Annotated in this window: 165 protein-coding genes, 31 tRNA genes, 29 pseudogenes and 1 riboswitch (1 of these 226 cut by a window edge); of the genes and pseudogenes, 102 read left to right on the top strand and 123 right to left on the bottom strand. The window is 38.9% G+C overall.

Features of this window, described 5'->3' with window-relative positions:
* Positions 1-21: 21 nt before the first annotated feature.
* Positions 22-273 (top strand): annotated as a pseudogene (locus tag P4S65_RS11425) (NAD(P)H-dependent oxidoreductase); the annotation flags it as partial.
* 787 nt (positions 274-1,060) lie between these two features.
* Here the strand turns inward: P4S65_RS11425 and ribB are convergent.
* From ribB to dapB, 6 genes are all read right to left on the bottom strand, one after another.
* The gene (gene ribB, locus P4S65_RS11420) at positions 1,061-1,714 is read right to left on the bottom strand and encodes a 3,4-dihydroxy-2-butanone-4-phosphate synthase (RefSeq protein WP_096792862.1); all 654 of its coding nucleotides are present in this window, start codon (positions 1,712-1,714) and stop codon (positions 1,061-1,063) included.
* Between the two features lie 244 nt (positions 1,715-1,958).
* Positions 1,959-2,130, bottom strand: a riboswitch (FMN riboswitch).
* An 80-nt stretch (positions 2,131-2,210) separates the two neighbouring features.
* A complete protein-coding gene (locus P4S65_RS11415) occupies positions 2,211-3,269 on the bottom strand; it encodes a S66 family peptidase (protein WP_096792861.1) in 1,059 nt (352 codons plus the stop codon).
* A 158-nt stretch (positions 3,270-3,427) separates the two neighbouring features.
* Positions 3,428-3,904 carry a transcription elongation factor GreA gene (gene greA, locus P4S65_RS11410; protein WP_004335404.1) on the bottom strand — a complete coding sequence of 159 codons (477 nt, stop codon included), beginning with the start codon at positions 3,902-3,904 and terminating at the stop codon, positions 3,428-3,430.
* Positions 3,905-3,952: 48 nt separating this feature from the next.
* Complete coding sequence (gene carB / locus P4S65_RS11405; RefSeq protein ID WP_033037722.1) at positions 3,953-7,171, bottom strand: carbamoyl-phosphate synthase large subunit; 3,219 nt, start codon at positions 7,169-7,171, stop codon at positions 3,953-3,955.
* A 16-nt stretch (positions 7,172-7,187) separates the two neighbouring features.
* Positions 7,188-8,324 (bottom strand): glutamine-hydrolyzing carbamoyl-phosphate synthase small subunit, encoded by a 1,137-nt coding sequence (gene carA / locus P4S65_RS11400; RefSeq protein ID WP_096792860.1) that lies wholly within the window; start codon positions 8,322-8,324, stop codon positions 7,188-7,190.
* Between the two features lie 361 nt (positions 8,325-8,685).
* Positions 8,686-9,489, bottom strand: coding sequence for a 4-hydroxy-tetrahydrodipicolinate reductase (dapB, locus tag P4S65_RS11395; RefSeq protein WP_096792859.1), 804 nt, complete (start codon positions 9,487-9,489; stop codon positions 8,686-8,688).
* 350 nt (positions 9,490-9,839) lie between these two features.
* On the opposite strand from dapB, the gene P4S65_RS11390 reads away from it, so the two are divergent.
* The 3 genes from P4S65_RS11390 to P4S65_RS11380 all read left to right on the top strand — a co-directional run bounded on the left by P4S65_RS11390 (position 9,840) and on the right by P4S65_RS11380 (position 13,253).
* Positions 9,840-11,153, top strand: coding sequence for a Na+/H+ antiporter NhaC family protein (locus tag P4S65_RS11390; protein ID WP_008134735.1), 1,314 nt, complete (start codon positions 9,840-9,842; stop codon positions 11,151-11,153).
* A 133-nt stretch (positions 11,154-11,286) separates the two neighbouring features.
* Positions 11,287-12,075 carry a nucleoside-binding outer membrane protein gene (locus tag P4S65_RS11385; RefSeq protein ID WP_033028723.1) on the top strand — a complete coding sequence of 263 codons (789 nt, stop codon included), beginning with the start codon at positions 11,287-11,289 and terminating at the stop codon, positions 12,073-12,075.
* Between the two features lie 161 nt (positions 12,076-12,236).
* Positions 12,237-13,253 (top strand): alpha/beta fold hydrolase, encoded by a 1,017-nt coding sequence (locus P4S65_RS11380; protein ID WP_337120166.1) that lies wholly within the window; start codon positions 12,237-12,239, stop codon positions 13,251-13,253.
* Between the two features lie 102 nt (positions 13,254-13,355).
* Here P4S65_RS11380 and P4S65_RS11375 read toward each other — a convergent pair.
* Positions 13,356-14,152 (bottom strand): annotated as a pseudogene (locus tag P4S65_RS11375) (M48 family metallopeptidase).
* A gap of 197 nt (positions 14,153-14,349) precedes the next feature.
* Here P4S65_RS11375 and P4S65_RS11370 point away from each other — a divergent pair.
* On the top strand, positions 14,350-15,552 hold the full coding sequence (locus P4S65_RS11370) for a Bcr/CflA family efflux MFS transporter (protein WP_004335389.1): 1,203 nt from the start codon (positions 14,350-14,352) through the stop codon (positions 15,550-15,552).
* A 26-nt stretch (positions 15,553-15,578) separates the two neighbouring features.
* Here P4S65_RS11370 and grpE read toward each other — a convergent pair whose 3' ends face one another.
* Both grpE and P4S65_RS11360 read right to left on the bottom strand, forming a co-directional pair.
* Complete coding sequence (gene grpE / locus P4S65_RS11365; RefSeq protein WP_096792856.1) at positions 15,579-16,190, bottom strand: nucleotide exchange factor GrpE; 612 nt, start codon at positions 16,188-16,190, stop codon at positions 15,579-15,581.
* Positions 16,191-16,248: 58 nt separating this feature from the next.
* Positions 16,249-17,214, bottom strand: coding sequence for a hypothetical protein (locus tag P4S65_RS11360; RefSeq protein WP_007375834.1), 966 nt, complete (start codon positions 17,212-17,214; stop codon positions 16,249-16,251).
* A gap of 176 nt (positions 17,215-17,390) precedes the next feature.
* On the opposite strand from P4S65_RS11360, the gene nadK reads away from it, so the two are divergent.
* The 3 genes and pseudogenes from nadK to recN all read left to right on the top strand — a co-directional run bounded on the left by nadK (position 17,391) and on the right by recN (position 20,654).
* Positions 17,391-18,275 carry an NAD(+) kinase gene (gene nadK, locus P4S65_RS11355; RefSeq protein WP_007375835.1) on the top strand — a complete coding sequence of 295 codons (885 nt, stop codon included), beginning with the start codon at positions 17,391-17,393 and terminating at the stop codon, positions 18,273-18,275.
* Between the two features lie 74 nt (positions 18,276-18,349).
* Positions 18,350-18,907 carry a hypothetical protein gene (locus tag P4S65_RS11350; RefSeq protein ID WP_096792855.1) on the top strand — a complete coding sequence of 186 codons (558 nt, stop codon included), beginning with the start codon at positions 18,350-18,352 and terminating at the stop codon, positions 18,905-18,907.
* A gap of 75 nt (positions 18,908-18,982) precedes the next feature.
* A pseudogene (gene recN, locus P4S65_RS11345) lies at positions 18,983-20,654 on the top strand (DNA repair protein RecN).
* 401 nt (positions 20,655-21,055) lie between these two features.
* Here the strand turns inward: recN and P4S65_RS11340 are convergent.
* The 3 genes and pseudogenes from P4S65_RS11340 to gltB form a co-directional block, all read right to left on the bottom strand.
* Positions 21,056-21,995, bottom strand: a pseudogene (locus P4S65_RS11340) (GGDEF domain-containing protein).
* Positions 21,996-22,811: 816 nt separating this feature from the next.
* Positions 22,812-24,227, bottom strand: coding sequence for an FAD-dependent oxidoreductase (locus P4S65_RS11335; RefSeq protein WP_024598346.1), 1,416 nt, complete (start codon positions 24,225-24,227; stop codon positions 22,812-22,814).
* A 9-nt stretch (positions 24,228-24,236) separates the two neighbouring features.
* The gene (gene gltB / locus P4S65_RS11330) at positions 24,237-28,694 is read right to left on the bottom strand and encodes a glutamate synthase large subunit (RefSeq protein WP_337120165.1); all 4,458 of its coding nucleotides are present in this window, start codon (positions 28,692-28,694) and stop codon (positions 24,237-24,239) included.
* A 696-nt stretch (positions 28,695-29,390) separates the two neighbouring features.
* On the opposite strand from gltB, the gene P4S65_RS11325 reads away from it, so the two are divergent.
* The 6 genes from P4S65_RS11325 to P4S65_RS11300 all read left to right on the top strand — a co-directional run bounded on the left by P4S65_RS11325 (position 29,391) and on the right by P4S65_RS11300 (position 36,644).
* Positions 29,391-30,644: an efflux RND transporter periplasmic adaptor subunit gene (locus tag P4S65_RS11325; protein ID WP_337120164.1), complete on the top strand. Its 1,254-nt coding sequence runs from the start codon at positions 29,391-29,393 to the stop codon at positions 30,642-30,644.
* Between the two features lie 42 nt (positions 30,645-30,686).
* A complete protein-coding gene (locus tag P4S65_RS11320; RefSeq protein WP_008138399.1) occupies positions 30,687-31,397 on the top strand; it encodes an ABC transporter ATP-binding protein in 711 nt (236 codons plus the stop codon).
* Between the two features lie 3 nt (positions 31,398-31,400).
* Complete coding sequence (locus tag P4S65_RS11315; protein ID WP_337120163.1) at positions 31,401-32,714, top strand: ABC transporter permease; 1,314 nt, start codon at positions 31,401-31,403, stop codon at positions 32,712-32,714.
* Positions 32,715-32,725: 11 nt separating this feature from the next.
* Positions 32,726-33,934: an ABC transporter permease gene (locus P4S65_RS11310; protein ID WP_337120162.1), complete on the top strand. Its 1,209-nt coding sequence runs from the start codon at positions 32,726-32,728 to the stop codon at positions 33,932-33,934.
* Between the two features lie 71 nt (positions 33,935-34,005).
* Entirely contained in the window at positions 34,006-35,331 is a 1,326-nt protein-coding gene (locus tag P4S65_RS11305; protein WP_096792849.1) for a sigma-54-dependent transcriptional regulator, read from the top strand.
* Complete coding sequence (locus tag P4S65_RS11300; RefSeq protein WP_096792848.1) at positions 35,331-36,644, top strand: sensor histidine kinase; 1,314 nt, start codon at positions 35,331-35,333, stop codon at positions 36,642-36,644. The genes P4S65_RS11305 and P4S65_RS11300 overlap by 1 nt, the downstream gene beginning before the upstream one ends.
* Positions 36,645-36,733: 89 nt before the next feature.
* Here the strand turns inward: P4S65_RS11300 and P4S65_RS11295 are convergent, their stop codons facing one another.
* The gene (locus P4S65_RS11295; protein ID WP_004335359.1) at positions 36,734-37,072 is read right to left on the bottom strand and encodes a Grx4 family monothiol glutaredoxin; all 339 of its coding nucleotides are present in this window, start codon (positions 37,070-37,072) and stop codon (positions 36,734-36,736) included.
* 266 nt (positions 37,073-37,338) lie between these two features.
* Here P4S65_RS11295 and P4S65_RS11290 point away from each other — a divergent pair, with 266 nt between their 5' ends.
* From P4S65_RS11290 to P4S65_RS11270, 5 genes and pseudogenes are all read left to right on the top strand, one after another.
* On the top strand, positions 37,339-37,920 hold the full coding sequence (locus P4S65_RS11290) for a superoxide dismutase (protein ID WP_024611616.1): 582 nt from the start codon (positions 37,339-37,341) through the stop codon (positions 37,918-37,920).
* A gap of 209 nt (positions 37,921-38,129) precedes the next feature.
* Positions 38,130-40,052, top strand: a complete 1,923-nt coding sequence (locus P4S65_RS11285; RefSeq protein WP_096792847.1) for a PrkA family serine protein kinase — start codon at positions 38,130-38,132, stop codon at positions 40,050-40,052.
* A gap of 31 nt (positions 40,053-40,083) precedes the next feature.
* A pseudogene (locus P4S65_RS11280) lies at positions 40,084-41,366 on the top strand (YeaH/YhbH family protein).
* A 19-nt stretch (positions 41,367-41,385) separates the two neighbouring features.
* Complete coding sequence (locus tag P4S65_RS11275; protein WP_337120161.1) at positions 41,386-42,900, top strand: SpoVR family protein; 1,515 nt, start codon at positions 41,386-41,388, stop codon at positions 42,898-42,900.
* Positions 42,901-42,905: 5 nt separating this feature from the next.
* Positions 42,906-43,811: a universal stress protein gene (locus tag P4S65_RS11270; protein WP_033028618.1), complete on the top strand. Its 906-nt coding sequence runs from the start codon at positions 42,906-42,908 to the stop codon at positions 43,809-43,811.
* 213 nt (positions 43,812-44,024) lie between these two features.
* Here the strand turns inward: P4S65_RS11270 and P4S65_RS11265 are convergent, their stop codons facing one another.
* Positions 44,025-44,996: a sensor domain-containing diguanylate cyclase gene (locus P4S65_RS11265; RefSeq protein ID WP_337120160.1), complete on the bottom strand. Its 972-nt coding sequence runs from the start codon at positions 44,994-44,996 to the stop codon at positions 44,025-44,027.
* A gap of 3 nt (positions 44,997-44,999) precedes the next feature.
* On the bottom strand, positions 45,000-46,004 hold the full coding sequence (locus P4S65_RS11260; protein WP_007375853.1) for a response regulator: 1,005 nt from the start codon (positions 46,002-46,004) through the stop codon (positions 45,000-45,002).
* Between the two features lie 226 nt (positions 46,005-46,230).
* On the opposite strand from P4S65_RS11260, the gene tpx reads away from it, so the two are divergent.
* Positions 46,231-46,812, top strand: a complete 582-nt coding sequence (gene tpx, locus P4S65_RS11255; protein ID WP_007375854.1) for a thiol peroxidase — start codon at positions 46,231-46,233, stop codon at positions 46,810-46,812.
* Between the two features lie 88 nt (positions 46,813-46,900).
* Here tpx and adk read toward each other — a convergent pair whose 3' ends face one another.
* The 12 genes and pseudogenes from adk to P4S65_RS11195 form a co-directional block, all read right to left on the bottom strand.
* Positions 46,901-47,545 carry an adenylate kinase gene (gene adk, locus P4S65_RS11250; protein ID WP_007375855.1) on the bottom strand — a complete coding sequence of 215 codons (645 nt, stop codon included), beginning with the start codon at positions 47,543-47,545 and terminating at the stop codon, positions 46,901-46,903.
* 191 nt (positions 47,546-47,736) lie between these two features.
* Positions 47,737-49,650: a molecular chaperone HtpG gene (htpG, locus tag P4S65_RS11245; RefSeq protein WP_096792842.1), complete on the bottom strand. Its 1,914-nt coding sequence runs from the start codon at positions 49,648-49,650 to the stop codon at positions 47,737-47,739.
* 118 nt (positions 49,651-49,768) lie between these two features.
* Positions 49,769-50,506 carry an RluA family pseudouridine synthase gene (locus P4S65_RS11240; RefSeq protein WP_337120159.1) on the bottom strand — a complete coding sequence of 246 codons (738 nt, stop codon included), beginning with the start codon at positions 50,504-50,506 and terminating at the stop codon, positions 49,769-49,771.
* 4 nt (positions 50,507-50,510) lie between these two features.
* Positions 50,511-52,412 carry an MFS transporter gene (locus P4S65_RS11235; protein WP_337120158.1) on the bottom strand — a complete coding sequence of 634 codons (1,902 nt, stop codon included), beginning with the start codon at positions 52,410-52,412 and terminating at the stop codon, positions 50,511-50,513.
* Positions 52,413-52,700: 288 nt separating this feature from the next.
* Positions 52,701-53,309, bottom strand: a complete 609-nt coding sequence (gene recR, locus P4S65_RS11230) for a recombination mediator RecR (protein WP_337120157.1) — start codon at positions 53,307-53,309, stop codon at positions 52,701-52,703.
* 7 nt (positions 53,310-53,316) lie between these two features.
* Positions 53,317-53,643 carry a YbaB/EbfC family nucleoid-associated protein gene (locus P4S65_RS11225; RefSeq protein ID WP_002962306.1) on the bottom strand — a complete coding sequence of 109 codons (327 nt, stop codon included), beginning with the start codon at positions 53,641-53,643 and terminating at the stop codon, positions 53,317-53,319.
* Between the two features lie 60 nt (positions 53,644-53,703).
* Positions 53,704-56,295 (bottom strand): DNA polymerase III subunit gamma/tau, encoded by a 2,592-nt coding sequence (gene dnaX / locus P4S65_RS11220; RefSeq protein WP_337120156.1) that lies wholly within the window; start codon positions 56,293-56,295, stop codon positions 53,704-53,706.
* 3 nt (positions 56,296-56,298) lie between these two features.
* Positions 56,299-56,844, bottom strand: a complete 546-nt coding sequence (gene apt, locus P4S65_RS11215) for an adenine phosphoribosyltransferase (protein ID WP_007375861.1) — start codon at positions 56,842-56,844, stop codon at positions 56,299-56,301.
* 159 nt (positions 56,845-57,003) lie between these two features.
* Positions 57,004-57,126: a hypothetical protein gene (locus tag P4S65_RS11210; protein WP_007375862.1), complete on the bottom strand. Its 123-nt coding sequence runs from the start codon at positions 57,124-57,126 to the stop codon at positions 57,004-57,006.
* 72 nt (positions 57,127-57,198) lie between these two features.
* Positions 57,199-57,950: pseudogene (locus tag P4S65_RS11205) on the bottom strand (HvfC family RiPP maturation protein).
* 36 nt (positions 57,951-57,986) lie between these two features.
* Positions 57,987-58,843: pseudogene (locus P4S65_RS11200) on the bottom strand (HvfB family MNIO-type RiPP peptide maturase).
* A 67-nt stretch (positions 58,844-58,910) separates the two neighbouring features.
* Positions 58,911-59,345 carry an HvfA family oxazolone/thioamide-modified RiPP metallophore gene (locus tag P4S65_RS11195; RefSeq protein WP_007375865.1) on the bottom strand — a complete coding sequence of 145 codons (435 nt, stop codon included), beginning with the start codon at positions 59,343-59,345 and terminating at the stop codon, positions 58,911-58,913.
* Positions 59,346-59,570: 225 nt separating this feature from the next.
* Between P4S65_RS11195 and P4S65_RS11190 the strand changes: the two are divergent.
* Positions 59,571-60,550: pseudogene (locus P4S65_RS11190) on the top strand (tRNA-dihydrouridine synthase).
* Positions 60,551-60,611: 61 nt separating this feature from the next.
* A complete protein-coding gene (locus P4S65_RS11185; RefSeq protein WP_007375867.1) occupies positions 60,612-60,938 on the top strand; it encodes a TraR/DksA family transcriptional regulator in 327 nt (108 codons plus the stop codon).
* 16 nt (positions 60,939-60,954) lie between these two features.
* Here the strand turns inward: P4S65_RS11185 and P4S65_RS11180 are convergent.
* The 9 genes and pseudogenes from P4S65_RS11180 to pyrC all read right to left on the bottom strand — a co-directional run bounded on the left by P4S65_RS11180 (position 60,955) and on the right by pyrC (position 70,333).
* A pseudogene (locus P4S65_RS11180) lies at positions 60,955-61,997 on the bottom strand (hypothetical protein).
* 61 nt (positions 61,998-62,058) lie between these two features.
* A complete protein-coding gene (locus P4S65_RS11175) occupies positions 62,059-63,318 on the bottom strand; it encodes a tetratricopeptide repeat protein (protein ID WP_007375869.1) in 1,260 nt (419 codons plus the stop codon).
* An 11-nt stretch (positions 63,319-63,329) separates the two neighbouring features.
* The gene (locus P4S65_RS11170; RefSeq protein ID WP_033016273.1) at positions 63,330-63,947 is read right to left on the bottom strand and encodes an energy transducer TonB; all 618 of its coding nucleotides are present in this window, start codon (positions 63,945-63,947) and stop codon (positions 63,330-63,332) included.
* A complete protein-coding gene (locus P4S65_RS11165) occupies positions 63,947-64,351 on the bottom strand; it encodes an ExbD/TolR family protein (protein WP_002961710.1) in 405 nt (134 codons plus the stop codon). Before P4S65_RS11165 ends, P4S65_RS11170 begins: the two co-directional genes overlap by 1 nt.
* 14 nt (positions 64,352-64,365) lie before the next feature.
* Complete coding sequence (locus tag P4S65_RS11160; RefSeq protein WP_002961709.1) at positions 64,366-64,890, bottom strand: MotA/TolQ/ExbB proton channel family protein; 525 nt, start codon at positions 64,888-64,890, stop codon at positions 64,366-64,368.
* The gene (locus P4S65_RS11155; RefSeq protein ID WP_033037762.1) at positions 64,890-66,254 is read right to left on the bottom strand and encodes a MotA/TolQ/ExbB proton channel family protein; all 1,365 of its coding nucleotides are present in this window, start codon (positions 66,252-66,254) and stop codon (positions 64,890-64,892) included. The genes P4S65_RS11160 and P4S65_RS11155 overlap by 1 nt, the downstream gene beginning before the upstream one ends.
* 6 nt (positions 66,255-66,260) lie before the next feature.
* Positions 66,261-67,031 (bottom strand): DUF3450 domain-containing protein, encoded by a 771-nt coding sequence (locus tag P4S65_RS11150; RefSeq protein ID WP_033016274.1) that lies wholly within the window; start codon positions 67,029-67,031, stop codon positions 66,261-66,263.
* 1,622 nt (positions 67,032-68,653) lie between these two features.
* Positions 68,654-68,857, bottom strand: a complete 204-nt coding sequence (locus P4S65_RS11145; RefSeq protein WP_002961702.1) for a cold-shock protein — start codon at positions 68,855-68,857, stop codon at positions 68,654-68,656.
* A 423-nt stretch (positions 68,858-69,280) separates the two neighbouring features.
* Positions 69,281-70,333 (bottom strand): dihydroorotase, encoded by a 1,053-nt coding sequence (gene pyrC, locus P4S65_RS11140; RefSeq protein WP_337120155.1) that lies wholly within the window; start codon positions 70,331-70,333, stop codon positions 69,281-69,283.
* Positions 70,334-70,540: 207 nt separating this feature from the next.
* Between pyrC and P4S65_RS11135 the strand changes: the two are divergent.
* From P4S65_RS11135 to P4S65_RS11125, 3 genes and pseudogenes are all read left to right on the top strand, one after another.
* A pseudogene (locus tag P4S65_RS11135) lies at positions 70,541-72,909 on the top strand (EAL domain-containing protein).
* A gap of 422 nt (positions 72,910-73,331) precedes the next feature.
* Entirely contained in the window at positions 73,332-74,219 is an 888-nt protein-coding gene (locus P4S65_RS11130; RefSeq protein WP_007375877.1) for a LysR family transcriptional regulator, read from the top strand.
* Positions 74,220-74,273: 54 nt separating this feature from the next.
* Positions 74,274-75,038, top strand: coding sequence for a YdcF family protein (locus P4S65_RS11125; RefSeq protein ID WP_337120154.1), 765 nt, complete (start codon positions 74,274-74,276; stop codon positions 75,036-75,038).
* A 78-nt stretch (positions 75,039-75,116) separates the two neighbouring features.
* Here the strand turns inward: P4S65_RS11125 and P4S65_RS11120 are convergent.
* Positions 75,117-75,868, bottom strand: a pseudogene (locus tag P4S65_RS11120) (Nif3-like dinuclear metal center hexameric protein).
* Positions 75,869-76,018: 150 nt separating this feature from the next.
* On the opposite strand from P4S65_RS11120, the gene P4S65_RS11115 reads away from it, so the two are divergent.
* The gene (locus P4S65_RS11115) at positions 76,019-76,375 is read left to right on the top strand and encodes a hypothetical protein (protein ID WP_096792834.1); all 357 of its coding nucleotides are present in this window, start codon (positions 76,019-76,021) and stop codon (positions 76,373-76,375) included.
* A gap of 31 nt (positions 76,376-76,406) precedes the next feature.
* On the opposite strand, the gene P4S65_RS11110 is transcribed toward P4S65_RS11115, so the two are convergent.
* Positions 76,407-76,883, bottom strand: coding sequence for an HPP family protein (locus P4S65_RS11110; RefSeq protein ID WP_007375881.1), 477 nt, complete (start codon positions 76,881-76,883; stop codon positions 76,407-76,409).
* A gap of 96 nt (positions 76,884-76,979) precedes the next feature.
* Here P4S65_RS11110 and P4S65_RS11105 point away from each other — a divergent pair, with 96 nt between their 5' ends.
* Positions 76,980-77,552 (top strand): TetR/AcrR family transcriptional regulator, encoded by a 573-nt coding sequence (locus tag P4S65_RS11105; protein WP_149614122.1) that lies wholly within the window; start codon positions 76,980-76,982, stop codon positions 77,550-77,552.
* A 40-nt stretch (positions 77,553-77,592) separates the two neighbouring features.
* Here the strand turns inward: P4S65_RS11105 and P4S65_RS11100 are convergent, their stop codons facing one another.
* From P4S65_RS11100 to P4S65_RS11080, 5 genes and pseudogenes are all read right to left on the bottom strand, one after another.
* Positions 77,593-80,772, bottom strand: a complete 3,180-nt coding sequence (locus tag P4S65_RS11100; RefSeq protein ID WP_337120153.1) for an amidohydrolase family protein — start codon at positions 80,770-80,772, stop codon at positions 77,593-77,595.
* A gap of 105 nt (positions 80,773-80,877) precedes the next feature.
* On the bottom strand, positions 80,878-81,702 hold the full coding sequence (locus P4S65_RS11095) for a M90 family metallopeptidase (protein WP_337120152.1): 825 nt from the start codon (positions 81,700-81,702) through the stop codon (positions 80,878-80,880).
* Between the two features lie 177 nt (positions 81,703-81,879).
* Positions 81,880-82,517: pseudogene (locus P4S65_RS11090) on the bottom strand (chloramphenicol acetyltransferase).
* 185 nt (positions 82,518-82,702) lie between these two features.
* A complete protein-coding gene (locus tag P4S65_RS11085) occupies positions 82,703-83,743 on the bottom strand; it encodes a Leu/Phe/Val dehydrogenase (RefSeq protein ID WP_337120151.1) in 1,041 nt (346 codons plus the stop codon).
* Positions 83,744-84,174: 431 nt separating this feature from the next.
* The gene (locus tag P4S65_RS11080; RefSeq protein WP_007375888.1) at positions 84,175-85,701 is read right to left on the bottom strand and encodes a fumarate hydratase; all 1,527 of its coding nucleotides are present in this window, start codon (positions 85,699-85,701) and stop codon (positions 84,175-84,177) included.
* Between the two features lie 232 nt (positions 85,702-85,933).
* Between P4S65_RS11080 and pabB the strand changes: the two are divergent.
* The 3 genes and pseudogenes from pabB (at position 85,934) to P4S65_RS11065 (ending at position 89,272) form a co-directional block, all read left to right on the top strand.
* Positions 85,934-87,213 (top strand): annotated as a pseudogene (gene pabB, locus P4S65_RS11075) (aminodeoxychorismate synthase component I).
* Between the two features lie 6 nt (positions 87,214-87,219).
* Positions 87,220-87,794: pseudogene (locus P4S65_RS11070) on the top strand (NUDIX hydrolase).
* A gap of 101 nt (positions 87,795-87,895) precedes the next feature.
* Complete coding sequence (locus P4S65_RS11065; protein ID WP_007375891.1) at positions 87,896-89,272, top strand: L-serine ammonia-lyase; 1,377 nt, start codon at positions 87,896-87,898, stop codon at positions 89,270-89,272.
* Positions 89,273-89,330: 58 nt separating this feature from the next.
* On the opposite strand, the gene P4S65_RS11060 is transcribed toward P4S65_RS11065, so the two are convergent.
* Positions 89,331-90,623 carry an NCS2 family permease gene (locus tag P4S65_RS11060; RefSeq protein ID WP_337120150.1) on the bottom strand — a complete coding sequence of 431 codons (1,293 nt, stop codon included), beginning with the start codon at positions 90,621-90,623 and terminating at the stop codon, positions 89,331-89,333.
* A gap of 117 nt (positions 90,624-90,740) precedes the next feature.
* Between P4S65_RS11060 and P4S65_RS11055 the strand changes: the two genes are divergently transcribed.
* The 3 genes from P4S65_RS11055 to P4S65_RS11045 all read left to right on the top strand — a co-directional run bounded on the left by P4S65_RS11055 (position 90,741) and on the right by P4S65_RS11045 (position 92,447).
* On the top strand, positions 90,741-91,205 hold the full coding sequence (locus P4S65_RS11055) for a tetratricopeptide repeat protein (protein ID WP_007375893.1): 465 nt from the start codon (positions 90,741-90,743) through the stop codon (positions 91,203-91,205).
* 290 nt (positions 91,206-91,495) lie between these two features.
* On the top strand, positions 91,496-91,930 hold the full coding sequence (locus P4S65_RS11050; protein ID WP_337120149.1) for a SulA-like leucine-rich domain-containing protein: 435 nt from the start codon (positions 91,496-91,498) through the stop codon (positions 91,928-91,930).
* 37 nt (positions 91,931-91,967) lie between these two features.
* A complete protein-coding gene (locus P4S65_RS11045) occupies positions 91,968-92,447 on the top strand; it encodes a YchJ family protein (RefSeq protein WP_337120148.1) in 480 nt (159 codons plus the stop codon).
* Positions 92,448-93,052: 605 nt separating this feature from the next.
* Here the strand turns inward: P4S65_RS11045 and P4S65_RS11040 are convergent.
* Together P4S65_RS11040 and P4S65_RS11035 are read right to left on the bottom strand one after the other, a co-directional pair.
* Positions 93,053-93,355: a DUF6172 family protein gene (locus tag P4S65_RS11040; RefSeq protein ID WP_007375896.1), complete on the bottom strand. Its 303-nt coding sequence runs from the start codon at positions 93,353-93,355 to the stop codon at positions 93,053-93,055.
* Positions 93,356-93,613: 258 nt separating this feature from the next.
* Positions 93,614-94,141, bottom strand: coding sequence for a VC2046/SO_2500 family protein (locus P4S65_RS11035; RefSeq protein ID WP_337120147.1), 528 nt, complete (start codon positions 94,139-94,141; stop codon positions 93,614-93,616).
* Positions 94,142-94,253: 112 nt separating this feature from the next.
* Between P4S65_RS11035 and P4S65_RS11030 the strand changes: the two genes are divergently transcribed.
* Positions 94,254-94,338, top strand: a tRNA-Tyr gene (locus P4S65_RS11030).
* Positions 94,339-94,387: 49 nt separating this feature from the next.
* Positions 94,388-94,472: transfer RNA gene (locus tag P4S65_RS11025), tRNA-Tyr, on the top strand.
* Positions 94,473-94,515: 43 nt separating this feature from the next.
* Here P4S65_RS11025 and P4S65_RS11020 read toward each other — a convergent pair.
* The 3 genes from P4S65_RS11020 to P4S65_RS11010 form a co-directional block, all read right to left on the bottom strand.
* Entirely contained in the window at positions 94,516-95,214 is a 699-nt protein-coding gene (locus tag P4S65_RS11020; RefSeq protein WP_096792826.1) for a M48 family metallopeptidase, read from the bottom strand.
* A 510-nt stretch (positions 95,215-95,724) separates the two neighbouring features.
* Positions 95,725-96,180 (bottom strand): VOC family protein, encoded by a 456-nt coding sequence (locus tag P4S65_RS11015; protein WP_442961878.1) that lies wholly within the window; start codon positions 96,178-96,180, stop codon positions 95,725-95,727.
* Between the two features lie 16 nt (positions 96,181-96,196).
* Entirely contained in the window at positions 96,197-96,928 is a 732-nt protein-coding gene (locus tag P4S65_RS11010; protein WP_007375900.1) for an HD domain-containing protein, read from the bottom strand.
* A 64-nt stretch (positions 96,929-96,992) separates the two neighbouring features.
* Here P4S65_RS11010 and P4S65_RS11005 point away from each other — a divergent pair, with 64 nt between their 5' ends.
* Positions 96,993-98,183 (top strand): class I SAM-dependent methyltransferase, encoded by a 1,191-nt coding sequence (locus tag P4S65_RS11005; protein ID WP_007375901.1) that lies wholly within the window; start codon positions 96,993-96,995, stop codon positions 98,181-98,183.
* Positions 98,184-98,203: 20 nt separating this feature from the next.
* Here P4S65_RS11005 and P4S65_RS11000 read toward each other — a convergent pair whose 3' ends face one another.
* The 11 genes from P4S65_RS11000 to P4S65_RS10950 all read right to left on the bottom strand — a co-directional run bounded on the left by P4S65_RS11000 (position 98,204) and on the right by P4S65_RS10950 (position 113,429).
* The gene (locus P4S65_RS11000) at positions 98,204-98,500 is read right to left on the bottom strand and encodes a PilZ domain-containing protein (protein ID WP_008135574.1); all 297 of its coding nucleotides are present in this window, start codon (positions 98,498-98,500) and stop codon (positions 98,204-98,206) included.
* An 8-nt stretch (positions 98,501-98,508) separates the two neighbouring features.
* Positions 98,509-98,889, bottom strand: a complete 381-nt coding sequence (locus P4S65_RS10995) for a response regulator (protein WP_007375903.1) — start codon at positions 98,887-98,889, stop codon at positions 98,509-98,511.
* A 75-nt stretch (positions 98,890-98,964) separates the two neighbouring features.
* A complete protein-coding gene (gene hrpA / locus P4S65_RS10990; RefSeq protein WP_337120145.1) occupies positions 98,965-102,852 on the bottom strand; it encodes an ATP-dependent RNA helicase HrpA in 3,888 nt (1,295 codons plus the stop codon).
* Between the two features lie 194 nt (positions 102,853-103,046).
* Positions 103,047-104,078, bottom strand: coding sequence for an isoaspartyl peptidase/L-asparaginase family protein (locus tag P4S65_RS10985; RefSeq protein WP_337120144.1), 1,032 nt, complete (start codon positions 104,076-104,078; stop codon positions 103,047-103,049).
* A gap of 128 nt (positions 104,079-104,206) precedes the next feature.
* Positions 104,207-104,911 carry a SapC family protein gene (locus P4S65_RS10980; protein ID WP_007375906.1) on the bottom strand — a complete coding sequence of 235 codons (705 nt, stop codon included), beginning with the start codon at positions 104,909-104,911 and terminating at the stop codon, positions 104,207-104,209.
* A 338-nt stretch (positions 104,912-105,249) separates the two neighbouring features.
* Positions 105,250-105,960 (bottom strand): 6-phosphogluconolactonase, encoded by a 711-nt coding sequence (gene pgl, locus P4S65_RS10975; protein WP_337120143.1) that lies wholly within the window; start codon positions 105,958-105,960, stop codon positions 105,250-105,252.
* Between the two features lie 2 nt (positions 105,961-105,962).
* Positions 105,963-107,435, bottom strand: coding sequence for a glucose-6-phosphate dehydrogenase (zwf, locus tag P4S65_RS10970; protein WP_007375908.1), 1,473 nt, complete (start codon positions 107,433-107,435; stop codon positions 105,963-105,965).
* Between the two features lie 272 nt (positions 107,436-107,707).
* Positions 107,708-109,354, bottom strand: coding sequence for a glucose-6-phosphate isomerase (pgi, locus tag P4S65_RS10965; protein WP_007375909.1), 1,647 nt, complete (start codon positions 109,352-109,354; stop codon positions 107,708-107,710).
* Between the two features lie 400 nt (positions 109,355-109,754).
* Entirely contained in the window at positions 109,755-112,010 is a 2,256-nt protein-coding gene (locus tag P4S65_RS10960; protein WP_337120142.1) for an aminotransferase class V-fold PLP-dependent enzyme, read from the bottom strand.
* A 137-nt stretch (positions 112,011-112,147) separates the two neighbouring features.
* Positions 112,148-113,218, bottom strand: a complete 1,071-nt coding sequence (locus tag P4S65_RS10955; RefSeq protein ID WP_008135569.1) for an AI-2E family transporter — start codon at positions 113,216-113,218, stop codon at positions 112,148-112,150.
* Positions 113,211-113,429 carry a hypothetical protein gene (locus tag P4S65_RS10950; RefSeq protein ID WP_008135566.1) on the bottom strand — a complete coding sequence of 73 codons (219 nt, stop codon included), beginning with the start codon at positions 113,427-113,429 and terminating at the stop codon, positions 113,211-113,213. Before P4S65_RS10950 ends, P4S65_RS10955 begins: the two co-directional genes overlap by 8 nt.
* Before the next feature lie 147 nt (positions 113,430-113,576).
* On the opposite strand from P4S65_RS10950, the pseudogene P4S65_RS10945 reads away from it, so the two are divergent.
* The 5 genes and pseudogenes from P4S65_RS10945 (at position 113,577) to P4S65_RS10925 (ending at position 117,094) form a co-directional block, all read left to right on the top strand.
* Positions 113,577-114,241: pseudogene (locus tag P4S65_RS10945) on the top strand (hypothetical protein).
* 1 nt (position 114,242) lies between these two features.
* Positions 114,243-115,699 (top strand): annotated as a pseudogene (locus P4S65_RS10940) (M48 family metalloprotease).
* Positions 115,700-115,752: 53 nt separating this feature from the next.
* Complete coding sequence (gene arsC / locus P4S65_RS10935) at positions 115,753-116,100, top strand: arsenate reductase (glutaredoxin) (RefSeq protein WP_033038470.1); 348 nt, start codon at positions 115,753-115,755, stop codon at positions 116,098-116,100.
* On the top strand, positions 116,100-116,654 hold the full coding sequence (gene wrbA / locus P4S65_RS10930) for an NAD(P)H:quinone oxidoreductase (RefSeq protein ID WP_007375916.1): 555 nt from the start codon (positions 116,100-116,102) through the stop codon (positions 116,652-116,654). The genes arsC and wrbA overlap by 1 nt, the downstream gene beginning before the upstream one ends.
* A complete protein-coding gene (locus tag P4S65_RS10925; protein ID WP_007375917.1) occupies positions 116,651-117,094 on the top strand; it encodes a DUF2069 domain-containing protein in 444 nt (147 codons plus the stop codon). Before wrbA ends, P4S65_RS10925 begins: the two co-directional genes overlap by 4 nt.
* 139 nt (positions 117,095-117,233) lie before the next feature.
* Here the strand turns inward: P4S65_RS10925 and P4S65_RS10920 are convergent.
* Both P4S65_RS10920 and P4S65_RS10915 read right to left on the bottom strand, forming a co-directional pair.
* Positions 117,234-118,570 (bottom strand): annotated as a pseudogene (locus P4S65_RS10920) (ankyrin repeat domain-containing protein).
* 218 nt (positions 118,571-118,788) lie between these two features.
* Entirely contained in the window at positions 118,789-119,382 is a 594-nt protein-coding gene (locus P4S65_RS10915; protein WP_096792817.1) for an MlaC/ttg2D family ABC transporter substrate-binding protein, read from the bottom strand.
* Between the two features lie 243 nt (positions 119,383-119,625).
* On the opposite strand from P4S65_RS10915, the gene P4S65_RS10910 reads away from it, so the two are divergent.
* On the top strand, positions 119,626-120,162 hold the full coding sequence (locus tag P4S65_RS10910; RefSeq protein ID WP_096792816.1) for an acyloxyacyl hydrolase: 537 nt from the start codon (positions 119,626-119,628) through the stop codon (positions 120,160-120,162).
* A 94-nt stretch (positions 120,163-120,256) separates the two neighbouring features.
* Positions 120,257-120,403 carry a DUF2897 family protein gene (locus P4S65_RS10905; RefSeq protein WP_081824590.1) on the top strand — a complete coding sequence of 49 codons (147 nt, stop codon included), beginning with the start codon at positions 120,257-120,259 and terminating at the stop codon, positions 120,401-120,403.
* A 36-nt stretch (positions 120,404-120,439) separates the two neighbouring features.
* Here P4S65_RS10905 and P4S65_RS10900 read toward each other — a convergent pair.
* Together P4S65_RS10900 and bamC are read right to left on the bottom strand one after the other, a co-directional pair.
* Positions 120,440-121,809, bottom strand: a pseudogene (locus P4S65_RS10900) (YjiH family protein).
* A 66-nt stretch (positions 121,810-121,875) separates the two neighbouring features.
* Complete coding sequence (gene bamC / locus P4S65_RS10895) at positions 121,876-122,934, bottom strand: outer membrane protein assembly factor BamC (RefSeq protein WP_008136468.1); 1,059 nt, start codon at positions 122,932-122,934, stop codon at positions 121,876-121,878.
* A 360-nt stretch (positions 122,935-123,294) separates the two neighbouring features.
* On the opposite strand from bamC, the gene P4S65_RS10890 reads away from it, so the two are divergent.
* The 3 genes from P4S65_RS10890 (at position 123,295) to P4S65_RS10880 (ending at position 125,806) form a co-directional block, all read left to right on the top strand.
* Positions 123,295-123,828, top strand: a complete 534-nt coding sequence (locus P4S65_RS10890) for a glycine cleavage system protein R (protein WP_007375924.1) — start codon at positions 123,295-123,297, stop codon at positions 123,826-123,828.
* An 11-nt stretch (positions 123,829-123,839) separates the two neighbouring features.
* A complete protein-coding gene (gene bcp, locus P4S65_RS10885; protein WP_337120141.1) occupies positions 123,840-124,319 on the top strand; it encodes a thioredoxin-dependent thiol peroxidase in 480 nt (159 codons plus the stop codon).
* 293 nt (positions 124,320-124,612) lie between these two features.
* Positions 124,613-125,806 (top strand): IS4 family transposase, encoded by a 1,194-nt coding sequence (locus tag P4S65_RS10880; RefSeq protein ID WP_337119363.1) that lies wholly within the window; start codon positions 124,613-124,615, stop codon positions 125,804-125,806.
* Between the two features lie 222 nt (positions 125,807-126,028).
* Here P4S65_RS10880 and P4S65_RS10875 read toward each other — a convergent pair whose 3' ends face one another.
* Positions 126,029-126,772, bottom strand: coding sequence for a class I SAM-dependent DNA methyltransferase (locus tag P4S65_RS10875; RefSeq protein WP_337120140.1), 744 nt, complete (start codon positions 126,770-126,772; stop codon positions 126,029-126,031).
* 237 nt (positions 126,773-127,009) lie between these two features.
* A pseudogene (queE, locus tag P4S65_RS10870) lies at positions 127,010-127,674 on the bottom strand (7-carboxy-7-deazaguanine synthase QueE).
* Positions 127,675-127,820: 146 nt separating this feature from the next.
* Between queE and queC the strand changes: the two are divergent.
* Complete coding sequence (gene queC / locus P4S65_RS10865) at positions 127,821-128,477, top strand: 7-cyano-7-deazaguanine synthase QueC (protein WP_008136967.1); 657 nt, start codon at positions 127,821-127,823, stop codon at positions 128,475-128,477.
* A gap of 93 nt (positions 128,478-128,570) precedes the next feature.
* Here queC and P4S65_RS10860 read toward each other — a convergent pair whose 3' ends face one another.
* Positions 128,571-129,020: a methyltransferase family protein gene (locus tag P4S65_RS10860; protein ID WP_008134192.1), complete on the bottom strand. Its 450-nt coding sequence runs from the start codon at positions 129,018-129,020 to the stop codon at positions 128,571-128,573.
* Between the two features lie 470 nt (positions 129,021-129,490).
* On the opposite strand from P4S65_RS10860, the gene P4S65_RS10855 reads away from it, so the two are divergent.
* On the top strand, positions 129,491-129,733 hold the full coding sequence (locus P4S65_RS10855) for a hypothetical protein (protein WP_010553668.1): 243 nt from the start codon (positions 129,491-129,493) through the stop codon (positions 129,731-129,733).
* A 4-nt stretch (positions 129,734-129,737) separates the two neighbouring features.
* Here the strand turns inward: P4S65_RS10855 and P4S65_RS10850 are convergent, their stop codons facing one another.
* The 5 genes from P4S65_RS10850 to P4S65_RS10830 form a co-directional block, all read right to left on the bottom strand.
* Positions 129,738-130,760 carry a hypothetical protein gene (locus P4S65_RS10850; RefSeq protein ID WP_337120139.1) on the bottom strand — a complete coding sequence of 341 codons (1,023 nt, stop codon included), beginning with the start codon at positions 130,758-130,760 and terminating at the stop codon, positions 129,738-129,740.
* 101 nt (positions 130,761-130,861) lie between these two features.
* The gene (locus P4S65_RS10845; RefSeq protein WP_337120138.1) at positions 130,862-131,542 is read right to left on the bottom strand and encodes a tRNA (adenine(22)-N(1))-methyltransferase TrmK; all 681 of its coding nucleotides are present in this window, start codon (positions 131,540-131,542) and stop codon (positions 130,862-130,864) included.
* Positions 131,543-132,481 carry a class I SAM-dependent methyltransferase gene (locus tag P4S65_RS10840; protein WP_337120137.1) on the bottom strand — a complete coding sequence of 313 codons (939 nt, stop codon included), beginning with the start codon at positions 132,479-132,481 and terminating at the stop codon, positions 131,543-131,545. It abuts the gene before it with no gap.
* A 2-nt stretch (positions 132,482-132,483) separates the two neighbouring features.
* Positions 132,484-134,478 (bottom strand): excinuclease ABC subunit UvrB, encoded by a 1,995-nt coding sequence (gene uvrB / locus P4S65_RS10835; RefSeq protein WP_337120136.1) that lies wholly within the window; start codon positions 134,476-134,478, stop codon positions 132,484-132,486.
* Positions 134,475-135,854, bottom strand: coding sequence for an MATE family efflux transporter (locus P4S65_RS10830; protein ID WP_337120135.1), 1,380 nt, complete (start codon positions 135,852-135,854; stop codon positions 134,475-134,477). Before P4S65_RS10830 ends, uvrB begins: the two co-directional genes overlap by 4 nt.
* 1,041 nt (positions 135,855-136,895) lie before the next feature.
* Here P4S65_RS10830 and P4S65_RS10825 point away from each other — a divergent pair.
* The 21 genes and pseudogenes from P4S65_RS10825 to P4S65_RS10725 all read left to right on the top strand — a co-directional run bounded on the left by P4S65_RS10825 (position 136,896) and on the right by P4S65_RS10725 (position 157,498).
* Positions 136,896-136,972, top strand: a tRNA-Asn gene (locus P4S65_RS10825).
* 21 nt (positions 136,973-136,993) lie between these two features.
* A tRNA-Asn gene (locus tag P4S65_RS10820) sits at positions 136,994-137,070 on the top strand.
* A 21-nt stretch (positions 137,071-137,091) separates the two neighbouring features.
* Positions 137,092-137,168, top strand: a tRNA-Asn gene (locus tag P4S65_RS10815).
* Positions 137,169-137,197: 29 nt separating this feature from the next.
* Positions 137,198-137,273 (top strand) — tRNA-Asn (locus P4S65_RS10810).
* A gap of 154 nt (positions 137,274-137,427) precedes the next feature.
* Complete coding sequence (locus P4S65_RS10805) at positions 137,428-139,368, top strand: EAL domain-containing protein (protein ID WP_337120134.1); 1,941 nt, start codon at positions 137,428-137,430, stop codon at positions 139,366-139,368.
* Between the two features lie 618 nt (positions 139,369-139,986).
* Positions 139,987-140,568 carry an electron transport complex subunit RsxA gene (gene rsxA, locus P4S65_RS10800; RefSeq protein WP_008134172.1) on the top strand — a complete coding sequence of 194 codons (582 nt, stop codon included), beginning with the start codon at positions 139,987-139,989 and terminating at the stop codon, positions 140,566-140,568.
* A gap of 1 nt (position 140,569) precedes the next feature.
* Positions 140,570-141,124 carry an electron transport complex subunit RsxB gene (gene rsxB, locus P4S65_RS10795; RefSeq protein ID WP_007379057.1) on the top strand — a complete coding sequence of 185 codons (555 nt, stop codon included), beginning with the start codon at positions 140,570-140,572 and terminating at the stop codon, positions 141,122-141,124.
* An 8-nt stretch (positions 141,125-141,132) separates the two neighbouring features.
* Complete coding sequence (gene rsxC / locus P4S65_RS10790; protein ID WP_337120133.1) at positions 141,133-143,916, top strand: electron transport complex subunit RsxC; 2,784 nt, start codon at positions 141,133-141,135, stop codon at positions 143,914-143,916.
* Complete coding sequence (gene rsxD / locus P4S65_RS10785) at positions 143,913-144,971, top strand: electron transport complex subunit RsxD (RefSeq protein ID WP_337120132.1); 1,059 nt, start codon at positions 143,913-143,915, stop codon at positions 144,969-144,971. Before rsxC ends, rsxD begins: the two co-directional genes overlap by 4 nt.
* Positions 144,968-145,609, top strand: coding sequence for an electron transport complex subunit RsxG (gene rsxG / locus P4S65_RS10780; RefSeq protein WP_033031810.1), 642 nt, complete (start codon positions 144,968-144,970; stop codon positions 145,607-145,609). The genes rsxD and rsxG overlap by 4 nt, the downstream gene beginning before the upstream one ends.
* Positions 145,606-146,304: an electron transport complex subunit E gene (locus P4S65_RS10775; RefSeq protein ID WP_193154448.1), complete on the top strand. Its 699-nt coding sequence runs from the start codon at positions 145,606-145,608 to the stop codon at positions 146,302-146,304. The genes rsxG and P4S65_RS10775 overlap by 4 nt, the downstream gene beginning before the upstream one ends.
* Before the next feature lie 45 nt (positions 146,305-146,349).
* Complete coding sequence (nth, locus tag P4S65_RS10770) at positions 146,350-146,982, top strand: endonuclease III (protein WP_007379030.1); 633 nt, start codon at positions 146,350-146,352, stop codon at positions 146,980-146,982.
* A 189-nt stretch (positions 146,983-147,171) separates the two neighbouring features.
* Entirely contained in the window at positions 147,172-147,870 is a 699-nt protein-coding gene (locus P4S65_RS10765; protein WP_149606167.1) for an AHH domain-containing protein, read from the top strand.
* A complete protein-coding gene (locus tag P4S65_RS10760; RefSeq protein ID WP_033040941.1) occupies positions 147,867-148,454 on the top strand; it encodes an imm11 family protein in 588 nt (195 codons plus the stop codon). Before P4S65_RS10765 ends, P4S65_RS10760 begins: the two co-directional genes overlap by 4 nt.
* A gap of 528 nt (positions 148,455-148,982) precedes the next feature.
* Entirely contained in the window at positions 148,983-149,864 is an 882-nt protein-coding gene (locus P4S65_RS10755) for an AbiJ-NTD4 domain-containing protein (RefSeq protein ID WP_337120131.1), read from the top strand.
* 109 nt (positions 149,865-149,973) lie between these two features.
* Positions 149,974-150,250, top strand: a pseudogene (locus P4S65_RS21910) (hypothetical protein); the annotation flags it as partial.
* Between the two features lie 235 nt (positions 150,251-150,485).
* The gene (locus tag P4S65_RS10745; RefSeq protein ID WP_096792789.1) at positions 150,486-152,321 is read left to right on the top strand and encodes an SIR2 family protein; all 1,836 of its coding nucleotides are present in this window, start codon (positions 150,486-150,488) and stop codon (positions 152,319-152,321) included.
* Between the two features lie 427 nt (positions 152,322-152,748).
* Positions 152,749-154,659 carry an aminotransferase class V-fold PLP-dependent enzyme gene (locus P4S65_RS10740; protein ID WP_033016109.1) on the top strand — a complete coding sequence of 637 codons (1,911 nt, stop codon included), beginning with the start codon at positions 152,749-152,751 and terminating at the stop codon, positions 154,657-154,659.
* A 439-nt stretch (positions 154,660-155,098) separates the two neighbouring features.
* A complete protein-coding gene (locus P4S65_RS10735) occupies positions 155,099-155,656 on the top strand; it encodes a GNAT family N-acetyltransferase (RefSeq protein ID WP_096792788.1) in 558 nt (185 codons plus the stop codon).
* An 81-nt stretch (positions 155,657-155,737) separates the two neighbouring features.
* Positions 155,738-156,204 (top strand): annotated as a pseudogene (locus P4S65_RS10730) (OsmC family protein).
* A gap of 554 nt (positions 156,205-156,758) precedes the next feature.
* Positions 156,759-157,498, top strand: a pseudogene (locus P4S65_RS10725) (FadR/GntR family transcriptional regulator).
* Between the two features lie 276 nt (positions 157,499-157,774).
* On the opposite strand, the gene P4S65_RS10720 reads toward P4S65_RS10725, so the two are convergent.
* The 11 genes and pseudogenes from P4S65_RS10720 to P4S65_RS10670 form a co-directional block, all read right to left on the bottom strand.
* Positions 157,775-160,813, bottom strand: coding sequence for a TonB-dependent receptor (locus P4S65_RS10720; RefSeq protein WP_337120130.1), 3,039 nt, complete (start codon positions 160,811-160,813; stop codon positions 157,775-157,777).
* A gap of 386 nt (positions 160,814-161,199) precedes the next feature.
* The gene (locus P4S65_RS10715; RefSeq protein WP_337120129.1) at positions 161,200-163,932 is read right to left on the bottom strand and encodes a poly(beta-D-mannuronate) lyase; all 2,733 of its coding nucleotides are present in this window, start codon (positions 163,930-163,932) and stop codon (positions 161,200-161,202) included.
* A 462-nt stretch (positions 163,933-164,394) separates the two neighbouring features.
* A complete protein-coding gene (locus tag P4S65_RS10710; protein WP_024598713.1) occupies positions 164,395-165,357 on the bottom strand; it encodes a class 1 fructose-bisphosphatase in 963 nt (320 codons plus the stop codon).
* Entirely contained in the window at positions 165,354-166,436 is a 1,083-nt protein-coding gene (gene fbaA / locus P4S65_RS10705; protein ID WP_290192681.1) for a class II fructose-bisphosphate aldolase, read from the bottom strand. The genes P4S65_RS10710 and fbaA overlap by 4 nt, the downstream gene beginning before the upstream one ends.
* Before the next feature lie 14 nt (positions 166,437-166,450).
* Positions 166,451-167,068 carry a bifunctional 4-hydroxy-2-oxoglutarate aldolase/2-dehydro-3-deoxy-phosphogluconate aldolase gene (gene eda, locus P4S65_RS10700; protein WP_337120128.1) on the bottom strand — a complete coding sequence of 206 codons (618 nt, stop codon included), beginning with the start codon at positions 167,066-167,068 and terminating at the stop codon, positions 166,451-166,453.
* A 230-nt stretch (positions 167,069-167,298) separates the two neighbouring features.
* Complete coding sequence (locus tag P4S65_RS10695; RefSeq protein WP_170072885.1) at positions 167,299-168,231, bottom strand: sugar kinase; 933 nt, start codon at positions 168,229-168,231, stop codon at positions 167,299-167,301.
* A gap of 74 nt (positions 168,232-168,305) precedes the next feature.
* On the bottom strand, positions 168,306-169,613 hold the full coding sequence (locus P4S65_RS10690; protein ID WP_007585328.1) for an MFS transporter: 1,308 nt from the start codon (positions 169,611-169,613) through the stop codon (positions 168,306-168,308).
* Positions 169,614-169,615: 2 nt separating this feature from the next.
* Positions 169,616-169,960: a cupin domain-containing protein gene (locus P4S65_RS10685; protein WP_002962963.1), complete on the bottom strand. Its 345-nt coding sequence runs from the start codon at positions 169,958-169,960 to the stop codon at positions 169,616-169,618.
* Between the two features lie 5 nt (positions 169,961-169,965).
* Positions 169,966-172,174, bottom strand: a pseudogene (locus P4S65_RS10680) (heparinase II/III domain-containing protein).
* A 5-nt stretch (positions 172,175-172,179) separates the two neighbouring features.
* On the bottom strand, positions 172,180-174,438 hold the full coding sequence (locus P4S65_RS10675; RefSeq protein ID WP_337120127.1) for a polysaccharide lyase 6 family protein: 2,259 nt from the start codon (positions 174,436-174,438) through the stop codon (positions 172,180-172,182).
* A 148-nt stretch (positions 174,439-174,586) separates the two neighbouring features.
* Positions 174,587-175,465, bottom strand: coding sequence for an NAD(P)-dependent oxidoreductase (locus P4S65_RS10670; protein ID WP_337120126.1), 879 nt, complete (start codon positions 175,463-175,465; stop codon positions 174,587-174,589).
* A gap of 674 nt (positions 175,466-176,139) precedes the next feature.
* On the opposite strand from P4S65_RS10670, the gene gloA reads away from it, so the two are divergent.
* Complete coding sequence (gloA, locus tag P4S65_RS10665) at positions 176,140-176,529, top strand: lactoylglutathione lyase (RefSeq protein ID WP_033028800.1); 390 nt, start codon at positions 176,140-176,142, stop codon at positions 176,527-176,529.
* 288 nt (positions 176,530-176,817) lie between these two features.
* On the opposite strand, the gene P4S65_RS10660 is transcribed toward gloA, so the two are convergent.
* The 10 genes from P4S65_RS10660 to P4S65_RS10615 form a co-directional block, all read right to left on the bottom strand.
* Complete coding sequence (locus tag P4S65_RS10660; RefSeq protein WP_008137432.1) at positions 176,818-177,084, bottom strand: DksA/TraR family C4-type zinc finger protein; 267 nt, start codon at positions 177,082-177,084, stop codon at positions 176,818-176,820.
* Positions 177,085-177,136: 52 nt separating this feature from the next.
* A complete protein-coding gene (locus tag P4S65_RS10655) occupies positions 177,137-177,379 on the bottom strand; it encodes a hypothetical protein (protein WP_337120125.1) in 243 nt (80 codons plus the stop codon).
* Positions 177,380-177,413: 34 nt separating this feature from the next.
* Positions 177,414-177,489: transfer RNA gene (locus P4S65_RS10650), tRNA-Glu, on the bottom strand.
* Between the two features lie 183 nt (positions 177,490-177,672).
* Positions 177,673-177,748: transfer RNA gene (locus P4S65_RS10645), tRNA-Glu, on the bottom strand.
* Between the two features lie 90 nt (positions 177,749-177,838).
* Positions 177,839-177,914: transfer RNA gene (locus P4S65_RS10640), tRNA-Glu, on the bottom strand.
* A 92-nt stretch (positions 177,915-178,006) separates the two neighbouring features.
* Positions 178,007-178,082 (bottom strand) — tRNA-Glu (locus P4S65_RS10635).
* Positions 178,083-178,264: 182 nt separating this feature from the next.
* Positions 178,265-178,340, bottom strand: a tRNA-Glu gene (locus P4S65_RS10630).
* A gap of 93 nt (positions 178,341-178,433) precedes the next feature.
* A tRNA-Glu gene (locus P4S65_RS10625) sits at positions 178,434-178,509 on the bottom strand.
* 144 nt (positions 178,510-178,653) lie between these two features.
* Positions 178,654-178,729: transfer RNA gene (locus tag P4S65_RS10620), tRNA-Glu, on the bottom strand.
* A 37-nt stretch (positions 178,730-178,766) separates the two neighbouring features.
* Positions 178,767-178,842 (bottom strand) — tRNA-Ala (locus P4S65_RS10615).
* A gap of 1,175 nt (positions 178,843-180,017) precedes the next feature.
* Between P4S65_RS10615 and P4S65_RS10610 the strand changes: the two genes are divergently transcribed.
* The 8 genes from P4S65_RS10610 (at position 180,018) to P4S65_RS10575 (ending at position 183,347) form a co-directional block, all read left to right on the top strand.
* Positions 180,018-180,093: transfer RNA gene (locus tag P4S65_RS10610), tRNA-Val, on the top strand.
* Positions 180,094-180,240: 147 nt separating this feature from the next.
* Positions 180,241-180,316: transfer RNA gene (locus tag P4S65_RS10605), tRNA-Val, on the top strand.
* Between the two features lie 155 nt (positions 180,317-180,471).
* A tRNA-Val gene (locus P4S65_RS10600) sits at positions 180,472-180,547 on the top strand.
* A 152-nt stretch (positions 180,548-180,699) separates the two neighbouring features.
* Positions 180,700-180,775, top strand: a tRNA-Val gene (locus tag P4S65_RS10595).
* A gap of 48 nt (positions 180,776-180,823) precedes the next feature.
* Positions 180,824-180,899 (top strand) — tRNA-Val (locus tag P4S65_RS10590).
* Between the two features lie 32 nt (positions 180,900-180,931).
* Positions 180,932-181,007: transfer RNA gene (locus P4S65_RS10585), tRNA-Val, on the top strand.
* Between the two features lie 61 nt (positions 181,008-181,068).
* A tRNA-Val gene (locus P4S65_RS10580) sits at positions 181,069-181,144 on the top strand.
* A 565-nt stretch (positions 181,145-181,709) separates the two neighbouring features.
* Entirely contained in the window at positions 181,710-183,347 is a 1,638-nt protein-coding gene (locus P4S65_RS10575) for a response regulator (protein WP_096792776.1), read from the top strand.
* Here the strand turns inward: P4S65_RS10575 and msrB are convergent.
* The 10 genes and pseudogenes from msrB to P4S65_RS10525 all read right to left on the bottom strand — a co-directional run bounded on the left by msrB (position 183,344) and on the right by P4S65_RS10525 (position 195,396).
* Positions 183,344-183,784 carry a peptide-methionine (R)-S-oxide reductase MsrB gene (msrB, locus tag P4S65_RS10570; RefSeq protein WP_007378087.1) on the bottom strand — a complete coding sequence of 147 codons (441 nt, stop codon included), beginning with the start codon at positions 183,782-183,784 and terminating at the stop codon, positions 183,344-183,346. The genes P4S65_RS10575 and msrB overlap by 4 nt on opposite strands.
* Positions 183,785-183,930: 146 nt before the next feature.
* Positions 183,931-184,371, bottom strand: a complete 441-nt coding sequence (locus tag P4S65_RS10565; RefSeq protein ID WP_337120124.1) for a hypothetical protein — start codon at positions 184,369-184,371, stop codon at positions 183,931-183,933.
* Positions 184,355-184,890, bottom strand: a pseudogene (locus tag P4S65_RS10560) (DUF2919 domain-containing protein). The gene P4S65_RS10565 and the pseudogene P4S65_RS10560 overlap by 17 nt, the downstream one beginning before the upstream one ends.
* Positions 184,891-184,900: 10 nt before the next feature.
* Entirely contained in the window at positions 184,901-186,919 is a 2,019-nt protein-coding gene (ligA, locus tag P4S65_RS10555; RefSeq protein WP_033040369.1) for an NAD-dependent DNA ligase LigA, read from the bottom strand.
* 80 nt (positions 186,920-186,999) lie between these two features.
* A pseudogene (zipA, locus tag P4S65_RS10550) lies at positions 187,000-187,766 on the bottom strand (cell division protein ZipA).
* 73 nt (positions 187,767-187,839) lie between these two features.
* Positions 187,840-191,241 carry a chromosome segregation SMC family protein gene (locus P4S65_RS10545; protein WP_337120123.1) on the bottom strand — a complete coding sequence of 1,134 codons (3,402 nt, stop codon included), beginning with the start codon at positions 191,239-191,241 and terminating at the stop codon, positions 187,840-187,842.
* Between the two features lie 67 nt (positions 191,242-191,308).
* On the bottom strand, positions 191,309-192,040 hold the full coding sequence (locus P4S65_RS10540; RefSeq protein ID WP_096792774.1) for an RNA methyltransferase: 732 nt from the start codon (positions 192,038-192,040) through the stop codon (positions 191,309-191,311).
* Between the two features lie 76 nt (positions 192,041-192,116).
* Positions 192,117-194,153, bottom strand: coding sequence for an FUSC family protein (locus P4S65_RS10535; RefSeq protein WP_337120122.1), 2,037 nt, complete (start codon positions 194,151-194,153; stop codon positions 192,117-192,119).
* A gap of 10 nt (positions 194,154-194,163) precedes the next feature.
* Entirely contained in the window at positions 194,164-195,024 is an 861-nt protein-coding gene (locus tag P4S65_RS10530; RefSeq protein ID WP_337120121.1) for an HlyD family secretion protein, read from the bottom strand.
* A 168-nt stretch (positions 195,025-195,192) separates the two neighbouring features.
* The gene (locus P4S65_RS10525) at positions 195,193-195,396 is read right to left on the bottom strand and encodes a DUF1656 domain-containing protein (RefSeq protein ID WP_007378096.1); all 204 of its coding nucleotides are present in this window, start codon (positions 195,394-195,396) and stop codon (positions 195,193-195,195) included.
* 392 nt (positions 195,397-195,788) lie between these two features.
* Between P4S65_RS10525 and P4S65_RS10520 the strand changes: the two are divergent.
* The 3 genes and pseudogenes from P4S65_RS10520 (at position 195,789) to P4S65_RS10510 (ending at position 198,314) form a co-directional block, all read left to right on the top strand.
* Positions 195,789-196,897: pseudogene (locus tag P4S65_RS10520) on the top strand (YjgN family protein).
* 9 nt (positions 196,898-196,906) lie between these two features.
* Positions 196,907-197,929, top strand: coding sequence for a M48 family metallopeptidase (locus P4S65_RS10515; protein ID WP_337120120.1), 1,023 nt, complete (start codon positions 196,907-196,909; stop codon positions 197,927-197,929).
* The gene (locus P4S65_RS10510) at positions 197,916-198,314 is read left to right on the top strand and encodes a DoxX-like family protein (RefSeq protein WP_337120119.1); all 399 of its coding nucleotides are present in this window, start codon (positions 197,916-197,918) and stop codon (positions 198,312-198,314) included. Before P4S65_RS10515 ends, P4S65_RS10510 begins: the two co-directional genes overlap by 14 nt.
* Positions 198,315-198,368: 54 nt before the next feature.
* On the opposite strand, the gene speB is transcribed toward P4S65_RS10510, so the two are convergent.
* From speB to P4S65_RS10480, 6 genes are all read right to left on the bottom strand, one after another.
* Entirely contained in the window at positions 198,369-199,292 is a 924-nt protein-coding gene (gene speB, locus P4S65_RS10505) for an agmatinase (RefSeq protein ID WP_024597470.1), read from the bottom strand.
* A gap of 3 nt (positions 199,293-199,295) precedes the next feature.
* The gene (speA, locus tag P4S65_RS10500; protein ID WP_024593856.1) at positions 199,296-201,209 is read right to left on the bottom strand and encodes a biosynthetic arginine decarboxylase; all 1,914 of its coding nucleotides are present in this window, start codon (positions 201,207-201,209) and stop codon (positions 199,296-199,298) included.
* Positions 201,210-201,878: 669 nt separating this feature from the next.
* Entirely contained in the window at positions 201,879-202,211 is a 333-nt protein-coding gene (locus P4S65_RS10495) for a YnfA family protein (protein ID WP_007378102.1), read from the bottom strand.
* A 77-nt stretch (positions 202,212-202,288) separates the two neighbouring features.
* On the bottom strand, positions 202,289-203,158 hold the full coding sequence (locus P4S65_RS10490) for an MYG1 family protein (RefSeq protein ID WP_337120118.1): 870 nt from the start codon (positions 203,156-203,158) through the stop codon (positions 202,289-202,291).
* 326 nt (positions 203,159-203,484) lie between these two features.
* On the bottom strand, positions 203,485-203,946 hold the full coding sequence (locus tag P4S65_RS10485) for a GNAT family N-acetyltransferase (protein ID WP_337120117.1): 462 nt from the start codon (positions 203,944-203,946) through the stop codon (positions 203,485-203,487).
* A 259-nt stretch (positions 203,947-204,205) separates the two neighbouring features.
* A complete protein-coding gene (locus P4S65_RS10480) occupies positions 204,206-204,841 on the bottom strand; it encodes a sulfotransferase (RefSeq protein WP_337120116.1) in 636 nt (211 codons plus the stop codon).
* Positions 204,842-205,391: 550 nt separating this feature from the next.
* Between P4S65_RS10480 and cysZ the strand changes: the two are divergent.
* Positions 205,392-206,095: pseudogene (cysZ, locus tag P4S65_RS10475) on the top strand (sulfate transporter CysZ).
* Positions 206,096-206,143: 48 nt separating this feature from the next.
* On the opposite strand, the gene rlmM reads toward cysZ, so the two are convergent.
* The 12 genes from rlmM to hemA form a co-directional block, all read right to left on the bottom strand.
* Positions 206,144-207,229: a 23S rRNA (cytidine(2498)-2'-O)-methyltransferase RlmM gene (rlmM, locus tag P4S65_RS10470; protein ID WP_007378107.1), complete on the bottom strand. Its 1,086-nt coding sequence runs from the start codon at positions 207,227-207,229 to the stop codon at positions 206,144-206,146.
* A 17-nt stretch (positions 207,230-207,246) separates the two neighbouring features.
* Positions 207,247-207,615 (bottom strand): DUF423 domain-containing protein, encoded by a 369-nt coding sequence (locus tag P4S65_RS10465; protein ID WP_033029060.1) that lies wholly within the window; start codon positions 207,613-207,615, stop codon positions 207,247-207,249.
* Positions 207,615-208,262 (bottom strand): alpha/beta family hydrolase, encoded by a 648-nt coding sequence (locus tag P4S65_RS10460; protein WP_096792762.1) that lies wholly within the window; start codon positions 208,260-208,262, stop codon positions 207,615-207,617. Before P4S65_RS10460 ends, P4S65_RS10465 begins: the two co-directional genes overlap by 1 nt.
* A 1-nt stretch (position 208,263) precedes the next feature.
* Positions 208,264-209,160 (bottom strand): transcriptional regulator GcvA, encoded by an 897-nt coding sequence (locus P4S65_RS10455; RefSeq protein ID WP_007378110.1) that lies wholly within the window; start codon positions 209,158-209,160, stop codon positions 208,264-208,266.
* Positions 209,161-209,293: 133 nt separating this feature from the next.
* Entirely contained in the window at positions 209,294-210,148 is an 855-nt protein-coding gene (gene kdsA / locus P4S65_RS10450) for a 3-deoxy-8-phosphooctulonate synthase (RefSeq protein WP_008138268.1), read from the bottom strand.
* A 9-nt stretch (positions 210,149-210,157) separates the two neighbouring features.
* Entirely contained in the window at positions 210,158-211,411 is a 1,254-nt protein-coding gene (locus P4S65_RS10445; protein ID WP_007378112.1) for a DUF819 family protein, read from the bottom strand.
* Between the two features lie 14 nt (positions 211,412-211,425).
* Positions 211,426-212,253: a tetratricopeptide repeat protein gene (locus tag P4S65_RS10440; protein WP_337120115.1), complete on the bottom strand. Its 828-nt coding sequence runs from the start codon at positions 212,251-212,253 to the stop codon at positions 211,426-211,428.
* A gap of 152 nt (positions 212,254-212,405) precedes the next feature.
* On the bottom strand, positions 212,406-212,780 hold the full coding sequence (locus P4S65_RS10435; protein ID WP_007378114.1) for a SirB2 family protein: 375 nt from the start codon (positions 212,778-212,780) through the stop codon (positions 212,406-212,408).
* 28 nt (positions 212,781-212,808) lie between these two features.
* Positions 212,809-214,353, bottom strand: coding sequence for a DUF3369 domain-containing protein (locus tag P4S65_RS10430; protein WP_008138270.1), 1,545 nt, complete (start codon positions 214,351-214,353; stop codon positions 212,809-212,811).
* Positions 214,354-214,407: 54 nt separating this feature from the next.
* Positions 214,408-215,247, bottom strand: a complete 840-nt coding sequence (gene prmC / locus P4S65_RS10425; protein WP_033029070.1) for a peptide chain release factor N(5)-glutamine methyltransferase — start codon at positions 215,245-215,247, stop codon at positions 214,408-214,410.
* 2 nt (positions 215,248-215,249) lie between these two features.
* Positions 215,250-216,335 carry a peptide chain release factor 1 gene (gene prfA / locus P4S65_RS10420; RefSeq protein WP_007378117.1) on the bottom strand — a complete coding sequence of 362 codons (1,086 nt, stop codon included), beginning with the start codon at positions 216,333-216,335 and terminating at the stop codon, positions 215,250-215,252.
* Positions 216,336-216,342: 7 nt separating this feature from the next.
* Positions 216,343-217,599 (bottom strand): glutamyl-tRNA reductase, encoded by a 1,257-nt coding sequence (gene hemA, locus P4S65_RS10415; RefSeq protein WP_007378118.1) that lies wholly within the window; start codon positions 217,597-217,599, stop codon positions 216,343-216,345.
* An 83-nt stretch (positions 217,600-217,682) separates the two neighbouring features.
* On the opposite strand from hemA, the pseudogene lolB reads away from it, so the two are divergent.
* The 16 genes and pseudogenes from lolB (at position 217,683) to P4S65_RS10335 (ending at position 224,353) form a co-directional block, all read left to right on the top strand.
* Positions 217,683-218,269, top strand: a pseudogene (gene lolB, locus P4S65_RS10410) (lipoprotein insertase outer membrane protein LolB).
* Positions 218,270-218,271: 2 nt separating this feature from the next.
* Complete coding sequence (ispE, locus tag P4S65_RS10405; RefSeq protein ID WP_096792760.1) at positions 218,272-219,129, top strand: 4-(cytidine 5'-diphospho)-2-C-methyl-D-erythritol kinase; 858 nt, start codon at positions 218,272-218,274, stop codon at positions 219,127-219,129.
* 88 nt (positions 219,130-219,217) lie between these two features.
* Entirely contained in the window at positions 219,218-220,165 is a 948-nt protein-coding gene (locus P4S65_RS10400; protein WP_007378121.1) for a ribose-phosphate pyrophosphokinase, read from the top strand.
* Between the two features lie 148 nt (positions 220,166-220,313).
* A complete protein-coding gene (locus P4S65_RS10395; RefSeq protein WP_033029113.1) occupies positions 220,314-220,925 on the top strand; it encodes a 50S ribosomal protein L25/general stress protein Ctc in 612 nt (203 codons plus the stop codon).
* A 19-nt stretch (positions 220,926-220,944) separates the two neighbouring features.
* Positions 220,945-221,529, top strand: a complete 585-nt coding sequence (gene pth / locus P4S65_RS10390) for an aminoacyl-tRNA hydrolase (RefSeq protein ID WP_002958548.1) — start codon at positions 220,945-220,947, stop codon at positions 221,527-221,529.
* Positions 221,530-221,582: 53 nt separating this feature from the next.
* The gene (ychF, locus tag P4S65_RS10385) at positions 221,583-222,674 is read left to right on the top strand and encodes a redox-regulated ATPase YchF (protein WP_007378123.1); all 1,092 of its coding nucleotides are present in this window, start codon (positions 221,583-221,585) and stop codon (positions 222,672-222,674) included.
* A 445-nt stretch (positions 222,675-223,119) separates the two neighbouring features.
* Positions 223,120-223,196 (top strand) — tRNA-Met (locus P4S65_RS10380).
* A 47-nt stretch (positions 223,197-223,243) separates the two neighbouring features.
* A tRNA-Leu gene (locus tag P4S65_RS10375) sits at positions 223,244-223,328 on the top strand.
* Positions 223,329-223,367: 39 nt separating this feature from the next.
* Positions 223,368-223,442: transfer RNA gene (locus P4S65_RS10370), tRNA-Gln, on the top strand.
* Positions 223,443-223,447: 5 nt separating this feature from the next.
* Positions 223,448-223,524: transfer RNA gene (locus P4S65_RS10365), tRNA-Met, on the top strand.
* Positions 223,525-223,613: 89 nt separating this feature from the next.
* A tRNA-Leu gene (locus P4S65_RS10360) sits at positions 223,614-223,698 on the top strand.
* A 39-nt stretch (positions 223,699-223,737) separates the two neighbouring features.
* Positions 223,738-223,812 (top strand) — tRNA-Gln (locus P4S65_RS10355).
* A gap of 71 nt (positions 223,813-223,883) precedes the next feature.
* A tRNA-Leu gene (locus P4S65_RS10350) sits at positions 223,884-223,968 on the top strand.
* A gap of 40 nt (positions 223,969-224,008) precedes the next feature.
* Positions 224,009-224,083, top strand: a tRNA-Gln gene (locus P4S65_RS10345).
* A 71-nt stretch (positions 224,084-224,154) separates the two neighbouring features.
* Positions 224,155-224,239 (top strand) — tRNA-Leu (locus P4S65_RS10340).
* 39 nt (positions 224,240-224,278) lie between these two features.
* Positions 224,279-224,353, top strand: a tRNA-Gln gene (locus tag P4S65_RS10335).
* A gap of 26 nt (positions 224,354-224,379) precedes the next feature.
* Here P4S65_RS10335 and P4S65_RS10330 read toward each other — a convergent pair.
* Together P4S65_RS10330 and P4S65_RS10325 are read right to left on the bottom strand one after the other, a co-directional pair.
* A complete protein-coding gene (locus P4S65_RS10330) occupies positions 224,380-225,948 on the bottom strand; it encodes a putative bifunctional diguanylate cyclase/phosphodiesterase (RefSeq protein ID WP_096792759.1) in 1,569 nt (522 codons plus the stop codon).
* Positions 225,949-226,141: 193 nt separating this feature from the next.
* Positions 226,142-227,398, bottom strand: a complete 1,257-nt coding sequence (locus P4S65_RS10325; RefSeq protein ID WP_096792758.1) for an FAD-dependent monooxygenase — start codon at positions 227,396-227,398, stop codon at positions 226,142-226,144.
* Between the two features lie 169 nt (positions 227,399-227,567).
* Here P4S65_RS10325 and miaB point away from each other — a divergent pair, with 169 nt between their 5' ends.
* The 4 genes and pseudogenes from miaB to corC form a co-directional block, all read left to right on the top strand.
* Entirely contained in the window at positions 227,568-229,016 is a 1,449-nt protein-coding gene (miaB, locus tag P4S65_RS10320; protein WP_337120114.1) for a tRNA (N6-isopentenyl adenosine(37)-C2)-methylthiotransferase MiaB, read from the top strand.
* A 50-nt stretch (positions 229,017-229,066) separates the two neighbouring features.
* Positions 229,067-230,125, top strand: coding sequence for a PhoH family protein (locus P4S65_RS10315; protein WP_337120113.1), 1,059 nt, complete (start codon positions 229,067-229,069; stop codon positions 230,123-230,125).
* Positions 230,126-230,129: 4 nt separating this feature from the next.
* Positions 230,130-230,588, top strand: a complete 459-nt coding sequence (ybeY, locus tag P4S65_RS10310; RefSeq protein WP_008138284.1) for an rRNA maturation RNase YbeY — start codon at positions 230,130-230,132, stop codon at positions 230,586-230,588.
* Positions 230,589-230,610: 22 nt separating this feature from the next.
* Positions 230,611-230,686, top strand: a pseudogene (corC, locus tag P4S65_RS10305) (CNNM family magnesium/cobalt transport protein CorC); it runs 808 nt beyond the window's last position.

Genomic DNA, 230,686 nt, shown 5'->3' with positions numbered 1-230,686 from the left:
TTCTTAAAAAATAACAATTATTCGAGGTGGACTAAAGCACAAACTTACATAGCGCTTGGTAATACAATGCATACAGCAGAACGCTTAGGGATTGATTCAACTCCAATGGAAGGCGTAGATGCCGAGCTGATTGGCGAAGTTTTTGAAAAAGAGATAGATGGTTACATTTGTGATGTAGCTTTAGTGCTTGGCTACCATGATGACGCAGAAGATTATAATGCCAAATTACCTAAATCACGTTTAGCTAAAGAGCAAGTTATTCAAGTTTTATAATTTTTCAAACCAAGCAGCTGGTTTATATCAGCTGCTATTTTTTCGCTTATACATTTATAAATACAACTCATATTCAGTAAAGGATCCAAGCATATTACTCTGTACTAATGTGCTGCAGTAACTGTTAAGGCCACCTTAATATGGTAAGCAAAAGTATTGAACAAAAAGTACAGCTATAAAAAAATTGCATTACAGTGAAGGAAAACACATCGTCGGTTACAGTCACTATACCGTATTTAGATAGTGTCCAGCCATAACGAAAAGAATGCAATAAAGGTAACCCCACCATAAGTAAAAGTACCACGCTGTAAAATTGATTAATCGTGCTTAAAATCGACAGTTCAGCGAACAACAATAAGGGTAAACTGATACACAAACCAAATAAAAACACACCCGCTATTCTTTTATTAGAGCAGCTGGTCATTCGTAATATTTTTTTAGCCTCAGCCTCTTTTTCTATCGCATCATTATAGTGTTTTAATTCGTTTTCTCTTTTTAAAAATTCAGCCATTAATGCATTGAAATTCTCAGTGTATTTATCTTTATCTATATTAGCTTTTACATCGAACAATTCTTCAAGTGTATAGTTAGAATAATCTATTTTAATGGGGTAATTCCTTATAGAGTACTGTATGTAGCGGCTACAGAAAGTGCAATTCCTTCGCTAAGCTTCTTAAATAACGTAAATAAAAACAAGTGATTATTATATTTTAAGAGCAAGTTAGGCCCATAAAAACACGCAACAGGTGCGTGCTTTTAATATATCTAAGGCTGATAAAATAGTAATTTAACCTACTTTAAGCTGCGCAGCTTGAATGTATTGCACGAGATCTTCAATAGAAACCACGGTCATATTATGCTTATTAGCATAATCACTCACTTCAGGTAAGCGCGCCATTGAACCATCGGGATTAGTAAGTTCGCAAATTACGCCAAATGGTTTTAAGCCGGCAAGTTGCATTAAATCAACTGATGCTTCGGTATGACCGCGACGCACTAATACGCCACCCGTTTGTGCTTTTAAACCAAACACATGCCCTGGGCGCGATAAATCACTTGGTTTTGCATTATCGGCTGTCGCTGCTTTTATAGTAGTTACTCTATCCGCAGCAGACACACCTGTTGTAACGCCATGTTTAGCTTCAATAGTGACTGTATAAGCGGTGTTATTTTGACTCGTATTGTTAGCTACCATTTGCGGTAAATCGAGCTGTTTAATGCGCTCCTCCCCCATGCATAAGCAAACAATGCCGCTGCCTTCGCGGATCATCTCGGCCATTTGAGAAGTCGTTAAATGCTCAGCTGAAAAAACAAAGTCGCCTTCATTTTCACGGTTTTCATCATCAACAACAAGTACGCCTTGGCCTTGCTGTAGTGCAGTGATTGCGCTTTGTACGCGGGTATGGCTTTCGCCGAATTGAGTAAGTAGAGACTGAATCATCATTATATTCCAATTAAAAATAATAGATTCAGGACTGTGAAAGGATCAGTAATACATCACTTAAATTTAAAGCGAACACTACCAAAATAGCTTAAATAGAATAACAAAAAGCACGCAGCAAAATGCAGCGCACAGTGTTATACCAACTGCATTAAATTAGTGATTAATTATAGCGCAAAAAAACAGCTCACTTAACGCGATACAATGATCAGGCCTTTAATAAAATCGGTATTAGTATAATAAGCCATATTCTCTTTCATCCGGACTGTAACCGTCGGCTCTGGCATCTCACCAGATCTGCTTGACCTTTACTTAACCTAAAATAAGTTAAATAAAGCGCTCGCGGGCTCGTTTAAGTCATAAAAAACATTAAACATACCGCCGGTGGGGAATTTCACCCCGCCCTGAGAATTCACTTTTATAACTAGAGCGCTATAAAAGCGGGCTTATTATACCCTTTAACCTAATTACTTATCAAAGGTAAGTGAGTACACTTCTAACAAAGCTCGGTATTTAATGAGGCTTTGATGACTTTACCTTCATTTATTTCAGCGGTGATTGTACAAGTAGCGCCGTTTACTAAATTTAAGTTAGGTGGAACATGACCTATATCGGCATCAATAATTACAGGAAATAAACACCCACCTAGTGCAACATCAAGCGCATGACGATAATCAAAGGCATCGTAATGACTTTGTGTAATTTCACTTCGCCCTAAAATCAAACCATTGATGTCGTCAAATATGCCCGCTAATTTTAATGACAGTAAAAATCGTGCAACGGTTGTTGGTGTAAGTTCTGAGTTTTCGAGGTATAGAATAAGTCCTTCAGGTGCGCTGTGCGTCTTAAACTCATGCAGCGCTAAAAATGGCGAGTCAAGCAATAAACCTACGGTATCTAAACACCCACCAAATAACCGACCAGACATTTCTATGGTACGTTTATCTGTGTAGTTTAAACATTGCCAATTTGTGGGCTCACTCGGGCTGAGTAATTCGTTCGGGTTTTGCGCGTAATCAGGCTTATTTTTTTGATATAAAGAAGAAGGACCTTGCTCAAATTTACTACCGGCTTCGTAGGTCAGAGTTTCAAATATTTGTAAGCTATACGGATTTTTTTCATCTGGATGTAACTGCATAAGATTAGCGCTGTGAAGGGTTGCCCATTGGCACTTAGCTGTTAATGCACATGCAATAGTACTCACATCAGAAAAACCAACTAACCACTTAGGCTTTGCTTCTTTAATGGCGTTAAAATCAAGTAGTGGCAGTATCTCCATTGCCAGCTCACCACCCATCGGCGGCATAATCGCATCTATTTCATCATCAAGTAAAAAAACCATTAGCTGCTGAGCATGCGCTTTTGCGTTAAGCTGTTCACGTGGTTTGTTTTGACGTAAAAACTCCCCTTCAACAACACCATACTCTCTTTGTTTTAGTCCATTTATAACAATGTCTAATCGAGCATGGTATTTTTCTTTTAGCCCAGATGAAAGTGAGCAAATAGCAATTTTAGAGCCTACTTTTAAAGGCGCTGGGTAAAGTATATTAGCCATTGAGTGTTCCTTTTAATGAAGTGATTATGTACCTATATCATCATGCTCACTCTTTATGCAATATGAACACCCTTATCAGTATAGTGATTTATTTAAGGTATAAAAAAACCGATGTAAATACATCGGTTTTTATTTAAAACGTTAAAGTGAGTTATGCGTTAAAGATACTCAACTTCAATGATTTCGTACTCAACGATACCTTTTGGCGTTTGGATAGACACTGCATCGTCTACTTGTTTACCAATTAAGCCACGTGCAATCGGTGAATTAACAGAAATTAAGTTGTTTTTAATATCTGCTTCATCATCGCCTACAATACGATATTTTACTTCAGCATCCGTATCTACATTTACTATAGTTACTGTGGTACCAAAAATAACTTTGCCCGTATTTGGCATTTTAGTTACGTCGATTATCTGAACATTTGAAAGTTTAGCTTCAATTTCTTGAATACGACCTTCACAAAAACCCTGTTGCTCACGTGCAGCGTGGTACTCAGCGTTTTCTTTTAAGTCACCGTGTTCACGCGCAACAGCAATGTCGGCGATAATTTTTGGACGGGTAACTGTTTTTAATTCGTTAAGCTCTTTGCGCAGTAAATCTGCGCCACGAACTGTCATCGGAATTGATTGCATACTTTTCTCACTTAACACCAAGGCCCTAGTTGGCCTTGGCACATTTCCTTAGTTCAATCGCAGGTGTAGCTCTTGAACTGACGTTACTTTACTACGGTCATCTGCTTTGTTAGCAGTACAGTTAGCAAAAGCCGCGTTCAAGGTTGTCGTATAGTTGGTTTTATTTTGCAATGCACCACGACGTAACACCTTCGAATCTTCGATCGCTTGGCGACCTTCGGTGGTATTAACGATATAGCTGTACTCTTTATTCTTGATATAATCAAGAATATGCGGGCGGCCTTCATATACTTTGTTTACACGTCGTACTTCAATGCCAGCTTCTTCAAGAGCGTGTGCCGTGCCACCCGTTGCGTCAAGTTCAAAACCTAAGTCGGTCATAATCTTGGCTAATTCAACAATGCGTGGCTTATCGCTATTACGAACAGATAATAACGCGCGACCACCGCGTGGTAAAGTGTTGCTTGCACCTAATTGTGCTTTTGCGAATGCTTCGGCGAAAGTATCACCAACACCCATCACTTCACCCGTTGAACGCATCTCAGGACCACGGATTGGATCCACACCCTGAAACTTAGCAAATGGTAAAACAACTTCTTTAACGCTGTAATAAGGAGGGATCACTTCTTTAGTGATACCTTGGCTTGCCAAAGACTGACCCGCCATACAACGAGCCGCCACTTTTGCAAGCGCTACACCGGTTGCTTTTGATACAAACGGTACAGTACGTGCGGCACGCGGGTTGACTTCAATTAAGTACACTTTGCCATCTTTTACGGCAAACTGTGTATTCATCAAACCTACAACACCAAGCTCAAGCGCCATGTCGGTTACTTGCTTGCGCATTACGTCTTGCACTTCTTGTGATAAAGAATGCGCAGGTAATGAACAGGCTGAGTCACCCGAGTGAACACCCGCTTGCTCAATGTGCTCCATGATACCGCCGATGATTACTTGCTCGCCGTCGCAAATTGCGTCAACGTCAACTTCAATCGCATTATCTAAGAAACGGTCCAGTAATACAGGTGCTTCGTTTGATGCTTGTACCGCTTCGGTCATGTAGCGACGTAAATCATCTTCGTCGTATACAATTTCCATTGCACGACCGCCTAGTACATACGACGGGCGTACAACTAATGGGAAGCCAATCTCAACTGATTTAAGTAGTGCTTCTTCAGTTGAAGTTACTGTTGCGTTTTCTGGCTGAAGTAAATTTAAACGCTCAACAAGTTGTTGGAAGCGTTCGCGGTCCTCTGCACGGTCAATCGCATCTGGTGAAGTACCTATTACTGGCACACCATTAGCTTCAAGCTCACGTGCTAATTTAAGTGGTGTTTGACCACCGTACTGCACGATAACGCCTTTAGGCTTTTCAACACGTACAATTTCAAGTACGTCTTCAAGTGTAATTGGTTCGAAGTATAATCTGTCTGATGTATCGTAATCGGTAGATACTGTTTCAGGGTTACAGTTAACCATAATGGTTTCATAGCCGTCTTCGCGAAGCGCAAGCGAGGCATGTACACAACAGTAATCAAATTCAATACCTTGGCCGATACGGTTAGGCCCGCCACCAATAACCATGATTTTGTCTTTATCTGTTGGGTTTGCTTCACACTCTTCATCGTAAGATGAGTACATGTAAGCTGTGTCTGAGCTAAATTCTGCGGCGCACGTATCAACACGCTTGTATACTGGCACGATGTTTAATAAGTGACGTTTTTTACGAATTTCAGCTTCAGATACACCAGCAATTTCAGCTATACGTGGATCTGCGAAACCTTTGCGTTTAAGTTTACGTAAGAAGTCGGCATTTAAACCAGCCATACCTACTTCACCAATTTTTGCTTCGTCTTTTAAAATATCTTCTATTTGTACTAAGAACCAGCGATTAACTTTAGTCAGCTCGTAAACATCATCAACGCTCATACCATGGCGCATTGCATCGGCAATGTACCAGATACGCTCAGCACCTGGCTCGCGTAATTCGCGGATGATTTTTTCTTTCGCTTTAGGGTCATCAAGTGCAACTATTGGGTTAAAACCTGTTGCGCCCACTTCAAGACCACGTAATGCTTTGTGTAATGATTCTTGTTGGTTACGACCAATCGCCATTACTTCGCCAACAGATTTCATTTGCGTAGTTAAGCGGTCGTTAGCACCGGCAAATTTTTCAAAGTTAAAGCGAGGAATTTTTGTTACAACGTAATCGATTGAAGGCTCAAAAGACGCTGGAGTTTTACCGCCAGTAATATCGTTTTGAAGTTCATCAAGCGTATAACCTACTGCTAGCTTTGCAGCAATTTTAGCAATTGGGAAACCCGTTGCTTTTGATGCAAGTGCAGATGAGCGTGATACGCGTGGGTTCATCTCAATGATAACCATACGGCCATCTTCAGGATTAATACCAAACTGCACGTTAGAACCGCCAGTTTCTACACCAATTTCACGTAATACCGCCATAGAGGCGTTACGCATAATTTGGTATTCTTTGTCGGTTAACGTTTGCGCTGGTGCAACGGTGATTGAATCGCCAGTGTGAACACCCATAGGGTCAAAGTTTTCAATGGTACAAACAATAATACAGTTATCGTTTTTATCACGTACAACTTCTGTTTCGTACTCTTTCCAACCAATCAGTGATTCATCAATCAATAATTCGTTTGTTGGCGATAAGTCTAAACCGCGCTCACAAATTTCTTCAAACTCTTCCATGTTGTAAGCAACACCGCCACCGGTGCCACCCATGGTGAAAGAAGGACGAATGATACACGGCAAGCCAATGCGGGTCATTGTATCTTTTGCTTCTTCCATTGTGTGAGCAATCTCAGCACGTGGACATTCAAGACCAATGTTTTTCATTGCTACGTCAAAGCGTTCACGGTTTTCTGCTTTGTCGATTGCATCAGCCGTTGCGCCAATTAGCTCAACGCCATGCTTAGCCAATACACCGTGCTTGTCTAAATCAAGTGCACAGTTTAATGCTGTTTGACCACCCATTGTAGGCAGTACTGCATCAGGCTTTTCTTTTTCAATAATTTTTTCAACCACTTCCCAGTGAATTGGTTCGATGTAGGTAGCATCAGCCATTTCAGGGTCGGTCATGATAGTTGCAGGGTTTGAGTTAACTAATATAACTCTATAGCCTTCTTCTCTAAGTGCTTTACACGCTTGAGCACCAGAGTAGTCAAATTCACAAGCTTGACCAATTACAATTGGGCCTGCGCCTAAGATAAGAATGCTTTTTATGTCGGTACGTTTTGGCATTATTACTCCAGTTAAATTAGTGTTTACGCGCTTGCATCAAATCGATGAAGTGGTCAAATAATGGTGCTGCATCGTGTGGACCTGGACTTGCTTCAGGGTGACCCTGGAAGCTAAACGCAGGTTTATCTGTACGATGAATACCTTGAAGCGTTCCATCAAATAACGATTTATGCGTGGCACGAAGCGTACTTGGTAGGCTTGATTCTTGAGCTGCAAAACCATGGTTTTGAGCTGTGATCATAACTACATCGCGGTCTAGGTCTTTAACTGGGTGGTTAGCGCCGTGGTGGCCAAATTTCATTTTTTCTGTTTTAGCACCTGAGGCAAGGGCTAATAACTGATGACCTAAACAGATACCAAAAATAGGTGTGTCGGTTTCTAAAAAGGTTTTAATTGCATCAATAGCGTAAGTACATGGCTCAGGGTCACCAGGGCCATTAGATAAGAAGATACCATCAGGGTTTAAAGCAAGTACGTCAGCGGCTGAAGTTTGCGCTGGTACTACTGTAAGTTTACAACCACGGTCTACAAGCATACGTAAGATATTACGTTTTACACCGAAGTCGTAGGCAACAACATGAAACTTTTCATCAGCAGCGTCAAGGGTTTTAAATCCTTCACCTAATGTCCAGCTTGATTCGCGCCACTCAAAATTTTCCTTGGTTGAGACAACTTTTGCTAAATCCATGCCTTTTAAACCTGGGAAGGCTTGCGCGGCTTGTAACGCTTTATTTTCGTCTAGCTCGTCACCGGCAACAATACACCCGTTTTGTGCGCCTTTATCACGCAAAATTCGAGTTAGCTTTCTGGTGTCGATGTCCGCAATACCTAAAATATTACGTTCTTTTAAGTAATCATCTAACGATTGCTCGTTACGAAAGTTACTTGCTAGCAGTGGCAAATCACGGATCACTAGGCCTTTAGCCCAAATTTGATTCGCTTCTTCGTCTTCGCTGTTGGTACCCGTATTACCGATATGTGGGTACGTCAAAGTTACGATTTGTTCCGCGTATGATGGATCAGTCAAAATTTCTTGATAACCAGTCATAGACGTATTGAATACCACTTCACCGACTGACATGCCGTCAGCGCCGATTGCAGTACCGCGAAACACTGTGCCGTCTTCTAGGACTAACAGAGCGGATTTAGTCAAGTTAAACCTCCTAACAGTAAAAAACGGGAGTAAGCAATTGCTTAACACCCCGCCAATACCCAGAGGGATCGTCAAAACCAGATTTTTGTGAGCTTAAATTGTTTTACGCAGTCTTAAATGATGCAGATGTAAAGCATTCAACCTTCAATCATTTTTCTTGCCTAAAACTATTTTCATTCCCACTGAAACCCTGGATTTACTAGCCACTTGGGTATAATTGGAAACACGCATTTAGTAATTTTTGGCAAATTGGCTGCATATTACATGAAGTTGCTATTTAGGTCTAACATTATTTGGTTAATTGTTACAAATAAGTCACTGTAGGTGAAATTAGACCCAAACAGTTAAAATAGTAACTAAACTACTTAAGATCTAGCACATCTTGCATATCATAAAGTCCAGCAGGTTTGTTTTTCAACCAGCTTGCAGCCCTTATAGCACCTAGAGCGAACGTCATTCTCGAACTTGCTTTATGTGTCAATTCAAGCCTTTCGCCCATTGTAGCGAAGTATGCGGTATGTTCACCTACTATATCGCCCCCTCTTAGGACAGAATAACCAATCTCATTTTGAGATTTAGCTGTTTCTACTTGGCTTCGGTCATATACCGCAACCTCGTCGTGATCCCAGCCTTTCGCTTGCGCGATTGACTCACCTATTGCCAGTGCGGTACCAGATGGTGCATCTATTTTATGACGGTGGTGCGCTTCAAATATTTCGATATCTAAATCGTCACCAAACTTAGTCGCTGCAGTTTGCACAAGGTTGAGTAATACATTGACACCCACGCTGTAATTTCGCGCAAATACAATAGGAATATGCTTAGCGGCATCGTGTAAAAGTGCCATATCGTCGCTTGTTAAGCCCGTTGTACCAATAACCATAGGAATTTTTTGTGCTACAGCGGTTTTTAAATGGTTTTTCATACCAGCGGGAAGCGTAAAGTCGATTAAAACATCTACATTATCTATTGTGGTTTCTTCGCTAAAGCTAACACTGCTGTCGGCTGCGCTATTTACTTGATTTACATTAATACCTAATAACGATGAACTGCTACGAACGTATGCACCTGTAAGTTGTGTTTGCTCTTTAATTGTCGCTGCTTCTAATAGAGCTAAGCCCATTCTGCCATTAGCACCAAAAACGCCTATTCGATTTGTAGTCATTGTTTTTACCTAATTTAATTTGAATCCGTTTATTAGCCATATATCCGGGCATTACAAAATACGCAGGTGGGTATTTTTATGCAGTTGGATAAATATTAATCGCTGAAAATCGCGTTGTTTTATAGATATTATCTAAAAGTCATGCAATAGTCAGGTGACCTTTTAATTTAATAATAATAACAATACCAGTTTACTTTAGCCATCTATACATTTAAACTTCTCTTTCGCGTCGATTTGGTCTTTGGCTTGCGGACGCTGCGGCTAACAACTTTTTTAAAAAGTTGTACTGCTAAATTCAGCTAAAAGAGGAGTTTTGGCTGTGATAAATTTTACTGGTTACGAGGATTATGATGCAGCCATCATTTAATAAAAACAAAGCAATACTTTCTTTACTTCCCCTACTTACCTTTGTAGCGCTATTTTTAGGCTCAGGTTTGTATTTGCAATCGCAAGGGGTTGATTATGCTTTTTACCAACTACCCGCACCTGTTGCTATATTGCCCGCCATCATGCTTGCGTTTATTTTAAATAAAGGCACGGTAAACCAATGTGTAGAAACCTTTATTAAAGGTGCCGGACACAACAATATTATTACCATGTGTTTAATATACTTACTTGCGGGTGCTTTTTCTGCCGTTGCCAGTGCAACCGGTGGTGTAGATGCGGTAGTAAATGCAGGCTTATCGCTTATTCCACCTTCGTTGTTACTCCCTGGTTTATTTTTAATTGCAGCGGTTGTATCAACAGCAATGGGTACGTCAATGGGTACGATTGGCGCCATTGGCCCTATCGCTTATGCGGTATCAATTAAAACAGGTATAGATCCAGCATTAATGGCCGGTACGATTGTATCTGGCGCTATGTTTGGCGATAACTTATCTATTATTTCAGACACCACTATTGCAGCTACGCGCACGCAGGGCTGTGAAATGAAAGACAAGTTTAAAGAGAATCTTAAAATTGCTGTCCCTGCTGCAATACTGACTATTGGCTTATTGTTTTATTTAACACCTGCTGCTCAAGTTGTTGAAACCAAGGATTACGATATTTGGTTAGTGCTTCCGTATGCCTTTATTTTAGTGCTAGCAGTTGCTGGCTTGAACGTCTTTGTAGTGTTGTTTAGCGGTATTATTTTTGCCGCATTAATGGGCTTTACAGGAAGTTATGAAGGCGCAAGCTTTGTAAAAGACATTTACAAAGGCTTTACCGATATGCAGGAAATATTTTTACTATCAATGTTTATTGGTGGCTTATCTGAATTTATTCGTATTAATGGTGGCCTTGATTACATTGCTCAAAAAATTCAAGCAATTACTAAAATCATTGCAAAATGGCACCGTAAAGTGGCAGATCAATTAGGTATCGCTGCGTTAGTTTTAACAAGTAATGTCTGTATTGCCAATAACACCGTATCTATTATTGTGGCCGGCCCTATTGCTAAAAAGCTTGCTGATGATGGTGAAATAAGCGGTAAACGCTCTGCAAGTTTGCTAGATATTTTTGCTTGTGTAACGCAGGGTTCTTTACCATACGGCGCACAAGCATTGTTACTTGGCGCTACGTTTAAAATAAGCCCTTGGGAAGTATCAACCTCTTCCTATTATTGTTTTATCCTAGCATTTACGGCAATAACTATCATTTGCTTACGCCGCAATAAAGCGTAATAAATTGCGTCTCCACATGTTGCAGCTTATAAAGTAAGCTGCAACATGTGTTAAATTAGCGATCAACAAATCAATCTCTTCTGCTATAATCTCTGCTTCCGCGTGTCACTAAAATTATAGTTATTAAACAGTTATGAAATTTAAAAAATTACTCCCTTTTATTACTTTTACTTCTCTTGCTTTATCATCGTCGGCTTTTGCTGCTAATTGGAGCAGTACAGCACTACACATTAATAATGGCAGTCAAAAAAATCCATTTTCTAAACAAGAGTCCGATACTACCGTTTACTCGGTTCAACATGCATCGGGCTATGACTACGGCGATAACTTCTTCTTTATCGATTACAGTAAAGACGATATAGATGATGGTTACCAAGATGCTGATTTTTATGGTGAATGGTACTCAACGGTAAGCTTATCGGCCATTAGCGGCGAAAAAATTGGCTCTGGTGCATTATTGGATGTTGGCCTTACGGGCGGTATTAACGTTGCTGGTGATGCAAAAGTAATGAAATACCTACCAGGTGTTAAATTAAGCTGGGATGTACCTGGTTTTAACTTTTTTCAAACGTTGTTCACAGCTTACATTGACGATAGTGAAGGTGTAGCAAAAGGCGGTGCACCTATTGAAACTAATAGCTGGATGCTTGATGTAGCTTTTGAGTATCCTTTCTCTATTGGCTCACAAAAGTTTAGCTTTAAAGGCCACGCTGAATACATTGCTGAACGTGAAGATGAATTTGGTAACGATGTACAAGCTTGGATACTCGCACAGCCTATTTTAGTGTGGGATATGGGCCACGCTCTTCAAATGAAAGAAAACACACTCCTGTTGGGTATGGAATTACAATACTGGCACAATAAACTAGGTACTGAAGTCACTGAATCGGTACCACAAATCCATATTGAGTGGACGTTTTAAGCTTTAACAATCAGCTCTTTACTCAGTAATTAATAAGCGAAGCTTTAATTTAGCTTCGCTTCTTTTCGTCCACGTAAAACATTTAATTGAACAGGTGTAAATACTTAGTTATTGTTGTACTTCTTTTAAGCCAAGCGCTCGCCTTTAATAGGAGTAACTGAATGTCGTCGATTAAAGTTATTTGTTTCTCTACTTTATTAGTACTAACAAACAATGCCTTAGCTGGCACTTCTCAAGATACATCTGCCCTTTCTTATGATGCACTTTTAAGCAGTTACCAGTACGATTTTAAAGTAAATTACTTTGCACTTGAGTCGCAAAAACAATCATTAAAAATGGCCTATATTTACTTAAAGCCAACCAAATCCGACATGCCAACAGTTACACTTATGCATGGCAAAAACTTTAATGCAGATTACTGGACTACCACTGCGCAATATCTGCAATCTTTAGGTTATGGGGTATTAATTCCAGATCAAATTGGTTTTGGTAAGTCGTCTAAGCCAACTAATTACCAGTATTCATTTGCGGCTCTTGCTCATCATACTCATGCGTTAATGGACTCACTTGATATAAAAGAGTCGATTGTATTAGGGCACTCAATGGGCGGGATGCTAGCGAGTCGTTTTGCATTAATGTATACAAATACAACTAAAAAGCTAATTTTATTAAACCCTATTGGGCTTGAAAACTACTTGCAGTATGTTGATTACAAAGATACAAATTTTTTCTATAAAAATGAGTTTTCAAAAACGCCGGAAGGCGTAAGAAAATATCAACAAAAAAATTACTACGATGGTAAGTGGAATGCCACATATTCAGCCTTAACTGACTTCATAACAGGGCAAATACAAGGCCCAGATAAAGAACAAATGGCATGGGTAAATGCAAAAACATACGATATGATTTTCACTCAACCTGTAATAACCGAATTTAAAGATTTAACTATGCCGGTTAAATTAATTATAGGTACGCGGGATAGAACCGGCCCTGGCCGTAACTGGAAAAAAGAGGGTGTTAATTACGAGCTTGGTCGATATGATAAATTAGGCAAACACGCTGCAACACTTATCCCTGACGCACAATTATTCGAGCTGGATAACTTAGGGCATCTGCCGCACATTGAAGATTTCGAACGCTTTAAAAATGTATTTAAACAAGCACTTTCTGCTGAATAACCACGCTTAAGAACTAAAATAAAACCCCTGTAGGTAAAATACTTACAGGGGTTTTACGCATTAATACTAAACGTACACTACTTCAAATAGTAAAGCGCTTAACTACAGTGTGCACTGTGGGTTTTTACCCTGTGCTTTAGCAGTACTTTGCTCACTAAGTGCTTTGCTCATTTGCGCTTGTAAGTTTTTAATACGGTTACTTGGCGCTGGGTGAGTTGATAAAAACTCAGGTGTTGTACCACTACCTGCCGCACTCATATTTTGCCAAAGGGTTACTGACTCTTGTGGGTTAAAGCCAGCCTCAGCCATTAAATCTAAACCAATAGTATCGGCTTCTGATTCGTGCGAGCGGCTAAATGGCAAAACAACACCATACTGTGCTCCCAAACCTAAGCCTTGCATAATTTCGTTACGGTATTGAATATTACCCATTTCAAGTGCCGCACTACCAAGTTGCATACCTGTATCTAAAATAGAGCTTTGTGAAACACGCTCATTTGAATGCTCAGCAATTACGTGGCCTACTTCGTGCCCTAGTACTGTTGCTAATTGGTCTTGATTAGTAGCAATTTTTAATAAGCCAGTATGAACACCAATGTAACCACCTGGTAGTGCAAAAGCATTAGCAGATTCATCTTCAAATACAACCACTTCCCAATTTTGCGAAGCGTATTCTTTTGGTAATACAGCCACTACTTTTTCAGCAATGCAATTTACATATGCATTTGTTTTTGCATCTTTATTAATTGGTTGGTTTTTTTCATATCAGCAAAACTAGCAGTGCCCATTTCACTCATTTGTTGGTCTGAATAAAGCGCTATTTGTGTGCGTCCTGTTGGCGACGTTTTACAACCAGCCAAAACGGCTGTCGCTAATACCGCAAGTACTAGTTTTTTCATGGTAATTCTCTTAAGCAATTAATTTTTTATTGCTTGTAGAATAGCAAACACAGTACCAATTTAAAATATTTGCTTTATATAGCGCTATATTAACAAGATGCGATAAGACGATAAACTTAGCAGGCGAACTAAGTTTATCCAAATACAATGCCCTGTTACACTACAGTCCTTGTTTTTAGTGATTGTTGAGTTTACACATGGACGCCTCAGCCTCGTCTTTTAATACCCGTATTTTATTGCCTTTATTAGCCAGTATTGTGGCGATTACGCCATTGGCTATTGATATGTATTTGCCCGCCATGCTGGTAATTGCAAACGATTTACACACTAATATGCCAAATGTACAAATATCGTTGAGTATTTACTTAGCAGGTTATTCATTGGGGATGTTATTTTTTGGCCCGATTGCCGATCAAATTGGCCGCCGTAAGCTCGCCCGTATTGGCTTAACCCTATTTGGCGCAAGCTCACTTGCACTTGCATTTACCACCGAAATCCATGCCTTTTGGACTCTTCGAGCAGTACAAGCATTTACGGGAGCTGCAGCAACGGTAGTAGTACCGGGTATTATTCGCCATATTTATCAGCAAAACACAGCTAAAGGAATGTCGTATGTATCGATGATCATGATGGTAGCACCGTTAGTTGCCCCCTCAGTTGGCTCGTTTATTTTAGGGTTTTCTGTTTGGTCAACCATATTCTTGGTGCTTGCTGGATATAGCTTTTTAATATTAGCGTTTGTACAAGTATATCTAATCGATATTCCTATTCACAAAAATGAAAAAAAGGGTCTCGCTTTATTTTTTGATAGCTATAAAACAGTGCTCAGTAATAAAGATGCACGTGCCGACATACTCAGTTCTATGTTTGTATCATTTGGATTTTTTTGCTTTTTAACCTCAGTACCTTTTATATATTTAGATTTATATGAAGTGTCAGAACAATTATTTGGTGTATTATTTGCCTTTAACGTAATGGCGCTGATGTTTGGTAACTTTTTAAATACGCGAATTGTACCAAGGCTGGGCTCTCGAAAGATGCTCTATATTGGGCTTGTATGTGGGTTTGTATCTGGGCTTGCGCTATTAACATTTAGCTTATTGCATTTATCACTTTATTATATTGTGGCTGCTATTGCGCCATTAATGATGAGTTTAGGCGTCACAGCAAGTAATGCTGACTCGTTAATTTTAATGAAGTTTGAAAAAAACACAGGCACGGCAACCGCCGTAATTGGCACTCTTCGTTTTGGTAGTGGCGCATTAGTTGGCCCCTTACTCGCTATTATGCATGCAAAAAGCGCAGTGCCATTTTCAAGCTTAATGTTTAGTGCCGTGTTACTCACTATGCTCGTACAGTTAATTCACTATAAAAAAGACAAAAAAAATGCCTCAATATGAGGCATTTTTTAAAACTAATAATTCAATTAAGCATCAGCAGCTTTAGAAACCATAACCATTGCAGGGCGTAATAAACGACCATTCAATGTGTAACCTTTTTGCATAACAGCAAGTACTGTATTAGGTGTTACATCGTTACTTGGTTGAATTGACATTGCTTGATGAAAATCTGGATTAAACATCTCACCTTGTGGGTTTACAATTTCAACACCAAATTTAGAAACAGCGTCATTGAAGCTCTTAACCGTCATATCGATACCTTCAAGCAACGGCTTTAAAGTCTCATTTTCTTTATCAGAAAATTCAATAGCACGCTCAAGATTATCAATTACAGGTAGTAATTCGTTAGCAAATTTTTCTAGTGCAAATTTATGCGCTTTTTCTACATCTTGTGCTGCACGACGACGAATATTATCTACGTCTGCTGCTGCGCGAACAACACCATCTTTTTGATCCGCAATTGTTTGCTTTGCAGCTTCAAGCTCTGCATATAACATAGCAATTTCTGCTTCAGGGCTTTGCTCTTGTTCTGCATGTTGTTCAGCGGCTTCTACTGCTGCTTCTACATCAGCCTGCATTTTAGAAATTTCTTCGTTTAATTCTACTTCTTGCTCAGGGTTTTGTGTCTGCTCAGACATAAAATACGTGCTCCAATTCTTTTCAACTGCGGTAATTATGGGGATTGAATAAAAAGATTCAAGAGTTAGATGTCTCAATTAATTTAAATTCTTGGATTATTTCTTCAATTTGCGCTGATTTAGGGCAAATTATACAAAAGCGGCTTTGGTATTCTTGATTTTGAAAGTACGGCACGCTTATTACAATCAATTCATCGCACTCAGTAAAAGGTAATTTTTCGCTATTAAGTACCGATAACCCATTTTTAAAAGCGAGCTTATCTTCTACATAATTTAAAAATGAGACACCAATATTTAAGCTTTGTTCACAATCAATTTGTTTGTAAAGGTAATTTTCGCCAACAACAATACTGTTATCTGAGCCTAATTTTTGGCTTAGTTGTCGCGTCCATTGATTAAGCGAATCGTGACAATTTCGAGGCGCGGTATTAGCCATAGCTTGCATACGGTATAAACCTTCCATCAAGGTTTGTTGACTAAAGACGGTGTTTAACCACGTTGCAAACTGATAACGAACAGAGTCTGACGAATCATGAGGCTTATCAATACAAATATTATGGCTCTGCCCTGCTCTGTCTATTAATAAAATAAGCCAGTCGGTAGAATCAAAATCAAGTACCTCTACTCTAAATACTTGCTGCGAGCTGGCTTGTGGCAAACCCACACAACAACACACCTGATATTTTTGGCTCAAACCATGAGCAAGTTCAACGAGTTGTGATTGCTCTGGTTGCCAATAATTAGCAATATCAGCGAGTGGAAAGAACTCGTCAAACCAATAATCAAACCCCTCATTTGTAGGCACACGGCCTGCAGATGTATGAGGTGAATACAATAAGCCCACTTTTTCTAAGCGAGCCATCGCATTACGTACCGTAGCCGAACACACAGCCATGCCTTTAAGCTTAGCAATTTTTGTTGATGGGACGGGTAACCCCTCACCATTACAGTACATGTTCATAACAGCTGAAAAAATTTGCTGATCTCGTGGATTTAATTTCATGTTATCTACATCTTGTTGCATGTCTGATATATCGGGGCATTTACAGTTATTTCAAGTCACATAGTATGCTGGTAGCTAATAAAACTAAATTAATTACCTAGGTAAGTTAATCATACCAATTTAAGCTAAGATCTGTATTTTCAAACACTTCTCTTTTGGGTTACTCTACAAACATTCAAACTTATAGTGTACACATTATGGATTCTCCTTTTAAAACCATTGGCCTTATTGGTAAACCAAACCACCCTGGTGCAGCCGCAACACTACAACGTCTGCATACATTTTTACTTGCACTTGGTTTTGAGGTTATCGTAGAAAAACGCACTGGTGGCCAGTTAGTTGATGTACCCACAGATAAACTAGTTAAGTTAGTCGACTTAGGGGAGCTGGCTGATTTGGCTATTGTCGTTGGAGGTGACGGTAACATGTTGGGCGCAGCACGTGTTTTAGCTCGTTTCAACGTAGCAGTAATCGGTGTTAACAGGGGGAACCTTGGGTTCTTAACTGATTTAAACCCTGAAGGTTTTGAACCAAGTTTAGAACAAGTTTTAAGTGGTGATTTTATTGAAGAAAATCGCTTTTTACTTGAAGTAGAGGTATACCGCCACAACGAATTAAAAAGCGCTAATTCTGCGGTCAATGAAGCCGTGCTTCATGCCGATAAAGTTGCACATATGATTGAGTTTGAAGCCTTTATTAATAAAGATTTTGTATTTTCACAGCGCTCGGATGGCTTAATTGTATCAACACCAACAGGCTCAACGGCGTATTCACTTTCAGGTGGCGGACCTATTTTGACACCAGAGCTTAATGCTATTTCGTTAGTACCTATGTTCCCACATACATTATCGAGCAGACCATTAGTCGTTGATGCTGATAACGAAGTACGCTTGAAGCTAAGCCTAGAAAATACAGATAGCCTACAGGTAAGTTGCGACAGCCATGTTGTGCTTGCTGTTTTACCTGGCGATGAGGTTGTCATTAAGAAAGCAGATAAAAAACTGCGTTTAATTCATCCAAAAAATTATTCTTACTACAACGTTTTACGTACTAAATTAAATTGGGGTAGTCGTTTATACTAATTTTATTGCCAAGTGTAAGACTTTAGAGCAAAATATCGCAAAATAAAAAATAATATTATTAGGAACTATAGCAAATGACGTATGTTGTATTTTTTTCACTTTTGTTATTAATTACGCTACTAGGTAGCTATTTAATAGTTGAAAATAATCGTCGTATAGCAAGCGAAACCAAGAAGAGAATTTTTAATGATCGAGTTTCAAAAATTAGTACACGTTTGAAAAGCAAACTAAATGAATTGTTGGATGTTAAGGTAATACGCCCGAAACACGTTCCTAGAGTCCAGGCAATTGTTAGTAATTTTTTTGTAGTACAAGCATATAATGATGACAATTTACAAAAATTAGAAGATGTAACTGATTTACTCGTCAGCACTTTATCTAACGAATTAAATAAAACTTATCAAACTAATTCGGCTAAAAGTTTAATTGATAACTTACAGCACTTTATAGCTGAGCTACCTCATCAAGGTATTTTATATAACAAAGCTTTTTATGACACTCAACTACCTTCGTTAATATTTACTATCCAAACAGAAGACATCCATCAACACATTGATAAAAAAGAAGAAGTTGAATTTTTGCAACAAGAAACTAATGACTCTCCTATTAACGAAGAGGCAAGTGTTGCTTAAATACTAAAAAATTAATTTGCAAAAAACCAAAACACTGTATAAATTAACAGTTAATTGACTGGATGGATAAACAGTATGTTAATTGGTTTAGAAGTTAAAAATTTTGCAATAGTAAGTAATTTAAGTACCGAATGGCAAAACGGTATGACCGCCATCACCGGTGAAACGGGTGCAGGTAAGTCTATAGCCATTGATGCGCTTTCACTGTGTTTAGGTGAACGAGCAGAAGCCTCAGCGGTTCGCCCTAACACGGATAAGGCAGAAGTATGTGCACAATTTGATTTAAGTGCACTTCCACTAGCTAACGCTTTTTTAGAACGACACATGTTAGCAAATGCCGATAACGAGTGCTTATTACGTCGGGTGGTATGTAAAAATGGCCGCAGTAAAAGTTATATTAATGGTAGTGCGGTAACCGCCGCACAGCTAAAAGAACTTGGTCAATACTTAATTTCTATTCATGGGCAACATGCCCATCAGCATCTTTTGAAAGCTGAGCATCAATTGCAATTACTTGATGCCTATGCCGGTCACAATGATTTAGTTAACGGCGTGAGCCAAAACTATAAGCTGTTCGCTAACTTACAAAAAGAATTTAAGCACCTAGAGCAGCAACAATTACAGCAAGCGGCTCAAAAACAACTTTTAGAATATCAAGTTGCAGAACTAGATGAATTTGCTTTGCAAGAAAATGAATTTGAACAAATAGAGGCTGAGCATTATAAACTCAGTAATAGCCAAACCATTTTAGAAGCCTGCCAACGAGAGCTACAGCACCTTTACGAAAGCGATGAACAAAATGCGTGCTCGTTGTTACAACATAGTGCTCAGCAATTTACCGAACTGGCTCAATATGACGAAAGTTTAGTAAGCGTAGCTGCTATGCTTAGCGAAGCCGCTGTACAAGTTGAAGAAGCGAGTCGCGAAGTGCGTGATTACACTGAACAAGCAGATTTAGACCCAGCTCGCTTAGTTGAAGTAGAAAATAGACTAAGTGGTGCAATGGACTTAGCTCGCAAACACCATATAAAACCACAAGCCCTAGTTGAGTTTCATCAATCTATTTCACAGGAACTGGAGTCAATTAGTACTAATAGTGCTCGATTAGAACAACTAGAATCCGAAATAGAAAATGCGCGAGTGACATACCAACAGGCAAGCGATCAGTTAAGCAAAAGTCGTAAAGAGTACGCAAATACACTAAACACTTTGATCAGTGAGAGTATGGCTAACCTGTCAATGGAAAATGGTGTATTTGAAATAGCATTAACTCAAGAAGTTGAGCGTGCACCCAACAGTTTAGGGTACGACAATGTATCATTTTTAGTTTCAACTAACCCAGGACAGCCACTACAACCGCTTGCTAAAGTAGCATCTGGGGGAGCTTTCGCGTATTAGCTTAGCAATTCAAGTTATTATTGCACAAAAAGTAACAACCCCAACACTTATTTTTGATGAAGTTGACGTAGGTATATCAGGCCCTACCGCATCGGCAGTTGGAAAACTATTACGTCAGTTAGGTAAATCAACTCAAGTAATTTGTGTAACGCATTTACCGCAAGTCGCTAGCAGTGCGCATCAACAATTCTTTGTAGCTAAAGAAATTGCTCAAGGTGAAACATTTACTCATATGCTGCCTTTAAATAAAGATGGACGAGTTAATGAAATAGCTCGCTTATTAGCTGGAGACAACGTAAGTAAGACGGCTAAAGCTAACGCAAAAGAACTGATAATGGCACATGCCTAATGTTATTTAACTACCGATTTATAGCAAATCAACATGTATCAAATTGCTAAGAGATAAATATAATGCAAAATAGTGTCATTTATATGTGTATAGGTTTTAGTTGGCTTTTAATAATAGTATGTGTGCTCTTAATGCTTTTAAGTCGATTTAAACATACTCAATTTAAACAACGTTTATTACGCTTTCTAAATATAGTTTTAGTGTTTCAATTGTTATTCGCAGGTTTATATTTAGCTGTTGAGTTTGACAGAGACTCACAATACTTAAAAGGGAGTTACACGATACTTATTGCGCTCCAAATTACCTGTAATTTTTTTGCTACATGAGTGTAAAACGAAGAAAAGCCAAAACGAAACCTTCTCTTGACTCCTTCTCTATGGATTAGCAAATATAGATGGTTACTAAGCTGAGCAAGTTCTATTTTTACCTTGCTCTTTTGCTTTGTAGAGTTGCTGATCAGCATGTTTAATATCAAGATCAATTGATCTGTTTTCTTCACTTTGAACAACACCAATACTAATTGTTAAGTTTACAGTATTAGTACGTAAACTTACCGCTGCCTTTTTAAGTGAATCATGGATTTTATCTGCTACATTTACCCCTTCTGTAACACTAACATTAGGTATTGCTATTAAGAACTCCTCTCCCCCAACGAGAAGCAACAGCATTTTGTGGAATATTTTTCTTAAAAATATTAGCTAAATGAATAAGTGCCTCATCGCCAAAGTTATGTCCATATTTATCATTAATTTTTTTGAAGTTATCAACATCAGCTAGTAGCAATACAAAAGGTATGCCTTTGTAAGCATGTTCCTTTTTGAATTCACTTAACTTATTCATTGCATGACGACGGTTAGGAAGCTCAGTTAATGGATCGATTGTTGCTAATCGTTCATTTCTTTGACTTAAAGCTATTATTTTATTGCTGTACTTCTCTCTTGATTGTTCGTAAAAACCTGTGAGTAAAGCGACAATAATAAACGAAAATACAATTCTATAAGGAAATTGTGCTGGTTTATATTCATAAATATTAAACATGTCTGCGCAATAAAAGCCTAACATTATCGCTAGCAAAAATATGAATATATCAGATGTCCCTCGCTTTAATCCTCGAATAGAATATGTTACTGGTGATACAATAAATATCCAAATTGGCCCTGTACCTTCAGCGCCGCCAGTAACAACTAAGTAAAGCATCAATCCATAAAGATTATATAAAATCGCATTTGCAGACTTTTCTACCTCTTTGTAAACATTAAATGCCCAAATATAGATAAGTGACGAACCGAAAAGTGTCACAAAAAGAAAATATTCGCTATTAATAAATGCAATACACGACATCAAAAATGTGGATATAAAGCCTATTGATGAGAAAAACCTTACTATTAATTCTCTTTCTGTTTTATCGAAGTATTTGTGCATAATTTATCAGTTTTCTTTTCGTAAATAACGCCAACCCAGAACGCAAAGTAAGCAAATAGTAAATAAGCCGCGTATTTTGTATTTATTTAGTTAATTAATCAACACTTAATACCATACTAAAATACGGAAAAAGTAGAATTAGATTCTTTCTCCCTACCTTCACGGTTAAGCATTCTCTAATATTAGACCTAATTGCCTACATTATTTATATGAAAGGATAAATAATTATGGCGTGTTGACCTTTCGTGATTAATTTTTCAGCCGTATGTTTGGTATTCAGGCAAATGTAGTGTGATTATTCTCCATAAATTTGGATAACGTAGCATAAATGCCAAATATGCGCTGCCCTTTGGATTCTTTCTAAGGACGATTAACTCTTTGTTACCTACATAGATTTAGGTAAGGCGCGTTAGCAGGACGCGGAAGATTTGCTCAATTTTTTATTCTTAAATGAATATAAGCCAGTTGGCTAACGCAGGAGCAGTTACCAACAAGCCCACTAGGTTACAAACCCCGCTCCGCGATTAAATCGCCCCAAAATTGAACAAACTTTAATCCTGAAAGATCAACATACCCTAGTTGTTCTAAATAAAAAATCCTTAACGACGTTACAGTGCAATTTAATTCGTTAAATTTCTCAAAAATTTATGCAGGTTGGTCTAAGGCATTATTACGTATAAAAAAAGCAAGCTCGAAAGCTTGCTTTAACGTATATTTAAAGTAACCAAAAAATAGTTATACTTTAAGATAGTCCATAATACCTTCTGCGGCATTACGTCCTTCAAAAATAGCAGTTACCACTAAATCTGAACCACGTACAATGTCGCCACCAGCAAATATTTTAGGGTTAGTAGTTTGATGTGTAAACTCACCTTGTTCTGGAGCATTAATGCCACCCCAGTGGTTTATTTCTACATCGTATTTTTCTAACCAATCCATTTTGTGTGGTTGGAAACCAAACGCCATAATAACTTGGTCTGCTTCAATAACATGTTCTGAACCAGGTACTTCTTCAGCACGGCTTCTGCCTTTTGCGTCAGGTTCGCCTAATTTAGTTTTAACCATTTTAACGCCGGTTACTTTACCTTTATCGTTCAGAACAATGCCTTTAGGCTGAACGTTATACGTAAAGATGACACCTTCTTCTTTCGCGTTTTTAACTTCACGTTTAGAACCCGGCATATTTTCTTTATCACGACGATAAGCACACGTTACTTTTGCAGCATTTTGACGAATAGACGTACGCACACAATCCATGGCTGTATCACCACCGCCAAGTACAACTACTTTTTGGTTAGCCATATCAATACACGGTTGTTTTGTCTCGTCGTAGCCCATTACACGATTTGTATTACCAATCAAAAATGGGAGTGCATCATGAACGCCTGGTGCATCTTCATTTTCAAGACCTGCACGCATACTCTGATACGTACCCACCCCTAAAAATACGGCGTCGTAATCAGCTAAAATTTGATCAAGCGTAATATCAACACCTACCTCAACATTTAACTTAAACTCTACGCCCATTTCAGTGAATATTTCACGGCGCTTTTGCATTACTGATTTTTCAAGTTTAAAAGAAGGAATACCAAACGTGAGTAGTCCACCTATTTCTGGATGGCGATCAAACACCACTGGCTTAACGCCATTTCGTACTAAAATATCAGCACATCCTAAACCTGCAGGGCCAGCACCAATAATGGCTACTTTTTTGTCGGTCCATGTTACATAAGACATATCAGGCTTCCAGCCCATTTTAAATGCCTCATCAGTAATGTACTTTTCAATATTACCAATTGTTACCGCACCAAACTCTTCATCGAGCGTACACGAGCCCTCACACAAGCGGTCTTGTGGACAAACGCGGCCACACACTTCTGGTAAACTATTGGTACGATGAGAAAGCTCAGCAGCCTCTATTATACGGCCCGTACGTATTAACTTTAACCATTGTGGAATGTAGTTATGTACAGGACATTTCCACTCACAGTATGGGTTACCACAATCTAAACAACGGTCAGCTTGTGAGTTAACCTGATTTTCTGAAAAGGGCTCGTAAATTTCTACGAAAGATTTTTTACGTGACGAGATTGGTTTTTTGCGTGGGTCTACACGCTGCACGTCTATAAATTGATATACATTTTCGCTCATACTGCCCCCTTATTGCGCCTGAACACGTAGTTCGGCACTACTGCGAGCGCGATGCCCGAGTAAACTTTTTACGTCGCTTGATATTGGTTTTACTAATTTGAACATAGGTAAGTACAATTCAAAGTTAGCTAGAATACTTTCTGCTCTGCATGAACCCGTAAGCTCTAAATGCTCAGCAATTAAGCCGCGTAAATGTTCTTGATGCGATGTTAATTCTTCAAGTGTAACCACTTCTACTAGCTCGGGATTAATGCGCTTTTCAAAATCATTTCGCTCATCTAAAATATAAGCGAAACCACCTGTCATACCTGCACCAAAGTTAACGCCTACGTTGCCCAGTACACATACAACGCCGCCAGTCATGTATTCACAACCGTTATCACCTACGCCTTCAACAACGGCTTGTACACCTGAGTTACGAACTGCAAAACGCTCTCCGGCACATCCAGCTGCAAACAATTTACCGCCTGTCGCACCGTATAAGCATGTGTTGCCTGCAATTGTAGCTTTATGACTTTCGAACGACGAGCCAAGTGGTGGACGAATAACTAGCTTGCCACCAGCCATGCCCTTCCCTACGTAATCGTTAGCATCGCCAACCAATGTCATTTCAAGGCCACCTGCATTCCACACGCCAAATGATTGACCCGCAGTACCGTGTAATTCAATTACGACTGGATCCGCAGCCATACCTTGGTTGCCATATTTATCTGCAATATAGCCAGAAAGCATTGCACCAACCGATCTGTCTGTATTACAAATACGACTTACTAGCGAAATACCGCTTGAAGCGTCAATTGCTTCTTGCGCCTTAGCAAGTAGGCTTTCATTAAGCTTTCCTAAATAATGTGAGCTATTAGGCGCACTACAATAAAGTGTTTCACCAGTTGGGTTATTAGGCTGAGCAACTACAGAAGATAAATCAATTTTCTTCTGTTTTGCTGTTTTGCCTTCAATTGCTTCAAGTAAATCTAAACGACCAATTAAGTCAGTTAAGTTTACAACACCCAAGCTTGCCATAATTTCACGGGCTTCTTGCGCTATAAACTTAAAGTAGTTCATCGCCATTTCTGGTAGGCCGTGATAATGCTTTTGGCGAAGTGTTTCGTCTTGTGTTGCAACACCGGTCGCACAGTTATTTAAGTGGCAAATACGCAAGTATTTACAACCAAGGGCAACCATTGGGCCAGTACCAAAGCCAAAGCTTTCAGCACCTAGAATTGCTGCTTTAATAATATCTAAACCTGTTTTTAAGCCACCATCTGTTTGCAGGCGAATGCGATGACGAAGGCCATTTTCAACAAGTGCTTGCTGTGTTTCAGCAAGGCCTAGCTCCCATGGGCTACCGGCATATTTAACTGAAGTAAGTGGGCTTGCACCTGTACCGCCATCATAGCCAGAAATAGTAATTAAATCGGCATAGGCTTTAGCAACACCTGTCGCAATGGTTCCTACGCCAGGTTCTGAAACCAGTTTTACAGAAATAAGTGCTTTAGGGTTTACTTGTTTTAAATCGAAAATTAGCTGTGCTAAATCTTCAATTGAGTAAATATCGTGATGTGGTGGTGGCGAAATTAACGTAACACCTGGCACCGAATAACGAAGTTTAGCAATATATGGGGTTACTTTTTCACCTGGTAATTGCCCGCCTTCACCTGGTTTTGCACCTTGCGCTACTTTAATTTGAATAACGTCAGCACTGCGTAAGTAATGCGGCGTTACGCCAAATCGACCTGAAGCGACTTGCTTAATACGTGAATTTTTTTCGGTACCGTAACGCAGCTTATCTTCGCCGCCTTCACCCGAGTTTGAACACCCACCCAAGCGGTTCATCGCAATTGCTAGCGCCTCATGCGCTTCTGGCGATAAAGCACCAATACTCATTGCGGCCGAATCAAATCGTTTATAAAGATTTTCTGCAGGCTCGACATCATCAATGCTAATGCCGGTTTCCGGCAATCTAAGCGAAAGCATGTCACGTAGCGTAGCAATCGGACGATTATTAACGAGTTTTGCATACTCACTGTAATCGCTGTATTCACCAGAACGAACTGCTTTTTGTAGGGTTTGGATTACATCCGGATTATAAGCATGATATTCGCCACCATGAACATACTTAAACAAACCGCCGTGGCTTAATAATTTACGTTTACTTAAAGCAAGTTTATGTAGGCTCTGTTGATCGTCATCAAAATCGGTAAAACAGGCACCCTGTATACGACTTGCCACTCCTTTAAAACACATTTGTACAATAGCATCAGATAAACCAACCGCTTCAAACAACATTGAGCAACGATATGACGCAACCGTACTTATGCCCATTTTAGACATGATTTTATATAAGCCCTTGTTAATGGCTTTACGATAAGCAAGCGTTACTTCGCAATACGACTTATCAATAATTTTATTGTCGCTCATTGCAACTAACGATTCATACGCAAGGTATGGATAAATGGCAGTTGCACCAAAACCTAATAAAACTGCAAATTGGTGTGCATCGCGCACACTACCAGTTTCAATAATGATGTTCGATTCACAACGAAGATTATTATCAACAAGACGATTTTGCACCGCGCCCACAGCCATAGCTGCTGGAATAGGTAAATTCGTTTCATCAAAGTTGCGGTCTGTTAGAACAAGCATAATACAGCCCGATGCTGCTTTTTTCTGCGCAATATCACAAATTCGCGATACTGCTTTTTCCAATCCTTCTTCAACTGTATACGTAATATCAATTTTACAGTAGCTGTAATGTGCTTCATCAGCATTTAATAATTGCTGCATGTCTGCGTACATTAAAATTGGCGTATCAAACTGTAGGCGCTTAGCGTGGCCTGTTGTTTCGTTAAATACATTTTGCTCACTACCAATACATGTCGCAAGTGACATTACATGATTTTCACGCAGTGGATCGATAGGTGGGTTTGTTACTTGCGCAAATTTTTGGCGGAAGTAATCATAAAGTGAACGATGCCCTTCACTAAGCACAGCAAATGGCGTGTCATCACCCATTGAGCCTGTTGCTTCTTGGCCGTTTTCACCCATTACACGAATAACGCTATCAAGCTCTTCGTTGGTATAACCAAACATTTTTTGATATTTAGCTAGCGTTTCATTATCAAAAGAACGATTACCGGCATCTTGCTCAGTAAGTTCTTCAAATGGAACTAAACGTTTAACGTTTTCTTCAAGCCATGACTTGTAAGGATGGCGAGATTTTAAATCTTGATCGATTTCATCCGAGTGCCAAATTTTGCCAAGCTTAGTATCAATAACTAATAATTCACCTGGACCAACACGACCTTTCTCAACTACTTCATCAGCAGTGTAATCCCAAATACCCACTTCTGATGCAAGCGTAATAAAGCCATCTTGTGTAATTACATAACGTGCTGGGCGGAGTCCATTACGGTCAAGGTTACACGCCGCAAAACGACCATCCGACATTACAATACCTGCCGGACCATCCCATGGTTCCATATGCATAGAGTTAAAGTCGTAAAATGCACGTAGATCATCGTCCATTGCACGGTTTTTTTGCCATGCAGGTGGAACGAGCATGCGCATCGCACGGAATAAATCCATGCCGCCAGCTAAAAACAGTTCAAGCATATTATCTAAGCTTGATGAATCAGAACCAGTTTCGTTTACAAACGGTGCCGCTGTTTGTAAATCAGGAATAAGTGGTGACGCAAACTTATAAGAACGCGCACGTGCCCATTGGCGGTTACCTTCAATGGTATTAATTTCACCATTGTGTGCTAAATAACGAAAAGGTTGAGCAAGAGGCCAACGCGGTTGAGTATTAGTAGAAAAGCGCTGATGGAAAACACAAATCGCACTGGTCATACGAATATCAGCTAAATCTAGGTAAAAGTTAGGTAAATCTGCAGGCATCATAAGGCCTTTATAGATAGTAACTAATCCAGATAAGCTTGCAATATAAAAAGCTTCATCATCAACAATACGCTTTTCAGCGCGACGACGCGCTACATATAAGCGTCGCTCTAAATCTTTAGAGCGCCAACCTTCTGGCGCACTAACAAAAATTTGTTCAAACCCAGGTAATTGTTGTACTGCTATAGGACCTAACATTGATGGGTCGGTTGGCACTACGCGCCAACCTAAAATATTTAGCGTTTCTTTTTCTAATTCTTCGCTAAGTATTTGTTTTGCAGCTTGTGCTAAAACAGGGTCTGAATTTAAAAAAATCATACCTACGGCATAATTTTTACCTAAGTGCCAATTGTTCTCAGCCGCAATAGCACGAAAAAAGCTATCTGGTTTTTGTAATAATAAACCACAGCCATCGCCTGTTTTACCATCGGCAGATATACCGCCACGGTGCTGCATGCGATCAAGCCCCGTAATAGCAGTACGAATAAGCCTATGACTAGCTTGACCATTAACTTGGGCTATTAAGCCAAAGCCACAATTTTCTTTTTCTAATTTTGAGTCGTATAACATAGACCCCTCCCCTTGCTGCACTGTTAGCGTGGATGAACTGCTCGACGATTTGCTAACAGACGGACAAAACTAGCCTCTATCGTAAATAGAGTCAATAGCATTTTGAATACATATTCACATTCTTGAATATTTCTCACTTCATAGCAAGATTTCTTTTTCATCATTATTTTTAACATTTAGTCGTATATTAGGCGTTATTTTTTCATGACACTGGTGTCAAGTTTAACATTTTGTAAAAACAACCAAGTCAAAAGCTACAGCTTACGTAAACGTAAAGCCCTCATTCGGTGAATAAATATTCAACATACACCGATAAAGTTAGTTAACATTTAGATAGTTTTGTGTTATTTCCGTAATTTTGAGGCTTAACCTCTCTGCTTTTTACTGGTCATTAGTATAGTTATTAATATTTGTGGCATTTTTAATCTCTTAATAGTGAATTTTTATTTACTAATGCGTCCACTGCGGACACTTTTATGTCCGCGGACATATAAAAAACACATAAAATAAAATTTAATCATCTAATTACAGTAAGTTACGCTTTGGCATGCTAATCGTATAGAGCTATACACATTCGTTAAGTGGAATAATTATGTTTATGCTTAGTTTATTTTTGATATCTCCTATTGTCGCTATTTGCACCGCAGTTTTTTTCTACTGTGTGAAAAATATATAAAAGCCGTGTAGGAGAGCCTAATGATGAAAGATACCAGCGCACAAGACGTACAAGTAAAGGCACCTATAAACTATAAAAAATACGCGATCATCACTGCGGTTATTTTCATTGCAGTCTCTACAATTGCTTATATTTTTTTAACAAGTCATAGCGCTAAAAGCTCTATTAGCCGCTCAAAAATACAGGTTGCCAAAGTACACGTTAAAGCGCTCATTCGAGACATTGCCGCCAGTGGTAAAATTGTTGCTGCTAATGCTCCTAAAATATACAGCCCAGAACGTGGTTTTATAGATTTAAAAGTAAAGGCTGGCGATACAGTAAAGCAAGGGGGCACACTTGCTCTGCTGCAAAGCCCTGAGTTAACTAACGAATTAAAGCAACAGGAGTCTGTACTTAAACGACTACAAGGCGAGCAGCAAAGGCAGCATTTGCAAGCAAGACGCCAAACACTCACTTTAAATAAAACACTTGATATGGCACAAGTTGAGCTTAACGCCGCTGAGCGCGAAAATCGCCGGGCGCAGTTATCAATACAAAAGCACTTAATTAGCCAAATTGATCTTGAAAAAGCAGTTGATGATTTATCACGTGCAAAGCTCACATATAAGCATGCACAACAAGAGGTATTACTTGCAAAAGACACGCTCGCCTTTGAACTACAAGCAGCTAAAAGTGATGTAACCCGCCAGCAACTTATTGTTGATGATTTAATCAGAAAAGTAAGCAACCTATCTATTAAAGCTACCGTTACTGGGATCGTGGGTAACCTACTTGTGCAACAAAAAGCCGCAGTGACGCAAAGCCAACCTCTTATGACACTCGTCGACTTAAGTAATTTCGAAGCGGAACTTCAAGTACCTGAAAGTTACGCCAACGAATTAGGACTCGGTATGGAAGTAGAGCTTAAGTTAGGCAATGAAACAGTGATGGGGAATTTATCCGCCATATCACCAGAAGTTAATAATCGTGAAGTAACAGCACGCGTCCGATTTAAAGGTGTTACTAACAACATTCGTCAGAACCAACGCTTAACTGCACGTATTTTACTCGACAACCGAGAAGGTGTAATGCAAGTAAAGCGTGGTGCATTTATGCAGCAAGGCGGAATTATAGCTTATAAAGTCGATGGCAATATCGCAAAGCGTATACCTATTACAATAGGCGCCACCAGCATTAATGCGGTTGAGCTTTTGAGCGGACTAAAAGAAAACGATGAAATTATTATTTCAAGCTACAGCGACTTTAAGCAAGCCGATACGATTTTATTAAATTAAACAGACGTTCTCAACCAACGCTAAAAATAATTAGGAACCCCCATGTTACAAATGAACAATGTAAGTAAAGTATATCAAACAGAAATGGTACAAACCCACGCGCTTCGAGACTTTAACCTGCAAGTAAACGAAGGCGAATTTATTGCTGTTACCGGTCCTAGCGGCTCAGGAAAAACAACCTTTTTAAATATTGCAGGTATGCTCGAGCCTTTTAACGAAGGTGAGTACCTGTTGGATGGTGTTAATGTTGGCAGCCTAAACGATAACCAACGTGCTGATTTACGTAATCAAAAAATTGGTTTTATCTTCCAAGGGTTCAATTTAATACCTGACTTAAACTTATATGAAAATATTGAAGTACCGCTACGTTATAGAGGTATTAAAGCCGCAGAGCGTAAACGTCGCATTGAAAAATGCTTAGAACAAGTTGGCCTTGCCTCTCGGGCAAAACATTTGCCACAGCAACTCTCTGGCGGACAGCAACAAAGAGTGGCAATAGCTCGTGCGCTTGCCGGTGAACCTCGTTTTTTACTTGCCGATGAGCCAACAGGTAACCTTGACAGCTTAATGGCTCGCCAAGTTATGGAGTTACTTGAGCAAATAAATCGCGACGGTGCCACTATTGTAATGGTAACGCATGATAGCGAATTAGCCCGCCGTGCTCCGCGTAATATTCAAGTAGTTGATGGGCAACTTGCCGACTTTACGCTTTATCAGGGCGCACAAACTATAAAAACAGCATCGGGGGTTTAACTAATGTTTATTCATTATTTAGATTTAAGTTGGCGTAGCTTCAAGCGCACCCCACTGGTTAGCTTTTTAATGGTACTTGCCATTGCGATAGGTATAGGCATAACAATGACCAGCCTTAGTGTTTATCACATGATGTCGGCCGATCCTATCCCAGAAAAAAGCAGCCAACTTTACAGTGTGCAATTACAAACAATGGACGATGGTAGTACGTGGTGGACAGAAGATAACACACCACTACAACTGACCTATCAAGATGCTGAGAACTTATTAAACGCACCCACGTCAGAGAAAAAAGTGGCTATGATGCGTACCGGCTTTTCAGTTTATTTAGATTCTGACAAAATAAAACCTTTTATTGGCAGTGCACGGATGACAACGCCTGACTTTTTTAGCATGTTTAATTTGTCATTTTTGTACGGTGGGGCTTGGAGCAAAGAGCAAGAAAACTCGGCTGCACCTGTGGTTGTTATTACCCAAGAGATAAACGATAAACTATTTGCAGGAAAAAACTCTGTCGGAGAACTGATTTACTTAGATGATGCAAGCTATCAAGTAGTGGGTGTTATTAACCATTGGCCTCTCAATATTAAATATTATGATTTAAATAACGGTGCATTTAATCAAGTAGAAGAGTTATTTATGCCCTTTAGCTTAATAAAGACAAAAGAGCTCGTAAGTTGGGGCAATAGCAATGGATGGAAGCACGAAAACACACCAACCTTTGCAGATAAACTGCAATCTGAGCAAGTATGGATCCAGTTTTGGGCAGAGCTAAATACGCTTGAACAAAAACAAGCCTATCAAAATTACTTATTAGCCTATATGCAGGAACAACAAAAACGTGGGCGATTTAATCGTAAAGAACTTGAGTATAAACTTCGCGATGTAAACCAATGGATGCAATACAATAACGTCGTCACCGAAGACAATAAAATTTTAGTGGGCCTGAGCTTTATGTTTTTAGGTGTCTGCTTAGCCAATATTTTAGGTTTACTTTTAGCCAAGTTTTTACGCAGAGCGCCAGAAGTAGGTGTAAGACGCGCATTAGGTGCGAGTAAAAGGCAAATATTTTTACAGCACTTAGTTGAGGTCGCCATGCTTGGCTTTATAGGTGGCATGCTAGGAATTGTACTAGCACAACTTGGCTTAATGGGCGTAGGGCAAAGCTATGACTACTATGAAAATTTAGCGACAATGGATTTAACCATGCTATTGAGCGCCCCATTGATTGCAATTACAACCTGCATTTTGGCTGGTTTGTACCCTGCTTGGCTAGTGTGTAAAACCAACCCTGCTATTTATCTTAAGAGCCAATAAGGAATGTCACAATGTTAGAAATAAAACCTATATTTAACGCCTTATGCCGCTCAAAGGTGGGCGCTGTATTACTGCTAATTCAAATTGCAATTACCACAGCCATAGTCAGTAATGCTGCATTTATCATTCAAGATAGAATTAGTTATTTAAACCAAGAAACGGGCTACCCTGAACAAGATATATTTAAGTTTAATGTAATGACCTTTGGTACTGATATTAACTTAAGTCAGCAGTTTGAGCTTGATGAAAGCATGCTTAGAAAAATGCCAGGCGTGGTCGATGCCGCATTAAGCAGTAGTATTCCACTATCAGGGAGTGGCAGCGCTTCGAGCTTTAATTTAAAACCTGCCCCACAAGAAGGCCTAAGTGTCAGGGCCGCTTATATTTTTATAGACGATCATGCTATTAATACCTACGGCGTTAACTTAATTGCAGGGCGAAACTTTACCGAAGATGAAGTGCTCGTTACAAACGAAATTACACAAAAGCGCACCAACGTCACTATAGTCACTAAAGCCCTACTTGATGAGCTCTATCCTGATGGAGATGGTTTAGGGAAAATAGTTTATTTTGGTGACCTACCACTTAAAGTTATTGGCGTGATCGGAAAAATGAAAGGCCCGTGGCTCAAAGACAGTAAACCCGATAATTTTGCGTTTATTCCTTATATTAAAGCAGAAAGTTATACACAAGTTGCCGTTCGTACAGAGCCAGGTCAGCGAGCAACTGTAATGAAAGAAATAGAAAATGCCATGCTTGCAAATTACAGTAAGCGCGTTATTAATAACATTAAAGGGCTTGATGAACTAAAAAATGAGTACACCGCTCAAGATCGCCTTATGATGCGCATGCTCATAGTATTAATCACTATTTTAGTGCTTATAACCGCTCTCGGTATTTTTGGCTTAACCTTATTTAATATCAGCAAACGCACTAAGCAAATTGGTACACGCAGAGCACTTGGCGCAAGAAAGTCCGCTATTGTTAGCTACTTCTTAGTAGAAAACGCACTAATTTGTAGCCTAGGTTTAGCCTTAGGTGCAATAACAGCAATACTGCTTGGGAAAATGTTAATGCAGTCTTTTTCTGTCGCCGCACTACCGCCAAGCTATATAGCCGTTACCGCCATTGCCGTATTTTTAATGAGTTTACTTGCGGTGTTAGCGCCGGCTAAACGCGCTGCCAATATTTCGCCCAGTATCGCAACTCGCACTATTTAATAATATGTAAATCACTATGCTACACTGCTTAGTAAGGCAGTGTAGCCATTAAAAAATTATAAAAATAACCTATGACTCATAAAATACTCATTGTTGATGATAACCAAGCAGTACTCGACGCACTTTCGTTATTGCTCGAGATCCACGACTTTTCGGTAGTCACTGCAACAAATCCGTTTGATGCTCTGCAAATAGTTCGCTATCAACGCATTGAGCTTGTAATTCAAGACATGAACTTTACCAGTGACACGACCTCTGGTGAAGAAGGTAAAGCCTTGTTTTATGAACTACGAGAAATGAACCCACACCTCCCTATTATACTTATTACAGCCTGGACCGAACTTGCCACCGCCATTGAGCTTGTAAAAGCAGGTGCTGCCGATTACTTACCAAAACCCTGGGATGATGCAAAACTACTAGTTTGTATCGGTAACTTAATAGAGCTAGGCAGTGCTAAAAAAATAGTGGCGACACATAATCGCCATCAACAAGAACGTGAAGGTACATTTAAAAGCGCAGACCTTGCTGGGCTAATATTTAAAAGTACTGCGATGGAACGACTGGTTACTATGGCGCTACAAGTGGCTAAATCTGATATATCTGCATTAATTACAGGCCCTAATGGGAGTGGCAAAGAGTGTATTGCGCATATTATTCAAAAAAACTCCCCACTTGTATCACAACCTTTTATTAAGGTAAACGCAGGTGCATTACCGCAAGAACTTATAGAGGCCGAACTTTTTGGCGCTGAAGCTGGCGCATACACGGGGATAACTAAACAACGTATTGGTCGATTTGAAGCAGCTGATGGCGGTACGTTATTTTTAGATGAAATTGGTAATTTACCACTTTCAGGACAAATAAAATTACTACGCGTACTACAAACCGGCGAGTTTGAACGTTTAGGCTCAACACAAACACGAAAAGTAAATGTGCGCGTTATATCGGCCACTAACGAAAACTTACTACAAGCAATTGAACAAGGTCGATTTAGGGAAGACTTATATTATCGCCTTAACGTAATTGAGCTCAATGTGCCTGCCCTGTGCGAAAGACAAGATGATGTTTTAGCGCTTATTAGCCACTTTTTACCTCACCGAGAGCTGACTATAAACACAGAGCAAGCACTTCAACACTACAAATGGCCAGGTAACGTTCGAGAGCTAGAAAACGCTTGTAAGCGTGTAGCGGTACTAAAACCTACAGGTGCGCTTACAGTCGATGACTTTGCTCTTTCGTCACCGGTCTCTTCCCAACAAAAAGCAGAGCCGACCAAACAGGAAATAGAACACGCAATGCGCACTCATCAAGGTGTTATAGCCAAAGTGGCCCGTGAATTTGGTTTAAGCCGACAAGCACTTTACAGGCGGTTACAAAAAATGGGTATTGATTATTAATGCCAAACATTATTAGCAACTTTACCCTAAGCCAAAAGATTGTATTAATTTGCGGGCTTTGTAGCGCGCTGCCTGTTTTTATTATTGCCGCACTTAGTGGTTTTGATATGTACTACACTCTGTTTTTAATATTACTAACGCTTACATTTAGCACCTTGCTTTCAAGAGCCATCACCAAGCCAATAAAGCTTGGCATGCAATCGCTCGAAACCGGATTACTTAATTTTAAAGATGGTGAGCTCTCCAGTTTGCTTGCGTATAAAAGTAATGATGAACTTGGAAAGCTATGCCAACTTTATAATCAAACCGCAAAACAGCTTCGCCAAGAAAAACAATGGATTTACCAGCGCGAGTTAATGCTTGATAAAGTATTGCAAAGCTCGCCGCAAGCGCTACTGCTGGTCAATGATAATAATACGGTGGTATTTAGTAATTTAATTAGCCGTAGCTTATTTAATAGCGCATCTCGCCTTGAAGGTATGCAACTAAGCAAGTTACTCGAAAATTCGCCTCTGCAATTAATAGCAGCTATAGAGCACGGTATTGATGGCCTCTTTAATATAGAAATAGAGAATCAAGACTCACAAACTTGGCATTTAGCCACTGGGGAGTTTTTACTTAATAATCAAAAGCATCATTTATATATATTTAAACAGTTAACCCGTGAACTTAGTCGCCAAGAAGTTGCAGTGTGGAAAAAAGTAATACGCATTATTAGCCACGAATTAAATAATTCACTCGGCCCCATGTCATCCATGCTACACAGCGCACAATTGCTCGCAAATAAAGTTGATGAGCCTCGCCTTGCCCGTGTATTTGCAACTATTGATGAGCGAATTAGTCATTTAACTGAATTTGTACAAGGCTATGGCAAGTTTGCTAAGCTACCTCAGCCACAAAAAACGCGGGTTAACTGGCAAAACACACTCAATAATTTAAAAAACCACTGGCAATTTAGCTACGAAATAAAAAATTCACACAATGAATTACAAGCTGATCAAACACAACTCGAGCAGCTGCTGATAAACTTATTAAAAAATTCACACGAGTCAGGCTCCAACGCCAATGAAATACATATTCAGGTCGAGTTTGTACCCCAAGCATGTGTTATAAATGTGAGCGACTGCGGCAAAGGAATGAGCGAGCAAGTAATGGCAAATGCTTTAGTTCCCTTCTATTCTACAAAAAGTACGGGGAGTGGTTTAGGGTTAGCCTTATGCAGAGAAATAGCAGAAGCGCACCAAGGGCATATAAGTTTACATAACAAAATAGAGGGCGGCTTAAACGTGCAAGTGAGCCTTCCTTATTTATAAATTCACACAAATTAAAAACAACAAAGCCACTTTTAAAGTGGCTTTGTGTTTAAAGAGCTTAATAACCTGAGTTCAGGTTGAGTAATAAATTACTCTGCGTCAGCTTCTTTGTATTTAGCAGCAGTTTCTGTAATTAACGGCTGTAATTCACCGCGTTGAAACATTTCGATAATAATGTCACAACCACCAACTAATTCGCCATCTACCCAAAGTTGTGGGAATGTTGGCCAATTAGCATATGCTGGAAGCTCAGCACGAATGTCTGGATTAAGTAAAATATCAACGTATGCAAATGGTTCACCACATGACATTAACGCTTGCGATGCTTGTGAAGAAAAACCACAATTTGGTAATTTTGGTGACCCTTTCATGAAAAGGATTATTGGGTTTTCTGAAATTTGCTGTTTAATTTTATCAATGGTTTCCATCTACAACCTCAAAGTAACGATAGCTAAATATATTTTGGTCTTGAAAATAACTCATCGTGACCACAAATATATAACTTAAAATGGGCAAATAAAGCCGCAATTGAAATAGTCTTTCGCAATAGCATTGCTGTTTGCTTAAACTTGAGTAAAATACTCAACAATTATAGTAACACTATATTACCGCTTGGTATAGGTAACTGGTCTGTTTCAACAGGCATTACGTATTACCAAATGGACTATCAACCAAAGAAGATGGAGATAAAAAAATGGCATTTGAACTACCGTCACTACCATATGCAATCGACGCACTTGAGCCACATATTTCAAAAGAAACACTAGAGTTTCACCATGGCAAACACCACAACACTTACGTGGTTAAGCTTAATGGTTTAATCCCTGGTACTGAGTTTGAAAACAAATCTCTAGAAGAGATCGTATGTTCATCAGAAGGCGGCGTATTTAACAACGCAGCACAAATCTGGAACCATACTTTTTACTGGAACAGCTTATCTCCAAACGGCGGCGGCGAGCCTACTGGCGCAGTTGCTGATGCAATCAACGCTAAATGGGGTTCTTTTGATGCGTTTAAAGCGGCATTAAACGATAAAGCAGTAAATAACTTTGGTTCAAGCTGGACGTGGTTAGTTAAGCTTGCTGATGGTTCACTAGACATCGTTAATACATCTAACGCTGCTACACCATTAACTGATGATGGCGTTACTCCAATCCTTACAGTGGATTTATGGGAACACGCTTACTACATTGATTACCGTAACGTTCGTCCAGATTACCTTAAAGGTTTTTGGTCGCTTGTTAACTGGGAATTCGCGAACGCTAACTTCGCTTAATTAGCCTTTAAACGCTAATTTTAAAAAGACGCTTAGGCGTCTTTTTTGTATGTTATTCTTTTACTTTTTCGTTTATACGTGTTGTTGTGTTCATTAGTTCATCATGATCTTTTTTCACTTAAATTTTTAATTTTATTGCACAAAAATACCAATTCGTGACTAGACTTTAAAAGGTAAGCACCTTTTTATAGCGGGTTTCGGAGGTTATTATGACGATTTTTGAGCATTACCAAGCACGATACGAAGCGGCACAGGAAGAAGAATACAGTATCGCTGAATTTCTTGAAATTTGTAAAACAGATAAGTCTGCCTATGCCAGCGCACCAGAACGTCTACTTATGGCAATTGGCGAACCAAACATGGTAGACACCGCAACCGATGCAAGACTAAGCCGGTTATTTTCTAATAGAGTGGTTGCGCGCTACCCTGCCTTTGCTGACTTTTATGGTATGGAAGACGCCATTGAGCAAATAGTCTCTTATTTAAAACACGCAGCCCAAGGGCTTGAAGAATGCAAACAAGTACTCTATTTACTCGGGCCTGTAGGTGGGGGTAAATCATCCATTGCAGAAAAACTAAAGTATTTAATGCAACAAGTGCCTATTTATTCAATTAAAGGTTCTCCTGTAAACGACCATCCTCTGTCCTTGTTTGATCCTATCGAAGATGCAGACGTACTCAGCAAAGAATATGGTATTAAACCGCGCTACTTAAAAACCATTATGTCGCCTTGGGCTGGCAAACGCTTAAAAGAGTTCAATGGTGATATTAGCCAGTTTAAAGTGGTCAAACGCTACCCTTCTATTTTAAACCAAATAGGCATTGCCAAAACTGAGCCTGGGGATGAAAACAACCAAGATATTTCAGCGCTAGTAGGTAAAGTCGATATTCGCCAGCTTGAGCACTTTGCCCAAAACGATCCTGATGCATACGCCTACTCTGGCTCTTTATGTTTAGCTAACCAAGGGCTGATGGAGTTTGTAGAAATGTTTAAAGCACCGATTAAAGTGCTGCATCCTTTACTTACCGCCACCCAAGAAGGTAACTATAACGGCACAGAAGGTATTAGTGCTCTTCCATTTAATGGCATGATCCTCGCACATTCTAATGAATCTGAGTGGCAAACTTTTAAAAACAATAAAAACAATGAAGCATTTTTAGACCGTGTTTATATTGTTAAAGTGCCTTACTGTTTACGTGTAACTGAAGAAGTTAAAATTTACGACAAATTACTTGAGCACAGCGAGCTATACAATGCGCCATGTGCGCCTGGGACACTTAAAACATTAGCGCAATTTACAACATTATCACGTTTAAAAGAGCCAGAAAATTCCAGTATTTATTCAAAGATGCGGGTATACGATGGCGAAACCCTTAAAGACACAGACCCTAAAGCTAAATCGTATCAAGAGTATCGTGATTACGCAGGTGTTGATGAAGGCATGATGGGGCTATCTACTCGCTTTGCGTTTAAAATTTTATCTCGTGTATTTAACTTTGATACCACTGAGGTTGCAGCAAACCCGGTACATTTATTCTATGTGCTTGAACAACAAATAGAGCGCGAGCAATTTTCAAGTGAAATAGAAGAGCGTTACTTAAGCTTTTTGAAAGGCTATTTAATTCCTCAATATGTAGATTTTATAGGTAAAGAACTGCAAACCGCTTATTTAGAATCGTATTCAGAATACGGCCAAAATATTTTTGACCGCTATGTTATTTATGCTGACTTTTGGATACAAGACCAAGAGTATCGCGACCCAGATACGGGACAACTATTTGACCGAGCCGCGCTTAATGCCGAGCTTGAAAAAATAGAGAAACCTGCGGGTATTTCTAATCCTAAAGATTTTCGTAATGAAATAGTGAACTTTGTACTGCGTGCCCGTGCGCATAACAACGGTAAAAATCCACTATGGACAAGCTACGAAAAACTACGCACGGTAATTGAGAAAAAAATGTTCTCTAATACCGAAGATTTACTCCCCGTTATTTCGTTTAATACCAAAACGTCTGCAGAGGATCAGCAAAAGCACGAAGACTTTGTGAACCGTATGGTCGAAAAAGGCTATACACAAAAACAAGTTCGCTTGCTTTCTGAGTGGTATTTACGGGTTAGAAAATCGCAATAACCTTCATAGTCGTAGTATATAGGAGGTCATTATGGCGCATTTTATAGATAGGCGTTTAAACGGAAAAAATAAAAGTACGCTTAATCGCCAGCGCTTTATTAGGCGCTATAAAAAACAAATTAAAGAAGCGGTTTCAGATGCGATTAACAAACGCAGCGTCACTGATTCTAGCTCTGGTGAGAGTATTTCTATTCCACAACGCGATATCAGCGAACCTACATTTCATCAGGGAAAAGGCGGGAATAGAGAACAAATTCACCCTGGTAACGATCAGTTTTCTACCGGTGATAAAGTTGAGCGCCCTAAAGGCGGACAAGGCGGCGGTGCCGGTGAAGGAGACGCCAGCGATTCAGGCGAGGGACAAGATGAGTTTGTATTTTCTATTTCAAAAGATGAATACCTTGATTTACTGTTTGAAGATCTAGAACTTCCTAACTTACAAGAAAACCAACTTGATAAGTTAGTGCAAATGAAAACCCATCGCGCAGGATTTTGTAGCGACGGTATGCCAAGTAATATTGACATTGTTCGATCACTTCAAGGCTCGCTTGCGCGCCGTGTGGCCATGAGTGCAGGTAAAAAACGCCGACTAGTCGAGCTTGAAAAACAGCTTACTCTGTTACTTAGTGAGCCACATAGCGATAAAGCGGCAATTGCTTTATTACAAAAAGAAATTGCAGCATTAAAAATGCAAATTAAGTCGGTTCCGTTTATTGATAACTACGATTTACGTTTTCGTAATTACGAAAAGCGCCCTCATCCCACCAGCAAAGCGGTGATGTTTTGTATTATGGATGTGTCAGGCTCAATGGATCAGCCAACAAAAGACATGGCTAAGCGTTTTTATATTTTACTTTATCAGTTTTTAACGCGCAGCTATAAAGACATAGAAGTTGTTTATATACGTCACCACACACAAGCTAAAGAAGTAGATGAACAAGAGTTTTTTATTCCCAAGAAACTGGCGGCACTATTGTTTCGAGTGCTCTTAAATTAATGAATGAAATAATAAAAGAACGTTATCACGCAGATGAGTGGAATGTATACGCCGCACAAGCCTCTGATGGCGATAACTGGGCGGACGACACGCCGCAATGTGGTGAAATTTTGCGTAATAAGCTCTTAAGCGCAGTACGTTATTTTGCTTATATTGAAATAACCACTCGTGCTCATCAAAGCCTATGGCGCGAATATGAATCTATAACACACAGCCATAATAATTTCGCCATACAGCATATTCAAAGCGTTGAAGATATTTACCCAATTTTTAGGGAGCTATTTAAAAAAGGTCGTCAACAGCAAAACTCTGCATAGCCAAAAGCGAGGTAGCATTATGAATGATAAACGATTGAGTGATGGCCCAGATTGGACCTTTGATTTATTAGATGAGTACCAAGGTGAAATTGCTCGCGTTGCTGCTCATTACAGATTAGACACCTACCCTAATCAAATTGAAGTGATAACGGCTGAGCAAATGATGGATGCTTATTCAAGCGTTGGCATGCCTATTGGCTACAGTCATTGGTCTTACGGTAAGAAGTTTATCCAAACAGAGCAAAATTATAAGCGCGGGCAAATGGGCCTCGCTTACGAAATAGTGATAAATTCAGACCCTTGTATTGCGTACTTAATGGAAGAAAATACCCTACCTATGCAAGCGCTTGTAATGGCGCATGCATGTTACGGACATAACTCATTTTTTAAAGGTAATTACTTATTTAAAACCTGGACCGATGCTGGCTCAATTATTGATTACTTAGTATTTGCTAAAAACTACATAAGCCGCTGTGAAGAAAAATATGGTATTACTCAGGTAGAGAGCTTACTCGACTCTTGTCATGCGTTAATGAATTACGGGGTCGATCGCTATAAACGTCCACAGCAAATATCACTCTTTGAAGAGCAAAAACGCCAACAAGAACGTGAAGAATACTTACAATCACAAGTAAACGAATTGTGGCGTACGATTCCCGAACAGCAACACGAAACTAAAAAGAAAGAACGCCATTTTCCTACTGAGCCTCAAGAAAATATTTTGTATTTTATTGAAAAAAATGCCCCATTACTCGACTCTTGGCAGCGTGAAGTGATACGTATTGTCCGTAAAATATCGCAATACTTTTACCCGCAAAAACAAACTCAAGTAATGAACGAAGGTTGGGCAACATTTTGGCACTACACCATCCTTAATCACTTATATGATGAAGGGAAGCTCACCGACTCATTCATGTTAGAGTTTTTACAAAGTCATACCAACGTAGTTTATCAGCCACCTTATAACAGTAAGTATTATTCAGGCATTAATCCATATGCTTTAGGTTTTAACATGATGGTTGATATTCGCAGAATATGTGAACATCCAACTGAAGAAGATAAAAAATGGTTTCCTGAGTATGCAGGCAGTAATTGGCTAGATACATTGCACTTTGCCATGGAAAACTTTAAAGATGAAAGCTTTATTAGCCAGTTTTTATCGCCGAGGTTAATTCGTGATTTCAAATTATTTACTATTATTGACCATACTAATAATCCCCATTTAGAGATTGGTGCGATACACGATGATAGCGGCTATAAAACAGTTAGAGAAGTGCTCTCCGCGCAATATAATTTAAGTAATCATGAACCTAACATTCAAGTATATGATGTTGATATTAGAGGTGATAGAGCACTTACACTTCGCTATGTACCTCATAATTGCATTCCATTGGCAAACTCACATGAAGAAGTGCTAAAACATCTTTACAGGCTATGGGGCTTTAAGGTAAAACTGGAAGAAGAGTCTAATTCTGGTGAGATTTCAACTATTGGTCAATGTCCAACAGATGACACTCGTCATACAACAGAGTGAATATAATGGATAAGAAAAAGCTTCTCGTACTGATCGACTCAGTAAATTGTGCAAAAACAGCATTATTACACGCAAAACAAAAAGCACTACAAGACAGTAAACATATTGATATTGTTGCGTTTAGCTATGAAGACACTGGTAATATATTATTTTCATTATCACCAGAGCAAGTACTTGCGATTCAAGACAAACAACTTTCATTACTCAGAGCAACATTAGAACCTCTATTAAAAAAAGAGCTAACTGATTGTGAGTATACATTTCAAACGGTTTGGCATGAATCACCAGAGCAATGGTTAAATAACGAAATAAACGCAACTAATTATGATATGGCAATAAAAACTAGGCATATTGATGCTCAAACTCAATTTAGCGAACTTGACTGGCAGCTTATTCGATTTTCACCAATACCACTTTATTTGGCCGCAGATAATAAATGGAGAAATAACTGTAATGTGTTAGCTGCTCTTGATTTAGGCAGCGAAAAGGCATCTAAGCATCAGTTAAATAAAGCTATTATTAACTGTGGCTTAGATTATGCTAACTCAGAGGGCTGCGAATTTTATGCATGTTATACCGTGCACGTCTCACCTATTTTGAGAGACTTAGGCATTGTATTTTCAGATGAACAAGTACTCAATGCATTCGAAAAATTACCGGCACTGCAACGTGATCTGATTAATGAATACAACTTGCGTGATAAATTACACATTAAAGCGGGCTTAGCGGAGCAAGTCATACCAAGCTTGGCAGCAAAACTTGATGCTGAGTTAGTGATTATTGGCTCAGTAGGCAACGTGGGTATTAAGGGAAAGCTTATTGGCAACACAGCAGAAAAAATAATGCGCTTACTTAAAACCGATTTACTTATTTTACCCCCCACTCAATTTAATACCAATTTTCTTAATTAAGTGCTTTATTTTGAGGTAATAAAATCGTATCAATAACAAGGCAAGAATTCGTTATTTAGTTGTTATCGCTAATTACTCTTACATTGCTCTACCTTCTGCATCCATGCAGTCGTATATCAGAAGTTTTTAACGCAGTTAACGTCAGATTTAATCACTCAAATTAATTAAATATTATTGCGCATTGGTATAAAGAGTGATTAATAAAAATGATGCTTAAGCGTCATTTTTTATATCATCAAAAACAGTGACTTTATTGCGTCCATTATTTTTAGAAAAGTAAAGAGCCCTGTCAGCGGCTTCAATCCAACGTTCATGATCTTTAAATTCATTACTAAAGCACGCAACTCCGATACTTATTGTCATCTTGATTTCAACATTTTTATAAAAGGCAGGGCTTGATTCAATCAACACCCTTAAGCGCTCAGCAAATATTTCAGCCCCTTGCTTATCGGTATCAAGTAGAGTTAATACAAACTCTTCACCACCGTAACGTCCAGCAATATCTGTTTCACGTAATGTGGTACGTAATAACTTTGCAATATGGCGTAACGCCTCATCACCACAACTATGACCATGCTTATCATTCACCTTTTTAAAGTGATCAATATCAAACATTAACAGAGAGCTACACCCTGCATTACGTTTTGTTCGTAAATACTCTTGCTTAAGCATACTTTCCCAATAACCACGATTGTATAACGTCGTTAAGCCATCGGTTTGGCTTACTTGCTCAAGTCTTTTATTTAGCTCTTCTAACTCTTTTTTGTTAACTGCAATATCAGTTACATCATAAAGAATGATACAAATATGGCTAACTTCTGCTCGTATATTAGTAAGCGGTATAAATGTCGCATTTTGATACATATACTCAGCTTTGCCAGTAATTGGGCGATAGTTTTTAAAGCGAAATATATAGGGTTGTTGTTCCCAAATGGTAAACGAGCGATTTTTTAGTACAAATACTGGCTCTGATTTACTTCTAAACCACTTTTCATCTATAGCTGGAAATAAATCAAATAAATCTTTATTTTTTACAGCACTTGGTAATAACCCCGAATGGTTTTCCATAAAACCATTCCACACACACACCTTATACTCCCTGTCAAATACAACTAAACCTACATCAACGGTGTTAAACATATCCATTAACCAATGGATTTCATTCATATCTAAATCAGCAGCCATAACTTAGTCTTCTAATAGGTAAGCAACTTTGTATTTCAAAGTTTTAAGTGAATCTTCAGTAAATAACAGCATAAGGTCACAGTTAATATCGTGATTTTCAATACCATAGCTAATTTCTATAGCAAGCGTACGCTGCCAGCGCGACTTATTCGCTTTCACTAATTCAGATACATCTCTGTGCTGGCCAAGTACGATAGGATGACCTTGGCTAAACGACATATCGAGTTGTTTTGAAAGACCAGTCAAAATAGCCCCGATTAAAATATTACTTATATCCATAAGTAACTCAAGTTCCACTTTGTCATTAAGCTCACCATCGTAATTCATCAGTGAGGCTATCTCTTTAAAGCTAGAGTCATTAAGTAATAATAATGCTTCTCCAGATACACCTCCTCCAATAAACCCCTGACAAACTCCAGAAGTGGTTGCATTATTATCAATAGAGCGTAGCGCCATATCGAGTTCACTAACCTCTAAGATATTCACATTTGGGATTGGCAGCTCAACAAACACATTAAGTAATCGCGCAAGTAAATCACCGGCTTGACCCATAGCAACATTAGTTAGCTCTTGGTATATATCTCGCACATCTGGGTCTACTTGCTCACCTAGAGAATGAGAAAGACGTTCACGCATGGCTTTATCTTTAATGCCATGGTGTTCAATAATATCGGCTAATTTTTGAGGGGAACATGGTTTTTGGATGAAATCGATAGCCCCCAGTTCAAGCACTCTTTGATGAGCATTAGGCTGTATGTCACCTGAAACTACAACTGTAAGTATATTGAGCCCAAGCTCTTTCATGGCCATTAAAACTTCATAGCCATCCATTTCTGGCATGTTTAAATCAAGGAAAAGGATTTCAGGTTCAGTTGATTTTATTTGTTTGATGCAATCAACACCATCTATCGCAAATTCAACTTTAATATCCCAATCATCAGGTAGAGAACGGGCTAATTGACGCCTCGCTAATTTTGAATCATCACATATTAATACAGATGTTGACATACTATCTCTCTATTTTTAACCAGTTATACATACCAAAAGTGATACACGCATTTTTATTATAGAAGATATTTTTGTAACTGCATGTTAATCAAAGTATAGCCTATTTACAGTTTTTTTATATGACTGAATCATTACCAATTTTATAGAGGCACAGATAATACCTTGGTTACTCCAACGCAGTATAATACACTGACGCCTATTGCGTTAATTTAAAAAGGAAACTCCTATGCTCCGCTCATTAACTTTTGCCTTAAGTATTTTTTGTTCTATGGCTTTCGCTTCTGATATCCCAGAAAACACTCTCGATATAGGTAAAGTCTCTGCACAGGGTAAGACGGTTACTTTACTCGGTAAAGGTGTATCCGTTGGTGATAACGCACCTAATTTTAAAGTTGTCGATGGAAACTTTACACCTGTCACACTGGATAATTATAAGGGCCGAGCTATTTTAATTAGTGTAGTACCAAGTTTAGACACTGGTATTTGTAGTCTACAAACAAAACACTTTAACGAAAAAGTTGCGACGCAATTTCCTGCAGTTGTAATGCTTACTATTAGTGCCGATTTGCCATTCGCTCAAAAAAGATTTTGCAAAGCTGAGAACATAGACAAAATAACTACATTATCTGATTCTGTTTGGCGCGATTTTGGCCAAAAATATGGGTTAATTATTAAAGATATGGGGTTACTAACTCGCTCAGTAATAATATTAGACGAAAACCACAGCATTATTTATAAACAACTCGTTAGTAGCCTTTCAACTGAACCAGAATACAACAGCGTAATTGAGAAACTTAAAACGCTTTAAAGCCGATTAAATAGCACTGATTAAGCAATGCTAAACAACCTTAAAACAAAAAACCGCCAATTGGCGGTTTTTTAATAGGCTTTTAAATTTAACCTAAAAGCTCACCAAGTTGTGAACTTACAGCCTCAACAGCTTGCGTACCATCTAGTTTGTGGTATTGAGTGTTACCAGCCGCCGCTTCTGCTTGGTAGTAATCAACTAATGGCATAGTTTGCTCGTGGTAAATACCTAAACGTTTACGTACTGTTTCTTCAGTATCGTCTGCGCGAACAATTAAGTCATCCCCAGTTTCGTTATCTTTACCTTCCACTTTTGGTGGATTATAAACAACATGGTAAACACGACCAGAACCAGGATGAACACGACGTCCGCCCATACGCTCAACAATCACTTCGTCAGCCACGTCAAATTCAATAACGTGATCAACCACTACGCCATTTTCTTTCATTGCATCGGCTTGAGGAATTGTGCGCGGGAAACCATCAAGTAAAAAGCCTTTCTCACAATCCGCTTTAGTAATACGCTCTTTTACTAAACCAATAATAATATCATCAGAAATTAGTTGACCAGCATCCATTACTTTTTTTGCTTCTAAGCCTAATGGCGTGCCCTCTTTAATTGCTGCACGTAACATATCGCCAGTAGAAATTTGTGGAATACCGTATTTGTCCATTAAAAACTGAGCTTGAGTACCTTTACCTGCACCCGGCGCGCCCAAAAGAATAATGCGCATATTATTGTCCCCTAGTATGGATATTTATTTTAAAGCCTGAATTCTTCCACAAGCGCCGCAGATACTCAAGCAACTTATACTAATTGATGAGTCGCAGGTGTATTTACAGCGCATTAAAAAAGGGAACACACGTTCCCTTTTATTTAAAGTATATAATTTATACTTTATTAACTGAGTAAATAGCTATTTGCTTATTTGCTTAGTTCAAGCATTAGTTTATTTAAGCGAGTAACAAACCCTGTTGGATCTTTAAGTGTACCGCGCTCTGCAAGTAATGCTTGGTCTAATAAAACATGTGACCACTGTGAAAACTTATCTTCATCTTGTTCATCATTTAAATGCTTAACAAGTTGGTGCTCTGGGTTTAGCTCAAACACAGGTTTTGCTTCTGGGGCTGCTTGACCAACAGATTCCATTAGCTTTTGCATTTGTGAGCTCATGTCGTTGTCGTCGCTTACAACACATGCTGGAGAATCTGTTAAGCGGTGCGTAAAGCGTACTTCTTTAACGTCATCACCTAGTGCTGTTTTAATACGCTCAACAAGGCCAGCCATCTCTTTTTCAGACTCTTCTTGCGCTTTTTTAGTTTCTTCGTCGTCAAGCTTACCTAAATCTAAGTCACCACGTGTAATTGACTGTAGTTGCTTATCAGCAAATTCAGTTAAGTGGCTCATCATCCACTCATCAACACGGTCACTTAGTAGTAATACTTCAATGCCTTTTTTGCGGAAAATCTCTAAATGCGGTGAGTTTTTCGCAGAGGTAAATGTATCAGCCACTACATAGTAAATTTTGTCTTGGCCTTCGTTCATGCGCTCAACATATTGCTCAAGCGACACATCTTGTGTTTCTGAATCAGTATGAGTAGACGAAAAACGTAGTAGCTTACATACGGCTTCTTTATTTGCCGCATCTTCAGCTGGGCCTTCTTTCATTACTTGGCCAAACTCATTCCAAAATACTTGGTAATCGTCAGCTTTGTTTTTAGCCATACGCTCAAGCATTTTAATAATGCGCGATGTACACCCTTTACGAATAGCTTGCGTTACTTTGTTGTCTTGTAGAATTTCACGAGATACGTTCAGTGGTAAATCGTTTGAATCTAGTAAACCTTTCACAAAGCGAAGGTAGCTTGGCATGAATTGCTCAGCATCATCCATTACAAAAACACGTTGTACGTAAAGTTTTAAACCACTTTGACGTTCACGGTTCCATAAGTCGAAAGGTGCTTTTTTAGGAATATATAAAAGGCTAGTGTATTCAGTCTTACCTTCAACCTTATTATGTGCCCAGCTAAGTGGCTCTTCCCAATCATGGCTTACATGCTTGTAAAACTCTTTGTATTCTTCATCAGAAAGCTCTGACTTATCACGTGTCCACAATGCAGTTGCGCGGTTAATGCTTTCCCATTCACCTGGTACTGCTGGAATTTTTTCGCCGTCTTCGCCTTCAGACTCTGGTACTTCTGCTTTAAACATTTGTACCGGCGTTGAAATATGGTCTGAGTATTTAGTTACGATGCCACGTAGGCGGTAATCGTCAGCAAATTCTTTTTCTTCATCACGAAGATGTAAAATAATATCGGTACCACGGCCTTCTTTTTCAATTTCTTGAAGTGTGTATTCGCCTTCACCTTGAGATTCCCACTCGTAAGCTGTTGTTTCACCCGCTTTACGTGTACGAACAGTTACTAAATCGGCAACAATAAATGCTGAGTAAAAACCAACACCAAATTGACCAATTAATTGTGAATCTTTACTTTGATCCCCTGTTAAGTTTTTGAAAAACTCAGCAGTGCCTGACTTTGCAATAGTCCCTAATGAGCTAATGATTTCATCGCGCGTCATACCAATACCATTATCTGAAATGGTAATTGTGTTTGCTTCTTTATCTGCGCTAATACGCACACGTAAATCAGCGTCGCCTTGGTATAGATCGCCTTGAGATAGTGCTAAAAAGCGTAACTTGTCTGCCGCATCTGATGCGTTTGACACAAGTTCACGTAAAAATATTTCTTTATTAGAATAAAGAGAATGAATCATTAAGTTTAATAATTGTTTTACTTCTGTTTGAAAGCCTAATGTTTCTTTTTGAGCTGCAGTCATTTATATATCTCCAATTTGCAAAGTGTCTGCGTTATGCACTTAATATGGGGTGAGGTGTTAGAACTTCAAGGGAAAAATTTAAAAAAGGTGAAACGAAAACAAAGAACAGTAAAATTATTTAAAACGAGTGCGGGCAATTAATATGAATTTTCTCGCCGCTGACGGGGTGCTCAAAATATAAATCGCTTGCATGTAATTGTAAGCGCCCAGCCATATTTTCACTTTGCGCACTTTTATATAAATCGCAACCTAAAATAGGGTGGCCTATAAACTGGCTGTGTATTCGTAACTGATGAGTACGCCCAGTAACTGGCGTAAATTGCACTAAGGTTCTGTATGGTTGTTTTAGCCGTTCCAGTACTTTATATTCACTGACTGCGGTTTTGCCAGTCGATTGGCAAATTTTAACTCGCGGAAAAAGCAGCTTATCTTTTGCTATTGGTGCAGTAATTTCCCCCTCACTAACAGCCAAGCACCCTTCAAGCATCGCTACATAACGCTTTTGAATAGTACGTGCCTGAAACTGTTTATTAAGATGCTTTGACGCAATCGCGTTTAATCCAACAATCATAATACCCGATGTACCCAAATCTAACCGATGCGGTAACTTAGCCTCTGTAAATGAGGCTGTTAACCCTTCCTGCCCATGTACCAAACGATAATGTACTGAGTCCCAATTAAGTGGGTTTTTACCCGACAAACTCAATAGTCCACTGGGCTTATTAATCAATAAAATATCATCATCTTGATATAATATTTCAATAAACTCGTCGCACTTAGGCGCTACAAAGTCATCAACTATAATGTGTGGTTCTGAAGGTGTATGCGATATTGAGTTAGCCATTAAGTTAATCATTAAATTAGTCAATATCTTTTGAATGAAGCGCTTTTAAAGCCAATACATGCTCACGTAAATCGTCTGCTACTACTTTGTCAGCTGCAATCGGGCCACCCACTGCAACCGACACCAAAGACCATTTTAATCGCGGTAATTGCCACTTAGCTTTTCGGCTAAACATACTTCCCCACAAGCCCCCTAAATGCACAGGAACAACGGGCACAGGAGAGCGTGCAATAATACGCTCTATTCCACGGCGAAAAATATCGATAGAGCCGTCACTAGTCAGCTTCCCTTCGGGGAAAATACCAACAAGCTCGCCTTTTTCAAGCGCAGAAGCCACTTCATCAAACGCTTTTTTAAACGCCTCTGGGTTCGTTTTTTCACTATCAATGGGAATAGCTTTAGCCATTTTAAATAACCAATGTAGAGCTGGCGAATAATAAATAGGCGCAAATACCATAAACCGAATAGGCCTTGGTGACGCTGCCAAAATAAACATCCAATCAACAAAACTAACGTGGTTGCACACAATAACAGCGGCACCTTCATTAGGAATGTTAGCTTCGCCTTTTGTTCTTACGCGGTACATACAAATGGCCAAAATATAAATAACAAAGCGTAAAAAGAATTCAGGTACTTTGGTATAAATATAAACAGAAATAAGTAAATTTAGCCCCGCAAGTAACAATAATAGCTCTGAAATACTCCACTGAAAAATAGACAACGTGGCAATACTTAAAACAGCACTACCGACCATAAACAAGGCATTTAATACATTGTTAGCCGCTATAACTCGTGATCGACTCGCTTCTTCAGTCCGTTGTTGAATAAGCGCATATAGCGGTACAGTGTAAAAACCGGCGCCAATGCCTATGCCTGCCATCCATATGAAATGCCACATCATATCGCCTGTTTTTAATACCTGTGCGAGCGTTAATAATTCAGTATGTTGAGGTGTATAGGTACTGATAGCGGGCTCTTGGCTCAGTAAATATAAAAACAAGGTAATTAAAATAGCGCCAAAGGGCACAATGCCTAGCTCAATACGAGAGCGAGATAACTTTTCACACAGTAATGAACCAATAGCAATACTCAATGAAAATACAACCAGTGCACTGGTTACCACCAATTCATCGCCGCCCATTACATGTTTTACATAATTTGGTAGGGACGTTAAAACGATGGCGCCAATTAACCAAAACCAACTGATCCCAAGCACTGACTTACCAACCGACTCTGTTTGCGAATTAAGTGCTGTAAATACGTTTTTTGTGGATGAAAATATATTATAGGTAAATTTTAAGTTTGGCTCGTTCGCCTCACTAACGGGTATAAAACGACTGCTTACATATCCCATAACAGCCAGCACTAATACCGCAATACTTATAGCCGTAGGACCTAGGGATTGAGTAATGTAGTAGGTCCCAAAAATTGTACCGATCAGTATTGCTACAAACGTGCCCGATTCAACCAAGGCATTCGCTTTTGTTAATTCGCTAGGTGCAACGTGCTGAGGTAAAATAGAGTATTTTAATGGCCCAAAAAACGTACTTTGCACACCCATTAAAAATACGGTGGCTAACATCAGCCAAACGTACTGAGTTAAAATTGAGACAGCACCTACAATCATAATAGGAATTTCACACAACTTTACGATTCTAATGAGCTTAGACTTTTCTGTTTTTTCAGCAAGCTGCCCCGCCATCCCTGAAAATAAAAAGAAAGGTAGAATAAATAATCCCGCAGCAATATTAGAATAAAGTGCGCCATCTGCAAGCGTTGCAGCCTGAAATATCAATAAAATAAGCACCGATTGCTTATACACGTTATCGTTTATTGCTGAGAAAAACTGCGTAATAAAAAGCGGTAAAAAACGCTTACTACCCAGTAATGCACCTTGATAGGGTTGGTTATCTTTCATTGTATTCCTTACTAATTAGAGACATAGCCCAAAAATATATTATACCAATTCGTTTAATTAAATGATCTATTTTTAGGGCGGAAAAACGTGTTGATAGCTAGGCAAAAATTCGCTATTTAGTTGTCTAACTGAGAATTTTTTAATGCAGGTAGCGACACGTTTAGCCCGCAAAATGATTAAGTATTATTGCGGATTGGTATTAGACTGCTTCTAAGCTTACCTTAAAAAAAGCCTACATAAGTTAATCATGTAGGCTTTTACAATATGTTTTCAAATAGTGACTTTAAGTTAGTCTTGAGTAACAGCGCGTCTGCCACTAAAGGCATGCATCAGCGTTCTACCATCAACCAAATCAAGCTCGCCTCCCACAGGAATACCGTGAGCAATACGCGAGGCATCTACTTTATATTTATGACAAAGCTGCGCAATATAATGAGCAGTAGTTTCACCTTCAACGGTAGGGTTAGTCGCTAAAATAACCTCATTAATACCGCCTTGAGCAAGTTTTTGCTCTAAAACGTCTAAGCCAATTTCTTTAGGGCCGATACCGTCAATTGGCGATAAATGACCCATTAAAACAAAATATAGCCCTAAGTACTGACCCGTTTGCTCAATAGCGAGCACATCAGTTGGCGACTCAACAACACACAATATACCGCTATCTTGGCGCTTTGTACTTAAACAAATATCGCATTGCGCTTGTTCGCAAAAAGTACGACAAGACTGGCAATGCCCTATGGCGGTCATTGCTTTTGTCAATGCATTGCCAAGCTGAGTGCCTCCCTTTCGGTCGCGCTCAAGCAGGTGAAAAGCAATACGTTGCGCTGACTTTGGACCAATGCCCGGTTGACAGCGCAGTGCTTCTATAAGCTGATTTAAACTATCTGAAAGTTGCATTATTTACTTAAAACGGCATTTTCATACCTGGTGGTAATTGCATACCGCCAGTTACTTTACCCATACGCTCTTGTGTTTCTTCTGCAACACGGCGTACAGCATCGTTACATGCTGCTGCAAGTAAGTCTTCAATCATGTCTTTGTCGTCTTCCATCAAGCTCTCATCAAGCTGAACACGACGTACATTGTGGTTACCAAGCATAGTTACTTTAACTAAACCAGCACCAGCTTCACCAACAACTTCAAGAGTTGCGATTTCGTCTTGGGCTTTTTGCATGCGATCTTGCATTTGCTGCGCTTGCTTCATCATGTTGCCCATTCCACCTTTAAACATAACTTTCTCTCTTTCTTTTAATACATTAATTAACATGAACATAAGGGCGATTGTAAGTAATTACAATGCCTGAATACTGTTTTCATCGATTTCGGCGCTAAATATCTGCTGAAATTGTACTATGTTTTCATCCGATGTGATCACATCGATTGCTTGTTGATGACGTCCTGCATCAATTTTTTGCTGAATAAGATAAGGAGAGTCAATAACTCCCTTAGCGAAATTAATACTTAACGACACGTTATGCTCATAAATACTCGACAATGCGGCATCTAACCTTTGGCGAAGCATCGGTGTATCTAAATGCTTTTGTGATTCATCAACGTCTATATGTAAACTGTTGCCTTGCTTGGTAAATATTGAATGCAACGCAAATTGGCGCATACGACCGCCCAGTCCCATACGTTTAATTAAATAAGCCCACTCATCTTGTTGGTGTGCAAACCTAATTTCACTAATTGGACTTTGAAAATCATCAGGCACGGGAATGCTAATTTCCTCGGGCGCTGTTTCAGGTACTTTTTGAGGGTTTATTTGCTCAAGCAGCTCTGGCGCTAGATTTTCAGTAATTGTTTGGTGCTTTGCTTTAAAATCTATTTTTTTAGGTTTTTCGAAACCTTGATTATTAGCCGATGTTTGGCTCCCCGTTACTGGGAGCGGTGGCTTTTTTTCACTTTCACCTACTGTATCAGTAGCCCAAGGCGGCGGGGTGTCTGACTTTGTAGGTACTGACTTATGGTTTTGTGATACAGCGCTATTTGGCCGCTCAGCTGACTGAGCCACTGTATTTTCATTTTTTGGCACTTCACCGACATTATGAGTACGGCTAGTAACAGTGCTGTTAGATACGTTTGATGAACTAGCCTTTGCCGTATTTAAGTTTGTCCCAGAAAGCTTTCCTGAGCCTGATATATTACGATCACGCAATATACGCGCAATAGCCGATTGCGCTTTTGCCTCGCGTTCAACTATCGAAGCATTTTCATCGTGTTGTTGCTGGTTTTGCAAGTCTGATTGCGGGTCAAAACTATTTTTTTCAATACTTGTTGAGTGTTCCGGCAAATGATTTTGCCGATTAGCACTTATATCTTTTTGTGGATTAAACCCCTGATCAACAGCGCTACTCATCACATCATCAAACTGAGCGGCCAATGTTTGCTCTACATCACTGTGTTGCATGTACGCTTCATCTTCACTTTGACGCTGTGTTTGAGCATCCGAAACAACATTGGTTTGCGGTGGCTCATTAGCTGAAGCCTGTTGCTTTGAAGCGTTTTCACTTTGTTGAACTGGTTGAACTACTGCAACTTGGGCTGGCTCATTATTACTTTGCACAACGTCATTATTTGATGTCTGAGCGGCAGCATTAGGTAAAGGCTCTATCTCAACGGCTATAGGCTGCTCTGTATTGCTAACTGGCTTAGTATTATTTACTGGAGCACTGCTTTGGCTAGCTACGGTGTCTTGCGATGTTTTGTTTTTATTTAATATATCTCGCAGTGCATTTGCTCGGCCTTGTTTATTTTGGACGGGCTCTTCGTTGGCAGTGTGTACAGCTTGTTGGGCATCTGTAGGCTTAAATGCTAATAATCTTAGCATAAGCATTTCAAAACCTAATCGAGGCTCTGGTGCCCATTGTAAATCTTTTTTGCCGTTTAAAAGTAACTGGTAATAAATTTGTATTTGTTGCGGACTCGTATGCTGTGCAACGTGCGTTATGTAATCAGCGTTCGTTTCATCAAGCCCTGCTGCCTGTGGTACTAATTGAGTCAGTTGAGTTAAATGTGTTAACGCAATTAAATCATCAAGTAAGGCAATATAGTTTGGGTTTCTGCTCGCAACGTGTGCTATTTCGCTCATTAAAGCTGTGCCATCTTGGGCAAGTAGTGCAGCTAATAGGCTTTGGCTATAATGTGTATCCATCAAACCAAGCATTGTTTGTACTGCTTGATTATTAATATCACCATTTGTTTGTGCTATAGCTTGATCGGTTAAGCTCAATGCGTCACGCATACTGCCATCAGCGGCTTTTGCAATAATACTAAGTGCATCATTGTCATAGCTGAGCTGTTCTTGAGTAAGTACGTGCTCAAGTTGTGCTTTAATTTCACTTTGCGACAAGGCATTTAAGTTAAATTGTAAACAACGAGATAAAATAGTAACTGGTAACTTTTGCGGATCGGTAGTCGCTAATAAAAATTTCACATGCTCTGGTGGTTCTTCAAGCGTTTTTAAAAGTGCATTAAAACTGTGCTTTGAGAGCATGTGAACTTCATCGATTAGATATACTTTATAACGTCCACGCGTTGGCGCATATTGAACGTTATCGAGTATTTCGCGGGTGTCCTCTACTTTAGTTCGAGAAGCCGCATCTATTTCGAGTAAGTCAATATAGCGTCCTGCTTCTATATCTAAACAGCTGCTACATTGACCACACGGATTTGCAGATATACCTTCGTCGCAATTTAAGCTTTTAGCAAAAATACGCGCAATGGTCGTTTTACCCACACCGCGGGTTCCAGTGAATAAATAAGCGTGATGCAGTCTATTTTGTGTAAGCGCATTTACAAGCGCTTGCTTAACATGAGACTGCCCAACCAATTCATGAAAGGTTTGAGGACGCCATTTTCTCGCTAGAACCTGATAACTCATCGATTACTCGCCTTCGAATTCAACCAATTTTAGGATTTTAATACCCATTTTCTTGATGCGCTGCTCGCCACCTAGTTCTGGTAATGACACAACAAATGCTGCATCTGTCGCTTCGCCACCTAGTTTATGAACTAATTTAGCGGTGGCTTCAATTGTACCGCCAGTAGCTAATAAATCATCTACTAACAATACTTTATCGCCAGGTACAATTGCATCTACATGCAGCTCTAATGTATCTTCACCGTATTCTAGCAAGTAATCTTGACGAATAACTTCGCGCGGCAACTTACCTGGTTTACGTACTGGAATAAAGGGAATGCCTAACGCGTAAGATAACGGCGCACCAAAAATAAAGCCACGCGATTCTGTGCCAATTATTTTAGTAAAACCTTGATCTTTATATTCAGCGATAAAAGCGTCAATTGTGGCTTTAAAGGCTTCTGGATTTGCCATTAAAGTAGTTACATCGCGAAACATAATGCCCGCTTTTGGATAATCAGCAATTGTAGTGATGCTGTTTTTGATAATTGCTGGTGTTACTTGAGTCATAATTTTAACTGCTCAATTATTTATATTACAAAGCAGGTGATTATAACCTTAACTGACCTTTAAATGCGAGTTTGACGTTATTATAGTTTAAGCGGGGTAATTAAAAATAAAGAGGTTCAAGGCTGAAGTAAACAACAGCCTTAATAAACGCTATGCATTTTAGGTTAAGCTAGTGATCCAACCTAAAATTGCATTTAAACAACCAATTCCTGCAAATATAGCTAAAAATGCAAGAAAGTAAGTAGCGTTGAACGGATCTTTAAAGTCTTTATCATCTGACATTGGTACAACCTTTTATTAAGCACGGCAAATAAGGCTGTCATAATAGACGATGTAAAATTATCAATAAAGACCTTAATCTTGATTTTTTGTCACAATGACACCGCGTTCAACCATTGCATTAAGGGTAACCAACGCACCTTGAGCAATTTGCTCTGCATTAAATTGTGGAGCGTGAGCTAATACCTGTTGGCAAACGTTGTCAAATGTCGCACCTTCACTTACCTCTATGATTGACAATAGCAAAGCTGTCATCGCATTTGTTGCTAAAAACTGCACATCATCATTTTCGTCTCTATATACAACAAAGTAATTAGGCTGAGTTGATGGCTCTTTAGGTATAAACTCTGTGCTGATATTTTGAACCGGAAATTGATAACTTAAATTTCTTGCAGCGTTAGATAAATACAAAGCAGAACTAGTGAGTGCTGTTGTTTGTAGTTTTTGCGCTTGCTCATCTTCATGTGCAATCGATACATCTAGCTCTACCCATTCGTAATGAGCAAGCTCTAGCATAAACACGGGGTCGTGTTTATTCATTTTATAATCACTTGATAAGTAATTAATAAACTCCCCTGCTATATCTAAAAAGTACGGCGAATGACAATCATATTCGCTAAAGAACTGACGTACGAGGGAATGCCATTGTTTGTCTGTGTATAAGGTTTTTAACACCGGAAAACCTGATGATACAAAACCTTCAATATTATTAAAAAATAGATCGCGATAAATGGCCATACGTCTATCTTCAATACCGCTGGGCCGTTTATTTTTTTAGGCTCGCGAATATGCGCCATAAATTCGTTTTGTATTTCAATAAAGCTCATCACTAGGCACTCTTTTAATGTTTATAAAGGCTTATATTAAGCTCGTTGTTTTGAAACACTTGAATTAAGGTATTTAGCTTGCAGCCCATGAATTATATCCAACTCTTTGGTTAACACATTCATAGTAGGGATATTAAAGTCACGCTCAAGCAAAGTTGGAAACACACCATGTACTTCGTACGCCTTATCAAGTAGCTTCCACACAGGATCAATGACATCTGCGCCATGTGTATCAACTATTAAGTCATCAGCCTCATTGTAGTGCCCTGCAACGTGTCCATAAGCAATACGCTCAGAAGGTAACCCTGTTAAAAATGCTTGCGCGTTATAGCCATGATTTATCGAATTAACGTAAATGTTATTCACATCGAGTAAAAGCTTACAGTCAGCTTGCTCTAAAATAGTATTCGTAAATTCAAGCTCTGATAATTGCTGCCCAGGAGCACCATAATAAGAAACATTTTCTATCGCAATTTGTTGCTCAAGTATATCTTGAACTTGCTTAATACGTGGTACAACGTGTGCTATCGCATCTTGAGTAAACGGAATTGGCATTAAGTCATACATATGGCCCGCGCCAGAGCAGTAACTTAAGTGCTCACTAAAAAATTTTATATTGTGCTCTTTAAAAAAACTTTTAAAGATTTAACAAATTCAACATCCAGTGGCTCGGGCGAGCCGATAGAAAGTGACAATCCATGGCACACAAAATTATTTGCATCTGTTAATGTTTTAAACTGTTTCTTAAAGCGCCCACCTAATTTTAGCCAATTCTCTGGTGCAACTTCTAAAAAATCTACTTGATTAGGTACGTGTTCAAGCAGTTCATTAAGCATTTCTCGTCGGAGGCCAAGACCAACCATTCCGAAATCTATACTTTTAGTTTTTGTCATAACTACCTCTAACTTAACAAAAAAGGGCCTTAAGGCCCTTTTAGCATACCTTATTTAAAGTAAGATATTAACGGCCACCACATTTACCTTCGCCGCACTTACCTTCTTTTTTACCTTTTGCGTCGCCGCCACATTTACCTTCGCCGCACTTGCCTTCTTTTTTACCTTTTGCATCGCCGCCACATTTACCTTCGCCGCACTTGCCTTCTTTTTTACCTTTGGCATCGCCGCCACATTTGCCTTCGCCGCACTTGCCTTCTTTTTTACCTTTTGCATCGCCGCCACATTTGCCTTCGCCGCACTTGCCTTCTTTTTTACCTTTTGCATCGCCGCCACATTTACCTTCACCACATTTACCTTCAGCAGCATCTAGTTGATAACCTGTCACTAATTGTTGAAACTCAAATGGGTTAGCTTGTACATCAGCAGATACAAAACTTGCAGAGCCAACAACTACTGCACCTAAAGTTAACGCGATTGTATTTTTTCTAACTGTATTCATTTTATGACTCTCTTTAATCAAGGATTGTAAATCTCAGCAATATAAATGTATTTTTAAATTGCTTGTATGCTTAAGTAGACCCGCACAAAAATAAAAACTTTCAATTATTTTCATAATATTTGCTTTTGCACTTACTTCATTAAATATGGTCGGTAATTACAGATTTATCAATGTAAGATTTACAGGTAAACTATGCGTCCTGTTTTTCTCAGAAATAATCACCTTATGAAACTTGTTTTAGCGCCTATGGAAGGTGTTGTCGATTTTAAAATGCGTCAATTACTCACCGACATCGGTGGGTTCGATTTATGCGTTACCGAGTTTGTAAGAGTGGTTGAAACATGTTTACCCGATAAAGTTTTTCACCGCTATTGCCCTGAATTACATAATAATGGTTTTACGCGAGCAGGAACGCCTGTGCGTATCCAACTACTCGGACAAGAAGCAAACCCTTTAGCAGAAAATGCGATTAGAGCTATAGCATTAGGTTCTCACGGTGTTGATCTTAATTTTGGTTGCCCTGCAAAAACGGTTAACCGTAGTCGAGGCGGGGCTGTGCTGCTTAAAGATCCTGACCACATGTATACGATTATTAAAGCAGTCCGAGACGCTGTAGATGATCAGCATGAAGTTAGTGCAAAAATCCGCTTAGGATTTGATGATGATAGTAACAGCCAAGAAATTGTAGATGCGGTTGTCAGTGCTGGAGCAAATAGCATTGCAATACATGCTCGCACCAAACGTGATGGCTATAATCCGCCTGCTTATTGGGAAAAAATTCCACCAATAATAAAAGATAAAAATATTGCCGTTGTTGCCAATGGTGAAATTTGGCAAGTAGAAGACGCAATGCTTTGCCAAAAACGAAGTGGATGTACTGATTTAATGCTTGGTCGTGGCGCCCTTTCGCACCCTGATTTAGCAAAAAAATTAAAGCTCATGTAAATAATGAACAATACGATGGACTTGAGTGGGAGCATATTATTTATCACTTAATCCACTCTGCTATCCATCAAGACCCTGCAAAGAATGAAAAATATTTTGCGTCACGTACTAAACAATGGCTTGGTTACCTAAAACGCCAATACCCACAAGCTATCGATTTATTTGATGAAATCAGACGTTTAAAAAGTAAAGAAGATGTGGCAAGCGTATTAAATAAATACGCCAAAGCACCGCAACTTGATTCAAATCATAACAGCTAACTTAAAGCTTATAGATAATATCAGTATAACGTAAAGCCAATTTAATAAGGTTGTACTGATAATGCATCATCAACAAAGACTGAACGATGAAATAGCGCAAGTTAAATTAAATATATTAACTATGCTTTCTAAATCAGCCTACCCTGCACATCACCATTTAATACAAATTTTAGATAATAAAGCCAACAATGAATGGTTAGACTGTGCAGCAGAAAAGTTAGGTCCGGAGTATGCTATTTTAATTAGTCGTATGACTAAATTAGAAGCTGCCGTTAGCCAAATAGAGATTGGCCAATATGGTTACTGTTGTGACTGCGAAGAAAAAATATCAGCAAAGTTACTTGAGCAAGACCCTGCAACTCAACGATGTATAAAGTGCGCACCATAAGCGCACTTTCACATCATTACATCATTTGCTTTATAAAACTAAATGATTGCCCAGGGTAGAGAATTATATCTTCAACTAAATACTGAGCCTCTTCTGGACTCATTTTTAGGCGCTTTACAAGGTTCACCTTTGCTTGAGGCAAAGTCCACGCATGATAGTGAATACCTATATCTGATTCCATCATCGCAAGCATCAATGCTTTATCTTTATCAGACATGTCCATATTGCTCGCCATTGCAGGTAAATCTTGATAGTTAGCCTGCCAATCCAAGCCTTCTATTAATTTTTCATTAGATAAATACTGAACTAAAAACGATTTCTGGTGAGAAGTTGGCTGTTTACTGTCGAATGCAACACGATCTAATACTTTTATTTTTTCATTTAAAAGAGTAACCCATTCTAATGGTGAATGTACTTCGCCACTAAAGTAATTAAGTTTGCTCTGATACCACTGGGTTCCATTTGGCAGGCCTCTTAGACCAACACTCCCCTGGGCCTGTAACTAGCTAAATAATCGCTAAAAGCCCTTATATGGCTCTTAAGCGCTGGTTGAACGTCGTTAGTGCCTATCGCACTCAATACATAACTTTGTAACAATGCAAGTTCAACTTTATTCAGTTTTAAATTGCTTTGTTTAGCACTGTCTAACGTTTCTTGGGTTAACTTAAGCCAGGTAATAACATTATCCGGTGTGTTTTTTGTGCCTTCAAAAGCAAGCATGTTCTTTAATACATCTACTTGAGCCGGCCAATTAAAATAGCGCTCAGGAAAACGCTCGGCAATAACCAAGTAATTTACTTGTGCTATTTGATTGAGATTAAGCTCCATGCCCATTAAGTTCTGATAAATAGTATGGCGTTTAGCTAAATATGCATCAGAAAAGACCAATTGCTCTTTAGTAATATTATCTGTTTTATTAGCGCCTGATAGTACAAGCGCCATGTTTAAAGTTTTTAAACCGACTTGTGCATCTTCAAATGACTCATAAGGTTGAGGCTGCTTTGAACATGCGGCTAAAAATAGGCACAGTAGTAATGAAAAAGAGAGCTTTTTATACATAGTAATTCCAATAAAAAAAGCCCCAGAGGGGCTTTTTAAAAGTTGCTTTAGCTAATAAAAATTAAATTTTAACACCGTTGCGAGCGGCTTTATCTTTAATGTATGTAGCCCAACCCTTTGCAAACTTGCGAGTGCGTGGGTCATCCATGGCTTTAGTAATAGCAGCATGAGCTTGCTTGTACTTGCCTTGGTAATAATATGCTTCAGCTAAATCTGAGTAAATAGTGCCCTTTTTATCAGAGCCTAGCTCTAATGCTTTGTTCAAACGAACAACAGCAGCACTAAATTTTTCAGACTGTAAAAGTAATGAACCTGCTTTGCGGTAAAGCTCAGCGTCTTCATCAAATTTAGCAGCTTCTTCATAATACTTAGCAGCTTTAACGAGATCTTTAGAACGATGGTAATTACTCGCAATCGCGCTAACGTTTTGCTTAGTACGTTTAACATTCTTTTCTTTAATAGCCTTCTCAAGCGTAACAGCCGCTTTAAAAGGAATTTCATTTAAAGAATAGAAGTTAGACAATACTTTGTAATCGACTTCAGCTTCAAAAAAACCTTGGTTGAATGCTACTTCCATGGTCGAAAGACCTTTTTTGTAGTTTTCAGTTTGTAGGTAATATTTACCTAAACTAACCCAAGCTTTTTTATCATCAGGCCAAACACGAACAATTTCTTCACCAACTTTGACCATATTATTATAGTCTTTAAGCTCGAAGTAAGAGCCTAACTTTAATTGGTAAGGAGCTTTGTTCGGCTCCTTTTGAAGCGAAATTGCTTTGTCTGCTGGACCGAAAACATCACGAAATTGTTTCAACTCGTAGTTAGCTTGCGCAATACGTGTGTAAACTTTCGGATCTTCATCGCCCGTAAAATCAATCCATGCTAAATATGCTTTTTTAGCTTCTTGATACTTTTGAGTACCAATAAGTAAATCGCCTAATAACTTAAGGGATTGTTCCTGATCAGCAAAGTTTAAAACATCTGGCGCAACCGCCTGCTTAGTATATTTAATCGCTTCATCATACTTTTCTACCTGCGCGTACATGCTACCTAAGTAACGATTTACAGTCGCCTTATCAAAGTCATTAGATGGATCAATATCTTTTAGCAGAACAATTGCTTCTTCAACTTTTTCTTCACCGTACAAATCAAACGCTTTAATTACCTTTTTACCAGTACGCTCGCCCATGATTTTAGTTTTTGCTTTCTTACGCTCTTCAATCTTTGCGTAGTCTGGCGCCGCTAAAACAGATGCTGTTAATGTAGCACCTGACACAGACATAAGAATCGCAAGAGCAGTTACTTTAGAAAAATTTCTCATTACTCGCCTCCTTAATTGCCTTGGTTAAGTTTAAAGTCTAATTGAACTTGTAAACCCGGTTGTATTTGAGGTTTCCCGTCAATGATCTTAGGACGGTACTTCCACTTACGCAATGCGCGCTTAGCTTCACGGTCAAAGATACGTTTTGGATCGGCGTCAATTACTTCAACGTCAGTTACTCCACCTAACTCATCAATTGTGAACGAAAGTTGAACCCAACCTTCTTTACCATCACGTGCTGCTTGCGTTGGATATTTTGGTTCTATACGAACGATAGGTGTCGCATCACCATCACGTCCAAATGCACCAGGACCACTTAGTCCACCTGCCGAACTACCAACATCAATGCTTCCCATATTAAATGACATAGCACCAGGTGTTGGACTGTTATTTTCCGGCTGTGGCGGCTGCGGTTTAGGCGGCTGCTTTGGCGGCGGAGGAGGCGGAGGCGGTACACGCTTCCTCTCCTGCACCTTAGATTCAGGCGGATTCGTCATTATTTCGACTATGATCTGCTCTTTTTGTTCCGTATTACGGTCAGCCCCACCAGAGATGAGGAAAGCCATGAAGTAGAACAAGCCGAAAGTAACTGCCCCACCTGCAATCAGTGAAAACAGAAAACGAATCATTACTGATCTCCAGCTATTGAAATTCTCAGGTTATCACCCGTCGCTTTAATCTGGTCCATAACTTTAACCACTACGCCATGTTTTGCTTCTTTATCAGCTTGCAAAATCACAACTTCAGTAGGTTGTTCTGCTAATAAACTTTCGATTTTTGCTGAAATACGTTCAACATCAACCTGCTGTTTATCAATCCAGATTTCGCCGTTACTACGGATAGCAATAAAAATGTTAGCATTTTTTTGCTTAGTAGCTTGGGCAGCTTTTGGTTTATTGACCTCGATACCAGCCTCTTTAACGAACGATGTAGTTACGATAAAGAAAATAAGCATGATAAATACGATGTCAAGCATTGGCGTCATATCAACCGCTGCTTCTTCTTCTTCACGAAAACGTTGTTTACGTGCCATATTTAATTCTCTCTCTAGTGATGAGGCATACTATCAATAAGTTTGGCTTTCACCATTTTAGCTTTTGTCTCAAGACGTGAGCTAAAAAATACTCCAGATAGTGCCGCAACCATTCCAGCCATTGTCGGGATTGTTGCCATTGAAATACCTGATGCCATTAATCTTGCGTTACCTGTACCCTGGTTGGCCATGGTTTCGAAAACCGAGATCATACCAGTAACAGTACCAAGTAAGCCTATTAAAGGACAAACAGCTACTAATGTCTTAATCAACAACATACGCTGATCTAATTTTTCAGACGCTTCAGAAATCCATGCTTCACGGATTCTGTGTGCGTACCAAGACGTAGTGTCTTGGCGGGCATCCCACTTTGCTACAATTTCTTTCGCTGTGCGAGGAAACTCTGCAAGTAAGAACCAATAGCGCTCAATCATTAAAACCCACATCAGAAAGAGTGCTATCGCGACCACGTATAAAACCTGGCCGCCTGTGCCAACAAAATCCCTGATAGATTCCCATATCTCCATCAGGACTAGCATTAGGCTTTCTCCTTCTCCGCGTGAGTAGCAACGATACCCGCGCTTTGCTCATCAAGGATGTGTAATACCGACTTACTACGACCAGCTACTAGAGCATGAAGTAGAATTAGTGGTAATGCAGCAATTAGACCTAGCGCTGTAGTTACAAGTGCTAGAGAGATGTTACCTGCCATGATCTTCGGATCACCCGTACCGAACAATGTGATTGTTTGGAACGTTAAGATCATACCGATTACAGTACCTAGTAGACCTAGTAATGGTGCGATTGCAGCAAGAATCTTGATTATATTGATACCAGCTTCGATGCGTGGCGTTTCACGTAGAATCGCTTCATCAAGTTTAAGCTCAAGGTTTTCAACATCTTGGTTCTTGTTGTCATGGTACACTTTAAGAATACGACCCAGTGGGTTATTTGTATTCGGTGTAGCAACATTTTTAAGTTGGCTCTTAATCTTACTAGTAGTAAGCGTAAGGTCAACAAAGCGAATTAGAGTAATTAGCATACCTAGGCCTAGTAGGGCTGTGATGATATAACCAACTACGCCACCTTGATGGAAGTATTCCATAAGGGTCGCTTTTTGAGTATTGATACGTAAGATAGCACCACGAGTCGGGTCAATATAAACACCAGCGTAGTTATCTGGAGATGTATTTTCAAGCGCTGTGATACCGTCTAAAATGTAACCATCTGGTTGCTTACCTAGAGGCTGGATAGACTTAGTCTCTGGTGAATAAATTAAGTAACCATCGTCTGTAACTAAGTTAAAGTTACCGATACGCGTTACTTTCTTCATTGACGGGTTACCATCAAGGCCAGCAACTTCAGTTTCGAATGTTGAAACTTTAGCTGATTCAGTCATTTCTGTTTGTAGTGAAATCCAAAGTTCTTCTAATTCACGAACAGTTGGAAGTTCTTTAGCAGCAGCTAATGAACGTAATATTTCAGCACGACCTGGCTTTTCAGCACTAACAAGTGATGCTTCGATCGAACCGATAGCGTCTTGAGCTGCACGACGTACAACACCAAACATTTCACCTAAAGTACCTTGTGCGCTTTGAAGAGCTTGCTCTTTCTCTGCTAAAGTATTTTCATTTTGTGCATATTGCTTAGCTAAACTAACGCCACGTGCTTTTTCAGAAGCAAGTTGGCTTTTAGCTTTGTTAAGTAATGATTGCTTGTCAGCACGTTCAGATAAGAACTCTTGCTCACGTTGCTTATTAATTTTACCTTCAGAGATACGCTCTTGCTTTACTTGCTCAAGGATTTTATCTAGAGCTCCAGTATTTGCATGTGCATTAAGCGCGGTACCTGCAGAAACAGTTAGTACTGCTGCAACAGCAAAACCTTTAAATAGTTTCTTCATTATTGATTACTCCGCGCCAAAGATAGGTAGTTTAACAAGTTCTAATGTCGCTTGCTTACGCGCCATACGAATAACTTCTTTAACAGGTTTTAGGTATTCTTCACCTAATTCTTTCCACTGTTTAGTGTTGTTATCCCACACCCAAGCATGTTTCAAGTCAAAAGATTGAGCAACGTACGTGATACGACCTAATTGACCGATATCAACGTTAATGCTCTTACCATCAACTTCTAATGTACCTTGTGAAGCAGATACAAGTGAACTGTATGCTGTTTCAATAGTGTAAGCTTCAAGTACTTGACGGAATTTTTCAGACGTCGTTACAGACGCAGAAACCATGATTTCACGTAGTCTTTCAACACGTCCTAAACGCGTTTCAAGATTAAATGGAACGTCCGCTTTGATGAATTGCTCAAGCGTATCGATCATGCGATACATCAAAGGCACAACGTTTTGTTTAGTGTTATCAATAGTAGCGATTTGACGATCAAACGATTCAATAGACGCATTTTGGCTATCAACCAAGCGTGATACATGATCGTTATACACTTTCATAAGTTCAGTCTCATCAACGATGCTACGGTACTCAGCGATTAGCTCTTGAGTTTGACCATATACATTGTCAATTTTAGTTTGAGACTTAACAGCAGCCTTTTGAATTTGTTGACCTGCTTTTTGCACGTCATTCAAAGGATCTGCAATCACATTGCTGCTTGCAAATGCAAATGCGCCAACCAACGCAGTTGCTACAAGACTCTTTCTGATTTTAACAGACATAGTTCCCAACCAATTAAGTAATGTTACTTTTATAATTTAATTATCAACCCATAAGGAAGACAACCCTGATATCTTTTAATAGATATCAACCTTCCAATAATGCTAAATGCAATAAGCGCTGTCAACTTGATGTTTGCTTATCTCAGTAAATAAATAGCCTGTTCAAAGCTTACACTAAAGGACTGCATACCAAATGTTAACAATATTGTAACCAGTCTTATTCTTAATATTTCTATCAAAGCCTTTTAAGGGGTATGTTTATTGGGTGTCGCCCTTATAAAAACAACAAAAATGCAACATTCAATTGAAAATGAATTCGCCCTGAAAAAAAACAAAAAAATATACTTATTTCTCATATAAGTTTTTTTGGCCAACTTTATGCCTTTTTAACTGGTTTTAAACGCTTCATCTGAAAAAACAAACCGTTTATCGCACAAGAAAACATCACAAAATGCCTTTATATTGAATTAATATTCACTTCGAATATCGCATATTAATATTTCCATTACCCAATATTAATGGAGAGTAAAGTGGTTGGTTACAAACCAAATGATGCACAGTGTGCAATTAGTTATTAATTTATTACTCTCAGAAGTTGTCCAAATATTTGAATTTATCTTTTGCTGGGCATGTATCAGGGATGGCTAATTTTAGGAACAAGCTTTCAATGAAATACCATACTCCAATCTGAGCAGCTTGAAGTTGTTACTACAATCAACGTTAGTCACCTATCTTGAATATGATCTATTTAATTCAATTACAATTTTTATGGTAGGCTCTGTGAAAACTATATCATTTCACCTCGTTACATAGCTCGCTACTATGCTTTAAGGTAGTCTTATAATAACTAAAAGCTGTTGAAGTTTAATTTTTTAATTTTAATACCGTAGCTCAATCACACACAGCAATGCTTACTGTAGTGCCGTTGTGCTCATAAAGGCGATAACAATGCATAAATGCCAAATACATTCTATTCAAAGGGTCTTGCTAGAGGTAATTGACTCTTTGTTGTATAAATAGATAAGGGCTGAAAGTAGGACATGAAGCTTTACTTGTTCGATTTATGATAAAAGTCTGCTTAGAAATGGGGTCAATTTAACGCCAAGAAAATGCATAATAGCAATTCGCTTAATTAAGTGTTCTATTTTGATATAAGAAAATCGTGTCGACAAAAAGAATAAACTTCAAATAGGTTAAATGGTTATTTTATTCGTTGAATTGATAAAGTGCTTATGTAGATCGATATGACTATAAGGAATGTAAGGCTTTAGCCGCTAACGAGAGCACTAGATAAAAAATCGTGTCGCAAAAAAATCTCTAAGAATAAAATTTAACTCAGAAAAATAATAAACTTTAATAGCAAAAAGATAATCCTGTTATTTAATACACGTGGTATTTCGCTTGACGACTTGATCAACCAAATGCTCAAAGAATATTGCTACTTGAACAATAAAGATGCATTTAACAAATATCAGCGCTTTAAAATTAATTAATTTAAGTATGCAGTGTAATAATTGATAGCTTTATAGGAGATAGTGAGGAAGATTTAATAGTATTAACAAAGGAATTATGGTGAAACAGATAACTGTTTCACCACGTTGAACGAAGGTTCACATAATAAATTATGCTGCTTCTACGTTCTCAGCTTCAGGGCCTTTTTGACCTTGCTTGATGCTGAATGTCACTGCTTGACCTTCGCTAAGAGTGCGAAAACCAGAACCAGTGATTGCGCTGAAATGTACAAACACGTCAGGACCATTTTCTTGTTCAATGAAACCAAAGCCTTTAGCTTCGTTGAAAAACTTTACTTTACCAGTAACCGACATACTAAATTTTCCTGTAAGTCAATAATTAAAATTCAGCCATATTATTATGGCAATATCCTCCCCGAGTCAATGCCCACAAAATGGAGGTATAGTACAGGAAGAAGTAATAACCTAACCGGTAACCTTAAACGCAGCACAATATCCGTAAATTCAATACGCAAAAACTCAAAGCAAGTTAAGATTAACACATTATTTTTTATTTCGCTCTATTAATTAGACATTATTTATTAAAAATATATTTTTTTATTAAATAATGTCTAAACGGCTAATTTTAATACAAAAAAATACTATTCGGTTACTCTTTTTAGAATCAGTCGCGTATTTTAAATGCGAAATATTTGATCAAAACAAAATTTGTACAATGATCAGCGCAAGTAAAAATCACATAATAATTTATAAAATTTAAGCTGATTTACTGAATGATTAACTCACTTCCCATTCAATCATGTCTTCGGCTTTAATGGGAACAACTTGCGAATCACCTAGCGAATAGCTAGCGGGAACTCTCCAAGGATTTCTTTGTAGTGTTATTGTATCTTGATTACGCATAACACCATAAAAATCAGGACCAAAGTGACTAGCAAAACCTTCTAATTTATCCAGTGCACCAGCTTCTTCAAATGCCTCGGCGTATAATTCAATCGCAGCGTGAGCTGTGTATGCCCCAGCACAACCGCAAGCAGCTTCTTTTTTGTCTTTATAATGCGGAGCCGAATCAGTTCCTAAAAAGAATTTTTTATTGCCACTTATTGCTGCAGCCATTAATGCTTGTTGGTGTGTATTACGTTTTAATATTGGTAAACAGTAATAATGGGGACGTATCCCCCCTGCTAACATATGATTACGATTATAAAGTAAATGATGAGCTGTAATAGTAGCCGCTACATTATCCGGTGCATTTACTACGAACTCTACCGCATCTTTCGTTGTAATATGCTCTAGTACAATTTTAAGTTCAGGGAAATCGCTAACAACATCACCTAAAATTGTATCTAAAAATACCTTTTCTCGATCAAAAATATCTATCGACGAATCAGTAACTTCACCGTGAACCAATAAAAGCATCCCCACTTCTTGCATTGCTTTTAGTACTGAGTAAATATTTTTAACGGAAGTCACACCGGAGTCAGAATTTGTTGTAGCGCCTGCAGGGTAAAGTTTAGCCGCAACTATTTTACCTGTTTCTTTAGCTTTTTTAATTTCTTCAGGTGTTGTTTTATCAGTAAGATACAAAACCATTAATGGCTTAAAATCACCTTGAGGACCTGCCGCCATAATACGTGCACGGTATTCAAGTGCTGTATCAGTACATGTTGCCGGAGGAACCAAGTTAGGCATAATAATCGCACGACCCATATAACGACTAATATCGCGAACGGTATCTTTTAGCTGATCGCCATCACGTAAGTGAACATGCCAGTCATCTGGTCGAGTTATAGTGAGTGTTGTGATTGCATCTTTAGTTTTACTAATCATTTTTTTATTCCACGGCTGAATTTATCCGATCATAGGCATAGGAGGTTTTCGAGTAAAGACCTTATTAAAAATAATGGACTCAGCTCCACTATTAAATAAAACTTTACAGCTCATAAAAAGCATTCATCGTTTTATTTTGTAGAAAGATAAAGTTTACGTTAACTTAGTCGCTGTGTTTATAAATATAAAGAATAAAATTAGCTGCCTATGTCGAACAAAGTCGATACCAATGAAGCTCTGGAAATAAAAACTGAACAGCTTAGTATCATTAATCAGTTTTCATCTAGTTTATTACAGCTTGATACTCTAGAAGAGTTACTAGAATACGTAACAACTCAAGTCGTTAATAGACTTGGCTTTGTTGATTGTGTTATCTACCTTGCCGATGACTCAGCTTCTATATTAAACCAAGTTGCATCTATGGGGATCCCCATCAACGCTACAAATATAGAGCGCAACGAAAGGTAATACAGTTTAGTGAGGGAATTTCGGGCTTTGTTGCACGCACCGGTGAAGCAGTGATGCTTGGTGATGTAAGTACTGATAGCCGCTATATAGCAGATGAACGCCCTGCTCAGTCAGAATTATGTGTTCCTCTTATATATAAAGAGCAAATTTTAGGGGTAATTGATTGTGAACATCCCATTAAGAACTATTTTACTAATGCCCACCTTGAAATACTCACCACTGTCGCACATTTACTTAGTGCCAAAATAAACCAAGTTAATACTGTCAATAATTTACAACAAACTGTTGAGCAATTAAATAATGCGCAAAAACTTGAAAATAGTCTTTTGCAAATAGCTAACTTAACTTATAAAGCCAGTGACCTAGATACTTTTTTTGAATCTCTTCACGCTATAATTAATAGCTTGTTACGTGCAGATAATTTTTTTATTGCACTTTACGATAAACAAGTAGATATACTCGACATTGTCTACATTGTTGAAGAGGGTATTCAAACAAGCACCCATCAAAAATTTTCAAAAGAGCAACTTAAAGACACTGCCTCATATTATTTACTACAAAAAGATCAGCCATTACTTTTTACAAAAAAAGATTACAAACAACAAATAGCAGATGGCCACTTCAAAATGATAGGCCGACAATCCGAGTCTTGGTTGGGCGTACCATTTAAAGCAAATGAACGTATCAGTGGTGTTATTGTTGTTCAAAGTTATGATAAGTCTTTACATTACAGTGAGCATGACAGCTCATTATTAACGTATGTGAGCCGTCAAATTAGCATGGCAATAGATAGGCAACTTGCTCGCCAGGAGCTTGAACACCGTGCTTTACACGATGAATTGACTGGACTAGCTAATCGTTCACTATTAATAGAACGTGCGAAGCACGCTATATTAAGACTAACACGTGCCAAAAAAGGCACCAGCCATGCGTTGTTATATTTAGATTTTGACCGATTTAAGAGTATTAATGATTCTCTAGGCCATGAAGTTGGTGACCACTTCTTAATTCGAATATGTGAATTAATTAAAGCCACCGTTCGTAATACCGATACCTTTGCCCGTTTAGGTGGCGATGAGTTTGCTATTTTCATGGAAAATATTACGCATCGGAACCAAGTCAACGAAGCGCTTAAACGGATTCAAACTGTACTTTCAAAACCAATCGATGTTGATGGTCATTTATTACAAGCTTCAACCAGTATCGGTATTGCATATAGTGATAATATAAATGATAAAGCTTATATATTACTTCAACAAGCTGACGCCGCTATGTACGAGGCTAAATCGACAGGTCGTGGGCAAGTTAAGTTTTTTAATAATACCATGCGTAAAAAGCTTAAGACTCATGCTGATATCGAAAACGATTTGCAACACGGTATTGAGCACAACGAATTTGAACTCTATTTTCAACCAATTTTTACCATCGCTGAAAGTGAAGTCATTGGTTTTGAAGCCTTAGTTCGTTGGCATCACCCTAAAAAAGGCTTTGTTTCACCGAATGACTTTATTCCTATTGCTGAAACCACTGGGCAGATTATAAACCTTGATTTGCACTTGCTCGATTTAGCTGCCCAACAAATTTCAGACTGGCACCAGCAAGGTCATCGATTCTTAAAAATTACAGTTAATGTATCATCTCGGCATTTTGCTAGTCTTGATTTTGTTGCGCAAATTCATGCTATTTACAACAAATATCAATTGCCTTTGGGTTCTTTATGCCTAGAAATTACAGAATCAGGTTTAATAGAGAATTTAGATCTAGCAACGCAAATTATAGAAGGCCTATCCCCTCTAAAAGTTAAGCTCTGTTTAGATGATTTTGGCACTGGATACTCTGCATTAGGCTATTTACATCAACTTCCGATTCATGTTTTAAAAATTGATAAGAGTTTTATTGACCACCTTCAAGATTCAACTAACCCGTTGGTTGAGGCTATTTTATCTCTGGCGCAATCATTAAAATTTGCTGTCGTAGCTGAAGGGATAGAGACTGTAGAACAACTAACTATATTACAATCGACGCAATGCGATTTTGGGCAAGGATTTTTAAAATCAAAACCTGTCAGCGCAAACGAAGCCATATTATTAATAAATAACCCCCTATAATATAGCCGATTTTACTCTTTGTTAATCGGTTTTACTTATTTTTACATGGATGTAAGCCTCTAAAGTAACGCAGAAGTAGTTATCGAGCTCACTACACACTTCACACCACGACTAAATCATCCTTAGATAACCTGAACTATGGATAATAAATCTATCTCGAGCAGTTATTTTCGACGCAAAAAATTACGTCCAGTTAAAATATATATTATTTTTCCTTCCTCTGATTCAACATGAAGCAAACTCATATAAAACTTGTAAAGTCAGTATTAAATGACTTCTATCATTAGAAATTTAAATTTTTAATAAATTTATGACAATAAACAGCAAAACTTTAGCCATCTAGACGTTGAAACGTTTTTTATATAGGCGTAGTATGTAATTAATCTGAGCTAAACTCACTTTTTCCATGAGAATTTTTAAAGATGATTGGTATTAAACATTTAAAAACCATAGCAACCCTAAAAGAAACAGGATCTTTGGTTAATACAGCACGAGAATTATTTTTAACACAGTCTGCTTTATCTCATCAAATCAAAGATTTAGAGAATAAATTAGATTGCCAATTATTCGAACGTAAAACTCAGCCAGTCCGCTTTACGCCCCAAGGAATGTTATTACTTGAGTTAGCTCACGAAATATTACCAAAAATGGAAGCGACTAAATGCCGTTTAAAAGAAAGCTTAAACCAGCCTATTTCTCAACTGCGTTTAAGTGTGGAATGCCATGCATGTTTTCATTGGTTATTGCCTACGATCAAAGAATTTAATAACTTTTGGCCTGATATAAAAATTGATTACGAGCGTGGTTTTAGTTATGACGCTATTCCTGACCTACTAAACGATGAACTCGACTTAGTTTTGACGTCTGATATACGTGAACCCGACACATTAGAATACGCGCACTTGTTTGATTTTAAACTGAAGCTTATTGTGGCGCCTGATCATGAACTTGCTAAAAAAGCATATGTAACAGCGCTTGATTTGAAAAACGAAACCATTATTTCATACCCTATCCCGCGCGAACGCCAAGATATTTTTAAATACTTTATTCAAAATGCACGTTTCGATGGCACCTTAAAAACAGTTGATCAAGGACTCCTTATTTTTCAATTAGTGAGTGCTGGTATGGGTGTTGCTGCATTACCTGATTGGCTAGTTACCCCTTATGAAAGCCAAGGTTTAATAAAGTCCATCCCGCTAGGTGCGCTTGGGCTTACTCGACCGATGTACTTAGCAATGAAAAAAGATATGAAAGATAACCCTGTTTATCGCCATTTTTTAAATACCTGTAAGCTAAATAACGGTCGATAAATCGCAATCTAATGAGTAACATAAAGCAATACTCTTGTTTTTATGTTGCTTATTATGTTTATTATTAAAAAAATGATTGGTGGTTTACTTATGCCACTACCTCTATTTGGTTTATTTGCGTGTCTAATGCTCCTACTCGCATTTAAAGGCCGTAAATCAGCTCTCTTCTTATCTACTTTAAGCTTAATTGTATTACTTGCATTGAGTACACCCTTTATCGCCAATTTAATTATCCAAAATAATGAACCTGCGTCGCTTGCATTTAATGCCCTAAAGCACCCTAAAATAGACAAAATAGTCGTGCTAGGTTGCGACATAAACCCAAATTCGGCTTTAAGTTCAAATAATCAATTAGGTAATTGTGCGCTAACGCGCTTAGTCGAAGGTGTAAAACTTGCCAAGTACTACCCTAATGCAGAGCTTATAGTTTCAGGCGGGGGCTATCAAAATACCACTAATAGCGGGCTTATGTATCAAACAGCGGTGAGTTTAGGAATTAATAAAAGCCGTATATTCCAAAACCCAAAAGCAATGGATACCGGTGAAGAAGCTAAGTTACTCGCATCAAAATTAGTCGACTTTAAAGTTGCACTAGTAACATCTGTACTGCACATGCCCCGTGCCAAAGACTTATTTAATGCTCAAGGCATTAAAGTCATAACCGCAGCCACTGATTACCATAATTTTGCAGCGCTGCCGTGGAGCAAGCTGTTTATTCCAAATGCTCAAGCCTTACTTGTGGTTACGCAATATAGTCACGAAGTAGTAGGAAATACATGGATAAGTTTGCGCCGCTGGATAGATCCAGAGGCGCTGTAACTTATATAATCCTAACCTGAACTCTGGACAATAAAATCTATTTCAACCAAAGTTCAGGTTAGCTAATAGATAGCCTAGTTAAACTGGGTTATCTATATCTATAAATATCACATCAAAACCATGCTCTTGCGCTAATAACTCACCCAAAGCTTTTACACCATAGCGCTCTGTTGCATGATGCCCTGCTGCAAAAAAATCAATATTTTGCTCACGAGAGCTATGAATTGTTTGCTCTGATGCCTCACCGGTTAAATACGCGTCAATACCTTGCTCTGCAGCTAAATCAATATACCCTTGCCCTCCACCGGTGCACAGTGCAATAGTTTCAATTTTAGCTGAGCGTACTAAGCTTGTGAGTGGGGCCCGATTAAGTACTTTTGCTATTTTATTTGCAAAATCTTCACCATTTAGAGGCGTTTTTAAACGTCCTTTCATTGCTACGCTATTTGTAACTGGCTCAAGCCCAGCCACTATTTCAATATCTAATAACTTTGCCAGTTGCGCGTTATTGCCTATTGCCGGATGAATATCGAGTGGTAAGTGATAGCCAAATAAATTAATATCATTAGCTAGTAGCGCGCCTATACGACGCTTTTTCATTCCCGTTATAGGTTGGGATTCCCCCTTCCAAAAAAACCATGGTGAACCAAAATAGCATCTGCTTGTTGCTCAATAGCAGCATCTATTAATGCTTGACTCGCGGTTACACCCGTCACAATTTTTTTAATTTCATTTTTACCTTCAACTTGCAAACCATTTGGGCAAAAATCTTTAATTGTATGAGGTTTCAAAATGTCGTTTAATAGTTGGTTAAACTCTCGACGTTGCATATAACTTACCTTACTAAGCACTGAATTTTGTGCAAATTTTGGCGTTTATGGCGTAAAAATGAAAGGAAAATCGCAAAAAATTGAAAAACTGATTCAAAATAGGTATAAATACGTCTTCTTTATCTGTGTTCACAACGTATAGGGTCTCTGATGAGCAAACTAGACAAAACAGAAGTGTTATCTGCCTTTGAAGCAGCGTACGAAGCTGCCAATGGTAAAAAACCTGAAATCACAACCAAACCTGGCTGGTACAGCATCGATGGCGGTAAAAACTTACGCCTAGCTGATTTAGTAGAGCTGACTGAAGAATTAAGCTCTGGTAAAACGACACCAAAAGCGCCTGCTAAAAAAACTAAAACCAAAGCGGCTGCGCCTGTAAAAGCACAGAAAAAAGCCCCATTCACTGTTGTTACCGAAAATGAAGAAGGCTACACAGCGGAAGAGCTTTGGATTGTAATTTTAGCTCGTAAAGATCATGATTGTCGCTTACCGCGCGGTGTTGTTTAATCAACATTTATGATTTTTAAAAGAAACCGCGTTAAGCGGTTTTTTTATGCCTGCTATTTACCGAGAAAGCCAGTAACCATTTTGCAGCAAAGCCACAAATAACAATAAACATCGTCCCGGCTAATACAGGCATAATCAAAAAGTCCCAACTCTGCCCTGATGCAATAATCAGAATAGGATTAGCACCTGCCGCCGGATGTACTGTTTTAGTGAGCATCATTAGTGTAATTGCAATGCCAACGGCCAATGCAATTGATGCACTGCCATCGCCAACATAAGTTACAAAAACGATACCCACAAATGCAGTTAAAAGATGACCAAAAATCACATTTTTTGGCTGTGCTAATGGGCTATTTGGAATACCAAATACAAGTACTGCTGTTGCACCAAAGGGTGCCATTAACCATATCCCATAATCACCCATGTTGTTTAACCACGCTAGAAATCCAAGCACAAGCGCTGAAAAAACACCGGCAACACAGGCTAATTTGATATCACTTAAATTCATTTTAATCTCTTACATTAAAAGTAGACCGACCTGTCTACACACATAGGGTAGACAACTCAGTCTACTTGTGTCAACCTTTGTTTTTGAGGAGACTAAATGACTAAACAAGAACATATTGTAAATACGGCACTTACTTTGTTTTACACCAAAGGCTTACATGCTGTTGGCATTAATGAAATTCTAGCAGAATCTAACGTGGCAAAAAAAACACTTTATAATCATTTTGCCAGTAAAGATGAGTTAATTTGCGCGTGCTTAGCCAAAAGAGATACACAGTTTAATAGCTGGTTTGAAGAGATCTGTAATAAACCACTAGCTATTGAAGTCGCTATTTCGTTATTTGCTGGGTTAAAACTATGGTTTGCCAACCAAGTACCAAAGCTTGGGCATTTCAATGGCTGTTTTTTTATAAATGCTGCAGCAGAGTATCCTAATGCTCAACACCCTATAGCAAAGCAATGTATGCAACATAAACAAACCATATTAGACATCATTTTAACTGCATTACTTGCTACACCCGAACTCAAAAATAATAAAGTTAAAGCGCTAGAAATTGCACATACCTTACTTACTCTCAAAGAGGGATTAATATGCCAAGCACGTGTAATGCATAACCAATCTCTCGTTATGCCAAGTATTACTTTGCTAAAACACATAACACAAAGCTAAAAAAAGCGGCTAATAGCCGCTTCCAAAAGATCAAAATAAATTACAGTTTTTCAAAATAAAGTAGTTCGCGTTCTTTTTTACCCACTTCATTCATTGTCTCTGCATTGAATAGTCGACCATTGATCATGGTGTAATCTACTTTATCCGAATCTCGAATATTTTTAAGCGGATCACCATCTATAACCATTAAATCAGCCAGTTTACCCACTTCAAGCGAGCCTACGTTTTTATCAAGCCCTAAATACTTAGCCGGATCGAGTGTCGATGCACGTATTGCCTCAAGCGGTGTCATTCCGCCTTGTGCAAACATCCACATCTCCCAGTGTGCACCTAAGCCTTCACGCTGACCGTGAGCACCTAAGTTAACTAATACACCTAGGTCTTGCAGCTCAGCAGCAACGCGTGCGTTATTAAAGTGATTATAGTGATGATCGGGCGCTTTAATGCGGCGCATAGAGCGTGGTAATAATTGATTTTTAGGCACAAATTTACTTAAACGTGGATGATTCCACACATCAGTTTTATCGTACCAGTAATTTTCACCCCAAATGCCACCATAAGCCACTACAAGTGTTGGTGTGTAACCTACATCACTTTGCGACCATAACTGCTTTATATCGTCATATATGTGCTCTACAGGGATTGAATGCTCAATACCTGTGTGTCCATCTACAACCATACTTAAGTTATGTTGTAATAATGAGCCGCCTTCAGGGACAACCATCATTTCAAGCATCCGGCCTGCTTCAATAACTTGTTGGCGCTGCTCTCGGCGTGGCTGGTTATAAGACTTAACACTAAATGCACCTACTTTTTTAAGGCGCTCTAAATGAAATTTAGCATCGTCTAACGAGTCAATATGCGACGTATAACCTGGCATATTTGCGCCATATAAAATAGTACCCGTTGAGAAAATACGCGGGCCAACAATCATGCCTGCCTTTTGCATTTCGCTTGCGGTAAATATTTCAGAGGTATCGTTTGATGGATCGTGAATTGTAGTTACACCCAGCGCTAAACCTGCAAAGTTTTTCCAGTTTTGCTCAGGTATAATTTCGTCACTTGCTTGCGAGCCATGTGCATGAGCATCAACAATACCAGGCATAATTGTTTTGCCTGTTACATCAATAACCTCAGCACCTTTAGGGATGCTTATCTCACTGGCTGTACCAATTGCTTTAATATGCTTGCCATCAGTGATAATTACACCATTTTCAATAACCTTTTCGCCGTCCATCGTTATAATTTTTGCACCAGTGAGCGCAATCATGCCTTTAGGCTCTGCCATTTTTTTACTGAAACCAATATTATCGCCACTTTTCACTTTAAAGTCGGCATCTTCGGCTTTGTTAATGGCAAACATCCCCTCAAGGCTTGCATGATAAAGCTCAGGCCCTAATGTCCAATAAAGTTTGTTGCTCTTAGCACTCCAGCTAATGTTTTCACCAGCACGTACCGATAACTGCTCTATTGGAAATTGACTGTCTTTAGGCCCAATATTAATTGTTTTACCACTTTGTACAAACGGGGTTACAAGTACTTTAAATCGCTCTGCAAACGCTAAATATTTGCCATCTGGTGATACTCTAAATTCTGTCGCATGCTCTGACTCGTATAGTTTGCTAACTTTTTTACTTTCAAGCTCTACTACACTTAACGTTGGTTTTGGCCAAGGACTCATAATGAAAACACGATCGTTTGCATCTCCAAATTGAGGCTGATAACCACTTTTTGAAATAAGCTCACTTTTACCGCCTTTAGCGCTTACGCTATAAACCCCCGGATTAAGTGACCATTTAGGGTTTAAAATACTGCCGCCAGTAGCTTTTCGATAAACAACCGTCTTTCCATCTGGGCTAAACGTAGGCTCTACATATTTCCCGGGCTCTTTAGTAATTATATCGCCACGACCACTACGCGCAGAAACCACTCTTACAGACCCTTGTTTGTTATCATCCCATGTGGTGTAAACTATTTTTTTACCATCGCGAGAGTACTGTGGAAATAATTCGTAATGATCAGTTTGCTTTGTTAAACGCTTAATTTTACCTGACTCTAAATCACGTTTATAAATATGCCCAAGCGCTTCAAAAATTGCAGTTTCGCCATCTGGGCTTACTTGCACATTACGCAGCATTTTTACATCAAACTCATCAGTATCTAAGTTTTGTGTAAAGCGCACCGCTTTTTGAATTTTTTTACTTGTTTGCACTTTAAAAGGTATGGTTTTAACAGATTTGTCTGCAACATCTAGCTTGTGAATTGTACCACCAGCCCAAAATACCAGTTCTTCATTATCGGGTGTCCATGCAATGGTTGGGTATACACCATGAATAGCCCAGGTTTCTTGCATATCTCGCTCAAGCTTATCGTAAAGCTTAGTGTGCTCACCGCTGGTTAAGTCATATAAATAAAGACTAGTTTGAAAATCATCACGCTTTATATACGCCAGTTTTTTACCATCAGGTGACGGTGTAGGCCTAATGGCACCGCCCATCGTATCGATTATGGTTTCAATTTCACCCGTTTCACGGTCGTAGCGCTTAATTTTATAAATGCCCGCTACAGAATCCTTTGAATAATGAAAGGTTTTACCGGGTGTTGCATCATGCGAAAAGTATACATAACGACCATCAGGTGAAAACATTGGCTCACCTAAATCTTTTTGATCGTTCTCGCGTTTTGTAAGCTGTACGCCCTTACCACCCGCTTTGTGATACAACCACACTTCACCTGCTCCCAATGAGCGGCTAGCTGTAAAGTGTTTACGCGCAACTAAGTAGTCGCCATCAGGACTCCATGCAGGACTATTTAGTAATCTAAAGGTTTCATCGGTAACAGCGTGTTGATTTTCACCATTTAAGTCCATTATCCAAATGTTATCGCCACCACCTTGATCGGAGGTAAACGCAATACTTTTGCCGTTAGGACTAAAGCGCGGTTGCATTTGCCATGCAATATCAGAGGTGAGCTTTGTAGCTGTACCACCACTCATTGGCATAGTGTAAATATCGCCAAGTAAGTCAAACACCACGGTTTTACCATCAGGGCTAATATCTATATTCATCCATGTGCCCTGCTCAACGCTAATTGCAGCGTCAACAAATTGCCCCTTAGGTGAATCTACTTGCCATTTTTGTTCGTCTTTTTCAGCGGCATTTACCTGCCCTATCGCTAAAGACACCGACAGCGCCAATACTGTATGAAGCATTTTTTTCATGCGTTTCTCGCTTGTTATTGTTGCAGTAAAAACTATTTCACATGATTGCAACAAAAACAAACGCAACTTGCCAGCGTTATATGATAAAGCGCGGTTTATGTAGGTTTAATGCCAAACAATAGGGTCAAATTGATAGTAATTAACTAGCATACTGTAAATTTCAGGATCGTATCGGCGAAGCTCTGCGGGTTTTTCGAGGAAGGTTTCCGTGAGTACAGCAAAAAACTCAGCTTCGTTAGTCGCACCATAGCTGTGAATAACATGCGGCATGCTATAGGCAACATGACTTTTCAACTGCGTAAACGCGCGGCTAAATACTCGGCCCCACTCTTTGTAATCTGCTGAGCTTTTTAAAAGTGGTGTGCCCGTTGTTTTTCCTGTTTCTTGATCAAGTTGATGCGCAAACTCATGAAATACCAAGTTATGTCCATCGCTTGGTAAACGATTACCCTCAAGTACATCATGCCAGCTTAAAACAAGTGTGCCGCCAGGCCATGACTCGCCTAGTCTTACCGTATTGTGGTAACTCACAAGTCCTGCACTATCGCGAGTTGATTGTGGAGCATAATAAGCACTTGGGTATAATAAAATTTCTTTTACATTTTTATATAACGGCCACGGTTTATTAAGTACTAATACACACGCATCAGCGGCTACAATTAACTTCATTGCGGGTGTCAATTTTAAACCATCACAACCAACAAAGCGTTTTTCGTTTAAAAACCACGTAATATGTCGCTCTAATTTTTCTCTGTCAGCGTCGGTCATTTTTTTATAGATGGGCATACAACGCAGTAAAATATCTTTTTGCTGTGAATTTAAAGCAAAGTCTTTATATTTACTGCGCCATAATCGGTTTTGAATTGATGGCCAGCGCCAGAAAATCACCACAAAAAGAATTAAAACAACAATTAACAGTCCATTTATCATGGGGATTTCCTGAGCTAAGATATGGTATATAAATATGTCCAGCGCACGTGCTTTTCAAGCATATAAGGTTATGTATTTGAATATAAAGTAATTCACATCGCATTACTTATAGATTACTTATAGATTACTTATAAATTGTTTACTGCTTTGCACTGCCGTTAAATGACGTGTTTAAAGTTAACCTTTGCAAAAGGAGTCAAATGTACCCTGCAATGTGTTTATAAATTTCGCTACGTGCAAACCATCCATTAATGAGTGGTGTACATCGATAGCTAAAGGCATTGTACCGGTGTGTTTATCAAACTGACCAAATACAAATTTAGGAATGCCTAAACTCTGCCCTTCACTAAATGCATGCGAAAACGCACTAAAATTCAGCCACGGCAAAACAGATATATGAATTAAATCTGCCTGCCCTTCTGTTTGAGCAAATGCATCAGAAAATAACGGCTGTAATTTCGCTTTTTTGCTTACGTCACTTGCATGATTTGCAAACTCTTTAAAATCGCTTGCGCTGTTAAAATAACTAAAAACAAACGTATCGTTTTCAGACAACTCAACCACACTTGCGCGAACACTATTAAGTAACCATGGTTGATTATCTATTATACGTAGCATTATTGAATCGTACTCATGGCACGCTTTTAAGGTGCAATATACATATGCTTGAAAAAAGAAAATTGATTGGTTTTGCAATAGTCATACAGCGCTTGAGCATCTAAACGCACACACACATTAAAATAAGGCTGAGAAAAGTGTTTAAATAATTCAAAGTGTTGCTTTCTAGGCCAATTATCTAAATCGATGGGCTGCATGAGAGAAGTTGAGGGAGTCATAATTTGCCGCACAAAATTAAAAATAAAGTGTACCGCTGTTCAGTAATAATTGCATTAGGGTCTGTTGATCTTTCAAGGTTAAATCCGCAAAGATCAACACCCCTTAACTTACAGATAAACAAAAGGTGTGCAATTGCACACCTTTATTGCATTTTAGCTTAAATTTATAGACCGTTTTTAATGATCTCTTGGGCTAATTCGTCAGCAATTAAATGCGTTGATTTTTGCTCTTTTTCGCTGCGAGCAAAAATTTCAGTTAACGTATTAAAAATACCTTCAACATGTTTATTAGACGCTGCTGCACTGTAACCATCTGGCGCTGTTTCATAATAAACATTAATAATACCACCGGCGTTAATTACGTAATCTGGTGCATATAAAATGCCTTTTTCACGAATAACTTCACCGTGGCGAGATTCTGCCAGCTGATTGTTAGCACAGCCTGCAATAATAGTCGCTTTTAAACGCGGTATCGTTAAATCGTTAACGGTTGCACCTAATGCACAAGGTGCATAAACATCAACATCTAAGTCGTAAATGTCATCAATGCCAACCGCAGTTGCACCAAAATCACTTACTACACGGTCAATGGCAGCTTGGTTAATATCAGTTACAAACAACTCAGCGCCCGCATCATGTAAATGTTTACATAAACCATAAGCAACAGCACCTAAACCTTGAACAGCCACTTTTACGCCTGCAAAATTTTGATGACCGCGTTGATGCTGTAGCGCTGCTTTAATTCCTAAAAACGTACCGTATGCTGTAAATGGCGATGGGTTACCGCTTTTACCTTCAAGACCCAGTACGTAATTAGTTTCTTTATTCATGATAGCTACATCAGCACATGTGATGTTTACATCTTCTGCTGAGTAATAGCTGCCATTTAATCGCTCTAACTGGCGGCCAAATGCACGGAATAATTGCTCAGATTTAATTTTTTTCGCATTACCTATAATTACAGATTTACCGCCACCAAAGGGTAAGCGCGCAACTGCATTTTTATAAGTCATGCCCTTTGATAAACGTAGCACGTCGTAAACAGCATCTTCGTCGTTTGCATAATCCCACATTCTACATCCGCCAACTGCAGGACCTAGGTTGGTATTATGTACAGCAATAATTGCTTTTAAACCCGACTCTTCATCAGAACAAAAAACCACTTGTTCATGGTTATCAAATTCAACTCGATTAAACACAGCCACTTAAAATACTCCGAAATAGTTAACCCCTGAGAGGGTATGCGCGCTGGAAATTGCCGAGACTTTATCACTTCATATACGTGTTCGCTATACTCACAGATGATAAAACCAATGAAAATATTAAGCTTAAATTAAATAACCTAATTAAAACTTTTATATAGATAAAAAATTCACAAAACCGTCATTTGTAAGTTTTAAATACTATAAATATAAAAACCTCACCAACTTACGTTTACGTGAACGTAACGAACTTGTTGCATGTAAAGTTTAATATACAAGTGCTACTTGGCCGCTACGTACCGCTGCCTATAGGTTTTCAGTAAAAAGTAAGCTTTTCCGCAAACTGGTCAGAGCTATAAACTTGCTAATAACTCTATTTAAAAAAACAAAAAAGCGAGCACCAGGCTCGCTTTTTAAAAAGACCAAAACGTACGTTATTTTAACTTGCTATCAAGCTCTTCAATTTTAGCTTTCCAGATTGCAGGGCCTTGTGTATGCGCATTGGCGCCTTCACTGTCTACTGCAACAGTCACTGGCATATCTTCTACTTCAAATTCGTAAATAGCTTCCATACCTAAATCTTCAAAAGCAACTACGCGTGCTTTTTTAATCGCTTTAGATACTAAGTAAGCTGCGCCGCCTACAGCCATCAAATAAACAGATTTATGCTCTTTAATAGACTCAACCGTTGCAGGTCCACGTTCAGCTTTACCAATCATGCCTACAATGCCTGTTTTTTCTAGCATCATATCGGTGAATTTATCCATGCGAGTAGCTGTTGTAGGGCCAGCAGGACCAACTGCTTCATCACGTACCGCATCCACAGGGCCTACGTAATAAATAAATTTATTATCAAAGTCTACGCCCTCAGGTAAACCTTCACCTGAATTGATCATATCTTGCAAACGTTTATGCGCTGCATCACGACCTGTTAAAATAGTGCCCGAAAGTAAAACGGTTTCACCCATTTTCCATTCTTGAACATCTTTTTTAGTCAGTGTATTTAAGTCAACGCGACGTGTGCCTTCGCCCACTTCAAATGTTACTTGTGGCCAATCTTCTAGCTTAGGTGCTTTTAAATTAGCAGGGCCAGAACCGTCAAGTGTAAAATGTACATGGCGAGTTGCCGCACAATTTGGGATCATTACTACAGGTTTTGAAGCTGCATGCGTTGGTGCTGTTTTAATTTTAACATCAACAACCGTTGTTAAACCGCCTAAGCCTTGTGCGCCAATACCTAATTTATTAGCACGATCAAAAATTTCTAAACGCAGTTTTTCTTCAGTTGTCTCTGCGCCGCGTTCCATTAGTTCATGGATATCAACCGGATCCATTAACGACTCTTTAGCCATTACTGCTGCTTTTTCAGCCGTACCACCAATACCTATACCTAGCATGCCTGGCGGACACCAACCAGCACCCATTGTTGGTAGTGTTTTTTCTACCCATGCAGCAACATCATCTGACGGGTTTAACATAACCATTTTACTTTTGTTTTCAGAGCCGCCGCCTTTAGCCGCAACCATTACTTCTACTTTTCCACCCGCTACTAAATCAATATGCACAACCGAAGGTGTATTATCTTTAGTGTTTTTACGTGTGCCAGCAGGGTCTGCAACAATAGATGCACGTAAAGGGTTATCTGGATTTAAATATGCACGACGAGTACCTTCATCAACCATTTGTTGAACGGTTAAATCTGTTTTATCCCACTTAACATCCATACCTACTTTAACAAAACAGGTAATAATACCGGTGTCTTGGCAAAGTGGACGCTTGCCTTCAGCCGACATGCGTGAGTTAATTAAAATTTGTGCAATGGCGTCTTTAGCCGCTTTACTTTGTTCTTTGTTGTACGCTTTTTCGAGTGCTTGAACAAAATCAAGTGGGTGATAGAACGAAATATATTGCAATGCATCTTCAATGCTATCAATAAAGTCTTGCTGACAAATTGTACTCATAGTGGTTCCTTAAGTTACCGTTACGCGTTGTCGCGTAATCTAAATCAAACCGGTGACGGTGGTTTGCACTGTTTTTTGCAGCTTAGTGCTGCCAAAAAATTTGACTTATGATACCCTCCCAGCCCATTTCGAGCCAGTTCTTAAAGGGGCAGTAAATGCTAAACAATAAAAAAATTGTATTAAATTAGGCATAACACAAAACTGCATTGACGTTTTTGCGCATTTTTCACATTTGCCTTATGCAATTCTATTAGATTCTGCAAATAGTAATCATATAAACAGTCGTTTTGATATTGTTGCTATTGAGCCGCAAAGTACCCTTGAAGTAAAAAATAATAAAAGCTTTTTAAATAATATAGAAAGTAGTGATAACTGCTTTGAAATTATGAATAATGAGCTTTCGCATCTTGCTAAAACAAAAGCCGATTACGATTTACCCTTTAACGGCGGCTGGCTTGGCTACTTTGGCTACGACTTAGGGCGTACAATTGAAAACATCCCCACTCGTGCTATTGAAGATATTAATCTTCCCCAAATGGCTATTGGCCTTTACTTAGATGCCCTTATTTACGACAAGCAGCAACAAAGCTGGTTTTATGTATCGCAGCCAAACACCGATAGATTAGCGCTTTATGAGCAATACTTAAATACACACGCTAACTCCCAAGTTAATACGCAGTCCTTTGCCCTATACAGCGACTGGCAATCAAATATGAGCGAAACGGAATACGCTGCAAAGTTTGCCCAAATTGAGGAGTATCTAAAAAGTGGCGATTGTTACCAAATTAATTTAGCGCAGCGCTTTAACGCTCAGTTTGAAGGCTCCCCTTGGGCAGCTTATATTAAACTGCGTGAGGCAAATAAAGCGCCATTTTCGAGCTTTATAAATCACCCTCAAGGGGCAATTTTATCAATTTCCCCTGAGCGCTTTATATCTGTAAATAATAACGTTGTAGAAACCAAACCTATTAAAGGCACACTGCCGCGAAAAGCGGATGCGCTGGAGGATCAACGCCAAGCCCAAATACTCGCAGCATCAGCTAAAGATCGCGCTGAAAACGTAATGATTGTTGATTTACTGCGTAACGACTTAGGCAAAGTGGCAAAACCTGGCAGCGTTCACGTCCCTTCTCTTTTGCTATTGAAAGCTTTCCGGCAGTGCATCATTTAGTAAGCACGGTAACCTCTGAACTTGATGAAGGTAAAACAGCCGTCGATCAGCTAAAAGCGGCTTTTCCGGGTGGCTCAATCACCGGTGCGCCCAAAATTAGAGCAATGGAAATAATTGAAGAATTAGAACCACATCGCCGCAGCATTTATTGTGGTTCAATTGGTTATTTAAGTGCGTGTGGAAACATGGACACCAGTATCACTATTCGCACCTTGGTGTGCCACAAAGCGCAAATTTACTGCTGGGCAGGTGGCGGAATAGTCGCTGATTCTAAAGTCGAATTGGAATATCAAGAAACTTACGATAAAGTAAATAAAATCCTCCCTTTATTAAAACAGTAGGTCGCTTTGAATAGTGAACACATTATGGCGCGGTTTCTGTTAAGCCCTACAGCTGCGCCAAACCAGTTAAAAGACACGCGTAAAAAACGTGCTAGCGCTGTTATGCTGCCAATTATTGATATAGATAACCATGCACATATTTTACTGTGTAAACGCCCTACTTATTTACACCATCACCCTGGGGAGATTTGTTTGCCAGGGGTAAGTTTGAAGTAAGCGACATTACCCTTCGCACCACAGCCCTTCGCGAACTAAAAGAAGAGCTAAATATTGCCCAAAACAACGTTAATGTATTAGGTCACTTACCTGAGTATTCAACATTAACGGGTTTTAGTATTAGCCCCTATGTAGGTTTACTCAAAAAAGACACCACCTGGGAAAATGACTATAATGAAGTACAAGCGAGCTTTTTGCTCTCGGTCACTGAGTTAAATAACGAAGCTAACTGGCAACCCTTACCTTTTCAACGATTTGGGAAAACGGTTATTTTGCAAGGTTTTAAAACGCCGCATGGTTTACTTTGGGGTGCGACTGCAAACATTATAAAAAACTTTACAAAACAACTCGCCTTACCAGTTTAAATCTTCGTTATTAGTAGTTACACAATCACAATTCCACGTTATCATGCTCGACCGTTCAAAGAGCAGCTTCGTGCTGATAAAACAAAGTAGAGACACACATTATGATCAGTGCATTTGATATGTTTAGCATTGGTATTGGCCCTTCGTCATCACACACCGTTGGCCCAATGCGCGCATCACGCTTATTTGTTAATGACCTACAAGAACAACAATTATTAGCAAATGTTACCGATATTAAAGTAGAGCTTTATGGCTCTTTGGGTCAAACAGGTGTTGGCCATGGTTCGGGTAAAGCCGTAATTCTTGGTTTAGCCGGTTACGACCCTGAAACTATAGATGCCGATTTAGTCGACGACATTTTAGCGACCATCGAACAAGATCAGGTTATTTATTTAAACAAAACACACAAAGCTAAGTTTCCAAAACAAGGCGCTATTGTTTTTCATCGTCGCAAAACGCTGCCTAAGCACTCTAATGCAATGGAAATTATCGCCTCAAACAACGGCGAAAAAGTTTACAGCAAAGTATATTACTCTATTGGCGGTGGCTTTATTGTTACTGACGAAGAGTTTGAAAACGAAAAACAAGCAGCCCTCGATATTAGAGAAGAAAACCCAGCCCCATTCCCATTTGGTAGCGCAAAAGAGTTACTAGAAATGTGTAAAGAGTCAGGGCTTAGTGTTTCAAGCTTGATGATGAAGAACGAAAAAACACTGCGCACTGAAGATGAAATAAAAGACACGCTGTTTCATATCTGGAAAGTAATGATGGCCTGTATTGACCGTGGTATGCGTACAGAAGGTATTTTACCTGGCGGCTTAAAAGTAAAGCGCCGTGCGCCTAGCTTATACTTAAAACTAAATATAGAAGTCAGTAACGACCCACTTCGTGCAATGGACTGGGTTGATTTATTTGCCCTTGCCGTAAACGAAGAAAATGCGGCAGGTGGTCGTGTAGTTACCGCACCAACTAATGGTGCTGCGGGTATTTTACCGGCTGTGCTTATGTACTATCACACATTTGTGAAAGAAGTAGACCGCGATATAGCCACACGTTATTTATTAACGGCTGCTGCTATTGGTATTTTATATAAAAAGAATGCCTCTATATCGGGTGCTGAAGTAGGTTGCCAAGGTGAAGTTGGTGTTGCATGCTCTATGGCTGCAGGCGCATTAACAGAAATTGTAGGTGGCAATGTTGTGCAAGTAGAGAACGCAGCAGAAATTGGTATGGAACATAATTTAGGCCTCACGTGCGACCCTGTTGGTGGCTTAGTACAAGTGCCGTGTATTGAACGCAATGCAATGGGCGCGATTAAAGCAATTAATGCCTCACGTTTAGCTATTCGTGGCAGTGGCGAGCAAAAGGTATCACTTGATAAAGTGATTAAAACCATGCTTGAGACCGGCAACGACATGAAAACCAAATACAAAGAAACCGCTCGCGGTGGATTGGCTGTTAATATTATTGAATGTTAAAAATAACTAAAAAAGGCCATACAAATTTGTATGGCCTTTTTTATCTAGCTGTATCAATTTAAGACAAAAATGCAAATTTAATAATAAACAGTGCCGTTAAAATCCATACGCTAATTGTGACTTCGTCTTGCTTACCACACAACACTTTTACTAGAGTATAAGATATAAAACCAAGTGCTATACCATGAGCAATTGAAAACGTTAATGGCGTCATCAGTAAAACGACTGTAACGGGAATGGCATCGGTCATATCATCCCAATTAACAAACTTCAGATTTTGTAGCATTAAAACTGCAACATATAAAATGGCTCCAGCGGTTGCGTAAGCTGGTACCATTTGCGCAAGTGGTGCAAAAAACATCATAAGTAAAAAGCAAATACCTACCACAACTGCTGTTAAACCAGTACGCCCACCTACAGATACACCTGCAACAGACTCTATATAAGATGTTGTAGTAGAAGTGCCCAACATAGCGCCTGCAATTGTTGCTGTACTGTCAGCACTTAGCGCTCTTCCTAGCCGAGGCATATTTCCTTTTTCATCAGCAAGCCCTGCTTTTTGAGTAACTGCAACTAAAGTACCCGAGGTATCAAATAAATCCACAAACAAAAATGCGAAAATAACGCTCAACATAGATAATTCAAGTGCAGCACCAAAATCAAGCTGCATAAAAGTAGGTAAAATAGAAGGAGGCGTAGCAACAATTCCATGGTATTCAACAAGCCCTAAAGCCAGTGCGATACAGGTCACTAATAAAATACTAATTAATACACCACTTTTAAAGTTACGATATAAAAGCGCAGCAATAATAAAAAAGCTGAAAATAGCTAATAATGGGCCAGCTGAAGTTATATCACCTAATTGTACTAACGTTGCAGGGCTGGCAACGATGATGCCCGCATTTTTAAGAGCAATTAAAGCTAAAAATGCGCCAATACCCGTTGCAATGGCCCGCTTTAAAACCAAAGGAATGGCATTAATAATCCACTCACGAACTTTAAACAGGCTTAGAAGTAAAAATATACACCCAGACATAAAAACAGCACCTAATGCCGCCTGCCATGTGTAACCCATCCCTAATACAACACCATATGTAAAAAATGCATTTAACCCCATTCCAGGCGCTAATGCTAAAGGATAATTAGCCCACAATCCCATAATAAAACAACCAATAGCAGCTGCAATACAAGTTGCTACAAAAGCAGCTCCCTGATCCATTCCAGCCTCTGCTAACATGGCAGGGTTAACAAATACAATGTAAACCATTGTGATAAATGTAGTAATACCCGCAATGCATTCACGGCGGACTGATGAGCCATTCTCACTAATTTTAAATAAAGCTTCGAGCATAATAGACTTATGGTTGTAAAAAGTGGCAATATTTTAACATAAAAATCATCTTTTACAGGACATTTTACCTTGCGATATACTAAACTATTGACTTAGTTACATAACGAATGAGTGAGCATGATAAAAACAACACCGACAGGCCAAGATTTAGAGCAGCAGTTAGACAATATACTGTCCTTTGTCACGCAACCTAGCGACACTAACTCAACGCCAACTAACGAAAATAGTCAGCAAAATACACTGAACAAAGCACTGTATTATTTAAAAAACAATCAAAATGCACTTGCTGCGAAGTGGATGCGTTTAGCTGCGATGTCTGGAGAACTTCGAGCACAATTTTACTTAGGACTATTTTTTGTAAAAGGCCAAGGTGTTCCGCAAAGTGTATTTCATGCGGTTGCATGGCTAAGCTTATCAAGTAGTCAAGGTCACGAACCAGCAACTACTGCATTAACTGACTTGCGTAAACACATTGAAACTAAACGCTTTAAAGATGCCCAATGCTACGCTGCAAGTTTATATGAACAAATTCACCAATTGCAGTTTTCTCACCTAATACCAAATAACGCTAACGAAGAGTAAATTACACATACGAAACTATGCTGTAATTTACACATGAAATCATTATTTAAAGCTGCCATATCAACCTTCAACAGGTGTATACAGTATTCAACACAATAATGCACAGTTGGAAACAACAACATAAAGGTAAATTTAAATCATTAAATATTAATAACTTAAAAAAATGACAATTTAAAAAAAGTCTAAATCTTAAATTATCGTACAAAAAAATAGCAAAAAACACTTGCACACAAACACTGTATAAACTACTGTATGTAAATACTGTATAAAAACCCAGTTAGTGAGGCGATATGTTACAACCAATTACCATACGAACAGTTAAAAGCTACCAACAAGACAATAAAAGCGATTGTGTTAATTTAATTGAAATTGAAGATGAAATTTCGGCAACATTTGAGCTATTAAAAGTATTACATCAATACAATAGCTTAAATGCTTGGACATTATTAATCGCACCCGATCACGTCCCTAGTAAAGCGCTACTTGATTCGTGCTCTATCGATACGAGTAAATTACTCGTTATTAGACAAAAACACTTAGTGAATCTAGAGTACGTATTAAATTCGGCTTTACACAACGGTAATTTTGCAGCTGTAATTACTTGGACTGATATAGTTAATAACCAGCTATTAACTAGCTTATCTCTGGATATGAGTAAGACAAATACAAAGTTATATTGCTTCACGAAAAACAAACAAACCACAGAGATATTACTAGCTCAATAATCTTGTTAAACTAACATTTTAGCTTTACACCAAAATTATGACCTCACTGAATAAAACATTATGTCTTTGTGGCAGCCAACAAGATTATGTTGACTGCTGCGAACCTTTTCATTTGGCAATACAGCATCCTCAAACACCAGAGCTACTTATGCGCTCTCGTTATAGTGCTTATGCACTCAAAAATGCTAAGTATATTTATCAAACATATACACCAGATAAACAGCCCGAAAACCCCGTTAAAGAAATTAAAGAATTTGCAGATGGTTGCCGCTTTATAAAACTGACAATTATAGACTCAGGGCACGATGATAGTCAGGGTTTTGTAGAATTTAAAGCGCACTACTTTTATGATAATTTATACTGTGAATTGCACGAACAATCAAAATTCATTAAAGAAAAAAATCAGTGGAAATATTCTGACGGCGTTATATTACCTGTTGCAGATATAAAAATTGGCAGGAACGATGATTGCCCATGTGGCAGTACTAAAAAGTATAAAAAGTGCCATAGCCTATAAACCTCAACTTACCCAGGCATCAGGTATTTTGAAACACACTAATTAGTTAAATGATATGTACTCTAGTTTTGTACATATTATTTAACTTAATGTGGCGCATACACACGAAAAGTTATTTATTTCCAAAAAACTCAGCGTCTCTAAATAAAATTTTATACCAATCTGCTTATGTATGGGGTCTATTTAACGTTAAGAAAATTACGCTAGAACTAGGCAAAAGTTTTTGTATCTAGTTGTTCTAAATAAAAAATTTTAACGACGTTATAGTGCAATTTAATTCGTTAAATTGATCAAAGATTTATGCAGGTTGGTATTATAGGGTTATTAGATAATTTATATTGTTCAAATACTTATACCAACTCTTTTAATTAAGTGATCTATTTTTAGATAACAGAATCGTGTCGATAACAAGACAAAAAATCGTTATTTAATTGTCCTATATCAGAAATTTTTAACGCCGTTAGCGTCAGATTTAATCCCTCAAACTGATTAAGCATGATTGCGGATTGGTTGGTTAGTATTATTCAGATTGATATTAAAACCCACATAACAAAAATGGACCACTTGGGTCCATCTCTACTTTACGAGTACTTAAAATTTAAGAGTTACTCGTCGTCATCTAAATCAGCTTGTTGACGCTGTGCCGGCTTTGCTAAAATCTCTACGTAGAAAGACTTTAAATCTTGCTTTTCGATGTCGCTGATATGATTGCTAATCTCTGCAACGTGCACTACTTGAGCATCTTCAGCTGTATTACCAAACTTACAGTCAAATGCCCAGTAATCAGCATCTTCAGGTAGCGTTTTATTACGTTCTCTTTTCAAATATTTTTTCACTTCGTGCTTTGCAGCATCGACCATACGAGGGTATTTGATTTTCTCGTGATTCAGCGTGAATGTTTTCTTCATTACGTTCCTAATTACCTTGGTTTAATGATAACGGCATTTCATGTCATACCATTTGACATCATTATAGCAATTGCATTAAATTTTTGGATGGTTTTTTTAAACTAAATCAATTTTTAGGCAATTAACATTATAAATAGCTACAAAGCCTCTCTTTTTAGCCATCATTATTATAAAAATGACCATTTAAAGCTTGTTTTACTGGGCCTGACATAAGCTGATTTGAAATCGTAGATAGATAAATTATTTTGTAGGTCAATATTATGCTGTAGCTAAGTGAAGCGGTTGATGTAATGATTCACCATTAAGACCATCATAGAATGAAGCTACGTCCATTTGCGGATGCGATAGCTGAGTCTCTTTGTTCTTAATACGTCTGCGCACAGCTAGCTCACAATTATCAAGCACATTGAGTGGAATATGAGCTAAATCATTTCTTATTGAAAGTGGTTCAGGGTTTAAGCAGTGTCGTAACTTAATATCGCTCATACCTGCATGCTCTCCCACATTTGATAATAAAGCGGCGTTGTGTTGCCCAATCAACATATTAAATTCATCAGGTGCTAAAGGCTGCTTCGGACCCGAACCAAATTGCTTACGAAGTGTCTCTTCTTCAACAATAGGGTTTTCAATATCTGTTTTTGGAAAATGGAACTGACTAAAATCAAGCGCATCGTGGGATAACATTGCCAATAAAAGAGAAAACTCTCCTCGACGTTGTTCGTGTACACTTTTATTCAACCGTGTACTTAGTTGACTCTCTGTGATTAACAAATCGTCGATTTGCATAGACTTTAGCCGATTATTGTAGGTAATAGATATTTATCGGCTTTATTTCATTTTTCTTTAGCTTTTTTCTTTACTTAAATATAAGTTTTGCTATTATCAGCGCCGTTGCACTGGAGGGGTTCCCGAGCGGCCAAAGGGATCAGACTGTAAATCTGACGGCTCAGCCTTCGCTGGTTCGAATCCAGCTCCCTCCACCACTTTTCTTACCGCTAAGTTAAGTGGGGCCAAGTGTAACAAAATTAGTGTGGAGGGGTTCCCGAGCGGCCAAAGGGATCAGACTGTAAATCTGACGGCTCAGCCTTCGCTGGTTCGAATCCAGCTCCCTCCACCACTTTTCTTCTAAAATACCTTATATTTTAAACTTCAATAATTTTTTAAAATTCCCACTGTAAACTTTGTCCATTATTCTTTAACCAATCTGATGCTATCTTATGATCCGGATAAAACTTAGCTACACGTTGCCAAAATACACGACTGTGGTCTAAGTGACGTAAATGCGCCAACTCGTGGACTATGACGTAGTCTATAATTGATTTTTTGGCTCCAATCAAGAGTAAGTTAAACGAAAGCTCACGTTTACTATTACAACTCCCCCATTTACGTTTATAGATACGTATTCGTAAATCATTCGGTAAAGGTTCCTCCATTAGTTTACAAAAGTGGGCAAGACGCATATCAATATATAATCCTAATTTTTCAGTTAAATACGCCTCAAGTAATGTTTTATACTTCAATTTTTTATGGCTCACTCGAGAAGAACACAATACGCTTAATGTATTCTCATGCTCTATAACTTGAGAATGCAAAGCGTGTTCAAACGTTATGTCTATAAGATTTGAGAAAATTAGAATTTTATGTGTTTCGAGTGGATATTGCTTTGAGTCTGCAATATTAATCTGTTTATCAAGTTGGCTATTTACCCAATCTCGTTTCTCAACCAACCATAAATCCAACTGTTTTTTAGGAACATAATGAGGCGCATAAACGGTTATTGACCGTTGGTGCACTTTAATAGCAACAGTCTTACGTCGGGCACTTCGCTTTAATTGATACTCAAACAACAGTTCTACCACATTTAACCAACACGAAATTTCTAATATTTTATACCAATAGGCTTAAGTATGGGATCTAATTAATAATAAAAAACTGGTCTATAACTAAGTGAAAACTTTATATCTAACTGCTTCAAACGATAATAGAAGACCAAGCCCTGCTGACCTTACAATATTAAAGTTCATTTTATCTAAGAGCGATTTAATCGCTGCGTGAGGTGTGTCACCTAGTGGGGTCGGTAACTTTTCATGCGTTACCTTACTGACTTACATCCATGTGAAAACAAGTAAAAACCTAGCAAAGCTTCTGCGTCCTGATCACGATTTTCACCTATATTTGTGCAGCGACAAAACGTAAATTGCCTTTAGGTTGAATCCTAAAAACAGCGCATGTCTGGCACTTATGTTAACTGTACAAGCACAAATAATTGCTAAAAAATACAGTTTCACTTGAAACAAAAAAGCAGCGAATAAACCCCAATTAGATATTATTCAAAGTGATAGCAGTATGATAAAAACTTACACATAAATTCATATAATGGGAATTATAGGATTAACTGCATTAGCTTTTTTAGATGAATGCGAACCTAAGTTGACCGATGGATAGTAAAGTTTTATATACGAGTAATCATGAGATGTGATCTCATGGCTATTACCACTGTCATCTTTAAAATACATTGAAAACGTTACACCATGATCAGCAAGAACCGCTTTTATATTTAAACTTTCAAGATGACTAAGCCACTGTATAAATTGCTCCCCTGTTGCCAAAAATGCAATTCCTTTACTGCGCCCCTCACCTTCAAAAAGTGCTAAACGAGTCTTTGAACTAGCATCCTCGAGCGTTAAAGGTCCTCGTTCGTCCTCATTCCAAAAAGCAAGTTCGGGTACTATACTAAAACCTAAAACGCGCTCATACCATTTAACTGCATTCGATAAATTTTCAACATTCAAATGGCAATGATCAATACCTGACAATTTAGGCATATTTTTATTATCCACGTTACTCACCAATTTCTGACTTTAATTGCTCTAAAAACTCATGCATGTAAACTGTACGCCTATTCGCTTCTGCTTTAGCTGATGGGGTATTCATGCTTTGAGCAATATGTAATAGTTTTATAAAAAAATGATCAAGTGTATATTTTTTATCATCAGCTTCTCGTTCAATACAAAAAGGGTCTTCTGGGTTATACAATAACCGAGAAATTGAGCCGCCAACTTTCATACATCGACTCACTCCAATCGCACCTAGTGCATCCATTCTGTCAGCATCTTGTACTATTTGCGCCTCAACTGTTTTAATTTCTATATTTGCGCTAAAGCTATGAGCCGCAATAGCATGATGAATATCATCAAAAAGTGACTCGTCATAATCAATCGATTTTAAAAATTCCAGTGCCTTATCTGCTGCCATAGTAGAGGCTTTTGCACGATCAGGGTGGTTTTTAGCCACCGCCACACAGTCATGCATCCACGCTGCAGGTAATACAACTGACATATTAGCCTGCTCTGCATTACATAGTTTTATTGCAACGCGCACCACTCGCTCTATATGCGTAATATCGTGAGCCACATCGGCATGCACTAAAGAGGTTATAAATTCTCTGCATTGTGAATTAAGTATTTGTAAATCGGGGCTTAAAACGGCGTCAGGCACTTTCAGGTTCCAAAAGCTAATTAATAAGTGAATTATTAGTACTTTACCGTGCTTTATAGCCCTCTTGCAAAACATTCATTGTATGTTGCCCGCTGCTTGACTAAAATACAGCGCTTATTTATTACTACTGAGAAGCCTTATGTCATCTGCCGTTTACCTACAAGCTGGTCGCGATAAATCATTAAAAAGAAAACACCCTTGGTTATTTTCAAAAGCCATCAAAAAAATTAAAGGTAAACCTGGATTAGGCGACACAGTAACGATTCACGATAGCGAAGGTAAGTTTTTAGCAACTGCTGCTTATAGCCCTCATTCGCAAATTCGTGCACGTGTTTGGAGCTTTGACGAAAAAGAAATCATCGATCAAAACTTTTTTGAACGCCGTTTACGTCGCTCATTAGAAGCACGGAGCCAAGTAATAGAAGAAGGCGGATTAACAGGCTTTAGATTATGTGCAGCTGAGTCTGATTACTTACCAGGCGTTACAATCGATAAATTTGATAATGTACTAGTTTGTCAGTTACTAAGTGCGGGTGCCGAGCGTCATAAAGGCGAGATTGTTGGCGCGTTAATGGCTATTTTTCCAGGTTCTAGCATATACGAGCGCTCAGACGTAGAAGTACGTACAAAAGAAGGTTTGGAGCCAATTAAAGGTGTTCTTTGGGGTAATGAGCCAACACAACCTGTACTTATTGAAGAAAACGGCTTAAAAATTGAAGTCGATATAATTGAAGGTCATAAAACCGGATTTTACTTAGATCAACGCGATAGCCGTGCTGCACTTGAGCGTTTTTCAAAAGACAAAACGGTACTTAACTGTTTTAGTTACACAGGTACATTTTCGTTGTACGCTTTGCGTGGCGGGTGTGAGCATGTCACTAACGTTGATGTATCGCAACCAGCGTTAGATACTGCTAAACGTAATGTTGAGCATAATAACTTAGACTTAAATAAAGTTGATTTTGTGAAGCAAGATGTCTTTAAGTTACTGCGTCAATACCGCGACGAAGGCAGACAGTTTGATACCATCGTAATGGATCCACCAAAGTTTGCTGATAATAAAGCGCAGCTAACGGGCGCGTGTCGTGGTTATAAAGACATCAACATGATTGCCATGCAAATACTAAAACCAGGTGGAACATTACTGACATTCTCTTGCTCTGGCTTAATGGAGCAAAACCTATTTCAAAAAGTTGTTGCTGATGCGGCTCTTGATGCGGGCAAAGATCTACTTATAATGGAGCGATTAAATCAAGCAGCCGATCACCCAATTGCGGGTAGCTACCCTGAAGGCTTTTACTTAAAAGGCTTAATTTGTAAGGTTTTTTAATATCTAATCATTCAATTTAATTAGTTAAACTGAATGATTTCAAGGCCTGCTGTTATTGTGCCATCATCTTCTTTGCTGGCACGTATTACCTTAGCCGTTGCTTTTAACGGTGCAATGCTAGGGTGAGTAGACGCTATATCAACTGTTAAAATAGTATCTGGCTCAAGTAAATCATCCAAATGCAATGATAACCCTGTCGCGCTCAAATCAACACACTCTGCCGTATAATTCAAGCCAGCTACTGGCTCCACTGTTGTTAAATTTGCAGTCGCATTTACCTGCATACGTCTAAAGTTTCGTTTGTCATCTGTGAACATAAATCCCTCTACACTATTGTATTAATTTGCTCTAACAATACACTCATTGAAAATGGTTTTACTACATAAGCGTCGCATCCTGCGTCAAATCCGGCTTTTTTCTCCAACTCCGACTCAAGGCCAGATACCATAACAATAGGTATATTTTTTGTCTCCGGGGTATGTTTTAGCATACGACATGTATCGTAACCATCAAGTCCTGGCATGCACACATCAAGTAAAATTATATCAGGTGGATTAGCAACCGCTGATGCTAAACAACTTTTACCTGAATCAGCATAGCTCACATCAAATTTAGCAGTGAGTGCTGCTTTAAGAATTTCATAATTAAAATACTCGTCGTCGACGACTAGCAGCCGTCGTGTTTTAGGTTCGATCAATGAGGACATGGGTATGCCGTTTCCTTCTCAAAGCAAAAATAAGTCCTCCCATTAAGGTACTAAGCTTAATGGAAAATGCAAGTTTTATTCTATTTCTTTTATTGCATTTAAAATGCGTTTTGATGAAATAGGGTAAGGAGTTCCTAATGTTTGGGCAAACAAAGAGACTCTTAGTTCTTGCTGCATCCAAAAAATATCGGTTACTTCTTGCGGAATTGGCAACCCTTTAGGTGTTTTATTAGTTAATTTCTTATATTCAATTGCCACTTTATCAAGTTCAAGTACGCATAACCTATCTCTGTTTGGATCAACTGGTAATTTTTCTAAGCGTTTTTGAATAGCTTTTAGGTAACGGATTAAATCCGTTATTTTATCTGCGCCATGCGCGCTCACAAAACCTTTAAATATAAGTGACTCAAGCTGTGATTTTATATCTCCGTGCGCCGTTATCATGGTTAAATCAACGCGCCCTTTCATTTTTTTATGCAGCGCATGAGCAATACTTAATACTTGCTCAACCTGCGTTGCAATCGACACAACAGCATCACCGAGCTCACCGCGTATTTGCTCTTTTACTGTTTCAAATGCTTTTTCGTCACGTATATCACCGTGTTTAACTAATAAGCTATCGACACCTGCGGCTATACAGTCATCAATTAAATCAGCTATTTTACCAAATGGATTAAAGTACAAACCCAGCTTTGCTTTATTCGGTAAGTTTTGTTGTAAATACTTAATTGGCGATGGCACATTTAATAACACTAAACGGCGCAAACCTTGTTGATGTGCTTGCTGCGCTTTTGCTTCGTTATCAAACAGCTCCACTGCAGCGGCTGATTTTTTATCCACCAGCGCAGGGTATGCTTTTATCTCATATTGGCCTTGTTTTTTAACATATGAAGATGGCAGCTCACCAAAATCCCATTGTGTTAGGTCTGATTTTTCAATGCCTTTATCGGCTACTTTAGAGAGTGTTTCGGTTACTTCACCTTGCAGCTCTGCTTTAAGTTTGGCTAAATCAAGTCCACGAGCAAGTAACTTATCGTGTTCATCACGTACTTCAAACTGCAATCTTAAATGCGGTGCAAGCGCGGTTAAATCCCATGCCTCTGGTTCAACTTTTACACCTGTCATTCTCAATAAACGCGTCGTTAATGCATCAATTAAGCTCCCTTGCATTGGCTCAATAGCTGCCAGCACTGCATCAGCATAGTTTGGTGCTGGCACAAAATTACGACGAAGCGATTTAGGCAATGACTTTATAAGTCCACTTATTAGCTCATGCCTAAATGCTGGTATGTGCCAGTCAAAACCACTTTCTTGTACTTGATTCAACAGCGCGACCGGTATTTGTACCGCAACGCCATCAACTGCTTGGCCTGGATCAAAATGATAAGCAAGCGGCAATATAATATTGTCTTGCTGCCATGTATCAGGGTAGTCAAACTCGGTTATATTACTTGCACCATGCTGCATTAACTCTTCACGAGTCATGTGTAAGTAATGCTTATTTTGTTGTTTTTGTGTTTTATACCATTTTAAAAATGCAGCGCGGTTATTAATTTCTTTGGGTATTTTTTTATCGTAAAATTCAAATAACGTTTGCTCATCAACTAAAATATCACGACGACGTGACTTATTTTCCAGAACTTGAATATCTTCTATTAGCTCACTGTTAAATGCTAAAAAGCGCTCGTTTAAGCCCAGTTCTTGCTCAACTAATGCAGTGCGTACAAAAAGCTCTCGACTCACTTTAGGATCAATGTTGCTATAAACACAGCGGCGTTTGTTTACAACGAGTAGGCCGTACAAAGTTTGCTGCTCAAACGCAATTACCGCACCTGGCTTTTTCTCCCAATGAGGTTCTGTGTAACTACGTTTTACTAGGTGTTGTGCTAATGGCTCTACCCAGTTAATGTCTATTTTTGCATTTGTGCGGGCATATAATTTACTGGTTTCTACCAGCTCTGCTGACATGATCCATTTAGGGCTCTTTTTAAATAAACCTGAACCCGGAAAAATATGAAACTGACTATTACGTGCGCCTTTGTATATTTGTTTTTCATCTTTAAAGCCAATGTGGCTTAGCATCCCGCTTAATAACGCCTTGTGCACAAGCTCGCCATCAGCCGCTTGGCTGGTTGCTTTCATGCCCATTTCGTTACACACAGTACTTATTTGATAAACAATATCTTGCCATTCACGCAGACGCATATAGGCCAAAAAGTCTTTTTGACACAGCTTTCTAAATTGGCCGTTAGTCAGCTCGCTTTGCTGCTCTTCTAGGTAATTCCATAAGTTTAAAAAAGCAATAAAATCTGAATCTGGGTCGTCAAAACGACCGTGCTTTTCATTGGCCGCAGCACGTTTTTCCTGTGGGCGTTCACGTGGGTCTTGAATAGAAAGCGCCGCTACAATAATAATCACTTCACGCAATGCGCCAAGTTTATGGGCTGTTAGCACCATTTTTGCTAAACGTGGGTCAACGGGTAATCGGCTGAGCTCTCTACCTGAAGCGGTTAAACTTGTTTTGTTATCACGTTTGTCTGGTTTTACTGCTTGTAGTTCTTCTAATAACGATAAACCATCACTTATATTACGGCTATCTGGCGCTTGCACAAACGGAAATTGCGCCATATCACCAAGCCCGAGTGCCAACATTTGCAAAATAACTGAAGCAAGATTAGTACGCAGTATTTCAGGGTCGGTAAACTCTGGACGTGATAAAAAATCATCCTCAGAGTACAACCTAATACAAATACCCGCTTCAATACGTCCACAACGACCCATACGCTGATTAGCGCTTGCTTGTGATATAGGCTCTATTGGTAAGCGCTGTACTTTTGTACGATAACTATAGCGACTTATACGCGCAGTACCTGGGTCTATTACATAACGAATACCCGGCACAGTGAGCGATGTTTCGGCTACGTTAGTCGATAAAATAATATGGCGACGAGAATGCGGCGCAAATATACGGTTTTGCTCTGCGTTAGATAAACGCGAATAAAGTGGCAATACATCGGTGTGTTTTAAATTACGCTTGCTAAGTGCATCAGCGGTATCGCGTATTTCACGCTCACCATTTAAAAATATAAGAATATCGCCTGGACCTTCAGCGCACAGCTCATCAACGGCATCAAAAATACCTTGTAGCTGATCGCCCTCCGCTTCCATATCATCTTTATTAATATCAGTAATAGGGTTGTAGCGCACATCAACTGGGAAAGTACGACCCGATACTTCTATAATAGGCGCATCATCAAAATGCTTTGAAAAACGCTCAGGATCAATAGTCGCTGAAGTAATTATTATTTTTAAATCAGGGCGTTTTGGAAGTAGGTTTTTTAAGTAGCCTAGAATAAAGTCGATGTTTAAACTACGCTCATGCGCTTCATCAATAATAATAGTGTCGTATTGATTTAAAAAGCGGTCTTGCTGAATTTCTGCCAGTAAAATACCGTCAGTCATCAGTTTTACATACGTATTATTAGAAACCTGATCGCTAAAACGTATTTTAAAGCCAACTTGCTGACCAAGTTCACACTTCATTTCTTCAGCAATACGATTAGCTACGGTACGCGCTGCTAATCGGCGTGGTTGCGTATGCCCTATTAAACCATCAACACCACGACCAAGCTCTAAACACATTTTAGGTATTTGAGTTGTTTTACCTGAGCCCGTCTCACCGGCAATAATAACCACTTGGTTATTTACAATGGCGTCTTTAATTAATTCCTTTTTTTGACTTACTGGCAATTGCTCAGGGTAAGTCACTTTAGGGAGGCCAGCTAAGCGCTTATCGCGTAATTCTTGGCTACGGGTTATATCAGCCGCTATTTTTTCAAGCGCGTTGGCATGCTTGTTTTCATCGGTTATTTTTTTTACGCCATGTAAGCGTTTTTTGAAAATGAATTGATCTTTTTTTAAGCACGTTTTTAGCTCGCCAAACAACTGACCTAGGTTTACCACCCGCATACCTTATAAAATTAGTTAAAGAGCCGTAATTGTATCAAATTAAACGGCTGGGGTTAATCCTACAAAATGCATAACGCGGGGTTGTTTGTTATATAAACGCTGTTATTGAACTAAACGGTGAATAATAAATTTATTTTAAGCAGTTATTTTCAGCGCTAACTACATTGAATAAATTAAATGACGTTGGCTTATTCGTCGTTAAAAATGCCCACGTAGGTCGCTTGCGTATTCGATTTACTAGCTCGATACATGCCAGAGGTATTAAACGGCAAGCTAATATTACCCTTAGTATCAATAATAATGACGCCGCCAGTGCCACCAATGGGCTTAAGCACACCGTTTATAACTTCATCCCCTGCTTCGGCTATGGTTTTACCTTGGTACTTAACGCGCGCACATATATCGCTTGCTACGTTATAGCGAATAAAATATTCACCATGCCCTGTTGCCGATACTGCGCACGATTCATTTTCAGCAAATGTTCCGGCCCCAATTACCGGCGCATCCCCCACGCGGCCATAACGTTTTGCCGTCATACCACCGGTTGATGTACCTGCTGCTAAATTACCATTTTTATCAAGCGCCACTGCGCCAACCGTGCCCATTTTGTAAGAGTTAGGTAATGCTTTGTGCACGGCTTGGTACTCTTTACTGGTTGCTTTGGCTTTATCTAATTTTTGTTTTGCTTTTAAAAGTGCTTTGTAACGAGATTCGGTATCAAACAAGTTATTTTCGATAAGCTCAACACCTTGCTCTTTAGCAAACTCCTCAGCGCCTTGCCCACTGAGCATTACGTGTACAGAGTTATCCATTACCAAACGCGCTAAATTAATTGGGCTCTCAATATGCTTTACACCCGCAACTGCACCTGCTTCACGGTTTCGACCATCCATTATTGATGCATCAAGCTCATGTCCGCCATCGTAAGTGTATACCGCTCCACGCCCTGCATTAAAATAAGGGGATTGCTCTAATACTGCAATTGCTGCAGTCACCGCATCTAAGCTTTCGCCGCCTTGATGTAATACTTTATAACCTGTCTCTACTGCTTGCGTTAATTTTGCCCGATACTCTTTTTCTTGAGCGGGTGTAAATCGTGCTTTTTCTATTGTCCCTGCCCCACCATGAATCGCAATGGCAAAAGGAGTCTCTGCAGCTACTACGCTATTACTTAAAGCAAAAAAGCTGCTCGCAAAAAATGCTAATAATGGTGTTTTCATAATGAATTCTTTTATGGGGAAGTTATAAACCAATGTGAATGGTTGCGGGCTTAATTTCAACCAAAGTGAGTTTAATGACATAAAAAAAGCGCCTTAAGGCGCTTTTTCAAAATTTAACGTGTTTGTAATTAAGCTTGTTGAGCTTTTAAACGCGCTAAACGTGCTACTTGATGAGTAGACGTTAAGAAAGAATAAATTGGTGCTAAGTAACCACGTTTACGAAGCTCTAGGAAATCAGCATCGCTTAGCTCGTTTAGCTTTTTCTCATCGATAAGGTAAATACCGTTTATGTCTTTTTTCTCGCCTTTAATGTCTACTGTAAGCGTTTGCGCAATTAGTAGCTCTTTATCAGCAAGGAATTTAGTGAACGCTTCAGTTACTTGAGAAAACTCAATAAAAGATACAAGCGCTTCTTTACGACGTTTTAGGTAATCAGTCTCTTCGCCATTTTCGAATAATGCGTTGCCTTCATCTTCACCAACAAGCGCACTTGCTTCATCAATTACAATGCCGAATTGATCTTGCTCTGGGTGCTTAACTAGACCCAGTGGGTAACGAGTAGATGCCATTGGTGCAAATGCTGCTGTCCATTTACCATCTTCTACAAAAAGGTTTTCGCCTGGCTCAAGACCAAACATAGCGACAGCTTGGTAAGTGTCATTTTCGTTATTTTTAACGAATGACATTGGAAACTCGTTTGCTACACGTGCAAACTCATGTGCAACTACTGGCACTAAATGTTGAGTTTTCATGAATTCTACATTGATGCCATTTTTAATTTTAATGTTGGCATGTTTTTCGTTGTGTAAAGGCTGTACTTGTTGCTCCGCCATGTTACTGCTCCGTTTATTTTTAGTTTATGTGTTTCATTTTTAATACCTTAAGGCTAATGCTTTTGAAACCAAAAAGGAAGGGAAACTTTTATGACAGTCGTCATCAAAAAATAAAATTTAACTAAATCCAAGCGTTGCTAAAAAACACACAACCAAAACACATAAAATCAGATTAAAAACAATACACTTAATGATTGTTTTTAATACAAGTTACGGATGCTCATTCACATTGATTAACAGTCAGAGTGCGTTTATTTATAGTGTTTAGACTTAAATTTGAGCAAATAAAAAAGGCAGCTTATATAAGCTGCCTTTAAAAATCACATTGGTACTTTAATTTAAGGCGCCCAATACACTTCAATATTTATGCTTGGGTGGTTAAGTACAGCGCGAAGTGGCATATCATTAACATCGCCCCCCGCTTTTGCTTGCTTATAAACAGCGAGTTTTTCTTCACCGCTAATTAAAAGCTTAACTACTTTAGATTGCGCAATGGCATTTAAAGTTAGTGTCATTCTCTCAGTAATACTACCGGTTACTTCACTTTCAATCGCGTTAATAGCACACACTGATTGTGTGGTTGTTAAACCATGCTCTAAACCGTTTGCATTTGGGAATAACGACGCTGTATGGCCATCTGGGCCCATACCTAAAATAGTCACATCATATGGTATTTTTAGTTCACTATAAGCCGTTTCACACTCTTGTGTGCCCTGTTGGGCCGTTGCAGCAGTGTTCTTCATAGTAATAAAGTTAGCAGCACTACCATGATTTTGTAATAATGTACTTTTAATAAATGCTTCATTACTTTTTTCATGGCTTGAGTCTACCCAACGCTCATCAACCATTGCAACATCAACATGTTGCCAATCTAGATCAAGGGTTGATAAATGCTTATAAGCAGGTGCTGGTGATGAACCGCCTGATACCATCAATACAGCACGTCCATCATTTTTAATACCATCACGCAGTGATTGCTCAAGCGTTGCTGAAAGCTCTTTCGTCAACGCATCTTTATTATCAAAAAATTTCTCAACTAATGTTGCCATATTTATGCCTTATCGCCCGCGTTAAACCATACATGGCTCTTCTCTGCCAATAACTCATCGGCATCATCAGGACCCCAGCTACCTGCACGATAAAGTGCCGGTTTGCCTTTTTCTTGCCATCTGTCAATAATTGGATCAATCCATTTCCACGCTTGACGTACTTCATCACGATGAATAAATAACGATGGGTTATCGGCAGCCGCATCAAGCATTAAACGCTTGTATGCATCTGAGTGAAAACCGTTACTGTAAGCTTGTGAAAGCTCAATATTCATCGTTACTGGTTCAAGTTGCATTTCCAAATTATCGAGGCGCTTAGACATAAGCGTTAATTGAATTGTTTCCTCTGGCTGCAAGCGAATAACAAGGCGATTTGGCTCAATATTACCTACGTTATCTTCGTAAATATTATGAGATACTTTTTTGTATTCAACCACAATTTCTGCACAGCGCTTAGCCATACGTTTACCTGTACGAAGATAAAACGGAACACCAGCCCAACGCCAGTTATCAATGTGTGCACGAATCGCAACAAAGGTTTCTGTTTTGCTAGAGCCTTCTTTTAGTTCTTCAAGATAACCGGGTACAATTTTACCATTTAAGTCACCAGGCACATATTGACCGCGCACAATATTTTCATCAACATCGCTACCATTCAGTGGGCGAAGTGCTTCTAATACCTTTAGCTTTTCATTTCGGATACTGCTGGCGTTAAGTTTATTGGGCGCTTCCATTGCAACTAAACACAGTAGCTGTAACAAGTGGTTTTGAACCATGTCACGAAGTGCACCGGCTTTATCATAAAAACCAGCGCGGCTTTCAAGGCCAACCGTTTCTGATAAGCTAATTTGGATGTTATCAATAGACTTAGCATCCCACATATTTTCAAACAATGAGTTTGAAAAACGCAGCGCCATTAAGTTTTGTACTGTTTCTTTACCTAAGTAATGATCAATTCGGAAAATTTGCTCTTCATTAAAAAACTCTGCAATTTTTCCGTTAATTGCTTCAGCAGAATCACCGCAATAGCCAATTGGTTTTTCAACAACAACACGTGATGTAGGGGTAATTAAACCTTTCGTAGAAAGTATTTCACAGCAAGTGCCGTATACAGCTGGCGGAAGAGATAAATAAAACACACGCGATTTAGTGCTTTCGTGCTCATCTAGAATGCCTTTTAGCACATCCCAATTATCATCCGCTTCTGTAACATTACTTACTACTGGCACTAAAAAAGTAGAAAACGCTTTCCAATCTTTAGCGTTAAACTCACCTTTGCTTAAAAATTCTTGTAATGCTTTATGCGCTGTTTCTACGTATTCAGCACGTTTAGATTCTTCGCGCACTGTTGGTAGGATACGTGAGCCTTCAGGTAAATTACCTTCTTGATATGCTCTGTACATTGCAGGTAGTAATTTGCGTAACGCAAGATCACCACCGCCCCCAAAAATTATAATATCAAAAGGATTAAGCATAGTTACTCTCTACGTTGTGATACCCAGTACATTTTATAAATGCGCGGGTATGCCTATTTATTGCTAGATTAGATGGCTTTTATAACTGTATTTAAATAAAAGCCTGCTGAATTGTTCTGTATTGATGATTTATTATTATTTATTTTATCATTTGCGCTTATTAAATGAGCCTTAGGGGCCCTGTATCTCCTCTCACAAAAATACAGACCCTAAGCACTCCAGCGCTACCCGTTCAAAGGTACTCGGTTTACTTACTTACGTAAGCGAATTTTTTACTGCGTACGGTTTTGCTTGTAGTACGCCATTAAGCCGTTTGTCGAACTATCATGGGCGTGTTTTACGCTTTCATCAGTGAGTTCACTTTCAATTTTAGATGCTAACCCTTTACCTAGCTCTACACCCCATTGATCAAACGAGCATATTTCTAAAATAATGCCTTGGCAGAATATCTTATGTTCATACAGTGCAATTAAACGACCCACTGTTTTAGCATCTACAGTATCTAATAACATAGATGTTGTAGGACGATTGCCTTGATGAATTTTATGATTTAATAACTCATCAATCTCTGCTTGCGATTTACCCTTAGCGGTTAAATCAGCTGTAACTTGCGCTGCATCTACACCACTCATCATCGCTTCTGTTTGTGCAAAGAAGTTCGATAATAAAATATCGTGATGTTTATCAACATTCACTTGTGGTTTAACTGATGCAATAAAATCTGCAGGTACAATTACATTACCTTGGTGTAAGCACTGATAAAAGGCATGCTGACCATTAATACCCGTCATGCCCCAAATAATTGGAACCGTGGTGTAAGGTACCGTTTCGCCCGCAAAGTTAACGTGCTTACCATTACTTTCCATTTCGCCTTGCTGTAAATAAGCTGGTAACATATGCAGAGCTTGGTCGTACGGTAATATAGCTTGCGCTGTGTAGCCCAAAAAGCTGGTATTCCATACACTAAGCAATGCCATAATTAATGGTATATTTTGCTCAAACGGCGCAGACTTAAAATGTTCATCTATTTCAAACGCACCTTCTAAAATTGCTTCAAAGGCATCGTAGCCTAAATATAAAGCAATGGGTAAGCCTATCGCACTCCAAAGTGAAAAGCGACCGCCAACCCAATCCCACATAGTGAATACGTTTTCGTCGCTGATACCAAAGGCTGCCGTTTTTTCTAAATTTGTACTTACTGCAACAAAATGCTTTGCAATTGTACTTTCATCTTTTGCTGTTTGTAAAAACCAATCAACGGCTGTTTTAGCGTTTGTCATGGTTTCTGACGTAGTAAATGTTTTTGACGAAATAACAAATAATGTTGTTTCAGGATCAATGGCTTTTAAAACAGACGAAATTTGTACACCGTCAGCATTAGATACGTAATGAACATTCAATGTATCATCTGCCAGTGCTTTTAATGCCTCGGTTGCCATTTGCGGACCAAGGTTAGAGCCACCAACACCAATACTTACAACATCTTTTACCGCTTTGCCGGTATAGCCTAGCCATTTTCCGCTACGAACTTTTTCAACAAACACTTTAATTTTAGCTAATTCGTTATCTACTGCTTGTGTCACGTTTTCACCATCAACAATGAGTGGTGTATGAGCACGATTGCGAAGTGCCGTATGCAGTACTGAGCGATTTTCAGTGATATTAATTTTTTCACCACTGAACATTTTATCGCGCCACGATGCAATATCGCAATCTTTAGCAAGCGACATTAAGTTAGCAAAAACATCGTTATCAATAAGTTGCTTAGAATAGTCGAATAATACGCCAGGTACTTGAGTAGAAAACTGAGAAAAACGCGTGTCATCTTGTGCAAATAACGTTTTCAGATGTGTTTGTTTCATCTTAGCTGCACTTTGTTCGAGTGCTTGCCAACTTGCTAGTTGCGTTCGGTTAGACATGAGAATACCCTCTAAATTTTTCAACCAATTGATTTAAAAATGCTTTTTATAAAATAAAAACGATAAAAATTGCTTATTCACACTAAAATAAAACGCCGATAGTATAACTAAAAATGCAAAAAAGGTGCTGTTTTTATAATTTTAGATGCAGATGATAACGCAATTTTTAGCTTTTGACACCGGTATCATAAAGATTTTATAAATTAATTTACCTGTAATTTTAAAGGCACCTGCCATAGCTTAATTGATTAAAATGAAATATTGATGAATTTTCATAAGCACAATAATTACTTTATATAGTTATTCACTAATTACTGTACTTGTTTGCCTTGCGATCAAATCGACCTTAAAAACAAAAAATCGGCCCTAAAGCCGATTTTGTATAAATTACAATCTTTGTTTAATTGCTAAGCGCTAACCCACCATTTAAATTATAAACAGCTTTATAACCCAGCCGCATTAAATTACTCGCAGCAATTTTTGAGCGGTTACCACTGCGGCATAATAAAATGTATTTGTTATTTTTGTTCAACTGTCCTTCAAATACCGCATTCGCCATTCTGCTAAGCGGTATATTTAATGTTTTTTCATCGAGTATATTAAATAACTGGGCAACATTATTTGCGCCGTGTTCGTATGGCTCGCGTGTATCAATTAAATATACATCGCTGGTGTTTAACATTATTTTAGCGTCATCAAAATTTAATTGCAGTGTATCTACTTCAGGTAGCGCATTTACATAACCGCACAGTTGTGTGTTATTCACTTGTTTTGAAGCATCGTACTGCTGCTTTTCAATTACAAATTCATCAACTGAAATACTGCCGCTCACTAACGCATTGAGTAATGGCGTTTGGCTTTGCTGAACGGCCCAGTTCATAGCAAAACATTGTTGGTAGTCGTGCCCTGAGCAAATAATACTAATGTTATTTAGTTGCTCGCTTATTGCTAAAATAGAGCGAGCCATAGCTTTTGCATCCCCACCCATAAGGGAAGTATTGCCAAGTCCTGCAGGCAGAATTAAATCACCACAAAAACAATAACGCGTTTCGCCACTACTGTTTTTTAATAAATAACTTACGCTATCTTTGCTATGCCCAGGTGTAGCAACTTTTTCAAGTGCGTCATTTGCTAAGCTAATATTTGCTGCGCCTACGGGCCAACCTAGCGAATCAACCTCACCTTTTACAACTCTTGATGCAAGAACGCTGGTTAACAAATTAGTCGCTGACTCTCGCTCTTGATGAAGATGAGTATTAAGCACCGCTGAAATAGTTAAGTTTTGTGTATTGGCTATTTTTTCAAAACGCGGAATAAGCTCAATAATCGGGTCTATTATAACTGCGTGTTTATCATCGCTCACATAAAGCCAACTACATGCACCTTGGTGCCTAAATTGAGTAAGGCCCAGTGCGCACACTTCTTGCTGTGGTGTCGTACTGTCAGACACGATTAAACAGTTTGCTTGTAATATTGTTCTTAGAGCGCGAATACGACCACAAGCATTATCAATATCTTGCTGTGTTGCCGCAGGTCCAAACGAAAGTCTAATTGCGTTTTCGCTTTGCCATTTGCTTGCACCCATTGCATCTAAAACAAAACTTGTTGATGCCCCCGTACTACAAGCCGAGCCTCCACTTACGCGTATGCCCGCCGCATCAAATAAATCAATCACCTCTTTGCTTGTTAAATCGTTAACAGCAAAATTAAGTGTAGTGGGCACGCTATAAGCAAAGTCGTGATTAAATGTAATATTGCCAAAGGTATCTACAATTGCACTTTGTAATTGACTGCGATAGGAATTAAGTACATCAACTGATTTAAATGTACCGTCTGATTTATCGAGCAACAGACTAAATAGCTTATTTAGCCCTGCAATACCGGGTAGATTTTCGGTGCCTGAACGCATTCCACTCTCTTGACCACCACCCGCTATAAAAGGTGTATACGCACTGCCACTACGAATATATAAAAAGCCAATACCCTTGGGCGCATAAAGCTTATGCCCCGAAAAAGGGGCGTAATCTATTGTTGTGTCACTCAGCGCGAGTGCCTGTTTACCAAGCGCTTGCACGCAATCCACCATCCACGATACATTTTTATTGCGGCTACGAATTACCTGCTCAATAGCGGGTAAATCTTGATATACACCGGTCTCGTTATTAACGGCCATGGTGCAAATCATCAATGCATTATTAATATGCTCTGCAATAAAATCTAAGTCTAAAATACCGTTACTATCCACTGGAATAGCAAGCACTTCAGCGTTAATGTCAAGTACGCTATTCCAATGTTTAAGTGTATTTGGCACCGCTTTATGCTCAGTTGCGCCATATAATAATACTGGGTTTTTAACTGGGTATTTTTTAGCATTAATAAGCGTAGAAACTACTGCTGTTTGAATGCCTTCTGTCGCGCCAGACGTAAATAAAATATCGCCATTACTTGCGCCGATAACAGTGCGTGCTTTTTGACGTGTTTGTTCTAATAAATGCTTGGCTTGAATGCCTGTAATATGGGGACTTGAAGGATTACCAAAACAAATTTGCATAGTATGAGAAACAACATCAGCAATACAAGGCAACACAGGAGTGGTTGCGTTTGCATCAAGGTAAACTTGTTTTACTGGCTCATCGTGCAATAAAAAATCAGACATTAAAAAACGCACCTTATTACTAAAAAATATATCTTATTACCAATAGTACATAACTTTACAGGTAATGAGTAATAATCAATTAGCACTAGAGGTGCGTTTACTATTCTTTTTTAAACTAAAAGTCTGTTTACCTAACCTTAACTCTGGTTACTTAACTCTTCATGGGTTGACGACCAGGCTGTTATTAGCGCTTTTACTAATGAAGCCAATGGGATGGCAAAAAACACTCCCCAAAATCCCCATAAGCCACCAAAAAATAATACTGCGACAATTATAAACACCGGATTCAAATCAACCGCCTCAGAAAATAACAGTGGCACAAGTACGTTGCCATCAAGCGCCTGAATAATTCCGTAAATAATTAAAATAGTCCAAAACTGCGTTTCTAGGCCAAATTGAAATAGCGCCACGGCCGCTACGGGTATAGTCACAAGAGCAGCACCCACAAACGGAATTAACACAGAAAAACCAACTAACACACCTAGTAACGCCGCATAACGTAAATCTAAAACGGTAAATGCAATAAACGACACACCACCAACAATCAAAATTTCAAACACTTTACCGCGAATATAATTCATGATTTGCTGATTCATTTCGTTCCATACTTGCAAAATTAAGCGTCGTTGTTGGGGAATGAGTTTAGCTACGCTTCCTGTAAGCTCTAACTTATCTTTAAGCATAAAAAATACAAGTAACGGTACAAGTACCAAATAAATTAACCAAGCGACCACATCTTTTAAAGAAGTAAGCGAAAACGACAACACCACTTGGCCAAACTCAATAACTTTAGCCTCTACTGTTGCAACAATTGCTTGTACTTGCTCAGTATTAATCAAACTAGGGTATTGTTCGGGTAAAGCCAACAAGTAAGACTTCCCCTGCTCTACCATGTGTGGGGTTTCTTGTACTAAATTACTTGTTTGTTGCCAAAGTACCGGACCTATAACTAAAATAAGCGTCAGCATAATGCCGGTAAATACCAACATCACAATAACCGTTGCTGTAAAACGCTTTAAACCAAAGCGCTCTAAATGAAGTACAGGCCAGTCAAGTAAATAAGCGATTACAAGAGCAACCAGTACTGGCACTATTAAAGAGCCAAAAAAATAAAGTAAGGCAACCGATGCCAATAATAAAAATAATAAGGTAACCGAATGAGGATCCGAAAACTTTCTTTCGTACCATGTTTTTACATATTCAAACACGTAATGGCTCCACTAATAACAACCCTTGTTGTTTATTTAAATTGTAACTATAAGCATATTTTTTCAAAAATCGTTCTATATCATCAACGTTTTCATCGTTATTTAAACTAAAAGTGATACTTTGTTGTAATGATAATGCTTTACGCAAGCCCAATTTAAACTGAATAAACTGTTGAGGACACCTATAAATTCGCAAATCTTGTTGTAACATACTCGCTTTACCAATTTATTAAAATGAATAATAAGTCACATAATCACGGTCTTATTTTTATAACACGTGAACAAATGTAACTTTTTCTTAAAACAACCCCTGCAATGGTTTATCCTGTATACCATAGTTAGTAGTAAGGATAAGTTAATGCCTGGCACGCATAATAAAGCGCAACTACCAAGTAATCCAACACTCAAAGAGATTAATTGGTTTAAAAAGCAAATAAATTGGGGGAGTTACCCCCTTTTTATCATTTAGTTGCTTCCTCAGTCAGCGAATCTGAGGGGATATTAGAGCATGGTTTTGACAACGCTGTTAAACAGCTTATTAATAAACGCAACTGGAATTTAGACTTATTAGAAGGCTATGAAGATAACTTAGGTGAAATCCATACCAAGAATAAGCCTCGAATAGCACTTCATCAAGTGTTTACCGACCGCGGTTTTGAACTTTGGGCGCAACCTTATGCAAAAGACGTAGTCATAGATCAGTATATAAAAGGAAACCGCTTTGTTGAATTTAAAGTATGGGATCCTATTTCAATGAAAAGCCTGATCAGAATAAACCAATTACATAAATTTGTTGGCTTTTATTTTGAAAGTGGCGACAAAGCTGATAAAGCACTTATATTACATGCACACAAAGTAGTTCATAAAATTATTACTTTTTTGCAGCGCGAATTGAACGTTGTAAAGCTTGATGGAGTCACAATAAAAGAACTATACCAATTGTGCGAAAAAGACAGCCGTGCAAGTAGTGACGAAATAGACATTGCCAAAATTGCTATTGGTGAACCAATAAACAAGGAATAAAATGCAGCTAAAATCAGCCTTTATGACTTTATGCAGTGCCGCACTTACATTTGGCCTATTAGTAGGTGAGCCTTTAAAGGCGCAAACTAACTTTACACTTCCTGATTTAGGAACGTCAGCATTACAAGCACTTCCACTCGAAAAAGAACAAGCGATTGGCGAAGTAATGATGATGCAAATAAGAGGCTCATCGCCAGTAATTAACGATCCTGTACTTGATGAGTACCTAACTACGATTGGCCGCAAACTTGTAGCAAATGCTAATGGCGTACGCTTTCCATTTTCATTTTTTGGATAAACAACCCTGAAATTAATGCGTTTGCATTTTATGGCGGACACGTTGGCGTACACACAGGCTTAATTGCTCAAGCCGATAACGAGAGCCAGTTTGCCTCGGTACTCGGGCACGAAATTGCTCACGTAACACAGCGCCACTTAGCACGTAGAATACAGCAGCAACAAGATAACAGTGCCTTGACCATTGCTGGTATGATTGCCGGTATATTGGCAACGGTTGTTGCACCTGATGCAGGTATTGCTATTATTTCAGCGAGCCAAACACAATCAGCTTTTAGCCAGCTAACCCATAGCCGCTCAGCCGAGCAAGAAGCTGATCGTATAGGCATGCAAACACTAAACAATGCAGGCTTTGATGCCCGTGCATCAAGTGAATTTTTAACCAAGCTAGCCGCACAAATTCGTTACAAATATAAGCCACCTGCATTTTTATTAACTCACCCATTGCCTGAAAGTCGAGTATCTGATGTGCGCTTGCGTGCTGAGCAATTTCCGGTGCGTTACCTAACACCGAGTCTTAATTTTAACTTAGCAAAAAGCAGAGTACTAGCTCGCTACGACAATAAGCCTGAAAACGCTGAAGCACTGTTTAGAAAATTAATGCGTGAAAAAAATTACGGTAATACAGCATTAAAATATGGCCTAGCTATAAGTTTGCTCGATCAGAAAAAACTTGACGAAGCACAACCTATATTAGATGAACTGTTACAAAGTGATCCTAAAAACCTATTTTACATAGATGCAAAGACCGACTTACTCATCGCGCAAGAAAAAGCCGATGAAGCGGTTAAATTTTTAGCCGAGTTAAACAATTACCGCCCTAATAACCAAGTAATTACCCTTAATTATGCTAATTCGGCACTGGAAGCTAAACAATATGAATTAGCAGAGACCATACTTAAGAGTTTTTTACTTGAAAAGCCAGATCATAGCCTAGGTAAACAATTACTTGCCGACACTTATAAAAAACAAGATAAACTAGCAGCCTACCACGAGGCTAATGCCGATGTATTATCGCAATATGGTGCTTATTTAAAAGCCGCTGACGAAATCCAAAAAGCACTTAACTTCGTAGAATCAACAGAACTTGTAAAGCAGCAACGATTAAAAGCCTTGCTTACCCAATATCGTCGTTTACAAAAAGAGCTTGCAAGGCTTTAAGTCTGCAAGCGCTTGCCCTAAAATAGGCGAAACTTAATATTTGGATACATTTTATGTCTGTTACTCTTTACCATAATTCGCGCTGTTCTAAATCACGCGAAACACTTGCCTTATTACAAAGTAAATCTGTAGAGCCAACTATTGTCGAATACCTAAAAACACCACTGACTCACGAGCAAATTTCAACCCTTGTAAGCCAACTTGGTTTTTCATCGGCACGTGAACTAATGCGTACCAAAGAAGATGACTACAAAGCGCTTAACCTAAAAGATGAAACGCGCGAAAATGCACTTATTGATGCCATGGTAAAAAACCCTAAACTGATTGAGCGCCCTATTGTTGTTAACAACGGTAAAGCTGCTATTGGTCGTCCACCCGCAAACGTATTAAGCGTTTTATAATGAGCACAACCATAGTGGTACTTTATCACTCTAGCCACGGTTCAGTTGAAGCTATGGCACATGAAATAGCGGAGTCAGTAGAGCAACAAGGCGCAACTGCACTGCTTCGCACGTTTGTAGCTAAAAACGCACACGATATCGTAATAACCAAAGATGATTTAATTAATTGCGATGGCCTTGCATTTGGCACGCCAACCCGATTTGGCATGATGGCCTCTCAAGCAAAAAGCTTTTGGGAAACCACCAGCGACTTGTGGCTAAAAGGCCAACTAATCGATAAGCCAGCGTGTGTATTTTCGTCATCAAGTAGTATGCATGGTGGAAATGAAGCAACCTTACTTAACTTATCTCTGCCATTATTACACCACGGCATGATGCTACTGGGCGTGCCATACGATGTGCCCGAACTACTTGCAACACAAACCGGTGGAACACCATACGGTGCAACACACGTCGCTGGCAGCGCTAACAGTGCACAGCTAAGCAAAGACGAAATTAAAATATGCCAAAGCGTTGGTAAACGCCTTACTCACATTGCGAGAAAACTTAAATGAATACAGCTGACAACCCAGCTAAAAAGCCAATTACAATAAAATTTCAACGTGCCGCACTATTTGGCTATGTAGGTTTGCTTGTTCTAATTCCATTGTGGATGTATTTTGTACCCCCTCTAAACGGTAATGCGAGCTTAGTATCTTTATTTTTGCCCATCATTCCGTTACTGCTGCCACTAAGAGGCATTATTAAAGACAACACTTACACCTATGCGTGGGCTAACTTTATTGTAATGCTGTATTTTATTCACGGGCTTACCATGCTCTGGGCAGCGCCAGCTGAACTGATATGGGTATTATTGGAGCTTGTATTTGCATCCGCCATGTTTATTGGTTGTACATATTATGCACGGCATCGCGGTCAAGAACTTGGTTTAAAAATCCGTAAACTTAAAGAAGAACTTGCAGAAGAAAAAGCGGCAAACGAGCACAATAAATAGCGTAAACCATAAGCAAAAAAACCGTGTTTAAAGTTAATTAAACACGGTTTTTTTTATAAATAATTTGACTGTTTTTACACTTACAAAAACCTGCTTATATAAGGTCAATTTATTCAAATATTTTATAGGTTGGCATTAGCTAAACTAAATCACTCAAAGCAGTGAGGGTCACAATACCAGCTAAACCCAGCTGAGCAACTAAACTAACCAAAGAAAATACCCTAAGTATAAACAAACCCCAAGGGTGTTTTATATGAGGATATAAAGCACAACGCTTTAGAGTGGTTGCAAAGAAAAAACACACCACTGCAATCATGGTTAACGTAAGCGTTAGTTCGCTTTTTATAGTAATTGTTTCATCAAAAAGAAAAACAATTGTAACGGTAAAAACAACGTCACAATAGCATGTAAAGCATGCACCTTTTTAATACGATCAAATTGACCTTCAGGCGACAACTCTTTAATTCCAAAGTCACGTTCTAAGCATTTAACTAAGTTATTAGCCTTAATATTAACGGCCAAACGGTAGCAGCTTAACCCTTCGTTGTTACGCGCTCTAAAGTCGTAGCCACTTTTAAGTAACAACACCATTAATGATTCATTTTTAGCAAGTACAGCATAATGTAATGCTGTATTCCCTAAATTGTCAGCCGCTTTTTTATCTTGCTTTGAAAGTAATGTTTCCACAACATTTACAAAGCCTTTTTCAGCTGCCCACATAAATGCTGTTTTATTATTTTCATCGGCAAGAACACCGGTAGCACCTTGTTCAATAAAGCGCATAGCCATGGTTTGTTTGGCTGTTTTTTTACGCAAGTGAGTTAATAAAGCTTTCTCTAAAAGAACAACAGAATCAACGTCAGGAGATACCTGCGTAAGCAACGTAAAATAGTCTTTACCCGTTGCCACTTTTTCGCTAGCAAGTTCACAAAGCACATCTAAATCAGCAATAGACTCTGGAATAAATGCACTTAAGCGTTCTCTAAAATCAACTTCTTTCCAGAGTGATAGCGTGTCAACAGCAGAGAGTTTACTGCCATTATTTAAGGCATGTTCAATTAACGTAAAATAACGCTTACTAAAAAACAAACCGAGTAACGACAGAGGCGTACTAATATCATTTTGCGTGGCAATACTTGCGTACTGCTCTAATCGCTCGCAAAGCATTAGCACTAAACTTTCAGGGGTATATTCATTATCGTAGTAGTGGCTTTTAACTGCACTAATATACGCTTGCGCATCTTCGTCATATTCAGAAATATGTTGAAAAAAGCACTCTTCAAAAGGTTCAAGTGGAGTTAGCCACGCCAAATAATAAATAGGCGGCAAAACAGTGGTGCAAACACCATCATCTTCATTAGTAGAACGACAAGCAGGCCAAGCTTCTAACGCATCTAAAATAAAGGCACCGTTTTGTTCTACAAGTCCTTTAATCAGTAACGGGTATTCCTTTGGCCAAATCAGTACATTTTCCATTAAAACAACACAACTCCAGTGTAGCTCGGGTAAGTGGTCAGTTATAACAGTTTTTAGCTGACACCACGCTTAATCAAAGAACTGATATTCTACCACACCTTGATCGCCACGCTAGAGCAAAGTCGATGAATAAATGAAATTATAAAAACAACCAAGTACATAAGTACTTGGCTGTTTTTGAGGTTGGAGTTGGGCTTAATCAGAGCCAGACAAAATCGTTATTTATTTTTTAACTCTTTAGTAACTTGCTCTAAACCTACATCTGAAATACGTTGAATAATCTCTTTTTGCTTAGCGCTTAATAACGAAATACCCTCAGCAACAATATCGTATACTTTCCACTCATTGTTTTTACCTAATCGAAGCTTAAAGCTTAAATCTATTGTTGGTGCATTAGGCTCAATAATTTGTGTATTAACCGTTGCATACTCAGAATCGCTTATTGCATTATTACGTTCAAATACAACCTTTTGACCCGTGTATTTCATTAATGCACCAGCATAAGTACCCGTTAAATAATGCTCTACTGCATCTATAAATTGAACTGCTTGCTCGCGCTCAATCCCTTTAATATGCTTACCTAATAATTTAAACGAGACAAACTTAACATCAATATGTGGCATTAAACGTTTTTCAACAACCTCAGACATTGCTTCTTTACTTGCATTCCCTTTTGCATTTACTTTGCCTATATCGGCGAATAACGTATTAGCAACTGATTCTAAAAGTCGATCTGGGGATTGCTGTTCTTGTGCAAAAAGAGAACTGCTTAAAAATGCAGTGCCTAGCAGTAATAGTTTAATTAGTTTCATAATAAGTTTTGTCTGTGTGCTTAAGATGATTGTAATTTACGCGAACTATACGCAATAAAAAAGAAGCAAATAAGCAACTTATTAGTGCCTAAACAGCACCAATAAAATAACTAAATATAATTCAAGTAGTTACTATTTTATATTAACACCTCATAAACAACCGGCATTTTGTCCTCATTGAATTTGTTAACTGCTCGCCCTTATCATTTGGATATCACTTTGAATTAAACAGAATTGGTATCTATGAAAACGTCACTTAAAATATTTTTTATCTCTTTTTTATTAGTAATTTCGTTTTTTGGCAAACTTGCTTTTGCCCAATCGGATCACGGTTTCGCTGTAGACTTTCTTAAAGGCGAAGGTAATGTCAATGGCGTAAAAATAGCCTACCAATACCATGCGCCTAGTATGCAAAGCCTCATTGGTGATGCGCGATTTTATTTTGAGACAAGTGTAAATATGTGGGAATATCGGCACGGCGATGAAACACAATCGAACATAGTTTTAGCCATGTCGCCTGTATTACAGTTTCCGGCGTTTAGTTTCAATAACACACCATTTTACGTTGAAGCTGGTATTGGTGTGTCATTGATTGATGAAACTCAATTTGCAGGTAAAAACATCAGCACCCACTACCAGTTTGAAGACCGTATTGGCCTTGTTGCCGACCTTGGAAAAACCAACGTGGCACTTAGAGTTATTCACTATTCAAACGCAGGATTTAAAGAGCCAAACCCAGGCCTTAATTTTTTAACGCTTTCGATCGCTAGGCGTTTTTAAAAGCAATTTATTGGTTGTATTTTTTAGTTATTTTATTGATGTTATAGCGTGAAACGGTCACACTTAAACGTACTAAATATTAAGTGATACTGCGATGCAAACTTGGCATATTGTAATTATTGTCGCCGTTGTTTTTACCATTATCATTGGTAATATTGCGCTGATTAGACTCTCTGCAAAACAGGAGTTTAAAAAGCCCAACGCCAATATAAAAAATACAACAGATACAAAAAAGCCCTGATTAATCAGGGCTTTTTAATTCATTAAATCGTTCTATTTAACCAACTAACCAATGCGCCATAAAAGCAATAATTGGTAGAGTAATTAACGTTCTCAAAATAAATATCACAAACAATTCAAATATATTAACCGGTATTTTGCTGCCTAACAGCAACGCACCAACTTCAGACATATAAATAAGTTGAGTAACACTCATAGCTGCAATAATAAAACGCGTTACATCGCTCTCAATAGTACCAGCTGCTAATATTGACGGAATAAACATATCAGCAAAACCGACCATAATAGTTTGTGCAGCTGCTTCAGCCTCTGGCACTTGCAGTAATTCTAAAAACGGAATGAATGGCATCCCCAAATACTGAAAAATTGGCGTGTATTCAGCAATAATTAACGCAAAAGTACCCACAGCCATAACCACTGGCAACACAGCAAAAACCATATCCAGTGCATTATGTACGCCCTCTTTAACAGTACCGACAAAACCTGGGGCTTTATCTGCTTTAGCGAGTGCAACATCTAAAGAATGGCCAAACAGTGTTTTACCCGTTGGAACTAACTCCGCGTTAGCATCAGGCTTTGAGCCATCAATTAATACATCCTTTTTAAAGCGTAATGGAGGTAAACGAGGCACAATAATAGCAGCCACAACACCCGCTAAACATACCGTTAAATAAAACGGTGCAAATAAGTACTCAAGTTTAACTTGGCCAATAACTACTAAACAAAAAGTAATAGATACAGCGGAAAAAGTAGTGCCGATAATAGCGGCTTCGCGCTGTGTGTAGTACTTATCTTCGTATTGGCGAGCCGTCATTAAAATACCTACGCTACCATCACCTAACCACGATGCCACACAGTTAACAGCGCTGCGCCCTGGTACACCAAACAAAGGTCGCATAACTTTCGTTAATAAAGTCCCAACTAGCTCAAGCAAACCAAAATTAAGTAATAAAGGCAGTAACAGGCCAGCAAGTATAAATACCGAAAACAATACAGGCAGTAAATCGTTTAACACCAATGCCCCTGTATTTTCAGAAATAACGGCATGTGGCCCTACTTTTAAATGCGTCATTAACACAAACACAGTACCAAATAAACGCGTAACCAGCCAAATCCAACTAACGTTGAATAAATGATTTAAAAGTGGAATTTTACAAATAACTTGCGGTTTAAATACACTTACAACGAATGAAAGTAAGCCTGTAGCGCAAATAATTAGCGTAATAATAGCCTGTGCTGAATCTGCAAAAAAACTTGCATTGCTTTAGCCATCATAGCGATAGGAATGGTCATTACTTCACCGGTAGAAACCGGTGTCATAAACAAAAAAACACCAATTAGTGAAGGTACTAAAAACGTAAACCAAGTACGCCAATCGTACTGCGTAGAAGTCGGTAATTGAGACATATTTTTAACCTATAAAAACCACAAAAAGAGCTTAGCGCTCTTTTTGTAGTAAAAATTTATTCTTATTTAAATTTTAATGCCGCGCTGAATGAGTGCCGCTTCTAATGCTTGTTGTAAACCGTTCATAGTACCTGGTTCAAGCGTTTCGCCTTTATCATCCATCCACGTTAAGCTAGTACCACCTTCTTTAGTTTTACTCACTAAAATTTGGTATTGCCCTTCATCAATAGGTAATTGAGTAACTTCGTCGCCCCAAATAGAATCCCAAACGCTGCTCTCTGGCGCTTTATAATCAGCTGTGATTAAACCTGTATCTTGGTTAATTTCAACAATAGTGAATGACAAACGCTCTAAAAAGCCAGAGAAACGGTCAAATACTGCATCGTAAGATTGCTCAGTCACCAGTGCCGCATTGCCTTTATTATCAAAGCCCATTTCAAGTGAAATAATACCTTGGCGTTTACGTAAATCGACTTCTAACTGACGGTAACGGTAATCAAATTCACTCACTACTTGGTTAAGCGCGCGTACTTCTAATTGCTGCTTAAGTAAATCTGTTAATGCGTTATCACCTTTAAAATCAATTAAATCAACACGTAAAGACGCAGTTCGCTGATGTGATTTTTCTTCAATAGTAAACTTGAATTTTTCTAAATCAGCATTCTCGTCACTGCCCCAAAGCCAGCTTTCTTCTGTTTTAATAATTGAATACCAATCAGTTTCAATGACACCTAACAGTTTATCCTCTTTGGTCGCACTTACGTTATTGTCAGCTAAAACAGCTTTAATTGAATCCCAAACAAATTCATCTAAATCGTCAATGCCATCATTTTTATCAAAATAAACACGAGCCAGTTTATCTGTTTCTTCAACCCAGCTGCCTTTAGCTACCGTAAGAACCTGAGCAGGTGGACGATAATTTGTAGCCACAGGATTATTATCGTACTGACCTATATCCATTTTATAAACGGGATCTTGGGCTGGTTGCGATAGAGACGCTGGCGCTTTAACTGGCTCATGCGTACGGTAATTACGCTCATTATGTGCATCGTTAGTAAATACACTACACCCTGATAAACTTACCAATACACTTACAGCAAGTGCTTTTGGGATCCAATACTGCACAGATATTTCTCCTTAGCATACCCTTTAATTGTTTTAACAAGTATATGAGTGGGTTATGCCGATTTGGTTCAGTGTAAAATCAATATTAACTTTACATTTATTATTTGGCTGCCTAATTGCAATAAAGTTCAGCACTTCAACTTAGAAAAAATCTAAGTGCAAATAAGCAAATTTTAGCTATGGTACTTTCCTGTGCCAGTAAAAACAAGAAACACCGCACTTTAAAAGCGCTTAATTAGCCCGCATTGTAGTTTAAAGAGTGTTTTGTGTTAAACTTCGCCGCCGTGCAACTTCTCAAGTGTATTTAGTTGCGTTGCCCATTGCGTTGTTATAATCCAAGTAACTTAGGTATTTTAACCCATGACTGCATTTTCAAATCATCAAATTGTGTTAACTGCTATTGGCGAAGATAGGCCGGGTATTGTGAGCGAACTTACACAATTAGTTAGCGACTGCCACTGTAATATTATAGATAGCCGTATCGCTATTTTAGGCTGCGAATTTACCTTTATAATGTTACTCAATGGCGACATGTCAGCTATTAGCCGTATTGAACACGTACTCCCTACTAAAGCCATGGAACTTGGCCTGCTTACCATGATGAAGCGCACCGCCAGTCATACACCCAGTGAATTTTGTGCCGGTTATACCCTCGAATACACAGGGATCGACACACCGGGGACACTAAGTAAAGTAACGCGCTTTTTTGCCGACAGCAACATTAGCATTTGCTCACTAAAATCAGATACCTACTCTCAAGAGGACGACATTAAAATGCGTTGTGAACTTGAATTCAACATACCGGTTGATGTAGATATAGATCAATTTAAAATTAGTTTTGAGAGCCTTTCTCACACGCTAAACGTAGATTATATTTTTAAACGAATTCGTTAAGGATGCTAAACATGAACACAATTAGTCCATTACAAGCTGGCGATACAGCACCCGCTTTTAGCCTACAAAACCAAAACGACGAAACAGTAACATTAAGCAAGCTGTTAAAAGAGCAACAAGTGCTTGTGTACTTTTACCCTAAAGCGTCAACGCCTGGCTGTACTGTACAAGCCGAAAACCTACGCGATGAGCAAGCGCAGCTTGCTAAATTTAATACCCGCGTTGTAGGTATTAGCCCAGATCCAATTAAGCGCCTTAAAAACTTTGAAACTAAAAAAGAGCTTAATTTTGACCTATTAGCCGATGAAGACCATGCCATTGCAGAAGCATTTGGTGTATGGGGCTACAAAAAATTTATGGGTAAAGAGTACGATGGTATTCACCGCCTGACGTTTTTAGTAGGCCAAGACGGTAAAATAAAACACCTATTTGATAAGTTTAAAACAAAAGATCATCATCAAGTAGTGTTGGATTATCTTGCAGCAGAATAAGCTAACGGCTGAGTAAGTTAACTACCAGCTATTAGACAAATACAGAAAAGCGTTGCTCAAGGGCAACGCTTTTTTTATGCTAGTTATTAAATATTTCGATTAAGTAAGAGCTGGATCAAACGACAAACAAATGATTAATAATTTTAACGTATGAAGTCAAGGTTTGGCCCTGACGAATCCCCACAATTTGATACTATAAATCAATAAAGTAGCTTAAAAAACAGTTGAAGTGCACAGCCAATTTTGATCTTATATGTTTTTTCCGACCAAAGAAATTACAGAGTAAATCGACTATGCACTTGGGTAAATTATTACATAAAACTTTTTCTAATACAGCGGGTATTATTGATAAGCGTAACCACTGCACATTAATGAAAGCTGTAGAAACACTCTGCCAACATAAGTTCTTATCCATTGCTGCTTTAGGGCGAAAACTAAAGAGCAATGCGAAGGTTAAACACAATATTAAACGAATAGATAGGTTATTTGGCAACCCTCGCGTCCAGCATTCTCGCTACCATTATTACCAAGAAATTACTCGCCGCGTTATAGGTCAAATTAGGCGCCCATGCGTGACGATTGATTGGTCTGGGTTAACACCTTGTGGCGAGTTTCATTTATTACGAGCAGCAGTGCCAGTTAAAGGTCGAGCAATGACAATCTATGAGCAAAGTTTTCGTGAATGTGAATACATGAAGCAAAGCGTGCATAAGGATTTCCTCAAAACACTTAAATCAATATTACCTTCTGATTGCAAGCCGATCATCGTTACCGATGCAGGATTTCGTAACCCTTGGTTTAAATTAGTGCTTAAATTTGGTTGGGATTTTTTAGGCAGGGTGAGGCATCAAACACAATATCAAAAGCCAGAAGATGATACGTGTTGGTCACCAGTAAAAACACTTTATTCTAAAGCGACAGCAAAACCCGCTTATCTATTTGAAACACAACTCGCTAAAGCCAATTCATTGAGTGGTCACTTTTACTTGTTTAAATCAAAGCCTAAACAAAGAAAAAAGAAAAATCTTCGAGGAAAAACGATTCGTTGCAGCGTAAGCTTGAAACATGCTAAAGGCGCCACGGAGCCATGGTTATTATTTACCTCACTGTGCAATATTAATTATTCAGCACAAGATATGGTTAAAATTTACAGCCAGCGAATGCAGATAGAAGAGTCCTTTCGAGACTTAAAAAACACGAGTAATGGTTTGAACTTACGTCATTGTCGTAGCTATGAAAAAGGCCGTTTGAATGTCGCATTATTGATTGCATTAATTGCTAATTTTATCCTTTGGCTAGCAGGTTTAACGGCAAAAATATTGAATGTGCATAGAAGCTTTCAGGCGAATACGATAAAGAATAGAAACGTGCTGTCTAGCTTTAGTTTGGGGACGCAATACTTCGAAAAATTTGGTTATAAAATAAAACTGAAAACTTTTTTAGAAGCACTCAAGCAATTAAATAAGGATTGCCGTGAGTGCTTGTAGCTCATTAGCAATTGTGGGGATCCCTCAGGGTCAAATCTTGACTTCATACATCATAATTAATTAGCTGTTTATATTCGCCGAAACTCAAATAAGTTACTGTGTCGGATGGCGCTTCGCTTGTCCGACCTACGTTTCCAAATAAATATAACGCGGTTTATTGGGGAGCTTGGGTATTGGAGCTCGTTGGGTTTCGCTGCGCTCTACCCAACATACGTGTTTAACTTAAATTTTTACGCAGACGAAAATAGCGTTGCCTGAGCGCTCTGCCCATGGGGTTATTTTGTCGTAGTCATGTTCAAATATGTGGATTTCGAAGTACGGTTTTAAGGCTTCTTTAAGCTCGGTATAACTAAAAGCCACCATTGGGTGCTCGTCGTGCCATACGAGTGTTTTGTCTGCGGTGGTTTTTTCTATGTTGAGTTTTAATAACTGTTTGCTACCACTGCCACTGTAGTGCCAACCAGAGCGAAATGTGAATAAGCTATTTTCGCTTGTTGCTGTATGCTCTACAAATGAATCGCTGTCGATTTTGTTTTTATCAACCGTGTTAAAGCAAAATATTCCACCTACGTTTAATGCGCTGTGTACGCTGGCAAGGCATTCTTTTAACTTATTAATGCCGTCGCAGTAATGGATTGAATACAAAAAGCAGGTAATTAAGTCCACGTGCTCGGTTACCTTAAATTCACTCATGTTTTGCAATGAAAATTGCGCTTCTGGGCAGCGAGTTTTTGCTTTATCGAGCATTGGCTGGTTTAAATCAAGCCCACTACTTTTATAGCCGTAATCAATAAAGTGGCGTACATGCGGGCCGGTGCTACATGCTAAATCGAGATGGGTATTTGCGCCATTACCAAAAATTTGGTGCAGCCTGTGAATAGAATTGCTTTGGGCTTGATAATCTATATCTGCACACATTAAGTCGTAGTAATCAGAAAGGTCGGTGTAAAGCGCGTTTGCGGACATATAAGCCTAGTGGTAAGTAGTGGAATATTTTTAAGTCGCGCATAGTAAACTAGTTATGGCTATTAGCGAAGAAGATATGAGTTTTATGGTTGTCGGATGACGCTTCGCTTATCCGACCTAAGTACACGACCTACGTATTTAAATACTATAAACGTTGTTATAAACGGTGTGGAAGTGGAGATTCGTTGGGTTTAGCTTCGCTCTACCCAACCTACGTAATATAACTTTAAGCTGGCTTTAACTAATTCCTAAATACTTATGTACTTGTATTGATAAGCGCCAGTTTTTGGCAATACAGGTGTCGATTGCAAGTTTGGTTGCTGATACTTTTTGGCTAATTGGCTGCAAGTAAACAAGCTTAGGGTTAACACCTGTTTTAGCAAATAACTCTTCTAACTCTTCAACATGCTTTTGCATGGCAACGGGGTGTTTTATCTCGTTTGCACGCTTCATGGTGCTGGTAAGTACTTCATAACCGCCGCGCATATTGATTTTTGGCGATACCGTTACCCATGTTTGCTCTGGGGCGAGTATTTCAAACGTGCCGCTGGTTTCTATTTGTGTGCTAAAGCCGTGTTCGTGTAATAAGTTACATACTGGATTTAAATCAAACATGCATGGCTCGCCGCCGGTAATTACTACATGCTTTGCGGTATACCCACGTGATTGAAACAGCGCTAAAATTTGCTCTGCACTGGCGTTAGCCCAATGATCTGAGTCGGCTTTTTTTCTACGGTTTCATCCAGCGATACTTTATATACATTATCAACATCCCACGTTTGCTTGGTGTCGCACCAAGAGCAGCCTACAGGGCAACCTTGCAGACGTAAAAATATTGAGGGTGTGCCGGTAAAACTAGCTTCACCTTGAATGGTTTCAAACACTTCATTAATTTTGTACAAAAGAGATCTCACTTACTACGCTAGCAGCCAAATTGCTACTATTAAAAAACCAAAAAGCGCTGTGCAAAAATTGTTATTTAAGCTGCGGCCGTGTAGTATATCGCGCCCTGATATAAACCTCTATTAAAACTAAGAGCAAAACAGATATGACGCAAAAAGTAGTTGTTATTTATTCCGGCGGTATGGACTCGTTTACCGTACTAAATAAAGCCCTGCAACAAGGCCATGATGTATATGCCCTTTCATTTGACTATGGTCAGCGTCATGTAAAAGAGCTTAAAGTAGCGGCAAGTGTGTGTGAAAAATTGAACGTTCCGCATAAAATTGTTGATATTTCGGCGATTAACCAACTTATTGGTGGCTCATCACTTACTGATGATATTGATGTGCCTGAAGGCCATTACGAAGAAGAAAGCATGAAAAGTACGATTGTGCCTAATCGTAATATGATTTTGCTCTCGCTTGCTGTTGGTTACGCGGTATCACTTAAAGCTGGCAAAGTTTATTACGGCGCTCATTCTGGGGATCATGCTATTTACCCTGACTGCCGTCCTGAATTTGTGCAAAAAATGGATGACGTGTGCCGTATTGCTAACTACGACGCGGTAGAAATTTTTAGCCCATACTTAAACAATACTAAAATTGGTATTTTAACCGACGGTATTGAAATGGGTTTAGATTACAGCCAAACGTGGACTTGTTATAACGGCCGTGAAAAGGCCTGTGGTAAATGTGGCGCGTGCCAAGAACGCCTTGAAGCATTTGCACTAAATAACATTACAGACCCGTTAGAATACGAATAAGCCGCAATTAATTAGTAATACAATTGCTGTAAACAAAAAAGGCTATCATTGATAGCCTTTTTTGTTTACAGGTTTTTAAGTCAATGGTATTGATTACAACCAGCGTTTTACGCGCGCTTTATAGGCGCTAAACTCTTCGCCAAATAATTTAGTGAGCGCACGCTCCTCGGGTATTATTTGAAAAAGCGTTAAATAGGCAATAAACCCAACAACACACAATAGCGCCCACAACGAGCTTAACCAAATACCCCACCCTGCTAAAATAAATGCAAAACCCACATACATTGGGTTACGTGAAATTTTATAAATGCCGCTCGTAATAAGTTTTGACGCTTGCTCAGGTTTATTAGGGTTTACTGTGGTGTTTGCTATTTTAAAGCTCGCTACCCCTGCAATACAAAAAACACACCCAATAATGACCAAACTTGCTGCTAAGTAGGTAATAAAAGCGGTGAAATCAATAACACTGTAATGCGCAATAAGCGCCATTATGCCTGCAAAAAACAGCACAACAATAACGGGAGGTATTTTATTATTTAACATGGCAACTCACTGTATTGGCTAAAGTATGTTTATTATATGGTGATTACGGCGTGTTGTTCTTTGGTGATTGAATTTGCAGCAGTATGTTTGGTTATTAGGCAAGGCAGAGCCTATGTAGTGTGGCTATCCCCCATAAATAGGCGATAACGCAGCATAAAGACCAAACATGCGCTGCCCTTTGGGTTCTTTCTAGGGACAATTAACTCTTTGTTGCTCGGTTTTTACTTAGCCCACTAGGTTACAAACCTCGCGCCGCGATTTAATCGCCCCTAGATTGAACAAATTTCAATCCACAAAGATTAACACGCCCTAGCTATTAAACAATATCTAAAGTGTATAAATGATGAACACGCTCAAAGCTTGGCTTAAGTAAAGTATACAAATTAAGTTACAATTGTCAGCTTTATCAAAAGCGCTTAAAGGTTATACTTTAACCATAAACGAATAATAAAATGATAAGGAATGAGATTATGTCTGGAACTACGATGATTGTACTTATTGTGCTAATTTCGGTTGGCTCAGGAGTAGTTTACGATATGTATAAAAAGCATCTTGAGTTTAAGCATAAAATGCAAAACAACAACAGCGATGCCCATAAACAATTAGCTGAAACAAACGCACAAGTGCTTGCATTAAAAGAGCGTGTACAAACACTTGAGGCTATTGTTACTGATTCGAGCTTTAACGTTAAAGATGAAATTAATAAGCTTTAAATTGTTATAAGTAACTTGGATATAAATGTGCATTTTCTGGCTGCTCAATACCGTGAGCAGCTAAAAACCCACCAATAGCTTGCCCGCAGCCCTGTGGTGCTCGCCCACTGTCTATCTCAAAGTTTAACTGATTAGCATGTTGCTTACCCATAGAGCAAAGCCCTACGGTACTTGGCGAGCGCATAGCGATACTTAGGTTACCTATTTGTTCAACCGCAACGTGCTTACTAAAGCGGGCAAAACCTTTGTATTTAAACTGCTCGTTTACGTAGTCGTTACTTGTGGCCACCAATGCCGCAATTAAGCCGTGTAAAAAGCTATTAACGGATGGATCTGCTGTTAAAAACGCAATTGTTTTTTTATTAAACTCGCTAAGCTGGCAATCCTCACACAACAGCTCAACAGTATATAAATATTGCTCGGCTACTTGCTGCTGCCTTTTAAGGTCAATGCTTTTTCCTGCAAATACAATGCGTTTAAGCACTTCATCAACGTTACTTGTAACCGCTTCGCTTTTAACAAGTTCAGGGTTTTGCGCCATTACCGGTAAGTCGTGATGGTTATTAAATGGCGTGCTTGTTGCGCCGCTTTGCATTAACTGAAAAAGTTCTCTTACTTCATGTTCTCGCGCTACTTTTAACGCTAAAAATGCGGTTTGAATAAGCTCTGAGGTAGGTAAGTTTTCCTCTACTATCCAACGTCTGCCAAATAATAGTTTTTTAGCTTTGGCTTCATTAGTAGATGCGCTTTTTTGGTAGTTATCAGGACTCAGTACTGCTACTTGCAGGTAAATTTCTTCACCTTTTTGTGCAGCAAGCACTCTAAAGTGAGCCGAAAATTCAATACTCTCAAGTACTTCGTTTACGCTTTCAAGCGTGTGCTTGTAACGTAAAAAATGCTGTGGCACCACCCAGCTACTATTAGCTAATTGCACAAGGGGTGCATAAGAAATAGGTTGCTCGTAACTGTGTTGCCATTTTTGCTCATTGCTAAGCAAATGATTAATGTGACTCTTGTTATCTGACATAAATAAACCAAATAAACTCGCGTTGTGCGATATAAACTATGAACACATTACGTCGTCAATGTCGTAATTAGATCACATGTACGCCCTACTTTTGGGCTTTTTTAACTATCGGTGAGTTCTTGATAGTCTGTTATAACTTTTTGATAGTATGGCTTATCTTTATTGAGCATTTTATTATAATGATTTATGAGTTGCCGTTGGTACATAACGTGCTCTGTACTAGCAAAGTCCCACATTTTGTTGCCGGTATGGCTAATCTCATTATTGGTACTAAAGCTCACTTCAATCACTTCATAAAAACGTTTGTTGTCGTAAACTATTTGTTCACTTATTAGCCCTAAACCGAGTTGTTTTAAACCCACTCGCAACTTATAAGTGTGATGCACTGGGCATAAAATAAACCGAACATTATTTAAATGCTCAACTGCGTTATTAGCAATAATTTGTTGTACTAAACTTAACAACAGCTCACCGCCAACACCTGCTATTACAACTACTTGGCTTTTTCTTTGAGCAATTTCAATTTTGCCTACATCCTGACATAAGACCTGCCACTGCGGATTTTTATCACAGGTTTTTTGTAATTTATTAATAGATGATAATTGCGCTTCTAAATCGTTCATTAAAGTGGCGACTATATCTACAAAAATAACCTGGCTTGCAGCTGCGCGCTTTAATAGCGCCATGCCTAAATAACCATGGTCGCAGCAACAATCCCAAATAATATCGTGATGCTGCGAAATTAATGTATCAATGGCAGTTAAGCGTTTACTGAGCTTCATTTAAGCAGGTATTTGTGACATTTTATAGACAAGCGCTTTTAAACTTTTATTGCTGTCTACTTCAATAAAACGCTCGGTGGGGGCTAGGCGCTCAACAAATTCAATTGCGCCTTGGGTGTGCTCGTTTATTAACGCTTTAAACGCCTCTTCGCTAAGCTCTGGGCTATTAGCACACAATAACAATTGTGTGGTATCGCAAAGTAGCTCTGGCAATCTGCGCAGCACTTTTTGATAGTCTTTAGTTAATATAAAGCTGCCTTTTTGAAAGCTTGGCGGATCAACTATTATTAAATCAAACGGGGCTGCTTTTTTTAGTTTTCCAAACGACTTTAAAATATCGTGAGGTAAAAAACTGACGCCGCGCTCAAAACCATTTAGCTGATGGTTTTGCTTGCCGACTTTAAGCACGCCTTTGCTCATATCCATGTTCATTACATGATCTGCCCCGCCTTGCATGGCTGCAAGCGAAAACCCACATGTATACGAAAACAAATTAAGCACTTTGCCATGCTTGCTGTTAGCCATTACAAACTCACGGCCGCTGCGCATATCGGGAAATATTCCGGTATTTTGACGGCTCTGTAAATCAACCAAAAAACGAATGCCGTTTTCGGTTACAACATGCAGGTTAGGTAATTGCCCATAAACCACGGTGTTTTGGCTTTGTACGCCAGCACGTTGCTGATACACAAGTGAGCTAATAAGCTCTGGCTGGTTTTTTTGTGCCCACTGCCACACAACATCGGTAAGCTCGCTTAGTGTTTGCTCGTCAATTTCGTCGTACGAAACCAAAAATAAACTGGGCGGGTAAAAGTCTAAATTAATATGACTTAACGCTTCGACGCTGTGGCCTCGGCCATGAAAAACACGACACAGTTCATTTTTTAAAATTGGCGCGTCTTCAAGCGCAGTAATAAGAGGAGTAAAGTTTGCTGTCATTTTTAATTAATCAACTGTTGTTGTAGTTCATGTATTTCATCGCGAACAGAGCCCGCTTTTTCAAATTCTAGGTCGCTTGCGTATGCATGCATTTTGGTTTCTAACTGCTTAATTTGCAAAGCAATTTCTTTCGCGCCAAGTACCTTTTTAGACTCTTTACGAATAAGTTTAAGGTTGTCTTTAGGGCCGGCTTCTTCGCCTACATCCATTACATCGAGTATTTTTTTAGCCAGAGCATGAGGCTCTATGCCGTGCTCAACGTTGTAAGCATGTTGAATTTCGCGTCTGCGCGCAGTTTCGTCCATGGCTTTTGCCATTGATTTTGTAATTCTGTCGCCATATAAAATAGCGCGGCCATCTAAATGACGTGCAGCACGGCCAATAGTTTGTATCAAAGAGCGAGCTGAGCGTAAAAAGCCTTCTTTATCGGCATCAAGTATGGCAACAAGTGCCACCTCTGGCATATCAAGGCCCTCTCGAAGTAAGTTAATGCCTACTAACACATCAAACACGCCCGCACGTAAATCACGAATTATTTCAACTCGTTCTACCGTATCAATGTCTGAATGTAAGTAACGCACTTTTACGCCATGCTCACTTAAATAGTCGGTTAAATCCTCAGACATACGCTTTGTAAGTGTAGTTACAAGTACACGTTCGCCCTTCTCTACACTTTTATAAATCTCTGATAAAAGATCATCAACCTGATCCCCTACTGGGCGCACTTCTATAAGTGGGTCAAGCAACCCTGTTGGACGAATTACTTGCTCAGCAATTTCGCCTACGCAACGCTCTAGCTCAAAGTCGCCAGGCGTTGCCGATACATAAATAGTTTGTGGTGCTATGGCTTCAAACTCTTCAAAACGCAGCGGCCTGTTATCCATTGCTGAGGGCATTCTGAAGCCATACTCAACTAGGTTTTCTTTTCGGCTTCTGTCGCCTTTATACATTGCGCCAATTTGCGATACGGTTACGTGCGATTCATCAATAATCATCAATGCGTCGTCTGGGAGGTAATCAAGCAACGTAGGCGGCGGATCGCCAGGCGTGCGACCCGATAAATAGCGGCTGTAGTTTTCTATACCTGAGCAATAACCTAGCTCCCGCATCATTTCTATATCGTATTGCGTACGCTGTGTTACGCGTTGCTCTTCTACTAATTTATTAGCACTGAGTAACTGCGCTCTTCGATCTTTTAGTTCTTCTTGTATTTTATCGATAGCCCCTAGTATTTTCTCACGCGGGGTAACATAGTGTGTTTTTGGGTAGATAGTGGTGCGTACTATGTGCTTTTCGATAGCACCAGTAAGCGGGTCAAAAATACTTAAGCGCTCTATTTCGTCATCAAACATTTCTACGCGTACGGCATAGGTATCTGACTCGGCAGGAAATATGTCGACCACTTCGCCACGCACGCGATATGTACCACGGCTAAAATCTACATCGTTACGGGTGTATTGTATTTCGGCGAGGCGGCGTAGCATATCGCGTTGATCGACTTTTTCGCCGACTTTTAAAAGCAGCATCATTTTCATGTATGATTTAGGGTCACCCAAACCATAAATAGCCGATACCGATGCCACAATAATGGTATCGCGACGCTCAAGCAGTGCTTTGGTCGCACTTAAACGCATTTGTTCTATATGCTCATTTATCGAAGCATCTTTCTCGATAAATGTGTCGCTTGATACAACATAGGCTTCTGGCTGGTAGTAATCGTAATACGATACAAAGTATTCAACGGCATTTTTAGGGAAAAACTCTTTCATCTCACCATATAACTGAGCAGCAAGCGTTTTATTGTGCGCCATAATTATTGTTGGACGATTTAAATCGTTAATAATATTAGCCATGGTAAAGGTTTTACCTGTACCCGTAGCACCTAATAAGGTTTGGTGTGCAAGCCCCGCTTCTAACCCTTCGCACAGTTGTTTAATCGCGGTAGGCTGATCGCCTGCTGGCTTAAAATGTGATTTTAACTGAAAATTATCGCTCAACTATTGCACTCCCGTAATGATTGACTGCTCAACGCATCGAGCTCTTTCATAAACCATCTATATGCCACCATTGCAGTAAATAAATTACCCAGTGCCGCACCAATAAATAATCCAATTAAACCAGCTAGCTCATTACCTATATAAGCAAACGGTAGGTAAAAAACAAATAAACGAATAGTACTTAAAAACAGTGCATTCATTGGTTTATGTAAAGCATTAAACGAAGAATTAGATAATATGATCACCCCTTGCAAACCGTAGCTAAACGGAATGGTGTAAATAAAGAGTTTTATCACATCAATTACCATTTGTTCTTTACCAAACATTTGACTAATAAAGCCTGAAAAAACAATAAGCAAAATATAAATAGCAAATTGCCAAATCATCACAAATTTTAAGGTACCAATATAAGCATCTTTTACTCTGCATAATTTACCCGCTCCAAAGTTTTGGCTCACAAACGGGGGTAATGTCATCGACAAAGCAAGTACAAGAATACTGGCTATAGATTCTATCCGGCTGCCTACCCCAAATGCGGCGACGGCTTCAGGTCCGTGATGTGCAACCATAGCGGTCATCACAGCCATTGCAACCGGGGTCAACATGTTTGCGCCTGCGGCGGGTAAACCTATTTTTAATATTTTACGAATAGCGCCTACCACCGTTTGCGACCCGGCTTTTAAACTCAACAACCGTTTTTTTACTATTAGTAAATATAAAATAATAACAACAGCAACTCCCCATGCTATTACACTTGCAATAGCGGCACCTTGAATACCTAACGCAGGAATAGGGCCAAAACCAAATATAAGCATAGGATCGAGAACCGCATTTATAAGCCCCGCCCCGCCCATTACAATACTGGGCGTTTTAGTATCGCCACTGGCACGCAGTACCGAGTTACCAATCATTGGGGTTATTAAAAATACGCTACCGATAAACCATACATTCATGTATTCGTGTATTAAAGGAAGTACCTGCTCACCTGCGCCTAATAACGTAAATATGGGGTCGATTAGCAAATAGCCAATAAACGATAAAATAAGCACTAAAACAAAAGCAACCAATATTGAAACGCTTGCGTCAAAACGCGCTTCATCTATTTTGTTGCTACCTAAAGCTTTAGCTATAACTGCCGACGTACCAATACCTAACCCAATGGCTAAGCTAATAACTGTAAACGTAACAGGAAACGTAAAACTAACTGCAGCCAATGGCTCTGTGCCTAATAAGCTGATAAAAAATGTATCAACAATATTAAACATCATTAACGTGATCATGCCAAAAATCATCGGAATGGTCATGGTCTTTAATGTAGGCAAGATAGGATCGTTTAGTAAATCTGGGCGAGTCTGAGTTTTTGAAATTGCGCGCATGAAATAAATAAGCCTCTTTTACTGAGCAAATCATTTTAAAGCATCAAGACAATTCAAGCCACGGATTTATCAACAGATTTGAAGGAAACATAAAACTAACTATTCGACAAAACAGTAAAGATCTATTTTTAGATATTTTTGCTAAAATTGAGCACTAAGCCGCCAAAAAACAATTAAAACACATTTTAGTTACTTTTCTTTACAAACCCCCGTTCATTACTGATGCATTTTCACACAAAGACATGCTTTATTTTATCGTAACGAAAAAATTCTCTCATCGAGTTAGATGATTTAAATTGATAATAGTAACCTGTTGTTTTTTAATGAAATAAAAATAGTGATTTAAAAGCTTGAAATCGTTGTAGCACTCTAAAATGCTGGTGCCGCTGATGTTCTTAAAGTTTCATAAACAGAGTTATCCACAGAAACCGTGGATAACTCATTCAAGCCCGCATTTACAAAGGCTTTTAGAGTGATGCTTTTTTCACTCAGATCTGACTTATTACAAATATTCAATTTATCGCGTTTTTCTGGTTTTAGAGCAAAAACCATCTCGACATATAAATTGCCTTATTAACCTGATTATCTTCTTGTGAAAAAAATGAAAGTATAACGCAACGTATTGATTGTATTATTTTTGAGCTCTGACAATATAATCACCATCGTACATATAAGTTGTAAAAAATAATTCACTTCTGTGATTATCGAAAATCAATTTAAAGCTTTTACTTTTTTGACAAAACAGACCAACAATAAAAAATACAAACGTTACTTTTTATATTTTGTGCGTATTTTTTACAGCTAAGCGGTTTAACATTGTATTTTATTTACTCAAAGAACTAAGAAAGGCGATCTCAAAAATAGGCATATCGTCTAAAATCGTAACTCTATTTTTTAAAAGGTTCTTTAAATGAAGTCACAAAACACGCAGATCGAACATAAAAACAACGAATAACCACCTTTTTTAAATTTATAACTTTTATATGTTGACACTTTGCGGCGCGGTCATTAATATTTCGCCCCGTTGAAAGGCAAGACGCTTCCCCCTTAGCTCAGTTGGTTAGAGCGACGGACTGTTAATCCGCAGGTCCCCCGTTCGAGTCGGGGAGGGGGAGCCAAGTTTTTCAACCATAAACGATTCCCCCTTAGCTCAGTTGGTTAGAGCGACGGACTGTTAATCCGCAGGTCCCCCGTTCGAGTCGGGGAGGGGGAGCCAAGTTTATGTTTATGATGTAGTTCCCCCTTAGCTCAGTTGGTTAGAGCGACGGACTGTTAATCCGCAGGTCCCCCGTTCGAGTCGGGGAGGGGGAGCCAAATCATCATAATAAAATTTCTACTTTAGTTCCCCCTTAGCTCAGTTGGTTAGAGCGACGGACTGTTAATCCGCAGGTCCCCCGTTCGAGTCGGGGAGGGGAGCCAATTCTAATAATTTCATAGACATTGATAGACATTCATTCTAAATTCCACTACCCTCTGTTTTATAAATAAAAAAACAAATCGCGCTAATAATTTGCTCTGATTTACTAATCAGGATTTCATTCCTTCCCTTTTGAACTATTAAAAGACTGAAAAAATGGCTGGCTTTAAAAAACTTATCTTTATACAAATAATTTCTTGGTTATTATGTGTTGCAGCTGGAAGCTATTTCATTTCGGTAAGCTTTGATAATGCAGTAAGTGAAGCTCAAAAAAATGCGCAAGCTAGCGTTACCAACTATATAAACGACCTTTCTTTTGACGATAATTTAGTACAAAATTTAAAAAAATCATTGGCTGATGGTAAAACGTTCTCAAGCTTTACGTTACGAGATTACCAAGGCGCAGAAGTATTTAACGTTAACTCCCCTATTGACCTGCCACTATTTGCAGGTTTTATACAGTCTATTTTTAACTCTGCCCGACCGCAGTTTGCGGTAAATAAGGCTGCAGATATAAAAGTTGAATTTACAGTTAATATTCAACACTTAGCTGAACAACTTCAAATATCACTTTTTATTATTATCTTTATTTCCGCTGTTTTAGTAATTATTCCTATTATTTTGATGCAATCTATTTTTTATCAACTAAATAAAAGTATCAGCATGACCGTCTCTGACGTTATCGATGTTTATATTAACCAAAACCAAGCCGGTGAATTAGAAACAGTGCTAGATAGCTCTAAACTGAAAAGCTTAGGAAAAGATTTAGTACCAAGTTTTAACCGCTTATCGCACTTTCTTAAAACAAAAAATGAATATATACAAAGTGAAGCGCTTAGTATTAAACACGAAGCATATAAAGATGTAATTACCGCGCTAGGTAATCGTAATATGTTTGTTGAGTACTACGAAAAAAATATTGAAAATAGCGAACAAAGTACTTTTGGTTCATTAGCAATGATTCGCTGTAGTGAGCTGCAAGCAATAAATCAAAGCCGTGGCTATCAAAAAGGTGATGAGTACGTAAAGGGTGTGGCTGATATAATTAAACATATAAGTGGCACGTATGCTGGCAGTCAATTATTTAGATTAAATAGTTCTGATTTTGCTGTTGTACTTCCCCATATACCACTTAAAGAAGCCGAACGCTTTGGCGAAAACTTACAATCTCGTTTCACTCAATATCAGCAGAATCAAGAATTAAGCTCAGTGGCTAATACCGGTATTGTTGGTTATGAAAAGGGTAAGCCGTTAGGCGAACTTCTCTCAGTTGTTGATAATGCGATGAGTATGGCGCAGTCTAAGCAAATTAATGCATGGCATGTACAGCGTGAATCCGATCTTGTAAATAATGTAAGTGCTGGGTTTGGTAATCAAAACTGGCGTAAAGTGATTAACGAGGTTATTGAGTCCAAACGAGTTCATTTGGTTATGCAAAATATTATGCCGCTTGGTAAAAGTATTAAAGCATACGCTGAAATTCAAGTTCGCTTCAAAACAGAAGATAATCAAGTTCTGCCTACAGCTTCATTTTTAGCTATGGCTGAAAAGCTTGGTATGGCAGTTGATATAGATAAATTAATTATCGATTCATCACTTGAAAAAGTTAAAAGTCGTAACCTTTCTGAAAAATATTTTGGTTTAAATGTCACGGCTTCAAGCGCTCATAACGATCAGTTTGTAATTTGGTTAGAGCGTCGCTTATTAAAAGATACCCATATTGCATCAAAACTTATTTTTGAAGTGAGCGAGTTCGGCTTACAACAAAATATTAAAGCAAGTAAGCGCTTTATTGATATGGTTCACCGAGTGGGCGCACGTGTAACTGTTGAACGTTTTGGTGTTGGTTTAACCTCATTTAAGTTTTTCCGCGATTTAAAACCTGACTTTATTAAAATGGATGCCAGTTATACTCGCGGCCTAGAAGATGATAAAAACAATCAGTACTTTATGCGCTTAATGGTCGATTTAGCCCACCGCATTGGTGTTAATGTTTTTGCCGAAGGTGTTGAGAGCCAAGAAGAAAAACATATTATAGAAACCTTGTGCTTAGATGGCGTGCAAGGTTATTACATAGAAAAACCTAAAGATATCTAAACCAATCAAGCAACATTGACTAATTTAAAAAGAGCACTTGTTGCTCTTTTTTGCTTTGTAAATCGTAGTACAGTTATTTGGTGGCACCACTAACACTGCAAAGTAAAATGAATACCATACCAATCTGCTTATGTATGGGTCTATTTAACGTTAAGAAAATTACGCTAGAACTAAGCTAAAGTTTTTGTATCTAGTTGTTCTAAATAAAAAATTTTTAACGACGTTATAGTGCAATTTAATTCGTTAAATTGATCAAAGATTTATGCAGGTTGGTATTACATAACCTGAACACTGGTTAAGGGATTTACTAACGTATTGAGCCATGGTGATATTTAAATTTATTTTCTCTAGCCAGATATTTTCAGTGAAAACAAGGCGAATTTACACGTTAATAGCCAGCCTATATACAAGTAAACTCAACGCAGTTAGTGCTTAATTTACTTGCTCGGGATAGATTTATTATCCAGAGCTCAGGTTACATACGAATCACAGTATTTTTACATCTTTGTTGTTACCCCTTAAATTAATATTGTTTATTTAAATGATAATCACTGCATATGTTGTTAATCACACCAGAAAAAAGGATAATACACAGGATTTTTATAGCGTGAGGCTCGCATGACTGAATATGTCTTGTTATTGATTGGTACTGTTCTGGTTAATAACTTTGTATTAGTACAATTTTTAGGCTTATGTCCTTTTATGGGTGTATCAGGAAAACTTGATACAGCTATTGGTATGTCTTTGGCTACCACTTTCGTGCTTACGCTCGCCTCCGTCACCAGTTATTTAGTGAATCAGTATATTTTAATCCCACTCGACATAGAGTTTTTGCGCACAATGAGCTTTATTTTAGTAATTGCCGTTGTGGTGCAATTTACCGAAATGGTGGTACGTAAAACCAGCCCAACCCTATATCGATTATTAGGAATATTTTTACCACTTATAACCACTAACTGTGCTGTATTAGGTGTCGCTTTACTAAATATCAAAGAAGATCACTCATTTTTACAATCGGCAGTGTATGGTTTTGGCGCTGCGGTTGGTTTTTCGTTAGTGCTGGTATTATTTGCAGCATTACGTGAACGTTTAGCAGCAGCTGACGTACCCACTCCTTTTAAAGGCGCCTCTATTGCCATGATAACCGCAGGATTGATGTCGATGGCGTTTATGGGCTTTACCGGATTAGTGAAATTTTAATATGACCTTGTTTTATGCCTTAATTGCGCTTGGCTCGTTAGCGCTGGTTTTTGGGTTGATTTTAGGATTTGCCGCTATACGATTTCGCGTAGAGAGCAATCCCATTGTTGAGCAAATAGACACCATTTTACCGCAAACCCAGTGCGGACAATGTGGCTACCCAGGTTGTCGCCCCTATGCTGAAGCAATTGCAAATGGCGATGAAATAAACAAATGCCCACCGGGTGGCGAAGCTACCATGAAAAAGCTTGCCGGCTTAATGGGAGTTGATGAAAAACCACTTGCCGGCGGCGAACAAGCAGAGCCAATAAAAACGGTAGCCTACATTCGCGAAGACGAATGTATTGGCTGCACTAAATGCATCCAGGCTTGCCCTGTTGACGCTATTTTAGGCGCGACTCGCCAAATGCACACGGTGTTAATTGATGAATGTACTGGCTGCGATTTATGTGTTGAGCCCTGCCCTGTAGATTGCATTGATATGCTGCCTGTAGCCGAAACTAAACAAAACTGGAAATGGCAGCTAGATGCTATTCCTGTTACACAAATAGATTAGAGGTTTGAGTGGATAAGTTACTTGAACAAATAAAAAAAGGGGTTGTTTGGCCATTTCCTGGCGGCATACACCCACCACAACAAAAATCACTCTCTAATAGTGCTAGCATTACGCGCCTACCATTGCCCGATAAGCTCGTAGTGGCGCTAAAGCAACACATAGGCGCAAACGGTAAGCTGCTTGTAGAAAAAGGACAGCGTGTACTTAAAGGCCAAGCTCTAACCTCCCCTGCTGCAAACTGGTCAGTGCCTGTACATGCCCCAAGCTCGGGTATTGTTACTGATATAGCACCAATGCCTTCTGCGCATCCTTCTGCATTGCCAGAGCTGAGTGTTGTTATTGAACCAGATGGTAAAGATGAATGGGTGGCACTTAACCCAATTAATAATCCAACAACGCTTACCCACGACGAACTAGTAAATATAATTCATCAAGCCGGTATTAGCGGTATGGGCGGCGCAGGTTTTCCTACTTATGTAAAAGCTGACACAAAGCAACCGATTGAGTTTTTGATAGTCAATGCGGTTGAGTGTGAACCCTATATTACAGCCGACGATACCTTAATGCGTGAGCATGCAATTGAGGTAATTCAAGGCCTTGAACTCATGCAGCAGTTGCTAAATCCAGCGTTGTGTATTGTGGGCATTGAAGATAACAAGCCTGAAGCTATTGCAGCTATGAATAAAGCGGCTGAGCATAACAAAAAAATAATTGTGCAAACGGTCCCGACTATTTACCCATCGGGCGGTGAAAAACAACTTATTAAGCTACTCACTAATCGTGAAGTGCCAAGCGCCGGCATACCGGCTGACATTGGCGTACTTGTACAAAACACAGGTACGTTGTTTGCCGTGCAGCAAGCTGTGTACGAAGGTAAGCCACTCATTGAACGGGTAGTCACTGTAACAGGTAATACTATTCATAAACCAGGTAATGTGTGGGCACTACTTGGCACTGAAATTAAACATTTACTTGATTGCCAAGGTTTTTCACCTGTACCACAGCAACGCGTTGTTATGGGCGGCCCGATGATGGGCTTTACTCTGCCAACAGTGCGGATTGGCATAGTTAAAACAACTAACTGTATTTTAGCGCCTGATCATAAAGAGCTAGCAGAACCCGGCCCTGAAAAAGCCTGTATACGCTGTAGTGCGTGTGCTGATGCCTGCCCTGCTTCTTTATTGCCACAGCAATTACAGTGGTTTGCTAAGTCAAAAGAATACGACAAACTACAAGAACACAATTTATTTGATTGTATCGAATGTGGCGCATGTGCCTATGTTTGCCCAAGTGAAATCCCACTTGTACAGTACTACCGTGTCGCCAAAGTGGAAATTAAAGAACAACAGGCTGATAAAATTAAAGCCGATCGCGCAAAAGAGCGTTTTGATGCACGTAAAGAGCGCCTAGATCGCGAGCAAGAAGAAAGACAAAACCGCCATAAACGTAAACCTGCTGCTAAATCGGCTGACGAAAAACAAAAAGTAGCTGATGCTTTAGCCCGCGTTAAAAACAAATCAGATAATGGCGATGAAAAATCAGCCGTTGCTGCCGCTATAGCCCGCGCTAAAGCTAAAAAGCTCGGTGATCAATCTGCGGAATTAGAACCTGATAATAGTGAAGTCGCAAAAGAACGCGCACTACGTAAAGAACAAGCTAGAAAATATAAAGATCAAAAATCTCAAACAGATGAATCAGCCGATACTGCACCTGTTGATGATAAAAAATCAGCAGTGGCTGCAGAAATTGCTCGCGCTAAAGCTAAAAAAGCAGCGCAAGCAAATGAAGGTACTGAGCCAGTCGTTAATGAAGCGCCACAAAGCGAAGCACCTGTTGATGACAAAAAAGCCGCCGTTGCCGCTGCTATTGCACGCGCCAAAGCTAAAAAAGCAGCTAAAGCCTTAGAAAATGCAGAGCCTGCCGTTAGTGAAGCGCCGCAAACCGAAACTCCTGTTGATGATAAAAAAGCCGCCGTTGCCGCTGCTATTGCACGCGCCAAAGCTAAAAAAGCAGCTAAAGCACTAGAGAATGCAGAGCTAGTCGTTAGTGAAGCGCCGCAAACCGAAGCACCAGTTGATGACAAAAAAGCCGCAGTGGCTGCAGCAATTGCTCGCGCCAAAGCTAAAAAAGCAGCGCAAGCAAATGAAGGTACTGAGCCAGTCGTTAGTGAAGCGCCGCAAACCGAAGCACCAGTTGATGATAAAAAAGCCGCCGTTGCCGCTGCTATTGCACGCGCCAAAGCTAAAAAAGCAGCTAAAGCCTTAGAAAATGTAGAGCCTGCCGTTAGTGAAGCGCCGCAAACCGAAACTCCTGTTGATGATAAAAAAGCCGCCGTTGCCGCTGCTATTGCACGCGCCAAAGCTAAAAAAGCAGCTAAAGCACTAGAGAATGCAGAGCTAGTCGTTAGTGAAGCGCCGCAAACCGAAGCACCAGTTGATGATAAAAAAGCCGCCGTTGCCGCTGCTATTGCACGCGCCAAAGCTAAAAAAGCAGCTAAAGCACTAGAGAATGCAGAGCCAGCCATTAGTGAAGCGCCGCAAACCGAAGCACCAGTTGATGACAAAAAAGCCGCCGTTGCCGCTGCTATTGCACGCGCCAAAGCTAAAAAAGCAGCTAAAGCACTTCAAGATGCAGAAGCACCAAACGCACCCGATAATACCGACAATTCATCTAGCTCTATTGACGCTGACGTACCTAAATCAAGCGACGATAAGAAAAAAGCAGCTGTTGCTGCCGCTATTGCCCGAGCAAAAGCCAAAAAGTTACAAAAAGAAGGAAATGATCAGTCATGAAATTAACCATGGCCAGTTCGCCGCATAACCACAGTCATAAATCGTTAACGCGATTAATGCTTACCGTTATAGCTGCGTGTATTCCTGGACTCATTGCTCAAGTTGTATTTTTTGGCACTGGCGTGCTTATTCAGTTAGTACTGGCATTAACTGCAGTTACGGTTTTTGAAGCTGCCATAATGTTCTTGCGCAAGCGCCCGGTTTGGCCTGCATTAAGTGATGGCAGTGCATGGCTAACCGCTGTGTTATTAGCGTTAAGTATTCCGCCTTTAGCCCCGTGGTGGATAATTATTATTGGTTGTTTATTTTCTATTATTATCGTTAAACAATTATATGGTGGCTTAGGGTTTAACTTATTTAACCCCGCAATGGCTGCCTATGTGCTGTTATTAGTTTCATTTCCGGTACAAATGACCTCGTGGTTACCTGTGTCTGAACTATCCAACCACGTTATAGGGTTTACTGAACAACTACGTATAATATTTACCGACTTCACCTCCATTGGTTATAGTTTAGATCAAGTCCGCGCAGGTATTGACGGCATCACTATGGCAACGCCTTTAGACACCATTAAAACCGATATTGGTCATGGTTTAACGGTTACCGAAAGCATGCAAAAAACATTATTCAATGAATGGGCAGGCCTTGGCTGGATGTGGGTTAATTTAGGCTTTTTAGCAGGTGGTTTATACCTATTAAAAGAAAAAATAATTAACTGGCATATTCCAGTCAGCTTTATTGCAAGCTTAGCTATATGCAGCGCCATTGGTTATATTGCCGCCCCAGGAACCGAGCCTGGTACAATATTTCACTTATTAAGTGGTGCTACTATGATGGGCGCATTTTTTATAGCTACCGATCCGGTATCAGCTGCCACAACTAATAAAGGTCGTTTAATTTACGGTGCTTTAATTGGCCTACTAGTGTATTTAATTCGTACTTTTGGTGGTTATCCTGATGCCGTTGCGTTTGCTGTACTGTTATTAAACATTGCAGTGCCGTTGATTGACTACTACACGCAACCACGTACTTATGGCCATGGAGCAGTAAAATGATTATTTCATCAATGGCTAAAAATGGCGCTATTTTAACGGCATTTGCCCTTGTAACCACGGGGCTCGTTGCGTCAATTAATGCATTAACCGCCGATAAAATTGCCGAACAAGAACAGCTACACCTAACGTCTCAGTTGCAAGAAGTGCTTGACCCGAGTACTTACGATAACGCGCTTTCAACCGATTGCGTTATTATTTCAGATGAACGGTTAGGCCCTTATGCTAATCAAATAATTTATCGCGCCCGCAAAAATAACAAACCCGTTGCTCTTGTTGTAAGGCATGTCACACCAAGTGGTTACAGTGGCGATATTAACTTGCTAACGGCCGTTTTAAGTGATGGTACTATTGCAGGCGTGCGCACCACTAAACACGAAGAAACCCCTGGTTTAGGTGATAAGGTAGAAGTTAAAAAATCCTCTTGGATCACCACATTTAAAAGTTTAACCGTGCAAGGCGAAGACGATGCTCGCTGGGCCGTTAAAAAAGACGGGGGACAATTTGATCAGTTCACAGGAGCCACCATTACGCCTCGCGCAGTGGTTGGCTCAGTAAAAAACGCAGTGCTGTTCGCACAGAGTGAATTTGATGCTATTTTTGCCGCGCCTAACGCCAAATGTGCAGAGGTAACTAAATGAGCGAATTAAAAACATTATATAAAGAAGGTGTATGGGTAAACAACCCTGCCCTAGTGCAGCTGTTAGGCCTGTGCCCGCTGCTAGCTGTTACTTCTACAATCACTAACGCATTGGGCCTAGGGCTTGCAACACTGCTTGTTTTAGTCGGCTCTAACGTAAGCGTATCAATCGTAAGAAACTGGGTACCAAAAGATATTCGTATTCCGGTGTTTGTCATGATCATCGCAGGCTTTGTAACCATAGTGCAGTTACTCATGAACGCCTATACATTTGGGCTTTACCAATCATTAGGAATTTTTATTCCGTTGATTGTTACTAACTGCGCCATTATTGGCCGTGCTGAAGCGTACGCATCTAAAAACCCAATTCACTTATCAGCCTTTGATGGCTTAATGATGGGCTTGGGCTTTATGATTGTGCTGGTCGTTTTAGGCGCAATGCGTGAACTAATTGGCCAAGGTACGTTATTCGACAGCGCCGATTTATTATTAGGCCCGTGGGCACAAAGCTTACGCATTGAAGTATTTAGCTTTGATAACCAATTTTTACTCGCCATTTTGCCACCCGGCGCATTTTTAGGCCTAGGGCTGCTTATTGCGGCTAAAAACGTAATAGACGCACAAATAAAATCAAAACAAATCGCACCGCCAGAGGCTGAAAAAGGCCCTCGAGCACGTGTTACTAGCTTAACTTAAGGGAAAGCGCATTAACTTAGCAAAAGCTAATGCGTTTTAAGTTGCATGAATAAAGAAAAACGTCACCAAATACTGTCTCGCTTACGCGACGATAATCCACATCCAGTTACAGAGCTTGAATATTCAAGCCCGTTTGAGTTATTGGTTGCCGTTACGCTCTCAGCGCAAGCAACCGACGTAGGCGTTAATAAAGCCACTCGTAAGCTGTTCCCTGTTGCTAATACACCCCAAGCTATTTTAGATATTGGCCACGATACACTGCGTGATTACATTAAAACCATCGGCTTATTTAATTCAAAAGCGGCCAACGTTTACAAAATGTGCCAAATATTGGTAGATGAGCATAACAGCATAGTGCCAGAAAATCGTGAAGCCCTAGAAGCTCTACCTGGCGTTGGCCGTAAAACCGCTAATGTTGTACTCAATACCGCCTTTGGCTGGCCTGTAATAGCAGTAGATACGCATATATTTCGTGTTTCTAATCGCACTAAGCTTGCCATGGGTAAAGATGTTGTAGCCGTTGAACAAAAACTTGAAAAAGTAGTGCCTGCAGAATTTAAAGTAGACGTACATCATTGGTTGATTCTTCACGGACGTTACACCTGCGTAGCGCGTAAACCTAAGTGTGGCAGCTGTATTATCGAAGACTTGTGTGAGTTTAAAGATAAAACAGAGTAACTATAGGCTGCCTTGAGCGATGAGAGGTCACTCAATTTTGTGTTGTATGAACGAAAATTTTACCGCTATGTTATTCATTGTTAGCAATAAACTGATTGAAGTTATTAGGTGTGTAACGTTCAGAATTGCACCTAGATAATCTATTTGCTATTTTACGCCCTAACAGAAGGAAAATTTAAGGATTTAAGGATGATTCAACTGCAGCGCTACCCAATGCCAGATCGACCAAGTAACCCTAGCCCTTTAGAAATGGCTATTTATAATTATGAATTACTAGCAAAAAAACACTATGACGATAAGCGTCGTAAATCTCCTGCATCTAAGGAAAAGCTGCAAAGAGATTACGACCATTTGCAAAAAGAACGCAAGCGTTTAGAGCACTTGCTTATTGCACAACAAAGCTTAGAGTCTTACCGTGCAGAAAACGAAAGCGAAGGTACCTCTATTAAGGAGCTAGCAGAAGAAGAGCATCATCCGACGGAAAAACTTGCTAAGTTTTTACGAGCGGCAGGCGAGCCAAAACCGACTTCATATCATGAGGCGCATCACATTGTGTGTGGTAAGGGGCGATATAGACAGCGTCTTACATATGCCACACGTTTAAGAATGCACTCGTTTGGTATTGGTATTAATGATCCTACGAATGGGGTATGGCTAAGAAACTTTGAAAAAAACAAGTCAGATGATTGGGCTACGCCTGACGCTGTTTCTCATAGAAGGTTGCATCGTCATAATTATGAAGTTTGGGTGTCTACTAGTTTAAGAACCAAAGTAAGTAAACTTGATTTTGTAAATGCATTACGTGGCGTGAAAATAAAAATTAAAAATCATATGATGCCAGCCAGCGTTATGATGCGTAAAGATGCTAATTGGAATGGTAAATCATGAAGTTGTTCTCGTTAAAGCCAGTTACTAATTCTTACGACATGGTTGAGTGGGACATACTTTCATTTTCTGAAAAAATACAACCAATGTTGCCACCTAATCAAGATGCTTGCATGTTTCTACTTGATATCCATATGAATAATGACTCTTTATTAGAGTATTGGCCTCAAAGTTATGAGTTGTCTTTTTTACCTGGTTACCTAAAAGATAACTACGATATAAGTATCATGGATGGATTTATCGCTCTTAGGATGAATGCTTATGAAGCTTTAAAAGATTTATTAGCGCCTCTAGGTGAGTTTATTGAAACAAAAGCTGATGGTGAGCCTATTGTAATTTTTAATTTGCGTACATTTGGACAAGAAGATGAAGCAAAATGTGAACGCGAATATTTAGATGGTTATCCTCTAGATTATATCAAGATTGCTTTCATAAATGATGATGTAAAAAATAAGCCAGTTTTTAAAAGCAAGTTTACAGGTGGTTCTCGTTTGTTTTGTACTGATAAGTTTAAATCTGCTGTAGAAGATAATGGATTGACGGGTGTTTATATTGACGAAGATCTCGATAATATTTTTTCTAATTAAGTTAATTTAGGTGAATAAAATCTTATTCAGAGATATTGTGTAAAACTAAAAAACGACCTTTAAAACCCACTATTCTATTTTAGTGATTTCAAAGCCCACGTGGATGTGGGTTTTTTAACGCCTAAATAAATCGGGAACTGTATACTAATTAACTCTAACGCCTCTTCTAATGGTTGGCGTATAAAAACTTAATGCCTAATTTGTAGTAGACCACATCTCAGTTACAGTTTGAAAAGAGGGTTATAATTTTCCCTGACAGTCCTCAATGAGCGATAAGCAGTCATTGAGATTGACCAAATGTAATTGCTTATTGAGCAGAATTTAGGTGTAATGGATACATAGTTAACGCTGAGCAATGTAGGGAAATAAGTAAGCTGATTTAGCTAAAACCTCTAAAAGCAAACTCCCATAGCTTAAACAACACCTATCCTGACACATCGAACAGGTAACGACTCAGCCCAACAAGCGATTATGCAACACAAACTGCGTATCGTATTAATACTAAAATATTAGTCGTTAAGGAAAGGTATGAAGTTTTCCCATAGATTTGGTTTTGACCCAGAGTATAAAAATGAACCAATTAGCGAAGAAGCCCCAAATTGGTTGAAAAGCCTTTTCTTTATTAATGTTTTGGAGCCTCTCCTTTATATTGATGGTGATAGCCGTCAAAAGAATGAAGAATCAAAACCGCTGGGAGTTAAAGACTTAATTGAAAGGTTATGTGCAGAAAATGGGCACGAAACTGACTCCGAAGATTTTGACTCATGGACATGTTGGGATGCATTGAAATCCAGACTTATGAATCTCGAATGGTATCAATTTTATGACTTTGTTGAAATTACAGCGATAAAGATTAAAGAACAGGAAATAGAGTACAGTTCAGCATGGGAAAACTCGCGATTCGAATCATTTATGTTTCCGTCATATAGGCAAAAGGTAAATGATTTATTTTCACAGCATAAAATTCAGTGGAAATTAAATGATGCTGGTAAATTAGAGACCCCACTTCCCAAAGATCTTGAAACAAGAGTATCTGCTATAGACTCTACTTTGCAGGATAAATTTGAACCCGCAAGAGTCCATTATTCCAAAGCTCGATCTTATATATTGAGCCCAAGTAAGGATCCTGAGAATTCAATTAAAGAGTCCGTAAGTGCAGTTGAGAGTGTTTGTAAAACTATCTATCCCAAATGCTCTACGCTAGGTGATGCACTAAAGGCAATGAAAAGGGAGCAACTTATTTCTCCTATGCTTGTAACAGTTTTTGAGAAGTTTTATGCATATACAAATGCTGAACCAGCGGTAAGGCATGGTAGTAATAAAATATCAGGCGTTGGCGAGATGGATGCAGAATTAGCGTTACATATGTCAGCTGCATTTATAAGAACGATAATTTCTAGAAAGTCGTAATTGACTGCTAATAAGAAATTAAATAAGGACAAAATGAAATCAGGATGACACCCATCCTAATTATTGCGAAAAAAGCCAATAAAAACAGCATGAAGTGTGCATTGCTATAAATAATGAATCATTAAAAAAGCAGAGCTATGTAGACAAAATGAAAGTAAAAATAGACAGCCCAATCGGACGACGATAGCTGTTTATTAAAGAATGGCAAACGACTCGGCTGTATCGAACCGGCTTTCCTTTAAATAAAAAGCGGTATATTACGGTGAATAAAGGGATGAACAAACTGACCTTACGAGGTCAAATGAAAGTGAATGCCTTACTTGACGCTGCAGCAACTGTATTGTCTTGTTCAGAATATAGAAAAGCTGCAAAACACAATGCACTGAGAAGGGGAAGCCTTTTTACTCTAAATAAAAGCCACTCAAACACCGGTAATCTCTTCCAAACGCCAATTAAAACAACACTAAACCAGCTTTTTATATTCGATGAAAAACACAGTAATCGATTGAACCAAAATAGGAACTCAGCTATGGTTTATTCATAAATAAAAAACGAGTTAATCTACAGGCTCGTTAGCTTTTCTAGCCCCCTCAATTAAACTTTTAGTCTATTGACATAATTATGAAATCAGAAAATATTTTTGAAATATCAAATTTAATAAAAAACAGTAAATTAGCTATATTTTTTGGAGCTGGTTTAGATTTTTATTCGGGTGTGCCGTTAGTGAAAGGGGAACACGGGATAATGACAAAAATATTGTCCCAACTACCTTTTTCAGCTGAAGATAATGATTTTTTATTGAATATGTCAAACATGCCATTTGAAGCGTTTTTTAGCATACTAGGAAAACATAGCAACATTGATCACTTACTTGAGATATTCAATATTGGAAAACCAAATAAGAATCATTATATTATTGCAAAAGCCATTAAGTGTGGCTATATAAAAACAGTAGTGACAACAAACTTCACTGAACATATAGAGCAAGCTCTTGAATTTGAAGGGATGGTAGAAGGTAAAGACTATCTGGTGGCTAGAAGTGATAGTGATTTCATGTCGATAGATTTAGAAGGTGTGCTGCCAGTATTAATTAAAATACATGGTTGTATCTCAAGAAAAGAAGATCTTGTTATAACCATAGAAAAGGTAGCTAAAAAAGCTGCTATTTCACCAAGAGAGAGAATAGTTGAGCACCTCGTTTCATCTGTTCAACATGAAGCAGTATTAGTTATGGGTTACAGTTGCTCAGATGTATTTGACTTAACCCCAATGTTTAAAAGGGGTAGTTGTAAAAACAAAATTTATCACCTTAATCACGAACATTCAAAGAACAGACTAGACTCCTTGGTTTTTAGTGAAAACCTTGGGGATTTTAAAGGATTTTATCACCCTAATGCAAAAGGGGCTTTAATCCAAGCAAATACAGATTTTGTAATAGACGAGCTAGCTCATCAAACGGATAAATATTTTAGCTCGCGGGTCTGTGCTTTATCCAATAAGCAGTTAACTGAATTTCAAGATAAAGTATCGAAACTTATCGAATCATGGGCTTTACAATTTAACTCCATTAAATCCAATGCTTTTTCATACTTTATCTCAGGTGAACTACTAAATAATGCTTCTCAAAAGATAAGTGCGATTCCTTACTATGAAGAATCCTTAAAAATTTCTATCTTAGAACACGATCTAGAAATTGAATGTATGGCGCTCAACCATCTAGCGTTTCTCTATGCGTCTTCTAATCCCAAGCAAGCTAAATTATATTCAGAGCGAGGATTTAAAATAGCAAAATCAATTAAAGACAAAAAAATGATGAGTCTGCATCTAAGGAATTTAGGTGTAAGTGAGAGGAATCAGAGTAATTTTGAAGAGTCTCTTTTTAATTTAACAAAATCTTTGAAACTTTGTTCTATATCTGACATGGTTTTTCGTGGAAAAGTGCATATGGAGATAGGTATTTCATATAAAGCAATAGAAAAATATAAGAGTGCAGAAACTCATTTTTTAAAGGCCTCCGAATTATTCAAAGTTATTGGTAGTGTTACAGATGTTGGTTGGAGTATAGGGAATTTGGGGAATATTTACTTCCATCATTTTAACTGTTACAAAAAAGCAGAAATCAATTATAAAGAAGCTTTAAATATAGCAAAAAAAATGGACCATACTTTCAATATAGGTGTATGGACAGGAAACTTAGGAATTATGTACCTTCGTCAAGGTAAATTACAAAAAGCATTTGTAGCAATGAATGACGCTCTTTCTATTGCTATTGAGTGTGGTGATAATATTGGGCAAGGGAAGTGGCATGAGAATATTGCCGAGTATTTCGTGCTGTCTAGGGAGTTTAAGTATGCCGCAATGCATTTAGATAAAAGTATAGAGATAGCCATTTCACTAGGTGACAGCTCAGGTAAGGAACGACGATTAATTGCACTAAACTCTTTAAATAATGTGTAATTCGTATGGCTTTAACAGGTTATAATAGCGCAAAGCTAACAAGTGACTAAGGTTATGAGTGTCTGCAACTGGCACTCTTCAACCACTCGACAACATAAAATATTGATAATAATTGGCAAGGTATTTTACTGTGTCGGATGGCACTTCGCTTATTCGACCTACACTGGCAGAAAACTGCCCATCAAATAGGTATAATTTTTATACTGTAGTGGTATAAAACTTAAAAGGAAGTATATTACCGTTGATAATGATCAAAATCTTTTTGCTTACGATGGAAACAGAAAACACATGAATTTCATTGCGCCTCTCATTTGTAGTAGCCAATGAAACAGCCCAATTATTAGAACATTATCAAAGTATTAATTTCACAAGTTACACTCCTTTGGTTATGCTATTGAGCATTATAAATCTTATTGCGAAAACCTCTATGCTACCTCTACTTCGTATCTTGATAATTGAGCAAGACCCAACCACTTTACAAGGGCTTTCAACGAATCTGTCAAAGACTATTCCTAACTTTGAGCGTGATGATATTCATATCGATATTATTGAATGCCTTGAGCTTAAACGCGCGTTGGAACATGTAGCGGAAGATGGTGATATTCAAGCCGTGGTTCTAAGCTGGGATATGCACAATAAAGTGGGTGAGCGTATGTATAGCCGCTTTATTGAAGAGTTAAAGGCTATTCGTCTTGAGCTGCCGGTTTATGTTGTTGGCGACGACACCAAAGGGCTGGAAATCGTTAACGAGTCAGAAGAAATTGAATCGTTTTTCTTTAAAGATGAAGTAATTTCTGACCCTGAAGCAATTTTAGGTTATATGATCAACGATTTTGACGACCGTTCGGAAACGCCATTTTGGACGGCGTATCGTCGTTATGTGGGCGAGTCAAACGATTCATGGCACACACCGGGTCATAGCGGAGGTTCTAGCTTTAGAAACTCTCCTTATATTAAAGATTTTTATCAGTTTTATGGCCGCAATGTATTTGTTGGCGACCTGTCGGTGTCGGTAGATTCGCTAGGCTCATTGTCAGACAGCACGAATACTATTGGTCGCGCTCAAGAATCAGCAGCGGCAACGTTTGAAGTTAAGCACACCTACTTTGTTACAAACGGTTCGTCTACCTCAAATAAAATTATTTTACAAACACTCCTGCGTAAGGGAGATAAAGTAATTGTTGACCGTAATTGTCATAAATCAGTCCACTATGGCATTTTGCAATCTGCCAGTTACCCCATTTATTTGGCGAGTATTTTAAATCCAAAATATGGGATTTTCGCGCCACCGTCGTTGGCCGACATAAAGTTAGCAATTGAAAACAATACTGATGCTAAATTACTGGTGCTTACCGGCTGTACTTACGATGGCCTGCTTAGCGACCTGAAGCAAGTAGTAGATTATGCTCATCAATATGGTATTAAGGTGTTTATTGACGAGGCATGGTTTGCATACTCTTTGTTTCATCCTAGCTTTCGCTATTATTCTGCAATACATGCTGGGGCTGACTACATTACGCATTCCGCACACAAAGTAGTGTCGGCATTTTCTCAGGCGTCTTATATCCATATTAACGACCCCGATTTTGATGCTGATTTTTTTCGAGATATTTACAGTATCTACGCCAGCACATCGCCCAAATATCAGCTTATTGCGTCTCTTGATGTATGCCAAAAGCAATTGGAAATGGAAGGCTATAAGCTGCTCAATGCGCTGCTAAATCATGTTGACGAATTTAAACAACAGATGGCGTCGCTCAAGCACATTAAAGTGCTAGGTAAGCAAGACTTTATGGATATATTTCCGCACTTTAGCGGTGATAACATGGGTCACGATCCGTTAAAAATACTCATTGATATTAGTGAGCTACCTTATTCATTAAAAGATATTCATAAATATTTACTGGACGAAATTGGTCTAGAAATAGAAAAATATACGCACAGCACTATCTTGGTTTTACTCACGCTTGGCGGCACACGTTCGAAAATAATTCGTTTGTACAATGCATTGAAAAAGCTAGATGGGGGCAAAGTGAAGCTGTCGAAATCGACGCGCAGAGCCCGCTTACCAGAAAATTTACCCGCCATCGATCTAGCCTGTATTCCAAGCGATGCTTTTTATGGCGAGCGCGAATCGGTGCCTATTAGCAAAAGTAACAACCGCATTTGCGCTGGTTTAGTTACCCCATATCCGCCAGGTATTCCGCTTTTAGTGCCGGGCCAGCATATTACTGAAGATCACATTGAATATTTGCAGGAATTGGCAAGCCAAGGGCTGACAATTCAAGGCAGTTTTGATGGTGAAATTTATGTACTTAAGGGAAAGGTTAAGAAGTAACGGTATTCGTTTAGTACTATCGTTATCGCTGGGCAGTAATGTCGCAAGACATTGCTGCTGTATGAAGCGTTATTGTATGAGTGATAATTCCAGATTACACCGATAATTTAATGCAAGCGCGTAATTAACAGTTGTTCCACTTTAATATCATTAATGTTTATGACTTCGCGTTTATGACCGTCATTAACGACATAATCGATGCCTTTTGGTATACGGTTCAATGTATAGATGGGAGTATGGCTGGGTTCGTATTGGGGATGATCAATATCTGAGCCATACAGGGTTGGTTATGCGTAGGTACAAACCACAAACTTGTTATAGCTCGCAGCGAGTGAACACAGCCAAAAACTGGCCTGACATTGACACTAAAGAAAACTAAAAGCATGAGCGCAGCATCAACAGATACATGTGCAATTAATTTATTATAAAAGGAATTTAGATGGTATTTCCATCACTTGAAACTGATCGGCTATTACTCACAGAGCTTCGTGTTGAAGATGAAGCTGAGTTGTTCAATTTATTTTCTAACCCATCTGTAATCGAATACTATGATTTAAATGTTTTTCGTGAACACAATCAAGCTGCTAATTTGATTAACCTTTTTAATGAAAGATACCACGAACAGCAAGGCATCAGATGGGCCATCCGATTAAAACCAACAGGACAATTGATAGGCACTTGCGGGTTTAATTCGTGGAACAGTAAAATGCGTAATGCTGTAATTGGTTACGAGCTACACCCTCAATTTTGGCGATGTGGCTATACTGTGGAAGCAGTCCGCGCAATTGTTGATGCTGGTTTTTCTGGAATATTAGCTTGTGGGAAGTTAAACCGAATTCAGGCTGATACGATACCTGAAAATATCGCATCTGAATCATTATTGTTGCGGCTTGGATTTAAAGAAGAAGGACTTCGACGTGAGTGTGGGTTTTGGAAAAATAAATTTCATGACCTCAAGTGCTTCGGCTTACTCCGTTCAGAGTTCAGTCCTATATAAATATGTTTACAATTTTTATTCACAAGACGTTGAGGCTATTTAAGTTATCCCTTAGGCTACGTCCATCAACATGGAGTGTATATGTCAGAATATTTTGCCAAAATTAATTGGGTAAGAGAAAATAATGAAAGTTATATTGATAATAAATATAGCCGTGGGCATAAATGGATTTTCGATGGCGGTCAAACCGTACTAGCTTCATCTTCCCCTCATGTTGTTCCATTACCTTATTCAATTGAAAAAAATGTCGATCCCGAAGAGGCTTTTGTTGCATCACTTTCTAGTTGCCACATGTTATTCTTTTTATCTATTGCCGCCAAAAAAAGTATGTAGTTGACTCATATGTAGACGAGGCAGTTGGTATTATGGAAAAAGATAGTGATGGTAAAATTTCAATGACTAAAGTCACACTTAAACCACATGTTCAGTTTTCAGGCGATAAGAAACCAACAATGGAGCAACTTGAGAAAATGCATCATCAATCCCATGAACAATGTTTTATAGCTAATTCCGTAAAAACTGAAGTTGTTACGGAAATTTCAGTTTAACTAGTAAGTTTAGATACTACCGACAACTCATGACTCTTTTTAGTCGTTTTAACTGTCGGGTTAATGAGTTTATCCACTGCTATTTTGAGACTATGCACTGGCCTGTAATCACTGAAACATGCATATTTTCGCATTTTATCGTGCTAACTTCGCCTTGAGTAAAAATGCTGTTAAAGTTTACAAAGTAGCCTGTGTAGTATTAACCAGCTTATATAAAACACTGATGAGTATTGTACTCACCATACACCCTCTTGCCTGTAAGCAAGATTGTTGTCGGATTATACGATTTATGTGAATTTAAAGACAAAACGCCATAAAATAAAGTTTTATCAATAACAAAAAATCGTAAATTAGCTTATGCTCTGTTTTAAAAGAAAAATAAGATAATTCCTTGGCTTACAGTTAAACTAATACTTATTATTTTGACTACTAAAATTTCGTATTTATAATAAAAATTAATTATGCCAAGTTTTAACTGTGTTTCTTTACGTTGTAAGCAGCATAAAATTTGAGTTTAAAGTTAACAAAACCTCCCCACTTTGAGAGATTAAGTAATGCAAAATGTTAAAAAGCGCAGACGTTTCTGGATGGTTGTAGAAAAACTAGAAGCCTTAATTGATCAAGGTATTTATCCAGTAGGTGGCCGTTTGCCTGCAGAGCGTGAAATGGCAGAAGTTTACGATGTTAGTCGCCCTACTATTCGTGAAGCTATTATTGCGCTGGAAGTTAGAAAGCGCGTTGAAGTAAAAACTGGATCGGGTGTATTTGTTACTAGTAGCAAAAAAACAGCGTCTTTAACTCCCCAATAAGTGCATTTGAACTAACTCAGGCACGCGCATTAGTCGAATCGGAAGCTGCAGCTCTAGCGGCCTCTAAAATTTTAGATAGTGAGCTACAAGCACTTAAGCAAACACTAATAGACATGGAATTTTCTGACAAAGCTGATGAAGCAGATCAACTTTTCCATGAAATTATCGCACAAGCAACTCGTAATAAAGCGCTAGCACTCACCATTAATAACTTTTGGAAGTTACGACGCTCAGAACCACAAATATTATTAGCTCACCAAGGTGTTTGTTCGCAAAATATAAATCAGCGTTTGGCTGAACACACCACTATCTATGATGCAATAGCTGATCGAAACCCATCCGCCGCAAGAAAGGCGATGCATAATCACTTTAATAGATTGATCAATGCATTATTTGAAGCAAGTGAAGCTAAAGCATTGGAAGAAGTAAGACGAAAAACAGATGAAACTCGTGGGCTTTATTCAATTTCTCACTTAACTAAATAACCTGAACTCTGAATAATACCAACTTGCATAAATATTTGAGCAAGTTAACGAATTAAATTGCGCTATAACGTCGTTAAAAGTTTTTCATTTAGAACAAGATACAAAAATCTTGCCTAGTTCAGCGTAATTTTTTAACGTTAAATAGACCCATATATAAGCAGATTGGTATAATAAATCTCTTAACCAGAGTTCAGCTTAGTTAATACACAAACTCACTTAGCTTTAGAATGATAAAAATAGAAAAAAGGCGGTAAACCGCCTTTTTTATTTCTAACTTTATAGTTTAAAGCTCATGCCTAAGAATAAACGTGGGCCATAATCATTCACTTCACCTAAATTATCTTCAACAAAGAAGTCTTGTGATTTAGGTGCACTAAATAAGTTAATTGCCTCAGCTTTGATTCTAAAGTGCTCATTGATTTTATACGATGCACGCATTTCCCACACACCTACAGCGTCAACATAGCGTAAACGGGTACCATTACTTGTATAAGGTTGGAAATACTCACTACGGTATTTGTAAATAACCGCAGTATCGAAGTCGCCAATTTGGTAGTAAAGTTGACTACTAAATACATGCTTAGAAAAACCAGGAACTGAACCTGGCTCAACAATACCTTCGGTTAATTGTGTTGTATTACCATCAAGGTCAGTAGTGAATGTATCACCGTATAAGCTATCTTCAAATTCAAAATCAGTGTCAGCGAAGTTATAACCAAACTTTACACCTAAGCCATTATCCCAGCGGTAAGAAAACGAAGCTTCAAGACCGACTATTTCGCTGTCATCGTCTGATGTAACAGAGTTAGTAATAGGCAGAGATATACTTTCGCCATCTATTATAAACTCTTCTAAAATAGTTTGTTTTTCAAAACCACCTTGGAACTGTTTGTAATATAGACTAAACGCTACAATCGAATCTTCATTCGGATACCATTCCACCGCCGCATCATAGTTCCATGACATTAATGGCTGAGTGGCAGGGTTACCAGAACCGTTTACACCTACGACTAAATCAGAAAGTGAAGTGGCTGCACCATCATCGTTACTGTTCGTTGAAAATTCACGGTTAAAGCTCAAATCTGACGGGTCTGCACGAGACATACCACGGTAAATACCCGCACGCAATAATATATCTTCGCTATAATCTACAACTAAGTTAAAGCTAGGCAAATATTTGGTATAACTAGAGCCGCTTTGAATTTTATCAAGTGTTGTAGAATCTGATACCAATTCAAGAAATCCAGTGTCTGCATCCGTACCAACAGAATAATCTGTTCTGAAGCCAACAGATGTTACTTCAGTATCTACTACACGAAGACCAAAGTTACCACGTATAAATTTACCAAACATCTCTGTATCGTAACTAGCCATTAAATACGCTGAAGTGGTTTTTTCCGTTACATCGACAGTACCAGTATTTTGGTATTCAACGTCAGGATAGGCGAACACACCGTTGTAATCGGCATCAGTTGCTGCAACTGCTTGCGAAAAACAGACGTTGTCGTAGGTTGCCCACGAAGCACCTGTACCTGAACCAATAACGTTACCATCACTATCAACATTGGTTACAATGTTGCCATCAGACACGCTTGATAAAAAGTCTGATTCAGGGAAGTCTATTTGACAGCCTTGCAGAATTTCAAGTGCCGTATCGTCACCTACAGTGTATTCGTTTCTTGAACCATTACCTTGGCTGCCACCGAATTGTATGAAAGAAAGCTCAGATGTTCTGATACCCCCTTCAATTTTAGTGAACATGCCACTATCTAATTCATAATCAAAATCTAAACGCGCTGATTTTATTACATTTTCGCGAACATTCTCACGATCTAAACGTGTTCTTAAACTGTCAGTAAAATTAGAAATATCTGTAACATTAAAATCCGTTAATGTGAAATGAGGAATTTCATCGCCCAAATCCCAAGAGAAAAAATTACGATCCGATGTTCTACCGCGGTTTGAAATTTGTAGTTCTTCACGATCTGTTTTTGAATACGCTAAATCAAGATTAACCGTTAATCGGTCAGTTACATTATGTTCAATGTTTAAACCATAACCTTGGTAGTTCTCTTCACGAGAAAATTGCTCACCCGCTGACTCAATGCGCTCCTCGCCTTCCCAATGTAAAATACCACCTACATCGTTAGTAACAAGTGTGGGGCCAGTAATACCTGGTGTTGCGCGTTTTTGTAAAAAAATTAAATCGTGGCGAGCTTCTTTTTGTGTCCTGTCTGAAATTTGCGTATCAAAATTAATATCCCACGCATCTGAAGGCTGGTATTGCAATGCAAAAAATACTGCGTCACGCTCATCCGATGTTTCATTTTGACGAAAACTGCGACTACTGCCAGTCCACGCATAAGGCGTACCATCACTTTTTGCTTTGCCGGTTTCAGAATCAATATCTGTATCGTAACCTTGGTTACTACCGCCACTAACTTGATCTTCACAGTCACCTGCGCTGCTACGATAAAAACCTTCATTGGTATTGTTAGGATCGTTTAAACACGCCCATAATGAAGAGCCTGACGGGCTTGAGCTTCTATATTCAGCTTCTGGTTGACTAATATCTTGACGCTGTACACCAAAAGACACACCAACGGCTTGGCCGTTATCAAATTCAAACTGGTCCACATAACTAAACGTACCACGATAACCTAAATCGCTTTGTAATGAGTTTTCTACATTACTTTCATCAGGGTTATAGTTTAATTTAACTTCCCCTGATACGCGTTGCTTACCAAAATCAAGAGGGGTTACGGTTTCAAGAGCAATAACACCTGCAACACCACCTTCAATCATTGATGCATCTTGCGTTTTATAGATAGCTACTTTTTTTACGAGCTCTGATGGAAACTGTGAAAAGTTAACTGAGCGGTCACCACCGCCATTGGTTGCTTCACGCCCATTGATATGAGTAGCACTTAAAAATGGTCCAAGACCACGAATAGTAATCTCTGTTGCGCCACCATTTTCACGGTGAGATGCAGCACCTGTAATTGATTCCAGCGCTTCACCGATAGACAGTGCAGGTAAATCACCAATGTCTTCTGATGAAAGGCCATCAACTACAGTGGTAGACTCACGTTTAATAGCAATCTGATCTTGTATTGTTTTACGTGTACCTGTAACGCTAATGATTTCAACATCAGGTTCAACCTCAGTAACCTTTTTTTCAGCTTCCTGAGCTTGCGCAGTAAGTGCACAAGAACCAGCCATACCAGCAATTACCGCTGTTCTTACCCATTTTGCTATTGGACTTAGTACAAATGGTCCCGCTATCGAATTATTATTTTCTGACTTCAACGACATTAAAATTCTCCGTTGGTTGTTGTAGTGTGTTTTAGTTATGTGTCGCTTGTTATGCTTGTGTAGATAGAATGTGAATCCTGTATTTAATATACTCAACTGAAGTCACTTGATCAACCAATTTAACACTTAAATATTACCAGCGTTAAGACCAATTCTATTTTATAGGCATTACCAAGGGGTAAAATAGGTTGTTGATACAAGTATTACGAATAAAATATTTGCTTATAAACGCAACATGCGTCTGGGCGTGTCTATCTATTGGGAGTCAATTTACCTACTGCGCAGATTTGAGGGGTGTATTTGGGAGAAAATAAAAAGCCCCAAAATTGGGGCTAAAAAATTAGTAAGTTTTTAATCAAAACACCGATTAAACGTTTTACTACAAATTAATCGTTTTGTATTTTCCAAGTAGATCCAACACCCACTTCTGAAGTTTGAATATAATGAAGGCCCCTAGCACCAGCCAAAACCTGCGCACCAGTTGGCGATGTTTCTATTAGCGTACTTGTTGCTGTAACATACTCTAGCACTTCTTTATTATTAGTTGCTGGGTCTTGGTCAATTGCACCATCAGTATCGAATGCGCCATTACCGTTTAGTTTTCTAATTTCAACCCAGTCACCGCTTGCATCGCCTGATACTCGACTATCCATATAACCAAAGTTGTTACTTAGCACCGAACTATCATGATTAATTAAGTCACAGTCATATTCAAAAGCATGGTCACTATCAAGTGTATTTGGGTAAAATAAGCCTTGAGTTGTAGCACTGCTATTTATTGTGTCCTCGTCTGTTTGATCACCTAAACCATTAGCGATTAAATTACCATTAAAGGTTATTTTAAATGCGTTTTTAGTTAAACCATAAAGCACTGGTGTATCAGCGGCTGTTAGATCATGACAGTCACTAACGGGGGCACGCGAACCTATTTCAGTACTAAATACGATAGGTTGCTGCGAGTTCAAAACCGTATTGTTTGTTACATTTAGTGTAAAGTCGCCGGCACTATCAAGCACTGCCTGATTACCTGACTTTGGTACACCACCATCATCTTGCGAAAATGGGTTAGCTGTAAATACAATACCGCCCGCTTCTTTATTACCAGAACGAATACCTGCAATGTAGTTGTTACTTACGGTGTGACCAAGTGGTGTAATTAATATACCCGCTGGGCGATCATCAGAGCTTGCAATATCGGTAGTTCGAATAATAACGTTATCTGTAACACTGTTGAAGCCACCATCTTCTAGTGAAATACCACCATTAGGATTTACGATTGTATTGCCTTTGATGGTTGCACCAGAAGTTTGTACACGCATTAAACGACGACCCGTTACAAAGTTTTCTACGCGGTTATACTGAATAGTAAAGTTTGCATTATCAGCTGCACCGCTACCCGTTGTGCTACCTGCATTGATTAAATATAAACTTGATTGACCAAAGTTTGGATTATCACTGTCGCTAAATAAATTATATTGAATAACGTGATCAGAGCTTGATGATGATATTTTTATCACAGACCCTTTTTCTGCTACATTTCGATTAGAGAATGTATTTCGCTCAACCAACGCGCTTTGACCTTTTATCATCAGCCAATGGTATTCAGAGTTATTGAGTGTAGCTTCTTCTCCATCCATCGTGTTTTGCGAAAAAGTAAAGTTATCCCCTTCTGAGTAAATAACAGCACCTTCTTCGGTTTCACAAAATGCACCCGCTTTAGTATCTATATTCTTAAAGGTAAGCCCTGTTAATCCAGCGCCATCTACTCCAGCAGCTACATGCACACATACTTCACCGCTAAGTACAGGAGTTTGACCTTCTACAGCGCGAAGCGTTACTGCACTGGTTAATAAAACTGCGTCCATATCAGCATAAACACCCGTGTTTAAGCCAATAACATCACCGTCAGCTAAACCGCCACTTATAGCACCAAGGAGTGCTTCAGGGTTACTAACTAATTGAGTGTAAACCAGTGTATCAAGTGAGTTTGTAACCTCACTCGCAAAGCCATCATTATCTGTATACGTGGCTTTTACTGACATTATTGAGCCAGCGTAATCAGAAGGCGTAAATGTTTTACTATTGCTCTCTGCTATTTCAACACCATCAGCAGACCAAATATAAGTAACGTTAGCCTCTTCAACGCCATTGTTATCAGTTATCTCAGCGGTTAACTCGCCATTTGTTAAATAAGGCGCTACGCCCATAATTGCGACGCTACCGGCTTCGTCAACCGCAACAGCAGAAACAGCAATTGTTTCCTCAGACGTATTATCCTCGATAAATCCATTATCATCTGTATAAGCAACTTGAACACTTATCTTTTGACCTAAAAGTGATGCATCAACTGTAAAGGTACTTTCTGTCTCGCCAACTATCTCTTGTGCATCAGCAAGCCACTGATAAGTTATATCTCCGGTTGCTCCATCGGTATCTGCAATTTCTGCTGTTAATGTATTGCCAACAGTTGGCGTGCCACTAATTGTAACTTGGCCTTCTGAATTTGTTCGTGCTACAACTTGTGTTCCAGTAGATGTAACAGATTCAGCAAACCCGCGGCTATCTTCAAAAGATGCACTAACTGTAATAACTGTACCAAACTGTGCGTCTGTTAACGTGAGCGTTGAAAGTGCTTCATCTGCAATCTCTACGTCATCAGCAAACCATTTATAAGTTACTGTATCGCCATCAAAACCATTTTCGTCAGCTACATTGGCAGTTAGTTGCGAACCAACTAGCGCGTCACCCGTAATGGTTAAGCTTGCAGGGAATGCAATTGCGGCAACATCTGCGGTTGGTTCTGTAATATGTGATTCATTAATACCGCCATCATCGGTATAAAGCCCTTGAACAGTAATTGGTAAGCCTATCTGATCGTCAGTCAGTGTAAATGAAGCGCTATTTGCACCTGCAATTGCCTCACCATCTGCATACCAATAGTAACTCACGTCACCTGAGATGCCATCAGGGTCACTAACTTCTGCCGTTAATGTTTGTCCGCTTGTAACTGTTCCACTAAGAGCAATAGAGCCCAAGTTGTTGTCATTATTGTTTGAGTTTGTGTCACAACCAACTATTGCTGCTGCAATAGCGCATAGCGCAAAATGTTTTAATTTCATGGTGGCTCTATTCTCCAAATTTATGGTTTTACTATTTGGTTATCTATTGTGTGTGTTACCAAATAATTCACGTGTGCATTACCAAATTTATTTGAGTTGCAAATAAATTGTTAACCAACTTGGTAATATAACCATAATAAAATAACTTTTTCCACTACACCCACCCAAATAAATAACAATAAATAAACATAAAGTTAACCGCACACTGTTTCCCTAGTAAAAAATTGAATTCAATCATGTATAATTACTGCGAAAAAACATAACTTTAGAGCAAAAAAATTGTTTTTACATGAGGTTAAGTAAATCAGATTTATCTAATATATATAAAGTATTCTTATTTGAAGACTATAAGAAAATTAAGAAATGAAGTGAGTTTGTATAGAAAGGATTATTTACAGAGAGAATGAAAAATAAGAGTAAAAAAGGGGCTATTTTTTTGCCCCTTTTTTATTAAGTACTGTTTTATAAAATAGCGTTATTATAAAACTCTACAGGCTCATTTGAGCCCAAAGCAACAGGCACGCGTTGATGCAAGCTCGTTGGCGCAATATCTAAAATACGCGTTCCTCTAGAAGTTGCTTTACCACCTGCGTTTTCAACTAAAAGTGCTAGTGGGTTTGCTTCATAAAGCAGTCTTATTTTTCCGTTATCGTTACCACTGCGTTTATCTTGTGGGTACAAAAATAAGCCACCTCGGCATAAAATACGATGAACGTCGCCTACCATCGCTGCATTCCAGCGCATTGAGCTTTTTTCAAAGCTTTCACAGGTGTATAGCAATTTATCAAAATACACTTGAGTTGGTTCGTCCCAATAACGGTAGTTAGCCATATTAACGGCAAATTCGCGACTTTGCTCAGGCACATTCAATTGCTTATTTGTTAGTAAGTAACCGCCATGTGTTGAGTCTAATGTATAGCAACGTGTTGGACCGCCAGTACTCATTACAAGTAATGATGAAGGGCCATATAAAACATAACCCGCACATACTTGATTTACACCAGGCTGACTAAATTGCTCGTCGCTGTCGAAGGCAACATCATCACGGGCTAAGTAAATAGTAAATATAGTGCCTATTTGACCATTAACATCAATATTAGAAGAGCCATCTAATGGGTCAAAGGCAACAATAAACTTACCTTCAGGATGACCACCTACTGCATGATCTTCTTCTTCTGATGCAACTGAGCGTACGCTGCTATCGTCAAGTAGTATGTCTTTAAGTAGTTGGTTTGCGATTACATCCAACTTTTTTTGAACTTCACCCTGAACATTTTCGTTAAGGGTTGAGCCTAAAACACCGGCTAATTCACCCTGACTTACTCGAAAAGCAATTTCTTTACTAGTCGCTAAAATTGTGCGAATAAGTAAAATAAGATCGGTATCTACACCGTCTTCTTTCAATACTGTATTTAATCTTTTCATGCGCTATACCTATTTACACAATTTAGATCGTCAAAGCATTGCTCTAGTCTTGCAACCATACTTTGCTCTGAATGACGCAGCCATACGCGAGGGTCGTAATATTTTTTGTTTGGCTTATCTTCCCCATCAGGGTTACCAATTTGCTCTTGTAGGTATGCTTGGTTATCTTTGTAGTAATCTAAAATACCTGTCCAACACGCCCACTGCGTATCGGTATCAATATTCATCTTAACTACGCCATAGGTTAAAGACTCTGCAATTTTATTGTACTCAGAACCACTACCACCATGAAACACAAAATTAATTGAGTTGCTTGGTAGATTAAATTTCTCTGATACGTAAGCTTGTGAATCTCTTAAAATAGTGGGTGTAAGAACAACGTTACCCGGCTTATATACACCGTGAACATTGCCAAAAGACGCTGCAATTATAAAGTTAGGGCTAATACGACTTAAACGTTCGTAAGCAAATGCAACATCTTCAGGCTGAGTGTATAAAGAAGAGCTGTCTAGGTGTGAGTTATCAACACCGTCTTCTTCGCCGCCCGTACAGCCAAGCTCAATTTCAAGCGTCATACCTATTTTTGCCATACGCGTTAAGTAACGTTCACAAATTTCAATATTTTCTTCTAAAGACTCTTCGGAAAGATCAATCATATGCGAGCTAAACAGTGGTTTGCCAGTCAGTTCAAAGTGTCTTTCACCTTCATCAAGCAAACCATCAATCCAAGGTAGTAGCTTTTTAGCTGCATGATCAGTATGAAGCATCACTGCTACTTCATAATGTGCTGCCACTGAATGTACATATCTTGCAGCACTTACCGCCCCAAGCACTGCTGATTGTTGCTCTGGTAAAGATAAGCTTTTACCACAAAAAAATTGAGCTCCACCATTAGAAAGCTGAATAATAACGGGCGAGTTTTTCTTTTTAGCAGCTTCTAGCGTCGCATTTATAGATGTTGTACTAACAACATTTACCGCTGGCAAAGCATATTGATTAGTACGCGCATGCTCATACACAGCACTTACTTCATCGCCAACGATTACGCCTGGCAGTATTGTTGGGGCTAAATAATTCATTTATGCAATCCTTTCTATTTTAAAGCCTGGATACAAGAATCGGTAATTGCTTGCCAGTTTTCTTGCTCAACCCATTCTTTCTTCGCTATCCAAGTACCGCCAACGGCGAATACATTATTTAAAGAAAGATAGTCCATTTTGTTACTTTCGCTAACACCGCCTGTAGGGCAAAAGCTGACTGCTCTAAATACTGACGATACAGCTGATACAAAAGGTGCTCCACCGGCTAGCGATGCCGGGAATAATTTTTGCTCTTCAAAGCCATATTCAAGCGCCATTAAAATATCACCTGTGTTTGATACACCAGGAAGTACCGGTACATTACATTTAGCAAGTGCGGCAAGTAATACAGGAGACACAGCTGGCGTTACAATAAAGTCAGAACCCGCTTCAAGTGCTTGCTCTAAAATGTCAGTATTTATTACCGTACCCGCACCTACTTTTAGCTCAGGCACTTGTGCCTTAATAGCTTTTAATGCTTCTAAAGAAGCTTCTGTTCTTAGCACTACTTCAACTAAAGTAAGGCCGGCGTTAGCCATAGCTTTCGCTATTTGAACACCTTGCTCTGGCGTATCAGCTTGAATTATAGGTAGCAGTGTTTGTCCTGACATAAGTTCAGAAAAGCGAGTCATAACGTTGTTCCTTTATAAAAAAGTAATGCGGCCGAGGTATGGCGGCCTTTAATGTTAAATTATTTTGTTATACCAATTGCATTAAATTAATGAGCTATTATAGCGACAAGAAAATAGCTCAATAACAAGGCTAAAATTATGATACATAGTTGTTCTATATAAATAATTTTTAACGTAGTTAGTGAGTTATTTAATACGCTAAGGTGATCATGTTTTTAATAAAATTGGTATCAGATCCCAGCTTTAACCATTGCTAGCTGAAATATATCTTTTGGAGCAATAGCGCCTGGCTGTTGTATAACAGCACCTGCTGCTTTTGCAGCAAGTTGTACAGCACTTGAAATTGATTTATCAGATAAACGAGCACCTAAATAAACACCGTTAAAAGCATCGCCTGCTGATGTAGTATCTACAACATTTGTTACCGGTATTATAGTGTGGCTTTGAAGGGTCTCGCCCTCTTTTGTCACTACCGATTCAGGGCCATTTTTAACAACAATTTCTTCAATTTGATAAGGTTTTAAGTATTCAACAACCGCTTCTACGCTATGTACGTCATAAAGTGTTGTTAAATCTTCAACGCCAGGTAGGGTAATATCTGCAAGCGTAAAGGCTAAATGATATTGCTCTTTAGTTTCCTCCACACTATTCCACAAACGTGCTCGGTAGTTAGGATCAAAAACTATTTTAACCCCAGCATCTTTAAGCTGCTTTACAACTTTCCAAAATTGCTCGCGTGCACTTTCTTCAATTATTGCTAATGAAATTCCTGAAAAGAAAAACATATCACCTTGGCTAAGCTGCTCGAGTGCATCAGCATCTAAAAAATCAACAACCTTTTTAGCTGCAGAATCATTACGCCAATAAATAAAGCTACGCTCACCATGCTCATCGGTTTCTATGTAATACATGCCAGGTACTTTGGTATCGTGAGCAAATACAAGTTGCGTATTTATTTGTTCACTCTCAAAGCGTTCTAGCATTTTTTTACTTAAATTATCTTGACCTAAAGCCGTAACAACCGAAGTAGTAACCTGCGGGAAGCAACGTTTTAAATACACTGCAGAATTATAAACATCGCCTGCAAATGATTGGTGTAGTGTTGCCGCGCTCATAGCCCTAAGCTCGACCATGCATTCACCGATAAAGTAAATATTTTTCATCTTGGAAGTTACCCTATGTAGTTAACTGCTATGCACTTATACAAAATATGTTGGCACAGCAGTTATTATCTAGATTATTGAGGCTTTTTAAGAGGTTCTATTTTTGGAATTAAAATCCAAACAGCTGCCATTGCTATAATGGCTAAAGAAGCACCAATAACAAATGCTGGTGTATAGTTACCATCAGCAGTAAGAATAGGCACAAGCGATGTAAGGCCTACAGCACCAAGTTTTGCCGCCATACCAGAGAAACCTGATAATGTACCTACAGCTTTTTTGCCTAACAAATCACTTGGTAGTGTTTGCACGTTACCAATTGCAGTTTGAAAACCAAATAATATAACAGCCATAATTAGTACCGCTGTCGTTGGTCCGCCTGGATTTGCCATTGCAAGTAACGCAGGTAACATAATTAAACAGCCCAGCGTTATAGTTAGCTTACGTGTTTTATCTGTGTTCCATCCGGCTTTAAGTCGATTTTGTGCCAGTAAGCCACCAAACCATGCACCAAACATAGCGCCAACATAAGGAACCCAACCGTATATACCAATAGACTTAACATCCATGCCATACACTTCGTTCAAGTAAATAGGTATCCAAAAAACAAATAACCACCAAATAGGGTCAATCGCAGCAGAGGCTATAATTACACCCCAGCTTTGCTTACGAGAAAGTAGCTCAGCCGTTGAAGGATTATATTCTTCTTCGTCTTCGCCTGTTACATCGCCATTATCATCAACACGTCTTTGACCTGTTAAGATATATTCACGTTCTTCGGCAGTAAGCCAAGGGTGAGAGCTAGGCGGCGCTTTAACTAAAATTAACCATGGCACTAACCAAAGAAAACCTAATACACCAACAAAAACAAACACCATTTGCCAGCTAAAGTAGATAGTTAAGTATGCAATTAAAGGAATAGCAATAATACCGCCGATAGCAGCGCCAGAGTTAAAAATACCCTGTGCTAATGCACGCTCTTTAGTTGGAAACCATTCAGCATTACCTTTAGCTGCGCCCGGCCAGTTACCAGCTTCGGCTACACCTAAGATTGCGCGAAAAATACTAAGGCTAAGTACACCTTGTGCAAATGCATGGGCAACGGTTGCAATAGACCAAACACCTATCGATAAAACAAAACCGAAGCGTGTTCCCACCCAGTCAAATATTTTACCAAATATGGCTTGACCAAATGCATAAGCAAATACAAACACAATTGAAATATTAGCGTATATTTGTTTGCGTTCTAGCGCTGATTCATCAGGAAATAAATCTTCAACAATGTCCGGCCAAAGCACACTAAGTGCTTGACGGTCGATATAGTTAATAATGGTAGCTAGCGCAATTAGCGCTATAACCCACCAACGTAAGCCTTTAAGTTGCATAATTAATCCTCAAGAAAGTCTTCACGCGCTGGGCTAAAGGTATCAATCAGGATTCCGCCTGTTGGGCAGGTAGCTCCATGATCAGCAAATGGTGGGATTAAGCAGCTATCACCCGGTTTTAAGATTTTAGTTACGCCATCAATGTTAAAGTGAAACTCACCTTCAACAACATACGTTACTTGAGAATGTCTGTGAGCATGGTTATAACCAATAGCCCCTTTCTCAAACCAAATTTTAACAGCCATTAGCTCTTCGTTATAACCTAGCATTTGACGTTTTAGACCATTTCCTAAATCTTCAATTTCAGTCTCGTTGCCAAATGAAAAGTTTGCGCTTTGCTTTTGCATCCTATTTACTCCTGATTATTGTTCATCATATAAACGGCTAATCGGCCATTTAAAGTGAACTCTTTATTTTGATAATTGAATGTGTTTTTAGCTGATGTTGGTGCTTTATTAATAGCCACTAAATATGACTTGCCTTTAATATCAAGTTCAACAAGTGTTAAATCGCCCTGCTGACTATATTCAAGCTTTGTAACTCTACTAACAGCTTCTAAGGTATATTCTTTACTTGGATTGTATTCACCGTGAGGCTCTAATACAGATATAAATTTATGATGCTTTTGACCCTCAACACGACGAATAAAACCGTTTTCGTTGCGTAAGTTAAAATCAGGGTCGTTTGCGCCTATTTGAGTAAACAAGAAAGACTCATCACCTTTAACCAAACTCGTTTGCGTATAAAAGCGACCATTTTCGTTTAACCACGTTATTTTAGCTAAACCACTTTGAGGTTGCGCTTGAGCTTTAAGCCATAGATGCTGGTAGCCATTTTTAGTACCTAATGCAGCGAGTTGTGTTGCATTCGCTTTTAGCTCAAAGCTAGTATCTATAAGCTGACCTTTATAATGCAAAGGCAAATCAAGCTGATGTGCTTTATTTGCTGCAACATCAAATATATCAAGTGCAACTGTGCTTTGTAGTTCAGGTAAGTTAATAAGTGCAAGCGTACGCTCAAGATCAACGCCTTTATAAGCTGTGCTTATTTCGCCGCTTGAAACCGTGCCGTATTCATTCGTTTCGAAAAAGTTAAGTGTAGGGTAATTACTATTTCCTACTTCAACATTTGCATTAAAATGCGTTGTTTCGTCAACCACTACCGTATTGTGCGCAACAGTGTGTTTAGCGTAAGTTTCGTTTTCAGGTAAATAACGACCGCCGTATTTAGCTTCTACATTTAAAAAACGTGCTGCGCCATAATCAGAGACAATTTCATTACCGTGGTCGTAAAATTGCCATGTTAGTTTATCAAAATGACCGTGACCTAAGCCTTGTGCAGCAGGTTTAAATAGTAGAGCTTGATCGCCACCTACCTGCGTTCTCATTACAACTAGAGCACCTTGTTTACCGTCATTACCATCGCCGAAGGCAACAGATTTAAACGAATAAGGTTTTGCCATGTTGTTATCAAGTGCTTGAGCTACTTTTAGTCCATCACCAGAGAGAATTATTTGGTCTTGTTGCTTAGCAATATCTAAATAACCCGCATCGTTAGTTAAGCCATATGCTGCCGTTACACCATTAACTAACTCAATAGTATCGATACCTTTACTTTTTATTGCATCGTTAATTGGGAAAAACAAACCGTTGTAGCTAAGTTGAATAGTTGTATCAATCGCTTTTAATAATATGCCATCGCGATATTCAAAGATTTTTCGTTGTGGTTCGTTGTTTTCAATCGCTTTAGCAAACGTTACAAAGGGTAATAGTGCAAAGCGTTGATAGTAAGGACCTTCGTTATAGTAACCTTGTGGTGAAAACAGCATCTCTAGCTGCTTAATAAAGCCACCTTTACCCGACTTTTCTAAATCGTATAATGATTTTTCTACCCACTCAGGTTCACCTAATACATACCCTGCCATGCCAACACCCGCTGTTGCCCATGTTCCATGGTTATGTACTTTATTAAATGTAGAGGGTTGGCCTACTGATGTGAACAACGAAACAGGACGTAGTAAGTCATCCTCGATTGTTTTAATGTTATCGGCATTTAACGAGTCATGAATTAGATCATAAGCTTGTATTGTGTACACAAGCCACATTGCTTCATTAAGACTTTGCCAAAAAACTTACCTGGATTTTGCGAGTCCATTTTACGTTTTGGATGCAGACCAAGCGTTGGATATAATTTTGCATACTCAAGTAACATATCACGTACATAGTTTGCGTATTTATCATCTTGGCTTAATTGATAAATGATGCCTGCGTTATACATAAGCTGATAATTTTTTTGTGGCGTTCATGTGTATAACCACCACCACCATCTTTTGGTACAGGTACCGCAATTGGTTGAGCTATTTGTTCGTCTACTTGCGCTTTTAATAGCTCAAACGCAGTAGAAAATTTACCTTCGCTGCCTATTGCTTGGCGCATATGACTTACGTCATCAGTAGTAATTACTAAGTTTGGGTGCGCTGCATGCGCACCCAATGATGTAAGTAATGTAAGTGCTGCTACAGCCGCTATTTTAAAACCTGTTTGGCATTTTAATAAGTACATAGTATTTACCCTGCCTTATTTAAAATGTTGTTATTTTTTAATACTGCTGTATGTGGGCCTTTAACTCTTAGTTCTTTAACACTTGGTGCTTTAGTTGCATCAAATGTATTGTCTGAGATTTCAGTTTTAGGCTCGCCTACTGTGTGCTCTACAACAATAGGAGCAGATTTAACAAATTTATTATCTTTGATATTAGTAACCTGAACACCGTGAACATAAATGCTCGCTTGCTCTTTGTTACGCTTACCAAGGCCAACGTTATTAAGCGTGTTATTTGTCATTTCAAAATGAGGGCCAAATGTACTTTCATCAGTACCACCACGGTAAAGCTTAAGTACACCACCTTGCACATCATTAAATGTATTATTATTTACAATAACGTATTCCGCGTTATAAACACCTAAGTCTTCAATTTCAGTATTTAGACGTAAAATGTCACCTGTTACTGTATTAAAGGTATTACCTGTAATAATAATTTCGTCAGCCATTGCACCTTTACCAGTGATAAAGAAATGGAATGAATGATTAATATCTAAAGCATTTAACTCTGAGTTGGTCATTACAAAGCGGTAATTATCAACCATACCCCATTTTTGCGTACGAACAATGCTGTTACCTATTGCATCTGGCGCGTTTTCACCTGAAATAGATAAACCATCTAGTTTTAAGCTGCCGCCATCATGTATTTCAAACAAGGTAGAGCGTTGAAAAGTAAGTTTAGACTTGCCTTTTTGCTTTGCTTTAATTGTTAGCGTTTTATCAATTTTAACCAGTTTAGAAACATCATACTGGCCAGGCGCTAGCTCTAGAACATCACCCGACTCGGCATTATCAATAGCGTCTAGTAATGCACTTACATCAGCTTTAACAGAATGTGTCTTACCAGAATCAAAATCAACTAAAGCAGGTACTTTTGCATACCAGCTAACACCGGTATCTTCTTTTTTAAGTACTTTTAAATCGCGCTTTGCACCTACATTTAAACTTTTAGATGTTGGGTAAAGTAGACCATTACTTGCTTTTTTAAGCGTAATTTTTTCTTTTTTTACACCGTACGTTAGCTCAGAAAGTACTTTTGTATCAGCAATGTTGTTACTTAGTACCAGCCCGCTTACATCATCAAATGTTGTAAATGGCTGTTCACCATCTTGATTTATGATTAAGTTGTTTTTCATTACGCTATCTTTAGGTGCAGCGCTACGCTCAGCATCGCTACCAGCGGCAAGTTGAATATGACGCACATTTATAAATGTGTTGTTTTCAATTGTCGCATTTTCAACTTGGTGATAACGATTTATAGATGAATTTGGTACGCCGTTCATCACAGTAAAGCCACTGCCAAAACGATACCCTGTTAGACCTTGTAGGTAGTTATTTCTAACAATTTGGTCTTTATTGATAACGCGAATACCACCTGTGTGGTCAACTCCATTACCAATAAAAATATTTTCTTCTATAAGGTTACCGTTACCATGGCGCAGCGTTAATGTACCGCGCGCTTCATAAAATACGTTATTACGAAGGATGTTTTTACCTGACTTAACCGACACAATTTCTACTTCACCATTAGTGCGTTCAAAATAGTTATTTTCTACCAATGTATGTGAATCAGTTAATGAGTAATGGCTGGTGCCAATACGCAGGGTTTCACCACCGTTCGAACCAAAAGTTGGACGGTAGCCAAAATAGTTGTTGTCTATGCGGTGATAGTTTTCCTGACTTGCTTGAGTGTTTAAACGAACAGCAACTGTCACACCTTTATTTCGTTTGCCAACTAAATGGCTATGATCAAAGCGGTTATGTTGTCCATATAATGCAACCCAATAATCAGACTCTCGTTTGTCTGGATTACTGTAATTATCGATTACTGTTTGAGTAACTCGTGAATTGTAGGCTAATTCATTTTTATTTTTACGAAACTCTATTACAGCTGAGCTCGGTGTATAGCCGTCTTTGAATACTAAACCTGAAGCTTCAAGGTATTTACCTGCAAGTCTTAGGTTAGATTGACCCGATAAAATTACTTTACCGTTAGTTTCAGCGGTCAATAAAATAGGAGAGTTTTTTGTGCCTTGGCCTTCAAGTAGGATTTCGAAGTCAGACCAAGTACCATTTTTAAGTACTACTTTGTCGCCAGCAACTAGATTGGCTGCGATATCATTAAAAGCTTGTTTACTTTCTATAAAATAATCTTTGGCCGCTATTTGTGTGGATATGCAACCGATGAGAACTAGACTAAGCTTTATTGTATTAATCAAACGCATAGTTAACTCTTTTTCGTTGTGACTGAAAGTAATGCTTCATCAGAATTTAAAAAAGCTGACATTGCACAAAGACTTTAGTCAATTGGTGTCATGTGTGTTAAAGCGCTTTAAGCTAAAAACTTAAAGCGCTCAATAAGGTCGAGAAGTATTACTTTTCTAACTTTTTGAAGTAATCAAAAATTTCAGGAACGTTACCTTGACCCATACCAGCGTCAAACGCTGCTTGTAGGTTAGCTGATGAACCTTCAGCGATTTTTGATTCAGTACCTAGGTCTTCTACCATTTGTAGGAAGTAGCCTAAATCTTTGTTTGCATTAGCAATTGAGAAACCAAGGTCGCTAACATTATCAACTGCATAGTTTTTACAAAATTGCATAAACGGTGAGTTAGATGGACCAGTCGACATGATGTCGAAAAGTTGTTGACGGTCAACACCAGCAAGCTCTGCCACTGCAAATGCTTGTGACATAGCACAAACTGTCGTCATGCCCATAAAGTTGTTGATTAGCTTAGTTGTATGGCCTGCACCTAGCTCGCCAAGATGGAAAACGTTTTCACCTTGATCTTCCAGTACTGGTTTAACTTTATTGAATGTATCAATATCACCTGCAGCCATAATGTTTAAAAGACCGTCTTTAGCATGTGCTGGTGTACGACCTAGTGGCGCGTCGATCATGCCTGCGCCTTTAGCTGCTAAATCAGCACCAATTTTTTTCGTAGATGATGGGATAGAAGTACCAAAATCAACTAATACTGCACCTTCTTTAATGCCCGCTAGGATACCGTCTTCTGCGTAAACAATTTTTTCTACAACGGCAGACGTTGTAAGACAAAACATAACAATATCAGAACCTTCAGCTAGCTCTTTTGCAGTGCTTGCTGTTTTTGTACCTCGAGCAACACATGCTGCAACCGCATCTTTACTAAGGTCCATAACAATTAGCTCATAGCCTTTGTTTTGTAAATTTTCGGCCATATTGCCGCCCATAAGGCCTAGACCAATGAAACCAATAACAGGTTTTGACATGAATAACTCCTAGATATGATGGCGCAAACTTTTATGAGTATGAGTAATGATTTACCCCATAAAATAGGTACGCTCTGTCTTTATTTTAATTCAGTAGAGTAACCCTTAGTAAGCTAATGAAATAAACCATCTATGTTCTGCAATTTTGCTATATAAAATAACTCTACCTATAAATAAGTTGTCTTATTTGGCTGAAACATTACTGGTTATATATTAACTACGACTAAGTATTACTCTGATAATTTACCAACATATTTAACCTCCTGAAAACAGAGGTTACCAATTGGTATGCAAAAACTTTATTACCATACAGTAATTTTGTCAACCAATAAGTTAACTTTGTAAAACATGTCAATTTACAATGCATTAAACCAAAAACAACTAAGTTACTTAATAACAACAACTTGGTTAATAAAAACCATATTTCAAGCAATAATTTCCAATAAATATTTAAATGTTTTCATAACCATTCACAGGTTGACCAATAATCAAACTTTCACTGTTAAACTTGTTATATTAGACAAAAATAAAGTAAATCAATAAATAAATGTTGTAACAGGATTAGCTCAACCGATTTTATTTGCCTAGCTTGCCTTCATCTATTGCAAAAGCGCATAAAGCTCATACACTGTGCAGTAAATAACAGCTTAATAAATGAAACTAAGGTAGTAAAAATGCGCTTATTACATACTATGCTGCGTGTAGCCGATTTGAATAAATCAATTGCTTTTTATACTGAAATACTAGGTATGAAGGAATTACGCAGAGCCGATAACAGTGAATACAGATACACGCTTGCTTTTGTTGGATATGGCGATGAAGTAGATAACACAGTGTTAGAACTAACTTATAACTGGGACGAAGATAGCTACGACCTTGGTAATGGATATGGCCATATTGCTATTGAGTTTGATGATATTTACAAAGCATGTGCTGATATTAAAGCTGCCGGTGGCAATGTAAGCCGTGAACCTGGGCCTGTAAAAGGTGGTACTACTGAAATTGCTTTTGTAAAAGACCCTGATGGTTATGCAATTGAGTTAATTCAGAAAAAATATGAGTGAATCTTAAATTACCTACCAACTAATTCAAGTTATAACAATTTGCTTAATGCTAGTCTGCTTATATATGGGGTCTATTTAACGTTAAGAAAATTACGCTAGAACTAGGCAAAAATTTTTGTATCTAGTTGTTCTAAATGAAAATTTTCAACGACGTTATAGTGCAATTTAATTCGTTAAATTGATCAAAGATTTATGCTGGTTGGTATAACTATGGAGGGATTTAATTTTATAAATTTTCAAATACTTATTTAGATTAGTATTAAATAAAAGGTGCTTTTCAGCACCTTTTTAACGCAACTGACTATCTTTACTGCCACGTCTATTAAACGATTTAGCGCTAGTATCATTACCTTCTATTGCAGCTTGGCATGCAACACAATAACGCACTCCAGGTAACGCGAGCCTTCGTGCTTGTGGGATTTTCTCATCACACTCATCACATAGCTCTGCACTTGCGCCAGATATTAAATTGCTTCTTGCAAACTGCACGGCGTCGTTAACACTTGCATCAATCTGATCTTGAATTGCACCGTCTCGTGCCCATCCACTTGCCATAAATCCTCCTAATAAAGTTGGATGTTTAAATTTATGCTACCAAATTGAATCTTTATAAGTACTGAATATTTTTGGATTTTTGGATTTTTGGATTTTTGGATTTTTGGATTTTTGGATTTTTGGATTTTTGGATTTTTGGATTTTTGGATTTTTGGATTTTTGGATTTTTGGATTTTTGGATTTTTGGATTTTTGGATTTTTGGATTTTTGGATTTTTGGATTTTTGGATTTTTGGATTTTTGGATTTTTGGATTTTTGGATTTTTGGATTTTTGGATTTTTGGATTTTTCAACACTAATAACACTTCACTTCCCTATTAAATAAGTAAGTGGCGTCCCCAAGGGGATTCGAACCCCTGTTACCGCCGTGAAAGGGCGGTGTCCTAGGCCTCTAGACGATGGGGACACATAAATGTGTCACTAGGACAACTGAATAGTTTAACTCGTTACAGGCGAGTTTTCTTAATAACACTACACTTCCCTATTAAAAATAAGTAAGTGGCGTCCCCAAGAGATTAGTACTCTTGATAACGTCGTGCATAGAGAGTGCGGTGTCACACTGCTTTACACAATGCTTAAAATAAGTAAGTGGCGTCCCCAAGGGGATTCGAACCCCTGTTACCGCCGTGAAAGGGCGGTGTCCTAGGCCTCTAGACGATGGGGACACATAAATGTGTCACTAGGACAACTGAATTTTTAGACTCGTTTCAGGCGAGCTTTAATAACACTTCACTTCCCTATTAAAAATAAGTAAGTGGCGTCCCCAAGGGGATTCGAACCCCTGTTACCGCCGTGAAAGGGCGGTGTCCTAGGCCTCTAGACGATGGGGACACATAAATGTGTCACTAGGACAACTGATTTTTTAGACTCGTTTCAGGCGAGCTTTCTTAATAACACTACACTTCCCTATTAAAATAAGTAAGTGGCGTCCCCAAGGGGATTCGAACCCCTGTTACCGCCGTGAAAGGGCGGTGTCCTAGGCCTCTAGACGATGGGGACACATAAATGTGTCACTAGGACAACTGAATTTTTAGACTCGTTTCAGGCGAGCTTTCTTAATAACACTACACTTCCCTATTAAAATAAGTAAGTGGCGTCCCCAAGAGATTAGTACTCTTGATAACATCGTGCATAGAGAGTGCGCTGTCACACTGCTTTACACAATACTTAAAATAAGTAAGTGGCGTCCCCAAGGGGATTCGAACCCCTGTTACCGCCGTGAAAGGGCGGTGTCCTAGGCCTCTAGACGATGGGGACACATAAATGTGTCACTAGGACAACTGAATTTTTAGACTCGTTTCAGGCGAGCTTTCTTAATAACACTTCACTTCCCTATTAAAAATAAGTAAGTGGCGTCCCCAAGGGGATTCGAACCCCTGTTACCGCCGTGAAAGGGCGGTGTCCTAGGCCTCTAGACGATGGGGACACATAAATGTGTCACTAGGACAGTTGATAAGTTTAACTCACATCATGAGCTTTAAGGTAATTGCGTTTAATACAAGTAAAGACTCGAGCTTTAATTGTGACGCTATTTTCTCGGTAAAACCGCCTTTAACTAATAAAAGTTAAGTGGCGTCCCCAAGGGGATTCGAACCCCTGTTACCGCCGTGAAAGGGCGGTGTCCTAGGCCTCTAGACGATGGGGACACAGAAAACTGCTACCCTAGGACAAAACACTAATTTTTGGTGGAGCCATGCGGGATCGAACCGCAGACCTCTTCACTGCCAGCGAAGCGCTCTCCCAGCTGAGCTATGGCCCCAACTTAATAAATACCCGTCGTGATGAACACATCGTGTATCGCTTAGTGCGGGGCGCATTCTATGCACCACCCAAAATAAAGTCAACAGTTTTTTACCTAGCTTTATTTAAATGGTTTAATTTTCAACAAACTGGCTATCAAGCGTGCTAAAAAATACAATTTGAATAAGATTCTAACCCTACTGCTTATAATAACATCACTATATTACAACGAATACTCAATAGCCCCCACTCCCCCATTTAATGAAACAAAATTTCATCAAAGCAAAGGTATACATTTATATGCAAATTAAACTTATCTAAAAACTACCAATTAAGGCCTCGCCAATCGCCTTAATCTTTTAAAAGTTACAATTGCTTATAATAACCAAAACTTAAGTGTGGGTTTGAGAGTACCCGCAGCCTTTACTTGCTTAATAACCAGCGTAACTCGTACTAAAAATTCGATTATTGTTTGAAGAGCATTTTTAAAAGAGCATTGTAGCTTCGTAATTCTATCTACAAAACTTCAGGGCGCGTTGACCTTTGGTGGGTGAAGCGGAAGCTTTGCTCGGTTTTTACTTATTCTTACATGGATGTAAGCCATTAGGGTAACGCAGGAGCAGTTACCGAGCCCACTAGGTTACAAACCTCGCGCCGCGATTTAATCGTCCCTAGATTGGACAAATTTGAATCCACAAAGGTCAACACGCCCTAGTTATATGTGATCTATTTAGTCTTAACCCGAAGGCTAGTAGTGAGGAATACGTATTTACGAAATGGCTAGGTTGGCTTATAAAAATAAAGTAAGTACAAAAATAGAGTTTAGAATGTTGAAAATAGCATTTGTTTTGGGAAGTTTAGATTAAATTCATTTTTAAAGGACCGCTCTATTCACTAAATAACTCGCCCTAATATTAATCCATCTTGCTCATAATCATAAAAACGACTCCAGTAAAAAAACAATGAGTATCGTAAAACTAAATTTAAGATTAATAAAATACAATTCCCTACTCACTTTTAGGTGCTTAATTGAACTGCAATATCAAATTTGATGATAAAATAGACTTCAACTAGATCCTATTGTTTATAAAACCTTCATTCAGCACATTTTTATCATTCAAGTGTTGACACATTTCCAACTCTATCTATAATAGCGCCCCACAACAACGCAGCAATGTAATGTTGTTTAGATGTGGGTGATTAGCTCAGTTGGGAGAGCATCGCCCTTACAAGGCGAGGGTCACTGGTTCAAGTCCAGTATCACCCACCACTTTTTAGTTAAAGTGTTCACATCTAAATTCTAAATGGGTCATAAGCTCAGTTAGAAAAAGAGAGCATTACCGCTACTTACAAGTAACGGCAAAGTTCACTGGTTAAAGTCCAGTACTATTTAATAGTAGCGTTTAAATTTATATGTGGGTGATTAGCTCAGTTGGGAGAGCATCGCCCTTACAAGGCGAGGGTCACTGGTTCAAGTCCAGTATCACCCACCACATATAAAACCTATTACTATATTAATAGTCGTGTTTTAAATTGTAATATGGGTCGTTAGCTCAGTTACAAGAAAAGAGAGCATCACCGCCTTTATAAAAGATGGCGAAGTTCACTGGTTAAAGTCCAGTACTATCTAGGTAGTAGCATGTAATATGGGTCGTTAGCTCAGTTGGGAGAGCATCGCCCTTACAAGGCGAGGGTCACTGGTTCAAGTCCAGTACGACCCACCATTTTTTAAATGGTGCATATTACAAAAAAATCTAAATGGGTCGTTAGCTCAGTTAGAAAAAGAGAGCATCACCGCTATTTACAAGTAACGGCGAGGTTCACTGGTTAAAGTCCAGTACTATTTATTTTAATAGTAGCGTTTTAATTTATATGTGGGTGATTAGCTCAGTTGGGAGAGCATCGCCCTTACAAGGCGAGGGTCACTGGTTCAAGTCCAGTATCACCCACCACATATAAACCTATTATTATATCAATAGTCGCGTTTTAAAATTTAATATGGGTCGTTAGCTCAGTTGGGAGAGCATCGCCCTTACAAGGCGAGGGTCACTGGTTCAAGTCCAGTACGACCCACCATTCCTAGAATGGTGCATATTAAAATGTAATTTGGGTGATTAGCTCAGTTGGGAGAGCATCGCCCTTACAAGGCGAGGGTCACTGGTTCAAGTCCAGTATCACCCACCAAATTACATCAAGCGGTTAATTGATAATAAAGAATTAAATAACAGGCATACCTATTATATGTGGGTGATTAGCTCAGTTGGGAGAGCATCGCCCTTACAAGGCGAGGGTCACTGGTTCAAGTCCAGTATCACCCACCACATATAAGTACAATAATAACTTCTCTAGTAATAACTCTTTCTTCCCATATTAAATACATTTAATAACTTCATAAAAACTCAATATATAATACCAATCTGCTTATATATGGGGTCTATTTAACGTTAAGAAAATTACGCTAGAACTAGGCAAAAGTTTTGGTATCTAGTTGTTCTAAATAAAAAATTTTTAACGACGTTATAGTGCAATTTAATTCGTTAAATTGATCAAAGATTTATGCAGGTTGGTATAAGTCGTATATAATTAACTTAGCCGTAAGAAAAAGAGCATCGCCACCCTTTACAAATAATGGCGAGGGTCACAGGTATCAAGCCAAGTAATCAACTATCACACATAAATACCATTCGATAGTTTCTTTAAAAATATAAATTTTCATATCAAAACACTCATCATTTAATTATGTTATTTAGATCCTTGCTTTTATAGTTAGCAAAAACGTATTAGGAAAAGTTAAATACCTAATAAATACTGCTATCATTTGAATTTTCTTGTAAGCAGCTAAAGTGTTGATTATAGTCAGTACTAAACATAATAACCGTTAAGCCAATGCCAACTAAGATCTATTCAAAAGCAAAAATACTTATAGTCGAGGAGCAACCACTTGCTCAAAGCTATATGAAACAATCGTTAGAAAGGCTTGGCTTTCAGCAATTGCACTTCGCTGATCATGCAAATTCAGCAAAAGAGCAGTGTTTAAGTGAAGAATTTGATTTGATCGTTTGTTCATTTAATTTAAGCAAACAACAAGACGGCTACCAACTTTACGAAGAGTTACGTGTTAAGCACCTCATAAAAAGCTCTACAGGCTTCATTTTTATATCTGCTGAAACAAATGGCTCGCTAGTTCATAGTGTTCTTGAGTTACAACCTGATGATTTTTTAGTGAAACCTTTTACCGTTCAGGAACTACAAGTACGTATTGAGCGTATTTTAAGACGCAAACACGATTTGCAAACGGTTTATACTCTAATTGATGATGGTAACGATTCAAAAGCAATTAAATACATCGACACCGTTCTAAATAAAAAAAACAATAGTTATAGCCCTATCTTACTGCGTTTAAAAGGTGATGCTCTTCTTCGTTTAAATCGCAGCGAAAATGCAAAAGACTTTTTTAAATCTGTTCTCGATATACAAAAATTTGCTTGGGCAAAAGTAGGTTTAGTAGAAGCACTTATAGCAAATAATGAACATATTTTAGCTCAGCGTATGCTAAAAACGATGCTTGAACGACAAGAAACTCGATTAGTTGCGCTTGATTTACTCGGCCGTTTAGAAATAAAACTTAATCAGTTTGAACTAGCGCAAAGTTTTTTAAGCCAAGCAGCCGACATTGCACCGCGAAATATTTCACGCCAAAAATCACTAAGTAATGTGTCATTAATTAATCACGACTACGAAAAAAGCTACTTAACTCAAAAAGACATTGCAAGTTTTGCAAAGCACTCAATACATGACCACCCCGATGTGTATTTAAATGCTGCACGTGCCGGTATCGACTTTGCATTAACAACAGATCAAACAGATCAAATACAGAGAATATCTAGACAAACTAATCAATATATAAGCGATTTAAAAAAGCAGTTTCCTAACAATGCCAATCAAGCTCAAATTGATGTGCTTAACGCACGGCTTCATTATTTAAAAGATGAGCATAAAAAAGCTAAAAAACTCATTGAGCAACTCGAAGATGATGATACACATATTCGCTCTGTCGATGGTGCACTTGATAAAGCGAAAGCGTTCCATGAGCTGGGCTTTCATCAAAAAGCGCAAACTCTCTTCACTCAAATTATTGGACACTGTGAACGCCATCCAAGTGTTAGCGACACAACTTACTTACGTTATATCCAGCAACAGCAAAGTGAGCGACGCGATATTAAAATGGGGCCAAAGGAGCTCAACAACCATGCTGTTACTCAATTTAATAGAGGACAGTTAAACACTGCACTTGAAGCTTTTACGCAAGCATTTAGGGTTATGCCTCGTAATCAGAGTATTGCGCTTAATTTATTGCAGTGTTTATTTGATTCCACTAAGCAACACAATGGCTCATTTAACCTTGAACTTGCTAAAAAATGCTACGCCTTACTTACTAAAACTCAATTACCAGCAGATCAGACGCAGCGGTTAGATAAAATTTTGCACATAGCAAAAGAAATGAATTTAGATATTGGAAGTTAAAGCTTTTTCATTGATGCCGCATTAACGCAATAGCGTAGACCGGTCGGTAATGGGCCATCAGGGAAAATATGGCCTAAATGTGAATCACACACGTTGCAAACCACCTCTATGCGCTCCATACCATGACTTGTATCACTTACGTAGCCAATTGCTTCAATTGTCGCCGGTTGTGTAAATGACGGCCAACCAGTGCCACTATCGAACTTTTCATCTGCATCAAACAATAAATTATCGCAGCAAATACACACATACTTACCAGGTTCCAATAATGTGCAACTACCAGAACTACTTGGACGTTCGGTTCCCTTTTTACGTGTTATGTAATACTCATCTTCTGATAGTTGCATCCGCCACTGCTCGTCCGTTTTGACTACTTTTTTACTTGGAGTAGGATTGCCGTTGGTGGCAAAGTTAATAACATCATTCCACTTCAACATGATAACCTCATTGAATAGTTAATTAACCGTACTTAATAAAATTATAAAAAGTACGGTTAGTTATTACGTTATTGAATACACTAAAGATCAGCTAAAGAGTGTTGACCGTTTAAAACTAAAACTTGTTCAGTTTTAAGGTGATTTTCCTAGCTAAAGGTAATATTTTGTTTTTCTGAGTCGGTAAATATTCGTTTAATAAAACTATCTAGTTCTGCTTTTTTTACAGGTAAGCTAACACTCATTTGGCGCTCGTTATTACTGTAAATTATTAGCTCGTCATCCTTCGTCGTTATGCGTTCAATACTCTCAATTACTAACCAATCTGGACCGTGCTTTTTATCAAAAAAACCCATTAAACTAAAAAGTAATAAGTGTTGGGCGTCTCGCTGAATAAAATCCTCTAACCGGTTTCTTGATTTAAATAGAGGCGTTAGCCTATAAACGCTTGAGCAAAAAACAAATACCCATAAACCAAATAACGCTTTAAACCACATAAATTCTAAAAGCTCAGTGCTAATCATTAAAATAATAAGCACTAACCCTATTAACGATATAGCTATCGCTATTTTTTTATTTACAGCGTCCACAACTAATCCCTTTTAAGTCGCTTTTTTCTTCTGATGCTTTTTCTGTCGGCTCAGGCCAATCATTAAAAAAACGGTTAAATAACGGCTTTTCACCAAATACCACAATATCCATAAAACAATCATCATTTGTACTGCTAAAAATGATGAAAATCGATAATGGCTATGCGCGGCTTGAATACTTAACCATGTTAAATCAACAACAGCACATAAAATAAGAGGCCAGCGCATATGTCGCCACACTTTTGCTAACCTGTCGCTCGCACTGTGGGAGTCTCGCGGCCGACGTAAACAAAATAAAATAGTCGGTATTATTGCAATACTTCCAATTGCTATTGCGATAAAAAAATCATTTTTATTTTTAAAAAATAACGACATTAAATCCAGTTCAGGCCTGCGGCTTAAAGCCGCAATAACCCAAATAAAATAGCCACGTAAAAGCACCAGCAAACTTAAATGAAATGCTATAGGTGTACGGTAACTTCCGTACTTATCCCAGTATTCTGGCCCATATCGGCTCATTGTCGTTTTCCTAGCCATTATGCTTTTTAAGCAGCTCAATTAATTCATCTTCCGTGAGTATGTCGATACCTAAATCTTGCGCTTTAGTTAGTTTTGAACCTGCTTTTTCACCTGCGACTAACGCATCTGTTTTAGCCGATACGCTACCCGAGACTTTAGCACCTAATTGCTGCAAACGAGCTTTAGCATCATTACGGTTAAGTGTATTAAGCGTGCCGGTAAGTACATATGTAAGTCCTGCGAGTGGTTGCTCTTCCTCAGAAGGCGCACTTAACGCTGGCCAATTTACGCCTTGCTCTATTAATGCGTTTACTACCGCTAAATTATGCTCTTCAGCAAAAAAACCGCGAACATGCGCTGCAACTATTTCACCGACATCACTTACCTGCGTTAAACTATCAATGCTGGCATTAATTACATTTTCAAGGGTTAAAAAGTGATTAGCTAAATTTTGTGCTGTCGCTTCCCCCGCTTCACGAATACCTAGTGAGTATAAAAACTTAGCGAGCGTAGTGCCTTTAGCTTCATCAAGTGCTGTTACTAAGTTTTTAGCTGACTTAGGTCCCATACGTTCAAGTGATTCAAAATGCCCTTGTTTTAAAACGAATAAATCAGCGGGCGTTTTTATAAGCTCTCTATCTACAAGTTGATCAACAATCTTATCGCCAAGGCCATCTATGTCTAGCGCTTTTCGTGAAGCAAAGTGTTTTATCGCTTGTTTGCGTTGTGCAGGACACACAAGCCCGCCAGTACAACGGGCTACAGCTTCACCTTCCACTTTTTCAATATGCGAATCACAAATCGGACAAGTCACTGGAAATTCAATATCTCTAGCATCATCAGGACGGCGTTCAAGTACAACTTGTGTTATTTGCGGGATTACATCTCCTGCGCGACGAATAATAACCGTGTCGCCTACTTTTACACCTAAACGTGCAATTTCATCGCTATTATGAAGTGTTGCATTTGATACGGTTACACCACCGACAAAAACAGGCTCTAAACGCGCAACTGGCGTAATTGCCCCTGTGCGCCCTACTTGAAAATCAACATCAAGTAATTGAGTTATTTCTTCTTGCGCCGGAAACTTATAAGCAATAGCCCAACGAGGAGCACGTGCTACAAAGCCTAAACGCTCTTGTAAGGCCTTTTGGTTTATTTTGATTACTACGCCATCAATTTCATATTTAAGCTCGCTACGGCGCGTTAAAATATCGCTGTAGTACTCAAGCGCGGCTTTTGGACCTTCAACTAATTTTGTTTCTGGGCACAGTGGCAACCCCCAGTCAGTCAGCTTTTCTAGTTGCTGATAGTGATCCTCTGGAATGCTGCCATCAGCAACAAGTCCAGTACTGTAAGCATAAAACATCAATGGGCGTTTAGCGGTAATTTTAGAGTCGAGTTGGCGTAAGCTACCTGCCGCTGCGTTACGCGGATTAACGAATACTTTGTCTCCACGTTTTTGCGCTTCCGAATTTAGTTTGTCAAAGCCGGCGCTGTTCATAAATACTTCGCCGCGCACTTCAAGCTCTTTTGGGTAATCGCCACGTAACTTAAGTGGTACATTACGAATTGTTTTTACATTCTGAGTAATGTTTTCACCGGTAAAACCATCACCTCGCGTAGCCGCTTGTACAAGTACACCATCACGATAAATAATTGATACAGCTAAACCATCAAGTTTTGGCTCACAACAAAAAGTAAGCTCATCGGTACTCATTAAACGCTCTTTTATACGGCGATTAAACGCAGTGAACTCTTCTTCACTAAAGGCGTTATCAAGTGAAAGCATGGGTACTTGATGCGCTACTTGCTCAAATTTACTCAGTGCTGCACCGCCTACTTTTTGTGTTGGGGAGTCGGCGGTTAAAAATTCAGGGTGCTCGGTTTCTAGTGCGCTTAGTTCGCGTAATAACCTATCGTATTCAGAATCAGGAATACTGGGGGTGTCGAGCACATAATAGTTATAATTGTGTTGCTCTAATGTAGTACGAAGATGATTAACTTGCTCACTAATGCTGCTAGACATTTAAACCTCAATAAACATAAAAAAAGCCACTTTGATGAATAATCATCCAGTGGCTTATAAAAATATAATATGTGCGCTATTTACGCTGAAAAAGAACGGACCTGCTCAACATACTGCCTGACGCGTTCTACGGTCATTTCATTTCGCTCTGCATCTAAAATTTGCGCACCAAACTCGTCAGCTAACTTTTTAGCTGCACTGTGCAACATGTTAAATGCAGCTAGGCCGTCACCGTCGCACGGCAATGTCATAAATAAGCTAACCCCTGCGGTACTAAACTGTTCCATATTATCAATATCAAACGTACCTGGGTTGTACATATTTACTAATCTAAATAATACAGGGCCTTGGCCTGCCGGATCTAAGTGGCGATTAAAAAAGCCTTCCTCAGAATATTTAAAACCTAACGTGTTAACGGCTGGTAATAATTTACTGCCCTGCATGCTAAGCCCTTCTGGCATTTGAATATGCACAATAACAAAGTCAGGCATTTGCGCAGATGATTTTTCATCATTTTGCTCTTTTGCTTCTAGATCATCAACTACTTCTAGGTCATCTTCAATGGGCACTGCTGGTACGCTTGTATCAATTTGTGGCTCATTCTCATCAAAGTTAAGCTCACCGAATTGTGGTTCATCACGTTCTTCTACCACAGGCTCTTTTAGCTCTGCCTCTGTAGGAAATGATTTAGATGAAGCTGGTGCACTTTTTTGCAATGGTTCAACCCGTTCGTTATTTAACACTTCTGGGCGGTCTTTTTTCTAACAGACCACAATCCATGTATTAATAAACCACCAATGACAACTACACTGATAATGATTAAAACCCATCTTAATTGTTCGGCCATCCCCTCACCTTTTCTTATTTGATATGCCTAAAGCCTGTATATTAATTGAAACTAATATACTTGTTATAAAAATTTATACATGTGCAAGTTGCACTGCTTGTTCTATATCTACAGCAACCATACGCGATACGCCAGGTTCTGCCATAGTTACACCTGTTAATCTACCCGCCATTTCCATCGCAATCTTATTATGGCTAATATAAATAAACTGTACTGATTGTGACATTTCTTCAACCAAACGGCAAAAGCGAACAACATTAGCATCATCTAATGGTGCATCTACTTCGTCCAGCATACAAAATGGGGCTGGATTGAGCCTGAATATAGAAAACACTAATGATAATGCGGTCAGCGCTTTTTCTCCACCACTTAACAAGTGAATTGTTGAATTTTTCTTACCCGGTGGTCGTGCCATTATACTAACACCACTTTCGAGTAAATCGTCACTGGTTAATTCTAAATACGCACTGCCACCACCAAAAACTTTAGGAAATAGCTCAGCAAAGTCTTCGTTAACTTGATCGAACGTCGCTTTAAAGCGTGTTTTGGTCTCAATATCAATTTTACGAATAGCACCTTCAAGAGTATTTAACGCTTTTGTTAAATCATCTAATTGATTATCAAGATAATCACTACGAGCTTTGGCTAAATCAAACTCTTCTATTGCCGCTAAGTTTACTGCACCTAATTTATCTAACTGATTAGTAAATCCGGTTAACTGATTTTGCGCTGCGCTCAAATTTAATGAATCTGGTAATTCATCAAGTATCGCTTTTAAGCTTTGTTTTAATTCTTCTAATGGTTCAAGCGCAGCTTGTGCTTTTATCAGTAAGCTTTGCTCTTCAATTGTTAGCTTTTGGTGCTGCTGTTGCAAGCCCACCAGCTCACCTTGTGAATTTTTAAGGCTTACTTGCTTAGTGTTTAAGCTTTCTTTGGCCTGAGCTAATTCTTTTTGTAGCAATACTAATGCCTGCTCACCTTTTTGATGCTGTGCTAAGAGCTGCGTAATTTTATCGCTAAGTTCTTGCTCTGGTATCAGCAGCTCTTCTATTTCACTAAGTAGTTCTTGCGCACCTTCTGATGCACTAACGTGCTCTTGCTCTGCATGGCTCAATTTGGTTTGGCTTAACTGCCATTCACTGCGTGCCTTTTGCTCTGATAGCGTTGCCTTATGTGCTTGTGTTTTATATTGCTCAAGCATGCTTAATGCTTCGCTATAACTTTTATCACTTTGTGAGCGCAAGCTATTTGCAGCGTCTACTTCATCCGCTAAGTTAAGTTGCTGCTCATTTAACACTTCAAATTGCTCTGTTTGCTCACCAAGCACGGTATTTAATTGTAAAAGCGCAGTGGTTAATTGCTGTTTTTGTTGTTGTAGCTTTTCTAGTTGTAACTTAAATTGTGCTACTTGCTGCACAAGCATGTCGCTGCGCGTACTGGCTACCGCTATATTTTGCGCAAGCTCATGTATCGCTTCTTTTAGCTCGCTTTGCTCGTTAATTAATTTTATTTGCTCAGCTGTATGTTCGTCACGAGTGTGTGTTACTTGTTGTAACTCTTCCTCGGTATTATTTAATTGCTGAGCTTTATCTTGCAATTGCTTATGCTTTAACAGTAATGAGTTTTCTGCATTACATTCGGCACTTACATGCCAATTACGACCATATAGAGCACCGTTTTTATCCATAACGGCTGTATAAAAACTATCTTTTAGTATTTCTAAATCACCGCTTTCACTATAAGCAATACGTGCTAAATGCTCTGGATAAACACCGCTTGTTATGAATGCAGCTAAGCTATTTGTTGGCATGCGTTTATTACTATTTGGCCACACACTGTTATCAGCTTGCTGCTCACTTACATTTAAATGCTCTAAAGATTTAAGTGCTTGCTCTATTAGAAGCTCAAAGCCCTCTTTAACACTTAGCTGATTAAACAAACCATTAGTACGTACACTTTTCTCATCAAGCCCTAATGTACTTTTAAGCCCAGTTATACTGGCTTTTAACTCGTTTATTGTTTGAGTAAGCGTCGAATATTGCTTTTGTGAGTTATTAACAAGCTCATTTTGCACTTCAAGCTTAGCGCTACAGTGCGTATGTGCTGTTTGTTTAGCGGCAAGTTCTTGAGTTAATGTTTGTGTTTGCTGTGTTTGCTGCGTTAATTGCTGCTCTACATCACTACTTTGTAGCTCGCTAAGCTGAACAGTTAACTGATCAATTTGCTCGTTAACATGATCAATTTGCTGCTGAGTTTGTTTAATGTGACTACCATGTAGTTGCACATTATTATTAAGTTGTTGCTGTTGCTCACACAAAGCTTGCCAATGAGTATGGTGGCGCTGCTTAAGTGCTAATAATTCCTCAAGTTCATGCGTTAACCCACTTACTTGCTCTTCACATATTAAGGCATTTTCACTTGCCTCTTGCAGGGTTTCATTTAGTTGCTCGCACGCAATTTGCTGCTGCGCTTTAACTTCAAGGCTATGTGTTTGGCGTTGCTGTAATTTAATTAAATTTTGCTTAAGCGTTTGAGTTTGTTGTTTTACGTTTATTTGTTGTTGCTCAGCGCGAGTAAGCTCGGTGTGTATTACATGTTGTTGATGCTGGGCATCGCTTAGTTTATCTTGCTGGGCTTGTACTTGCCCTTCTAGGCTTGCAAGTACATCGTCATGCCCTGAGTTAGCGGTTTTAAAAAACGAAATTTGATCATTAAGTTTTTTAATTTGGGCACTTTTTTCAAGTTGCTGCTGATGTAACTTTTGCCATTTTAAAACCGCAATTTGCCCTTTTAGCATGCGTTCTTGTGCTTTTAATTCGCGGTATTTTTTTGCATCAACCGACTGCACAGCCAATTTATCGAGCTGGCTTTGTAGTTCTTTACGCACATCTAACAAGCGTTCAAGATTTTCGCGAGTGCTTTTAATACGAGTTTGTGTTTCGCGGCGACGCTCTTTGTATTTAGAAACGCCAGCGGCTTCTTCTAAAAATACGCGCAGCTCTTGTGGTTTACTCTCTATTAAGCGCGAGATCATCCCTTGCTCAATAATTGCGTAACTACGTGGACCAAGACCGGTGCCTAAAAATATATCGGTAATATCACGTTTACGGCATTTACTGCCATTTAAAAAATACAGTGACTGTCCGTCGCGCGTTACTAAACGCTTAATAGCAATTTGGTTTCGATCGGCAAATGTGTTTGAAGGACTTCCTTTATCGTTATCAAAAACAAGCTCTACAGAGGCTTGTGATATGGCTTTACGATTAGTTGAGCCATTAAAAATAACGTCGGTCATGGCGTCGCCACGCAGATTTTTAGCAGAGCTTTCACCTAGCACCCATCGTACTGCATCAATAACGTTAGATTTGCCACAGCCATTGGGGCCAACAACACACGTCATTTGATCAGGAAATGGAATTTTAGTGGGCTCTACAAACGATTTAAAGCCCGCTAATTTAATAGTGCTTAAGCGCATCTTATTGTTATTACCGATTATTATTGTTATTGATTACAAACAATTTAACTCATTAACAGTTAAATTGTTAAGCTTGTCGTTTAAAATTATCTAAAATAATACCGGTCGCCATTGCCACATTAAGCGACTCTGCACCGCCAAAAGCGGGAATGGTGATTTTATCGGTCACTAACTTTGCACATGTCTCGCGTATTCCATGCGACTCACTGCCCATTAGTAAAACGCCTGAGCCCGTAAATTGGGTTTTATGCACGCTTTGCCCATCTAAAAAAGCACCGTAAACAGGTAAATTTAAAGACTGTAAGTAATCAGGTAAATCTACTTGGCTTACCGATACCCTTACAAACGAGCCCATTGTAGCGCTAATTGTTTTAGGGTTGTAAGGGTCTGCGCTGTCGGTGCTAGTTACTATATGTTTAATACCGTACCAATCAGCTACTCTAATTATTGTGCCTAAGTTACCGGGGTCTGATACGCCATCAAGTGCGAGTATTAAGCCATTTGCGTGTGGTAAAGCCGCCGTTGGCATATCAACAATAGCAATGGCTGCATTATTGCTAACTAGCGTGCTGGCTTTGGTGAGGGCTTCTTCATCCGCTTCAATAAAATTAGCGTGCGGATACTTACCTTGGTACGCATTTATAAATTCGTTTGTAGCAAAAATATTAACCACATTTAATGGGCTGTTTAATAACTCAAGTACGTTTTTCTCACCCTGTACAAGGTATTGATTATATTGCTTTCGGTACTTTTTTTGGCCAAGTTGGCGAATAAGTTTGAGTTGGTTTTTTGAAATCATAACAGCCCCATAAAATTATCCAGCAAGTATAACAGATTTCGTTATAACATCTGAACTCGAAAAGCAGCGAATGGGGCTAATTTATCTTACTCGCACTTCTTTCGAAGGTCAGATTAATTCGAATAAACATGCCTTTTATTGCCTCTAATTGATTTGAATCGTCAACCGTCTGAGCCAATTCCTCATAAAGATTATCTGACGCTTGCTTAAACTTATTATTAAACTTGCCCTTGGTTGCCAACATAAATGCATCGGCTAATGTACGCTGCCACTCATTTAAATACTTTAGCTTTGTATTACCAGCCAAATTTTCACAAATTGAGTTTAATCGAACCGACGAATGCCCTAAGTTTAGAGCGGTTAGTGCAAGGTCTGTAATAACGCGTGAGTGTGAACCTTGATCGTAATTAGTTAAGCGTATTAACCTATCGGCCATGCGGCGGTTATACCAAATACTTGGGGTTGGATGGTTATTTATTTCGAGTAAATCTTTATAAGTAGCCTTAAAAACACGATGAACAAGTAATTGTACACTCGGACCTGTAAATAACTGAAAAATCCAAAATAAAATACTCACCCCCGCAAAAATTGCCATTGCAGAGCTAAGTGTGTAATCGATTGAAAACGCAAGGCTCATATCGGTACTGGGTCTTACCAAAATCGTAAATGGGATACAAAACCCCAAGCCATATGGCAATGTTTGTTGATCAGCTAGCAGCAGTAAACCCAGAAAATAAGGCCCTGCTAATACAAGTAGTAATATTTCTAATTGCCCACCACTTTGTGATAATAAATTGAGTGCGTAAAAAATAGTTACAATAGCAGCAACCACCACGCCTACCAATAAACGCTTTATTACCACCTGTAAAATAGCTAACGGTATTCTCGCCAACATTATCGAAAATATGACCGGTAAAATCATAATTAATAATGCAGCAGAAGAGCCTGTATTAATCCAAATAAATGCGCCGATAGAAAACACCAAAGCAGTTCTAAATCCAACAATTATGCCAGCTAATGGGTCGCGATATGTAAGCATACTGGGTGCATTTAATAATGTTTTATCGCGTTGTTCTAAAGCTCTGTATGCGCGTAGTAAAATTGTTAAGTCGGCTGCTACTTCTAAGCTCACATTGAGCATGTGAGATTCAAATGGCGAATCACACACCGTATTTGCTCTATAGTCGGTTAGCTCTTTACGCAGCGTTTTAACTTGTTCGGCGCAGTAATCAAAATCGTCAGATTCTTTAATTTGCGCGAATACGTGTTTAAGTTTACTTATTAATTTGTTTAATGTGGGAGTAATAAGGTCTGCGTGGTTTCGTTGCAGGCGACCAATTATTTGAATTGAAGCCAGTAAAGAAAGTACTTTTTGCGACAACTGATTTGCAGCACGCGAGCGCCCTGGACCTTTTGGTCCTTCGTACCTTACTGCGCTGGAATCTTCGTTTATTGAGCCCAATGTTGCCATAATGCCATCTATTTGCTGATGGCGATTTTCGTGCGAGCCCTTAGAATCAAGCTCAATAACTAAATAATGTAACGTTTGATTTATAACTGACCGTGCTTGTACTTGCAGTAAATGTTTAACTTTTACAGGCCAGAATAAATGGCTCACAAGCCCAGCACATACAGAACCTATTATTATTTCGCTTACTCGCGCTTGTGCAATATCAAATATACTTTGGCTGCTCACCATTGCCGGAGTAACCATGACTAAAAGTACAATAATGGCGGCTGTTACACCGGCCATAGCAAACGCATACACAAAGTTTGCTTGGCGTACCATTGCCGATAACGCAGAGTTTACTCCCAACCACAATGCCAGTGCACCGAGCGCTAAATAAGGGTAGAGGATTAGCTGAGTTAAAAGCAATATGCCAAATAAACCACCCACTATGGTGCCTATTATTTGGCAAATTGCTTTTTCAATAACCAATCCGCTTTGCGGGCGTAATTGCAAAAATATAGCCGAGACTAACGCCCAATAAGGCCTTTCAAGATTAAGCGACATAGCAATAGTCAGCGCCATCACCATGGCTATAACGCCCTTAGTCGCAAAAATAATTGCCTGTTTTTTAGGAAAAAACAAATTTTGTAATACAACGCCCACTGTATTCCCCTTAGCGCGTAGCGAGATGTATAGTGGCGGTCATTCCTGCGCTAAGCTGTGTATTTTCGGGCAATGAATCTAACTTAATATCAACAGGTATACGCTGTGATAAACGTACCCAATTAAATGTTTGTTGCACTTGCGGTAAAAGTTGTCCGTTACTTTGTGTATTCGTATTTGCAATTGCTTTACCTACACTCACTACATGCCCTGTTAATTGCTTACCACCACTTAAAAGGGCTATTTGAGCTTTTTGTTCAGGATAAATAAGCGGTATTTTACTCTCTTCAAAGTAACCCGTTACATAAAATGAATCTGACTGAACAATAGCAAACACAGGTGTGCCTTGAGCTACATAGTTACCTTGGCGTAAATTCAGATTAATTATTTGCCCTGATGCAGGCGCAACAATTTTAGTTCTATCAACATTTAACTGCGCAATTGTTTGCTCTGTTTTAGCTAGGTTATAATTTGCTTCAGCAATTTTAGTATTAATACGAGTTGATTCTAGGGTTTCTTCACTAATTGCCTGTTGAGTGTTTAGCTCAACACGTCTTTCGTATTTGTGCTTGGCGAGTTCCCATGTATACAATGCGTTTTCTGTGTTTGCTTTACTTTTATCAAGCGCTGCTTGATAACGTTTTTTATCAACATTAAAAAGTACTTCGCCTTTTTGTACGTTTTGACCATCTTTAATATTTAAAACAGTTACCCAGCCCGACACGTCTGGAGCAACCGTGACAATATCGGCTCGAATACGCCCATCACGCGTCCAAGGAGTATGCATGTAGTCAGTCCATACCCAACGCCCAGCAAAAACCGCAGCTATAACAACCAAGATAGTAAAAGTAATACGCAGATATTTAATCATTCAATTTATCTTCCACTTAGTAATACCAATCCGCAATAATACTTGAGCAATTTGAGGGCTTAAACCAGACGCTAACTGTGTTAAAAATTTCTGATATAGAACAACTAAGTAACGAAATTTTTGCCTTGTTATCGACACGGTTTTCTTACCTCAAAATAGCTCACTTAATTAAGCAAATTGGTATAAATAGACGGCCAGTGCCAAGTAACAAACAAATAGTGACACCTCAAACCAAGCCACTTTCCAAATACGATCGTGCCAATCTAATTGATGCAAAACAAAACGAGTCAACGCCGTTAAAATAAATGCAATTGGGAAGTAAACAATCAGCGGACTAAATTCTAATCCCCCTAACACGACTGCTTGAAACATAATAAATATCCTAATGTTATTTAAAGCGGTGATAAAAGCTGTAAAACCTAAATAAATTTACATCCCCACTACTATTACAGTCTATTATTTTGGCATATAAATCAATTGCGTTTATTGTACGTAGGTGTGCTTAATACATAATTAATGCCATTACATTTAAGCAGCATTAACTATGTATAGTAGCTAAATCGCATATTAAAAAGCTAAATACCTTAGTTGCTAGCTAAATAGGCAAATCAACGAGATTTATTTATAAAAAGTAGTGGATTAACTTAACTAAATACCTAAAAAACGTTTATTTGCAGCTACTTATAGGGAACTTAAATAATTATAAATATTGAATATTGCGCTAAAAATAGGTAAATTAACAAAAAAATATGGACATAATTTTAATGGAATCAATACACCCTACCCTCTCTGAAACAAGCCCACCAATAAATGAGCCTGCTGAACCAATTTTTAGCGGAAAAGTGCAATTTAGTGGTAAAGGCGGTGAGTTTTTGGAATTTGGATTGTAAATATATTACTTAGCGTTATTACGCTTGGCATATATTCAGCGTGGGCTAAAGTACGTACGCATCGCTATTTTTACGGCCACACTCGTATAGATGGTCATAGCTTTGACTACCTAGCAACACCAATACAAATTTTAAAAGGTCGGATTTTAGCGGTTGTTGTATTTTTTATTTATACATTTTCTATTAGCTTTATGCCTATTTTAGGCCTGTTTATTGCTCTTGGTTTTATCTTTTTAATGCCATGGATTATTAACCAAGGTTTACGTTTTAATCTGCGTATGACGCGCCATCGTAATGTTCGTTTTGCTTTTAAAGGCAATTACGGCGAAGCCTTTATTAACTTTATACTTTTGCCTATCGCCAGCATATTTACACTTTATTTATTAATGCCTTATGTTATAAAACGTATTGATAGCTATATCCATAGCAATATTAGTTACGGTGACAAACCACTTACTGTAAACCTAAAAGGCGAAACCTATTACCTAACAGCGCTTATTTGTTTTGTAGTGAGCTCTATCACCATGGTGCTCTTTATGGGAATTTTAGGGTTATTTGGCCTCAACTTAGTAGATGTTGAAAATCAACAAAATTTAGAAAACTCCGCTGCTATGGTTATGCTTCCTATCTTTATGATGATTGCCTATGTACTAATGATTGCCATTGTTTCTGCTGTATGGCACGCCGCTATTAGAAATCACATTTTTGATAACAGCCATTTTGAAGGCGTTGCCACATTTAAATCAGAGCTAAAACCAATTCCTTTCGCTGTTTTACTATTAACTAATATGTTGGCTATCGTATTTTCGCTAGGCCTAGCATACCCATGGACAAAAGTACGTACATCAAAAATACTCGCTGATGTAACTAACGTCACTATTTATCCTGGTGCATTAAACCTAATCGATACCGCGCAAGAACAGCAATCATCATTTGCTGAAGAAGCTGCAAACGTATTTGATATTGACCTTTCTCTAACTTAAGAGCTCACTATGCATGTAAAGGGACATTTTTTCCCCATCGCATCGAGTAACTATCAAGTGTGTGTTGCAACTATTAGCGACACACACATTGACGTTATTAACGATGAACACGTTATAGCTCGCCACGCAATCTCAAGTCTAAAATTAAGTTCGGGAATGGCAGGACTTGCCGACGAACTAAACTTTGAAGATGGCAGTCGTTTTATTCCTCAAGATGTAAATTACAGATGGCCATTTAAAGCAAATAACCATCACGTAATGGAACGCCTTGAAAAAAGTAAATGGGCAATTTTAGCCGCAGTCATATTTACACCACTTTTTATGTGGTTAGTACTTTATAAAGCCGTACCCGCCATTGCTGTTTACAGTGTTGATACCCTGCCACGTAATGTTGTAGAACAAATGGGGGAGCAAAGCTTTACACTAATTAAAAAGATTGCGCTTGACCCAAGTGAGCTGCCCGCAGAGCAGCAAGCTAAAGTACAAGCACATTTTACAAGTATGCTTAATGCGTTATCGCTTGATCAATCGGTTTATAGATTATCGTTTTATAAATCAGACAGCTTTGGTGCTAACGCGTTTGCACTACCCCATGGCCGTATCGTGGTCACCGATGATTTAGCAAATTTACTTGCCGATAAACCCAATGCACTAAAAGCGGTATTGCTACACGAAATGGGCCATGTAGTCCACCAGCATAGCGTACGCATTACAGCACAATCTGCCGCAAGTACTATTGTGTTAGCGGTTGTATTTGGTGATTTAGAGGGGGTTGCCGAAGTAGCGTTAGGTACAGGTGCATCGTTTGCTCAGCAAGGGTTTTCACGAGATATGGAACGCGAGGCAGATACCTTTGCACTCATTCAATTAGAGTCGCTTGGGTATTCGAGTAATGACTTTGCTGATGCAATAGAGGCCCTACAAGAAAGCCATACCAGCGAAAACGAGCACCTCGAAAAAGTAAATGACTTTTTAGAGTACTTATCTAGCCACCCAAGTGCACAAGAGCGTATTGACAATGCTAGGAAATAATCGCGGTTATATTCAACTTGCTCGCTACATAGTGAGTTTAAGTTGGATATATCATGGCTTTTTCCCAAAGCTTTATCACGTAGCACCACTTGAAAAATTAATGACTGGCAGTGCTGGTTTTTCAGCCGAAGTGTCTGATTTAATTACACGTTCAGCGGGAGTCGGCGAAATTATATTTGGCTTGTGTTTATTTGTGTTTTATAAACATAAGCACCTAGTAGCTTTAAATATATTGGCGCTTATGGGGCTTTTACTTACTGTAGTTGTAATGCAGCCACAATTACTTATTGAAGCATTTAATCCTGTTACTACTAACCTGCCTCTTATTGGGCTAAGCGTTATTTGGTTAAAAGAAATTAAGCAGTTGAATAATCGATATATCTAAATAGAAAAGGGTATGCAAATGCATACCCTTTTTTGTAGTACTTAAATTATAGAATTAGTACTTATTTTTATGCGTCCACAAATGCAGTAATTCGCTCGCAATGGTTGCTGCGGCAATTGCGGTAAGCTCGCTTTGGTCGTACGAAGGTGATACTTCTACCACATCCATACCTACCATGTTTATGCCTTTTAGCGCACGCAGTACTTTAAGTACTTTATCTGACGTTAAACCACCACACACAGGAGTGCCTGTACCAGGCGCAAACGCAGGGTCTAAACAATCTATATCAAACGTTAAGTAAACAGGTAGGTCTCCTACTCGCTCAAGTATTTGCGCTGCAATATCATTAGCATGTAAATCGTTGGCTTGCATTGCATCAATCACAGCAAACTCATGTTTACTTTGATCAAAGTCGGTACGAATACCTATTTGTATACTGTGCTCAACATCAATCAGCCCTTCCATTGGTGCATGATAAAACATAGTGCCGTGATCAAATCGCGAGCCATTGCTATAAGTATCGGTGTGCGCATCAAAATGCACTAACGCCATTTTGCCATGTATTTTTGCATGAGCACGTAATAGCGGAAGCGTTACAAAGTGATCGCCCCCTAAACCTAATAGTGTTTTACCTTGGCGAAGTATTTGATCAGCAGCCATTTCTAGTTGCGCAGTAAAATACTCAGGATCCCCGACAGGGTAAGTAAAGTCCCCTGCGTCTGCCACTTTTAAGCGCTCAAACAACGGGAAAGTCCACGGGTATTTAGTGTCTTCCCATGCTAAATGAACCGATGCACGACGAATTGCATCAGGGCCTAAGCGCGCACCAGGGCGGCCCGAGGTCGCTAAATCAAATGGTAAGCCTAAAACCACTACGTCTGCATCAATTGCATTAATGTTTTGCACCATAGGACGACGTAAAAACGTCATCCCATTTGAGTACAATGAGTGATCTGCGTGACCAAACAAAGTTGACATTGCTTATAACTCTTCTAAATAAGTGTAGCCATCAAGGCCGCTTTGCAACTCGTCTAAAACGCTTTGCTGTTCGTGTTTTTCAATTTTAGTGCTTACTAACTGCTCGTATGATTGCTGAAAACTTTCAACATCTAAATGTACATAGCGCATCATATCGGCAACAGTGTCACCCTGGTTTATCTCGGTAATACTTGCAACGCCTTGCTCATCCATATTAACAATTGCGCTGTGCGTATCGCCAAACAAGTTATGCATATCACCTAAAATTTCTTGATAAGCACCCACCAAGAAAAAGCCCATTAAATAAGGTTTGTCAGCACTAAACTCTGGTACAGGTAATGTGCTTTCAATACCTTGTCCATCTACGTAATGCTCAAGTGCACCGTCTGAGTCACAGGTTATATCAAGTAATACAGCACGTTTTTTTGGTGCTTCAGTTAAGCCACTTAATGGCAGTACCGGAAACACTTGATCAATGCCCCATGCGTCTGGAAGCGATTGAAACAACGAGAAGTTTACAAAAAACTTATCGGCTAAACGTACGTTTAACTCGTCAATAATAGGACGATGAAAACGGTTTTTATTATCCATGTGCTTGTTGAGTTCGTAACAAATACGAATATTAATTTGCTCAGCCCATGCACGTTGTGATAAATCAAGTAAACCTAGTGCAAATTGGTTATGCGCTTCAGCTAAATCACCTTGGCTGTCGTGATAAATTTCAATTAATGCACGGTCATCCGTTAAATCAGTTAATTGTACAAACGATGCCCACATGTTTTTTAATAAAAGTGGTGCATCTGCCGCTGGCGCTACTAACTCTTCTGGCGTGTAACTTTCAGTACCAATAACATTAGAAATAAGCACAGCATGATGCGCTGTAAGCGCACGACCCGACTCTGAAATAATAGTCGGCATTGGTTGCTCATATTGCTTACATGTATCACCAATGGTGTACACAATGTTATTTGCATATTCAGCTAAGCTGTAATTCATAGAGTTATGCGACTGGCTACGTGTGCCGTCATAATCAACAGCCAAACCGCCACCTACATCAAGGCAATCAATTTCTGCGCCTAATTTACGTAGCTCACAGTAAAAACGCGCCGCTTCGCTTACACCTAAACGTACGTCACGAATGTTCGCCATTTGTGAGCCTAAGTGAAAATGTACTAGCTGAAGTAAATCAAGCTGGTTTGCGTCTTTTAAACGATTAACTACATGCAAAACTTGCGATGCAGATAAACCAAATTTTGATTTTTCGCCGCCACTCGCTTGCCATTTACCTTTACCTTGCGATGCTAAACGTACACGAATACCAATGCGTGGTTTTACGTTAAGCTCTTTTGCTTGGCTAAGTACCATGTCTAGCTCAGAAAGCTTTTCAAGTACGATATACACTTTATGACCTAGCTTTTCGCCAATAAGTGCTAAACGTACGTATTCTTTATCTTTGTAGCCATTACATACAATAACGGCGCTGGTTTTTTCAGCCAATGCTAATACTGTAAGTAGTTCAGGCTTGCTGCCTGCTTCTAAACCAAGTTGCTTTTTTTCTACTTGTGCTTGGCTTGCTACTATTTCTTCAACCACTTCACGTTGTTGGTTTACTTTTATTGGGTAAACTAATAGGTAGTCTTTAGGGTAACCATAGTTTTCAATCGCAGTATTAAATGCGCCGCATAAGCTGTGTACACGATGGTGTAAAATTTGCGGAAAACGAACTAAAGCAGGTAAGCTTAAACCTTTATCTTGTAGTTGCTTTGCGATATCTGTTAATGCAATAGTTTGCTCTGGTGCATGAGCCTTGGGCGCAACATACACATCACCTTGATCATTAATACCAAAAAAACCTTGGCTCCAATGACGAACATTGTAGCTCGTACGAGCTTGTTCTAGTGATGTTGTCTCTTTCATTTATCTTTCTCTTTTATTTAATTAATGCCGGCTCGGCTAGTGCCGCGCATTAAAAGAAAAATAGAGATTCAAGTCCAACAAGTATTTTTACTCGTAACGAGTGATTTTTAATGTTGATAAAACAACCAATCACGTATTGCTCGCTAGCGCATATAAAATAGGACTTTGATGATTATTAAAGATAAGAAAAGTTGTAAAAAATGGCGTTTTTAAATGACTCATTATAAATTTTATTAGCAAAAATGAGTTAGCTCATTCACTAAAATTAATCTTGAGTTACTTTGTTTATAAAATTTACTTTTGATGGATTAGAGCAAGGTGTTCTCAACGCCTCAAATTACTTACAGTTTAGCCAACGTGTTGTGACCAAGTAATACCCATGTATTTTTAAATTAAATATAATTTGCACTTCTAAAACGCTCAGCATAACATCCACCAGCTTCAATAGTAGCTTGGCGCATATGTAGCGTTAGGTACTACCTGTCGTATTGAAGTTGTTATATTTTATTGGCAGTTTGAAAATAATCGAGGTAGGACTTTAAACAACACTAGGGTGTGTTTATCTTTGGAGGTAGAAATTGCAGCTGTCCATTTGGTTTTTAGCCAAGGCAGGGCCTATATGTGTTTCCCCTATAAATAGGCGCTTTTTATTTATTGAGTATGAGCCAGCTATGCACTTTTTGGTGCGAACATAATTATAGCCATACCTAGCAGTGCTACTAAACCACCAATAATATCCCACATAGTAAGCTTTACGCCATCAACAACCCATAACCATAATAGCGCAACACAAATATATACGCCGCCATAAGCTGCATACACACGCCCGGCTGCAGTAGGATGTAAAGAGAGCAACCATGCAAATAGTGCCAAACTTAAAGCCGCAGGAATTAAAAGTAAAATACTTTTATCTTGCTTAAGCCAAAGGTAGGGCAAATAACAACCCACTATTTCTGCTAAGGCTGTAATAGTAAAAAGTGCGATTGTTTTTAATTCAAACATAATGCTCCGCGCTAAGATAACAAGCATAACAATCTATATAAATTGTTATGCTTAGTATTCGTTATGAATCTGAGTTGTTATTCGCTAAGCGCCATAGTGGCAAGTTTCATTGTGCTTTCAAACGACTTAGTGCCCGCTATAAATAAACCATTGTGACAGAACACAGCGTCGTCAATACCGGTTTCATCTACAAACGCTTGATCAGATAAACCTGACCATGCTTTAGGAAGCGGTTTTCTATCTTCAAACGAGCCAGGCTCAACGGGTACTGTTTGTAATATCCATTGTCCAGAATGCGATGGGTAAACCATGTATAGCGCATCGCTTGATAAAATATGCACCGTTTTTTTCCACGGTGTGTATTTTTCAAGTACGATTACTCTGGCATCTTCCGCATTTTCAATTGCTTTGGCGACAATCTCTTTTGCATTTACACTTCCGTGAGCTGAAGCGATAAAACGAATAAGCATGCGAGCTGCAAATTCAACGGCTTCGTCAAAACAAGTATCAAAGTTACTTTCTTCTTCCCACGTAGGGTTAAACATTGAGATTGTTTGGCTCAAGCTTATCCCTTTTGATACCCCTTCAACATGACCACAATCGATGGCGTCAATAGTTGAAACTAAGCCTGAATCCACTCTATCAGCCACGGCTTGGTTATCATCACACAACGCTAAGCCGTATTTTTTCCATATTAAACCAAACGACGAAAAAGGAATGCCATTTTCTCGCTCGCCTGCACCACCACGCTGGTGATGATCAAAGCGGTTCGTTTCAGGGTCGTATTCGCCACCTACATCAATTACAAAGTCGGCATTTTCTATAAGCGCTTTATCGCGAGTACGTACCAGTTTAAACGCTGGCAACACGTGTTTAAGTACTGCAATACTAAAAACGTCATCCGCATGAAAATTACCGTTATGGGTTACTACTGTTGTGTCTGTCATTGGTTTAGTGTCATTTTTAGAAAGGATAAGAAAGTCTCGCTATTTAAACGTTATGGTTTGAAGTATTTTAAGGAGCATAGTAAATGACAGATTTTATACGATTATAGCCAACAAAAACAGTATTCTGCTTTTGTTAATTTTAAGAGGGAATTTTTGAAATGATATTTAACAGACAATATATAATAGTACTAATGAACTTTGGGTATATTTGAAAGTAGCAATTCATTATAGTTTAATTTATACACTATAAAAAACTATAATTAATAGCTACTTAAATAATTTAGTGTGGTCACTTAGAGTGAAGCTGTTAACCTTTATGCGCTTTGTTACTGGCTTAGGCCTAACTCCATAAATACACTTTGTGGATTCTCGAGGTAAGGCCCAAAACTAGCACATCGTTTGAAACCAAGATTTTCATATAGCTTAATCGATTGAATTTGCTTTGGCCCTGTTTCTAGCCTGATCAGTGGGATTTTCTCCTCACCTGCGTGATGTAAAAGTATCTGCATAATACGCCTAGATAAACCTTTACCACGATAACTAGGGCTTACATAAAGCCGTCTAATTTCACCATAGGGCATTTTATCAAACTGCTTTACAATAGCGCCACACGCAATAATACCATCATCATTCTTTAAACCAATCGCATACACACTTGGCTCATTTAGTTCATTTAACGTAAGAGACTGTGCAGTGGCAACTGGATATAGAGAGTTTATCAGTCGGTCGATATCAGAAAAAACATTAATCACATCCTGATCATTCGGTTTTAAATCAACTAACTGCATAGAACATCTCAATTTATATTAAAAATATGTGTTGGCAAACTATACCGAATTGTAAAAAATGAACAACCTCGTTCTACTTATTTAAACGTTTAAATAAACCCAGTAATTTACGCGAATAAAGAATGCCCTCATGATTAAATGCAATTACTTGCTAAATTCAGTGTAGGCCTCTAAAAATAGCACATGCTACCAGCTCAATCATTTTATTTAATTTGGTCGATGCAAAGAATTTTAATAACAGAAAAGTCATATTTCGTATTCACTTTAATGGGGGCAGCGAATAGTCAAAGTATTTTCTATGTTCTTTTCCAGCTAAATTAGAGTTAATTTTATTTGGGTGTTTATATTCTTTCCAGTTGGCGACTTGACGTCCTATATTTAATTTAGGGAAACAGGTATTTCCTTGTATCTCCACGCCTAAAAACTGTTTTAGTTTTAACAAACTATCAGGTTCACTAATATCTATTGCTAAAAAATTGTCACTATTTTTGAAATACGAAAAAACAGCTTGTTCATGCTTTAAGTAACAACCAGCTAACGCTGTCGATGATAAGGGTAATACATTAGAGAACGTACGATGAAAACTACGCTTTAAAATAGGATTAAACTTACCTGTATTTAAATCTAAATGAGGCGCCATTTTTTCGAGCAACATAGTAATTGAAGGCACCCATTTATTTAGCTCTCGACTTAAGTATATAAATTTAGCATTTGGGAATAACTCGTCTAAATGCATGTAGTCACTAAAGCAAGGTGCGTCAGATATTGCATCAGACATTTCAAATGCTTGCTTTGTAAAAGCGGTATGCGCCACCGAAAAGCCCATTTCTAGTAGCGCAACACTTATGCTAGTAGTGCCAGTTCTGGGCAACCCAATCACAAAGATCTTAGCCATCTATAATTACTCGCTTTTAAAATAATGTCACTAAAACTGCATGCGTTAGGGAGCTGAACAGAATCAGTCTAAGCTCTCTATAAAAAAGTAACTTAATTCCCTGCCATAGATAAATCACCATTAAGTTAAGCCACTTTATAGCATTATTAGTGCCTGTTGACCTTTCATAATTAAAATTCATTCAATCTATGGGCTATTTAATCGCGGCGTGAGGTTTGTAACCTAGTGGGCTCGGTAACTGCTCCTGTATTACTCTACTGGCTTACATCCATGTAAGAATAAGTAAAAACCGAGCCAAGCTTCCGCGGGCAGCGCATGCTTGGCATTTATTCTACGTTATCGCCTATTTATGGAAAATAACCACACTACATAGGCTCTGCTTTGCCTAAATACCAAACACACTGCTGAAAACTTAACCTCGAAAGATAAACAAGCCTAGTATTTAAACACTTTGTTACCTAAAAACGCTGTTCAAAAAATTCAGCTATTTATACTAGCTACAGTGGTAAACATTTATTGAGGTTACTGTGCAGATAGTACAAGGTATGGAATATTTTTTTCAGGTTTTAAATTAATTACTCAAAAGGGGTTAAAACGTTTTGTTTTTATTCCATTATTAATTAATATTTTACTTTTTGGTAGCTCGCTATTTTTCTTATTCGGTTGGCTAAGTGACAGTTTTAGCTACATCAATGATATGTTGCCACAATGGTTAAGTTGGCTTGAATGGCTAATGTGGCCAATTGCTATATTAATGGTTTTATTTAGCTACAGTATGCTCTTTACAGTGATCACTAATTTTATCGCAGCCCCCTTCAACGCTTTGTTAAGCGAAAAAGTAGAACTTTATTTAACAGGCCAAAAGATTAACGATGATGGCTTTGCTGAATTAGTAAAAGACATACCTCGTATGCTAGCCCGCGAGTGGACAAAGTTATGCTATTACCTTCCTCGCGCTATAGGTTTTTTATACTGCTTTGGATACTCCCCGTCATTGGTCAAATATTATGGGTCCTATTTACATGTTGGATGTTCGCAGTGCAATACGAAGACTATGCGTTCGATAACCATAAAATTGGGTTTAAACAGATGAAAGACGATTTAAAAAGTAAACAAGGTCTATCGTATGGGTTTGGCTTTGCCGTTATGCTATTAACAGCAATACCATTTATAAACTTAATAGTAATGCCTGTCGCTGTGTGTGGGGCTACGCGTTTATGGGTTGATAATTACAGGCCCAAATATCGAAGTTAAATATACAAAAAATGGGTCATCAGACCCATTTTTTATTACTAATAAAACTTAGCTGTATAGATTTTGTGGCACCTTAGTAACGTTTAAATGAACGGTTATTTCCTCACGATCATGATACAAATGCTTAGCTTGCAACTCGTAGTTAATACCTTGTTTATCTAGCTCTTTTCTAATCATCGAAAGGCATTCGTAGACACTGTCAAAACGTTTTTTCATTGGAAGTTTTAAGTTAAATATAAACTCTTTAGCGTAGGCACTCACAGCCCAATCAATCATTAAGGTCGTCACTTTAGTGGGTTTTTCCACCATATCACATACTAACCAGGTAACATTTCTTTTTTCAGGGCGATATTTAAAACCGTCAGCTCTAAAATGTTTAACCTGGCCTGTTTCCATCAAATCATCATTCATCGGACCATTGTCAATTGCACTTACAAACATACCACGGCGAACAAGCTGATATGTCCAGCCCCCAGGGCAAGCGCCTAAATCGACACTGCGCATACCTGCTGCAACACGAGATTCGCGCTGTTGTTCAGGAATAAATACATTAAACGCTTCATCAAGCTTTAATGTTGATCGACTCGGTGCATCGCTTGGCATGCGAAGACGTAAAATACCCATAAAAAATGGAGAATTATTAAAACTATATGAGTAACCTACATAAGCTGTGTTGTTTGTTAAAAACATGACATGCATTACAGGACGGTTTGCTTTGGGTTCGCGCAATACTGTATTTTGTTTTTCGAGGGCTTTTTTAAGTGGTGTTGAGATTTTTTTACAAAACGTTAAAAGCTCTTTTCCTTCATTTGTGTCAGGGGTTTCTACACGTAGCTCTGAGCACAATGTAAACTCTTTTGCAGCTTCAACTACCGCGCCAACGCGATCTTCCACAGGCATGTTTTCAAGTAATGTACCGGCAAACCATTGGCGTGCAAACACCATATTTTTAAAATCAACTTTTTTGATTATTTCGTCGCTGTGATGCGCTTCAAAACATTCATAAACAACGTAACCCGTATTTGGCTTTGCTTTTACATAACCCGCAAAGCCTTGCTCTGCAGCGTGAAACGTTATTTCAGCAGCGGCATCGTTTTCAAACCCACTACGACAGTAAATCACAACACTAGACATATAAACCCTTAAACTCTTTAAAACTTAAATCGTGCAACTTGCACTAAAATAACTACCCAACCAATAATAAAGCACAGCCCACCAATTGGTGTTATTGGCCCCAGCCACTTCATACCAGTTAATGCGAGTAAATATAAACTGCCACTAAAAAGTAGTGTGCCTGTTATAAAAAAACCACCAGCCCAGCTCAGATTTATGCCCCATTTAATTAAAATAGCAACCGCAATAAGCGCAAGTCCATGCACCATTTGATATTCAGCAGCAGTTTTAAAAACCCCAAGCGAATACTCTGTTAAACGGCTTTTTAAACCATGTGCTGCAAATGCACCTAACATGACCGAAAGCATACAAAAAATACTGCCCATCATTAAAAATACTTTAATCATTAATTACCCTCTAAATTTAAATCCACACAGTTTTTAATAAATTCAACAGCCTCCAAAGCAGCTGTTTCTCTATTTTGTAGCTCAGTCATACCACTTTTTTTACGAGGTTTAAGTGAGTGGTCCCCATCTGTAAGCCATATGTATTGTGGCTGTTTCGGCATAACCATTGTTGCAAGCTCTTGGCGAGTACCAAACGTATCTCGCTCACCTTGTAATACTAAAAAAGGGCAGACTATATCTGCGAAGTGATCGGTACGCAGCTTTTCAGGTTTGCATGGTGGATGAAACGGATAGCCAAAAGCAAGAACACCTAAAACAGGTTGTTCTGTCGTACAAGCAAGCATGGATGCCATTCGTCCGCCCATTGATTTCCCGCCAATAAATAGCGGAATGTTTGGCTGTGTATGGTTAAGTATTTGCTCGTAATAACTAAGTAATTTAGGTGCTCGCTCAGGAGGCCTACGCTTATTCGTTTGTTTGGCTATTTGCATATACTCAAAATCAAATAGGCCAACATCAACACCCTGTTCACTGATTAGTTTTGCCACATGCTGCATAAAGTCTGAATCACTACCGGCACCAGCTCCATGGGCAAATATAAATTGCGCTATTGCTGGCTGCTGACTACTTTTAACCCACTCAATCATATTAATACTCTTGCTCTTGCTCTACTAAGCTCAACATCCACTCTTTAAAGGATACTATTTTACCTAGCTCTGTTTGTGATTCTCTAAGGACTAAATAATAGGCGTTTTTACTTTCAAGACTGTGATTAAATGGGATCACTAAGCGACCAGCGTCAATGTCAGGCTTTGCCAGCACGCTGTTACCAATTGCCACACCTTGGCCATGCACTGCTGCTTGCAGCACCATCGACGAATGACTAAATATAGGACCTTGGTTAACTTGAATATTGCGCACACCAGCCGTTTTCATCCATGTTTTCCAGTTTTTACGGGTAGTGTCATGTAGTAAAGTGTGATGTACTAAATCGCTTGGTTGGTCAAGCGGTTTTATCCCACTTAACAACATCGGGCTACATAAAGGGACTAAATACTCGGTATGTAATTTATAAGCTTGCACACCACTCCAATGACCTCGCCCGTAATAAATAGCCACATCAACATCATCTGTTAATGAGTTTTCGTCTTGGTCTTGCGCTTTGATCCGCACGTCAATCTCAGGATGTAACTCATTAAATAAGCTTAAACGAGGTACAAGCCATTGAATTGCAAAACTTGGTGTTAAGCTAACTGTTAATGAGCCCTTAGCACCACGCGCTAATAGTTTTTCGGTTGCATCAATTAGTTGCGTAAAAATCTCTTTAATATCGAGGAAGTAGCCTTGCCCTTCTTCGGTTAATAATAACGAACGATTTTTACGTAAAAACAATTTCAAACCTAAATGTTCTTCAAGTGTTTTTATTTGATGACTGACAGCCGCTTGAGTTACATAAAGCTCTTCCGCAGCTTTTGTAAAACTTAAATGGCGCGCAGCGGCTTCAAAAGCTTTTAATGCGTTTAATGGAGGTACTCGTCTTGACATGATGACCAAGCTTAGAATTAGTTTTTCTTATGCGGTGAATTATATACCTATGCTGAGAAAGAGTATATTTAAGGTGTAAAAAAAGCGACCTAAGTCGCTTTTCTAACATTTCACTTAATTGTTAAGCTTTTAATTATAAGTCATTTGCACTTGTATCAAGCGGTTCAAAGCTTTTAATTAAATCGTCTACCGCTTTCATTTGCGATAAGTAACCTTCTAACTTGCTAAGTGCTAGCGCGCAAGGGCCATCACATTTCGCTTCGTTAGGATTTGGGTGCGCTTCTATAAATAAACCAGCAATACCCAATGCCATACCACTTCGAGCAAGCTCAGCTGCTTGTGCACGACGACCATCAGCCGAATCTGTACGACCGCCTGGACGTTGTAGCGCATGTGTTGCATCAAAAATCACAGGAGCCATTGCTTTCATGTCATCCATGCCAAGCATATCAACCACTAGATTATTATACCCAAAGCTAGAGCCTCGTTCACAAAGTGCTACGTTGTTATTACCCGCTTCATTAAATTTAGTAATGATGTGACGCATTTCGTGTGGTGCTAAAAACTGTGGTTTTTTCACGTTAATGATCGCGCCTGTTTTTGCCATAGCAACCACTAAATCAGTTTGACGTGCTAGAAATGCAGGTAACTGAATAACATCGACAACTTCAGCAACAGGGGCCGCTTGATGTGGTTCATGTACATCGGTAATAAGCGGAATATTGAACGTTTTTTTAATCTCTTCAAATATTTTTAAACCTTCTTCCATACCTGGACCACGGTACGAATTGATTGAAGATCGATTAGCTTTATCAAATGACGCTTTAAATACATAAGGAATATTTAATTTAGTGGTTACTTCTACGTAATGCTCTGCAACACGCATAGCTAAATCGCGAGATTCTAATACGTTAATACCACCAAACAATACAAACGGTTTGTTGTTTGCTAGTTCAATTTCATTAATTTTAATAATTTGGTCTTTCATTTAAATTCCTTACGGTGCAACTGCTTGCATCATTAATCCACAAATATAAGCCATATACGTACCCACACCATAGCCCAGTACAGCTAACAGAACACCAACAGGCGCTAATGACGGATGAAACGCTGATGCTACAACAGGTGCAGACGCTGCACCGCCCACATTAGCCTGCGAGCCCACTGCCATATAAAATAACGGTGCTTTAATTAGTTTAGCAACTAGCAACATTAAACTTGCATGTACAAGCATCCAAATAGCACCCACTAAAAATAAGCCGGGATTATCAAAAATGGCGGTTACATTCATATGCAAACCAATCGATGCAACTAAAATATATAAAAAGCTAGAGGCCACTTTTGAAGCACCAAACGCCTCTATTTGTCTCACTTTAGTAAAAGATAAACTAATACCAATCGTAGTCGATATGACAATCAACCAAAAGAATTTGCTGTTTAGGCTGTACTCTTTTGCCCACTCATAAGTAGTGCCAAAATAAGGACCTAAAAAATCAGCACAAAAATGTGCTAAACCAGTAATACCAAATGCAATAGCAAGTAATGTCATGTAGTCGTTAAGAGTAGGCATGCGAGCATGTTCTGCGTGATATGTTTCTACTCGGCGTTTTAAATCTTCAATTGCGCTAGTATCGGCACCTGTTGCCGCATCAATTTTCTTATGATTTGCTGCCATTAACAATAAAACAGCCATCCAAATATTAGCGACTATTACATCAACAGTAACCATCACCGAAAATATATCGCCGCCAACTTCAAACATCTCTTTCATCGAAGCTTGATTCGCACCGCCACCAATCCAGCTACCCGCAACAGTTGTCATACCGCGCCATACCGCATCAGGACCATGGCCACCAACAATACTAGGATCAACAGCACTGACGACTAAAATAGCCAAAGGTCCACCAATAACAATACCCAAGGTACCTACTAAAAACATAATAAGTGCTTTAGGGCCTAAATTAAGTATGGCTCTTAAATCAATACTAATGGTAAGAAGTATTAAACAAGCTGGCAGTAAGTAGCGCGAAGCTACGTAATAAACATTGGACTTATTGCCATCAACTATACCAAATGTATTCAGTAGTGACGGTAAAAAGTAACAAAGTAACAAGGCCGGTACGTATTTATAAAATCTTTTTAGTGCTGGGCGTTCACTGTTTGAGGTTTTAAATATAAACCCCAAAATAACAGCAAGTAAACCAAGTACAACGGCATCATTGGTTATTAATGCACTTTGAGTTTCAACCATAATTTTTCCTATTCTTAATGGTGAGTTTTATTATTATCTTCTAATTCTTCTATCTGATGTTGAATAATCTCAATAGCAGGATCGTCAGGACATTCATCGACAAAAAATTGTAAATCATCTCGTGCCATTTTAGGACAATCGAGTTGATTTAATAAGTAGCCTCTGTCGCGTCTTTCATACGGGTCGTCGCCAATTAATTCCATCAACATTTCTACACACGTTAAAGCATGGCCAAATTTATTTTCGCTAATAAAAGACCATTTTTGTTGAGCTAAGAACAATTTATATACTTCATCATCAAAAATAAGTTCTAGTGGTTCCTGTTCTTGCCCATCATCCTCATCCGCATTTTCAGGGATAATATACCAACTTTGTTGACCGCTACTTGGTTCAATTATGTAGCCTTCCTCATCGCTAATAGCGACATGCACACCAATATCGCCTTGGTTTAAGCTCATGCTAGCATCGAGTTTAGCGTGTTGTAAAAAGTGGCACAGTAAAATAGCTAATGTAGTTGGGGAGCCACTACGCATGGTTAAGGTATAACTTAAACTATTTAGTTTATGCTCAGGCACTTTTAAGCTTGAGGCACTAAATAGCCAGGTACTATAAAAAGTATCTAATAATTTTTCTAAGCGATCGTGATCGTCGCTGACTTTTAAGCACAAAACATTTATTTGTTGCTCAAAGTCGGTGAGAATGTCAAAACTTGCTGTTAAATCTAATTGAGGATCCCATTTAGACTCAGCTTTAATACAACGATAAATTGCCACAGGGGTAAATTCATCAAAAGCATCATCAACATAAGATTCATCGTGTTCATCAAACCCGAGGGTGGTCATCAATACTGCAACATTTTAGAAAACGAAGGCGTAGTTTACCTAACTTTAAAGCTATATACCAATATAGTGATGTTTTTGAATATTTGCAGCGAGGTGGAAGAACGAGCTTTACAGACAATACCGTAAAGCTCAAATTATTAAGGTTTACTTTATTAGAACAACAAAGCTGATTTAGACGTCGCTAAATAACCTATCGCTAAAACAACAACGGTATTAATTACAATGTAAATAATTTTAGCAAGGGTGTTAGTTTGCTTTGAACTTTTAACCCCTATCGCAATATACACAACAACTAAAATTATCTTTTCTAACAACCATAGCTGCTCAAAAGGGTTAATTTTAGCCATAAAAACAAGTGTAAGAGCAGAAACCAACAGTAGTGTATCTATGCTATGACTACCAATAAGTACCAACTTATTCTTAGCTATTTTGCCACTACCAATTCGCGAAAAAGAGCGAACATAAAATAAAATAACACTGAGCATAGCAATTGCCATGTGTGAGTGCTTTACTGCTAAATAATCCATATGCCCCTGTACTTCTATATTTTTGATATTAATCTGGAAAACGAGTTAATACTATTTCTATTTCATTAAGCTTATCGTTAAGCACTTCAACAAGTTTAGGCTCAAAATGCGATCCTTTTTGTGAATTGATTTCATCAACCACTCGTTGCAGTGACCAAGGCTCTTTATAACAGCGTTTATGGCGAAGTGCATCATAAACGTCAGCAAGAGAGACTATTCGGCCAAATACATTTATTTCTTCACCTTTCAATCCATTCGGATAGCCAGAGCCATCCCATTTTTCATGGTGTTCTTTTGCTATAATTGCACCAGCACTAACAATTTCCCTCGGTGAATCTTTTAAAATGCTATAACCTTTATCTGTGTGGGTTTTCATCACTTCCCACTCTTGGCCGTCGAGCTTTCCTGGTTTATTTAAAATAGCATCCGGTATACCTACTTTTCCAACATCATGCAAAGGCGATGCTAATCGAACTAAATCGGCTTCTCGCTTAGATAAGCCATAACCCTCAGCCAATATATGACAAATATTAGCCACACGCTTAACATGATTACCTGTTTCACTTGAGCGCTGCTCTACCGCTTCACTCAATCTATAAACTAATTCCTGCTGAGTTGCTTCTATTTCTGATTGTAACTGCACATTTTCAAATGCTAATTGCACATTTTGCGAAAAAATCTCAATTAAATGACGTTGCGTATCCGTTAATAATTTTGGGATACCTGATATAAATAACATTGAGTTATGATTATATTGACTACTGCAGTAAGCAAATAGGTAATTATCTTTATATACGATTGTTTTGTCACTTAATGCTTGTTGACACGCTGCAAGTTGTTCACTTTTAAGAACCAGCTCTAACTCTTTTCCTTCACTTTGTTCAAAGTCCCCTGTACCTGAACGAACAATAAGCTTTTTGTTATTGTTTTCTTCTGGATTTTGAGCAACTAATGTAGTGGCGTACATTGCTTGATCTGCAATACCTAATAACGAGGTAAGTTGCTGCATTACGCCCTCAGTGAAACTATCTATTGAATGAGCCGAAAATATATCCCTTGAGGCTTTTATTATTTTCTCTAGCCCTTCGCGTGATTGTTCAATAGAAATAATATCGCGATATGAACGAAGACTAGACATAATAACAGTGAATAGTTTTTGCGCCGTTAATTCCGTTTTCGATTTATAATCATTAATATCATAATCAACAATAACTTGTCTTTCAGGTGCTTGACCCGGTTGACCCGTTCGTAAAATAATTCGAATATGATTGTTTTTAGCTGTTTCACGAATGTATTTAGCGACTTGCAAACCCGCATCATCCGTTTCCATTACTACATCAAGCAAAACTATGGCGGCATCAGAATGCTCGTCTATTAACTTTTTCGCTTCTGCACCAGAGTATGCACTTACAAACTCCAATCGTTTATTTTGAAAATCAAAATCGCTTAATGCCAATTTTGTTACAGCATGAACCTCAGGTTCGTCGTCAACGATTAATACTTTCCAGGTGCCCTGTTCTATTTTACTAACAGGCTCTTGAGGCTCATCTGAAAATAAGAAATCATCCATCATAGCTAAAATTTCCTCGCAGCATTTTTTAATACACAAGTAGACAATTTTTACTATTTAAGGCCACTGTGCGAGCGTTACACGGTCATTATTACCAAGGTCTTTCACTGTTTTAATATTAACAAACGCCATTTTTTCAAAGAAATGACGAACAGCTTCACCTTGCTCAAAACCGTGTTCTATTAAAAGATAGCCATTAGATAGCAAATAGTCACGTGATTGTGTAATTATTTGTTTAATATCAGACATTCCGCAATCATCAGCCACTAATGCCGATAAAGGCTCAAAACGCACATCGCCCTGATTTAAATGTATATCGTTGCTTTCGATGTAAGGTGGGTTTGTGACTATTAGATTAAACTTTTCACCGTGCAACTCACTAAACCAGTTGCTTTGTTTAACGTGCACATTATTAATTGCCAATCGCTGCTGGTTACGTGTAGCAAGTGCAACGGCATCGCTTACTCTATCTACTGCAATAATTTGCCAATCAGGCATTTCACTACCCAGTGCCAACGCAATTGCACCAGTACCCGTGCCTAAATCAAGTACTTTAGCTGTAGCAGGAACAGCCACTTCAAGTGCTTGTTCTACTAATGTTTCAGTATCAGGGCGAGGTATTAAGGTTGTTGCGTTAACTTCAAGCGATAAACTCCAAAACTCACGTTGCCCTGTAATATGTGCAACAGGTTCACCGTTTAAACGTCGTTGGCAAAATGTATTAAATTGCTGTTGTTGCTTAGCGTTAAGTTCATGCTCTGGCCAAGTAAAAAGGTAACTGCGAGGTTTTTGAAGAATATGTAGAAGTAAAACTTGTGCGTCTAATTTAGCACTTTCGCTGCTAGGTGCTAATAAATTAGCGCCTGCAGCAATTGCTTGTTCAAGAGTTTGGCTCACGATTACTCGTCGCCCATAGCCGCTAATAAGTCAGCTTGATACTCTTGCATTAATGGGTCAATAACGCAGCTTAAATCACCCGCTACCACTTCGTTTAAACGATAAAGTGTTAAGTTAATGCGGTGATCGGTAATACGACCTTGCGGGTAGTTATAAGTACGGATACGTTCAGAACGATCGCCACTACCAACTAAGTCACGACGTTCAGATGCTTCTGCCGCATGGCGCTTTTCATCTTCAGCTTGTTGCAAACGTGCTGCAAGTACTGACATCGCTTTAGCGCGGTTTTTATGCTGCGAACGCTGATCCTGACACTCAACCACAACACCGGTAGGTATATGTGTAAGTCGAATAGCAGAATCGGTTTTGTTAACGTGCTGACCACCTGCGCCTGATGCACGAAATGTATCAACTTTTAAATCTGCGGTATTAATTTGTATCGCTTCGGCCTCTGGTACTTCCGCCATTACCGCAACAGTACACGCAGAGGTATGCACTCGCCCTTGTGATTCAGTTTCTGGCACACGTTGTACACGGTGTACACCTGATTCAAACTTTAATTGACCGTAGACGCCTTCGCCACTGATATTCGCAATCACTTCTTTGTAACCACCGTGCTCACCTTCATTGGTGCTCACAACTTCTACTTTCCATTTTTTAGTTTCTGCATAGCGGCTGTACATACGGAATAAATCGCCAGCAAAAATAGCCGCTTCATCACCGCCTGTTCCAGCGCGTACTTCAACAAACACATTATTGTTATCTCGCGGATCTTTTGGCAACATTAATACTTGAATTTGATCCTCAATTACCAAAATTTGTGCTTTAGCTTCTTTATATTCTTCTTGCGCCATTTCACGCATTTCAGGGTCAGAATCTTTAAGCATCTCTTCTGCACTGGCTAAATTGTCTTGCGTTTCTTTATAAGTTAAAAACGTTTTTACAATCTCTTCAAGCTCGGAGTATTCTTTTGAAAGCCCACGAAAACGATTTTGATCACTAATGACCGACGGGTCGCTTAGCAGCGCTTGTACTTCTTCGTAACGCTCTACTAAGGTTTCTAATTTATTATAAACAGACTCTTTCATTTAACGGTTATTCCTGATCAATACCTAACATTTTTTTCAACTGGTTTAGCTGCGCCACTTCACCTTTTTTCGCTGCATCTTGTATTGCACGGGTAGGCGCGTGCATTAAGCGATTGGTTAATTTATTGGCCAACTCTAAAATTACTTTTTCTGCGTCTTTACCACTAGAAAGCTGACTAACGGCTCTTTCTACTAATTCCGACTTTATTGTTTGTACATCATTTCGATAATGGCGAATTAAATCTACCGAATCGAGTGAGCGCATCCACATTGCAAATTCTTTGGTGCGTTCAGTAATAATTATTTGTGCTTGTTCAGCCGCTTGTTCTCGTGCCGCCATATTCTCGCTTACAATGGTTTGTAAGTCATCAACGGAATATAAATAGGCCGCATCAAGTTCTCCTACCTGGCTTTCTATATCGCGCGGAACCGCAATATCAATAAATAGCATAGGTTTATGGCGTCGCTGTTTAAGCGCTTGCTCAACAACCCCTTTACCAATAATTGGTAATGTACTGGCGGTAGAACTAATCACGATATCCGCTTTATATAAACGTTCAGGCAGTTGCGCTAATGCAATAACATCCGCAGACACTTCATCAGCTAAGCTACGCGCTCGTTCAATTGTTCTATTGGCAACGGTGATATTTTGCGGCTCATTTTGGTATAAGTGTTTAGCTACCAGTTCAATTGTTTCGCCTGCACCAATTAATAAAACATTGGTTTTGTCGAGTTTGCCATAAATATGTTTTGCCAAGTTAACGGCGGCAAACGCCACTGAAACAGCGCTTGCACCAATGTTGGTTTCTGTACGAACTTCTTTAGCAACCGAAAATGTTTTTTGAAACAACCGATCAAATGTAACACCTACAGCATCATGCGTTTTGGCGCTATTGTAGGCTTGCTTAATTTGCCCTAAAATTTGCGGTTCACCCAAAACTAAAGAGTCTAACCCGCAAGCAACACGCATTAAGTGCTTTATTGCCTCGTTATTTTCATAGCAATATATATTCTTAATCAGTTCAAGTTCATCCAAACCATGGAAACTGGCAAGCCAACTCAACAGTGTTTGGGAATTTTGCTGAGCAAGGCTACAATAGACTTCAGTTCGATTACAGGTAGAAACAATTACAGCTTCATTAAAGTCGGCGTGGCCACTTAATTGTTGCAACGCCTCTGAAATTTGCTCAGGCGAAAAAGCCACTTTCTCACGTAATTCTACGGAAGCGGTTTTGTGATTAATACCGAGTGCTATTATGGTCATATGTGCCAAATATTGCTGAGCCCTACTTCAAAGGCGGCAATTTTATCAAAAATCAGCGGAATATGGAAAGTAAGGAACAACATTTGATTCGACAATATTTTATTTTACTCATGTTTTTTTATTTTTAGGCGGTTGCGCCCAACAAATAACATCTAAAACAATACTTTATGACAATTGGAAAGCTCACCTAGCAGATCAAAAAACTTGGCATGTAAAAGGTAAATTGGCTTTTATAAGCCCAGATGAGCGCCGATCTGCAAATTTAAATTGGCAACAAACCAAAAACAATAACAATTTAGTGCTTACCTCATTTATTGGTACGCGTATTTTGCAACTCAAACAAACAAGCGAAGGCGCAGAACTAGAATTTGATGGCGATAAGTATTACGACACAAATGCCGCACAACTTCTTAAGCGTTTAACTGGTTTTACTCTCCCTGTTAATAATGCTGAAAATTGGTTAAAAGGCACAATTGACGCGCAAAGTTTAAAAGTCGATGAACTTGGTCGTGCCACACAAGTACTGTGGTTCGATGACATAGGTAAAAAGTGGCAAATAGAGTATGCCAGCTATATACAAAGTGCAGGATATTGGCTGCCAACAAAAATAACATTAAAACACCAAAAAATTAAAATCAAAATTCAACTCTACGATTGGCAATTTAATTAAATATGAATAACACGACGTCTTTTACACTTATTGCTCCGGCAAAACTCAACTTATTTTTACACATTAATGGTCGCCGTGAAGATGGCTATCATGAGTTAGAAACGTTATTTACTTTTTTAAATTTTGGTGACGAACTGACTTTTGAGCTGATAGATACACCCGACATTTTTATAACAGGTGATACTAAAGGCATACCATTAACCGATAATCTAATCTATAAAGCTGCTTTATTATTAAAAACTCAGAGTAAAACACGACTGGGTGTAAAAATAAATTTAATAAAACGTTTACCAATGGGTGGCGGTGTTGGCGGTGGTTCGTCTGATGCTGCGACCACGTTATTGGCCTTAAATAAACTCTGGAAAATTGAGCGTAGTTTAGATGAATTAGCACGTTTAGGGTTACAACTAGGGGCTGATGTTCCTGTATTTGTTCGAGGTCAAAGCGCCATAGCACATGGGATTGGCGAAGAATTACACCAAGTAGAACTTGAGCAAAAATGGTACTGCGTCGTACACCCAAATCAACATGTAAGTACAGCTACAATATTTACGCATCCGGATTTAAAACGCGATACACCAAAAATTTTAGGCGATTGGAAACACCATACTTTGACCAACGATTGTGAGCCTTTAGTTAAAAAGCTCTGTCCCGAGGTTGAAAAGACCCTCCAGTGGTTGCTAAAATACGCTCCGTCGAAGATGACCGGAACAGGTTCATGTTGTTTTGTAGAATTTGCGAGTCAGGTTCAAGCACAAGATGTACTTGCTAATCTCCCCCATACTTGGCAGGGATTTATCGCCTCAAGCGTTAATATCTCCCCTGCTCATACGGAGTTAGCCGCCATATTCGATCAATGAAGTAACGTACAAGTAATAATAAGTTAACTCGCAGTGGTATTTATCATTGCCCGTTAGTCCAAAATTTCAGTGCCTGAGGAACCCAACCGTGCCTGACATGAAGCTCTTCGCTGGTAACGCAACACCTGAGTTAGCTCAAAAAGTTGCAAAACGTTTATATATTGAATTAGGCGATGCTGTTGTTGGCCGTTTTAGCGACGGTGAGATCAGTGTTCAAATAAATGAAAATGTTCGTGGCTCGGATGTTTTTATATTGCAATCAACCTGTGCCCCTACAAACGATAACCTTATGGAACTTATCGTTATGGTTGATGCACTACGTCGTGCATCTGCAGGTCGTATTACTGCCGTCATTCCTTATTTTGGTTATGCCCGTCAAGATCGTCGTGTACGTTCTGCCCGTGTACCAATTACTGCTAAAGTTGTTGCAGATTTCTTATCAAGCGTTGGTGTTGACCGTGTTCTTACGGTTGATTTACACGCAGAGCAAATCCAAGGCTTCTTTGATGTACCAGTGGATAACGTATTCGGCAGCCCTGTATTACTTGAAGATATGAAAGAGCGTCATTTTGATGATGTTGTGATTGTATCTCCAGATATCGGTGGTGTTGTACGAGCTCGCGCTATTGCAAAATTACTAAATGATACTGATTTAGCTATTATTGATAAACGCCGCCCACAAGCAAACGTTTCTCAAGTAATGCATATTATTGGTGACGTTGAAGGCCGTGATTGTATTATCGTCGATGATATGATTGATACCGGTGGTACCTTGTGTAAAGCAGCTGAAGCACTTAAAGAACATGGTGCAAAGCGTGTATTTGCTTATGCTACCCACCCGATTCTTTCAGGTAAAGCAGCAGAAAATTTACGTGACTCAGTAATTGATGAAGTTATTGTAACTGACTCAATTCCATTATCTGAGGAACTTAAAGCCCTTGATAAAATTAAGGTATTAACGCTTGCAGATATGTTAGCGGAAACTATTCGTCGTATTAGTAACGAGGAATCTATTTCAGCGATGTTCGAGCACTAAAATCAAACATTTCTGAATATAAAAGCGCCTTTAGGCGCTTTTTTTGTAAGCGATGTATATTTTAAAATCGTGTGGTGGTATGATAGCGCGCCTTTTGGCTGGGGTCCTTGGTCGCAAAGGCCCTACACATTTAATTATTGGAGACATCATGTCTAACAAAACTTACACTTATAACGCTGAACTTCGCGTAGAAACTGGTACTGGTGCGAGCCGCCGCCTACGTCGCGAAGACAAAGTTCCAGCAATCCTTTACGGAGCTGATAAAGAAGCTTTATCACTTACTTTTGCTCATAAAGATATGATCAAAGCACAAGAAGACGAAGGCTTTTACACGCATATCCTTACGCTTAACGTAGATGGCGAAGCTGTTGAAGTAATCTTAAAAGATATCCAACGTCACCCATTCAAGCCTAAGCTTACTCACCTTGATTTCCAACGTGTAGATGCTACTCATAAGTTTCAAACTAAAGTTCCTCTACACTTCATCGGTGAAGAGATTGTAACTAAAGCTGGCGCAACTGTTGTTCACCAGTTAACTGAAGTTGAAATTACGTGTCTTCCAAAAGCACTTCCAGAATTCATTGAAGTAGATGTTTCTAAGTTTGTTGTTGGCGATTCTGTTCATATTTCTGACCTTACTTTCCCTAAAGGCGTTAGCTCTGTAGATTTAGGTAAAGGCGAAGGCCATGATCAGTCTATCCTGACTATCAAAGCAAACAAAGCAGCTCCAGTTGAAGACGACGCTGCAGCAGCAGAATAATTTTTAAGGTCTCGCAACCTTGAATTCTATTCAAATGCTTGTGGGCCTGGCTAATCCAGGCCCCGAATACGCAAACACACGCCACAATGCAGGTGCTTGGTTTATCGAGCAAATCGCTGCACGCTATAACTGCACTCTAAAACACGATCCTAAGTATCACGGCCTTACAGGCAAAGTGATAATTCAAGGCCAAGAATTCAAATTATTGATCCCCACTACTTACATGAATTTAAGTGGTAAAGCGGTCAGTAGTTTAGCTAATTTTTTCAAAATCCCTGTCGAGGACATTTTAGTTGCCCATGACGAATTGGATTTAGACCCAGGCGTTGCCAAATTAAAAAAAGGCGGCGGGCATGGCGGTCATAATGGTTTAAAAGACATTATTGCAAAAATGGCAAATCAAAAAGACTTTATGCGCTTGCGCATTGGTGTAGGTCATCCGGGGCATCGTGAAATGGTAACTGGTTGGGTGCTTGGAAAAGCGGCCAAAGAAGACCAAGAAAAAATGGATGCTGCTGTTGATGAAGCAGTTCGTTGCATGGAAATACTTGCAAAAGATGGTGTGTTAAAAGCACAAAACAGACTACATTCGTTTAAACCCTAGTAACTTGGGTCCAAGTACACCGTTTAAACGAATTCTAAACAAGGTATCTTACTATGGGTTTTAAATGTGGCATCGTTGGCTTGCCTAACGTTGGTAAATCAACGCTTTTCAATGCACTAACTAAAGCGGGTATTGAAGCCGCTAACTTTCCTTTTTGTACCATTGAGCCTAATACAGGTGTGGTACCTGTGCCAGATCCTCGTCTAGACGAACTTGCTAAAATTGTTAATCCTCAACGAATTCTTACCACTAGTATGGAATTTGTAGACATTGCAGGATTAGTAAAAGGCGCATCTAAAGGTGAAGGCCTTGGTAACCAGTTTTTAGCTAATATTCGTGAAACCGATGCAATTGGCCACGTAGTTCGCTGTTTTGAAGATGAAAACATCATCCACGTAGCAGGTACTATTGACCCTGCTGACGATATTGACGTAATCAACACTGAGTTAGTACTTGCTGATATGGATAGCGCTGAAAAAGCCCTTTTCCGTAATGCAAAAAAAGCAAAAGGTGGCGATAAAGACGCTAAAGAGCAAAATGCTGTCCTTGAAAAAGTAAAAGTACATCTTGATGAAGGCTTAACTTTACGTGGTCTAGCACTTACTAAAGAAGAAAAAGCAGCAATCAGCTCTATTAACTTCTTAACGATTAAACCAACAATGTATATTGCAAACGTTGCTGAAGATGGTTTTGAAAATAACCCATACCTTGATCGTGTACGCGCTATTGCTGCAGCTGAAGATGCGATTGTTGTTCCTGTATGTGCCGCTATCGAGTCTGAACTTTCAGAGCTAGATGACGAAGACAAGCTTGAGTTTATGGCTGATCTTGGTCTAGAAGAGCCAGGTCTTAACCTTGTTATTCGTGGTGGTTATGAATTACTACAGTTACAAACTTATTTCACAGCTGGCGTAAAAGAAGTGCGTGCATGGACAATCCCTGTAGGTGCGACAGCGCCACAAGCAGCGGGTAAAATCCATACTGACTTCGAGCGTGGCTTTATTCGTGCGCAAACTATTGCTTTTGACGACTTTGTTGCCTTTAAAGGTGAGAGTGGCGCAAAAGAAGCAGGCAAGATGCGTCAAGAAGGTAAAGAGTACATTGTTAAAGATGGCGATGTAATGAACTTCTTGTTCAACGTATAAGTACAAATTAAACCAATTTAGATTGGTAATAATTTTTAAAGGCTCGTTTTTACGAGCCTTTTTTGTACCCCCAGCTTTATAAACTTATAAAATTGATGTAATCACAAGCTAAAAGCCAGCGTTTAATCTAAAAAAGACACTGCGGCGAAGATTTAACCTCAATAAAAAATACCTCATCGACAAGTTAATGCTTAGCTCCCAATAATTTGTTTGATTATCAAACAGTTTTAAATTACAGGCTTTTGCTCTTTTTTATTTGACGGTAAATTTTGTATGTGAATTGCAGTCAAAAAATCATCATTTTTATTAAAAGTTAGCCGCTTAGCTTAATTTTCCTGCAAACAAACACTGTTAAGTGTTTTTTTGCAAAAAGGTGTTGACGAATTTGGGTCATATCAGCATAATACGCCCCGCACTCAGCGATGAAGTGCTAACAAAAAAAGATGGCTAAGTAGCTCAGCTGGTTAGAGCACATCACTCATAATGATGGGGTCACAGGTTCAAATCCCGTCTTAGCCACCATTATTTTTTTGTTGCTCAATGAAGAGTTTAAAATAACTACCTTGTGTGCGGGAGTGGCGGAATTGGTAGACGCGCTGGATTTAGGTTCCAGTATCTTAGGATGTGAGAGTTCAAGTCTCTCCTTCCGCACCATAATTCTTGATAAGAATTAAAACTATCAATTGTTATTGTTGGGATATCGCCAAGCGGTAAGGCACCAGGTTTTGATCCTGGCATTCCCAGGTTCAAATCCTGGTATCCCAGCCAACAATGGCTAAGTAGCTCAGCTGGTTAGAGCACATCACTCATAATGATGGGGTCACAGGTTCAAATCCCGTCTTAGCCACCATTTCTTATTTTAGAAGTGGCTCTGCAAGAGTTAAATTGCACTCAATGAAGAGTTTAAAATAACTACCTGTGTTTTATTACACAAACGATGCGGGAGTGGCGGAATTGGTAGACGCGCTGGATTTAGGTTCCAGTAACTTCGGTTGTGAGAGTTCAAGTCTCTCTTTCCGCACCATTTCTTGATAAGAAATAAAATTATCAATTAATTCTTTGTTGGGATATCGCCAAGCGGTAAGGCACCAGGTTTTGATCCTGGCATTCCCAGGTTCAAATCCTGGTATCCCAGCCAACTTCTTCTACCAAGGAAAGTTGGACATAAAGAATAGCTCTGCTTAGAGTTTAAATGAGCAAATTGTTGATGCGGGAGTGGCGGAATTGGTAGACGCGCTGGATTTAGGTTCCAGTAACTTAGGTTGTGAGAGTTCAAGTCTCTCCTTCCGCACCATGTTCTTGATACGAACTAAACCTATCAAATAATTCTTTGTTGGGATATCGCCAAGCGGTAAGGCACCAGGTTTTGATCCTGGCATTCCCAGGTTCAAATCCTGGTATCCCAGCCAACTTCTTATACCAAGGAAAGTTGGATAAAAGAATAGCTCTCACTTAGAGTTTAAACGAGCAAATTAGTGATGCGGGAGTGGCGGAATTGGTAGACGCGCTGGATTTAGGTTCCAGTAACTTAGGTTGTGAGAGTTCAAGTCTCTCCTTCCGCACCATGTTCTTATTAAGAACTAAAACTAATGCAAATTTATAGTTGGGATATCGCCAAGCGGTAAGGCACCAGGTTTTGATCCTGGCATTCCCAGGTTCAAATCCTGGTATCCCAGCCAATTTGTTAAACTACCCCACCTATTTCTTAATTTAAGTACTTCAGTATAAAATCATTAATTTTAATAGGTTTGCTATAATAATACCCTTGTAAATAATCACATTTCATTTCTGTGAGTGTATTTCTAAGCGCTTTATTTTCAATGCCCTCTGCCACTACTTTACAATTAAGTCTGCTAGCTAAAAATAACGTTGATTCTACAATCGCATAGTCAGCGGGTTGTGTTAGCATATCTTTAATAAATGACCGGTCTATTTTTATTTGGTTGATTGGTAACTCTCTTAGTAATGATAACGAAGAAAATCCAGTCCCAAAATCATCTACACTAAACTCAAAACCGCGGTCGTTAAGCTTGTACATCATAGTGCGAGCGGCTTCTATATTTGTCATCATAGCACCCTCTGTGATTTCAAAAATTATTGAGTCACTCAGCGTCGGATCGACACTGATTAATTGCTCAATAAGCTCATAAAAATCTTGGCTCTCTAAATCCCTTGTTGATAAATTTACGTGAATAGCCCCGATAAACCCCAAAGCTTTTAACGACTTTAAATGATTTATAGTTTCTAACACCACCCACTTGGAAATATTTAAAATTAACCCCATTTGCTCAGCTGTTTTAATAAACACCTCAGGGCTAATAAATGAACCATCACTTTGTGGCCAGCGTATTAATGCTTCAGCTCCATGCATTTCATTAAGGTTAGAAGAAAATATTGGTTGTAAATAAAGCTCAAACTCTTCATTTTTCAATGCTTGCTTTATAAGTAAGGACATATCAAATAAATTATCCGCCCTAATGCTCAAATCCTTAAAATAAATAACAATCTGTTGCTGTGTCTTTTTTGCTTCATGCAGCGCTAAATCAGCCTGTTTGAATAGTTCGTTATTTTGCATACTATGTTTGGGGTAATAGCTCACTCCAATTCTTAGCTTAACGCGTATAGTTTGTTCATAAATTAAAAAAGGTTTTTGTACAGCCTTATTTATTAATTGAATACATAAATCATACTTATCCTGAGTGGCTGAGTTTAAAAGCAATGCAAATTCGTCTCCCCCAATCCTATATAACTTAGCAATCTCGGATAAGTGTTGGCTTAATGTTTTGGAAAATGCACACAACAACAAATCCCCAAAATTATTTCCATAAGTATCGTTTACACGTTTAAAGTTATTTAAATCTATTAAAAACAAAATGAAAGGTTGGTTATATTCTATGTTCTCATTGAGTACATTAAAGAATTTTTTACGTTTAGGTAGGTTAGTTAAACTATCGTGTTCAGCTAGAAATTGTTGGTGTTGAGCTGAGCGCTCTAGCTCTAAGATACTTTTGAGGCTTAACCTAACAACTAAATAAACAAATGTGCCGCCACCAACTAAAATAAATGAAACACTAGTTGTTACAAACGGTTCACTACCATAAAAAATAAAATAATAAAGTACCCAACAGTAGCCAAAAATAAACAGCACAATTAAAATAAGCAATAAGCTCCATGCAAACCGATTCGTTTTTTTGCATACTTGTATTGTTGGTTTGATACTTACAGTTAACAGTAATATCCCTATTATAATCATAAAAATAAATGGCCTATCCACAGACACTCTTTAAATGCAATTTGTTATACATTTAGTATGGCTAATAAATCTAATAACGAAATAAAATACATTAAAAAGCTCAGGGTAGCCCACTTACCAAATATGATTGTTGTTTTATGAAGAGGTTATAACTTTTAAGGGCGCGATTAACAGTATTGTTAATCGCTTTATTAGGGGGTAATCTTTTTAGAAACTAACTTAGCTCTCCGCTAATGGCATATTTTAACACCCAGTTTTTTATTGGCCCTGTATTATTAGCCATTTTTAAAAACTGGCTACGTGCCCATTTAAGCGGCGCTACTTGGTTAGAAAAGCCAAAGTAACAGGCATCCATCATGCTCATCATTAACAAATTAGCCTTACGGCGAGCTCGCTCATATTCTTTAAGTTTTAGCGGGCACCCTATATCCCCTGCATTGTCTAAAACCTCAGCAAGTGCCACTACGTCCTGAAAACCTAAATTTACACCCTGCCCTGCAAGCGGATTAATTGTATGTGCAGCGTCGCCCACTAAAACCAAACGCCCTTGCGAATAATTGTTAGCATGTTGGCGAGTAAGCGGAAATATCGCATGGGTTTGTACTTCAAAGTCTCCAGCAAGCTCTGGAAATTTATTAAGTATGTGCGTTTTTAACTGAGTTGGGCTTAGCCCTTTAAATGCTTGCAGTGTATTTGCATCGTCGTACCAAATTAAATTAGCGTACGGTGCCTGCATTGGCAAAAATGCGAGTGGCCCACTTGGCGTAAACTGCTGCCAGGTTTTAATTTGTTGCGGCGCATCGAGTTTAATTAACACCCCCATGCAATGCTGCTGGTACTGCCACCCCGTAATACCAATATTCGCCTTATCACGCAATTGCGACTGCCCACCATCGGCTGCAATTACTAAATCAGCGGTATAGGTTTGAGCTCCATACACAAGCGTAATTAAATCACTGGTTTGCTCTATTTTAGTAATCGGTGTGGCTTGCTCAATAACTTCAATATTGTATTGTGCAAATTGCTGCCACAAACAGGCTTGAATTAAATTATTTTCAATCAAATGACCTAAATGCGTGGTATTTATATCGGCGCAATCAAATAACAAATTGTCACCACCGCGCTCAAATGCCTCTAATTGCTGATAAGGCGCTATGCGGTTTTGTCTTAAAAGCGGCATGGCACCTAATTCATCAAGCAAATTTTCTGAAAAACGATTAATAGCCGACACTCTAATATCCACCTTATCACTACTAAGAAGCTGTGATGGGTCTATTAGGTGTTTTTCGATTATTCGTACGCCAAAGCCTTGCTGAGCAAGCTTTATCGCCATAGCCGCGCCAACCATGCCCCCACCAACCACTATCACATTATTTTTAGTCATGTTTTTCATCATTTTATTATTACTTGAGTCTGTTTTGATTGTATCAAAATTAATTTGTTTTATACCAGAGGATATCCCTAACAGCACATTAAACTGGCCTCGTATTGATTTGAGATCACAAACATGAAAACTATACTTGGATCTGGGCGGGTATCCAGCTAAAATACGCGTCCTTTAAGTGAGCATGCTTGCTCCTTAATCCTGTTTCAAGCACATTTTTGTGCCACTATCGAATTGAACACGAGGCTATATTTCAATGAGCAAAAAGCTGCATATTAAAACCTGGGGTTGTCAGATGAACGAATACGACTCTCAGAAAATGGCTGAACTTTTAGATGCCACTAACGGCTACCAGCTAACTGAAGATGCAACAGATGCCGACGTAATCTTACTCAACACCTGTTCAATTCGTGAAAAAGCACAAGAAAAAGTATTTCACCAATTAGGTCGCTGGAAGTTATTAAAAGACGACAAGCCAGATTTAATAATTGGTGTAGGTGGGTGTGTTGCCTCACAAGAAGGTGATTCTATTCGCCAACGTGCGCCATTTGTAGATGTTATTTTTGGCCCACAAACACTACACCGTTTACCAGAAATGATTAAACAAGTGCAAGGCGACAAAGGCTCATCGGTAGTTGATATTTCATTCCCAGAGATTGAAAAATTTGACCGCCTGCCTGAGCCAAAAGCTGATGGCCCATCTGCGTTTGTATCAATTATGGAAGGCTGTTCTAAATACTGTACTTTTTGTGTTGTACCTTATACTCGCGGCGAAGAAGTTAGTCGCCCAGTCGATGACGTATTACTTGAAATTGCACAGCTTGCTGAGCAAAACGTACGTGAAGTTAACCTATTAGGCCAAAACGTAAACGCCTACCGCGGAGACACGCACGATGGCGAAATTTGTTACTTCTCAGATTTAATTCGTCTTATTGCTGCTATTGATGGTATTGACCGTATTCGTTACACCACATCGCACCCGGTAGAATTTACCCCAGATATAATCGAGGTTTACGCCGATGTACCAGAGCTTGTAGATCACTTACACCTACCAGTACAAAGTGGTTCAGACCGTATATTAAACCTAATGAAACGTGGCCATACGGCAATTGAATACAAATCGACAATTCGTAAGTTACGTAAAATTCGCCCTAACTTAAGCATGTCGTCAGATTTCATTATTGGTTTTCCAGGCGAAAGTAAAGAAGACTTTGAAGCAACCATGAAGCTTATTAGCGACATTGGTTTTGATATGAGCTTTAGCTTTATTTACAGTGCACGCCCAGGTACGCCAGCGGCAGATTTGCCAGATGACGTAACAGAGCAAGAGAAAAAAGAACGCTTATACCTACTACAAAACCGTATTACACAAATGGCACAGCAAATTAGCCGTCAAATGTTCGATACAGAGCAACGTATACTTGTTGAAGGTCCTTCTAAAAAGAACCCAATGGAATTACGTGGCCGTACCGAAAATAACCGTGTAGTAAATTTTGTTGGCCCGCACACAGTGATCGGACAGTTTGTTGATGTACGTATTACCGAAGCACTGCCTAACTCTTTACGTGGTGACTTAATTCGTACAGAATCAGAAATGAACTTACGACGCGAAATCGCTCCTTCAGCTATTTTAACTAAAGCTGCAGCTGCAGAGCCAAAACCAGACACTGTTAACGAAATTGGCGTAGCTACTTTCGTTCCTTAGTCACACAATTAGCGCCAGTTAACGCTGGCGCAGTACGATAGGAAGCAATTTTGAGTAATCAGTTAAAAACGTTAGAGATTTATTTAGAACCTGCCGATAACAAACGCCTTTCTTCTTTATGTGGCCCGTTTGACGAAAACATCAAACAAATTGAACGCCACCTGGCTGTTGAAATAATTCACCGTGACAACTTTTTTAAAGTAACCGGTAAACTACACAACTGCGCCGGCGCTGTAGAAATCTTAAAAAACCTTTATGTTGATACTCAACCAGTGCGTGGTGTTTTAGGCGAAATAGAACCCGACGCCGTTCATTTAGCTATTACCGAATCAAAAGCCTTAGAGCAAAATGCATCAAGCAGCGCTTATGGCAAAGAAATGGTGATTAAAACCCGCCGTGGTGTTATTAAACCACGTAACGACAACCAAGGTGTTTATGTGGCTAATATTTTAAACCACGACATTACCTTTGGTATTGGCCCTGCTGGTACTGGTAAAACTTACCTTGCAGTTGCTGCCGCCGTTGACGCCCTTGAGCGCCAAGAAATACGCCGCATATTATTAACGCGTCCTGCTGTAGAAGCGGGCGAAAAGCTTGGCTTTTTACCAGGCGATTTAAGTCAAAAAATAGACCCATACCTGCGCCCTCTTTACGATGCGCTTTTTGAAATGCTAGGTTTTGAAAGAGTAGAAAAGCTCATCGAAAAAAATATCATTGAAGTCGCCCCGCTTGCTTACATGCGCGGACGTACTTTAAACGATGCCTTTATTATTTTAGATGAAAGCCAAAATACCACCGCCGAGCAAATGAAAATGTTTTTAACCCGTATAGGGTTTAACTCAAAAGCGGTGATTACAGGCGATATTACACAGGTCGATTTACCTCGTGGCACACGCTCAGGCCTTCGCCATGCAATTGAAGTGCTTGATGGCGTAAACGAAATTAGCTTTAACTACTTCAAAGCCCACGACGTAGTACGCCACCCTGTTGTAGCACGCATAGTTGAAGCCTACGAGCGTAACGACGAAAGCGAGCGACTTAAGCGCATTGAAAAGCAAAATGCAAAAGACGCACTCGCTGCTCTTCAACAGCCTACTACTAAAGAGTAATACTTTGACAACCGAACTTGATTTACAAATAGCCTGTGAGTTTGACAACCTCCCAAGCGAAGAACAATTTGCACTGTGGGCCGACAAAGCCCTTAGCCAATACCGTGACGAGTCAGAACTCAGCATCGTTATTAGCGACGAAGCGCAATCGCAACAACTTAATAACGACTATCGCGGTAAAAATAAACCAACCAACGTACTGTCGTTTGAATTTGAAGCACCACCCGGAATAGATATTCCTTTGGTTGGTGATTTAATTATTTGCCCAGCCATTGTATTAGCTGAAGCAATTGAGCAAGAAAAGTCATTTCATGATCACTTTGCTCACATGGTTATTCACGGATGCTTGCATTTGCTTGGATTTGACCATATAAAGAGTGAAGATGCTTTTGAGATGGAAAGCATAGAAAAGCAATTACTTGCAGAGCTAAACATAGCAGACCCATACCGGGACGAAATTTAAATTAACGGAGCAATTAGACGCAATGAGCGACGGTAACTCGCAATCTAGCCAGGGTTCTTCTGGCAAAACGTGGTTGGGTAGAATAGCCCAAATGTTGC

The sequence above is a fragment of the Pseudoalteromonas sp. B131b genome (genome assembly GCF_037162545.1).
Classification (GTDB): Bacteria; Pseudomonadota; Gammaproteobacteria; order Enterobacterales; family Alteromonadaceae; genus Pseudoalteromonas; species Pseudoalteromonas fuliginea.
Note: the sequence above shows the minus strand (reverse complement) of the source record. Positions and strands in the feature narration are given on the sequence as shown.

Bases quoted from the DNA above. Each gene is read 5' to 3' on its own strand.
- P4S65_RS10485 (WP_337120117.1), bottom strand. From the start codon at position 203,946: ATGCAGTTAGTTGATTTAAAACCGAATGATCAGGATGTGATTAATGTT.
- eda (WP_337120128.1), bottom strand. From the start codon at position 167,068: ATGACTCGCTTTTCTGAACTTATGTCAGGACAAACACTGCTACCTATA.
- P4S65_RS10480 (WP_337120116.1), bottom strand. From the start codon at position 204,841: ATGGCTAAGATCTTTGTGATTGGGTTGCCCAGAACTGGCACTACTAGC.
- P4S65_RS10840 (WP_337120137.1), bottom strand. From the start codon at position 132,481: ATGACAGCAAACTTTACTCCTCTTATTACTGCGCTTGAAGACGCGCCA.
- P4S65_RS11095 (WP_337120152.1), bottom strand. From the start codon at position 81,702: ATGATAAATGGACTGTTAATTGTTGTTTTAATTCTTTTTGTGGTGATT.
- P4S65_RS10455 (WP_007378110.1), bottom strand. From the start codon at position 209,160: ATGTCAAGACGAGTACCTCCATTAAACGCATTAAAAGCTTTTGAAGCC.
- P4S65_RS10685 (WP_002962963.1), bottom strand. From the start codon at position 169,960: ATGCAAAAGCAAAGCGCAAACTTTTCATTTGGCAACGAGACTGAAATT.
- P4S65_RS11295 (WP_004335359.1), bottom strand. From the start codon at position 37,072: ATGGAAACCATTGATAAAATTAAACAGCAAATTTCAGAAAACCCAATA.
- P4S65_RS11310 (WP_337120162.1), top strand. From the start codon at position 32,726: ATGTTAGAAATAAAACCTATATTTAACGCCTTATGCCGCTCAAAGGTG.
- P4S65_RS10960 (WP_337120142.1), bottom strand. From the start codon at position 112,010: ATGTCTGATTTTTTATTGCACGATGAGCCAGTAAAACAAGTTTACCTT.
- grpE (WP_096792856.1), bottom strand. From the start codon at position 16,190: ATGTCTGAGCAGACACAAAACCCTGAGCAAGAAGTAGAATTAAACGAA.
- P4S65_RS10980 (WP_007375906.1), bottom strand. From the start codon at position 104,911: ATGGCGGAGCAACAAGTACAGCCTTTACACAACGAAAAACATGCCAAC.
- P4S65_RS11000 (WP_008135574.1), bottom strand. From the start codon at position 98,500: ATGTTCACAGATGACAAACGAAACTTTAGACGTATGCAGGTAAATGCG.
- msrB (WP_007378087.1), bottom strand. From the start codon at position 183,784: ATGTTGAAGTGGAATGATGTTATTAACTTTGCCACCAACGGCAATCCT.
- P4S65_RS10490 (WP_337120118.1), bottom strand. From the start codon at position 203,158: ATGACAGACACAACAGTAGTAACCCATAACGGTAATTTTCATGCGGAT.
- P4S65_RS10720 (WP_337120130.1), bottom strand. From the start codon at position 160,813: ATGTCGTTGAAGTCAGAAAATAATAATTCGATAGCGGGACCATTTGTA.
- P4S65_RS11225 (WP_002962306.1), bottom strand. From the start codon at position 53,643: ATGTTTAAAGGTGGAATGGGCAACATGATGAAGCAAGCGCAGCAAATG.
- P4S65_RS11385 (WP_033028723.1), top strand. From the start codon at position 11,287: ATGAAATTTAAAAAATTACTCCCTTTTATTACTTTTACTTCTCTTGCT.
- P4S65_RS10670 (WP_337120126.1), bottom strand. From the start codon at position 175,465: ATGTCAAAACCTGTTATTGGTTTCATTGGTCTAGGCCTTATGGGCGGC.
- ispE (WP_096792760.1), top strand. From the start codon at position 218,272: ATGAATAACACGACGTCTTTTACACTTATTGCTCCGGCAAAACTCAAC.
- wrbA (WP_007375916.1), top strand. From the start codon at position 116,100: ATGAGCACAACCATAGTGGTACTTTATCACTCTAGCCACGGTTCAGTT.
- P4S65_RS11325 (WP_337120164.1), top strand. From the start codon at position 29,391: ATGATGAAAGATACCAGCGCACAAGACGTACAAGTAAAGGCACCTATA.
- P4S65_RS11040 (WP_007375896.1), bottom strand. From the start codon at position 93,355: ATGAAGAAAACATTCACGCTGAATCACGAGAAAATCAAATACCCTCGT.
- P4S65_RS11160 (WP_002961709.1), bottom strand. From the start codon at position 64,890: ATGCTAGTCCTGATGGAGATATGGGAATCTATCAGGGATTTTGTTGGC.
- P4S65_RS10695 (WP_170072885.1), bottom strand. From the start codon at position 168,231: ATGAAAAATATTTACTTTATCGGTGAATGCATGGTCGAGCTTAGGGCT.
- P4S65_RS11175 (WP_007375869.1), bottom strand. From the start codon at position 63,318: ATGAGAAATTTTTCTAAAGTAACTGCTCTTGCGATTCTTATGTCTGTG.
- ychF (WP_007378123.1), top strand. From the start codon at position 221,583: ATGGGTTTTAAATGTGGCATCGTTGGCTTGCCTAACGTTGGTAAATCA.
- P4S65_RS10430 (WP_008138270.1), bottom strand. From the start codon at position 214,353: ATGATGGATGATTTCTTATTTTCAGATGAGCCTCAAGAGCCTGTTAGT.
- P4S65_RS11050 (WP_337120149.1), top strand. From the start codon at position 91,496: ATGTTACAACCAATTACCATACGAACAGTTAAAAGCTACCAACAAGAC.
- P4S65_RS11195 (WP_007375865.1), bottom strand. From the start codon at position 59,345: ATGAATACAGTTAGAAAAAATACAATCGCGTTAACTTTAGGTGCAGTA.
- P4S65_RS11045 (WP_337120148.1), top strand. From the start codon at position 91,968: ATGACCTCACTGAATAAAACATTATGTCTTTGTGGCAGCCAACAAGAT.
- P4S65_RS11270 (WP_033028618.1), top strand. From the start codon at position 42,906: ATGGATAAGAAAAAGCTTCTCGTACTGATCGACTCAGTAAATTGTGCA.
- P4S65_RS10755 (WP_337120131.1), top strand. From the start codon at position 148,983: ATGAAGTTTTCCCATAGATTTGGTTTTGACCCAGAGTATAAAAATGAA.
- P4S65_RS10540 (WP_096792774.1), bottom strand. From the start codon at position 192,040: ATGATTTCAAAAAACCAACTCAAACTTATTCGCCAACTTGGCCAAAAA.
- P4S65_RS11105 (WP_149614122.1), top strand. From the start codon at position 76,980: ATGACTAAACAAGAACATATTGTAAATACGGCACTTACTTTGTTTTAC.
- P4S65_RS10995 (WP_007375903.1), bottom strand. From the start codon at position 98,889: ATGTCCTCATTGATCGAACCTAAAACACGACGGCTGCTAGTCGTCGAC.
- P4S65_RS11240 (WP_337120159.1), bottom strand. From the start codon at position 50,506: ATGATTAACTTAATGGCTAACTCAATATCGCATACACCTTCAGAACCA.
- P4S65_RS10735 (WP_096792788.1), top strand. From the start codon at position 155,099: ATGGTATTTCCATCACTTGAAACTGATCGGCTATTACTCACAGAGCTT.
- P4S65_RS10850 (WP_337120139.1), bottom strand. From the start codon at position 130,760: ATGTCAGATAACAAGAGTCACATTAATCATTTGCTTAGCAATGAGCAA.
- pgl (WP_337120143.1), bottom strand. From the start codon at position 105,960: ATGGCAACATTAGTTGAGAAATTTTTTGATAATAAAGATGCGTTGACG.
- P4S65_RS11165 (WP_002961710.1), bottom strand. From the start codon at position 64,351: ATGGCACGTAAACAACGTTTTCGTGAAGAAGAAGAAGCAGCGGTTGAT.
- P4S65_RS11115 (WP_096792834.1), top strand. From the start codon at position 76,019: ATGAGCAAACTAGACAAAACAGAAGTGTTATCTGCCTTTGAAGCAGCG.
- P4S65_RS10890 (WP_007375924.1), top strand. From the start codon at position 123,295: ATGACTGCATTTTCAAATCATCAAATTGTGTTAACTGCTATTGGCGAA.
- P4S65_RS11125 (WP_337120154.1), top strand. From the start codon at position 74,274: ATGTTTATTATTAAAAAAATGATTGGTGGTTTACTTATGCCACTACCT.
- P4S65_RS11155 (WP_033037762.1), bottom strand. From the start codon at position 66,254: ATGAAGAAACTATTTAAAGGTTTTGCTGTTGCAGCAGTACTAACTGTT.
- P4S65_RS11210 (WP_007375862.1), bottom strand. From the start codon at position 57,126: ATGTCAGATGATAAAGACTTTAAAGATCCGTTCAACGCTACTTACTTT.
- P4S65_RS11015 (WP_442961878.1), bottom strand. From the start codon at position 96,180: ATGCCTAAATTGTCAGGTATTGATCATTGCCATTTGAATGTTGAAAAT.
- P4S65_RS10805 (WP_337120134.1), top strand. From the start codon at position 137,428: ATGGCTGGCTTTAAAAAACTTATCTTTATACAAATAATTTCTTGGTTA.
- P4S65_RS10495 (WP_007378102.1), bottom strand. From the start codon at position 202,211: ATGTTTGAATTAAAAACAATCGCACTTTTTACTATTACAGCCTTAGCA.
- arsC (WP_033038470.1), top strand. From the start codon at position 115,753: ATGTCTGTTACTCTTTACCATAATTCGCGCTGTTCTAAATCACGCGAA.
- P4S65_RS11305 (WP_096792849.1), top strand. From the start codon at position 34,006: ATGACTCATAAAATACTCATTGTTGATGATAACCAAGCAGTACTCGAC.
- bcp (WP_337120141.1), top strand. From the start codon at position 123,840: ATGAACACAATTAGTCCATTACAAGCTGGCGATACAGCACCCGCTTTT.
- P4S65_RS10745 (WP_096792789.1), top strand. From the start codon at position 150,486: ATGAAATCAGAAAATATTTTTGAAATATCAAATTTAATAAAAAACAGT.
- P4S65_RS10765 (WP_149606167.1), top strand. From the start codon at position 147,172: ATGATTCAACTGCAGCGCTACCCAATGCCAGATCGACCAAGTAACCCT.
- rsxG (WP_033031810.1), top strand. From the start codon at position 144,968: ATGATTATTTCATCAATGGCTAAAAATGGCGCTATTTTAACGGCATTT.
- P4S65_RS10830 (WP_337120135.1), bottom strand. From the start codon at position 135,854: ATGCGCGCAATTTCAAAAACTCAGACTCGCCCAGATTTACTAAACGAT.
- P4S65_RS10515 (WP_337120120.1), top strand. From the start codon at position 196,907: ATGCATGTAAAGGGACATTTTTTCCCCATCGCATCGAGTAACTATCAA.
- P4S65_RS11150 (WP_033016274.1), bottom strand. From the start codon at position 67,031: ATGTCTGTTAAAATCAGAAAGAGTCTTGTAGCAACTGCGTTGGTTGGC.
- P4S65_RS10690 (WP_007585328.1), bottom strand. From the start codon at position 169,613: ATGCAACTTAAAGGCTTACGTTGGTGGGTTATAGCGCTAATTGCGCTA.
- recR (WP_337120157.1), bottom strand. From the start codon at position 53,309: ATGCAACTTTCAGATAGTTTAAATCAGCTTATAGAAGCACTGCGCTGT.
- P4S65_RS10985 (WP_337120144.1), bottom strand. From the start codon at position 104,078: ATGAAAACACCATTATTAGCATTTTTTGCGAGCAGCTTTTTTGCTTTA.
- P4S65_RS11100 (WP_337120153.1), bottom strand. From the start codon at position 80,772: ATGAAAAAAATGCTTCATACAGTATTGGCGCTGTCGGTGTCTTTAGCG.
- P4S65_RS10435 (WP_007378114.1), bottom strand. From the start codon at position 212,780: ATGGATTATTTAGCAGTAAAGCACTCACACATGGCAATTGCTATGCTC.
- P4S65_RS11170 (WP_033016273.1), bottom strand. From the start codon at position 63,947: ATGATTCGTTTTCTGTTTTCACTGATTGCAGGTGGGGCAGTTACTTTC.
- P4S65_RS11320 (WP_008138399.1), top strand. From the start codon at position 30,687: ATGTTACAAATGAACAATGTAAGTAAAGTATATCAAACAGAAATGGTA.
- P4S65_RS10740 (WP_033016109.1), top strand. From the start codon at position 152,749: ATGCTACCTCTACTTCGTATCTTGATAATTGAGCAAGACCCAACCACT.
- greA (WP_004335404.1), bottom strand. From the start codon at position 3,904: ATGCAATCAATTCCGATGACAGTTCGTGGCGCAGATTTACTGCGCAAA.
- P4S65_RS10445 (WP_007378112.1), bottom strand. From the start codon at position 211,411: ATGGTTGAAACTCAAAGTGCATTAATAACCAATGATGCCGTTGTACTT.
- P4S65_RS10925 (WP_007375917.1), top strand. From the start codon at position 116,651: ATGAATACAGCTGACAACCCAGCTAAAAAGCCAATTACAATAAAATTT.
- P4S65_RS11005 (WP_007375901.1), top strand. From the start codon at position 96,993: ATGTCATCTGCCGTTTACCTACAAGCTGGTCGCGATAAATCATTAAAA.
- htpG (WP_096792842.1), bottom strand. From the start codon at position 49,650: ATGACTGCAGCTCAAAAAGAAACATTAGGCTTTCAAACAGAAGTAAAA.
- P4S65_RS10760 (WP_033040941.1), top strand. From the start codon at position 147,867: ATGAAGTTGTTCTCGTTAAAGCCAGTTACTAATTCTTACGACATGGTT.
- P4S65_RS10950 (WP_008135566.1), bottom strand. From the start codon at position 113,429: ATGTTACAACAAGATTTGCGAATTTATAGGTGTCCTCAACAGTTTATT.
- adk (WP_007375855.1), bottom strand. From the start codon at position 47,545: ATGCGCATTATTCTTTTGGGCGCGCCGGGTGCAGGTAAAGGTACTCAA.
- speA (WP_024593856.1), bottom strand. From the start codon at position 201,209: ATGAAAGAGACAACATCACTAGAACAAGCTCGTACGAGCTACAATGTT.
- ribB (WP_096792862.1), bottom strand. From the start codon at position 1,714: ATGATTCAGTCTCTACTTACTCAATTCGGCGAAAGCCATACCCGCGTA.
- P4S65_RS10775 (WP_193154448.1), top strand. From the start codon at position 145,606: ATGAGCGAATTAAAAACATTATATAAAGAAGGTGTATGGGTAAACAAC.
- rlmM (WP_007378107.1), bottom strand. From the start codon at position 207,229: ATGTCTAGTGTTGTGATTTACTGTCGTAGTGGGTTTGAAAACGATGCC.
- pyrC (WP_337120155.1), bottom strand. From the start codon at position 70,333: ATGATTAGTAAAACTAAAGATGCAATCACAACACTCACTATAACTCGA.
- P4S65_RS11055 (WP_007375893.1), top strand. From the start codon at position 90,741: ATGATAAAAACAACACCGACAGGCCAAGATTTAGAGCAGCAGTTAGAC.
- P4S65_RS10395 (WP_033029113.1), top strand. From the start codon at position 220,314: ATGTCTAACAAAACTTACACTTATAACGCTGAACTTCGCGTAGAAACT.
- P4S65_RS10440 (WP_337120115.1), bottom strand. From the start codon at position 212,253: ATGACCACCCTCGGGTTTGATGAACACGATGAATCTTATGTTGATGAT.
- gltB (WP_337120165.1), bottom strand. From the start codon at position 28,694: ATGTTATACGACTCAAAATTAGAAAAAGAAAATTGTGGCTTTGGCTTA.
- P4S65_RS10525 (WP_007378096.1), bottom strand. From the start codon at position 195,396: ATGTTTCAAGCAGTCGTGTTAGGGGGATTAGAATTTAGTCCGCTGATT.
- nth (WP_007379030.1), top strand. From the start codon at position 146,350: ATGAATAAAGAAAAACGTCACCAAATACTGTCTCGCTTACGCGACGAT.
- P4S65_RS10715 (WP_337120129.1), bottom strand. From the start codon at position 163,932: ATGAAATTAAAACATTTTGCGCTATGCGCTATTGCAGCAGCAATAGTT.
- P4S65_RS10510 (WP_337120119.1), top strand. From the start codon at position 197,916: ATGCTAGGAAATAATCGCGGTTATATTCAACTTGCTCGCTACATAGTG.
- miaB (WP_337120114.1), top strand. From the start codon at position 227,568: ATGAGCAAAAAGCTGCATATTAAAACCTGGGGTTGTCAGATGAACGAA.
- kdsA (WP_008138268.1), bottom strand. From the start codon at position 210,148: ATGAAAGACCAAATTATTAAAATTAATGAAATTGAACTAGCAAACAAC.
- P4S65_RS11080 (WP_007375888.1), bottom strand. From the start codon at position 85,701: ATGAGTACAATTTGTCAGCAAGACTTTATTGATAGCATTGAAGATGCA.
- P4S65_RS10710 (WP_024598713.1), bottom strand. From the start codon at position 165,357: ATGAAAAGATTAAATACAGTATTGAAAGAAGACGGTGTAGATACCGAT.
- carB (WP_033037722.1), bottom strand. From the start codon at position 7,171: ATGCCAAAACGTACCGACATAAAAAGCATTCTTATCTTAGGCGCAGGC.
- P4S65_RS11265 (WP_337120160.1), bottom strand. From the start codon at position 44,996: ATGGCTGCTGATTTAGATATGAATGAAATCCATTGGTTAATGGATATG.
- P4S65_RS11035 (WP_337120147.1), bottom strand. From the start codon at position 94,141: ATGCAAATCGACGATTTGTTAATCACAGAGAGTCAACTAAGTACACGG.
- P4S65_RS10915 (WP_096792817.1), bottom strand. From the start codon at position 119,382: ATGAAACTAATTAAACTATTACTGCTAGGCACTGCATTTTTAAGCAGT.
- prfA (WP_007378117.1), bottom strand. From the start codon at position 216,335: ATGAAAGAGTCTGTTTATAATAAATTAGAAACCTTAGTAGAGCGTTAC.
- zwf (WP_007375908.1), bottom strand. From the start codon at position 107,435: ATGCTTAATCCTTTTGATATTATAATTTTTGGGGGCGGTGGTGATCTT.
- P4S65_RS11300 (WP_096792848.1), top strand. From the start codon at position 35,331: ATGCCAAACATTATTAGCAACTTTACCCTAAGCCAAAAGATTGTATTA.
- P4S65_RS10855 (WP_010553668.1), top strand. From the start codon at position 129,491: ATGTCTGGAACTACGATGATTGTACTTATTGTGCTAATTTCGGTTGGC.
- P4S65_RS11275 (WP_337120161.1), top strand. From the start codon at position 41,386: ATGAATGATAAACGATTGAGTGATGGCCCAGATTGGACCTTTGATTTA.
- P4S65_RS10660 (WP_008137432.1), bottom strand. From the start codon at position 177,084: ATGGCAAGTGGATGGGCACGAGACGGTGCAATTCAAGATCAGATTGAT.
- nadK (WP_007375835.1), top strand. From the start codon at position 17,391: ATGGATTCTCCTTTTAAAACCATTGGCCTTATTGGTAAACCAAACCAC.
- P4S65_RS10880 (WP_337119363.1), top strand. From the start codon at position 124,613: ATGCACTTGGGTAAATTATTACATAAAACTTTTTCTAATACAGCGGGT.
- P4S65_RS11260 (WP_007375853.1), bottom strand. From the start codon at position 46,004: ATGTCAACATCTGTATTAATATGTGATGATTCAAAATTAGCGAGGCGT.
- P4S65_RS11390 (WP_008134735.1), top strand. From the start codon at position 9,840: ATGCAGCCATCATTTAATAAAAACAAAGCAATACTTTCTTTACTTCCC.
- rsxA (WP_008134172.1), top strand. From the start codon at position 139,987: ATGACTGAATATGTCTTGTTATTGATTGGTACTGTTCTGGTTAATAAC.
- P4S65_RS10910 (WP_096792816.1), top strand. From the start codon at position 119,626: ATGAAAACGTCACTTAAAATATTTTTTATCTCTTTTTTATTAGTAATT.
- rsxD (WP_337120132.1), top strand. From the start codon at position 143,913: ATGAAATTAACCATGGCCAGTTCGCCGCATAACCACAGTCATAAATCG.
- speB (WP_024597470.1), bottom strand. From the start codon at position 199,292: ATGTCAACTTTGTTTGGTCACGCAGATCACTCATTGTACTCAAATGGG.
- dapB (WP_096792859.1), bottom strand. From the start codon at position 9,489: ATGACTACAAATCGAATAGGCGTTTTTGGTGCTAATGGCAGAATGGGC.
- P4S65_RS11060 (WP_337120150.1), bottom strand. From the start codon at position 90,623: ATGCTCGAAGCTTTATTTAAAATTAGTGAGAATGGCTCATCAGTCCGC.
- P4S65_RS11290 (WP_024611616.1), top strand. From the start codon at position 37,339: ATGGCATTTGAACTACCGTCACTACCATATGCAATCGACGCACTTGAG.
- hemA (WP_007378118.1), bottom strand. From the start codon at position 217,599: ATGACCATAATAGCACTCGGTATTAATCACAAAACCGCTTCCGTAGAA.
- P4S65_RS11130 (WP_007375877.1), top strand. From the start codon at position 73,332: ATGATTGGTATTAAACATTTAAAAACCATAGCAACCCTAAAAGAAACA.
- P4S65_RS11235 (WP_337120158.1), bottom strand. From the start codon at position 52,412: ATGAAAGATAACCAACCCTATCAAGGTGCATTACTGGGTAGTAAGCGT.
- ligA (WP_033040369.1), bottom strand. From the start codon at position 186,919: ATGTCTAGCAGCATTAGTGAGCAAGTTAATCATCTTCGTACTACATTA.
- P4S65_RS11360 (WP_007375834.1), bottom strand. From the start codon at position 17,214: ATGCAACAAGATGTAGATAACATGAAATTAAATCCACGAGATCAGCAA.
- P4S65_RS11380 (WP_337120166.1), top strand. From the start codon at position 12,237: ATGTCGTCGATTAAAGTTATTTGTTTCTCTACTTTATTAGTACTAACA.
- P4S65_RS10875 (WP_337120140.1), bottom strand. From the start codon at position 126,772: ATGTCCGCAAACGCGCTTTACACCGACCTTTCTGATTACTACGACTTA.
- P4S65_RS11370 (WP_004335389.1), top strand. From the start codon at position 14,350: ATGGACGCCTCAGCCTCGTCTTTTAATACCCGTATTTTATTGCCTTTA.
- P4S65_RS11335 (WP_024598346.1), bottom strand. From the start codon at position 24,227: ATGAGCGAAAATGTATATCAATTTATAGACGTGCAGCGTGTAGACCCA.
- P4S65_RS10675 (WP_337120127.1), bottom strand. From the start codon at position 174,438: ATGCGTTTGATTAATACAATAAAGCTTAGTCTAGTTCTCATCGGTTGC.
- P4S65_RS10460 (WP_096792762.1), bottom strand. From the start codon at position 208,262: ATGATTGAGTGGGTTAAAAGTAGTCAGCAGCCAGCAATAGCGCAATTT.
- gloA (WP_033028800.1), top strand. From the start codon at position 176,140: ATGCGCTTATTACATACTATGCTGCGTGTAGCCGATTTGAATAAATCA.
- P4S65_RS10530 (WP_337120121.1), bottom strand. From the start codon at position 195,024: ATGATTAAATATCTGCGTATTACTTTTACTATCTTGGTTGTTATAGCT.
- rsxB (WP_007379057.1), top strand. From the start codon at position 140,570: ATGACCTTGTTTTATGCCTTAATTGCGCTTGGCTCGTTAGCGCTGGTT.
- P4S65_RS11350 (WP_096792855.1), top strand. From the start codon at position 18,350: ATGACGTATGTTGTATTTTTTTCACTTTTGTTATTAATTACGCTACTA.
- P4S65_RS11185 (WP_007375867.1), top strand. From the start codon at position 60,612: ATGCATCATCAACAAAGACTGAACGATGAAATAGCGCAAGTTAAATTA.
- P4S65_RS11145 (WP_002961702.1), bottom strand. From the start codon at position 68,857: ATGTCGGTTACTGGTAAAGTAAAGTTTTTCAACGAAGCTAAAGGCTTT.
- P4S65_RS10465 (WP_033029060.1), bottom strand. From the start codon at position 207,615: ATGATTAAAGTATTTTTAATGATGGGCAGTATTTTTTGTATGCTTTCG.
- P4S65_RS11010 (WP_007375900.1), bottom strand. From the start codon at position 96,928: ATGTTTTGCAAGAGGGCTATAAAGCACGGTAAAGTACTAATAATTCAC.
- tpx (WP_007375854.1), top strand. From the start codon at position 46,231: ATGCTCCGCTCATTAACTTTTGCCTTAAGTATTTTTTGTTCTATGGCT.
- queC (WP_008136967.1), top strand. From the start codon at position 127,821: ATGACGCAAAAAGTAGTTGTTATTTATTCCGGCGGTATGGACTCGTTT.
- P4S65_RS10845 (WP_337120138.1), bottom strand. From the start codon at position 131,542: ATGAAGCTCAGTAAACGCTTAACTGCCATTGATACATTAATTTCGCAG.
- P4S65_RS11315 (WP_337120163.1), top strand. From the start codon at position 31,401: ATGTTTATTCATTATTTAGATTTAAGTTGGCGTAGCTTCAAGCGCACC.
- P4S65_RS10545 (WP_337120123.1), bottom strand. From the start codon at position 191,241: ATGCGCTTAAGCACTATTAAATTAGCGGGCTTTAAATCGTTTGTAGAG.
- P4S65_RS10905 (WP_081824590.1), top strand. From the start codon at position 120,257: ATGCAAACTTGGCATATTGTAATTATTGTCGCCGTTGTTTTTACCATT.
- P4S65_RS11285 (WP_096792847.1), top strand. From the start codon at position 38,130: ATGACGATTTTTGAGCATTACCAAGCACGATACGAAGCGGCACAGGAA.
- fbaA (WP_290192681.1), bottom strand. From the start codon at position 166,436: ATGAATTATTTAGCCCCAACAATACTGCCAGGCGTAATCGTTGGCGAT.
- P4S65_RS11110 (WP_007375881.1), bottom strand. From the start codon at position 76,883: ATGAATTTAAGTGATATCAAATTAGCCTGTGTTGCCGGTGTTTTTTCA.
- apt (WP_007375861.1), bottom strand. From the start codon at position 56,844: ATGACTCAAGTAACACCAGCAATTATCAAAAACAGCATCACTACAATT.
- pgi (WP_007375909.1), bottom strand. From the start codon at position 109,354: ATGTCTAACCGAACGCAACTAGCAAGTTGGCAAGCACTCGAACAAAGT.
- dnaX (WP_337120156.1), bottom strand. From the start codon at position 56,295: ATGAGTTATCAGGTTCTAGCGAGAAAATGGCGTCCTCAAACCTTTCAT.
- P4S65_RS10575 (WP_096792776.1), top strand. From the start codon at position 181,710: ATGCCAACTAAGATCTATTCAAAAGCAAAAATACTTATAGTCGAGGAG.
- P4S65_RS11415 (WP_096792861.1), bottom strand. From the start codon at position 3,269: ATGGCTAATATACTTTACCCAGCGCCTTTAAAAGTAGGCTCTAAAATT.
- P4S65_RS11065 (WP_007375891.1), top strand. From the start codon at position 87,896: ATGATCAGTGCATTTGATATGTTTAGCATTGGTATTGGCCCTTCGTCA.
- P4S65_RS10860 (WP_008134192.1), bottom strand. From the start codon at position 129,020: ATGTTAAATAATAAAATACCTCCCGTTATTGTTGTGCTGTTTTTTGCA.